General features: G+C 58.6%; 221 protein-coding genes, 3 tRNA genes, 1 riboswitch and 1 other annotated feature (2 of these 226 cut by a window edge). Of the genes, 102 read left to right on the forward strand and 122 right to left on the reverse strand.

The window, feature by feature from the left end; all coding sequences use genetic code 11:
• The 11 genes from RLW55_RS17035 to RLW55_RS17085 all read right to left on the reverse strand — a co-directional run.
• Positions 1-778: the 5' portion of a DUF3987 domain-containing protein gene (locus tag RLW55_RS17035; protein ID WP_423414874.1), read on the reverse strand. 620 nt of this gene lie to the left of the window's left edge; the window shows 778 of its 1398 coding nt (coding positions 1-778); its start codon is at positions 776-778; the stop codon falls past the left edge of the window.
• Entirely contained in the window at positions 778-1644 is an 867-nt protein-coding gene (locus tag RLW55_RS17040) for a DUF7146 domain-containing protein (protein WP_423414875.1), read from the reverse strand. Before RLW55_RS17040 ends, RLW55_RS17035 begins: the two co-directional genes overlap by 1 nt.
• A gap of 464 nt (positions 1645-2108) precedes the next feature.
• Positions 2109-2834 (reverse strand): hypothetical protein, encoded by a 726-nt coding sequence (locus RLW55_RS17045; RefSeq protein ID WP_423414876.1) that lies wholly within the window; start codon positions 2832-2834, stop codon positions 2109-2111.
• A complete protein-coding gene (locus RLW55_RS17050) occupies positions 2831-4252 on the reverse strand; it encodes a tyrosine-type recombinase/integrase (RefSeq protein ID WP_423414877.1) in 1422 nt (473 codons plus the stop codon). The genes RLW55_RS17045 and RLW55_RS17050 overlap by 4 nt, the downstream gene beginning before the upstream one ends.
• A 445-nt stretch (positions 4253-4697) precedes the next feature.
• The gene (locus RLW55_RS17055; RefSeq protein ID WP_423414878.1) at positions 4698-6515 is read right to left on the reverse strand and encodes a glycosyltransferase; all 1818 of its coding nucleotides are present in this window, start codon (positions 6513-6515) and stop codon (positions 4698-4700) included.
• Positions 6512-8173: an ABC transporter ATP-binding protein gene (locus tag RLW55_RS17060; protein ID WP_423414879.1), complete on the reverse strand. Its 1662-nt coding sequence runs from the start codon at positions 8171-8173 to the stop codon at positions 6512-6514. The genes RLW55_RS17055 and RLW55_RS17060 overlap by 4 nt, the downstream gene beginning before the upstream one ends.
• Positions 8174-8247: 74 nt before the next feature.
• A complete protein-coding gene (locus RLW55_RS17065; RefSeq protein ID WP_423414880.1) occupies positions 8248-9369 on the reverse strand; it encodes a nucleotidyltransferase family protein in 1122 nt (373 codons plus the stop codon).
• 44 nt (positions 9370-9413) lie between these two features.
• Positions 9414-10154, reverse strand: a complete 741-nt coding sequence (locus RLW55_RS17070) for a glycosyltransferase family 2 protein (protein ID WP_423414881.1) — start codon at positions 10152-10154, stop codon at positions 9414-9416.
• Positions 10127-10561, reverse strand: a complete 435-nt coding sequence (locus RLW55_RS17075) for a PqqD family protein (RefSeq protein ID WP_423414882.1) — start codon at positions 10559-10561, stop codon at positions 10127-10129. The genes RLW55_RS17070 and RLW55_RS17075 overlap by 28 nt, the downstream gene beginning before the upstream one ends.
• 176 nt (positions 10562-10737) lie before the next feature.
• Entirely contained in the window at positions 10738-10995 is a 258-nt protein-coding gene (locus RLW55_RS17080) for a hypothetical protein (RefSeq protein WP_423414883.1), read from the reverse strand.
• Between the two features lie 421 nt (positions 10996-11416).
• On the reverse strand, positions 11417-11875 hold the full coding sequence (locus RLW55_RS17085; RefSeq protein ID WP_423414884.1) for an Hsp20 family protein: 459 nt from the start codon (positions 11873-11875) through the stop codon (positions 11417-11419).
• 256 nt (positions 11876-12131) lie between these two features.
• On the opposite strand from RLW55_RS17085, the gene RLW55_RS17090 reads away from it, so the two are divergent.
• From RLW55_RS17090 to RLW55_RS17100, 3 genes are all read left to right on the forward strand, one after another.
• Complete coding sequence (locus RLW55_RS17090; RefSeq protein ID WP_409563105.1) at positions 12132-12836, forward strand: hypothetical protein; 705 nt, start codon at positions 12132-12134, stop codon at positions 12834-12836.
• Positions 12837-12861: 25 nt separating this feature from the next.
• A complete protein-coding gene (locus RLW55_RS17095; RefSeq protein ID WP_409563104.1) occupies positions 12862-13254 on the forward strand; it encodes an Mpo1-like protein in 393 nt (130 codons plus the stop codon).
• 101 nt (positions 13255-13355) lie between these two features.
• Positions 13356-13586, forward strand: a complete 231-nt coding sequence (locus RLW55_RS17100) for a hypothetical protein (RefSeq protein ID WP_013947326.1) — start codon at positions 13356-13358, stop codon at positions 13584-13586.
• Between the two features lie 62 nt (positions 13587-13648).
• On the opposite strand, the gene RLW55_RS17105 is transcribed toward RLW55_RS17100, so the two are convergent.
• Positions 13649-13864, reverse strand: coding sequence for a hypothetical protein (locus RLW55_RS17105; protein WP_013947325.1), 216 nt, complete (start codon positions 13862-13864; stop codon positions 13649-13651).
• Between the two features lie 212 nt (positions 13865-14076).
• Here RLW55_RS17105 and RLW55_RS17110 point away from each other — a divergent pair, with 212 nt between their 5' ends.
• Positions 14077-14286 carry a hypothetical protein gene (locus tag RLW55_RS17110; RefSeq protein ID WP_423414885.1) on the forward strand — a complete coding sequence of 70 codons (210 nt, stop codon included), beginning with the start codon at positions 14077-14079 and terminating at the stop codon, positions 14284-14286.
• Positions 14287-14516: 230 nt separating this feature from the next.
• On the opposite strand, the gene RLW55_RS17115 is transcribed toward RLW55_RS17110, so the two are convergent.
• The 16 genes from RLW55_RS17115 to RLW55_RS17190 all read right to left on the reverse strand — a co-directional run bounded on the left by RLW55_RS17115 (position 14517) and on the right by RLW55_RS17190 (position 27110).
• On the reverse strand, positions 14517-15260 hold the full coding sequence (locus tag RLW55_RS17115; RefSeq protein ID WP_409563101.1) for a superoxide dismutase: 744 nt from the start codon (positions 15258-15260) through the stop codon (positions 14517-14519).
• 245 nt (positions 15261-15505) lie between these two features.
• Positions 15506-15850, reverse strand: coding sequence for a c-type cytochrome (locus tag RLW55_RS17120; RefSeq protein WP_409563099.1), 345 nt, complete (start codon positions 15848-15850; stop codon positions 15506-15508).
• A gap of 14 nt (positions 15851-15864) precedes the next feature.
• Entirely contained in the window at positions 15865-17088 is a 1224-nt protein-coding gene (locus RLW55_RS17125; protein ID WP_414462501.1) for a hypothetical protein, read from the reverse strand.
• Positions 17089-17093: 5 nt separating this feature from the next.
• Positions 17094-18509 carry a c-type cytochrome gene (locus RLW55_RS17130; protein WP_423414886.1) on the reverse strand — a complete coding sequence of 472 codons (1416 nt, stop codon included), beginning with the start codon at positions 18507-18509 and terminating at the stop codon, positions 17094-17096.
• 102 nt (positions 18510-18611) lie between these two features.
• Positions 18612-19001 carry a hypothetical protein gene (locus tag RLW55_RS17135; RefSeq protein ID WP_423414887.1) on the reverse strand — a complete coding sequence of 130 codons (390 nt, stop codon included), beginning with the start codon at positions 18999-19001 and terminating at the stop codon, positions 18612-18614.
• Entirely contained in the window at positions 18998-19570 is a 573-nt protein-coding gene (locus RLW55_RS17140) for a DUF2244 domain-containing protein (protein WP_423414888.1), read from the reverse strand. The genes RLW55_RS17135 and RLW55_RS17140 overlap by 4 nt, the downstream gene beginning before the upstream one ends.
• A gap of 76 nt (positions 19571-19646) precedes the next feature.
• Complete coding sequence (locus RLW55_RS17145) at positions 19647-20027, reverse strand: hypothetical protein (RefSeq protein WP_414462498.1); 381 nt, start codon at positions 20025-20027, stop codon at positions 19647-19649.
• A 226-nt stretch (positions 20028-20253) separates the two neighbouring features.
• Positions 20254-20790 carry a copper chaperone PCu(A)C gene (locus RLW55_RS17150; protein ID WP_423414889.1) on the reverse strand — a complete coding sequence of 179 codons (537 nt, stop codon included), beginning with the start codon at positions 20788-20790 and terminating at the stop codon, positions 20254-20256.
• 141 nt (positions 20791-20931) lie between these two features.
• The gene (locus RLW55_RS17155) at positions 20932-21321 is read right to left on the reverse strand and encodes a DUF2946 family protein (protein ID WP_409563092.1); all 390 of its coding nucleotides are present in this window, start codon (positions 21319-21321) and stop codon (positions 20932-20934) included.
• A gap of 82 nt (positions 21322-21403) precedes the next feature.
• Positions 21404-21877, reverse strand: a complete 474-nt coding sequence (locus RLW55_RS17160) for a hypothetical protein (RefSeq protein ID WP_423414890.1) — start codon at positions 21875-21877, stop codon at positions 21404-21406.
• 301 nt (positions 21878-22178) lie between these two features.
• A complete protein-coding gene (locus RLW55_RS17165; RefSeq protein WP_409563090.1) occupies positions 22179-22595 on the reverse strand; it encodes a response regulator in 417 nt (138 codons plus the stop codon).
• A gap of 6 nt (positions 22596-22601) precedes the next feature.
• Positions 22602-22961 carry a response regulator gene (locus tag RLW55_RS17170; RefSeq protein WP_409563089.1) on the reverse strand — a complete coding sequence of 120 codons (360 nt, stop codon included), beginning with the start codon at positions 22959-22961 and terminating at the stop codon, positions 22602-22604.
• Positions 22962-23202: 241 nt separating this feature from the next.
• The gene (gene egtD / locus RLW55_RS17175) at positions 23203-24168 is read right to left on the reverse strand and encodes an L-histidine N(alpha)-methyltransferase (RefSeq protein WP_423414891.1); all 966 of its coding nucleotides are present in this window, start codon (positions 24166-24168) and stop codon (positions 23203-23205) included.
• Positions 24168-25523 (reverse strand): ergothioneine biosynthesis protein EgtB, encoded by a 1356-nt coding sequence (gene egtB / locus RLW55_RS17180; RefSeq protein WP_423414892.1) that lies wholly within the window; start codon positions 25521-25523, stop codon positions 24168-24170. Before egtB ends, egtD begins: the two co-directional genes overlap by 1 nt.
• Before the next feature lie 126 nt (positions 25524-25649).
• Positions 25650-26075, reverse strand: a complete 426-nt coding sequence (locus RLW55_RS17185; protein ID WP_409563086.1) for a VOC family protein — start codon at positions 26073-26075, stop codon at positions 25650-25652.
• Between the two features lie 168 nt (positions 26076-26243).
• Positions 26244-27110, reverse strand: coding sequence for an NmrA family NAD(P)-binding protein (locus RLW55_RS17190; protein WP_423414893.1), 867 nt, complete (start codon positions 27108-27110; stop codon positions 26244-26246).
• A gap of 115 nt (positions 27111-27225) precedes the next feature.
• Here RLW55_RS17190 and RLW55_RS17195 point away from each other — a divergent pair, with 115 nt between their 5' ends.
• Positions 27226-28128 carry a LysR family transcriptional regulator gene (locus RLW55_RS17195; RefSeq protein WP_423414894.1) on the forward strand — a complete coding sequence of 301 codons (903 nt, stop codon included), beginning with the start codon at positions 27226-27228 and terminating at the stop codon, positions 28126-28128.
• 108 nt (positions 28129-28236) lie between these two features.
• Positions 28237-29958 carry a ubiquinone-dependent pyruvate dehydrogenase gene (gene poxB / locus RLW55_RS17200; RefSeq protein WP_423414895.1) on the forward strand — a complete coding sequence of 574 codons (1722 nt, stop codon included), beginning with the start codon at positions 28237-28239 and terminating at the stop codon, positions 29956-29958.
• Between the two features lie 36 nt (positions 29959-29994).
• On the opposite strand, the gene RLW55_RS17205 is transcribed toward poxB, so the two are convergent.
• The 5 genes from RLW55_RS17205 to RLW55_RS17225 all read right to left on the reverse strand — a co-directional run bounded on the left by RLW55_RS17205 (position 29995) and on the right by RLW55_RS17225 (position 34942).
• Positions 29995-31029 (reverse strand): isopenicillin N synthase family dioxygenase, encoded by a 1035-nt coding sequence (locus tag RLW55_RS17205; protein WP_414462489.1) that lies wholly within the window; start codon positions 31027-31029, stop codon positions 29995-29997.
• Positions 31030-31067: 38 nt separating this feature from the next.
• Positions 31068-32138, reverse strand: a complete 1071-nt coding sequence (locus tag RLW55_RS17210) for a putative urea ABC transporter substrate-binding protein (protein WP_423414896.1) — start codon at positions 32136-32138, stop codon at positions 31068-31070.
• Complete coding sequence (locus tag RLW55_RS17215) at positions 32138-32974, reverse strand: hypothetical protein (RefSeq protein WP_423414897.1); 837 nt, start codon at positions 32972-32974, stop codon at positions 32138-32140. Before RLW55_RS17215 ends, RLW55_RS17210 begins: the two co-directional genes overlap by 1 nt.
• A gap of 92 nt (positions 32975-33066) precedes the next feature.
• On the reverse strand, positions 33067-34023 hold the full coding sequence (locus tag RLW55_RS17220) for a LysR family transcriptional regulator (RefSeq protein WP_409563079.1): 957 nt from the start codon (positions 34021-34023) through the stop codon (positions 33067-33069).
• Positions 34024-34036: 13 nt separating this feature from the next.
• Positions 34037-34942, reverse strand: coding sequence for an MBL fold metallo-hydrolase (locus RLW55_RS17225; protein WP_423414898.1), 906 nt, complete (start codon positions 34940-34942; stop codon positions 34037-34039).
• A 288-nt stretch (positions 34943-35230) separates the two neighbouring features.
• Between RLW55_RS17225 and RLW55_RS17230 the strand changes: the two genes are divergently transcribed.
• Positions 35231-35518 (forward strand): hypothetical protein, encoded by a 288-nt coding sequence (locus RLW55_RS17230; RefSeq protein ID WP_013947296.1) that lies wholly within the window; start codon positions 35231-35233, stop codon positions 35516-35518.
• Between the two features lie 35 nt (positions 35519-35553).
• On the opposite strand, the gene RLW55_RS17235 is transcribed toward RLW55_RS17230, so the two are convergent.
• From RLW55_RS17235 to RLW55_RS17245, 3 genes are all read right to left on the reverse strand, one after another.
• Complete coding sequence (locus RLW55_RS17235) at positions 35554-35856, reverse strand: hypothetical protein (RefSeq protein ID WP_409563077.1); 303 nt, start codon at positions 35854-35856, stop codon at positions 35554-35556.
• A gap of 193 nt (positions 35857-36049) precedes the next feature.
• Complete coding sequence (locus RLW55_RS17240; RefSeq protein ID WP_423414899.1) at positions 36050-39208, reverse strand: efflux RND transporter permease subunit; 3159 nt, start codon at positions 39206-39208, stop codon at positions 36050-36052.
• The gene (locus RLW55_RS17245; RefSeq protein WP_423416431.1) at positions 39205-40407 is read right to left on the reverse strand and encodes an efflux RND transporter periplasmic adaptor subunit; all 1203 of its coding nucleotides are present in this window, start codon (positions 40405-40407) and stop codon (positions 39205-39207) included. The genes RLW55_RS17240 and RLW55_RS17245 overlap by 4 nt, the downstream gene beginning before the upstream one ends.
• A gap of 488 nt (positions 40408-40895) precedes the next feature.
• Here RLW55_RS17245 and RLW55_RS17250 point away from each other — a divergent pair, with 488 nt between their 5' ends.
• Positions 40896-41531, forward strand: coding sequence for an NrsF family protein (locus RLW55_RS17250; RefSeq protein WP_414462483.1), 636 nt, complete (start codon positions 40896-40898; stop codon positions 41529-41531).
• Positions 41532-41610: 79 nt separating this feature from the next.
• Here RLW55_RS17250 and RLW55_RS17255 read toward each other — a convergent pair whose 3' ends face one another.
• Positions 41611-41898, reverse strand: a complete 288-nt coding sequence (locus RLW55_RS17255) for a hypothetical protein (protein WP_409563074.1) — start codon at positions 41896-41898, stop codon at positions 41611-41613.
• A 516-nt stretch (positions 41899-42414) separates the two neighbouring features.
• Here RLW55_RS17255 and RLW55_RS17260 point away from each other — a divergent pair.
• Positions 42415-43398, forward strand: coding sequence for a hypothetical protein (locus RLW55_RS17260; RefSeq protein ID WP_423414900.1), 984 nt, complete (start codon positions 42415-42417; stop codon positions 43396-43398).
• 62 nt (positions 43399-43460) lie between these two features.
• A complete protein-coding gene (locus tag RLW55_RS17265) occupies positions 43461-43853 on the forward strand; it encodes a DUF427 domain-containing protein (protein WP_423414901.1) in 393 nt (130 codons plus the stop codon).
• Between the two features lie 34 nt (positions 43854-43887).
• On the opposite strand, the gene RLW55_RS17270 is transcribed toward RLW55_RS17265, so the two are convergent.
• Positions 43888-43961 (reverse strand) — tRNA-Gly (locus RLW55_RS17270).
• A gap of 255 nt (positions 43962-44216) precedes the next feature.
• Between RLW55_RS17270 and RLW55_RS17275 the strand changes: the two genes are divergently transcribed.
• Entirely contained in the window at positions 44217-45863 is a 1647-nt protein-coding gene (locus RLW55_RS17275; protein ID WP_423414902.1) for an OFA family MFS transporter, read from the forward strand.
• Between the two features lie 90 nt (positions 45864-45953).
• On the opposite strand, the gene RLW55_RS17280 is transcribed toward RLW55_RS17275, so the two are convergent.
• From RLW55_RS17280 to RLW55_RS17310, 7 genes are all read right to left on the reverse strand, one after another.
• A complete protein-coding gene (locus tag RLW55_RS17280) occupies positions 45954-46616 on the reverse strand; it encodes an ATP-dependent Clp protease proteolytic subunit (protein ID WP_409563070.1) in 663 nt (220 codons plus the stop codon).
• Positions 46617-46821: 205 nt separating this feature from the next.
• A complete protein-coding gene (locus tag RLW55_RS17285; protein ID WP_013947286.1) occupies positions 46822-47127 on the reverse strand; it encodes an ETC complex I subunit in 306 nt (101 codons plus the stop codon).
• A 114-nt stretch (positions 47128-47241) separates the two neighbouring features.
• The gene (locus RLW55_RS17290) at positions 47242-48219 is read right to left on the reverse strand and encodes a hypothetical protein (protein ID WP_409563069.1); all 978 of its coding nucleotides are present in this window, start codon (positions 48217-48219) and stop codon (positions 47242-47244) included.
• A gap of 748 nt (positions 48220-48967) precedes the next feature.
• Positions 48968-49044: transfer RNA gene (locus RLW55_RS17295), tRNA-Pro, on the reverse strand.
• 82 nt (positions 49045-49126) lie between these two features.
• Positions 49127-49603 (reverse strand): DUF192 domain-containing protein, encoded by a 477-nt coding sequence (locus RLW55_RS17300; RefSeq protein WP_409563068.1) that lies wholly within the window; start codon positions 49601-49603, stop codon positions 49127-49129.
• Positions 49604-49658: 55 nt separating this feature from the next.
• Positions 49659-50258 carry a cold-shock protein gene (locus tag RLW55_RS17305; protein ID WP_409563067.1) on the reverse strand — a complete coding sequence of 200 codons (600 nt, stop codon included), beginning with the start codon at positions 50256-50258 and terminating at the stop codon, positions 49659-49661.
• Positions 50259-50507: 249 nt separating this feature from the next.
• Positions 50508-50687, reverse strand: coding sequence for a hypothetical protein (locus RLW55_RS17310; protein WP_409563066.1), 180 nt, complete (start codon positions 50685-50687; stop codon positions 50508-50510).
• 164 nt (positions 50688-50851) lie between these two features.
• Between RLW55_RS17310 and gloA the strand changes: the two genes are divergently transcribed.
• The 6 genes from gloA (at position 50852) to RLW55_RS17340 (ending at position 56861) form a co-directional block, all read left to right on the forward strand.
• Positions 50852-51292, forward strand: a complete 441-nt coding sequence (gene gloA / locus RLW55_RS17315) for a lactoylglutathione lyase (RefSeq protein ID WP_423414903.1) — start codon at positions 50852-50854, stop codon at positions 51290-51292.
• Positions 51286-52515: a TIGR03862 family flavoprotein gene (locus RLW55_RS17320; protein WP_423414904.1), complete on the forward strand. Its 1230-nt coding sequence runs from the start codon at positions 51286-51288 to the stop codon at positions 52513-52515. The genes gloA and RLW55_RS17320 overlap by 7 nt, the downstream gene beginning before the upstream one ends.
• A 165-nt stretch (positions 52516-52680) precedes the next feature.
• Entirely contained in the window at positions 52681-53490 is an 810-nt protein-coding gene (locus RLW55_RS17325) for a phosphoadenylyl-sulfate reductase (protein WP_409563063.1), read from the forward strand.
• The gene (gene cysD / locus RLW55_RS17330; RefSeq protein WP_409563062.1) at positions 53487-54392 is read left to right on the forward strand and encodes a sulfate adenylyltransferase subunit CysD; all 906 of its coding nucleotides are present in this window, start codon (positions 53487-53489) and stop codon (positions 54390-54392) included. The genes RLW55_RS17325 and cysD overlap by 4 nt, the downstream gene beginning before the upstream one ends.
• On the forward strand, positions 54392-55927 hold the full coding sequence (locus RLW55_RS17335) for a GTP-binding protein (protein ID WP_013947277.1): 1536 nt from the start codon (positions 54392-54394) through the stop codon (positions 55925-55927). The genes cysD and RLW55_RS17335 overlap by 1 nt, the downstream gene beginning before the upstream one ends.
• 133 nt (positions 55928-56060) lie before the next feature.
• Complete coding sequence (locus tag RLW55_RS17340; RefSeq protein WP_409563061.1) at positions 56061-56861, forward strand: sulfite exporter TauE/SafE family protein; 801 nt, start codon at positions 56061-56063, stop codon at positions 56859-56861.
• A 175-nt stretch (positions 56862-57036) separates the two neighbouring features.
• On the opposite strand, the gene RLW55_RS17345 is transcribed toward RLW55_RS17340, so the two are convergent.
• Together RLW55_RS17345 and RLW55_RS17350 are read right to left on the reverse strand one after the other, a co-directional pair.
• Positions 57037-58767 carry an NADPH-dependent assimilatory sulfite reductase hemoprotein subunit gene (locus tag RLW55_RS17345; RefSeq protein ID WP_423414905.1) on the reverse strand — a complete coding sequence of 577 codons (1731 nt, stop codon included), beginning with the start codon at positions 58765-58767 and terminating at the stop codon, positions 57037-57039.
• 68 nt (positions 58768-58835) lie between these two features.
• Positions 58836-60617 (reverse strand): diflavin oxidoreductase, encoded by a 1782-nt coding sequence (locus RLW55_RS17350; protein ID WP_423414906.1) that lies wholly within the window; start codon positions 60615-60617, stop codon positions 58836-58838.
• 613 nt (positions 60618-61230) lie between these two features.
• Here RLW55_RS17350 and pqqA (RLW55_RS17355) point away from each other — a divergent pair.
• The 6 genes from pqqA (RLW55_RS17355) to RLW55_RS17380 all read left to right on the forward strand — a co-directional run bounded on the left by pqqA (RLW55_RS17355) (position 61231) and on the right by RLW55_RS17380 (position 65216).
• Positions 61231-61320 (forward strand): pyrroloquinoline quinone precursor peptide PqqA, encoded by a 90-nt coding sequence (pqqA, locus tag RLW55_RS17355; RefSeq protein ID WP_013947273.1) that lies wholly within the window; start codon positions 61231-61233, stop codon positions 61318-61320.
• Between the two features lie 152 nt (positions 61321-61472).
• The gene (pqqB, locus tag RLW55_RS17360) at positions 61473-62405 is read left to right on the forward strand and encodes a pyrroloquinoline quinone biosynthesis protein PqqB (RefSeq protein WP_409563058.1); all 933 of its coding nucleotides are present in this window, start codon (positions 61473-61475) and stop codon (positions 62403-62405) included.
• Complete coding sequence (pqqC, locus tag RLW55_RS17365; RefSeq protein ID WP_414462346.1) at positions 62402-63178, forward strand: pyrroloquinoline-quinone synthase PqqC; 777 nt, start codon at positions 62402-62404, stop codon at positions 63176-63178. The genes pqqB and pqqC overlap by 4 nt, the downstream gene beginning before the upstream one ends.
• Positions 63179-63181: 3 nt before the next feature.
• A complete protein-coding gene (gene pqqD / locus RLW55_RS17370) occupies positions 63182-63484 on the forward strand; it encodes a pyrroloquinoline quinone biosynthesis peptide chaperone PqqD (RefSeq protein WP_409563056.1) in 303 nt (100 codons plus the stop codon).
• A 30-nt stretch (positions 63485-63514) separates the two neighbouring features.
• Positions 63515-64675 carry a pyrroloquinoline quinone biosynthesis protein PqqE gene (pqqE, locus tag RLW55_RS17375; protein ID WP_423414907.1) on the forward strand — a complete coding sequence of 387 codons (1161 nt, stop codon included), beginning with the start codon at positions 63515-63517 and terminating at the stop codon, positions 64673-64675.
• A gap of 184 nt (positions 64676-64859) precedes the next feature.
• Positions 64860-65216, forward strand: coding sequence for a c-type cytochrome (locus RLW55_RS17380; RefSeq protein ID WP_409563055.1), 357 nt, complete (start codon positions 64860-64862; stop codon positions 65214-65216).
• A 73-nt stretch (positions 65217-65289) separates the two neighbouring features.
• Here RLW55_RS17380 and folK read toward each other — a convergent pair whose 3' ends face one another.
• Positions 65290-65814 carry a 2-amino-4-hydroxy-6-hydroxymethyldihydropteridine diphosphokinase gene (gene folK / locus RLW55_RS17385; RefSeq protein WP_423414908.1) on the reverse strand — a complete coding sequence of 175 codons (525 nt, stop codon included), beginning with the start codon at positions 65812-65814 and terminating at the stop codon, positions 65290-65292.
• Positions 65815-65846: 32 nt separating this feature from the next.
• Complete coding sequence (locus RLW55_RS17390) at positions 65847-66224, reverse strand: 4a-hydroxytetrahydrobiopterin dehydratase (RefSeq protein ID WP_013947268.1); 378 nt, start codon at positions 66222-66224, stop codon at positions 65847-65849.
• A 114-nt stretch (positions 66225-66338) separates the two neighbouring features.
• On the opposite strand from RLW55_RS17390, the gene RLW55_RS17395 reads away from it, so the two are divergent.
• The 7 genes from RLW55_RS17395 to fae all read left to right on the forward strand — a co-directional run bounded on the left by RLW55_RS17395 (position 66339) and on the right by fae (position 72927).
• Complete coding sequence (locus tag RLW55_RS17395) at positions 66339-67316, forward strand: beta-ribofuranosylaminobenzene 5'-phosphate synthase family protein (RefSeq protein WP_423414909.1); 978 nt, start codon at positions 66339-66341, stop codon at positions 67314-67316.
• Positions 67317-67336: 20 nt separating this feature from the next.
• Entirely contained in the window at positions 67337-68242 is a 906-nt protein-coding gene (locus RLW55_RS17400) for an NAD(P)-dependent methylenetetrahydromethanopterin dehydrogenase (RefSeq protein WP_013947266.1), read from the forward strand.
• A 2-nt stretch (positions 68243-68244) separates the two neighbouring features.
• A complete protein-coding gene (locus RLW55_RS17405; protein ID WP_423414910.1) occupies positions 68245-69381 on the forward strand; it encodes an ATP-grasp domain-containing protein in 1137 nt (378 codons plus the stop codon).
• Positions 69382-69400: 19 nt separating this feature from the next.
• Positions 69401-70360, forward strand: a complete 960-nt coding sequence (gene mch, locus RLW55_RS17410) for a methenyltetrahydromethanopterin cyclohydrolase (protein WP_013947264.1) — start codon at positions 69401-69403, stop codon at positions 70358-70360.
• Positions 70344-71318 carry an ATP-grasp domain-containing protein gene (locus RLW55_RS17415; RefSeq protein ID WP_423414911.1) on the forward strand — a complete coding sequence of 325 codons (975 nt, stop codon included), beginning with the start codon at positions 70344-70346 and terminating at the stop codon, positions 71316-71318. Before mch ends, RLW55_RS17415 begins: the two co-directional genes overlap by 17 nt.
• A complete protein-coding gene (locus tag RLW55_RS17420; protein WP_423414912.1) occupies positions 71315-72178 on the forward strand; it encodes a triphosphoribosyl-dephospho-CoA synthase in 864 nt (287 codons plus the stop codon). The genes RLW55_RS17415 and RLW55_RS17420 overlap by 4 nt, the downstream gene beginning before the upstream one ends.
• 236 nt (positions 72179-72414) lie before the next feature.
• Positions 72415-72927, forward strand: a complete 513-nt coding sequence (fae, locus tag RLW55_RS17425; RefSeq protein WP_409563050.1) for a formaldehyde-activating enzyme — start codon at positions 72415-72417, stop codon at positions 72925-72927.
• Positions 72928-73118: 191 nt separating this feature from the next.
• Here fae and RLW55_RS17430 read toward each other — a convergent pair whose 3' ends face one another.
• A complete protein-coding gene (locus RLW55_RS17430; protein WP_414462340.1) occupies positions 73119-73826 on the reverse strand; it encodes a HisA/HisF-related TIM barrel protein in 708 nt (235 codons plus the stop codon).
• Between the two features lie 59 nt (positions 73827-73885).
• Here RLW55_RS17430 and RLW55_RS17435 point away from each other — a divergent pair, with 59 nt between their 5' ends.
• Positions 73886-74899: a hydantoinase/oxoprolinase family protein gene (locus RLW55_RS17435; RefSeq protein WP_423414913.1), complete on the forward strand. Its 1014-nt coding sequence runs from the start codon at positions 73886-73888 to the stop codon at positions 74897-74899.
• Positions 74900-74957: 58 nt separating this feature from the next.
• On the opposite strand, the gene RLW55_RS17440 is transcribed toward RLW55_RS17435, so the two are convergent.
• The 10 genes from RLW55_RS17440 to RLW55_RS17485 all read right to left on the reverse strand — a co-directional run bounded on the left by RLW55_RS17440 (position 74958) and on the right by RLW55_RS17485 (position 81978).
• Positions 74958-75245, reverse strand: coding sequence for a hypothetical protein (locus RLW55_RS17440; protein ID WP_409563047.1), 288 nt, complete (start codon positions 75243-75245; stop codon positions 74958-74960).
• A 139-nt stretch (positions 75246-75384) separates the two neighbouring features.
• Positions 75385-76566, reverse strand: coding sequence for a class I SAM-dependent methyltransferase (locus tag RLW55_RS17445; RefSeq protein WP_423414914.1), 1182 nt, complete (start codon positions 76564-76566; stop codon positions 75385-75387).
• Positions 76563-77144, reverse strand: coding sequence for a DUF447 domain-containing protein (locus RLW55_RS17450; RefSeq protein WP_409563045.1), 582 nt, complete (start codon positions 77142-77144; stop codon positions 76563-76565). The genes RLW55_RS17445 and RLW55_RS17450 overlap by 4 nt, the downstream gene beginning before the upstream one ends.
• Positions 77144-77740, reverse strand: coding sequence for a uridylate kinase (locus tag RLW55_RS17455; RefSeq protein ID WP_423414915.1), 597 nt, complete (start codon positions 77738-77740; stop codon positions 77144-77146). Before RLW55_RS17455 ends, RLW55_RS17450 begins: the two co-directional genes overlap by 1 nt.
• Positions 77741-77750: 10 nt before the next feature.
• A complete protein-coding gene (locus RLW55_RS17460) occupies positions 77751-78218 on the reverse strand; it encodes a dihydroneopterin aldolase (RefSeq protein ID WP_409563043.1) in 468 nt (155 codons plus the stop codon).
• The gene (locus RLW55_RS17465; RefSeq protein WP_409563042.1) at positions 78215-78949 is read right to left on the reverse strand and encodes a (5-formylfuran-3-yl)methyl phosphate synthase; all 735 of its coding nucleotides are present in this window, start codon (positions 78947-78949) and stop codon (positions 78215-78217) included. Before RLW55_RS17465 ends, RLW55_RS17460 begins: the two co-directional genes overlap by 4 nt.
• A 33-nt stretch (positions 78950-78982) precedes the next feature.
• A complete protein-coding gene (locus tag RLW55_RS17470) occupies positions 78983-79723 on the reverse strand; it encodes an ABC transporter ATP-binding protein (RefSeq protein WP_409563041.1) in 741 nt (246 codons plus the stop codon).
• Positions 79711-80523: an ABC transporter permease gene (locus RLW55_RS17475; RefSeq protein ID WP_409563040.1), complete on the reverse strand. Its 813-nt coding sequence runs from the start codon at positions 80521-80523 to the stop codon at positions 79711-79713. The genes RLW55_RS17470 and RLW55_RS17475 overlap by 13 nt, the downstream gene beginning before the upstream one ends.
• Positions 80486-81466, reverse strand: coding sequence for an ABC transporter substrate-binding protein (locus RLW55_RS17480; protein ID WP_409563039.1), 981 nt, complete (start codon positions 81464-81466; stop codon positions 80486-80488). Before RLW55_RS17480 ends, RLW55_RS17475 begins: the two co-directional genes overlap by 38 nt.
• Positions 81463-81978 carry a DUF3280 domain-containing protein gene (locus tag RLW55_RS17485; protein WP_423414916.1) on the reverse strand — a complete coding sequence of 172 codons (516 nt, stop codon included), beginning with the start codon at positions 81976-81978 and terminating at the stop codon, positions 81463-81465. The genes RLW55_RS17480 and RLW55_RS17485 overlap by 4 nt, the downstream gene beginning before the upstream one ends.
• A gap of 308 nt (positions 81979-82286) precedes the next feature.
• Between RLW55_RS17485 and RLW55_RS17490 the strand changes: the two genes are divergently transcribed.
• From RLW55_RS17490 to RLW55_RS17515, 6 genes are all read left to right on the forward strand, one after another.
• Positions 82287-83549 (forward strand): ABC transporter substrate-binding protein, encoded by a 1263-nt coding sequence (locus RLW55_RS17490; RefSeq protein ID WP_423414917.1) that lies wholly within the window; start codon positions 82287-82289, stop codon positions 83547-83549.
• Between the two features lie 56 nt (positions 83550-83605).
• Positions 83606-84589, forward strand: coding sequence for a YVTN family beta-propeller repeat protein (locus tag RLW55_RS17495; RefSeq protein ID WP_013947246.1), 984 nt, complete (start codon positions 83606-83608; stop codon positions 84587-84589).
• Between the two features lie 25 nt (positions 84590-84614).
• Positions 84615-85394, forward strand: coding sequence for an ABC transporter ATP-binding protein (locus RLW55_RS17500; protein WP_013947245.1), 780 nt, complete (start codon positions 84615-84617; stop codon positions 85392-85394).
• A 44-nt stretch (positions 85395-85438) separates the two neighbouring features.
• On the forward strand, positions 85439-86413 hold the full coding sequence (locus tag RLW55_RS17505; protein ID WP_409563247.1) for an ABC transporter permease: 975 nt from the start codon (positions 85439-85441) through the stop codon (positions 86411-86413).
• A 19-nt stretch (positions 86414-86432) separates the two neighbouring features.
• On the forward strand, positions 86433-87095 hold the full coding sequence (locus tag RLW55_RS17510; RefSeq protein WP_423414918.1) for a hypothetical protein: 663 nt from the start codon (positions 86433-86435) through the stop codon (positions 87093-87095).
• A 220-nt stretch (positions 87096-87315) separates the two neighbouring features.
• Positions 87316-87555, forward strand: coding sequence for a hypothetical protein (locus RLW55_RS17515; protein WP_013947242.1), 240 nt, complete (start codon positions 87316-87318; stop codon positions 87553-87555).
• 259 nt (positions 87556-87814) lie between these two features.
• Here the strand turns inward: RLW55_RS17515 and kdsA are convergent, their stop codons facing one another.
• A complete protein-coding gene (gene kdsA / locus RLW55_RS17520; protein ID WP_414462334.1) occupies positions 87815-88681 on the reverse strand; it encodes a 3-deoxy-8-phosphooctulonate synthase in 867 nt (288 codons plus the stop codon).
• A 112-nt stretch (positions 88682-88793) separates the two neighbouring features.
• Positions 88794-88883 carry a pyrroloquinoline quinone precursor peptide PqqA gene (gene pqqA, locus RLW55_RS17525; protein WP_013947273.1) on the reverse strand — a complete coding sequence of 30 codons (90 nt, stop codon included), beginning with the start codon at positions 88881-88883 and terminating at the stop codon, positions 88794-88796.
• A gap of 416 nt (positions 88884-89299) precedes the next feature.
• On the opposite strand from pqqA (RLW55_RS17525), the gene RLW55_RS17530 reads away from it, so the two are divergent.
• Positions 89300-89554: a hypothetical protein gene (locus RLW55_RS17530; protein ID WP_013947240.1), complete on the forward strand. Its 255-nt coding sequence runs from the start codon at positions 89300-89302 to the stop codon at positions 89552-89554.
• 83 nt (positions 89555-89637) lie between these two features.
• Here the strand turns inward: RLW55_RS17530 and RLW55_RS17535 are convergent, their stop codons facing one another.
• Entirely contained in the window at positions 89638-90030 is a 393-nt protein-coding gene (locus tag RLW55_RS17535) for a bactofilin family protein (protein WP_244420993.1), read from the reverse strand.
• Positions 90031-90221: 191 nt separating this feature from the next.
• Here RLW55_RS17535 and RLW55_RS17540 point away from each other — a divergent pair, with 191 nt between their 5' ends.
• A complete protein-coding gene (locus tag RLW55_RS17540) occupies positions 90222-91427 on the forward strand; it encodes a hypothetical protein (protein WP_423416432.1) in 1206 nt (401 codons plus the stop codon).
• A gap of 160 nt (positions 91428-91587) precedes the next feature.
• On the opposite strand, the gene RLW55_RS17545 is transcribed toward RLW55_RS17540, so the two are convergent.
• The 5 genes from RLW55_RS17545 to tpiA all read right to left on the reverse strand — a co-directional run bounded on the left by RLW55_RS17545 (position 91588) and on the right by tpiA (position 95868).
• Positions 91588-93216, reverse strand: a complete 1629-nt coding sequence (locus RLW55_RS17545; protein WP_409563034.1) for a CTP synthase — start codon at positions 93214-93216, stop codon at positions 91588-91590.
• A gap of 105 nt (positions 93217-93321) precedes the next feature.
• A complete protein-coding gene (locus RLW55_RS17550) occupies positions 93322-93900 on the reverse strand; it encodes a hypothetical protein (protein WP_423414919.1) in 579 nt (192 codons plus the stop codon).
• Between the two features lie 106 nt (positions 93901-94006).
• The gene (secG, locus tag RLW55_RS17555; protein ID WP_423414920.1) at positions 94007-94387 is read right to left on the reverse strand and encodes a preprotein translocase subunit SecG; all 381 of its coding nucleotides are present in this window, start codon (positions 94385-94387) and stop codon (positions 94007-94009) included.
• 144 nt (positions 94388-94531) lie between these two features.
• The gene (locus RLW55_RS17560) at positions 94532-95092 is read right to left on the reverse strand and encodes a hypothetical protein (RefSeq protein WP_409563031.1); all 561 of its coding nucleotides are present in this window, start codon (positions 95090-95092) and stop codon (positions 94532-94534) included.
• On the reverse strand, positions 95092-95868 hold the full coding sequence (tpiA, locus tag RLW55_RS17565; RefSeq protein WP_409563030.1) for a triose-phosphate isomerase: 777 nt from the start codon (positions 95866-95868) through the stop codon (positions 95092-95094). Before tpiA ends, RLW55_RS17560 begins: the two co-directional genes overlap by 1 nt.
• Before the next feature lie 223 nt (positions 95869-96091).
• On the opposite strand from tpiA, the gene RLW55_RS17570 reads away from it, so the two are divergent.
• Positions 96092-97981 carry a SurA N-terminal domain-containing protein gene (locus RLW55_RS17570; protein WP_423414921.1) on the forward strand — a complete coding sequence of 630 codons (1890 nt, stop codon included), beginning with the start codon at positions 96092-96094 and terminating at the stop codon, positions 97979-97981.
• Between the two features lie 7 nt (positions 97982-97988).
• Positions 97989-99548, forward strand: coding sequence for an anthranilate synthase component I (gene trpE, locus RLW55_RS17575; RefSeq protein WP_409563028.1), 1560 nt, complete (start codon positions 97989-97991; stop codon positions 99546-99548).
• Here trpE and RLW55_RS17580 read toward each other — a convergent pair.
• Positions 99537-99950: a hypothetical protein gene (locus RLW55_RS17580; protein WP_423414922.1), complete on the reverse strand. Its 414-nt coding sequence runs from the start codon at positions 99948-99950 to the stop codon at positions 99537-99539. The genes trpE and RLW55_RS17580 overlap by 12 nt on opposite strands.
• 110 nt (positions 99951-100060) lie before the next feature.
• Here RLW55_RS17580 and RLW55_RS17585 point away from each other — a divergent pair, with 110 nt between their 5' ends.
• From RLW55_RS17585 to RLW55_RS17615, 7 genes are all read left to right on the forward strand, one after another.
• Complete coding sequence (locus RLW55_RS17585; RefSeq protein ID WP_409563026.1) at positions 100061-100573, forward strand: SixA phosphatase family protein; 513 nt, start codon at positions 100061-100063, stop codon at positions 100571-100573.
• Between the two features lie 132 nt (positions 100574-100705).
• Positions 100706-101302 (forward strand): anthranilate synthase component II, encoded by a 597-nt coding sequence (locus RLW55_RS17590; RefSeq protein WP_409563025.1) that lies wholly within the window; start codon positions 100706-100708, stop codon positions 101300-101302.
• A gap of 54 nt (positions 101303-101356) precedes the next feature.
• The gene (gene trpD / locus RLW55_RS17595) at positions 101357-102355 is read left to right on the forward strand and encodes an anthranilate phosphoribosyltransferase (RefSeq protein ID WP_409563024.1); all 999 of its coding nucleotides are present in this window, start codon (positions 101357-101359) and stop codon (positions 102353-102355) included.
• Between the two features lie 3 nt (positions 102356-102358).
• Positions 102359-103156: an indole-3-glycerol phosphate synthase TrpC gene (trpC, locus tag RLW55_RS17600; protein ID WP_423414923.1), complete on the forward strand. Its 798-nt coding sequence runs from the start codon at positions 102359-102361 to the stop codon at positions 103154-103156.
• Positions 103153-103647: a cyclic pyranopterin monophosphate synthase MoaC gene (gene moaC, locus RLW55_RS17605; RefSeq protein WP_423414924.1), complete on the forward strand. Its 495-nt coding sequence runs from the start codon at positions 103153-103155 to the stop codon at positions 103645-103647. The genes trpC and moaC overlap by 4 nt, the downstream gene beginning before the upstream one ends.
• Before the next feature lie 5 nt (positions 103648-103652).
• On the forward strand, positions 103653-104864 hold the full coding sequence (gene glp, locus RLW55_RS17610; protein ID WP_423414925.1) for a gephyrin-like molybdotransferase Glp: 1212 nt from the start codon (positions 103653-103655) through the stop codon (positions 104862-104864).
• Between the two features lie 205 nt (positions 104865-105069).
• Positions 105070-105909, forward strand: a complete 840-nt coding sequence (locus tag RLW55_RS17615; RefSeq protein WP_409563020.1) for a transglutaminase-like domain-containing protein — start codon at positions 105070-105072, stop codon at positions 105907-105909.
• 53 nt (positions 105910-105962) lie between these two features.
• Here the strand turns inward: RLW55_RS17615 and efp are convergent, their stop codons facing one another.
• Complete coding sequence (gene efp / locus RLW55_RS17620; protein WP_013947220.1) at positions 105963-106532, reverse strand: elongation factor P; 570 nt, start codon at positions 106530-106532, stop codon at positions 105963-105965.
• 149 nt (positions 106533-106681) lie between these two features.
• Here efp and epmA point away from each other — a divergent pair, with 149 nt between their 5' ends.
• The 3 genes from epmA (at position 106682) to RLW55_RS17635 (ending at position 109337) form a co-directional block, all read left to right on the forward strand.
• Complete coding sequence (gene epmA / locus RLW55_RS17625) at positions 106682-107731, forward strand: EF-P lysine aminoacylase EpmA (protein WP_423414926.1); 1050 nt, start codon at positions 106682-106684, stop codon at positions 107729-107731.
• Positions 107732-107796: 65 nt separating this feature from the next.
• Entirely contained in the window at positions 107797-108270 is a 474-nt protein-coding gene (locus RLW55_RS17630; RefSeq protein ID WP_423414927.1) for a GFA family protein, read from the forward strand.
• Entirely contained in the window at positions 108267-109337 is a 1071-nt protein-coding gene (locus tag RLW55_RS17635; protein WP_423414928.1) for a lysine-2,3-aminomutase-like protein, read from the forward strand. The genes RLW55_RS17630 and RLW55_RS17635 overlap by 4 nt, the downstream gene beginning before the upstream one ends.
• A gap of 13 nt (positions 109338-109350) precedes the next feature.
• Here the strand turns inward: RLW55_RS17635 and RLW55_RS17640 are convergent, their stop codons facing one another.
• Positions 109351-109773 carry a DUF6980 family protein gene (locus tag RLW55_RS17640; protein ID WP_423414929.1) on the reverse strand — a complete coding sequence of 141 codons (423 nt, stop codon included), beginning with the start codon at positions 109771-109773 and terminating at the stop codon, positions 109351-109353.
• Between the two features lie 228 nt (positions 109774-110001).
• Between RLW55_RS17640 and RLW55_RS17645 the strand changes: the two genes are divergently transcribed.
• The 4 genes from RLW55_RS17645 to RLW55_RS17660 all read left to right on the forward strand — a co-directional run bounded on the left by RLW55_RS17645 (position 110002) and on the right by RLW55_RS17660 (position 114039).
• Positions 110002-112134, forward strand: coding sequence for a molybdopterin-containing oxidoreductase family protein (locus RLW55_RS17645; protein WP_409563015.1), 2133 nt, complete (start codon positions 110002-110004; stop codon positions 112132-112134).
• A gap of 158 nt (positions 112135-112292) precedes the next feature.
• A complete protein-coding gene (locus RLW55_RS17650) occupies positions 112293-112679 on the forward strand; it encodes a DUF3307 domain-containing protein (RefSeq protein ID WP_423414930.1) in 387 nt (128 codons plus the stop codon).
• A 164-nt stretch (positions 112680-112843) separates the two neighbouring features.
• On the forward strand, positions 112844-113401 hold the full coding sequence (locus RLW55_RS17655) for a sigma-70 family RNA polymerase sigma factor (RefSeq protein ID WP_409563014.1): 558 nt from the start codon (positions 112844-112846) through the stop codon (positions 113399-113401).
• Positions 113398-114039: an NrsF family protein gene (locus RLW55_RS17660; RefSeq protein ID WP_409563013.1), complete on the forward strand. Its 642-nt coding sequence runs from the start codon at positions 113398-113400 to the stop codon at positions 114037-114039. Before RLW55_RS17655 ends, RLW55_RS17660 begins: the two co-directional genes overlap by 4 nt.
• An 18-nt stretch (positions 114040-114057) precedes the next feature.
• Here the strand turns inward: RLW55_RS17660 and RLW55_RS17665 are convergent, their stop codons facing one another.
• From RLW55_RS17665 to RLW55_RS17685, 5 genes are all read right to left on the reverse strand, one after another.
• Positions 114058-115335, reverse strand: a complete 1278-nt coding sequence (locus RLW55_RS17665) for an NAD(P)/FAD-dependent oxidoreductase (protein ID WP_423414931.1) — start codon at positions 115333-115335, stop codon at positions 114058-114060.
• Positions 115336-115495: 160 nt separating this feature from the next.
• Positions 115496-116320, reverse strand: a complete 825-nt coding sequence (locus tag RLW55_RS17670; RefSeq protein ID WP_423414932.1) for an ABC transporter permease subunit — start codon at positions 116318-116320, stop codon at positions 115496-115498.
• Positions 116317-117219 (reverse strand): ABC transporter permease, encoded by a 903-nt coding sequence (locus RLW55_RS17675; protein ID WP_409563010.1) that lies wholly within the window; start codon positions 117217-117219, stop codon positions 116317-116319. The genes RLW55_RS17670 and RLW55_RS17675 overlap by 4 nt, the downstream gene beginning before the upstream one ends.
• 10 nt (positions 117220-117229) lie before the next feature.
• Positions 117230-118423 carry an ABC transporter ATP-binding protein gene (locus tag RLW55_RS17680; RefSeq protein WP_409563009.1) on the reverse strand — a complete coding sequence of 398 codons (1194 nt, stop codon included), beginning with the start codon at positions 118421-118423 and terminating at the stop codon, positions 117230-117232.
• A gap of 101 nt (positions 118424-118524) precedes the next feature.
• Positions 118525-119643, reverse strand: a complete 1119-nt coding sequence (locus tag RLW55_RS17685; RefSeq protein WP_409563008.1) for a polyamine ABC transporter substrate-binding protein — start codon at positions 119641-119643, stop codon at positions 118525-118527.
• Positions 119644-120122: 479 nt separating this feature from the next.
• On the opposite strand from RLW55_RS17685, the gene RLW55_RS17690 reads away from it, so the two are divergent.
• The 7 genes from RLW55_RS17690 (at position 120123) to RLW55_RS17720 (ending at position 130832) form a co-directional block, all read left to right on the forward strand.
• Entirely contained in the window at positions 120123-121523 is a 1401-nt protein-coding gene (locus RLW55_RS17690) for a glutamine synthetase family protein (protein ID WP_414462316.1), read from the forward strand.
• Positions 121524-121914: 391 nt separating this feature from the next.
• Positions 121915-123045: a response regulator gene (locus RLW55_RS17695; RefSeq protein ID WP_409563006.1), complete on the forward strand. Its 1131-nt coding sequence runs from the start codon at positions 121915-121917 to the stop codon at positions 123043-123045.
• A gap of 281 nt (positions 123046-123326) precedes the next feature.
• Complete coding sequence (locus tag RLW55_RS17700) at positions 123327-124577, forward strand: class I SAM-dependent methyltransferase (protein WP_409563005.1); 1251 nt, start codon at positions 123327-123329, stop codon at positions 124575-124577.
• Between the two features lie 4 nt (positions 124578-124581).
• Positions 124582-127227, forward strand: coding sequence for an ATP-binding protein (locus RLW55_RS17705; RefSeq protein ID WP_423414933.1), 2646 nt, complete (start codon positions 124582-124584; stop codon positions 127225-127227).
• The gene (locus RLW55_RS17710; RefSeq protein ID WP_423414934.1) at positions 127208-128461 is read left to right on the forward strand and encodes a response regulator; all 1254 of its coding nucleotides are present in this window, start codon (positions 127208-127210) and stop codon (positions 128459-128461) included. The genes RLW55_RS17705 and RLW55_RS17710 overlap by 20 nt, the downstream gene beginning before the upstream one ends.
• Before the next feature lie 416 nt (positions 128462-128877).
• Complete coding sequence (locus RLW55_RS17715; RefSeq protein ID WP_409563002.1) at positions 128878-130296, forward strand: coniferyl aldehyde dehydrogenase; 1419 nt, start codon at positions 128878-128880, stop codon at positions 130294-130296.
• 125 nt (positions 130297-130421) lie between these two features.
• Positions 130422-130832, forward strand: coding sequence for a diacylglycerol kinase (locus tag RLW55_RS17720; protein WP_423414935.1), 411 nt, complete (start codon positions 130422-130424; stop codon positions 130830-130832).
• 72 nt (positions 130833-130904) lie between these two features.
• Here the strand turns inward: RLW55_RS17720 and RLW55_RS17725 are convergent, their stop codons facing one another.
• On the reverse strand, positions 130905-131138 hold the full coding sequence (locus RLW55_RS17725; RefSeq protein WP_013947199.1) for a general stress protein: 234 nt from the start codon (positions 131136-131138) through the stop codon (positions 130905-130907).
• A 295-nt stretch (positions 131139-131433) separates the two neighbouring features.
• Here RLW55_RS17725 and RLW55_RS17730 point away from each other — a divergent pair, with 295 nt between their 5' ends.
• The gene (locus RLW55_RS17730; protein WP_409563000.1) at positions 131434-131595 is read left to right on the forward strand and encodes a hypothetical protein; all 162 of its coding nucleotides are present in this window, start codon (positions 131434-131436) and stop codon (positions 131593-131595) included.
• Between the two features lie 28 nt (positions 131596-131623).
• Here RLW55_RS17730 and RLW55_RS17735 read toward each other — a convergent pair whose 3' ends face one another.
• The 5 genes from RLW55_RS17735 to RLW55_RS17755 all read right to left on the reverse strand — a co-directional run bounded on the left by RLW55_RS17735 (position 131624) and on the right by RLW55_RS17755 (position 137983).
• Entirely contained in the window at positions 131624-132328 is a 705-nt protein-coding gene (locus RLW55_RS17735) for a DUF2076 domain-containing protein (protein WP_423414936.1), read from the reverse strand.
• Between the two features lie 568 nt (positions 132329-132896).
• Entirely contained in the window at positions 132897-135482 is a 2586-nt protein-coding gene (locus RLW55_RS17740) for a TonB-dependent receptor (RefSeq protein WP_414462311.1), read from the reverse strand.
• Between the two features lie 330 nt (positions 135483-135812).
• On the reverse strand, positions 135813-136199 hold the full coding sequence (locus tag RLW55_RS17745; RefSeq protein ID WP_414462310.1) for a hypothetical protein: 387 nt from the start codon (positions 136197-136199) through the stop codon (positions 135813-135815).
• A gap of 171 nt (positions 136200-136370) precedes the next feature.
• The gene (locus RLW55_RS17750; protein WP_414462309.1) at positions 136371-136937 is read right to left on the reverse strand and encodes a cytochrome b; all 567 of its coding nucleotides are present in this window, start codon (positions 136935-136937) and stop codon (positions 136371-136373) included.
• A complete protein-coding gene (locus tag RLW55_RS17755; protein ID WP_423414937.1) occupies positions 136934-137983 on the reverse strand; it encodes a catalase family peroxidase in 1050 nt (349 codons plus the stop codon). The genes RLW55_RS17750 and RLW55_RS17755 overlap by 4 nt, the downstream gene beginning before the upstream one ends.
• Positions 137984-138323: 340 nt before the next feature.
• Between RLW55_RS17755 and RLW55_RS17760 the strand changes: the two genes are divergently transcribed.
• The gene (locus RLW55_RS17760) at positions 138324-139316 is read left to right on the forward strand and encodes an alpha/beta fold hydrolase (protein WP_423414938.1); all 993 of its coding nucleotides are present in this window, start codon (positions 138324-138326) and stop codon (positions 139314-139316) included.
• Positions 139317-139357: 41 nt separating this feature from the next.
• Here RLW55_RS17760 and RLW55_RS17765 read toward each other — a convergent pair whose 3' ends face one another.
• The 8 genes from RLW55_RS17765 to urtA form a co-directional block, all read right to left on the reverse strand.
• A complete protein-coding gene (locus tag RLW55_RS17765; RefSeq protein WP_157135409.1) occupies positions 139358-139564 on the reverse strand; it encodes a DUF768 domain-containing protein in 207 nt (68 codons plus the stop codon).
• A 214-nt stretch (positions 139565-139778) separates the two neighbouring features.
• Positions 139779-140105: an FmdB family zinc ribbon protein gene (locus RLW55_RS17770; RefSeq protein WP_423414939.1), complete on the reverse strand. Its 327-nt coding sequence runs from the start codon at positions 140103-140105 to the stop codon at positions 139779-139781.
• A 69-nt stretch (positions 140106-140174) separates the two neighbouring features.
• Positions 140175-141404, reverse strand: coding sequence for a formamidase (fmdA, locus tag RLW55_RS17775; protein WP_414462305.1), 1230 nt, complete (start codon positions 141402-141404; stop codon positions 140175-140177).
• A gap of 41 nt (positions 141405-141445) precedes the next feature.
• Positions 141446-142135, reverse strand: coding sequence for an urea ABC transporter ATP-binding subunit UrtE (gene urtE / locus RLW55_RS17780; RefSeq protein ID WP_409562992.1), 690 nt, complete (start codon positions 142133-142135; stop codon positions 141446-141448).
• A gap of 14 nt (positions 142136-142149) precedes the next feature.
• Positions 142150-142905, reverse strand: coding sequence for an urea ABC transporter ATP-binding protein UrtD (gene urtD, locus RLW55_RS17785; RefSeq protein WP_409562991.1), 756 nt, complete (start codon positions 142903-142905; stop codon positions 142150-142152).
• Positions 142906-142914: 9 nt separating this feature from the next.
• Positions 142915-144057: an urea ABC transporter permease subunit UrtC gene (gene urtC, locus RLW55_RS17790; RefSeq protein ID WP_409562990.1), complete on the reverse strand. Its 1143-nt coding sequence runs from the start codon at positions 144055-144057 to the stop codon at positions 142915-142917.
• A gap of 40 nt (positions 144058-144097) precedes the next feature.
• Complete coding sequence (urtB, locus tag RLW55_RS17795; protein ID WP_024275675.1) at positions 144098-145024, reverse strand: urea ABC transporter permease subunit UrtB; 927 nt, start codon at positions 145022-145024, stop codon at positions 144098-144100.
• 104 nt (positions 145025-145128) lie between these two features.
• The gene (urtA, locus tag RLW55_RS17800) at positions 145129-146388 is read right to left on the reverse strand and encodes an urea ABC transporter substrate-binding protein (protein ID WP_409562989.1); all 1260 of its coding nucleotides are present in this window, start codon (positions 146386-146388) and stop codon (positions 145129-145131) included.
• Between the two features lie 274 nt (positions 146389-146662).
• Here urtA and RLW55_RS17805 point away from each other — a divergent pair, with 274 nt between their 5' ends.
• Positions 146663-150043 carry an ATP-binding protein gene (locus RLW55_RS17805; protein ID WP_423414940.1) on the forward strand — a complete coding sequence of 1127 codons (3381 nt, stop codon included), beginning with the start codon at positions 146663-146665 and terminating at the stop codon, positions 150041-150043.
• Positions 150036-150953 carry a response regulator gene (locus tag RLW55_RS17810; protein WP_409562987.1) on the forward strand — a complete coding sequence of 306 codons (918 nt, stop codon included), beginning with the start codon at positions 150036-150038 and terminating at the stop codon, positions 150951-150953. Before RLW55_RS17805 ends, RLW55_RS17810 begins: the two co-directional genes overlap by 8 nt.
• A gap of 34 nt (positions 150954-150987) precedes the next feature.
• On the opposite strand, the gene RLW55_RS17815 is transcribed toward RLW55_RS17810, so the two are convergent.
• From RLW55_RS17815 to RLW55_RS17855, 9 genes are all read right to left on the reverse strand, one after another.
• Positions 150988-152052, reverse strand: coding sequence for a HoxN/HupN/NixA family nickel/cobalt transporter (locus RLW55_RS17815; protein WP_423414941.1), 1065 nt, complete (start codon positions 152050-152052; stop codon positions 150988-150990).
• 1 nt (position 152053) lies between these two features.
• Positions 152054-152701, reverse strand: coding sequence for an urease accessory protein UreG (gene ureG, locus RLW55_RS17820; protein WP_423414942.1), 648 nt, complete (start codon positions 152699-152701; stop codon positions 152054-152056).
• Positions 152698-153519 carry an urease accessory protein UreF gene (locus RLW55_RS17825; protein ID WP_423414943.1) on the reverse strand — a complete coding sequence of 274 codons (822 nt, stop codon included), beginning with the start codon at positions 153517-153519 and terminating at the stop codon, positions 152698-152700. The genes ureG and RLW55_RS17825 overlap by 4 nt, the downstream gene beginning before the upstream one ends.
• Positions 153455-153931: an urease accessory protein UreE gene (gene ureE / locus RLW55_RS17830; RefSeq protein ID WP_423414944.1), complete on the reverse strand. Its 477-nt coding sequence runs from the start codon at positions 153929-153931 to the stop codon at positions 153455-153457. Before ureE ends, RLW55_RS17825 begins: the two co-directional genes overlap by 65 nt.
• A gap of 8 nt (positions 153932-153939) precedes the next feature.
• The gene (gene ureC / locus RLW55_RS17835) at positions 153940-155649 is read right to left on the reverse strand and encodes an urease subunit alpha (RefSeq protein WP_423414945.1); all 1710 of its coding nucleotides are present in this window, start codon (positions 155647-155649) and stop codon (positions 153940-153942) included.
• Positions 155649-156275: an urease subunit gamma gene (locus RLW55_RS17840; RefSeq protein WP_409562981.1), complete on the reverse strand. Its 627-nt coding sequence runs from the start codon at positions 156273-156275 to the stop codon at positions 155649-155651. The genes ureC and RLW55_RS17840 overlap by 1 nt, the downstream gene beginning before the upstream one ends.
• Positions 156276-156289: 14 nt before the next feature.
• Positions 156290-157156, reverse strand: a complete 867-nt coding sequence (locus tag RLW55_RS17845) for an urease accessory protein UreD (RefSeq protein WP_423414946.1) — start codon at positions 157154-157156, stop codon at positions 156290-156292.
• Between the two features lie 284 nt (positions 157157-157440).
• A complete protein-coding gene (locus RLW55_RS17850) occupies positions 157441-158559 on the reverse strand; it encodes a porin (protein WP_423414947.1) in 1119 nt (372 codons plus the stop codon).
• Between the two features lie 517 nt (positions 158560-159076).
• Positions 159077-159994, reverse strand: coding sequence for a LysR substrate-binding domain-containing protein (locus RLW55_RS17855; RefSeq protein WP_423414948.1), 918 nt, complete (start codon positions 159992-159994; stop codon positions 159077-159079).
• Between the two features lie 138 nt (positions 159995-160132).
• On the opposite strand from RLW55_RS17855, the gene RLW55_RS17860 reads away from it, so the two are divergent.
• Both RLW55_RS17860 and speB read left to right on the forward strand, forming a co-directional pair.
• Complete coding sequence (locus tag RLW55_RS17860) at positions 160133-161242, forward strand: polyamine ABC transporter substrate-binding protein (protein WP_423414949.1); 1110 nt, start codon at positions 160133-160135, stop codon at positions 161240-161242.
• A gap of 56 nt (positions 161243-161298) precedes the next feature.
• Positions 161299-162315, forward strand: coding sequence for an agmatinase (gene speB / locus RLW55_RS17865; RefSeq protein WP_423414950.1), 1017 nt, complete (start codon positions 161299-161301; stop codon positions 162313-162315).
• A 46-nt stretch (positions 162316-162361) separates the two neighbouring features.
• Here the strand turns inward: speB and RLW55_RS17870 are convergent, their stop codons facing one another.
• Complete coding sequence (locus RLW55_RS17870) at positions 162362-162859, reverse strand: DUF2165 family protein (RefSeq protein ID WP_409562975.1); 498 nt, start codon at positions 162857-162859, stop codon at positions 162362-162364.
• A gap of 234 nt (positions 162860-163093) precedes the next feature.
• Here RLW55_RS17870 and RLW55_RS17875 point away from each other — a divergent pair, with 234 nt between their 5' ends.
• Positions 163094-164551 (forward strand): HlyD family secretion protein, encoded by a 1458-nt coding sequence (locus tag RLW55_RS17875; RefSeq protein ID WP_423414951.1) that lies wholly within the window; start codon positions 163094-163096, stop codon positions 164549-164551.
• Positions 164552-164562: 11 nt separating this feature from the next.
• On the forward strand, positions 164563-166533 hold the full coding sequence (locus RLW55_RS17880) for a glycosyltransferase (protein WP_423414952.1): 1971 nt from the start codon (positions 164563-164565) through the stop codon (positions 166531-166533).
• 21 nt (positions 166534-166554) lie between these two features.
• On the opposite strand, the gene RLW55_RS17885 is transcribed toward RLW55_RS17880, so the two are convergent.
• Positions 166555-166971, reverse strand: coding sequence for a hypothetical protein (locus RLW55_RS17885; protein ID WP_409562972.1), 417 nt, complete (start codon positions 166969-166971; stop codon positions 166555-166557).
• Between the two features lie 436 nt (positions 166972-167407).
• Here RLW55_RS17885 and RLW55_RS17890 point away from each other — a divergent pair, with 436 nt between their 5' ends.
• Positions 167408-169435, forward strand: coding sequence for a molybdopterin-containing oxidoreductase family protein (locus tag RLW55_RS17890; protein ID WP_423414953.1), 2028 nt, complete (start codon positions 167408-167410; stop codon positions 169433-169435).
• Between the two features lie 27 nt (positions 169436-169462).
• Here RLW55_RS17890 and crcB read toward each other — a convergent pair whose 3' ends face one another.
• Entirely contained in the window at positions 169463-169894 is a 432-nt protein-coding gene (crcB, locus tag RLW55_RS17895; protein WP_409562970.1) for a fluoride efflux transporter CrcB, read from the reverse strand.
• Between the two features lie 51 nt (positions 169895-169945).
• Positions 169946-170008, reverse strand: a riboswitch (Fluoride riboswitch).
• 247 nt (positions 170009-170255) lie between these two features.
• Between crcB and RLW55_RS17900 the strand changes: the two genes are divergently transcribed.
• The 6 genes from RLW55_RS17900 to fcl all read left to right on the forward strand — a co-directional run bounded on the left by RLW55_RS17900 (position 170256) and on the right by fcl (position 178424).
• The gene (locus RLW55_RS17900) at positions 170256-172061 is read left to right on the forward strand and encodes an ABC transporter ATP-binding protein/permease (protein ID WP_423414954.1); all 1806 of its coding nucleotides are present in this window, start codon (positions 170256-170258) and stop codon (positions 172059-172061) included.
• A gap of 895 nt (positions 172062-172956) precedes the next feature.
• Complete coding sequence (locus RLW55_RS17905) at positions 172957-173079, forward strand: hypothetical protein (protein WP_256380112.1); 123 nt, start codon at positions 172957-172959, stop codon at positions 173077-173079.
• A 227-nt stretch (positions 173080-173306) separates the two neighbouring features.
• Positions 173307-174563: an HlyD family secretion protein gene (locus RLW55_RS17910; RefSeq protein ID WP_423414955.1), complete on the forward strand. Its 1257-nt coding sequence runs from the start codon at positions 173307-173309 to the stop codon at positions 174561-174563.
• Positions 174560-176146 carry a DHA2 family efflux MFS transporter permease subunit gene (locus tag RLW55_RS17915; RefSeq protein ID WP_423414956.1) on the forward strand — a complete coding sequence of 529 codons (1587 nt, stop codon included), beginning with the start codon at positions 174560-174562 and terminating at the stop codon, positions 176144-176146. Before RLW55_RS17910 ends, RLW55_RS17915 begins: the two co-directional genes overlap by 4 nt.
• Positions 176147-176369: 223 nt before the next feature.
• Positions 176370-177443 carry a GDP-mannose 4,6-dehydratase gene (gmd, locus tag RLW55_RS17920; protein WP_423414957.1) on the forward strand — a complete coding sequence of 358 codons (1074 nt, stop codon included), beginning with the start codon at positions 176370-176372 and terminating at the stop codon, positions 177441-177443.
• 27 nt (positions 177444-177470) lie between these two features.
• Positions 177471-178424, forward strand: coding sequence for a GDP-L-fucose synthase (fcl, locus tag RLW55_RS17925; RefSeq protein ID WP_409562965.1), 954 nt, complete (start codon positions 177471-177473; stop codon positions 178422-178424).
• 13 nt (positions 178425-178437) lie between these two features.
• On the opposite strand, the gene RLW55_RS17930 is transcribed toward fcl, so the two are convergent.
• The 5 genes from RLW55_RS17930 to RLW55_RS17950 form a co-directional block, all read right to left on the reverse strand.
• A complete protein-coding gene (locus RLW55_RS17930; RefSeq protein ID WP_423414958.1) occupies positions 178438-181659 on the reverse strand; it encodes an efflux RND transporter permease subunit in 3222 nt (1073 codons plus the stop codon).
• A gap of 10 nt (positions 181660-181669) precedes the next feature.
• Positions 181670-183010, reverse strand: coding sequence for an efflux RND transporter periplasmic adaptor subunit (locus RLW55_RS17935; RefSeq protein ID WP_414462284.1), 1341 nt, complete (start codon positions 183008-183010; stop codon positions 181670-181672).
• Between the two features lie 125 nt (positions 183011-183135).
• Positions 183136-183552 (reverse strand): hypothetical protein, encoded by a 417-nt coding sequence (locus RLW55_RS17940; RefSeq protein WP_409562962.1) that lies wholly within the window; start codon positions 183550-183552, stop codon positions 183136-183138.
• Positions 183553-183790: 238 nt separating this feature from the next.
• The gene (locus tag RLW55_RS17945; protein WP_423414959.1) at positions 183791-183985 is read right to left on the reverse strand and encodes a hypothetical protein; all 195 of its coding nucleotides are present in this window, start codon (positions 183983-183985) and stop codon (positions 183791-183793) included.
• A gap of 57 nt (positions 183986-184042) precedes the next feature.
• Positions 184043-184357 (reverse strand): hypothetical protein, encoded by a 315-nt coding sequence (locus RLW55_RS17950; RefSeq protein WP_423414960.1) that lies wholly within the window; start codon positions 184355-184357, stop codon positions 184043-184045.
• 73 nt (positions 184358-184430) lie between these two features.
• On the opposite strand from RLW55_RS17950, the gene RLW55_RS17955 reads away from it, so the two are divergent.
• Entirely contained in the window at positions 184431-185549 is a 1119-nt protein-coding gene (locus RLW55_RS17955; protein WP_423414961.1) for a tetratricopeptide repeat protein, read from the forward strand.
• Positions 185550-185580: 31 nt separating this feature from the next.
• Positions 185581-185904, forward strand: coding sequence for a hypothetical protein (locus RLW55_RS17960; protein WP_409562959.1), 324 nt, complete (start codon positions 185581-185583; stop codon positions 185902-185904).
• A 206-nt stretch (positions 185905-186110) separates the two neighbouring features.
• On the opposite strand, the gene RLW55_RS17965 is transcribed toward RLW55_RS17960, so the two are convergent.
• Positions 186111-187076: a transporter gene (locus tag RLW55_RS17965; RefSeq protein WP_423414962.1), complete on the reverse strand. Its 966-nt coding sequence runs from the start codon at positions 187074-187076 to the stop codon at positions 186111-186113.
• A 238-nt stretch (positions 187077-187314) separates the two neighbouring features.
• Here RLW55_RS17965 and RLW55_RS17970 point away from each other — a divergent pair, with 238 nt between their 5' ends.
• Positions 187315-188103: a tetratricopeptide repeat protein gene (locus RLW55_RS17970; protein WP_409562957.1), complete on the forward strand. Its 789-nt coding sequence runs from the start codon at positions 187315-187317 to the stop codon at positions 188101-188103.
• Positions 188104-188167: 64 nt separating this feature from the next.
• Here the strand turns inward: RLW55_RS17970 and RLW55_RS17975 are convergent, their stop codons facing one another.
• The 3 genes from RLW55_RS17975 to RLW55_RS17985 are packed head-to-tail and all read right to left on the reverse strand — an operon-like array spanning position 188168 to position 194200.
• Positions 188168-189703 carry an efflux transporter outer membrane subunit gene (locus tag RLW55_RS17975; RefSeq protein ID WP_423414963.1) on the reverse strand — a complete coding sequence of 512 codons (1536 nt, stop codon included), beginning with the start codon at positions 189701-189703 and terminating at the stop codon, positions 188168-188170.
• Complete coding sequence (locus tag RLW55_RS17980) at positions 189703-191013, reverse strand: efflux RND transporter periplasmic adaptor subunit (protein WP_414462278.1); 1311 nt, start codon at positions 191011-191013, stop codon at positions 189703-189705. Before RLW55_RS17980 ends, RLW55_RS17975 begins: the two co-directional genes overlap by 1 nt.
• The gene (locus RLW55_RS17985; RefSeq protein WP_423414964.1) at positions 191006-194200 is read right to left on the reverse strand and encodes an efflux RND transporter permease subunit; all 3195 of its coding nucleotides are present in this window, start codon (positions 194198-194200) and stop codon (positions 191006-191008) included. Before RLW55_RS17985 ends, RLW55_RS17980 begins: the two co-directional genes overlap by 8 nt.
• Positions 194201-194646: 446 nt before the next feature.
• On the opposite strand from RLW55_RS17985, the gene RLW55_RS17990 reads away from it, so the two are divergent.
• Both RLW55_RS17990 and RLW55_RS17995 read left to right on the forward strand, forming a co-directional pair.
• Entirely contained in the window at positions 194647-196236 is a 1590-nt protein-coding gene (locus tag RLW55_RS17990; protein ID WP_423414965.1) for an MASE1 domain-containing protein, read from the forward strand.
• Positions 196233-196901 (forward strand): response regulator transcription factor, encoded by a 669-nt coding sequence (locus RLW55_RS17995; RefSeq protein ID WP_409562952.1) that lies wholly within the window; start codon positions 196233-196235, stop codon positions 196899-196901. Before RLW55_RS17990 ends, RLW55_RS17995 begins: the two co-directional genes overlap by 4 nt.
• A gap of 686 nt (positions 196902-197587) precedes the next feature.
• Here RLW55_RS17995 and RLW55_RS18000 read toward each other — a convergent pair.
• Complete coding sequence (locus RLW55_RS18000) at positions 197588-198994, reverse strand: hypothetical protein (protein WP_409562950.1); 1407 nt, start codon at positions 198992-198994, stop codon at positions 197588-197590.
• Positions 198995-199924: 930 nt separating this feature from the next.
• Between RLW55_RS18000 and RLW55_RS18005 the strand changes: the two genes are divergently transcribed.
• Genes RLW55_RS18005 through RLW55_RS18030 form a run of 6 tightly spaced genes read left to right on the forward strand, consistent with a single transcriptional unit; the run spans position 199925 to position 203226 of the window.
• On the forward strand, positions 199925-200209 hold the full coding sequence (locus RLW55_RS18005) for a hypothetical protein (protein ID WP_013947140.1): 285 nt from the start codon (positions 199925-199927) through the stop codon (positions 200207-200209).
• A 25-nt stretch (positions 200210-200234) separates the two neighbouring features.
• Positions 200235-200621 (forward strand): hypothetical protein, encoded by a 387-nt coding sequence (locus tag RLW55_RS18010; RefSeq protein ID WP_409562948.1) that lies wholly within the window; start codon positions 200235-200237, stop codon positions 200619-200621.
• Positions 200622-200629: 8 nt separating this feature from the next.
• Positions 200630-200815 (forward strand): hypothetical protein, encoded by a 186-nt coding sequence (locus tag RLW55_RS18015; RefSeq protein ID WP_409562947.1) that lies wholly within the window; start codon positions 200630-200632, stop codon positions 200813-200815.
• Positions 200812-202197: an APC family permease gene (locus RLW55_RS18020; RefSeq protein ID WP_409562946.1), complete on the forward strand. Its 1386-nt coding sequence runs from the start codon at positions 200812-200814 to the stop codon at positions 202195-202197. Before RLW55_RS18015 ends, RLW55_RS18020 begins: the two co-directional genes overlap by 4 nt.
• Before the next feature lie 58 nt (positions 202198-202255).
• Positions 202256-202930, forward strand: a complete 675-nt coding sequence (locus RLW55_RS18025) for a hypothetical protein (RefSeq protein WP_423414966.1) — start codon at positions 202256-202258, stop codon at positions 202928-202930.
• Positions 202927-203226: a hypothetical protein gene (locus RLW55_RS18030; protein ID WP_423414967.1), complete on the forward strand. Its 300-nt coding sequence runs from the start codon at positions 202927-202929 to the stop codon at positions 203224-203226. The genes RLW55_RS18025 and RLW55_RS18030 overlap by 4 nt, the downstream gene beginning before the upstream one ends.
• Positions 203227-203350: 124 nt before the next feature.
• Here RLW55_RS18030 and RLW55_RS18035 read toward each other — a convergent pair whose 3' ends face one another.
• Positions 203351-204976: a pyrroloquinoline quinone-dependent dehydrogenase gene (locus RLW55_RS18035; protein ID WP_423414968.1), complete on the reverse strand. Its 1626-nt coding sequence runs from the start codon at positions 204974-204976 to the stop codon at positions 203351-203353.
• Between the two features lie 377 nt (positions 204977-205353).
• Here RLW55_RS18035 and RLW55_RS18040 point away from each other — a divergent pair, with 377 nt between their 5' ends.
• The 6 genes from RLW55_RS18040 (at position 205354) to RLW55_RS18065 (ending at position 209440) form a co-directional block, all read left to right on the forward strand.
• Positions 205354-205731 (forward strand): winged helix-turn-helix transcriptional regulator, encoded by a 378-nt coding sequence (locus RLW55_RS18040; RefSeq protein ID WP_409562942.1) that lies wholly within the window; start codon positions 205354-205356, stop codon positions 205729-205731.
• 264 nt (positions 205732-205995) lie between these two features.
• Positions 205996-207201, forward strand: a complete 1206-nt coding sequence (locus RLW55_RS18045) for a succinylglutamate desuccinylase/aspartoacylase family protein (protein ID WP_423414969.1) — start codon at positions 205996-205998, stop codon at positions 207199-207201.
• A gap of 364 nt (positions 207202-207565) precedes the next feature.
• Positions 207566-207793, forward strand: a complete 228-nt coding sequence (locus tag RLW55_RS18050) for a DUF2188 domain-containing protein (RefSeq protein ID WP_423414970.1) — start codon at positions 207566-207568, stop codon at positions 207791-207793.
• Positions 207794-207866: 73 nt separating this feature from the next.
• Positions 207867-208262: an FYDLN acid domain-containing protein gene (locus RLW55_RS18055; protein ID WP_409563245.1), complete on the forward strand. Its 396-nt coding sequence runs from the start codon at positions 207867-207869 to the stop codon at positions 208260-208262.
• 24 nt (positions 208263-208286) lie between these two features.
• Positions 208287-208562 (forward strand): hypothetical protein, encoded by a 276-nt coding sequence (locus RLW55_RS18060; RefSeq protein ID WP_409562940.1) that lies wholly within the window; start codon positions 208287-208289, stop codon positions 208560-208562.
• A gap of 656 nt (positions 208563-209218) precedes the next feature.
• The gene (locus RLW55_RS18065) at positions 209219-209440 is read left to right on the forward strand and encodes a hypothetical protein (protein ID WP_409562939.1); all 222 of its coding nucleotides are present in this window, start codon (positions 209219-209221) and stop codon (positions 209438-209440) included.
• Between the two features lie 333 nt (positions 209441-209773).
• Here the strand turns inward: RLW55_RS18065 and RLW55_RS18070 are convergent, their stop codons facing one another.
• Positions 209774-209983 carry a cold-shock protein gene (locus RLW55_RS18070; RefSeq protein ID WP_013947124.1) on the reverse strand — a complete coding sequence of 70 codons (210 nt, stop codon included), beginning with the start codon at positions 209981-209983 and terminating at the stop codon, positions 209774-209776.
• 663 nt (positions 209984-210646) lie between these two features.
• Between RLW55_RS18070 and RLW55_RS18075 the strand changes: the two genes are divergently transcribed.
• The 8 genes from RLW55_RS18075 (at position 210647) to RLW55_RS18110 (ending at position 221129) form a co-directional block, all read left to right on the forward strand.
• Positions 210647-210772, forward strand: a complete 126-nt coding sequence (locus RLW55_RS18075) for a MerR family transcriptional regulator (RefSeq protein ID WP_423414971.1) — start codon at positions 210647-210649, stop codon at positions 210770-210772.
• A 35-nt stretch (positions 210773-210807) separates the two neighbouring features.
• Positions 210808-211026 carry a hypothetical protein gene (locus tag RLW55_RS18080; protein ID WP_423414972.1) on the forward strand — a complete coding sequence of 73 codons (219 nt, stop codon included), beginning with the start codon at positions 210808-210810 and terminating at the stop codon, positions 211024-211026.
• 480 nt (positions 211027-211506) lie between these two features.
• Entirely contained in the window at positions 211507-211902 is a 396-nt protein-coding gene (locus RLW55_RS18085; protein ID WP_414462265.1) for a FixH family protein, read from the forward strand.
• Positions 211899-213353 (forward strand): efflux RND transporter periplasmic adaptor subunit, encoded by a 1455-nt coding sequence (locus RLW55_RS18090; RefSeq protein WP_423414973.1) that lies wholly within the window; start codon positions 211899-211901, stop codon positions 213351-213353. Before RLW55_RS18085 ends, RLW55_RS18090 begins: the two co-directional genes overlap by 4 nt.
• Positions 213350-216523 (forward strand): efflux RND transporter permease subunit, encoded by a 3174-nt coding sequence (locus RLW55_RS18095; RefSeq protein WP_423414974.1) that lies wholly within the window; start codon positions 213350-213352, stop codon positions 216521-216523. The genes RLW55_RS18090 and RLW55_RS18095 overlap by 4 nt, the downstream gene beginning before the upstream one ends.
• A gap of 328 nt (positions 216524-216851) precedes the next feature.
• Positions 216852-216903, forward strand: a sequence feature (sul1 is cis-regulatory element that is thought to sense ions involved in sulfur or methionine metabolism; They are found in Alphaproteobacteria).
• Positions 216904-216935: 32 nt separating this feature from the next.
• Complete coding sequence (locus RLW55_RS18100; protein ID WP_423414975.1) at positions 216936-218420, forward strand: SulP family inorganic anion transporter; 1485 nt, start codon at positions 216936-216938, stop codon at positions 218418-218420.
• Positions 218421-219026: 606 nt separating this feature from the next.
• Complete coding sequence (locus tag RLW55_RS18105) at positions 219027-219263, forward strand: hypothetical protein (RefSeq protein WP_024275657.1); 237 nt, start codon at positions 219027-219029, stop codon at positions 219261-219263.
• Between the two features lie 54 nt (positions 219264-219317).
• Positions 219318-221129: a glycosyltransferase gene (locus RLW55_RS18110; RefSeq protein WP_423414976.1), complete on the forward strand. Its 1812-nt coding sequence runs from the start codon at positions 219318-219320 to the stop codon at positions 221127-221129.
• Between the two features lie 26 nt (positions 221130-221155).
• On the opposite strand, the gene RLW55_RS18115 is transcribed toward RLW55_RS18110, so the two are convergent.
• The 8 genes from RLW55_RS18115 to RLW55_RS18150 form a co-directional block, all read right to left on the reverse strand.
• The gene (locus RLW55_RS18115; protein WP_013947115.1) at positions 221156-221449 is read right to left on the reverse strand and encodes a PqqD family protein; all 294 of its coding nucleotides are present in this window, start codon (positions 221447-221449) and stop codon (positions 221156-221158) included.
• A gap of 9 nt (positions 221450-221458) precedes the next feature.
• On the reverse strand, positions 221459-223555 hold the full coding sequence (locus RLW55_RS18120; protein WP_423414977.1) for a glycosyltransferase: 2097 nt from the start codon (positions 223553-223555) through the stop codon (positions 221459-221461).
• Positions 223556-223987: 432 nt separating this feature from the next.
• Positions 223988-224063 (reverse strand) — tRNA-Lys (locus RLW55_RS18125).
• A gap of 195 nt (positions 224064-224258) precedes the next feature.
• Positions 224259-225392 (reverse strand): rod shape-determining protein RodA, encoded by a 1134-nt coding sequence (gene rodA, locus RLW55_RS18130; RefSeq protein ID WP_423414978.1) that lies wholly within the window; start codon positions 225390-225392, stop codon positions 224259-224261.
• Positions 225392-227257 carry a penicillin-binding protein 2 gene (gene mrdA, locus RLW55_RS18135; protein ID WP_423414979.1) on the reverse strand — a complete coding sequence of 622 codons (1866 nt, stop codon included), beginning with the start codon at positions 227255-227257 and terminating at the stop codon, positions 225392-225394. The genes rodA and mrdA overlap by 1 nt, the downstream gene beginning before the upstream one ends.
• On the reverse strand, positions 227257-227769 hold the full coding sequence (gene mreD / locus RLW55_RS18140; protein ID WP_423414980.1) for a rod shape-determining protein MreD: 513 nt from the start codon (positions 227767-227769) through the stop codon (positions 227257-227259). The genes mrdA and mreD overlap by 1 nt, the downstream gene beginning before the upstream one ends.
• Entirely contained in the window at positions 227766-228692 is a 927-nt protein-coding gene (gene mreC / locus RLW55_RS18145) for a rod shape-determining protein MreC (RefSeq protein ID WP_423414981.1), read from the reverse strand. The genes mreD and mreC overlap by 4 nt, the downstream gene beginning before the upstream one ends.
• 40 nt (positions 228693-228732) lie before the next feature.
• Positions 228733-228975, reverse strand: partial view of a rod shape-determining protein gene (locus RLW55_RS18150; RefSeq protein ID WP_013947109.1) — the end only. It continues 798 nt past the right edge of the window; only the last 243 of its 1041 coding nucleotides appear in the window; its start codon lies off the right edge, out of view; the stop codon is at positions 228733-228735.

Below are 228975 nucleotides of genomic sequence, written 5' to 3' on the forward strand. Positions count from 1 at the left end.
AAAGCTCCTGGCTCGTAACGTGCGCGACAACGCAGATGTGCGGGTTGGTTGCCGTTATTCGATTTTGCCGCTTGGTCATAGGCGAAAGTGTCGTCCCGTCCCACGCATTGCGCATCATCGTCGAGAGGTTGTTACCGTTCCTCTGTATCGCTCGCAGCGCCGCGCCAAGTTCTGCCTCGATAACAAGAAGACGCTTATCCTCTGTTCCATACTCGTCTTCGTCGTTCATCTTGTCCCGAATGCTATCGACAAGACCCTCTCCGGATGACAGCGGTCCGTAGTGAATTTGAAGTGGCTTTCCGAGCGGGAAGGGCACGGTAGATTCAGCGCGAATTTTATCCTGCGTCGCGAGGATCAACCGGTGGACAGGCCCCCATGATGTGCCCTTTCTTCCCTTTCCCGTGCCACCGACCAACGCTGTCATCAAACGCGCGTGGTGGTACGAATCGTTGATGCAGAAATAACGAGAACGACCCATCATCGCGCCGACCGACGTAAGCATCGTTAGGTGGACCGCAACGGGATCAGCCTCACTGTGTTCGGTCGCAATGTGTGCGATCTCACCAGCGAGCCCATACATCGCGGCTCTTGAAAGCTTTGGCCAAGGCTGCACGGATTCGAGCCGATCTGAGCCTCGCTTCACAGCATCGCCAACCTCGTTGGCGATCTCTTGGCGCTTTCGGGCCTTCATCGCTTCAGCGATTTGCGCGTCGGCCGACTTCAGAATATCGACGCCAGCAATATGCGCGTCGTTCCAATCTTTGATTACTTCGTTCATTACTTGCCCCCACGCGTGGCGCCAACAAATGCTTCGCGCCCTGCTGAATTCCATCGCTCGATGCATTGCGACGCCGCTGCCTGTCCCGGCGCGTCGGCATCAGCGAAAACCGTGAGGCATTCGATGCCGACCAAGACCGGAAACCGCGCGATCGCCCCAGCGCTTGTTGCGGCCCAAACAGGAGCCCAGCCTGCAAGTAAAATTGCCAAGCCATCTTCGACGCCCTCGCAGATCCCGAGACCTGTCGTAATTTCGGCATCGTCCGAAAGGCGGATTACGCCTTGCCGACCGAGCATTTTGCGCTCGGTCTTTTTCGCATCAACATCCAAAAAGGTCCGATGCACGCCGCATGGTTCACCGGTCGCCGGATCAGTCATCAGACAGACCATAGCCGTGGTCGCGCGATGAAACTTGATGATGTGATTGATATCAATTCGGTTGACGCTTAGGCCGCGGTGTTCAGCGAGATACCGCTCAGCTGGCGTTCCATTGATTTGCACGGCCTCATCCCAAAGGCGCAGCGCAAATGCCGTGCGGGTTGCCTGATCCTCATCGGCAGGTTTCCGCTGCGTATCTGGCTTGCGCTGCGGAAAGGGATCGACACCGCCAACAAGCTGTTGAGCAATCTCAACGGCTCCGGCAAAATCGACGTTGCCGTGACGCTGGATCAGATCAAGAAGGTCGCCGCCTTCCCCGGTCTCGTGGTCAAAATATAAACCACGCCTAGGACCATCGGTAACAACCGCCTTCGAACCGTGTTTGCCGAAGCGCAGCTCATGGCGCCTTCGCGATGATGGTTCGCCAAGAAACCATCGCGTCACTTCTTCGATGCGCTCAGAAAGCTTTTCCGAAATAGGGTGTGCCATCTTCGACCTCTTGTGCGGTCAGGATGGCTTCGCAAACACTTGCGAAAACACGCGAGAGCATGTAATTTGCCCTCACCATCGAGATTGATTGATTGATCGAAATTTGAGGTCGCGCAGCGCCAACTGCCGCGGCCTTTTTCTTTGGATAGGTCATCGCGCGGCCTCGGAACTGCGGGCCTGACGCGTTTCCCATTCCTGCAGATCTGAAAGCCGCCAAAAACGGCGACGCTGGATTCGAATGGGCTTGGGGAAGCCTAATTCATCGTCTGCCAACCAACGCCACAGCGTCATATCGGAACGGCCGCCGTAGCGAGCACGGACCGCGGCTGACGATAAATAGCCGTCGTTTTCTTTCATCTGCACATCCTCGCAAGAAAGATCGCGTTAGAACGTGCGAGGAGAAATAGTCTGTGTCCGGGGATGGATGACAGGACACGAAAAAAGATTTTCGAAGTTTTCGTGTCCTACTCGACCGGTGCTACGAGAAGTTCTTTAAGTATTCTCCGTATTTGCCGATCGTCATCGACCTTAAAGCACTGATCGGATTTGACGGTAACAGGATCTAGGTATGCCCGGACGAATTTGACCATCGGGGATCCATCTCTGCCAATTCGGCATTCATGAAGTTTGGTATTCTGGAGCACCGCCCAGGCCCCAGCTATCCGCCGGATGAAATACCGCCGATGCGGAAATTTTTCTTTCTTGCCGTCCATGATCTTGAGTTGGGGCGATCCTTGGTTGTGATGTTCTATCAAGCGATCAAGCGCACGAACGCCAACCTCATACGCAAGTTGAAAGGCGGGAATTTCTCCGCTCTCGAATTTCTTAAATAGGATCGTCATATCGCCAGGGCGAGGCTTGCGCATCTCCCGAAGGTCGATATCCAGTATGGGGTCCGCGGCTTCTACGGGTGATCTCTGAAGTATTTCGGAACGGCATTCCCGGATCATGACTTCCCGAGCTTTGAGAAGGCTTGCGAGTTCTTGCGCATGCTTCTTTGCTAAAGCTTCCCTGTTCTCGGTTGGCTGGACAAGCAGCGAACCAATCAAATAATGCGTCGCCGCGCGCTCCATCTCCTCGGTACACGCCTCGAAAAACTGTGACTTGCCGGCCTTTCTAAACTGCTCCGCAATTTCCTCACGCTCTTCCTTAGAATACTCAAACGGGATGTCGAAGGATGTTTGATTCACGCCGCCGTCTCCTCGCTCACGAGCGATTGGAGATACTGCTGCCACCGCGCGCCGCCCTCCATCACGGCCACGTTCAACCGTGCGCGTTCCGTCTTCGCCGCTTCGATGTCAGAGCTGTTTAGCCGCTCTCTGACCGCCGGCCATCGAGTGTTGTCGGTCAGAAGTTCGACATAGCGTGCCCAGCCTTCTAGTGCGGTGCGTTTCTCGTCTTGATATCTGTGCAAGTTATAGACGGCAGCAACGCCTTTGATGATGCCGCTTCGGTGGTTCAAAACGGCCTCTACGACGTGAGGCGCGACGCCCAGCGCTGCCATGCCTGATGCTACGGTTCGGCGAAGATCGTGGCGCGTCCATCGAGCAATTTGAACTTTGCTCGGTCGATTTGCTTCCGCCTTGGCTGCCCTCAGCATCAGACCGTCAAGTTGACGCTTGGAGCGCGAAAAGCCCGAGATCGTTGTCGTTCCGGTATTCGTAAACACGAGACCATCGTCGCCGATCCGCGGCAGCGATTTCAGGATCGCGATTGCCGGATCAGATAGCGGAACCTCATGCGGATCTTTGTTCTTCGATCGCGTGCTTGGGATGGTCAAAATGCGCCGAGCGAAGTCAATCTCATCAGTTGTGATGCCCGAGATTTCCTGCCGCCGCTGGCCAGTCAGGAGTAAGAGCTTCGCAAGATGCCCGAACGGATATCCTTGGACGGTCGCCGCCTGCCACATAAGGCGAATTTCATCATCGGTCAGCACGCGATCGCGAACGGTCTCTGGGCTCGGGTCGCGAACGCCCTGACACGGCGACGATGCGATGATGTCGCGATCAACGCACCATCCGAACAGCGTCCGAAGCGCATCGAGCGTGCGATTGGCGGATGTCTTCGCACCACGATCAACAATGTCGTCAAGCAGATCGATGATGTCCCGCTTGGTGATCTCGCCTATCCTGCGATCACGCCAGCGAGCTGCGACGCCGTTCTTTTTCACCAGCATCTGTTCGGGATTTTCCGGGTCGGGTTGTAGACCCAATATCCGAGCGCCTTCCTTCCAAGAGCGGTTCTTTGGCTTGGCCCAGCGCGTGACGAACAACGAAAAGACTGCCGGGACGAGGTCGCGGTCTGGCGCTTCGATCTTGGCCGCTGCTTTTGCCTTGCGCTTTTCGCGGGCCGGATCCCTCCCCTCGTCCACAGCTTGGAGTGCATCACGTGCACGATCTCGCGCCTTCAGAAGATCGTAAGCGGGATAAGAACCGATGGTCAGCTTTTTCGGCCGTCCGCCATAGCGATAGCGCACCGCCCACGACTTTGCCCCGGAAGGCTGCACCACGAGGTACAAGCCGGGCATCCGCGCATCAGGGATCTCGCGACGGCTGGAACCGTGGGATTGAATGCGCTCAACGGCGATGGCGGTCAGGGCTTTGGCCATGATCAAGAGGTCTCCGCGGGTAACGCCAGGGTAACGCGGAACCATGTTTTGCCCTGATAGGTAGCGTTAATAACATAGCCTAACGCTCGCTCTAAATTCCAGCGTTTTCAGGGTATTTAGCTGTGTATTGCGGTAGATTTTGTTTGGGCGCGTTATGTGCCGCCCTGTTTTTTGTAATCAGGGGGTCGTAGGTTCAAATCCTACAGCCGGCACCATTTATAATCAATGACTTAGCTGCTTCCCAATTTTCATTCTGACTTTCGCGCCTGATAGAACGGCGGCAAAGCGACTTCGGCAGCTTCGCAGACGGACGCTGCGCCGAGGAGCGCAAAGGAACTTGCCAGAAGACGGACAGCGAGCATTGAATTCACCTCGCTGCTATTAGCTGGAGCTTTCAGCATAGAGACTTTCAGCGTTGAGAACTACGAACGCTGACTGCCGCCGATCAGACTTTCCGGCGGTTCTGCAGATCCCTGATCCTTTTGAAAACCTGCAGCGTGTTGACTTCCACCAACGACTTCCCCGCCGTCATGTTGCCGTCGTGCCGGCGGACGAGGAGGACGTCCTCGGGCAATTCCAGGATGCGCGCACCCACGAGGCGCGCGCGCGCAAACCACTCGGTGTCCTCGCCGAAGCGCAGGGTGGCGTCGAAGACGCCGGCCTTGTCGAAAGCGCTGCGCCGGTAAAGGCCAGCGCCGATATAGTAGGGGAAGGTCTCCTCCGGCGAGCCGAGATAGGCATCCTCGGCGCCGTAGCGGACGAGCCGGGCGCGGGCATGGACAGCGTCCAGGTCAGGATCTGCGGCGAGCGCGGCGCCCAGCAGGTGAAGTGCGCCTGGCGTCCATAGATCATCAACGTCAAGGAACGCCACATAGTCACCTGCCGCCGCGGCAAGCCCGCGATTGCGAGCGGCTGACGGCCCGGCATTGGCCTGACGCAGAAGGCGAACATCCACCGGCAATGCCTCGAGCGCCGCCCCGACATCCTCCGTTGAACCGTCGTCGACGACGATGATCTCAAGCTTGCCTATATCTTGGGACACGACGTTTCGGATCGCGTCCGGAAGGAAGTGTGTGCCGTTGAAGACGGGGATGATGACGCTGACGAGCGGCAGCGTCGCGCTGGTGTCGATGCGGCGGGGCGGCATGGCGATCTCGTCGGCGAGCAGCGCCTCAATCGCGGCCGGAACAGCGCCGATGTCTCGGCCGAGGCGGATTTCGCAACCGGGAACGGTCTCGACGAGCCGCTCGACGAACGCGTAAGTCTCCCGCCCGGCATGAGGCAATTGCGCGGTCGTCGTAAACACGGCGGCGCGGATCAGCGCGGCCGATGATGTCGGCGCGAAATTCGTCGCGGCGTCGTCGGCAAAGCGCGGCGTGAGGATCGCTTTAATCGGCAGGCGACGCACCAGGCGCGACCCGTGCTCGCCGGCGATCGCAACGACCGCCTTCTCTCCCGGCTTGGCCGCGTCCTGCGCCGCGCGGCCGCCGAAGCTGCCGAAGGCGGCGGCCTTTTCGGCGACCAGTTTGGCCGTGCCATAGAGGCTGTAGGCCATCGGCTCCGGATCGAGCCCGACGACAAGATAGTCGTCGCTCACATAGCGCATACCGGCATCGAGACACGACAGTGCCGTCGTGGACTTGCCGACGCCGCCCCGGCCGCAGATAAGGACGGCGCCGTCTTCCTGACCGACGCAAGCGGCGTGGATGAGTTGCTTGCCCTCTGCGAGCATCAGCCAGTGGAACAGGGTGCGCAGCGGCGATGCCTTCGCCCAGTACGGAATCGCGGCAGGATCCTCAACCCAGTAGATCCCTTCGCCGATGGTGGTATCGAGCAAGGCGAGCGCGGATTCGCCCCAGAGGAACGCGCTGCGCACGACGCGGCTGTCATAGCCCCAGATATCGCCACGGTCCGTGAAGGCATCCCGCCCCACGGGCGGCGGCACCATGCGGAGCCCCGTACCCGCGGAGGTCCACAGGCGCAGCGTAGCGCCGGGCTCGTCGGTGGGCGGGATCTCGAGATGAGCAAGCGCCGGCCACAAGGCATCGTACATCGCATTACCCGCATAGCGGATGCGCACCGGCAGCCCCGCGACGTCAATGAAGCGCTCGATCACGTCGATCCGCTTCTCGGCTTCTCGCGTCAACGAGCTCACGTCTTCAAAGAACCGCCGCTGCTCCGCCTCGCTGCGGCTGCCGCGGTCGGCGGCATGGTGAAGGCGGGAGGAGACGCCGCTCTCGCCGCTGCTTGCGTGGCTACTCATGCAGAGGCTTCCTCCGCTGGCGTCAACCGGCCCGCTGTCAGGTCGAAGACAGCGTCCGCCGAGCCGATGAGAGCCGAGGCATGGCTGATCGTGAGGACGGCCGTATCGGCCGATTCCCGTCGCAGCGTGTCGATGATGGCGGTCACCGCCATGGGGTCGAGGTGATTGGTAGGCTCGTCGAACACCAGCAGCCGTGGCCGCGCCACCAGTGCCGCCGCGATGGCGAGCCTCTGCCCCTGCCCGCCTGAGATTGTTACGCCGCCTTCGCCCACCAGCGTCTCGAGCCCATTTGGAAGACTGCGGACGAAGTCATCGATACCGGCCTTGCGGAGCGCGTCGTCAACATCTTCCGTCGTCGCTTCCGGACGCCCATAGATGATGTTCTCCAGGAGTGTACCGCCGAAAAAATCAGGCCGCTGTGGCACGAAGCCGATCTTCCGACGCAGCGCGGCCAGATCGAGTTCGTCATAGGGGACGCCGTCTGCGGTCAATCGGCCTTCGCTCGGCTTCAGCAGGCCAAGCACCAACTGCACCAACGTGCTCTTTCCCGCCCCGTTGGCGCCGCGGATCGCCAGGTGGCGGCCCGGCCGGATCGTCAGGTCTACGCGCCGCAGTATCGGCCGGCTGCCTCGCCGGAACGACACGCCTTCAAGCTCGATGCAGCCCTTGAAGGCCGGCAGCGCGGACCCGGCCCGCAGCGCCGGTGCGCTACGCTGGGGTAACTCGCGCAGGCGATCGACCACGTCGCGGATCATAAACACGTCCGGAATTACTGACGCCAGCCGGATGGACTGGCCACTCAGCATCGCCGCTGCGATGTACAGTGCCACGAAGTCACCGACCTTCAGCATGCCATGCTGAATGGCGATGCCGCCGCTGACCAGCAGCACGATGGCGATGACGCTCGTCGCGACGTTTTGGATCTGGTTGTGGATCTCGAAGCCCCGCGACATGCGGACGCCGCTTTCACGCAGCCTGGCCAGAATGCCTGTCTGTCGATCCAGTTCCCCGTCCTCGAAGGCGCGAATGCGCGTGAGGTCCATGTGGCGCAGAACGAAGTAGATGCCCTTATTGAAGAGCTCGAACTGGGCCTGGAAGTCCTTAAGGTTGCGCTTCAGAAAGGTGTTCGAGAGACGCGTGGTGAACCAAAGCGGCGGCGCCAAAACCAGCAGAATGCCGGTAACCTGCCAGCTCATGCTGGCCATCATCAGGGTCAGCGTCATCGCTCCCAGAAGAGCCGGCAGCCCGACCGACAGCACCGCCTGCATGTGGTTCTCGAGCTGCTCCGTGTCGTGGACGATCCGCTTCTGCAGCCGCCCGGGCGCGCTGAAGTCGTGGAACTCGCTTGGCTGATCGTAGAGGCCTGCGATGATCGCCCGGCGAATCTCCATCGTCACGCCGCGCGTCACGGTCAACGTCAAATGGCGCGACAGCAATGACAATGCGCCGCCGGCGAACCGTACCGCCAGCAGCAGAAGCGCCAGCCCCACCAGCAGCGCCGTATGACCTTCGGGGATGGCGTGATCGAAGATGAGCCGGACGATGTGCGGCTGGGCCGGCGCCAGCAGGGCCCCGGCCACAGCGACGGACACGATCGCCAGCAGCGCATTCCAGCTCCCCCGATAATAGGAAGCCATCCAGGCGAATTCGGCCCGCACTCCCGTTCCTCGCCATGATCCGCGGGCCGGTATGTGAGCGGCTTGGGTCGTGGACGCCTCCATTGCCAAGCCACTCATTCCTTTGCCGGACCTGATATGTGGCGGGTCGCCAGTCGCTTCAGGCCGCGCCGCGGATAGCTGGCCAGGTAGGGCAGCAGGTCACGCTTGTGCGGCAAGTCGGCCCGGTAGCGCATATAGTCTGGAAACTGCGCGATGACCTGGCCGAGCGGCCAGATCCGCATCATGCGAGTGTACTCGATGAACTTCACCCAGCGGCGACCGAATGGGTTCTCTGCAATTGTCGTCGAGTCGCCGAGGAACACGGTGTTCTCGATCTTCTCAAGCAGGCTCGGGCGCAGCGCTTCCAGTTGCGTAAAGGCGTCTTCGGGGATGGCGCAATTGAAGCGACGCTTGAGATAGGCGAGCCCTAACGAGAGGCGATGGGTGAGCCGGCGCTCAATGGCGAAGCGCACGAGTTCGTCCCAGTCCACGCCCGGACTCGAGTCGATGAGCCTCGTCGCATCAGCCACCCAGCGCACCGGCGGTTCCGGGTTGGAGCGCAAGCCATGCAGGATCGTGTGCAGCAGCAGGGCCGTAGCGTCGGGCTGGAGCGTCGTGCACGGGCCGACGATCAGCGGTGTGCTCCGCGCCCAGAACCAGTCGTTCGCAGCTTTTGATCCATCCTCGACCAAGCAATGCCAGTGGAGATCCATCTCCTTGCCGGCCGCGTTCCTGAACGGCATGGAGTGCCTGTAGAGCAGGTCCTCGTCGCGGCAATATCCCAGGCGCGTCCAGCCCTGCGCTTCCACAATGGCCACGGCCCTATGCGACATGCTCGGCGGGACTGCAAAATCGAAATCCCGCATCGGCCGCACGGCAGGAGAGCGATAGTACGAGAGGGCGAGCGGCACGCCCTTGATCATCATCGTCGGGATACCTGCGGCCTGCAGGTTCGAGAGCATCGACGCCGCCACATGCACGATGCTTTGCGTCTCGTAGAAGGCGAGGCGATAGATCCCCTTCAGGCGGCCCATCAATGGATGGTCGAGATCGAGACTGCGCAGGCGCTCATACACGAATGGCAGCAGCCGGAACGTGCCCCAGTCGAATTCCTTGTCCAGGTCCGTGGCCGCATTCCATTTCTCGAATGTCGCGACCACGTTTTCCTGCGGCCCCAGAGCGATATCGAGAAGCATTTCCTGGCCCTCGTTAGGCCAGACGAATGAGCGGAGTTTGCCCATCACGGCTTATCCCTTATTGCGTGGCCGCTCGCAGCGCGGCGATCGATCGACGCCTTGAGAGCGCGAAGATAGTCGCCCGTCCGCTGCTTTTCTCTGATCACGGTGTTATCACCATGGATGCGTCGTTCCAGGACGACAGGCTCCACGCATGCAATTCGTGCGCCGCTCTCCGCCGCCCTGGCCACCCAGTCGATGGTTTCGCCAATCCGGAACGCCTCGTTGAATAGGCCGATCCGGTCGAAAAAGTCTCGTCGGATCAGCATTGAGCCGGCCAGCCTGGCCTGCAACGGCTCGCCATGGGGCGCGCGGACCCTTCCGTTCGCAGTGTCGACCGAACGGAACTGGCGCACCGCTCCGTAGACCAGGTCGAGCCTGGGATCCGCCAGGAAGGCTGCGAGCCGGCAGTCTAGGCTCTCGGGGGTCCAAAGGTCGTCGCCGTCGAGGAAGGCGACCAGACCGTCGGTTACGGAGGCAATACCGCTATTGCGAGCCGCCGAGATGCCGCCGTTGCTCCGGCAGACCACACTCAGCCTGCCTCCATGGCGCGCGAGCACAGCCTGAGTATCGTCGGTCGATCCGTCATCGACCACTGTCACCGTGTGGGCCGTCGTTGTTTGGGAGAAAACGCTTGCAAGCGTTTCATCCAGGAACCGTCCGACATTATAGCAGGTCACGATCGCATGGATTGGGGGGCGGCCGCGATCCGAGCTCATCATGCCGTCTCTTTGCGCAGGGGCCATCCCGCTTCGCCGACATCATGGATGGGATCGATGAAGAGAAGATCCTGCATGTCCTCGTAGACCGCGAGCTGCGGCGCCTCATAAGCCTTGGCGATGACGACGAGGTTAGCAATAGCCGATGCCTCGTCGGCTGGCTTCTTGCACCGCTGGATCAGTCCGCGGCGATAGAGATCGTCAACGAAGGCCTCAACGTCTCCGGTCACCTTTGCAAGGTCGTGTTCGAACCGATCAGCGATAACCTGAGCTGTCGTCTCGACTGGAACGCCCACGGACACCAGGCTCCAAACCGCGGCTCCGACATGATCCGCACTGAAATAGGAACCAGTGGTCAGATCCAGCAGAATAGCCTCGCCGTCGATGACTTCGCTGACAATGCGGCCCTCAGTTGGTTGAAAATAAATTGCCATCGAAAATTCTCCAACTCGCAAATTCAAAGGAGACCATTCTCCTATAGAGTTGGGCAACGCAATAAATCTGTGAGCGGATCAGATTGTCTTTTTATGCTTAAAATGATTAAGACTAAGCGCGGTCCGGTCTTGCAGTTATCTCGTTCTGACTGCGCTTCTAAGCTATTGAATCGTCATTACGAGAACGACGCGCGAATAGTCAGAATGAGCTCTGTTGATATTGGAGTTGCCCCGAATTTGTAATCATGGGTCGTAGATTCAAATCCTACAGCCGGCACCAATTCCTCGTATTCAATAATAGAAAATGCGGAGATGACATTGGTAGCGTTGATCACCTTGGCGCCGCGCTCGCCCAGCGCTTTTTCCAACGCACAAGGCGCAAGAAGCGAACCTTTGACGACGAGTACTCGCTTTCCCGAAAGTATCGCTTGCATGATCCCCTCTCATGCTGATCAGTTCGATGAGGCTTTGGAGACAATGGCGTCCAAAATCACGCCCACGTCCCCTGCCCCGCCAGCGGCGACGCCAATAACTCTCAAACGGACGCGCCGGGCGGACGACGTAGTAGTCGAGGCCGCGGGCCTCGGCGAAGGCGATTGCCGCTCTCAGCGACCTGAAGAATCTGCAGCTTCCAGGAATGCCCAAGCCGACGAGCCAAGCGCTATTGCGCTCAATCGCGAGACCCCATCCCTTTCCCATCGGAAAGATCCGACATGAGGGACGGCCCGAAAGCTGTCCCTGCCGAGGGGAGATGCCGGCGCCATGTCCTGTCGCCACCGGCATCACGCTCTCAACGGCCGCAACCGAATGGCCGGAGAATGCAACCGCGCTCATCCCTGCCTCTTAGTGGATGATCTACGCGGCTTTCTTCTCGATGCGCGCCGTCGCGTCGGAACCATTTCCAATCGTGACCGGGATGGACCGAGGCTTCATCGCCTCCGGCAGTTCGCGTTTCAAGGAAATGACGAGCAGCCCATTGTCGAGCTTCGCGCCTGTAACCTCGACGTAATCCGCGAGATCGAATTCGCGGACGAACTGCCGGGCGGCAAGACCTCGGTAAAGGTAAATTTTCTGATCGTCGTTCTTGGCGCCGCCTTTGATCGTTAGGCGATTTTCAGCCTGGACGATCTCAAGATCATCCGCAGAAAAGCCAGACACCGCCATTACGATGCGAAATTCATCGGCACCGGCTTTTTCAATTTTGTACGGGGGATATCCATCACCCTGGCGCTGTAACGCCTGGGCCAGAAGATCGGGAATTTGCTCGAACCCGATGCTCGAACGAAACATCGGCGTGAAGTCGAATGTCGCCATAGCTATCCTCCTTCCAGAAGCGACAACCAGAGCAAGGGACAGCCACATCGGGCCCGTCCGAGCGCCGATTTAATTTCGTCGATTGGATCGTTCAAGAGGACAGATAGGAAAATTTTCGAGACTTAGATTGGATGTGCGACCAAGGCGAACCCAACGTTTTGGCCTGCGGCGGAACATTCCTAAGGCCAATCGAATTTAAGTGCGGAGTGATTTCAATGATCTCACCGGATCTTCATTGCGGATGAGAGAAGGGACAATGTCGATCTCTACCGGAAAATTCTTCAAGACGTTGATTTGCGTACTGTCGCTCTGCTTCTTGCAGGTTTCTTTCGGAAGGGCGGCCGAGACAGCAAGCTTGGATGGTCGCTATTTTATGGTGGTATGGGCCTATCAGGGGCCGGACGATGACCTAGTACATGCCCATACATTCATCAGCTTCTATCGCGGAAATGACTTAGCGAAGGACGTGGTCAGCCCGCTGACAATAAGCTGGCTACCTGCCACGAAAAAGGTACAGCCGTTCGGATCTGAGCGAGGCCATAACTTTTCACTTGCCGAAACTTTGCAAATGGCCTGTCACGCCGGCCGACGTGTCAAGTCCTGGGGACCCTACGAGATCACTGCGGAATTATTCGAGAGAGCGAAGATGCGTCTTGCCCTCTTGCAGTCCGGCCGCGTCAGTTATTCGATGATCAACTCGCTTCCGAGATCTATGAACTGCATCACCGCGGCAGGAGACATCACGTCGATGCCGCTTGATACGGGAATTTTGTGGGGCGTTGCAGCGAGCGCGAAAGTCGTCAAGCACCTGTCGCCCTATATCGTGCGGAAAGAGGATGACCTCGAAGATCTTGTTGCCAGATCCAAATCCGAGGCCTGCCCCGGACGGGCAACGGAACTAAGCCATGGGACGATTAATAAATCGATCCCCCAGAGTATCGCCGCAGCACTTGGGCATTGAGCACAATAGTTTGGAGGTAAAAGAGATGGCGACCAGCTCTTTGAGCAAACGAAATTCAACACCAGAGCCCGCGCCGAAGTTCGCGTCGTTCGATGAATTCTGGCCTTATTATCTCAAGGCGCATTCCAAGCCTGAGACGCGCGCGATGCATATGATAGGAACGACGCTCGGCCTTCTTGGCGTCGCCGGATGGCTAAAAACCGGCCGAGGTCGATACCTGGCCGCAGGCATAACTGGTTCATACGCTAGTGCCTGGGCAGGCCACTTCGCCTTTGAGCGAAACAACCCTGCCGCTTTTGAAAATCCACTTTGGTCGCTGGAGGCAGATCTGAAGATGTACGGACTCTGGCTGACTGGCGGCTTGGAAGCAGAGATCAGGCGCGTCGCAGGCAGCAAAGAAAAATCCCCTCGCCAATAGCGCATCGCAGATTTCGAAGAGGACCCGGCTCACACCATCACACGCAACCAAAAGCAAGGCGCTGGCGTTGATGCTCTGCAGCATCGAACGAAAGCTCAAGCATGGATAGTGGTACTCCCCTTCCGGGAAGCGTGCTCGTCGATCTTTACATAAGACTTCGAGATGAGATCGACGGTGGCGAACGAAATCTCGATCCAAACCATAAGCAGCGGGCGAGAATTGTGATGACAATCCTCGCCGCCTCGGAGTCTGTTTTCGACATGGTCGCTCTTGAGGAACGCGTCCGCGCCTCGCTTGCCGACACGCTCAAGCCTCGGCCCTTGGCGGCATAGGTCGCATTACGACCTAGCCGTTCAAACGCGTCCCGAAGGCCTGCGAAAGTCGCTTGCCGGTCTTAGTATTTCTTGCAATCCAACCAGCCGAACATGCGACGGCCAAACGCCTCCGTGCGATACGCGACGCGTTTAACCATCGTCGTCGTCCCGTCGACCGCAGAGTTGAATTCGGATTTCATGTGCTTGTAACCGAGGCAATGAGCTTCTGAGACTGCAGGCAGCGAGACGAGCGCTGCAGCTCCCATTGCGGCGGCGAATAAGGTACGCTTCGACATGCGGGAACTCCTGTTTGCCTTCAACGATAGGTCGAATCTACGCCGAAAAATCAGGACAACACGTGACAACTGAGCGCTTGGTTAGCGCCGCGTGAAATCATCTCATCCGCCACAAGCGTTAATATCGCCCCGACCACAACGCTCGCGAAAGCACGGCGGGAACTTTGCATTCTTGGCGTTCGTTGGCGGAAAAAGCCGCGCGGATAAAAGCTATGAAGTGGCCGATCTTCATTCTGTCGATCATCATAATCGCTGGGGCTATTTTATATTGGCAGCGCCTTGATCTTTCGACGGTGGATGCTGCCAAGCCCGCACCTGCAGAAGCTAATCACTCGTCCCCAGCAAAGGCAGCGCCTGAGCCATATCCGATCAGCCCGACACCTCCTCCACCCGACGCGACGGTAAACAAGAAGACGCCGTAACGTTCCCTGTCTCGCGGCGGAACATTCGTTCTCCACCCGGCGTTGCTCGTAGCATGGACGACATGCGTGTGCTCATCGTTATCGTGGTGATATTTGCCGGCATCGCCTTCGATATCGCATTCAATAACGCGGCGGCTCTCAGCTGGGTCGGTGCGCAGCTCGGACTGAATTGAGCTGCAAAAAAGCCGTCCAAACCGCAGCCGGACGGCTTTGTCGATTTTACAGTGAAATCAAATGGCGAGCTTGCCGGCCTTTGCCGCCGCATAGCGATCGCCGACGGCTTTCCAATTTACAACGTTCCACCACGCTTTCAGATATTCAGGGCGCCTGTTCTGATATTTGAGGTAATAGGCGTGCTCCCAAACATCATTTCCCATCAACACGCGGCCGCCGTCCATAAGTGGCGTATCCTGGTTCGGCTTAGAGACAAGTGCGAGTTTTCCGTCCTTATCGACGGTGACAAAAACCCAACCCGAGCCGAAAACTTTTCCGCCTGCTGCATTGAACTGCGGCTGTAGCTTATCGAGCCCACCGAAATCCCTGTCGATGGCCGCTTTCAGCTCACCATCCGGCCCAGCGCCACCAGGCGGCCCCATGATCTCCCAGAACATGCTGTGATTGGCATGACCGCCACCGTTATTGCGAACGGTCATACGAATGTCTTCCGGCACGTCGCTGAGCTTGACGAGAAGCTCTTCCAGAGGAAGCGACGCAAGCTGCGAATGATCCTTCAGCGCCGCATTCAAATTCTTGACGTAGGCCGCATGATGCTTGTCGTGATGCAGCTCCATGGTTTGCGCGTCGATATTCGGCTCTAACGCTCCGAATGCGTACGGAAGCGGCGGAAGCTTGTACGGTCCACCGGCCCCGGTCGTTTCGGCGAAAGCTTTGACTGTCGCGGATGACGAAACTGCCGCAACAACGGAAACGGCACGCGCCGCCTTAAGAAACGATCGTCGGTCGAGGTTTGTCATGGGAAAATCTCCTGGGCTGATGTCGCTTCGAGGGCATCGCAAGGAGATGTAGAGCCGGATTACAAAATCTCCAGTCAGAAGATCGACAAAACGGCGCAGGTTGGCGCTTAGCGGCCGGCTATTGTCGTTCAATAGCCACAAAAAATGGCAGCCGCCTGTGAAGGCGACTGCCATCCGCGATTTCGGTCCCGCTTGGGATCACGAAGATGCAAGGAACTTGCCTCTCCGCGGATCGGGATCGTTTGCTATTTCTGCGCCAACGGCGAGGCGAGCGAATGCCAGAACGCGGCAAGGTTATCGATATCGGCATCGCTCAGAGGCTTTGCCATTTCCGCCATCGTTGGATTGGTGCGCTCTGTGCCGGCTCGATACGCCTTCAGCGCCGAGACGATATAGTCAGTGTCCTGTCCGGCGAGGCTTGGAATGCCCGGGATCTCGCTGATGCCCTTTTCACCATGACACGCCATGCAGACTTCAGCGCGTTTTCGGCCGGCGGCCAGATCGGCAGCCTGTGCGTACGAAGCAGTTTGAACGATCGCGCATGCAGCCACGATATAGCTGAATACGGCGCGCTGTTTAATCAACGCCATTGTATCCTCCGATCCTAAGCGAGAAACGCGTTGCGAAGCCAGATCGCGACGCCATAAACGAAAAACACGCCAATCCACACAACGAGGACAGCGACGGCCGCGGAGCCAAGCCGATCCACCCGCGGTTCTGCGGTATAGACGCCCTCAACCCGCCCTGCACGGTAGAGCAATGTCAGGTAGTACCCGCCCACCAAGCTGCCGACCCCAAGGATCGTCGAGAAGAAGAGGATCGTTGACGGCCAATCTGCGTGCACCGTGTAAGTGTCGGCGTTGTAGCCGAACGGCTTCAGATACGCGACGCGAATGACCTCACGCCAAATCGCAAGCAGAGCGACCATCACGAGGCCGAGACTGAGCATGGTGTAGCCATGAAGGCGCGGATGCCGTTGCGAGGCGAGCCAAGCCAGGATGACGAGACCAGCCGGGATCAACCATCCGAGCGGCTGTGAACGCAGACCGGTCGAAGCCGGAAGGTCAAATTGCCACCAGACGGCAAGAAGCGCCGAAATGATCGCACCGCGCGACGCGATCTTACGCCCGAGGTCGCGAGCGAACTCGAGGTATTCCCGCGTCTTGTCGCGACGCACCGTTAGATATTCGCTGTAGGCGAGCAGGAAGAGACCGACGGCGGGCGCCGACAGGCTCATGATGAAGAGATAGCGCGCCCACTCGATTGCGTGCAGCTTCGTGCCGCTTGTATCAACGACGCCACCCGGCGCGTACCACGACATCCACTCACCGGGCAGGATGGCCTGATAAGCCAGGACGTGCATGATCAAGCCATCGAGCGCGAAAATCGCCAAGCTCATCACAGCATAGAAGCCGACGTATTGCTTTGCGCCGTCGTGGTTCGCCTCATAAAAAACGAACCAAAGACAATAGCCGACGATCAGCGTGAAGATGAACCCGATCACCCAGGCCGCCGAGAGCACGTTGGACGTGTACCACTGCGGATCATAGATGACCTGGGTGAAGAGCAACGGCGAAACGCCGAGCACGATCAGCAGCGAAACGCTGACCTTTGCGACCTTCGTCATCGCCAGCGATAGCTGCTCCCAGAAGGGACCGGTTGCACGCCTGAAAAACGCGTATACGGCGAGCACACCGGTGCCCATCGTCAACATCACGAACGCGATGTGAAACACCCACGTCGCAACGGCAAGAATTTGAAACACGACGGGTGTCGCAGGCACGCCTGCCGGATCCCGCATCGTGTTTATGACTGTGCCGACATCCATGTCTGCTATTCCTTCTTAGTCTCGGGATTAGGCGCGGCGGCTGCAATCGGCGTCGTATCCTCCTTCAAAGGACCGGCCTTTGCATCCACAGTGGCGATGTAATGAGCGATCGCTCCAATCTCGTCGTCGGGAAGATCGATGCGCGGCATGTAAGGAATGCTGCCGTGCCGTAGCGGTCCCTTAAGGAACGCTGCGATCATGTCTTCATCCGTCGAGCGATGGAATATGTCGGGCAAGCTGCGAAGCGGCGCACCCGGATCCAGCGAATGACAATTCGAGCACGCAATCTTGGTCAGCAGTTCGCCGACCTCTAGCTTGTTGCTGTCAGTAATTTTTCGCAGCCGGTCCGGAATGAACGGATGAACTTTCAAGAAGCCCTTTTCCGCGATGGTATCCACTTCTCCGATGATGCCCTTGCCCGGAACATCGCGGGAGATCACCTGGTCGCCATAGATGTACTGCCCGGCCACGTAGGGCTTGCGCATGCTTTCACGCATGCGTTCCTCCGGCCAGACGCCAACAATGGCGATGAACAGGAATAGCGGTACCGCGACCCAAAGCCGAACCATCTGCGGCCAAAGCATCGCCGAGATGAGATAGACGGCCGTGACCGCCGCAACCCCGATCATGGCGTGGGCATAGACCGGCAGAAGATGCGCCTGCAGCATGACATGCGCATTATTCGGCAGCGTCTGCAAATAGTAGAGGAACATGACGACGGAGAAGAGACCGCCGATGAGCCCAACGGGCGCAATCAAGCGAACGACACTTGCGCGGAGCGCCTTATCCTTGACGCCCGGGACAACCATCAGGCCGACGATAGCTGCCATGACCAGCATCGAACCTGTTCGCACGCCAAGGTGCGCGAAGAAGTTGATGTTGTAGAAGGCGTCGTTCGTCGAGCCAGTCTGATACCAAGTATCGCTTCCCGGCCACATCATGAACGACAGGATGCCCACGATCAGCAGCATCGTCCCCCAGGACGCCAGAGCAAACGACCACGTCAGCTTGAGATGCGAGATCGGATCAATCTTGCCCACAAGGTAGACCAGCGCGTATGCGCCGATGACCTCGACCGTGAAGAAGACCCACTCCGCTGCCCAGACCCAGACGAAGTTATGAATGAGGCCACTGACCCCGCGAGGGCTCGCGACTGTAATCGCGTACCAGATGCCCGGCCCGGTGATCGACCCGATGATGTAGGAGAAGACCAGAAGAAACAGACCGTAACGCTTGATGAAGTCGAGCAATTGCGGCTGCTTGTCCCGATAGGCTTTTGTCTCTAGCAGCGCGAACAAAAATGCTGCGCCGACGGAAGTGTGGGAGGCAACGACGTGAATGACGCCGATGATCCCCATGACCCATGCCGTGCCGATGTAAGGCACGTAAAAGGTCGGATACATGCCAAGCATGCTGTCCATGAGGGTTTCCTGAATCCTTAAGCTAGTGATTGTTGAGCGCTCGCGTACGAACCACGTTGATGGCCAAGACTGCGAGGGCGCTTCCCTGTGATTGATGGCGCTTCAAATCATGGGTGGCCCTCGCGCGCCCAGCGCTGCGAAGCGCTGCGCTGGCTCGCGAAATGCGACACTCGCAATCGCCAGACGCTCGCCGGCACTTGAGGCCGGCACGAGATCTCTCGCGCCCGGCGGCTGCAACCCAGAGAGCTTGGCGACACAGCACAGCCCGCAGGCATCGCCGTACGCGCCGACATGCCCGTCCCTGTTCGCTGGCGAGCAGATTGGCGGTAGCGATCCATCGGGCAGGGCGTATGCACTTGCATCGATGGGTGGCCGGACAGGATGCGGCTTGGAAACGCTGACCGAGAACACACACGCCAGCGCATACAGCGCCAACAGCACGCTTCTGGTCGTCTGTGTCTCCGCGCGGCGCCCGATGCCTCCGAACGTCATGGCGCGTACGGCCCTTTGGTAAAGAGTGACCAGCCGAAGGCCATTTCGGTGCTGAGCGGAACGGAATAGCGCCGCAGGCTCTGCCACAATGCATCCGCAAAGCTCGCCCGCTCTGGTGGCGAGAGATCGCGCGCAATCTCTTCGCGCTTTCCTCGAACGGAAAATGCGAGACGGCGGCAACCAAAGTCAGGATAATCGGAACGGATAAGCTTCAGGCCATAACACGCAAGCCGAAGCTCGCGGACGGATTTTCCGAAGGCAAAACGGCGAATGTTGACGGCGCCATCTTCAACGACGATTTCCTCCCGCCGCTCCTGCTGGCAAAGCCGAAACGCCTGGATAGCAAGCACCGCTCCCAATAAATCGATGACGGAAAACATCGCAACCGGCCAGTAACCTCGCATGAGAAACGGCACCTGAAAAATAGCGACCGCTCCGCTAAGCGCGCCGTAGAGCATATAAGCCCCGCGATCGCTTAGACTTTGATTTGGAACAACAACAAACGATACGCGCTCCCGCGCGCAGCCCCTCTGTGACTGCGCATGCGCTGTTGCACATGGCGACGACATGACTGCCTCACAAATGCTGAATCCGATGCGACGCAGCTTTGCAGAGTTGAACTCCACGCCGCCGCGGCCTTAGCAATTAGACATCAGGATAAGGAGGCGCCCGCGAACGGAAGTTCGGCGGCCAATCGGTGCCGACATTGGCGCGATAACCATCAGGCCACGCATCAACGACAAAGCGTTGAGCGACAGATAGCAGCCTGTCGTGCTCGTTGATGAGTCCCGGCGCAGCCGACAACAGACATGCTGCACACGCCGAGCAGGCATGCTTACCGCCCGGCACGCCCTTGCCTCCTCCGCAAACGAAAGGAAGCGAGCCATCAGGCAACGCGTACGCGGCGAGGTCGACATTCGACGCAGGCGTGATCGGTTTATGCGCAAAGCCAAACGTCGCCGCTGCGAGCACATAGAGTGCAAACAGCAATCCGCGCGTCAGGTCATTGCGACGAAGCCCGCCCATGACGGCGACGTTCACAACCCGGTGAGGTTTAAGTCAAGCGCTCAAACGTCGCGACTGCACCGTCAATTTGATCGATTTTGCGAATGAAAATAAACTCGAGATCGCAGCTCGGATTTTGCGAGATCGAAAACGCTAGCCTACGACAATCGTTCGGACAGCAACGGGCCGACATCGCCGCTGTCCGATCGCAAACTTGCCAAGTCACGAAAACTGACACGCGTCAGTATTACTGCGCGTGCTCGTGCTTCATATCAGTGTCGTCCATCTTCATCGTGCCGTCCATTTTCATGGCACCGTGATCTCCGTCACCACTCGTCATTGCACCGATCGATTCCACTTTGTAGGTCACATCGATCGTGCCTGCATTTTTAAAGGTGAGTGAGCCCTTGATGTTGGGTCCCTGAGCAATCGGCGTCTTCAACCCCGTAAACATGAGATGATAGCCGCCAGGGCTGAACTTGACCGTCTCGCCGGGCTTGATCTCCAGACCATCCTTCAGCTGACGCATCAGCATCTTGTCGCCGTCCATCTTCATCTCGTGAATTTCGACGTTGCCTGCGCCCTCGAATGTCCCGCCCGTCATCGTGTCGGGTTCTTTGCCGGTGTTGGTGATCGTCAGATAACCGACGCCCACCGCGGCGCCAGGTGCCGTCGCGCGCGTCCACGGATGCTTGATCGCAATGCCGTCCTTTTCGAACTTGTGCGCCATTCCGGGCGTGCTGCACGCAACCACAACCGCCAACGCCATCATCAACCGTTTCATGAGTTCTCCAATGCGAATGTAAATGTTTGAGTTTGGACGCGCTGTATCCGCCAGACCCTTAGGGGCAGCGATACGAGGCCGGCACACTTTGGCGACAGTCTTGCGCGCGTAGTGCTTGATGTCTGCTGAACGCTCGGACGCTCAGGCACGCAGCGGTGGCGGACCGCGATTGAGAAGCCGGTCTGGCCGGCGGTCGAGAACGTGCGCCACTGCCGTCTCCGAGACGACGCGCATTGATGTGGCGCGCAGAGGAACATCGAGACCTGGATCGCTTAAAACGCCAAAGTGTAGCGCCGCCAAGCCTGAGCAGATGGGGCAATGCCTCCGAGGGACCGACTTACCGTCGTCGGACCAGGGGGCTGTCCTGGTTCCACTCTGGCCGCAAATGACGATCGCGCCGCCGTTGGCTCGCATCGACGTCAGCGCGACAGATGTGATGTGGACCGCTAGAACCCACGCGTTCAAAGCAGCGCCCAGGATGGCAAAGGCGCCGACGAGCACTCGAAACCGCTGGATACGTCGTATCGTCATGCCGCTACTAGCAGCATTTGCGCGCCGATTAATCAATGCCTGGAATACGCCGAGCCAAAAAACCGGACGCATCCACCTGCGATCACTGCGCGCTCCGAGCTGGCCGACGGCCGCCACGAGCCATCGCCAAGCCGCCGGCCGATGCTCCAAAGATAAAGCAGCCGAGCAGGATTCCGAGCGGATTGAAGGTCATATCGGCCCACATCGGCATGATGATCTGCGCCGTGTTGAAAGGCTCAAAGCTGTTGCTGCAAATTTCGAGCGCGGTCGCATCTTCCAGCATCGCGAGATTGATCTGGTCAGCTAACGCGTCGGCCTTCGCGCGCGTGTCGTCCGCCCGCTGAAGCCGCTCCAAAAGCAACTTGGTCGCGGCAAGATATGCGTGCGAGCACTCGTTGAACGGGCTGGCCTCGTCGGAAATGCTTCCCGGCACCAAACCCCAGAGGCAGTACGCCAACTGCAGGTTAACGAAATTCTGGAGCGTTCGAGCTTCGAGGCTTGGCCGGACTTGGCGGTTCGCAAGGCTCATGATTGCCGACTGATACCGCGTCAGCACGTGCAACTGTCCGTGCGTAAGATTCGGGATCGAGATACCAGAAGTTTTGTCCGTGCTCTTGCGGGTATGGTGCGCCTCTGCCGGGCAAGTGGCCGCGAGTATCAGACCGACGGTAGCCAAAAAGACGGACAATCCTGCAGCCCACGATCGGGCATACCGCGACGCTTTCGGGAGCGCGCTAACAATGCAACTGGTCTGAACCACGGCCGATGCCACCTCGTTCGCCACCAGCCGATAGCAACACGCGATAGCAAGAAATGCAACGCGGCCAATTTATTAACGGTGGCTCAAGCCTTTACGCTCACTGCGGCTCCGTCGATTGCGCAAGCGCAAGCAAACGGCGAATATAGTCTTCGACGGCCTGTGGCTCATACGGTTTTTTGAGATGCGGCCCCTCTTCGCAAAGCTTTCCGGCCGCAGCGGATGCGCTCTTGGGAGAACCTGCCATTACGATTTTGGTCTGAGGATGGTTGGTCCGCACCCACCTGGTCAACGCGAACCCATCAAACGCCCCCGAAACATCGACGGCACTGAAAATTACGTCAACCCGAATGCGGCTGCGATCAAGCACAAGCAGCGCTTCATCGCTCGTCGACGCCTCAATGACGCGGTATCCGCACTCACGAAGGTATCCCGCAATCGCCATCCGCACGAGCACGGCACCTTCGACGACGAGAACCGTCGCAAGAGTTTCCTGTTTGGTAGCTTGTTCAATCACTCCCCACTAACGATCGTGGGAATGGCCCTGTTCCGTCTCGGGAAGCAACTTTCGAACGCATTGGATCAACTCGACGAAACGCACCGGTTTCGTAAAACAGGCATCGAATTCGACCGGGCTTCCAGCACGAATTTCCGTCGAAATGAGAACGATTTTGATCGAAGGGAACTGACTGCGTGTCCAGTTGGCCAGCGCTATACCATCGACATTGCCAGGCATGCGAATATCGGTCAACAGCAAGCCGATGTCGTCGACGCTCGACAACAGCGTTATCGCCTCATCCCCGCTGGCGGCTTCGATGACGTTGTATCCGGAATCTCGAAGCTCCTCCGCCAGATGCAGCCGGATAAGAACTTCGTCTTCCACGACCAATATCGAACGCTGTGCCAGGACCTGGCCCTTTCCTGCAGGCGCCGGTTCGATTTTGTGTCCCCCTTCCCCCATGCGACACTAAATGGCTCAGGCCCGTATTAGTTCCCGATCCAGGCCGCTGATCTCCGATTATACGTCGCGCTCCGAAGACGCAAGTCCGCGCCCGCCTTCATTCTCCAAACGTCGGCAATGGAAGACGAGAGCATTGGCAGTGCAGCAAATTTCTGCCTGACGGTCAGACGAGTTCGTGCACGCTGAAACGATTGCCTTCGTCGGTCCATACGCGATCTGCCTGCCAGCCGGCACGCACAGCCAGATCGCGGAATTCCGGGACGGTATACTTGTACGAATTTTCGGTGTGAATGCTCTCGCCTTCGCGAAAACGAAACACCCGTCCGCACACGCGAACGTCTTGCGCACGATCGCTGACGACGTGCATCTCGATCCGGCCTGCATCCGAATTATAGATGGCACGATGCTTGAACGCGCCCAGATCGAACGTGCCGCCAAGCTCACGATTGATGCGTGACAGCAAATTCAAATTGAAAGCCGCCGTAACGCCCGCGTCGTCGTCGTAAGCGCGAGTTAGCGTCTGCTCATCCTTCTTCAGATCGACGCCGATGATCAGTCGTCCACCCTTGCCCAGAACGCGCTTGAAGCCGGCGAGCAGCCCCTCGGCCTCCTCCGGCGCCAAATTGCCGATCGTCGAGCCTGGGAAAAAACCAACCGCGCGGCGCCCGGAAAGATCGCGTGGCAGACCTTTCATCTCGGAAAAATTTGCCACCAGCGGCCGTACTTCGAGCGACGGATAGCGCAGAGCAAGACGCACCACCGCATCCGCCAATGCCGTTTCCGATACGTCGATAGGCACGTAGACGATATCAGCATCGACACGATCCAGCAGGATCTCAGTTTTCAAGCTCGAACCCGAGCCGAATTCGACAAAGAGATTGCCGTCCGAAAAATCGGCCACGAGATCGCAGGCTGCAACTCGGAGAATCTGCGCTTCCGTTCGGGTCGGATAGTATTCGGGAAGACGCGTGATTTCCTCAAACAGCAAGCTCCCCCGCGCGTCGTAGAAATAACGGCACGGAAGCTCCTTTTGAAGGAGCGACAGCCCCTCAATCACCGCACTGGCAAATTCGCCGTCGGTTTTCGAAACGTCTGTCGGCGACCGTTCAAGGGTCGGAATGTAGCGCATCAATCGATCTCCGCTGCCAGGCGCAAGCCGAGGTACTGCCAGCGCTGATGAGGATAAAAGAAATTGCGGTAGGTCGGCCGCGAGTGCCCGGCGGGCGTCACGCAGGACGAGCCGCGCAGCACGTGCTGACCGACCATGAACTTGCCGTTGTACTCACCGATCGCTCCCTCTGGAGGCCGATAGCCGGGATATGCGAGATAAGCACTCGCGGTCCACTGCCAGACCTCACCGAAGAGTTGCCGCGGCGACGACGCGCCGTTTCCGACCGGATTCGCTGCATGTGGACGATAGACATCCGCATTTCGTGTCGGCATCTCGGGATGCGCACGCGCAACGGCTTCCCATTCGAACTCGGTCGGCAGTCGCTTGCCAGCCCAGCGCGCAAAAGCATCCGCTTCGTAATATGACACATGCGCGACAGGCTCAGCCGGCACGACCGACCGCAACCCCTGCAGCGACATCTGCGCCCAACCTGCATCCGTCTTGTGCCAATAGAGCGGACTGTCCCACGCCTCGCGATTAACAGTCGTCCACCCGTCGGCGAGCCAGAGCGACGCAGTCTGGTAGCCACCATCTTCGATGAATGCCAGCCATTCGGCATTCGAAACGAGCCGATCCGCGAGCTTGAATGGCCGAACGAGCGCATCATGAGCCGGAAGCTCGTTGTCCCAGCTATACCCCTCGCCGCCGTGTCCGATCGAAATTATGCCGCCGTCAATGTCGAGCCACCCCAGCGCATCGGGCGCCTTGGTATCGGATTGCGTAGGCCCCGCTTGATAGGTCGAATGCAACGGATTTGCCGCAAAGAGAGCAAGAATATCGGTGAGCAACAACTCCTGATGCTGCTGCTCGTGGTTGATCCCTATTTCGAGAAGTCGGGCAATCTCGCCGCTTTGCGCTTCGTCCCTGGTAAGAAGGCGCCGAAGCGCCTCATCGACGTGCTGGCGATACGCTAGAACGCGCTCAGCAGAAGGTCTGGTCAGCAACCCGCGGCGCGCCCTCGGATGCCTCGGCCCCAGCGCCTCATAATAAGAGTTGAAGCAATAATTGAAGTCGTCGTCGAAGATGCGATAGTCGTCGAGATGCGGTGCGAGCACGAAGTTTTCGAAGAACCACGTCACGTGCGCCAAATGCCATTTCGTGGGACTGGCGTCGTCCGAAGCCTGAACGGTCATATCCTCCGGCGACAGAGGCTCGGCGAGCTTTAAAGAATGGCTGCGTGTATCGAACAGGCGTTCGGCGAGACTTGTTCCGGTTGCCCCGCTCTCCTGGCCACGCTTCGGCGATGCCGATGCGAAGCCACTGCCTTGACTATCCGGTCGGTCGAAGCTGGCATGGTTCGGCGTGAATGGCATGATGTCCCATCCCCTAGCACATACGTGCGGCCCCTCGTTCCGGATTTGGTCGTCCGAAACGCGTCGCCACACAAATTGGTTCCAAGATTGCAGCGTCAATAGAAGGCTGTCGTTACGAATTGACGCTCACGTATTCCTCTTGCGTTTCTTCTCTTTCTCTTCGCCGTATTTCATGCCCTCGAGCTTAATGCCGTCGGGATCGAGGAAAAAAACGGCATAATAGTCGTCGTAATATACATCAGCCGGGTCCACGATCGTTACATGGTGGCGCCGCAAATAGTCTTGAAGATCATCGACATCCTTCCGGCTCCTGAGCTCAAACGCATAATGATGGAGACCGACATCTCCCGTCCGGTGCTTATGGGCAGCCCCCTTGGCATCCGCTTGACCGATCCAATACCGAGTTTTTCCGTTGGTCCACCCCATGGCGTCTTCGTATTCGTCGAGCACGTCCAGCCCGAGGAAATCGAACAGCCCGCTATAGAAAGACTTGGAGCGGGCGAAATCGCTCACACGCACCGAAATATGGTCGATCCCGACAAACCGCGCCATTCCGTCATTCCCGCATCGAGAGACCGGACATGCGTCCACCCCCGCTAAACCATGCCTGCTGAACGCGAAAGACACGCTCGGGTTCCAAATAACAACACCGCCGTCGCGAATGGCCTGCCTAGCGACCGAAGGCAGGCCCAATTTCCTAAATATTGGGTCTGAACCGCTTCAGCCGACTGCAGAGATCAACCCGGCCAGCACCCTGGACAGAGCTGTTGGGCCCTTCTCTATGCTTAACGGTTTGCCCTCAAACTGGATCCAGCCCTCGTTGAAACCATCGAGCATCTGCATCCGTGGTATCGGGTCCTTCATGCCTTGCGATTTGAAGAGAGGGCCCCATGTCTCTCGCGGCACGGCTTCTGCGCGAACAGGCCGCCCCAGAATGCTCGCAAATGCTGCTGCGACGTCGTTGGGGCTGTAGCGTCGTTCCGCTTCGAGCTCGACAATTCGACGGCCTTCCCAGTGCTCTCGGATGAGCTTCGCCGCCAGCCGGCCGATATCGACGGTTGCTATCATCGGAACGGGCTTATCGAGTGGTTGCAAAAAGGACTTGAAGACACCCCTGTCTCTCGCCTCGGCGATATCCCAGGCGAAGTTCTCCATGAACCACGCCGGCCGCAGAAAGGTGACAGGCATCGGCAGCGCGCTCAACGCCTCTTCCATCAACGTTCGCTGCGTGAGCAGATTGGGCTGCCGCGCTTGTGCACCGATCGTTGAGAGACAGACGACGTGAGAAGGACGCGCCGCATTCAACGCTTGCATTACGGCAGAGATAACCGCACGCGCCTCGGGAAAGCCGGGAGACGGATCGAACACGTTGGGCGGCAGAATGAAAACACCTTCCGCACCCATGAAGGCTTTGGCGAGCGCGTCGGCGTCTTCCATCGTCGCGATCGAGACATCGCACCCTTTTGCGGCCCACGCCGCACCTTTTTCGGCGTTTCGCACGACGGCCCGAACAGGTAGTCCCGCATCAAGCAGTGCTTGCGCCATCGCGCCGCCGACTTGCCCGGTAATTCCAGTGATTGCATACATAGCTCTTGGCTCCAGATCGAATGACCCGCGCCAAAGATCTCATGTGGTAGGCCGTTGACTGAAGTGCGCTCTTGTCCACATATTGTTGATTGTAAATCAACAGACAGAGGTGGCAATGCAGTTCGACGGACGCTTGCTCTCCGGCGTATCGGTTCTCGCCGCAGTCGTCGAAGGCGGTAGCTTCGCTCGAGCGGCGGACGCGCTCGGCATCACAACATCGGGCGTCAGCCGTGCCGTATCGCGCCTTGAAGCGCGCATTGGCGCTCGCCTCCTGGACCGCACGACGCGATCTGTCTCCCTCACTGACGAGGGGCGTCGGTTCTACGAGCAGGTGAAACCGAGCCTCGCCAACATCGAGGACGCAGCGACTATCGCATCGGGTTCTGCAAACGTCGTGCGCGGCCGCCTGCGCGTGAACATCGATCCCGTCGTTTCGCAGCTCATCTTGCCGGGACGGCTCGGTAAATTCCTCGACTTGTATCCAGAATTGTCGCTCGATTGTGTGACACGCGAACAGATCGGCGATCTCGTTGCCGACGGGATCGATGTTGCGGTTCGCTTCGGAGATCTTCCCGATTCATCTCTAATTGTACGCAAGCTCGTGGACCTTCAGGTGATTACGGTTGCAGCTCCGAGCTATCTGAAACGCCGCGGCCGTCCTCGAACGCCAAGCGATCTTGCTGCTGGCCATGCCTGTATCGACTACCGCGATCCGATCACGCGGCAGCCCTTCGACTGGGAATTTCACAAAGGGCGCAAGATTCAAACCGTGAAAACGAAAAGCCGCTTATTGCTAGGCGATGCATCAACAATGTTGACCGAATGCCTCGCAGGAACCGGCATCGCACAGGTCTTTGCCGTCGTCGCCAAAGATCACATTAAAAGCGGTAAGCTGATCGAACTTTTCCCTGATTGGGCCGATGAGCGCTTTCCGCTAAATGCCTACTACCCCTCACGTCACCATCCAGCAGCGAAGGTGCGCGCCTTCGTAGACTACATCGTGAAGGCAGTCCGCTGACGAGTCGGCGCTCGTCGTGAAAGAGCCTTCTAAATGCAACGCCACGTTAATCGCCGATCGCTTGTTTTCGACGACCCCAACTGATGCCGAAATCTCCGGAGGTGAAGAATGGCACGAATTGCGGCGGACTTTCTGACCGAGACATTGCAGCAGGCCGGCATCAAGCGCGTCTACGGCGTGGTCGGAGATTCCCTCAACGGCTTCACGGATTCTCTCCGCCGCCACGGCACCATCGAATGGGTGCACATGCGCCACGAAGAAGCGGCAGCATTTGCGGCGGGTGCCGAAGCCCAGCTGACGGGTGAGCTCACCGCTTGCTGCGGCAGCTGCGGACCAGGCAACCTGCATCTCATCAACGGCCTCTACGATTGTCATCGCAGCCGCGTACCCGTGCTGGCCATCGCCGCACACTTACCCAGTAGCGAGCTTGGCATCGATTATTTCCAAGCTACGCATCCCGAGATCCTCTTCAGGGAATGCAGCCATTTTGTCGAACTCGTGTCGAACCCGAACCAACTGCCGCAAATTCTCGAACGCGCCATGCGCGTCGCCGTCGCCAAAAAAGGCGTTGCGGTTGTGGTGCTGCCCGGCGACATCGCCCTCATGCCGCTCGCGACACCGGCACCAAAGTGGACCTCACCGAAGCCGCCCGTTGTGCTTCCCAACCCGTCGGATATCGAAAGCCTGGCGAAGCTCCTCAACGGCTCTTCGAAAATCACGCTGCTCTGCGGCGCTGGTTGCGCTGGCGCGCACGACGAAGTTATCCAACTGGCCGAGCGCCTCCAAGCCCCGATCGTGCACGCCCTGCGCGGCAAGGAATACATTGAATACGATAATCCCTACGATGTCGGAATGACCGGCTTCCTCGGCTTCACGTCGGGGTATTTCGCGATGGAAAGCTGCGACACGCTCCTGATGCTCGGCACGGACTTTCCCTACCGCCAGTTCCTCCCTCACCACGCTCGTGTTGCCCAGATCGACATTCGCCCGGAAGCACTCGGCAATCGCACACCAATCGAGATCGGCCTCCTCGGCGACATCAAGGAAACAATCAAAACGCTGCTGCCGAAGCTCACCGTCCATGACGACCGCAAGCATCTCGATGATGCGCTCGAAAGCTACAAGACGGCCCGCCGCGATCTCGACGCTCTCGCCGACGAAAACGAGAAGAGCACGATTATCCACCCGCAATTCGTGACGCGCGTCGTGAGCGAAGTCGCGGCCGACGACGCAATTTTTACCTGCGATGTCGGCACGCCGACCGCTTGGGCCGCACGCTACCTCAAGATGAATGGCAACCGCCGTCTGTTGGGCTCGTTCAATCATGGCTCGATGGCCAACGCCATGCTGCAAGCCATCGGGGCGCAATCGGCATTCCCGAAGCGCCAGGTTGTATCGCTGTCCGGCGACGGCGGCTACACGATGATGATGGGTGACTTCATCACTCTGATCCAGAGTGAATTGCCGGTAAAAGTCATCGTGCTGAATAACGGCACGCTTGGCTTCGTCGAGATCGAGATGAAAGCCGCGGGCTTTCCCGATACCGGCTGCGATTTGCAGAACCCTGACTTCGCCGCAACCGCACGCGCGATGGGCGTCAAAGGCATCCGCGTCGAGCGCCCGCAGGATTTACGCAGTGCGATAACCGAGGCCTTCAATCATGACGGCCCCGCACTCGTCGATGTCGTCAGCGCTCGTCAGGAAATGATCATGCCGCCAAAGGCGACGCTCGCCGAAGCGACGCACTTCAGCATGTTCATGCTCAAAGCTGTTCTGGACGGCCGCGCCAAGCAGTTGATCGACCTTGCGAAGGTCAACATCACCCGCTAGCCGCTGCCCCCCCAAAACACAGGAAGCGCGTCACGATCAGTATTTCTGACGCGCTTCCTGCCCAAACGACGACAATGGCGCCGATCCCTCGGGCAATGTGATTTCGCCGCGCGCCCGGCGCTCCTTCAGATACGTGAAGCTCTGCATCGTCTGCGCGAAGAGATGCTCGCCCGCCTTGAGCGACTGCTTCTGTGGCACGTCGCCCGCAACATAACGCGGCAGCGGCGCGACGACCGTGTCGTAGTCGGCAGCAAAGAACAGCGGGAACGAATAGCGCTCTGCCGGCACCTTGCGCACGCGGTGCGACGTGGCTGCAAATTCGCCGTTCGTCCAGATCTCCATCATGTCGCCGATGTTCACGACGTAAGCACCCGGAACCGGCGGCGCATCGATCCACTCGCCCTTGCCGTTCATCACCTCAAGGCCGGGACACGTCGCCCTCAGCAGCGTGAAGCACTCGTAGTCCGTATGCGCACCAATGCCCGGACGGTCTTCAGCACTCGAGTCGAAGGGATAATGGATCAAGCGCAACTGGCTCGGCGGCTTGGTCACGTATTGATCGAAGAACGTCGGCTCCTCACCGATCGCCATCGCGAATCCGCGCAGCAGCACGCGACCGAGTGCGAAAACGGCGCTGTAGTAGTCGTCGACCGCCTTCGCAAAGCCCGGCAGTTCGGGCCATTGATTCGGCCCGAGCAGCGGATTACCGGCAACGTAATCCGGATCGTCCGAGGGCAAATCGATTGAGAGGTCGTAGGCCTCTTTCTTGTCCTTCGAACCTGAGGCGAAGACTTCTTCGCCTTCAGGAACGTAACCGCGATGATTGCGCGAATTGCCGATATAGACCTTCATCTTCTCTTCGTAAGGCAGCGCGAAGAAGCGCTTGGTCGCATCGAGAACGCTCTCGAAGAGGGCCTCATCTACGCCACCACCGGTGACGTAGACGAAGCCGACGTTGCGGGCCGCATTGCCAAGCTCTTCCGCAACCATCATCTGCTCAGCGGGCGTGCCCGTACGAAGCTTGGTGACATCGACGATCGGAATACTCGAGAAGTTACCTGCCGTGCTCATCTCTTTCCTCTTAAAGCTAGCGACCACGCCAATTATTTTCAGAGCTTCTTGTCAGCCAAAAGCTGCATGTATGTATCGTCGAGCCGCAGCTTGACATTCGATGCATCGCCGAGCGTCTTGCCGGGAAGCGCGATGCCGATCGCGTCCTTCGACTTGGCGCCGGTTCCCATCAGCTGCTGTTCGAAACAGAACGTGCGGACAAGATCCATGGCCTTGACCATGTCGGGCGACCGGACCGACGACGCGCCGACTGCCGGATCGTAATAGAACGCCGTCGTCTCGATCTGAGAATTGAGGCTGTCGACGGTCGTTCCCGATAGATCGGCCATAAACTTGCGGGCTTCCTTGCTCTTCTCGTCGTTCGCCTTGATGACGGCGAGCGTCTCGAACCACGCACCCGTCAGCGCCTTCCCGAGTTCGGGATGCTCTTTCAGCGTTTGGGTGTTGACGAGCAGCGCATCGACCAGTTCGCCAGGCATCTCTGAAGATTGATAGACGACGCTGACATTCGGCAATTTCTTCAACTGTATGAAGGCGGGATTCCACGAGACGACCGCATCCACATCATCGGTCTGGAAGGCCGCCACGAAATCGGCGTCGGAAATGTTCTGTAGCTTGGCGTCCTTGATATCCATGCCGTGCGTTTCGAACGCCCGCGCCAGCATGTAGTGCGAAACCGAATACTGAACGAGATTGATCCGCTTGCCCTTGAGATCGGCGAACGTCTTGTTCGCACCCTTCAATACGATGCCGTCATTGCCGTTCGAATAATCGCCGAGGATCGGAATAGTCGTATCGACGCCGCCGACCGCTGGGATGGTCAGCGCGTCCATCGTTGTCGCCGCGACGGCATCAACCTTGCCGCCCGTGTATTGATTGATCGACTCGATATAGTCGTTAACCTGCACCAACTCGATGTTGATGCCGTATTTCTTCGCCCATTTCTGCAAGATCCCAGCGTGCTGTGCGTAGGGCCACGGCATATATCCCGTATAGATCGACCAAGCGACTTTGAATGTCGGCTCGGCAGCGCGTACCGGGTTCATGGACGCCGCAAAAAGAACAGCGACCGTACAAAGAACGAGTCGAAGCATTGAACGCATGGCCATCAGGCACTCCCTGTCATCGAGCGGAAAATGGAAAGCGCTCCTTCGTCGTGTCCTTGCCCAGGAATATTTTGTTGTTGCGCACCGACATCGAGGTCGGCAATCGTCCATCGCCGTGCAAACGGCTCGCCGGCCGAAGACACGTCGTGAATGGTCAAGCTGCTTCCGTCGCCATAGCCTTCAGGTGCGAGATCGGCGGCGATACGGAACGGCAGCGTCGATCGCCCGATCAGCCACTTCCCATCGCGCACGCGGCCGAGCGAAATTTCGCAATCGAGCATCGCCCTGGCAGCATCCGGCGATGACGTCTTGACAAGATCGGTCAGCGAACCACCGTGCGGCAGCACAACCGCGCGGTTTCGCACATACATGAAGATTTCGCCGACCCTGACGAGAAAACCGTCGATGCCGGTTTCATCGCGCATCCGAATGGCGAAGTGCGGATTGAGGTTCGGCGACGTGTGATGCCAATGCTCAATGTAAGGGATGTCCCGGCCGCGCTCGATCAGAACGCCGTCTGCGAACGAAAGATAGCCAGCGTCTGCCGCGTCGCTCGGGCACTGAAAATCAATCGCACGACGCCATTCGAAGGCGTCGCCTGAAAGGACGAAAATCCCGGCAAATCCTTCCTGCCGTGTAAGCCATTCGAAATGCTGGGCGTCGAGATGATTAAGACAAGAGACGCCGTCAAACGATGGGCGATCGGCCGGCTGCCTGAGATCCGCAAACAACGTCGGTCCCTGGAGCCACGCGACGAACGTGGCGCGATCCTCCCGCCCGTCAGGCCACGCAATGAGCGAGCGCTCCCACAGACCAAGCGTATCTTTGATTTCGACCATCTGCGTATCTCCGATGACAAAAGACTGTCATCGAAGACCGAGCCTCAGAAGCCGTTGAGTGCAGATACGAGCCATAGATTTGATCTATGGCTCTATGCCTCGTCCGAACCATCCGGATCGGCGTCTTTTACGTGCATTTCGATCATGTCGAGAAGCGCCCGCGCGGGCGGGCTGAGGCTTTCGTCCCGGGTCACGAGATAGACCGGATAGGTCGGCAGAACGTCCGGGTGCAGCATCGGCCAAAGCTCGCCCGCCTCGACGGCCTCGGCCGCGACGACCGTCGGTAGAAAGCCGATGCCGATGCCGATCTGAATGAGCCGTTTGACCTCATGCAGCGTTTCGGCGGAGCCACCCGAGCGTTCACCTAAGCGATGGCGTTGGCGGAAAGCGGCAAGTTCGGCCGGCTCATCTTCTCCGGTCAGGACGAACGTCTCGTCGGCAACGCTCTCTGGCGAAACCGGCGCAGCACCGAAGGCTGGATGCGCCTTGCCGCAATAAAGCTGTTGCCATTCGCGCATCAATGGTCGATGGCGTAGTTCCATGCCGGTCGCCGCGTCGCAGGCAATGCCAATATCGGCGCTGCCATCCTTCACCGACAAAACCACGTCGCGCCACGGTGAAATGTCGAAACGGATTTCGACTTCCGGGTTGACCTGATGAAACGCCACCATCGCCCGATCGAATGCCGGAGCGACGAGATCCGAAATCACGCGCAACGTCACGACGCCTTGCAGTCGACCCGAAGACTGCGCGACGTCACCCGGCATACCGGAAATCAGAATTTCGATCTCTTCTGCGGATTTTAGAAGCGACCGCCCGGCAGGCGTCAGCGCGACACCGCGAGCAGAGCGCACAAAGAGCGGCGCACCGACATGATCTTCAAGCCGCTTCAGCCCGGCGCTGATCGTCGGTTGTTGCTTGTTCAGCGTCCGCGCTGCCGTGCTGATCCCCCCTGAACGCACGATATCGAGAAAGAGCCGCACGAGGTTCCAATCGAGATTGCGCGCGAATTGCTGCCCCTTTCTCGAAATGCGCGCCCCGCTTGCCATCGTCCGTCCTCGCTTACGCCGATGCTTCGTGCCGAAGCGCCAGGACCTTCGCGACATTCCCGCGATGGACGGCCTCATAAGGTTCGAAGAACGTGACGGCTCCGCTAGCAAGCGCTTCAGGAATAAAATCTGACAGTGCGACCGAAGCCAACCGCTCGTCGTCGGGCGCCTGAAGAAGCCGCTCGACATACGTTTGCGTCGCCCCGATCAGGCCCCGATCGTAGCCCTCGCCCATGATCCGCTCCTTCGCGCCATGGTTCGGCAGAATGCGCGAGAAATCCCAGGCCGACATACGCTCCAGATCAGTCAGATGCTGAGCGAGACGATCCGGCTCGACGACATACGTCACCGTGTCTTCCAGCGTATCGCCCACCAGCAAAGTCTTATCGCCGGGCAGGAACATCGCCACTCCGTCGCTGCTATGGATGTCGAGCGGACGTAATTCGATGCCAACGTTGCCGCACGTCAGATCCAAGCCGCCGTAGAAAATCGTTGTCGGCATCACCAGCGGCGCGATCGCCGGCAATCCATCGTGCGTTCCAGCCTCAATAGTTGCCCTATGTTCGGACAACAGACGCGCGGTCTTTGCACACGCTATGATCTCACAATCCTCGAAGACGGCGTTTCCGGCGACATGATCCAGATGCCAGTGGCTCAGCACGATGCGAATGTCCCGAACTCCACGCGCTTCCAGAATGTTGCGAATGTCCCGCGCATGCGCGATCGACAGATGCGTATCGTAAACGACCGCACTCGCCCCATCGACGACGGCATAGCTGCAAATGCCGAGCGCAAACCCGCCGTCATCGAGCCAATTCGGCGCGTCCGAATAATACCGCACGCCCGAAATGCGCCCGTCGTAAAATCCAAGCAAATGTTCGCCGAGATCCAAGACCGAGAGTTTCGTCAATTGTTCCATTGGTACCACTCGTCCTGCGCCGCTGGAGACTGAAGGGCTGTCCCGACCGTATCTTTCCGCGGGAAAGTGTAGCATCTGGCCGCCGGGCGGCCCGATGCCATCGCGGCGACATAATCACGCTCGCTTTCCCTATGCCAGGGTAGGGCGTGCAAGACAGGGATGGGCCGTGGTAACGTCCGCGCCGCCAGCGCACTTTCTCTCTTGTGCGATGACAAGGGCGAACGGCGGGAACGGACGCAGCGCAGCCGGAATCGGCGCGGCCCGCGTCTTTCGAGACTGGAGGGTGATATGCCGAACTTTGGAATTCCGCGCCGTGCCGCGGCTAACGATTTGAGGGCGGACACCCCTCCCCCGCTCAACTGGAAACGCGGCCTGTTTCGCGTTTGGATCCTGGTTTCGGCAGGCTGGATTATGGGCTGGACGATCTACCTGCTGCTTGAGGGCGTACAAGGCAGCCTCACCACGCGCGGTGATTTCGTCGAAGTTCCGATTTTGCTCTTCGCGCCCCCGATTGCCCTCTGGCTATTCGGCCATGCCGCAGCTTGGGCCATCAAAGGCTTCGAGGCGGAAAGATAAACAGAGTGCCGGACGCCAGCGCGCGCTGCAGCGGGCTATGCTCTCGCGCGTTCAGAAGAGCCGCTCGTCTTCCAGAACCGGTGCGCCCGCTGTTCCTCTTCCCGCGCATTACCCAACGCGATGTGATCGTTGAGTGTCTTGGCGTCCTTGATGACGTCGTTCCAGGTCAGATTGGCCGCTTTCAGCATTTCCGAGGCTTTCGCTGCGGCTGACGCACGCTCGCCTTCGTTGGGGGAAGCCAGCATGCCACAAAGCTTCATGAAGCGCGGGACATCGAAAGTCACCTGACGCGGCTCGACTGTCTCAGTCGGTTCGCTACGTCGACGCCACTTGGCCATTATACCCTCTGAATTCGTACACGACGTACTTTTACGTTTTGTTTTGAGATTGCGAAAGCAAACTTATAGCCGCCCAATTTCACCTAAAATAGGCAATGTCCGATCGCCCGGCCAGCGATCTCGCAGCAATTGCACGTTCGACCAAGAACGTGGTTCAGTTGCGGCGAGGTCATCCTGGCGACGGCCGCAGCAGTTATGCCGCAGGCGGTGTGTCCTCGGCAGCCTTGGTCGGAGCACCCTTGCGAGACTGACGCCACTCTTCGAAGCGCTGGATGACAGCGAACATCGAGGGCACGAACAGCACCGCAAGCAGCGTCGACGCCAGCATGCCGCTGAAGACCGTGATGCCGATCGACTTTCGTGCCGACGCACCGGCGCCGGTCGCAAACACCAGTGGCGCCACACCGAGAATAAAGGCGAACGACGTCATCAGGATGGGACGGAACCGGGCCCGCGCCGCTTCGACGGCAGACACAGCGATGCTCTTGCCCTCTGCGCGCAGCTCTCGCGCAACCTCGACGATCAGAATCGCATTTTTGGCCGACAATGCGATCAGCAGCACCAGACCGATCTGGACGTAGAGGTTGTTGTCGATGCCGAGGCCGAGCATGACTGAGACCGGTCCGACCAGCGACAGCGGCACCGCAAACAGCACCGAGAGCGGTGAGTACCAACTCTCATATTGTCCCGCGAGCACCAGATAGACGAGCAGCATGGCGAGCGCGAAGACGTAGTAGATCTGGCCGCCGACGATCTTTTCCTGATAGGACAGCGCCGTCCACGAGTAGCCGACGCCCGGCGGCAGCGTTTTTTCCGCAACTTGCTCCATCAGCGACATCGCATCACCCGACGAAAAGCCCTTCGCCGGCACGCCTACAATCGTTGCCGACGGATACAGGTTGTAAAGGCTGATGAGCGACGGTCCGACGATCGGCGTGATATTCATCACCGTTCCGAGCGGGATCATGTCGCCGTTCTGATTGCGCACCTTGAGACGCAAAATCTCACTCGGCTCCATGCGGTAATCCGCATCCGCCTGCACGTAGATCTGGAAAATGCGTCCGAACTTGTTGAATTGATCGACGTAACTGGAACCCAGATAACTCGCCAGCGCCTGGAACACCTGGTCCGTCGTCAGCAGCAACGTCTGAATTTTTGCTCGGTCGATTGTGACCTTGTATTGCGGCGCCGTCGCACGGAATGTCGTCGACGCGCGTTGAATGCCCGACTGCGTATTGGCGGCATTCACCACGGCATCCACGGCGCTGCCAAGTTTCACGAGGTCAAAGCTGCTGTCGCGCAGCTCGATCTGCATCGTGAAGCCGCCGGCATTGCCGATACCTTGGATCGGCGGCGGCGGCAGCACCATCACGACGCCATCTTCGATGGCGGCCATCGCCCCGTTGAGCTTCTTATAAAGCGAGGCAAGATCCTCGTCTTTGCCGCGCTTGCTCCAATCCTTCAGCATGATGTACGCAACGCCCGCATTGGCGAGCGATGCGCTGTTATCGAGCGGCGAAATACCGGCGATGGTGATGACACGCTCAACGCCCGGCACCGCGTCGGCAATTTGCTCGACCTGCTGCAACGAGTTTTGCGTACGCCCAAGCGACGCCCCCTCGGGAAGCTGCACCGATGCAATCAGATAACCCTGGTCTTCGATGGGCAGAAAGCCGGTCGCGACCCGGGTCATGCCATAGACAGCCCCCGAAATAATCAGCAAGGCGATGATGAACATCGCAATGCTGTGGTGAACCATCCAATCGATGATCTTCGTATACCAGTTCTCGAACCGCTGGTAGACGGCGTTGAAACCGCGGAAAAAGAAATTGCGTTCTTCGGGAGGTACCGGCCGCCGCAGCCACAGCGCGCATTGCGTCGGCTTCAGCGTGGCGGCGTTGATGGCGCTGATCATCGCCGTCGCCGCAATGACTAGCGCGAACTGCGCGTACATCTGTCCGGTTAGCCCCGGAAGAAACGATGCCGGCAGAAACACCGCCATCAGAACGAGCGTGATGCCGATGATCGGCCCCATTAACGCATTCATGGCCGCGATGGCCGCGTCGTGGCCGGACATGCCCTTTTCGATGTTATGCGCCGCGCCTTCCACGACCACGATGGCGTCATCCACGACGATGCCGATGGCGAGCACGATCGCGAACAACGTCGAAAGGTTGATCGAAAATCCCATCGCAGCCATCGCCGCAAACGCGCCGATGATCGTCACTGGCACAGTCGTCGCTGGAACAAGCGTTGCCCGCCAATCCTGCAAGAAGACGAGAATAACGATGAGGACCAGCACCGCCGCTTCGATCAGCGTGCGGTAGACCTCATCGATCGCCTGCTGCACGAACAGCGTCGTATCGAACGGGATCTGGTAGATCATGTCCTGGGGAAATTCCTTCGCCAGGACTTTCATCTTGTCCGACACTTCTTTCGCAACGTTGAGCGCGTTGGCGCCCGGCGTCAGAAAGATCGCTAGACCCGCCGCCTGCTTGCCGTCGAGATTGAAATACTGCGCATAGGTCTGCGCCCCGAGGACGACATGTCCAACGTCCTTCACGCGCGTGAGATCACCATTGGTGCCCGTCTTGACGATAACATTCGCAAACTGCTCAGGATCGTCAAAGCGGCTTTGCACGTCGATCGTATATTGAAACGATGGTGATCCGGAAACCGGTGGCATGCCCACCTGCCCGGCCGTCACCTGCTCGCTCTGCTGCTGCAGCGCCTGGATCACATCCTGCGCGTCGAGCCCGCGTGCCTGCATCTTGTCCGGATCGAGCCACACGCGCATCGCGTATTGCCCAGCACCGAAAACATTGACGTTGCCGACGCCCGGCAGGCGCGAAATCTCGTCCTTCAACCGGATGGTCGCATAATTGCTGAGATAAAGACTGTCGTAGGTGCTGTTCGGCGACGTCAACGTCACGATCTGCAGGATCGACGTCGATTTCTTTTGCACGACGACGCCTTGCACCTGAACCGCTTGCGGCAGCGATGCCATCGCCGCCTGCACGCGGTTCTGCACAAGGATCTGCGCCGCGTTGAGATCAGTGCCGATCTGGAACGTGACGGTCAGGTTATACGTACCGTCGGATGCAGCATACGACTGCATGTAGATCATATCTTCGACGCCGTTCACCTGCTGCTCGATCGGCAGGGAAACGTTATCGACGACGGTCCGCGCACTCGCGCCGGGATATCGCGTCGTAACCGACACGGTCGGCGGCACCACGTTCGGGTACTGCGCGACGGGCAGTTCAAACACGCACACGGCACCGATCACGACCATCAGGATCGCAATGACGTTGGCGAGAACCGGCCGTTCGATGAAGAATTTTGAGATCATTGCGCGGTGTCCGCATCCGGCGCCGGGGCGCTGATCGTCTTCATGACGGGTTGGATCTTCTGGCCCGGCACGACCGTCATTAGCCCGGAGATCACCACGCGATCATCAGGAGCAAGCCCCGTCTCGATCACGCGCAGATCGCCCACCTGCTGTCCGAGCACGACCTTGCGCTGCTCGATGATATCATCCTTGTTGGCAACGAAGACGTAGCGACCGGCCTGATCGCTGCCGACGACCCGATCCGGCACCAGCAGCGCATCGTTGTCCTTGCCGCGCGGCACGCGCACCCTGACGAAATACCCTGGCAGCAGCGATTTATTCTCGTTCTGGAAAACGCCGCGTACCAGCAATGTGCCGGTATTTGCAGTGATGGTCGGCGCGGCGTAGTCGAGCGTGCCCTTGTGCGGATACCCCGTCTCGCTCTGCAGCCCGACTTCGATCGGAATTTTCTTCAGCTCCTCCGCGGTTATAGCGCGCGCCCGAATGTTATCGCGGATCGACTGCACATCCGATTCACTGACGTAGAAGTTGACGTAGATCGGCTGCAGCTGAACGATCGTTGCGAGTGTCGTCGGGCTTCCCGCGCCGACAAGTTGTCCGAGCGAAACCTCACGCGCCGTCACGATGCCGTCGAACGGTGCCTTGACCTCGGTATAGCTGAGGTTGAGCTGCGCTTGATCGATATTGACCTGCGATTGCTTTTGCGCCGCGACGGCAGCATCGTAGGTCGCGGTCGCCGCGTCGAGCGTCGCTTGGCTGGAGATGTTTTTGGCGGCAAGATCGACTTGACGCTCGTAATCAGCTTTTGACTTCTTAGTTTGCGCCTCCGCGCTCGCCAACCCGGCCTGGGCCTGCTCCAGCGAAAGCTGATAAGGCTGCTGCTCGATGACAAACAGCGTCTTGCCCGCCTTGACGAAGTCGCCGTCGTTATAATCGATGCTCTGGATGAAACCCTGAACACGCGCGACGAGCGTGGTCGTATTGACCGCAGCCGTGTTGCCCGTCGCCATGAGATAGCGCGTCACGGTCTGTTTCAGCGGCGACGCCAGCTCGATTTTCGGCGGGGGTGGCGGGATAAAGGTATTCCTGTCCCCGCATCCCGAGAGAGCCAGCGTCGCGGCAACGGCAAGAATGGGGGCCACCCGAGAAAACAGCCGCAAATTCTGCCACGCGCAGCCAGTTCGCGCCGGGCTCGACATCCCTGCCGGCCACAGTTGAAAATTTTCACCCATTCGAGCGCTCACCCCGACGTATGCGAATGCGGAACATCTAAGAACCATTGAGAGCATAGTAGGTCATCTCTCAATAGCCGTATAGGCGAGGAACATTTCAAATCGTAACTCCGACGCCCGAAAGACGATCTGAAAGCTGCACGAAGGTTACTTTCGCCCGAGTCGATTGCCGACAACTTTTGTGACATTGCTCATGAGATACCCGCGCCGCTTCCCGGCGAATAGGCTGGCCTTGCTATCCGCTCCAGGTTGTATCTCAGCCTAAAGGAGTTCGTTTTCGCGATCCCATCCGAACGGGCTGCCGTACCCCCTACCGCGCATGTGCTCAAAAAAGTGCCTGAACGATGTAACTCCGGCGTCCGCGCGCGCGAATGTCTTTTAAACGACACGTCTATGAGCGCCGTCCGCTCTTTTGCAGCGCGGAAGTTCGGCTGCTCCCTCGGAGTAGACATCAATTGAGAACGGAACAACTTATCAGAAGTCTTGTCGCCGACCTCCCGACCTCGCCCGGTTCGGTTGCGCGGATCATTACGGCGAGCCTTTTGCTTTCGATCATCTTTTCGCTGACGGTCATGGTCCTGTGGCTCGGACTCCGGCCAGAACTCGGCACGGCGATGCATTCCGCGCCGTTCTGGATCAAGGCTGGCTACACATTCATGATCGGTACGGCAGGCCTTTTCGCGCTGGAGCGTCTCGGACGGCCCGGTGCGAAAGCGACGTCGTCTTTTGCGTTGCTTTCCGCGATCTTCGCAATCGTCGCGCTGTCAGCGGGCATGGAATTTTTCATGTCTCCGCCAGACGAGCGAAGCCAGCTTTGGCTCGGGAGTTCCTCGTCGTTCTGTCCGTGGGCAATCGTTGCGCTTTCGATCCCACTTCTGGTTGCAGCTTTCCTTGCGCTTCGCCAACTCGCCCCGACGCACTACGCCGTCGCCGGCGCGGCAGCTGGTTTCATGGCAGGCGGCTACGGTGCCTGCATTTATTCCCTGCATTGCACGGAATATGGCATCCCGTTTCTGGCCACGTGGTATTCGCTCGGCGTGTTGATCGTGGTCGGCGGCGGAATGCTCCTGTCGGGGCTTTTGCGCTGGTAGAATTGCGCCGATACGCAAAGCGGGCCGGCAGTTTGCCGACCCGCTTTCAAAACTCTCAGTCAACCGCAAACGCGGTCCGTCAATCATTATACTCTGAGCAGTACGTCGAGGTGCGATTATCGTCGACGTGTTCGCGACAAAACTGACCCGGCGTCTCGTCACGGGCTAGCACCGGATGCGAGGTCAGGTGCATCCCTTCCTGGCTCGCAACGTGTTTGGCGTGGACGCGCTGGCAATAGTTTGTTGCGATCCAGTTTCCGCCGACATTTTCAAAATCGCCCGAGCACGTGCCTTGCGCACTTGCGGCACTCGCCGCGGCGCCGAGCGCAATGAGCGAAACAACGAGGGCGACAGGAAGTCTGATCATTGCCTTCACCTTTCTCTGGTCAGGGCCACATGGCCACTTGCAAACCCGAGCCGGAATCGGCCGTCGCTGATGACGTCCACCAACACCGCCTTCTCTGTGCAATCGAGTTCGTCTTCGGTGAAAGCTAGATCGGAACCTCCGCACGCGTTATTCCGGCCGGTGCCATCGGGCGACCGCCCGCCGGACTCACACATCCGTAAAAATACCGATGACTAACGCCGGAGAGAGCGCCGTCGCGAACTTGGAAAATCCCTTGTTTTCCGTGCATCCATGCGCGCACATCAGATGCCGGCCGGCTTTTTCGAACCGATGCGCAGGCGTTCAGGACAACTCAAAGCAGCCGGGCGGCAGAGTCCATCCGGCAACATACTGAGGGATACGATCTGGCGATAAGTCGTCCTGTCAAAGGCGTCGTGCCCCGACCGAGATAGCGATGACGAACCCAATGTAACGCCGGCACGTCGCAGTCCGTAGCTTCTGCACGCAGTCGAAAGTTATGCATCTCGGAGAACGCCTGTGCGCACATGGCAACGGATCCTGTTCGGGGCGGGACTTCTGATCCCCTTCCCTATGTCGCCTGCACCGGCTGCGGTCTCATCGCAGGCGTTTCAGGGTACCGGCATGCCCTACGATGCCTTCGACGAACTCCACGCCACGAAGTTGCATATTGGGGGAGCCACGCAAACGATCGCGTTTGCACCTGGCCCCCTCCGCCTAAGTCACGACCGAATTCTCAAATGGCTGACGACTTCAGCGAAGGCCGTCACCACTTATTATGGAAAGTTTCCCGTACCCAGCGCGAAGATCTTGATCGTTCCCGTTGAAGGTGAAGGCGTCGAAGGTGGGCAGGCGTTCGGCTATCGCGGCCCTGCCATCCGGCTTCTCGTCGGTGACTTTACAACCGACGACGATCTGATTGCCGATTGGAAAGCCGTGCACGAGATGGTCCATCTCGCCTTACCCGACGTTTCGCAGGAGCATCTCTGGCTCGCGGAAGGGCTGGCCGTTTATGTCGAGCCGATTGCCCGCGTCCAGGCCGGAGATCTTAAAGCAGATAAAATCTGGGCCGACATGGTTCGGGACATGCCGAAGGGATTGCCGCAGGAGGGAGACGAAGGCCTCGACCGCACCCACACCTGGGGGCGGACCTATTGGGGCGGCGCCATCTTCTGCCTGCTCGCCGACATCACGTATCGCGAGCGAAGCCACAACAAGGTCGGGTTGCAGCAGGCGATGCGTGGAGTCCTTGCCGCGGGCGGTACCCACGATCAGGACTGGCCCATCGAGCGCATCTTGAAAGTCGCCGACCAGACAGCCGGCTACCCGGTCATGGAAGAGCTTTACGCCAAGATGCGTGACAAACCTTATGCACCCGATCTTGCCAAGCTTTGGAACGATTTGGGCGTAACGCCAGCAGGAAACACGGTGACGTTCTCGCAAACGGCTCCGCTTGCTCATATCCGCGAAGCCATTACAGCGCTGCCGCGCGGAAGCTTATGACACCTCCGCAGGATCCCTTGCGTTTTCCCCCCTGCTCATTACGTCATGCCAAGGAGGCAACGATGACAGAAACCAAAACGGAGGACCGTGTACAGCTTATTCCGGATAGCAAGCATCCAATAACGCTTGAGAAAAATCCGCGCCGCGTCGTCGTCAGGTTCGCGGGAAAGGTCGTCGCCGACACCACGAACGCGATCGTCCTAAAGGAGGCGAGCTACCCTGCCGTCCAATATATCCCTCGGACGGATGTCGATATGCAGTTTCTGCAAAGGTCCACCCACACATCGTATTGCCCGTACAAAGGCGACGCTTCGTATTTCAGTCTCTCCGCTCCCCGCAGTTCATCTGAAAATGCAGTGTGGAGCTATGAGGTGCCCTACGAGGCCGTTGGCGCTATCCAGGATCACGTCGCGTTCTATCCCGATCGCGTCGAGATCTCCGAGCAGGACGCCTAACGCAGCCGCTTCACAGCTACTACTGGAGAGCGGTTGGAGCGGGTGATGGGAATCGAACCCACGTATTCAGCTTGGAAGGCTGCTGCTCTACCATTGAGCTACACCCGCGGCAGTCGCGAAGAAGGCGCTTTGTAGCGAATTTTTTCCCAAGAGCAAACGCCTTTGCGACGGCGCGTGGCGAAGGTCGAATTTCCTGCGGCGCAAGGCCGTGCGATCCCTTCCGGGCAATTGTACCCTGCACGATTTAGGACGGAATTTCCGGGGCTCATCGCGGTGCAATGTTGATTGTGTCGCAGCCGAGGTGCACAAAAGCCGGAAAAACGGTCGCACCAAAGCAGCCAATAAACCTGGGGGAATAAACGCATGACAGTGGCCAGTTCCGCAGACCCGTACGCTCCGGGATTGCTCGATAGAGAAAGAATCATCGCCAAGGCGGGGTTCAACCGTTGGCTGGTGCCACCGGCCGCCCTTGCCATCCATCTCTGCATCGGCATGAGTTATGGCCTAAGCGTGTTCTGGCTCCCGCTGTCGCAAGCGCTCGGCATCACCAAGCCGGTGACATGTCCCGACATGACGCTGGCCCAGGCCCTTATCACGACGACTTGCGATTGGCGCGTCAGCGACCTGCTCGTTACCTTTACACTTGGCATCGTGTTTCTCGGATTATCCGCCGCGGTGTTCGGCGGCTGGCTGGAACGCGCCGGGCCACGCAAGGCCGGACTCGTCGCAGCATTATGCTGGGGCGGCGGCTTCCTGATTTCGGCTCTGGCGGTGCACCTGCACCAGTTGTGGCTTCTCTGGCTCGGCCTGGGCGTGATAGGCGGTATCGGCCTCGGTCTCGGCTATATCTCGCCGGTGTCCACGCTGATCAAATGGTTCCCCGATCGCCGCGGCATGGCAACCGGCATGGCCATCATGGGCTTCGGCGGCGGCGCGATGATCGGCTCGCCGATTGCAATCCTGTTGATGAACCACTTCAAGACCGCTGAATCCGTCGGCGTCCAAGAGGCGATGGCCATGATCGGCGTCATCTACCTCTTCGCAATGTTATGCGGTGCGTTTGGCTACCGCGTGCCGCCGGATGGCTGGAAGCCCGACGGCTGGACCCCGCCAAGCAGCCAAACCAAAGCCCTGATCACGCACGGCCATGTCCATCTCGATAATGCCCATAAGACCCCGCAGTTCTGGCTGATCTGGATCGTGCTCTGCATGAACGTCTCGGCAGGTATCGGTGTCCTGGCGATGGCCTCACCGATGCTGCAGGAAATCTTTGCCGGCAAGTTGATCGGTCTTAACGACGTCTCCTTCAAGGATTTGACGCCAGCTCAAGCCACGATCATCGCAGGAATTGCAGGCGGGTTCGTCAGCTTGCTATCTCTGTTCAACAGCGGCGGCCGTTTCCTGTGGGCGTCACTCTCTGACATCATCGGCCGGAAGACCACGTACTTCTGCTTCTTCGTCCTCGGCATGGCGCTCTATGCACTGGCGCCGACGCTCGCACACGCCGGCTCGATCGCGCTGTTCGTCGCGGCGTTCTGCGTGATCCTGACGATGTATGGCGGCGGCTTCGCAACGGTGCCCGCATATCTCGCCGATATCTTCGGCACGCAATTCGTCGGCGCCATCCACGGACGGCTGTTGACGGCGTGGTCGACGGCGGGAGTCCTTGGCCCGCTGGTGATCGGCTATCTCCGTGACGCACAGATCTCGGCAGGTGTACCGCGCGCCCTCGTCTACGATCGCACAATGTATATCCTTGCGGGCTTCCTGCTCGTCGGCTTCATCGCCAACGCGCTCATTCGCCCGGTCGCCGACAAATGGATGATGAGCGACGCCGAAGTGGCAAAGCTCCAGGCAGCGAAGTCGACGGCAAACGTCAGCACAGGTTCGCACGGCATCGGCTTCGGCGGTGTGAGCCCAGGCGCCATCGTAGCATGGATCGCGGTCGCGATTCCGTTCTTCTGGGGCGTCTGGAATACGCTCGGCAAAGCTACCGTGCTGTTCCGCTAGGAAAAAACAATTCTCCTGTCGGGGGCTCGCTTGCGGGCCTCCGGCAGGCGCCGATCAAAGCATGCTCTGGCGCGATCCTTGAGGCTTGCCTCAGATGAGTTGCTGCACGATGTCCGCGTGCTCGTCGACCAGCTCGCGAGCGGTCTTCCAGACCTCATGCCCGCCGGTCATTTGCGCGCGCACGCTATTGATCCACGATTGCGGCACACCAGCAGCTTCGAAGTATTTCTCGAAGAAGCGATCGGTCTCGGAGCCGATCGCCGTTTCCGGCACGCTACTATCCCTTTTCTTGGAAAAGAAATCGCGAAACGCCACCTCGTGGAACATGAACTCCGCACTCGGCGCCGCGAGACGCAGCTGCCCTTGCAGATAGATCGGCACACACATCGACGCGCAGATGCCGCCGGTGTCTACAAGCGTGACAAGCGCATGCGTCTGTCGGATCCTGCCCAGCAGCCGCACGACGTCAGCGCCCTGATCGAGCGACCCGCCCGGCGATGAAAGCGACAAGATGATCTTATGCGCCTCGCCCTTATGGCGCTCGAATGCCTCCGCAATGCGTGACGCCATCGGAGCATCGATCTTTCCGCGCCAGCTTAGATAGAGCGTGTCGTCGCCTGGAACGACCCGGACATCAAGTTTGCCGACACCTGCGAAATAGATCTCGAAGTGATCCCGCGTCTTGAATGCGAGCACGACGAGAAGAAGGATCATCGCACCCCAGATCAGGCGATTGCGCCAGGGCGACGGCATCAGTGTAGCGCCACCGAGCGACCGTGCCGCCGCGCGAGAGAGGTTCGACGTTTTGAGAGATAGGCAAAATGCGCCATCGAGATTGCGTGGCCAGCCTGATCCGCGAAACGGTGTCGCCTACTCCGCCCAATGGCAGACGCAATCTCAAAGGAAGCCCGCGGCGAGTGGCTGGCTCGCGAAACGCGAGTCGCTCGCCACCAACTCATCAGTGCGTCCAGTTGGTCGTCCGCCCGAACTTGAAATTATCCGCGTACGATTTCTTGATTGGCTTGCGCGGCTTTGGTTCGCTGAGCGTGTAGGCGAGGCCCACGCGCGTCGCGTAGGCAATGGCCTCTTCCTTGGTATCGAACTCGAGCCGAACCTGAGCTTGCATGTCTCGCGAACTCACCCAGCCCATCAACGGATCTATGTCGCGCGCGCTGGCCGGCTCGAATTCGAGCACCCACTCCTTCGTCCGCGCCTCGCCGGACTGCATGGCGGTTTTCGCAGGTTTGAAGATCCGTGCCGTCATAGTGGCTCCGCAATGACGAGAAAGTTCGAACGAAGAACGATCGCAATTTTGTCGGGGCGACATGACTTGAACACGCGACCCGCTGCTGCCAAAGTACGCAGGAAATGTGAAAAATCAACGTGCATTCTGACTGCTAGCCGCCTCTCGCCGGAACAAGCGGCGCTGGAAATGCAGCCGGGCGCGGTTGGCGCGACTCAACATGCTCTTCGGCCTCTTGGGTGCCTCAGGGGCAACGATCGCGGGCCGCGTCTCCGGGATTTCCGGCAAGCGAACGTGCATGGCATAATGACCTGCACGCAGAATGTTTTCGAGGCCGACTAACTCGGGCGGTAGAAATGAAAGTGGACGCGGCCATTTCTGAGACTGCAGCCAGCAGAACGTAGCTGGCGCAAGACGAGTTAAGTATCCTTCCTCTTCATCACGAATGACCGTCGAAAAAGAAGGCAACTGTTTAGCGTCAATCGCTAGCTTCATCTCACTCCAGTGGAGCCTCGCATTGAATCGCCATAGTTCAGGGCTCCATCTGGATGTGTGTCTCCGGTGTGTGATGAGGGGCACATCAATATTCCCCAATGTCGCGCCACGGGCCGCCATCTGTGTCGGAAACCAGTAGTCCCACCAGGTCTCGCCGAGCTGGAAATGACCATCTACAATACCGCGGCTCAGCGCAGTATCAAAAAAGAAGGCATCAAACCCATAGCAATTGCCGATAGACGGAGGGTCGTCGCCGCCGACATCAATGCGCTCGGCGTAGAGGAGGCCGCCTTCCAATTCGTCTGCCAGAACCGCCGCTAAATTCGGATAGGGAAGAATAGCGCAATCGGAATTAATGATCCCCGCGCGTGGGCCAGATCGCTTACGAACGGCCTCGAGAATATCGCCGACAAGCGGCTTGCCCTCGCTGCTGCATGGCTCGATATCAAGATCAAATCCGTAGGCAAGTACCCGTTCAATCTCGGATGGCCCATTGACGGATACCGGCGAAAAGCCTGCGGCTATCCACGAAGCGATAATGCGGTGCTGTTCTTCAAGTTGATCCCCGACTAAATGCGGCGGGACGGACGTAAAAAGGTAGAATGGATGGTCATTCATTATTCAGAATCCGCGAACGGTAGTTTTTTGAGCGCAATGCAGTTCTGAAATGCCGCTCTTTTTGGCCGCGTTCCCCATCGCTAACCAGCCATCGAGAGAGATCGTAACGTCACGCCATTTCGGGAGCGGGGGGTGATGGGAACCTTGGGGGCTTATGAGGCGTCCTGGTCGGAGGATCGACGCGACTTTCATAGCCTGCAAGACCGCAGATATACGCGAGCGCTAATGAACTGCTGATCTCGGCCTGAACGGTGGCTGGACACTCGCGTCGTGGCATGATCCCCCCTTGCAAGTATACAGCGCTCTTCATAGCCTAACGCTGGTTTAAGGAGAACCGCTGTTCTCGGCGGGCCTATCGATATCGGTCGATATCGTGGCTGCAGTTGTTTCCCGTCGGCGTCGAACTGGATCAGGGGAAAGGCACCACGCGGCCTGCAACGCTCGATGAGCTTATGTGCCCTACACGAGGCTCTCGCGGCAGCCGGAGAGCGTCACCCGGCGGGGCTGTATCCCTCTTCTGTTTCGAATGGCACCAGCGCCCGGAGAACGTCCTTGCCGGCCACCTTGCCCAAAGCGGTGCGACCGTACGTCAAGCGCACGGAAACCCGGCGCGTGATGTAGCTCGCAAGCGTCACGTTTGGGTCGAAAGTGGAAGCAGTGATGAACGTTCCGAGGCCGAAAGTCAGAACGGCGCCCCTGCAGGAAAGTCCGAATGAAAACGCGCGTTCGGCTAACCTACAGAAAGTATTGGTCGGGGCGACATGATTCGAACACGCGACCCTCTGCTCCCAAAGCAGATGCTCTACCAGGCTGAGCTACGCCCCGACTTGCGCTCTCATCTGCCGCTTTCGCTCGTTAAGGTCAAGTCGCCGCTGGTCGGACACACCATCCCTAATAGCCGCGGGCGTCAGGAACCCGAAAAAATTGGATAACGCACCTTGTCGCCGGCCTTGATGCCAAGGCGCGCCGACGCGCCGCCCGGAATTTCGAGCACAGCTAGAACCGGCGCCCCCGATGAGATCACCCGGTCCGACAGCGCCTCGGCGCGCTCCTCGATGCGCGTAATGGTGCCATCGGCGCGAATGAAAAGCATGTCGAGCGGGATGTACGTGTTGTGCATCCACATCTGAAGACCACGCTCGACGGTGTAGGGGAAGAGCATTCCTTGGTTGTCGCTGAGCTCCGTGCGGAACATCAAGCCAAGAGCTTTTTCCTTCTCGGTGGTCGCGACCTCGATCGTAAACGCATGCTCGGCGCCCCCGGCGGAGACGATCCGCAACGTGTCCTGCCGCATTTTCGCATGCGCGGGCGGCACCAGATCGACGAACGCATTCATCCACGGCCACGCTGCCACGAACAGCGGCGGAAAAATAAAAAGGGCCACGCTGATCGCGGCCCCCTTCGTTGAACTCGGCACCATATTCGCCATTTTGCTCGTGTCAGTTACGAGACGGCAGCCCCGTCGGCACACCATCCGGCCTGAGTTCCGCGGCCATGCAGCCCTTCGATCCGTAACCCCAACGAACCTGAACGATCTGCCCTGGACGCAGCTCAGTGAAGCCGAAGCGGCGCAGCGTTTCCATGTGACAGAAGATATCGGGCGTGCCCTCGCCGCGTGTCAAGAAGCCGAAACCGCGAACGCGGTTGAACCATTTGACGTATGCCCGGCACCAATCGCTTTCCGGCTGCACGATGACATGCGTGCGCTGAGGAAGTTGCGACGGATGGATCGCCGAACTCTCATCCATGCTGAGAATGCGGAAAGCCTGCATGCCCTTCGGACGGCGCAACACTTCGCAATGAACGCGCGCACCTTCGTAGGCAGTCTGGAAACCTCCGGCCCGGAGGCAGGTCACGTGAAGAAGGATATCGGGCAGTCCATTGTCCGGCACAATAAAGCCGTAGCCTTTGGAAGCGTCGAACCACTTGATCATTCCGGCAACTTCAAAAACTTCAGCTGCCGCGTCGTCGAGCGCTTCTGGGCTGATACCGCCCACTTCCAAAAATTCAGAAAGCCCGGGACGTTTATTATCCCCCATACTTGCTTACCCCGCATATACTGTGCGTCAAACGATAACTCTTTCGCTGCGCCATGCCGCCGAACATCTCGCTTCTGGAAGAGCCCTCTTCAGAAACGAAACACCGAACATCACCGCGAAACGTGGGAAACCATAACACCGGCTCTGGCTGGAACTAGGGGCAATATTTTGGCGCATCCCCCTTGACCATCGGTTGTGATGCTTGAATCCACATCGTGTTTGCTCGCCTAAGAGCATGATAACACGTCATTAAAAAGCATCCTGATTCTTCCCCAGCTTCGATCTCGCGCCGATGTCCGGCAAACTTTCCTCCACATGCGTGGATAGCGCCGTGCGCTCCGAATCACCGACAAGTGATTCGTTCATCGGCACTTGATTTTCCGCGTCTTCGATGGTGCTGATCCAAACGGCGGAAACGAAGATCTCCAATGCTCATCCACAGCAGGACGAAATCGCGCATCGCGAGCGAGCGGGCGCTGTAAGACGTTTCAGGACGCACTGTGGCAGAGGTGCAGCATTCGCGTGTGCGGAAGAATTTTTCGCGCGAGCAACACGACCACTAAGACGATCACACAGCAGGCAAAAGGTGAGTGATGCGCTACTTGCACACGATGGTTCGCGTGACCGATATCGCGGCTAGTCTCAAATTCTATTGCGATGCACTCGGGATGAAAGAGATTCGCCGGATGGAAAATGAGAAGGGTCGCTTCACCCTCATCTTTCTCGCGGCCCCCGAAGACGAAGAGCGTGCGCTGAATGAGAAAGCGCCGGTGCTCGAACTCACTTACAATTGGGACCCTGAGCCATACGACACGGGCCGCAACTTCGGGCACCTCGCATTTCTTGTCGATGACATTTACGCTACCTGCGCAAAACTCCAGGCTGCGGGCGTCACAATCAACCGCCCCCCGCGCGATGGTCACATGGCTTTCGTGCGTTCTCCTGACCTGATCTCAATCGAGCTTCTGCAGAAGGGCGCTTCGCTGCCGTCGCAGGAACCGTGGGCCTCGATGGCGAACACGGGAACATGGTGAGCAAAACCGTCGACGCGAAGGACGTCGCCATCATCGGCGCCGGACCCGCAGGCTTGTTTGCTGCCGAGGTCATCGCGAACGCAGGACATCGCGTCTCTATCTATGAAAGGATGCCGTCGCCCGCGCGCAAGTTTCTGCTCGCCGGCCGCGGCGGCCTGAACCTGACTCATAGCGAGCCGCTCGAACGGTTCCTGACACGCTATGGCGAAAGCGCCGATGAAGTCCGGATGGCCGTCGAAACTTTTCCGCCTGAGCGGCTCATCGCCTGGGCGAACGATCTCGATGCTCAAACTTTCGTCGGCACGAGCGGTCGCGTCTTTCCGAAGGCGATGAAAGCCTCGCCACTGTTGCGCGCATGGTTACGGCGTCTCGACAGCCTCGGTGTTTCCATTAAACCCCGCCACCGCTGGGTCGGGTTCAACGATACCGGCGCGCTGGTATTTGAAACGACTAATGGCCAACTTACGATCACACCCGATGCGGCGCTCTTCGCGCTTGGCGGTGGCAGTTGGCCGAAGCTCGGCTCCGACGGCGCCTGGGTTGATCAGTTCCGAAACACCGGTGTTGCCATCACACCGCTCGAGCCGGCCAACTGCGGCGTCCGCGTATCGTGGTCTGAGGTTTTCAAATCGCGTTTCGAGGGACTGGCTTTAAAGCGCATTGCGCTCTCTATCGCCTCGACAACGGTCCGGGGTGAAGCCGTCGTAACGGCAAACGGCCTGGAAGGCGGAGCAATCTATGCTCTCGGCCCGCAAATCCGCGCCGCACTTGGCGACGGCAAAAGCGCGACACTTATGGTGGACCTCAAACCGGACCTCACGCAGCCGGCTCTCGCCGAACGTCTCGGCCGCCGCCGCTCCGGCGAAACGCTGACGAACTTTCTGCGCAAGGCAGCCCATCTCGATCCGATCGCCGTCGCCCTCCTTCGCGAAGGGAATGCAGCGCTACCCGACAGCGCCGACGCCCTTGCCGCGCGCATCAAAGCTCTACCCCTACAGGTTGTAGGGGTGACCGACATCGACAGGGCCATCTCGACCGCTGGCGGCGTCACTTGGACCGCGTTGGACGAGAACCTCATGCTCAAAGACCGCCCCGGCCTGTTTGCCGCAGGCGAAATGCTTGATTGGGAAGCACCCACCGGCGGTTATTTGCTGCAGGGGACCTTCGCAACCGCCGCATCGGCAGCAAATGGCTTGCTCGGATGGCTCGCGCGACGACAATGATTTCCACACGCTGCCGCCGGCGCAGCGAACGCCATTCTCAAGCGCCGCAAGAAAGGAACGCGGCCATTTCGCGATAGTTTGAGAAATAATATCCTATTCTTATTTATAGAAATGCCTTCTCAGGAGAATAGTTTTCCACTATGTAGCGGCACACGGAGGTCCTTCATGACGCTGTTCGAAGCACCGGCATTCGCCCCCGCAGGCCAGCCGACCGATATTCATTCCGCGGCGCAACATGCGCTCGCAGCCGAACTCGACCACAAGCTCGCAGAGCTGACGACGCTCGAAGAGCGCCTGTCGGCAATCCGCGCAGCCGTCGACGGCACCGTCTCCTTCTCCACCAGCCTCGGCATCGAGGATCAGGCGATCACGCACGCCATCGCGGTGAGCGGAACGGATATTGACATCTTTACGCTCGACACCGGCCGGCATTTTCCCGAGACGCTCGACACGCTGTTCGATACCGAAGGCAAGTACGGCATCAAGATCCGTGTGATGTTCCCTGAGTCCGCCGAAGTCGAAGAGCTGGTTGAAAACGACGGCGTCTACGGTTTTCGCTATTCGATCGAAGCGCGCAAAGCTTGCTGCGAAATTCGCAAAGTCCGTCCGCTGAATCGGGCGCTACATGGTGCTGCTGGTTGGGTGACCGGTTTGCGCCGCGAGCAGTCACAGGGCCGCTCGCATGTTCCATTCGCGAGCTACGATCCTGTGCAAAAGCTCATCAAACTCAACCCAATCGCTGACTGGTCTCTTGAAAAACTCGAAGACTACGTTGCAGCCAACAAAATTCCCGTGAATGCTCTGCATGCGAAGGGATTCCCGTCGATTGGATGTCAACCGTGCACACGCGCCATCAAACCGGGCGAAGACATCCGTGCCGGCCGCTGGTGGTGGGAAAACGAGAACGGCAAAGAATGCGGACTTCATACGCAGCCCCAAGACCCTGGTTTCGAACCGAAGGACCGCGCGGCATGACGGCCTCGCCATCGCATCTTGATCTGCTCGAAGCAGAAAGCATCCATATTTTCCGCGAGGCTGCAGCGCAGTTCCGCAAGCCCGTGATGCTCTATTCTATCGGCAAGGATTCGACCGTCCTGCTGCACTTGGCGCGGAAGGCCTTCTTCCCGCAGGCGGTGCCGTTTCCGCTGCTGCACGTCGACACGACGTGGAAGTTCAAGGATATGATCGCTTTTCGCGATCGGACGGCACGTGAACTTGGTCTCGATCTGATCGTTTACACCAACCACGACGGCATCAAGCGCGGCATCAATCCGATTGATCACGCGCCTTCGATCCACACAGACGTGCTGAAAACACAGGCTCTGAAACAAGCGCTCGACAAATACGGCTTCGACGCGGCCTTCGGCGGCGCCCGCCGTGACGAGGAAGCAAGCCGCGCGAAGGAACGCGTTTTCTCGTTCCGTGCCCCCGGCCATCGGTGGGACCCGCGAAAGCAGCGCCCCGAGATGTGGAACCTGTTGAATGGGCGCCTCGGTACCGGCGAAACCGTGCGCGTCTTCCCAATGTCCAATTGGACCGAAAAAGACGTTTGGCGTTACATTCTGCGCGAAAAGCTCGATGTCGTTCCGCTCTACTTCGCGGCCGAGCGGCCGACCATTGTGCGCAACGGGCAAATCCTGATGCAGGATGACGAACGTCTGCAACCGCGGGACGGCGAAAAAGTCGAGATGCGCAAGATTCGCTTCCGCACGCTCGGCGACTACCCGCTCACCGCAGCGGTCGAATCCGAAGCCGAAACGATCGAAGCCGTCGTCGCCGAAACGCTCAACGCGCAGACGTCGGAACGCCAGGGCCGTCTGATCGATCACGACCAAGCCGGCGCAATGGAAAAGAAGAAGCAGGAAGGCTATTTCTAATGTCGGTGCACGCCCTGCATAAAATTCAGCCCGCCGCCAACGAGGCGCCACGCCTGGAAGTCGTGCCGAACCTCGTGCGCGATCTCGGCGGCATTACACACCTGCTGACGTGCGGATCTGTTGACGATGGCAAATCGACGTTGATCGGCCGCATGCTGTGGGATGCTTCCGACCTTTACGAGGATCAGCGCGAGAACGTCCGCAAGTCGGGCCGCAAAGCTGCGGGCACCGATCTCCCCGATTTCTCGATGCTACTCGATGGCCTCGTCGCAGAGCGCGAGCAAGGCATCACGATCGACATTGCGTGGAAATATTTCGACACGCCGACGCGCCGCTTCGTCATCATCGATTCACCTGGCCATGAGCAGTACACACGCAACATGGCGTCGGGCGCATCTCACGCCGACGTCGCGATCGTTCTGGTCGATGCGCGCTCGGGCGTGAAGAAGCAGACCAAGCGACACACGGCCATCCTCGATCTCGTCGGCGTCAAGCACGTCGTGCTCGCCGTTAACAAGATGGACTTGGTCGGCTGGTCGGAAGACGTGTTCCGCAAGATCGAAGCCGACTTCCGCACGCTCTGCTGGAAATTCAATTTCTGGGACGCGACCGCCGTGCCGCTCTCGGCTGTGTTCGGCGACAACGTCACGACCCAATCGAGCAACATGTCCTGGTACACCGGCCCGACGCTCATCCAGCACCTGGAGAAGACGCCGAGCCGCGTCAGCGAAGCCGGCTCCGTGTTCCGCTTCCCCGTGCAGACGGTTCTGCGCGACAGCCAGGATTTCCGCGGCCTCGCAGGCACCGTCACGTCCGGCTCGATCAAGGTCGGCGACGAAGTCATCGACACGCTAAGCAACGCAGGTGGCAAAGTCGTTCGCATCGCCACGATGAATGGCGATCTGCAAAGCGCCTCGGCCGGCCAGGCCGTCGCGCTTCAGCTCGATGTCGATATCGATGTCTCGCGCGGCGCGGTTCTCTCGAAGCGTGATATGCTTCCCGTCGCGGCCCAGACCGTCGAAGCGCGTTTTGTTTGGTTGTCGGAAGATGCCTTCAGCCCCACCGCAGGTTATCTGCTGCGGACATCGACTGATCTCATTCCGATCTCGAACATCGAGGTCAAGGCGCTTCTCGATCTCGAGACTATGGCCTCGCGCCCGGCGCGCAGCTGCGGTGCCAACGACATTGCGATCGCCAAAATCTCATTGGGACGCGCTGCAGCCATCGACGTCTTCACCGAAACGCCTGAAACTGGCACCCTGCTGCTCGTCGATTCCGTAACCGGTGCCACGATGGCTGGTGGCGTCGCGACGGCTGTCAGCGCCAAGGCAGAAGAGCCGACCGAAGGTCACTTCGTCCTGAAGCGTGACATGCTGGCGAACGGCCTCAACCGCGACCTGTCGATGAGTTCGAAAGATCGCGAAGAGTTCATGCGGCGCGCCAACGAAGTGGCGATCATTCTCCGTGCGGCCGGCATCGCCGTCGCCATTGAGCCGCCACCCCCCGTCGACGACGGCATGGATCCTGGGCTTTAGGTTTCATCACGAAGTCATCCTCGGCAGAAAGTCGAGGATGACGGCCCTGCTCACCCCATTTCAACGAAACTCCAAGATTGCAGACGGCGGCGATCTCGCGTAGGTCTGACTGTCACGTTCCCTGCGGAATCCCATGCCGGAATTCGATCTCAGCACTCTCTGGCCCATGGTCGTCGCTGGCGGCTTCGTCGTCGGATTTCTTGTCGGCCTGACAGGCGTTGGCGCCGGCTCGCTGATGACACCATTTCTCATCACGCAGATCGGCGTGCCGCCAACGCTCGCCGTTGGAACGGACCTTCTTTTCGCATCCATCACGAAAGCCTCGGCCGCGTGGCCGCATCATAACTTCGGCAACGTCAACTGGCGCCTTGTCGGATGGCTTGCAGCCGGAAGCGTTCCAGGCTCGCTCGCGATGCTGGTGCTACTGCATCTCCTTGATCCCGACACCACGGCTCTCGGCCTGTTCATCAAGGAAGCGCTGATCGCGGCCCTGATCATCAGTTCCGTCGCCATTCTGATTTATCCGCTTGTCGTCCGCGGTCGCGCACAGGTCGGCGAGCCCCCCGAATTCAAAATCCGCTACTTGCCGACGCTTCTTCTTGGGCTGACGTTGGGCTCGATTGTAACTCTGACGTCGGTCGGAGCAGGCGCGATCGGCGTCGTGGTCCTGACGCTGCTTTATCCGACGCTCAGAACTCGCCGTCTGATCGGGACCGATATCGTCCATGCCGTGCCGCTGACGCTGATATCGGGCCTCGGCCACCTGTCAATCGGAAACGCCAGCTTTGCGCTGCTGGGCCTACTGCTCGTTGGCTCGATCCCCGGCATCGCCATAGGCTCGCGTCTCACAGGCCTGCTGCCCGATTGGCTGCTGCGCGTGTTCCTTGCGCTGATCCTGTGCTTCGCCGCCTATCAGCTCGCACACAAATTATAGCGCACATACCAACAACGTCATCCCGGCGCAGGCTGGGACCCAGTCCAATCCCAACCTTCGTCATATTGAGACTTGCCGGAGTGCCGATCTTCGTCGGCACGAGACAGATCGAAGCGATTTTTTGCGCTTGGCGGCCGGCGCGCGGAACGCGTGTCGCCAAGCGCAAGAAAAGAGTTCAAACCAGCTTCACGTCCGCGTGGAACTGATTGCCTGCCGTCGTCTCTTTCACATAGCCCGACCGGATCGCGAAATCGCCAAAGCGCTCGCCGTCATTCCGCGTCTTTGCGTAATTGATGAAGATCGGCTCAAGCAGTGACACGATCCGCTGCTTGTCGACGTCCTGCGCGTAAAGCTTCGACAGCCGCGAACCGTTGAAGGCCGCACCGAGATAGAGGTTGTAAAGCCCTGGATTACGCCCGACCAACCCGATTTCGGCCAGATACGGCCGCGCACAGCCATTCGGGCACCCCGTCATGCGGATGACGATATCGTCGTCTTTCAGACCCGCGCGATCGAGGCTCTCCTCAAGCGCGGTTACGAGATCGGGCAGGAACCGCTCGCTCTCCGCCAGAGCAAGACCGCATGTCGGCAACGCCACACACGCCATTGCGTTGCGGCGCAGCCCCGAAGAGACACCGAGTTCAACGCCATGCGACGTCAGAATGCCTTCGATCTTCGCCTTCGATTTTCCCGGCACATTGGCGAGGATGACGTTCTGGTTCGCCGTGCAGACGAAATCACAAATACCGAGATCGGCGATCTCGCGCAGCGCCGTTCTCAGCGTAAAACCTGGCCGATCCTTGATGCGGCCGTTCTCGACGAACAGCGTCAGATGCCAGGGCTTATCGGCGCTCTTCTTGCCGTCGATCGTTTGCCGCCAACCGATCTTGTCGCCCGTGCTCGCAAACTTGAATGGCTTCGGCTTGCCAAGTTTGAACCCTGCCCGCTTTTCCACTTCCTCGCGGAAGTTGTCGAGCCCGCGATCCTCGATCGTGTATTTCAAACGCGCCCGCGCCCGGTTCTCGCGGTTGCCCCAATCGCGCTGCACGGTCACGATCTTTTCGGCGAGCGTAACGGCCTGCTCCGGTGTGCAGAAACCAAGCAGATCGGCGGTGCGCGGAAACGTATTCGGATCGCCGTGCGTCATGCCCATGCCGCCACCGACCGTCACATTCCAGCCGACAAGCTCGCCCTTTTCGACGATAGCGATGTAACCCAGATCGTGCGCGTAAATATCGACGTCGTTGTCGGGCGGCACCGCCACGACGACTTTGAATTTGCGCGGCAGATAATGGACGCCGTAGATCGGCTCGACATCCTCTTTCGCCGGACCCGATTTATCTTCGACCTTCTCGCCGTCGAGCCAGATCTCGTGATAGGCGCCGGTCTTCGGCAAAAGATGCTCGCTGATCGCTTTGCCGAGATCATAAGCCTGCCGATGCGCCTTCGACAGATCAGGATTCGCCGCCGTCATGACGTTGCGGTTGACGTCGCCGCAGGCTGCGAGCGTATCGAGGCAGATGTCGTGAAACCCCTGCATCGTCCGCTTAAGGTTCGACTTGATGACGCCGTGAAACTGAAACGTCTCGCGCGTCGTCAGCCGCATCGAACCGTTGGCATAGGTGCTCGCGATGTTGTCGAGGCCGATCCACTGCTTGGCACCAAGGAAGCCGCCGGGAATGCGCAGTCGGATCATGAAGGCGTAGGCCTTCTCGAGCTTCTTCTTGGATCGCTCGCCGCGCACATCACGGTCGTCTTGAATATACGAACCGTGGAACTTGATGAGCTGCTGATCGTCCTCGGCGATCGCGCCGGTCTCGACCTGCCGCAATCCTTCAGCCAGAGTCCCGCGCAGCTGATGGCTCTTCTCTTTGATGAACTCGTTCTTCGAGCGTTTATCGGTCATTTCGACTGTTCCCGGCATTCCCCCTCTCCGAGATCACCCCTGTGATGGGGGAGAGGGACATTCAATTCTTAATACACGTCGCGCTGATAGCGCCCAGCCTTCGTCAGCTCCTTGAGCTTGGCGCGGCCGGCTTCTTCGTCACCCTTCAGCGGCTCGGCGAGAATCTTGACGAGCATCTGATCGACGTCCTTCGCCATGCCCTTCTCGTCGCCGCAGACATAGATGTGACCACCCTCTTCGAGCCACGCGCGGAGATCGTCGCGACGCTCCCACAGGCGATGCTGCACGTAAATCTTCTCCGGCTGGTCACGCGAGAAGGCCACGTCGATCCGCGTGAGATCGCCCGACGCCAGATAGTCCTGCCATTCGAGCTGATACAGGAAATCGTTGGTGAAGTTGCGTTCGCCGAAGAACAGCCAGCTCTTGCCCTTTGCACCGTCCGCAACGCGCTCTTCGACAAAGGCGCGATAAGGTGCAACGCCCGTGCCTGCACCAATCATGATGATCGGCGTATGCCCATCGGGCGGCAGACGATAATGCCGGTTCGACTTGACGTAGAGACGCGCCGTCTGTCCGACTTTTCGCCGCTCACCGAGGAACGTCGACGAAACGCCCTTGCGAACACGGCCGTGGGATTCCCAGCGCACCGCACCGACGAGCAGATGCGCTTCACCCGGATGCGCTTTCAGGCTCGACGCCACCGAATAAAGCCGCCCCGGCAATGGCCGCAGCAAGCTCGTCAATTGCTCAGCCGTCAGCTTTTCCGGATAAGCCTGGAAGAAGTCGATGAGCTGCCGATCTGAAGCGAACTTCGGATAGGCCTCGCCTTCAAGCAGCGCCTTCGCGTCAGCGCGTCCCGTCAGCTTGGCGAAGTTCTCGACGAACGAGCGCGACAGCGTCGTGACGTCATAGGATTTCTGCAGCTTCAAAAGCAGCGCCGCGTCTGAACCGAGACCAACCGCCTGCAGCACGTCGTCAACGAGCGCGGGATCGTTCTCCGGGTACATGCCGATCGCGTCGCCAGGCTGGTAGGTGAACGCCGGATCGTCGAATGCGAACTCGGCGTGCCACGTCTCGCGCGTCGAGCCCGTGCCGTTCAAGTTTACAAGAGCGGAAATCTCTGCTTCGAGCGGATGCTCGGCCGTATATTTCGGCTCATCATCATCGGCAAACTGAGCAGCCGCCCCGAAATCGACATGGACGACCGTGCCGCTCGCCGCCTCTTCCTTCGGCGCGAGTTTCGCGAGCGCGTTTTCCGTCCAGTCTGCCGCCTGCTTCACGTAATCGAGATCGAGATCGACCCGATCGAACGACCGTACGCCACCGAGTTCTTCAAGACGGGCATCGATGGCCCGACCGACCGCACAGAACTGCGCATAGGCCGTATCGCCCAGCGCCAGAACCGCGAACCGCACGCCGTCGATGCGTGGCGCCGCGTCGCTCATTAGGGTCTGATAAAAGTCGACCACGCGCGACGGTGGATCGCCTTCGCCCCAGGTTGCAGCAAAAACGACGATGTTCTTCGCCTTGGCCAGCAGCGCCATGTCGGCGTCGGCCATATCGAAAACCTTGGCATCGAGACCGTGCTTCTGGGCGGCCTTCTTGGCCTTGTTCGCCAGTGCTTCGGCGTTGCCGCTCTCGCTGGCATAAAGAATAGTCAGCGGCGCCCGCGGCCTTGCGGCGGGAACTGCCTGCCCTACGCTGCCACCCTGAGCCGCCTCAAAACCTGCGAAGAAACCGGCAAGCCAAGAGCGCTGCTGCGGAGTTGTCCGCGCAACTACTTTGTTCAGCATCTCGATCTCTTCCGGCAGAAACGGCGCGTTACGCGGAAGCAGAGGGGTGGCGGTCACAAAAAGCTCTCCTTAATCAGGGCCTTCAGCCCGAAATCCTTCAGCCCGGACATCAAGATGCGGGCCTAACGCGCCTTTGATCTCAGCGAAAGCCCCATCTTTGTGATCGAACCAATCACTTTGATCGATCATTTAGCCATCAATGGCTAACGGACCATCCAATAACTGGCACCAGCCCGACGCTCGTTTGCATACGTCATTTTGGAACAATTTTCTACATACCTGCGGCATTCCACCCCAAATATAAGAATAATATTCTAACGCGCTAGACATTCCACCCGATTTGGATGCGCCTGCGCCGAAATCGTGAAGCTTCTACGGGAGGTGCCAGGCCGCCTCATCCGCTCCGGACGCATTTCCGAGCCGGCGATCATCCTCTCGCACATGCTCACAGAACGTCCTGGATCAGACCCACACGCAGACGTGAAGGGCATTGATTTGAAAAGAAGTCTCGAAACGTGATCTTTTGCGGTTGGTAGCGGTTCGAGCCTTGACTTTGAAAGGCCGATCCGCAGATTGGGCCGGCACAAACATAAGTGCCTGCACCAATCGAGTGGACCCTCGGCGGGGTCTGCTGAGTAGGGAAAGCAGTTCACCGCTTGGAGGAAACACCATGAAGACTTGGACGAAGCCCGAAGTTCGCGAGCAGGAAGTTGGTCTCGAAGTCACGAGCTACCTTCCGGCAGAAATCGACCTCATCTAATCAGATGAAGTCTTCGGTCTCGCAAATCTTGTGAGATACCGGCGCGGCGGTCGATTTTTGGCGAATCGGCCGCCGCAGCCTTATAGCTCTCGAAAAAGGACAGAGAGCGCTGCCGGCTTCGGCGACCCGTCGGCGTAAATCAAAAATCAGCGATGCTTATAAAAGTGCTTGGATCCGCCGCTGGGGGCGGATTCCCGCAATGGAATTGCAACGGCTATCACTCATCGCGAGTGCGCGCCGGAGAAGCGGGATATAAGGCAAGGCTGCAATCCTCTCTCGCTGTCAGTTCTGACGGCGCAAACTGGGTGTTGCTCAATGCCTCCCCGGATATTCGTCAGCAGATCAACGAAACGCCCGAGCTTCAGCCGGCGCGCTCCGGTCCGCTGCGAACTTCACCCATTAAGGCCGTCGTCGTCACCAACGCCGACGTCGATCACATCACCGGCCTCTTGAGCCTGCGCGAAGGCCAGCCGTTCTCGATCTACGGCTCCGACCGTGTGCTGGCGACGCTCGCCGCAAATTCGATCTTCGACGTCCTGGCGGCAGATAAGGTCAAACGCATCACCTTCGAACTCGACAAGCCGACCCGCCTCGAAGGCGCAGGCCAGGATCTCGGTCTCGTCGTCGAAGCTTTCGCGGTCCCCGGAAAAATCGCGCTGTTTCTCGAGAAGGGCGACACCAGCAACAATTTCGGCAGTCGCGATGGCGACACGATCGGCCTCAAGATCACCGACGCCAAAACCGGCAAAGCATTCTTTTATATTCCGGGCGTCGCCGAGATCGATCCGCCGTTGGCGGAAAAAATCCGCGGCGCCGAGCTGATCTTTTTGGACGGCACGCTGTTTACCGATGACGAAATGCTGGCCCAGGGGCTGCTGAACAAAACCGGCAAGCGCATGGGTCACATCTCTGTGTCGGGCTCCGATGGCTCGATCGCCGCCTTGAGCAAGCTCAACGTGAAGCGCCGGATTTACGTCCACATCAACAATTCCAACCCAATCCTGGACGAAAATTCAGAAGCCCGTAAAGTCGTCGAAGCATCCGGTTGGGAAGTCGGCTTCGACGGCATGGAGGTCCGCCTATGAACCCGGTTAGTCTTGAAAAGAAAACCGCAGAACGGCTCGGCAACGAGCCGCCGATGTCGACATCCGATTTTGAAGCAGCACTTCGCGCCATCGGCCCCGAGCGCTATCACGACTTGCATCCGTTTCATCACATGCTGCACGGCGGCAAGCTGAATAAGGGCCAAGTGCAGGCCTGGGCGCTGAACCGCTACTGCTATCAGTCAGCAGTGCCGCGAAAGGACGCCGCTCTTGTCAGCCGCGTTTACGACCGCGAACTCCGCCGAGAGTGGACACATCGCATCCTCGATCACGATGGACTGCTGCCGGATGAGCAAGGTGGCATCGAACGCTGGCTAGTGTTGACGGACGGCTTGGGCCTCGACCGAGAATACGTCATTTCGCGTCGTGGCGCGCTTCCCGCTACGGTTTTCGCGGTTGAGTCCTATGTCACGTTCGTTCGCGAACAGCCGCTGACCATCGCCGTGGCCTCGTCCCTCACCGAGCTTTTCGCTCCGAGGATCCATAAAGAACGGATCGTCGGCATGCTCGAAAACTACGATTTCATCGACGATAAGGTGATGGCGTATTTCAAGCGCCGGCTGACGCAAGCGCCGCGCGATGCCGATTTCGCGCTGCAATACGTGCTGAAAAACGCCAAGACACGCGACGAGCAGGAGGCCTGCATCGAAGCTCTGCGCTTCAAATGCAACGTGCTGTGGGTGCAGCTCGACGCTCTCTATCACGCCTATGTCGACGGACACATTCCGCCGGGCGCGTTCCGGCCAGAGGCTTGATTGATGAGCGAAACCACTCGCACACGCGTGATTATAGCGCCGACTTCAAAACCGGCGCTGCCACCCCACATTAAGCTGAGACACGATCCCGGACGCGGTCGCTGGCATGTTCTGGCGCCGGAACGCGTATTCGAACCGGACCCGATTGCCATCGAAATCCTGAAGCGCTGTGACGGCGTCACTTCGGTCGAGCAGATCGCGAATGATCTTGCCAAAGACTACAACGCGCCTGTGCAGGAAATTCTGATCGACACGATAGCCATGCTTCAGGAGCTGTCGGACAAGGGCGTGATCAAAGCTGCTTGAGGAAACCCGGGACAGAACGGAGCTGACGTCATGAACGAAATAGCGCCGATGGAGCAATTCTCCGAAAAGCCCGTTGTCGAGGCTTGCGCGCGAGCCCCTGTCGGCCTACTCGCCGAGCTGACGCACCGGTGCCCGCTGCAATGTCCCTATTGCTCAAATCCGCTTGAGCTTGATCGCGTCAACAGCGAGCTGACCACGGAGCAATGGCAGGACGTGATGCGCCAGGCCGCCGAGCTTGGTATCCTGCAAATCCATCTCTCCGGCGGCGAGCCGACAGTTCGCAAGGATCTTGAAGACATCGTTGAGGTCGCGGCCAAGGCTGGCCTGTATACCAATCTCATCACCGCGGGCGTTACGCTGACGCGGGATCGCCTCGCACGCCTGAAGGATTTGGGTCTCGATCACGTTCAGCTCTCGATCCAGGACGTAGACGATGTCAACGCGGAAAAGATCTCCGCTTACAAGAACGGCCTCGCGAAGAAGCGCGAAGTCGGCAAGTGGGTGCGCGAGCTTGAGATGCCTCTCACCATCAATGCGCCGATCCATCGCCTCAATATCGAGAACCTGCCGAATATCATCGACTTCGCCGTCGAGATGGGCGCTGGCCGCATCGAGGTCGCCAATATTCAATACTATGCGTGGGCATTAAAGAATCGCGCCGCGCTGATGCCCACTCGCGCCCAAGTTCTGAAAAGCGCCGAAATCGTCGAAGCTGCGAAAGAGCGCCTGAAGGGCGTCATGGTCTTCGACTTCGTCGTGCCGGACTATTACGCCAAAACACCTAAGCCCTGCATGGGTGGCTGGGGTCGCGGCGTGATGAACGTCACACCGCAAGGGCGCGTCCTTCCCTGCCACGCGTCGGAGACCGTCCCGGGACTTATCTTCGATAACGTTAAGGATCGCCGCTTGGCCGATATCTGGCTCAACGGCCAAGCCTTCCAGATGTATCGTGGCACGAGCTGGATGAAGGAGCCCTGCCGCGGCTGTCCGCGCGCAGAAATCGATTTCGGCGGCTGTCGCTGCCAGGCCATGGCTTTCACCGGCGACGCAGCAAATACCGATCCGGCGTGCAAGCTCTCACCCTACCACGAAGCGTTCGTGGCCGCCGCCGAACGAGAAAGCGCCGAGCAAACGCCGCCGCCATTCGTCTATCGGCGCATGAGCCTGGTGAAGGCGCCGGCGGCTGAATAATTTGTAAGAAAACGCCCGCTTGACGTGTGTTTGCGACGCAAAAGACATCCGACTAATTCACTAGTCGGTGCGGCATTCTGTTCGGGCGAAGTTCAGAAATTAAATGCCAATTTCCGGAGACTGAGCTATGAGTTGCAACGTTTCTAAAGTATCGCTCAGGCGAAACGGGAAGGAAAATTCGAAAATGCGCAAGTGGATTCTGGCGATCGCAATGATCGCTGTTGCACCGAGCGCTGGCATGGCCGCTGATGCGGCTGCCGGCGAGAAGGTCTTCGCGAAATGCAAGGCTTGTCACCAAGTCGACAAGAACGGCGTCGGCCCGCACCTCGGCGGCATCGTCGGTCGCAAGGCCGCTTCGGTCGAAGGCTACAACTACTCTGAAGCCCTGAAGAAGTCGGGCATCACGTGGGATGAAGCTGCGCTCGACAAGTGGCTCCAGGGCCCGAGCAAGGACGTTCCCGGCACGAAGATGATCTTCCCGGGCGTCAAGGATGCAACGCAGCGCGCCGACTTGATCGCATATCTCGCGACGCTGAAGTAATTCGCGCTTCGTAACGACTGCAGAAAGCACCGCGGGGAAGGGGTTCTCCGCGGTGCTTTCTTTTTATCAGAGCTTATTGAAGCGGCGTCACATCGCTGGCGTCGAGAGCTTCGATCATGTCATCGAGCGTCTTGCCGCCGATCGTGAGCGCAGGCGCGACGTCCTTGAGCGGCACAACAACGAACGCCCGTTCTGCGATGAACGGATGCGGCACGACAAGATCCGGATCGCAGATCTGACGATCTCGAATCGCCAGAATATCCACGTCGATGACCCGCGGCCCCCAGTGCCTTGTACGCACACGGCCCATATCGTTTTCGACCGCCTGACAGCGCTTCAACAACTCATGCGGCGACAGCGCGGTCTGTACGCCGACGCAGGCGTTCACGAACCAGTCCTGATCCGTGACGCCCCACGGCGCCGTACGATAAAGCTTCGAGCGCGCGACGACGATGATCGAACCGTCGGCTTCCAGTCTGCGCACGGCATCGTCGATGTTCTCGACACGGTTTCCCATGTTCGTGCCGACCGCCAGGATGGCATCAAGCGTCGGCGGCATCCCCTGCACGGCCGCCGAAGCACAATTCGTCTCCGCCATCTCAGGCTCCCATCTCAGGCCCCATGCGCGGATCAATCGTATTTGATGTACGCAAATCGCATATCGCTCTCAGGCGTACCTTCGAGACCCTTGCCTTCCTTGCCCGGCTGCCAATGCACGACCTCTTCGATCTTTTTCGCGAGTTCGAGGTCTTTCGACGTGATGCCCTTGGCCGAATGCGTCATCAGCCGCACTTCCACCCAGGCATACGAACAGGTGATGTCCGGGTGGTGCCACGCGGCCTCCGCCAGATGGCCGATTGTATTAACGACCATGAGCGTGCCTTTCCAGCTCGCCGTCTTGTAGGTGCGCCGGATCCACCCGTCTTCGAGCTTCCAGGCCGGCAAGTTGGCGGCAAGCCATGCCTTGACATCGGCTTCCGCCATCGGTTTTTCGCGTTCTGCACTCATCTTGCCCTCGACCTCCAATTATCGGACAACTCGGTTCCGAAATCCTACCGCCCCCGTAGCCAGGATGGCAAACGGCCTGAACAGGCGGAAATTCAAAAGAAAGGACTGGTTTACGTGAAGCCTATTCCGGCAACTTCTGCCGCGCTCCGCGTTACGGCTCCGGCGCGGCTGCATCTAGGCTTCCTCGACTTGAATGGCGAGATCGGCCGGCGCTACGGCAGCATCGGCATCGCCATCGATCGTCCCAGCACCGAACTCACCATAACCCCGTCGGCGGAGAATGCCGCAACCGGCCCCGAAAGCCGGCGTGTCCTCAAGCTGCTGCGCAAATATACCGACGACGGCAAGTCGGGCGCTTATGCCGTCGATATTGCGAATGCCATCCCGGCACACGCCGGCCTGGGCTCCGGCACGCAGCTCGCGCTTGCCGTCGGCGCAGCCATTGCCCGCCTGCAAGGCCGCGATCTTTCCCCCGCCGATCTCGCCTCCTTGGGCGAGCGCGGCGCCCGCTCGGGCATCGGTCTCGAAGCCTTTGCTTCCGGCGGTTTCATCATTGATGGCGGCAAGGGCAAAACCGACCGACCGCCGCCGCTGACACTGCGCACGGATTTCCCCAAGGACTGGCGCGTGATGCTGATCCTCGATCCGAATTTCTCAGGCGTCTCCGGTGAAGCCGAAACGACTGCATTCGCCGGACTGCCGCCCTTCCCGGAACGTCAGGCGGCGCACATTTGCCACCTCGTCCTGATGAAGCTCGTTCCCGGCTTGAAAGAATTGGATATCGAGGCCTTTGGCTCGGCCATCACCGAAATCCAGGAAATCGTGGGCGGCCATTTTGCGTCGAAACAAGGGGGCAGCCCGTGGACCAGCCGGGCAGTCGGCGAAATCGCTTCGCGGATGCGAGACATGGGCGCAACCGGCATCGGCCAAAGCTCCTGGGGGCCGACCGGATTCGCCTTCGTCGATAGCCAGAAAGCGGCAGAACGCCTCTATCATTCTTTAGGCGAAGACGCTAAACGCGACGGGCTCGAAATCCTTATCATTCATGGCCGCAACACCGGCGCCAGCATCGAAACGCTGCGCAATTCATAACGAACGGAGCATTAGAACAAATGAGCGACGCAACCCCAATCCTGCACATGCTGGCGCCGCAGAAGCATATGAGCCCCTTCGACGTGAACATGGCAGCCGACGCCGGCTACAAGGTGATCATTCCCTACATCAACGTCGAGCTTGCGGAAGTCACGGGCCTGATCCAGGACGCCATCTTCTCGCGTCCGCCGAACTACGGCGTTCGCACCGGCTTCTTCATGGGCGGTAAGGACGCCATCCTCGCGCTCGACATGCTCGAAGCCGCCAAAAAGGCGATGGTGCCCCCTTTCGAATGCTCGTGCTTCGCCGACCCGGCCGGTTCGTTCACCACGGCAGCCGCGATGGTCGCCTGCGTCGAGAAGGTGCTGAAGGAAAAGTTCGGCAAGACGTGGAAAGGCACGAAGGTTGCCGTATTCGGCGCGACCGGCGTTGTCGGCTTCGCGTCCTCGATCATCTCCGCTCTTGAAGGTGCGGAAGTAAAGCTCGTTGCGCATCGCGGTATCGATCGCGTCATCAAGAACGCGAAGATTTCGAAAGAGCGCTTCGGTGTCGATCTCGAACCCGTTCCCGGCGAAACAGAAGAGCAGAAGAGCGAGATCATCGCCAACGCCGAAGTGATCTTCGCAGCTGCCGCCGCTGGCGTCCGCGTCGTCTCGAAAGAGAACATGCACAAGGCCAAGAATCTTTTGGTCATGGCCGACGTTAACGCCGTTCCGCCCCCGGGCGTCGAAGGCATGGAGCTGTTCATGAATGGCGAGAAGCTGCTCGATACCGAAACGCTCGGCGTCGGCCCGCTCGCCATCGGCGACATCAAGTACAAATGTGAATCGGGCCTGTTCAAGCAGATGATCGATTCCGACGTGCCGCTGTCTCTCGACTTCCGTCACGCTTACGAGCTGTCGAAGAAGCTCGTCGGGTTGGCTTGAGATTGACCGGCGACGTTGTCCTGATCGCAGCATTTTCCGGGCGGAGCCTCGCGCAGTCCGCCCGGCGCGCTGGATTTAGGCCGTTCGTCGTCGACGCTTTCGGCGATCTCGATACCCGCGATGCCGCAGAAGGTCTTCGCGTTATCGATGGCGCGATGGAGACGGGCTTCCGCACGAAGCCACTCATTGCGGCTTTAAACGAGCTTTCTCAATCGGCGCCCGCAGCGCCGATTGGCCTCGTGCTTGGCTCGGGCCTTGAAGATAAGCCGCGGCTTGTCGATGCCCTTGCATCGCGCTTTCGCCTGCTTGGCTGCGATGCGCAAACGCTCGCAACCTGCAAAGATCCGAAAAAATTCTTCGCACTTCTCAACGACCTCGCAATCCCGCACCCCGAGACGCAAAGCACACCGCCGGGGGACGCATCGGGCTGGATCTCGAAGCGCATCGGCGGCAGCGGCGGCCGACATATTCGCGATTGCTCAGGTACCCCACACGCAAAACCGCGCCGTTACTTTCAGAAGCGACTGACCGGCACGCGCTATTCCGTCGGCGCATTGTGCGCGGGGGACGGCGCAGCCTCATCGACATTCGCTGTGAGCCGGCAATGGATATCTCCATCACCTGCACACCCCTATCGCTTCGGCGGCTGCGTCTCCGCGCCCGCCATCGATGATTCGTTATCGTCCCGGATGATCCGCTATGCCCGCGAACTTTCTGAAAAACTGCAATTGCGCGGCCTCGTATCGTTCGATTTCATCGCCGCACAAGGCGTGCCTTACCTGTTGGAAGTGAACCCGCGGCCCGGCGCATCACTTGACGTTCTCGACGATCGCTTCGGCTCTTTGTTCGCAAGACATATCGCCGCCTGCACGGGCAAGCCGGTATCGTCGCAACAAGGCCTTTCTTCCCCTGCCAAAGCCATAGCGATCCTCCACGCTGACCGCGGAGAGACAACGCTTGGTGACATGCCGTGGCCCGCCTGGAGCACTGACCGTGGCACACCCGGCACTTTTGTTCCCCTCGGCGCCCCTCTCGCGACGGCGTTTGCCGAGGCCCCAACCGCCGATGCGGCAGAAGCCCTCGCCCGCGAGCGCTTGGCGGAACTCGAAGACCTGATATACGGACACGCAAAATCCTGACCTGACGGGAGTTTCAAAGATGGTTAAGCAGCCCAGCGTCTCGGCACGCGCCGCCAAGCTCGTAGAGAGCATCGTGAATGACGCCGATGCCCTTCGCATCGACGTGAGCACGGGCAGCGAAGGCGAACGCCTGATCGATATGGGCGCCAAAGTCGTCGGCGGTCTCGAAGCCGGCCGTCGCCTCGGCGAAGTCTGCATGGGCGGCCTGGGTCAGGTGGCGATCACGCAATCGTCCGGGCTTGCGAACTGGCCCCTCGGCGTCGTCGTGACGTCGAATGATCCGGTTATCGCCTGCCTGGGCAGCCAATATGCCGGCTGGTCGATCTCGGATGAGGCGAGCGGCTTCTTCGCGCTCGGCTCCGGTCCTGCCCGCGCCGTCTCGCGCGTCGAAGAACTTTTCAAGGAACTGGGCTACGCCGACCGCAATCCTGAGACGACGCTCGTCATCGAGGGCGACAAGGCACCGCCCGCGGCTGCGATCAAAAAGATCTCCGAGAACTGCGGCATCAACCCGACGCGACTGACGATCATCTACGCAACGACGTGGAGCTTCGCAGGCATCGTCCAGATCGCCTCGCGCGTTCTCGAAGTCGCGATCCATAAGGCCCACGCTCTGCATTTCCCGCTTGAGAACATACTCGACGGCATGGGCACCACACCGATCGCGCCGCCAATCCCCGATTTCGTCAAGGCCATGGGTCGCACGAACGACGCCATCATCTATGGCGGCCGCATTCATCTCTTTGTGAAAGGCCCGGACAGCGACGCGAAGCGTCTCGCCGAAAGCCTGCCCGCGAGCAACAGCGAAGCGTACGGCAAGCCGTTCGCTGAAATCTTCGCCGACGTCAAAGGCGACTTCTACAAGATCGACCCGATGCTGTTCTCACCCGCGCAGGTGATGGTGTCGAATGTCGAAACAGGCAATACCTTCCGTGCTGGCGAACTGGCGCCGGGAGTCGTCGATGCGAGCTTCCGCTGAGAAACAGCCTGACACTCTGCCAGGCCTAGGGGATGGACTTCACCTCGCCCTTCTGATCGAAGAGGGGCGAGGCGAATGGCATGCGCGCCGCATCGTCCGTTCGCTCGAAGCAATGGGCGCGCGCGTCACCGTTTCATCGCTTCCCCACTGCGCATTCGATACTGGCCTTGAAAGCGGCATCGACATTCCGGGTTTTCAGGGCCGCTTGCCTGACGGCGTGTTCGTTCGCTCGATTTCAGCCGGAACGCTTGAGCAGATCACATTTCGCTTAGGCCTTCTGCATGCGCTGCGCGAAAGCGGCGTTCGCGTCTGGAACGACGCGCGCGCGATCGAGCGTTGTGTCGACAAATCGCAAACGACGTTTCTTCTGCACAAGAACGGCATTCCGACGCCACGCACGCGCGTTTGCGAAACGCTTCCCCATGCCCTCGAATATACCGAGGGCCTCGACCGTCCGCTTGTCCTGAAACCGCTGTTCGGCAGTCAGGGCAAAGGCATCGGCATGATTGCGCAGCAAAGCGAATTGCCGCCCCCCGAGACAGTCGATCAGATGTACTACATGCAGGATTACGTCCCGCCGAAGGATGGCTTCTACGAAGACTGGCGCGTGCTTGCGACGCGCCATCGCGTCGTCGCCGCCATGACGCGCCGGGGCACGACGTGGGTCACGAATATCCATCAGGGCGGCAAGGCGCGGGTCCACCTGCCTGACGACGAGATGGCTCGCATCTCGATGGCCGCCATGCGCGCAGTCGATGCGGACTACGCCGGAATAGATCTTATTCGCTCGGCATCGGGCGAATTGCAGGTCCTCGAAGTAAATTCAAATCCGGCATGGCGCGGCCTTCAAGGCGTCGCTGACGTTAATATCGCCTGGGCCATCGCTGAGGATTTTCTGAAAACAGTCGTTGCGCATCGCGCGGCGTTGCACGTGCCTGCCGTCGCAGCAGTCTCATGAAAGCCGCCCGAACCGCTGCCGAAATCAGCGCCGCGTTTTTATACGCGTGCAACGCTGAACTCGAAGCGCTGAAGCCGGGCAACGTTCATCGCTACTCCGCCGGTCACGGCATGGAGGTTTTGCATTTCGAACAGGCCGCAAACGCTGCGGCCGGGCCGATCGCAGACCCACAATTGAGCGTCGGCAAACGCATCCTTCTCGCCACGGAAGCAAGCGTCGCCGCAACGGGCCTCAATACCAACCTCGGCATCGTGCTGCTTTGCGCGCCTCTCGCGAAAGCCGCGAGCGAGACGACCTTCGATATCGGCCTGCGCCGTCGCCTTGGCATGATTCTAATGTCGCTCGATGAGCAGGACGCCGAAGACGCATTCGCCGCCATTCGCGTCGCCAATCCGGCCGGCATGGGCAAGGTCGAACAGGGCGATGTCCATTCGCAACCGCAGCATTTAACGTTGCTCGGCGCCATGCAGCTCGCAGCAGACCGCGACCGCATCGCAAACGCCTATGTAAGCGTGTACGCAGATGTTTTCGATTTTGCCTTGCCGGTATATCGCGAAGCCAAGGCGGTATCTGGTTGCGATGCGACTTTAGCAGTAACGACGTTGCATATGGCGCTGCTTGCGGAATTTCCCGATACGCATATTGCACGCAAATTCGGTGCCGCAATTGCCGCGAAGGTGCAAAACGAAGCACGCGTTTTAAGGCCGCAGTGGTCACCTGCTGCAACTGCGAAATCGCTACCGGCACTTCAGGAATTCGACGCAAAATTGAAACATGAGGGCCTCAATCCCGGCACCACTGCCGATTTTGTGGTCACGACCCTTTTTGCCGACGCGCTGATCGAGCGGAAACGCACCTGAACGGCGATTGGCCCCAACTTAAGGGCTTGTCTCTCCCGGTGACCTAGGGCAATACAGGCGCCGTGTCCGCGGACTCCGCGGGCCGATCCAACGCGCCGAGGCTGGTACTCATGACAACCTGGGCGCTAAGCGCGTGGATATTCATCGCCAGAGCAGTACAGCGAAGTCCCGACTTCTGACGGGGGAGCGTTGTTGCTCATATCCATATCGTTTCATTCGTGGGAGGAACCCCCCTGATGGCCAAAATCAACAAAGTCATGGTCGGCGAGTCGCTCGTCGGCGACGGCAACGAAGTCGCTCACATCGACCTCATCATCGGACCGCGCGGTTCGGCTGCTGAGACGGCGTTCTGCAACGCCCTGACGAACAACAAGGACGGCTTCACGACTCTTCTCGCCGTCATTGCGCCGAACCTCCCCTGCAAGCCGAACACGATCCTTTACAACAAGGTCACGATCAAGGACGCCCGTCAGGCCGTTCAGATGTTCGGACCGGCTCAGTACGGCGTTGCTAAGGCCGTTCAGGACTCGGTTGCTGAAGGCGTGATCCCGGCTGCTGAAGCTGACGATCTCTACGTCTGCGTTGGCGTGTTCATCCACTGGGAAGCTGCCGACGACGCGAAGATCCAGGACTACAACTATCGCGCTGTTAAGGAATCGATCGCGCGCGCTGTTGCTGGCAAGCCGACGGCTGCCGAAGCGACCGCTCAGCGTAACTCGGTCCAGCATCCGTTCGGTGCGAAGGCTTGAAGCGGAAACCGTCCTCAGCAGGTAGAAAACAAAAATGAGACTGCCCCTCCCATGAAGGGGGGTCTGCTGCAGCGATTGGGTAGACTGCTCTCGGGCCGTTACAGCGGTTAATTCTCGAAAACAAACCTTGGCCGCAACTGGGATTTGTTTTCGGCTGGAGTGGCTCCTGCCAATTCACTGAAACCGGACATTCATCGGCCGGCGATCTCTTTAAGGTCGTCGGCCGAAATCTTTCCGGAATGCAGCGCTGAAGCGATTAACGCTCCCGAAACGCCGATTTTTCGAATTTCATCGAGATCGCCGCGGTCGCGAATACCGCCCGCCGCATAGACACGCCGTCCCTTGGCTCGTGTCACGATATTGTGCAGCCGGTTGAGATCGGGGCCTTCGTTAGCGCCGACCCGATCGAGCGTCATGGCGATTACGCGCGACGGCCACAGCGAAGCATCGTTGAGCATCGCATCCGGCCCCATGAATTCGCCATTGCGAAAATCGAGCGAGAGAACCGTGCGCAACGGCGCTTCCGCGACGATATCCTCCCAGCCGCGCACCGTTTCGATGCTCTCCGTTCCAACGACGAGCGTCGCGACAGGAGCCGCCAGAACCGTGCGCGCCGCGCTGCGTGAGCCCGTCCCGGCGTCGATCCAGATTTCCGCATGCGGCAACGCCTGGCTGAGCACAGGCACGATATGCGTATTACGGCCGCGTCCCTCGATGCCGTCGAGATCGGCAAGGTAGAGCTTCCTGAAAGGAAAGAGCCGCGCCAGCCCACGCGCAACGTCCGCCGGTTCCGACGAGGGCGCAAGCGGGGTTTCGATCGGCTGATATGCGGATCGCACACCCTTCACCGCGCGAACGACCTGCCCGCGCGCGACATCAATAACCGGAATTACGTCCACCGCTTGCCTCCTCACCCCGCGAGTGTATCACGGCTTAAGATAAGGAAGCGAAGGCCCAAATGAGCAAGGTAACCATCGGTCTCGACGTCGGCGGCGCGCACTTGAAGGTCGCGCGCGTCGAAGGCACTCGCCTTGTTGCCGTCCGCCAGATCGCCTGTCCGCTCTGGCAAGGTCTCGACCAGTTGGATCAAGCCATTCGCGAGGCTGCGTCACTGTTAGAGGGTGCCGATGCCTTCGCCATCACGATGACAGCAGAGCTGACCGAGATTTTCGAAAGCCGCGAATCTGGCGTCCTCGCGATTCTCGACCGCCTGCGCGAAAGACTGTCGGGCGAACTTCGAATCTATATGGGACTAAAGGGGCTCGCCCCGCCCAACATAGCTGCGAGCGATCCTTTGTCCGTCGCCTCCGCGAATTTTCTCGCGACAGCAGCCCTCGTCTCGCGCCTGCGCCCGCGATCGCTCCTGATCGACATGGGCTCAACGACGACAGACATCATAGCCTGCGATCGCCCTCTCGGCCTCAGCGATGCCGAGCGCATGCAAACCGGCGAACTCGTCTATACGGGCTTCACGCGGACGGCTGTGCCGTCGGTCGCGACACACGCGCCGCTCGCCGGGCAATGGCAAAGCCTCGCCCGCGACGCCTTCGCCAACATGGCGGACGTGCGCCGTATCCTCGGCACGCTGCCTGAAGATGTCGATCAGCATGCGACGGCCGATGGTCGCGGCAAGACACAAAAGGAAAGTCTCGAACGCTTCGCACGCGGCTTTGGACGCGACGCCGACATCCGCCATCTTTCGACGTGGCAGGTCTCGGCGGTTTACATCGAGGAGCAGCAGCTGAGGTCGATGCACGACGGCGCGCTGCAAGTTCTGTCACGACCTGGCAGCACTGCCGAAAGCGTCATCGCCGCAGGGATAGGAGCTTCGGCCGCAAAGCAAATCGCCATGCGCCTCGGCCTCCCACCTGAATTTTTCGGCGATCTGATCGAATCATCTGACGACGATCAGAAGCTCTGGGCCACGCGCTGCGCACCGGCTGTCGCGGTCGCGCTCCTGCTCAATGCATAAAAAATCGGCCGCAGCACCACCGCCGCGGCCGACCAAATTCTCAAAAAGCCGACGAGGCTCAGCCGCGTTCGCGCTTCAGACGAACGAGATCAAACGAGCCGGACTCGAGGATCAGATCATAGACATGGCCGTTCTCGCGACGGGCATCGTCGATCTTCCAGTAACCGTCGTTGTCCCAACGGAGCTTGCGCCACTCGACGAAGCCCATGTGATGCAGCCTGTCAACGACGATAGCCGGATCATCTTGAACCACATGACGGTGGCCAGCGCTCGCGGGCACAGCCGTGGCCAGCGCAATGGCGGTCGCGGCACACGCGAGGCGTACGATACGGGAAACTTCAATCATCGAATTCTGCCTTCTCTTGGGTATTGCTCATTCTGGGGGGTGACCGGAAACAAACACAGCTAATCCGGTTCAGTTCCCTTTACATGCTTTCCATGTCAGTGAGCAACAAATGAGGCGAGACCAAAAAGTCCAATTCGGCCTATTCGGCATCCTTGAGTTGTGATGCGAGATGATGCCCCGAGAAGCCGATTGTATTCTGCAATGCCCGGAATTGCTGAAGTGCAGCAGAACGATCAACGGTTGCCGACTTGACTGCCGCAATCAGAATATTCTTCGAGGTGTGTTCGGTCGAAACAAATTCAATCAACCGGACCTTGTAGCCCGAAGCTTCAAGCAGCAACGCCCGCGCCGCATCGGTCACGAGATCAGCTTGGCGCTGTTTCAAAAGCGGATATTTGATCAGCCCTTTCAATCCTTCGCCGGTATCTTTGATTTGCGGTGCAATTTCATGCTGGCAGCAAGGCGCCGAAAGGATAAGCCGCGCTCCCGAATGGATTCCGAATGCCATAGCATCGTCGGTTGCGGTATCGCAGGCATGCAGCGCGATCACGATATCAACCACCGGCGATTCGGCCTTCGCCGCTTCTTCCGCAACGAATTTCAAGCCATCGAAATGAAGATCACGCGCGAGGTTGTTGCATAGCGTAACGAGATCGCTGCGCAGCTCGATGCCTGTCATCCGACATTCGCGCTGCAAGATCGTCGTGATGTAGTCGTAGAACGCGAATGTAAGATAGCCTTTGCCCGCGCCAATATCGACAACGGTAATTGGCGTTGATTTTTCGAACGCGCATTCCGGAATGAGATCCGCTGCAATTTCGATGAAGCGGCAAATCTGGCGATATTTACCCTGCATCGTCGGCTTGATGCGGCCATCGCGATCGGCAACCTCCAGCCCTTTGAGATAGGGCCGATTTGCCGGAACGAGATAAGCTTTCTTTCGGTCATGGGCTTGCGGCGCCGATGACGTCATCGTCGGCTTGCCGGTGCTGAGGTGCGGCACACCTTTGCGGCTGTAGTCGAGGCGAACGTCCCGCACGTTCGTAAACAGCGTCGCACTCATATAATCCGCACCGATCAGATCCGCGATGAATTCGACGCCTTGGTCTATGGTGAATGTCTTCGTTTCATCCTTGCGCGGATAGCTGGTGACGAGCTTCAGATGCGGCTTATCCTTGATGAGAACGAGCGTCGCGACCGCCTTACGCGTGTCCCCTTCGCCGCGAAACTTTCCCAGCGCCAGCTTGGCGAACGAACCGTCTTCGGCAGCCGCCGCGAGCGCCGAGATAAATTCGCCCTTCACATCTGTTGCAGAAGTCATGGCGTCTTCTGATCGAAACGCGCTTGCCGCCACGCCGAAACTTTCTCCATCAGCCATTCCCAGGCTTCATCTTCGCGCGGGCCCGCGGTCTTCGAAACCGCAATTTCGAGATACTTCAGCTCGCTCTCGACCTTCTCCGGCGGCAGCATGTGGAGACGCGTCGTCAGTACGGCCAATTCGAGAACGGCAGCCTGCGCACGATTAAAACCTTCCCACGCCTTATGCATTTCTTCGTCGACGATAGTGCACAGAAAGCGCGGACGCTGGTCGTCCTCAACGACCTTCTCGACGTTCAACTCCCAATGCGAAACGCAATCTGCAAGCCGCTCGCCTTTGATCGTTCGGGTCGGCAGGAGCGGCCAGATCTTGCGCCCTGTAACGGCGCCTGCAAACACGCGCACATCGTCCGTATGGCTCGCAGCCGCGAACGGATTGATGCGCAGGTTTTCAAGCGTCGTTGACGGCCGAAACGGCGCAATCACCCAATGCTCGCCATCGTCGATCAAACCGAGCGGTGCGATATGCGCTTCGCCGTTGGCGTTAAACGTCGTGATGATCGTTTCGACGATCCGGGGCATCAGGCGGTTCCTTCACCAATCAGAAGCGCCGCCAGTGCGGCGTCATCTTCTGGTCCAAAGATAGACCAGCCGAGATCGGCGCGCGCAACAATTTCCGGAAAGACCGGATCAACGATCCCCTCACGCATCAGGTCCATTGCCGACGAAATATCCCTCGCACTGACCGATTTCAAAAGCACGAGGCGCGCTTCAAGCAATTCCGCCAGCCGCGCAGCAAGTGCGTCCGACGTAACGTCCCAACTCGCGGGTATCGTCTTATCGCTGCCGATCATCTGCAACGGCGCCCAGACCGGAATTTGTCCATCCATCACCGCTTCGGAAATGTCGTCCAGCGATCGCGCAACCGTCATGCCGGGCTGCAGCCCCACGATGCATTCCGCCATCTGCTCCATCGCCAGCATGGCGAGACGATGCGCGACAGCATCGTTGAACCGCATTTCCGATTGCAGATTGCGAACCGCATCGGCAAAGGGGCCGCCACCCGGCACGATCACGACAGGAATGCGCGCGCCACCGATCATCGCGAGCACTGGTGCCAGACGCCCCGTCTCGGCTAGGCTGCCGCCGATCTTGATGACGAGCGGCCGAACGCTCATCGCATGGCACTCAGCCACGGCCAAACTCGCGCGCCGCAGCACGCGTTGCCGGACGAATGATTTCAACGCCGCGCCGGGGTCCACGCTCCAGCTTCTCAAGCGCAACGCGCACGGCAGCGATGCGTGGATCGACAAGCACCTGCGACGCAATCCGTTCGGCGAACGTCTCGACGAGATTGATATGCCCGCCGCGCGCCAAGTCGACGATCATGTCGATGATGTCGGCATAGGACGGCACTTCGGCCATCGCGTCATCGAGGCTGAACACGTCCGGTGCCAGCCGCGCTTCAACGGTGAACCGCACCTTCTGAGTCACGCCCTGCTCTTCGGCATAGACGCCGACATTGCAATCGACGACGAAGTCGTTGACAAAAATGGTATCGCCGATTTCCCGCGCTTTCGCCGTCGCCTTCTTGAGCTTCAGTGCGTTGCTGACATCGGCGGCCTTGGATTTGACCGGCTTTTTCTTGTCTTTCATGCGACGGACGTCTCCCGCGCCAGTGACAGCTTTGCATTATCGAGCGCCCGGCGAACTGAAACCACACGGCTGAGTTCGATGGCGCTTACGCGCCCCTGAGCACACAACGCACCACGAAAACCGAGCAAGTCGGGGCCAAGACCGGCGAGCATATCGATGTCGCTCTCTCGCAACGATCCGGCAAGCCCGACAAAAAGCCGATTGTCCCGCCCCAAACGTACAAATTCCATTAATCGCGCCGCGGACAATACGGTCGTCAGTCTGCCTGCGGACTTACCCGCCGTGTCGATCATCACACCAGCAAATCCCGCGTCCGCCAAATCGGCAACTAGCGCAAAATCCGGGTTCTGGTCAGCCATCAGAACCGCCACCAACTTTGTCGACCTCGCATGCGCCGCCCCTAACGCTGCAATGGCGCGCCGCGGGTCCTCGCTGCCGAAAAAGCCGATCTTGACGATATCGACACCTGTTGCTGCCATATCGGATGCGGCGTTCGTCAGAACATCAGGTTCGGGCGGCAGATCGCCGATGGTTGCGCTGACCGGCAAGCGGCGGCCGACGCCTGCCACGATCTCACGAACCGTCGCGGCGCTAAGCGCTCCCAGCGCCCCGGCTGCCGGATCTTTGCAATCAATGATGTCGGCACCGCCAGCCAGCGCGATCTCCGCCTCGCCCGCGGTCGTCACGCTGGCGAGAAAGGCTGGCGTGCCTCGTCTCAAACCGTCAATCATTTCGTCGTTCCGAGATTGGTCCGCCGACGGCCTTCAGGCCGCGAAGATGCGATTTTGTTCCGCGAGGACGGCAGCCCGGTCGTGTCGCTGCGCCTCGGTCAGGTTGATGGTCACATCCTGCGCCACACTCGCCTTTCCGGGCGCCAAGCGCAAGATGCGCGTTCCGAGCTGAATTGCCTCGGCCCGGTCGTGGGTAACGAAAATGACCGTGGTCGGATGGCGGTGCCAGAGCCCGGTCAACAGCGCCCGCAGGCTGATCGCTGTCGGATCATCCAGCGAGACGAACGGCTCATCCATCAGCAGGATCTGGGGTTCGACGATAAAGCCCCTGGCCAGAGACGCCCGGCGCTGCATCCCGAGCGACAGACGTTCCGGATAGGCATTCATGGCATCCTTCAGCCCGACGCGCTCAAGCATGTCGGGAATTTCTGCGTGGCGCGGATCGCCTTCCGGCAGGACCAGGGCGATATTTTCGTAAACCGTCCGCCAGGGCAGAAGACGTGGCGTCTGGAAAATAAAGGTCAGCTTATCCTTCGCTGCACCAAGATCGACGCTGCCTTCGAAATCCTTGTCGAGCCCGGCAATGACGTTCAGGAGCGTCGACTTTCCGCAGCCCGATGGCCCTGTGATGACAAGGAACGACCGCGGCGCCACCTCGAACGCGATATCCTTGAGCACGGGCTGTGGCGGCCTGTTACCGACGGCCGGAAAAACCTTACTGCGAACTTCGACGCGTATCGGCGAAGACAGATTTACTCCGTTCATCGGCGCCATGCGGTCACCCGTTCCTGCAGCGGCTGCAACACCGCAAACTCGATGATCTGCACCACAAGAATGAACGCCAGCGCATACGCCAGGATCGTGCTAACGTCGAATTCCTGAAACGCGATGCTGAGCCGATAACCGACGCCGCTCGACCGCCCGAAGGCTTCGACCACCAGCACAATCTTCCAAACCAGCGACAGGCCGGATCGCGCCGCCGCCGCGAAAAACGGCGCGAGCTGCGGCAGCGTCACGTGACGCAACGTCTTCCACCAGCCGAATTTGTAGATCTGCGCCATCTCGTCGAGATCTTTCGACAGGCTGCGCGCGCCCTCGCGCATATTTACGGCGACGTTCGGGATCTTGTTCAGTGCAACCGCCGTGATCGCCGCCGCATCCGTCAGCCCGAACCAGATGTAGCAAAGCGTGATCGTGACGAGCGCCGGCAGATTGAGAAACAGGATCAGCCAAGCGTCAAAAAACTTGTCGGCTGTCCGGTAGCGACCGAGAAAAATCCCGATCGTCGTGCCGATGAACATCGAGACGACAAACGCCACCGCGACGCGCGCCAGCGTTGCGGAAGTATCTTTCCAGAGATTGCCGTTCGCGCCTTCGCGCCAGAGCACGTCAAACACGGCGAGCGGCGTCGGCAAATAGCGATTGTTCGCGTACACGGCAATGATCTGCCAGAGAACAGCCAGCGCCAGCAGCGACCCGGCCATCCACGCGAGCCGCTCAAGCGATGCCGTGAAACCCGTCGGCGCCGCCATCAGCCTAGGTGTGGAAGAGATCCTGGTCGAAATGGGTGCCATCACCAACGAGTTCCGTATCGCCAAGTTCAATGAGAAGGTTCGTAAGCTTCTCCGCCGCCGCGGTATCCTCCGGTCCCCACGAGCGCGTGATGCCCGACCGATAGTAGTCTCTGATCGCGACAAGCTCGGCGTCTGAGCTGGGCTTGATCAACGGCCGCAAACGCTCCCAAGCTGCATCCGACGTCGCCAGCACCGCGTCGGCGTCCGAGACAGCCGCCAGAAGCGCGTCAACCGGCACCCCCTTAGCGCGAACCTCCTTTTGCGACCAGATGAATCCGACGAGCGCCGGCGTTGGCGACACATCGAGTCCCTTGATGACGTCCGACATCGCCAGCAATTCTTCGGCGCCGCCAGCCTTGAGACGTGCCGCGTAGGTCCAGAAGTTCAGCACCGCATCCAGACGCTTGTTCTTGAATTCTTCCGACACAAGCGGTGCTGCTCCAAACACCGGTTCGGCAAAATCGGCAATGTCCTTGCCAAGTTTCTTGCGCGAATAGGCCCGCAGCAGTATCCAGCTCTTGTCGATGCCCGTTCCCGCGACGCCGATCTTTTTTCCTTCGAGATCCCCAAGCGACTTGATCGGACTATCCTTGGCGACCATTACGCTGCCGAGCGCCGAGGAGTACGGAAAAAACTTCAGATCATCGCCGCGCGCGCGTTGACGAAGCGCCCAGGTCCAATCACTCACGATCATGTCGGCCGCGCCCGACAGCAACGCCACCGGCGCCGCCGGATTGTTCGCCACCTCGACCACATCGAGATCGAGCTTGTGTTTCTTGTCGATCCCTTGTGTGCGGATTGTATCGATCACCCAGCTCAACGAGCCAAATTTAACCGACGTTAGGCGCACTGGAGCGGCCGCGAATGCGAAGCGAGGTATCATGATGGAGGCTGCGAGCGCAGAGCCGGCCGCCAGAATGCCTCGGCGGTTGATCATCGTCATTTTGAGGTCGCCTCGACGTTAAACCGGTTTCTCCAGAGATAACGCACACCGTGCAACCAAAGATCATCGGAGTTGCCGTTGATCGAGGCGGACATCGTTTTCGTCAGTTCGCCCGTCTTCGTGTCGCGGGCCACGATCGCCAGATTGATCAGCGCGCCCGAGACCTTATCGACATAGCCCGTGACAGCAATATCGGCGCCCGCTTCCTTCGCAATCGGCACTTCGCAGCCATTGCACTGATTGAACGGCGCGGCCGTCTCGATTTCCTTCTCTTTCGAAGACAGATCGACGACCTGATATTTGCCGTCCTTCTGCATCAGCGAGCGAAGCTCGTCGGCAATCAGCTTCAGTCGTCGCAAATCGTCCGGGTTGTATTGCGGAATAAGCTGTCCGTCCTGCTCCGCATCGTGAAGATCGAACGGAAAGACCGCCGCTTTCGTGACGGCATAAGCTGCGGGCGTAATCGACAAAGATGCGAAAAAGACGAGAAAAGCGCGCTTGAGCAAGGGCATATGCATTCGTTTCCACGTAACTGAGCGGATTCATACAGTAAGAGGAGCATCGCGCCCGGCCGAAGCGCTCTAGAACTGTAGGTGCCCGCTAACCCCCAGCCATTGCAAGAGGTTCACCCGCCGTTTGCATAGAATGACTGGTCACAAACGCGCGAGGCGAAAGCGTCCAGCTTGACAAGGCGGCCAACGGCCCCCTTTTAGCAACACAGTAACACTTTGATGCCCGAGAGCTTCGCCGCCGTGTGCTGCGAGGCGAATTGGAGTTTGATCATTTGCCCATTGCAACTCCCGGCCCTTTTGTCCGCTTGATGTCATCCAAAACAGCTATTTTCGGTCTCTTTTTCACGGGTTTTGCAGCCGGCAGCGTTGCCTTTGCCAATTTTGCTGCAGCGCAAACGGCACCGCAGCCTATCCCGATCCCGACGCAGACATCGCAACCGCAAGGTGCGGTTATCCAGATGCTCTACGTGAAAGAGGACCGGGAAAAGGAGTTGCCTCTTTCGCTCCTCGATCAGCCCAACCCCGATGACGGCATCGCGGGTGCCAAGCTCGGCATCGCCGACGACAACACGACGGGCCGTTTTCTCAACCAAACCTTCAAGCTCGATGTCATCGAAGGCAGCGACATCGACGACTTGATCAAGCAGGCGACCGACAAGGTCGCCGCCGGCAACGCTTTCATCGTCGCCGACATGGCACCGGACTCACTCTTGAAGTTTGCCGATGGCATGAAGGGCAAGCCCGCACAGATTTTCAACGTCGGCAACCCGGACGATCGCCTGCGTGAGGAAGACTGCCGCGCCAATGTCCTGCATACGGCGCCGACACGCACGATGCTGGCCGATGCACTCGTGCAGTATCTGGTGTGGAAGCGCTGGCCGAACATGCTGATGGTCATCGGCCCGAGCGCCAACGACCAGCTTCTCGCCGATGCCTATCGCCGCTCGGCGAAAAAATTCGGCGCAAAAATCGTCGAGGAGCGCAAGTTCAACGTCGACACCGGCAACCGCCGCGCCGACGGGGGATTCGAGCAAATCCAGCAACAAATCTCGCAATTCATGCAGGGGGCCAAGGACCACGACGTCGTCCTCGTCGTCGACGAAGACCAAGTCTTCGGCGACTACTTTCCCTATCGAACCTGGGTTCCGCGTCCGATCGTCGGCTCGGCGGGTCTCGTTCCCGGAAGCTGGCACCCAGCGCTTGAACAATGGGGCGCGACGCAGTTCCAGAACCGCTTCAAACGTTTGACCGGCCGCATCATGCGACCGCTCGATTACGACGCTTGGATTGCAACGCGTGTCGTCGGCGAAGCGGCATCACGGACGCGTTCGACCGACTTCAAAACGCTGAAAGACTTCATTCACTCGCCGAAATTCGACGTTGCTGCCTTCAAGGGAGTCGCTGTGAGCTTTCGCGGCTGGAACGGCCAGCTCCGCGAACCGCTGCTCGTCAGCACCCAGAAGATATTTGTTAGCGTCTCCCCGCAACCGGGTTTCCTGCATCAGTTCAGTCTGCTCGATACGCTCGGCATCGATAAGCCGGAGACCAAGTGCAAAGCCTATACGCAATGATCCGCAGTCGTTCGCGCGCCCGTCATTCGGCGCTTATTTCTCAACCGGAGTTTAGAATGTCGCGACTTTCAACGCTCATGCCCGCGCTGGTCACCGCCGCGATTGCATCTTTCGGCGTGACACCTGCCGATGCCTATACGGCTTACGTCACCAACGAAAAAGACAATACCGTCTCGGTCATCGACACCGATAAACTCGAAGTCATCAAGACCGCAAAAGTCGGCCAGCGCCCGCGCGGCATCGTCATGTCGAATGATGGCAAGTGGATCATCATCTGCACGAGCGACGACAACGACGTAAAGGTCTACGACGCAAAAACGCTCCAATACATAAAATCTCTTCCGTCCGGCCCCGACCCGGAATTGCTCACGCTGCACCCCGATGGGCGTCGCCTTTACATCGCCAATGAGGACGACAACCTCGTAACCGTCGTCGACATCCAGACCTCGAAGGTCATCACCGAAATTCCCGTCGGCGTCGAACCCGAGGGCATGGGCATGAGCCCCGACGGCAAAGTGCTCGTCAATACGTCCGAAACGACGAACATGGCGCACTTCATCGACACCACCACGCACAAGCTGTTCGACAACGTCCTCGTCGATAGCCGCCCGCGTGTCGCAATGTTCAATTCGGCCCAGACCCAGCTGTGGGTGTCATCTGAGGTTGGCGGCACGGTGGCGGTAATCAATCCGGCTGACCGCAAGATCATCGCCAAGATCAACTTCTCTATCCCGGGCATCGAGCAGGAAGCGATCCAGCCGGTCGGCATCCGCATCACCAAGGATGACAAGATCGCCTTCGTCGCGCTCGGCCCAGCCAACCGTGTCGCCGTCATCGACACGAAGACGTTCAAAGTTTTGAAGTATATTCTGGTTGGCCAGCGCGTCTGGCAGATGTACTTCACCCCCGATGGCAAACTTTTATTCACGACCAACGGCGCTTCGAACGATGTGACCGCCATCGACGTTGCCAACTTGAAGGCGATCAAATCGATCAAGGTCGGTCGCTATCCCTGGGGCGTCGTGGTCTCGCCGAAGTAACGAACGAAAAGGACTGAATACGATTATGGCATCGACTGTCACGGCCGAAGCCGAGCAAACGCCGGCCCTCGTCGTCAACGGCGTGAGCCACAGTTTCGGTGACCGGAAGGTTCTCGATCGCGTCTCGCTCACTGTCGAGCAAGGCGCGTTCGTCGTGCTGTTGGGCCTCAACGGTGCAGGAAAATCGACGCTGTTCTCGTTGATCACGCGCCTCTATGACAACGTCACCGGCGAAATCTTCATTCGCGGGTTCGACGTCCGCAGACGGGCGTCGCAGGCGCTGCAACGCCTCGGCGTCGTCTTCCAGAGCCGCACGCTCGACGTCGATCTGACGCTGATGCAGAACATGAAGTACCATGCCGCCCTGCATGGCTTCGCTGGCCGCGAGGCGACACGGCGCGCGCAACAAGCGCTAGAGCTCGTCGGACTGGCGGATCGCGCCAACGAAAAAGTCCGCGCCCTGTCCGGCGGTCAGGTCCGTCGCGTCGAGATTGCGCGCTCGATGATGCACCGTCCCGATCTGCTGTTGCTCGATGAGGCAACCGTTGGCCTCGACCTCGGCTCGCGCGAAAGCGTCCTGAAGATCGTCCGCGATCTCGTCGCCAAGGAAAAGCTCGGCGTTTTATGGGCGACCCACCTGATGGACGAAGTCTTGCGCACCGATCAGGTCGTCATTCTGCATAAGGGCGTCATTCTCTATAACGGCCCGGTGCCGCAGCTCCTGACGCTGACGGGAACGTCCAGCGTCCGCGAAGCGTTTCGCACGGTGACGGGAACCAAAACAACGATCGAAGAGGCCGCCTGATGTCATCGCAAGCGGCGACCACGAGTCCCGATAACATTTCCGCCATGTATCACGGCAGCGAGGATGACGCGCGCCGCCGTCTTGGCATCGCGGGTTACTTCGCCTGCTTCAAGGGCATCGTCTGGCGCGAGATTCTTCGCTATCTGCATCAGCGCGAACGGTTCCTATCGGCCCTCGTTCGACCGTTGATCTGGCTATTCATCTTTGCCGCTGGCTTCCGCCAGACGCTCGGCATTTCGATCATCCCGCCCTACCAGACCTATGTCCTCTATGAAGAGTTCATCGCACCTGGCCTGATCGCGATGATCCTCCTTTTCAATGCCATGCAGTCGTCGCTATCGATGGTCTACGATCGCGAGACGGGTACGATGCGGACATTGCTCGTCAGTCCGTTTCCGCGCTCGTTCCTGTTGCTTTCGAAGCTGCTCGGCGGCGTGTGCGTTGCTCTGCTGCAAGCCTACGCGTTCATGTTGGTTGCGTGGTTCTGGGGCATCGAGCCACCGCCCGTCACCGACCTGAAGCTCTTTACATTCTACGATCCGCCGACCTGGGCAGGCGGTGTGATTCCGACCATGTCCGATCCCGTTACGACCTCGCTCTTCTCGTTGCCCGACTTCATCCAGCCGTTTGCAGGTTACATAACTGTAATTCCCGCAATCGTGCTGGCGGGTTTAATGCTGGGCTCCCTGGCCCTCCTGATGTCGTCGGTCATCAAGCAACTTGAGAATTTCGCGGGCGTCATGAATTTCGTGATCTTTCCGATGTTCTTTGCGTCGTCCGCGCTCTATCCGCTGTGGCGTATCCGCGAAGCGAGCCCTGCACTTTTCGAGATCTGTCGCCTCAATCCGTTCACGTATGCAGTGGAACTCATCCGCTTTGGGCTGTATGGACAGGTCGATACCGTGTCCCTTGCCATCGTCGTCGGCTGCACGATCGTTTTTCTTGCCGCGGCGGTATTTGCCTATAATCCCTCGAAAGGGTTGATCGCTCGGCGCGGCGGCCCTGGAGGAGCAGCCTGAGGTTTGATTGACAATGAAAATGAACTTTCTCCGTCGCGCCGCCCTGGGGACCGCATTCGTTATGCTGGCACCGCTGACATGGTCGGCCGTATCGCCTGCGTTCGCCGATGAGCAGGACAAGAATGAGTGGCCTTGCGTTTACCGCAAGGTGCCGATGCTGTCGGCAGCCACGATCTGGGATGGCCCCGAAATTAAAGACACCAAGAGCTGGCGGAACGACGAAAAAATCCGCACGCTCTCGCAATATCTGATCTCGCGCCGCATCAAGGAAGATGACGCCGAAGCCGCGATCAAGAAGTATGCTGCCAGCATTCCCGCTGATCAGCGCGACGCGAAGCTGACGGAACTCTTCTCGGCCGTCCTGACCCGCACCAACGAGAACCGCAAGATCGTTATGTCAGGCATTGAACGCTTCCATAAGCGCCAGATGGAGCGCGCAAAGGAAATTGAGGCCGAAGGGCTGGAGCTGCCCCCTGAAAACGAAATGGGCATCACCGACGAGTCGACCGGACCCGCCGGCGAAATTTCAAAGCTTTCGAACAAGCAGGAAAAATACAAATGGGAAATTCGCACCTTCCAGGAGAAGCAGGCGAACATCCCGATTGCGTGTGAAATTCCCCAGCTGATTGACGAACGCGCCGGCGCTCTCGCTCGTGCCATTCGCGCCGAGATGAAAAGCTAGGGCGCTCGTTTTCAACCATCAACGGCTCTATTCGGGTGGCGCGGCGGGTGACGCGCCGCCCGATTTTTTTATTCACGCTTCGTTAGCCTTAACGCGTCCTTAACCAAGGTTGATGCACTGTCAACACATCGGCTCTCGCCGCCGGTTCTGTTCCGGCCCCGAAGCCAACACCGCAAGTGAAACGTGTCGTCATCCCTAGTCTCGCGTTGTGAGGTTGACCATGCACCAAGAACTTGTCTCGCGTGCCCTTGCCTACGTCTCCTGCATTTCGACGATGAGCCTGCTCATGACGTCGATGGCGATCGCCGCCATCAACGTCGGACGAACGTCGCTGTCTTCCTGCGCCCAGCATGCCTGCGTTGCCGGCATCATGGTCACGAAGGACGGACAGTTCGGCGCTCTCACGAGCCCCGCTCAAGTCAATGCGTTGGCTACTGAGCTCTGGTCCGCCAAAGCCTGAAAAACGAATACTCTCGCCAATGCGGATGCAAAAGCCGATCGCGACGGCTCGTGCGGAAACGGCGGCGAGAGGGAAATGCCACGGCCACTACGACTTTGAAGCACTCTTGAAGTCACGACCCGCATAAAAAGCATGCCGTCCGGGCGCACGGACGGAAGTCACTCGATACACGACAAGATCACACGAAGCCTTTTGGTGGTGCTCTGAATCGGCCGGAGCGGAACCAAAAGAGCTAGGCACGTACAGAAGGGCGCGAGCTTCAGGTCTGGCTCGCGGCCTTTTGTGCTTTGACGATGTTGTCGATCGCCTGCAGTTCGGCAATGAGCGCACCGAAGTCTTTGAGCGCAACCATGTTCGGCCCGTCCGACGGCGCCTTATCCGGATCCTGGTGCGTCTCGATAAATAACCCCGCAACGCCAGCGGCAACCGCCGCGCGCGCCAGCACCGGCACGAACCGCCGATCTCCGCCCGACGACGTCCCCTGCCCGCCCGGCTGCTGCACGGCATGCGTCGCATCGAAAATGACCGGAGCACCGGTTTCCGCCATTTGCGGCAGTGCCCGCATGTCGACGACGAGCGTATTGTAGCCGAAGCTTGACCCGCGCTCCGTCACCAGAACATTCGGATTGCCCGAGCCCGTTACCTTGGCGACGACATTCTTCATGTCCCAGGGGGCGAGAAATTGCCCTTTCTTGATCTTGACGACACGTCCGGTCTTAGCTGCCGCGATGAGCAGGTCCGTCTGCCGGCACAGGAATGCCGGGATCTGCAGGACGTCGACCACCTCGGCGACAGCCGCGCATTGCGCAACCTCGTGCACGTCGGTCACGACGGGCAGCCCGAACGTCTCGCGGATTTCAGCGAAGACCGGCAAGGCAGCCTCAAGCCCGATGCCGCGCCGCCCTGTCAGTGATGTCCGATTGGCCTTGTCGAAGGACGATTTGTAGACGAGCCCGATTCCGAGCGTCTTTGAGATTTCGCTTAGCGCCGCCGCCATCTCCAGCGCGTGCGCCCGGCTTTCCATCTGGCAAGGCCCGGCGAGCACGGCAATCGGCGCATCATTCGCAAAGCGGACATTTCCGACGCGCACCTCGCGGGCAGGCTTTAGGGTCTCATGCTGTGTCATGGCGAGGGTTATAGCCGCCGACAAGGCCGTCCGCGACCCCCGACACCGAGTTCCCCAAAACAAAAACGGCGACCCAAGGCCGCCGTTTTAGGAACCAAAAGGTTCGAATTCGTTAGATCAGGTCGATCTCAGCCGGAAGGTACGACGTAACTTCCAGACCAACTTCCTGCTCGCGAACTTCCGGCTTCGTCCAGGTCTTCATGGTGTGTCCTCCACGTATTCCGACAGGTTTGTTCCTGTTGCGAACTCACATAGTTAGATAACTGCCAAAATTCCAATCTCTTTTCGCTAACGCCGCTCAAACTTTTCGTGATCACGAAATAGTGACGCGTTATATCATTTCATTCGCTGAGCTTTTGAATCTGCTATCGATTTCCCGTCACCGATGCAATGCGATTTTGCAACAACCCTGACCTGCAAACGGACTTATTTGAGGTTGTTTGAACGCGTCGCCGATAACCACAGGGAGGCAGCCAAGTGTGCTCCTGGAGCGTCAGCCGGGCCCCTCACAACGCCATTAAAACCCGTTGTCGCCTCAACGGCGCATCAGACATGGTAAGGCTGCACGGCAAGCCGCGACTCGGGAGGCGGCAAAAATAAATAGGTGAGGACTACAAGATGTTCGAAAAATATCCTTGGCTGGAACCGGTTCTGCTCGGCGCAGTGATCGTGTTCATCCTCGATCTCGTCGGGAACTTGGTTTCATTCTCGAACCGCGTGCTGAACGCTCTCGCGACGGCAATCATATTCGCCATCGTTTTCGGCGGCCTGCTCTACACCGGAATCCTGACCCTCGACGTGACGACGGTCACGACCGAGACACCAGCCGCCACCGCTCCGGCTGCGCCAGCCGCTCCGGCAACGACGCCATAACGCACGTCTGCGAAAACCGATTGTACGACATGCGATCCCGGCGCCGATGCGCCGGGATTTTTGTTTCGCAAGGTAACGCGCGATTACGAAAGATCGGGCGTGACTTCGCTGGCGTCCTTCGCTTTCTTGACGCTGCCTTCGAAGTGCGCACCCTCGGCGATCGTCAGCTTTTCCTGCACAATGCTGGCTTCCACCACCGAATGCTCATGCAGAATGACGTTCGAGCCTTTTAGTTCGCCTTTGACGCCGCCCTGAATGGCAATCGTGCGCGCAGTGATGACACCTTTGACGTGTGCGCCATTATCAACCGTCACGGACTCGCCGTGAACGTCGCCCTCGATGTGGCCCTGAATCAGCAGCGAGCCTTTGGTCTTTAAGATAAGCTGCTGCCCGAAGATCGAAATATCCGGCCCAAGGATAGATGTCGGCCGGTCGGGGGACACGGATGAATAGCCTGGACTCGGATTATTCGACACGATTCCCATCGGTCCGGAAAATCGCGGCGGGGCCGCCGGTGTTGCCGTTTGCCGTGCCGTCTCCGCACGCGTTTCTGCTCGTGACTCGCGACTGAACATAAAAACCCCCTGGGATTGATCCACTCTGAACATAACAAAAGGGCATGTCCCGCTAGGAAAAGAAGGGCACGCGATTGCAGCGGCACGAGGGCATGAACGGCGCAAATCCACATACGGTGCGAACGATGGGCAGCTTGCGGACCAAAATTCGAAATGCATTCGCGAGCGTGTGCGCTGCGGTTGCTTTCGTCGCGCTCTCTCCTGTGCCCTTTAACGCGCACGCAGACGACCTCACGCAGCAGATCGCTGATTACCGGCAGAAGCTGGCAATCTACAAAGCAGCGCGTGCGGCTTATGACGAGTTGGCCGATCCCTACTGGACGGTCGTCGAAAGCAAACGGAAACGGCGCATTGCCAAACAGCGAAACGGCGAGCAACCGACTGCCGCCGATTATGTGCTCGAACAGCCGCCGCTCTATACCGGGCCGCCCAAGCCCATCAATCCTGAAAGCCCGCGCGCCGAAGGCGAATATGTGCCCGTCGCCGCAGACTTCCTGGAACAAGCGCAGACACACTTTGGCTTTACGCCGGACCAACCATCATCTGACGATGCTTACCGCCGCACCTACGCGCGCGCAGCACTTGCGGCAGGCCTGACGCCAGAGCAGTGCGTGAAAGTCTACGCCTTCGAGTCCGGCGGCAACGGCGGCTACGCCGTGCAGGCAGGGCTCGAATACGATCGCCCCGGCGCGCGTGCCATCACGACTGCCCTTGGTTACAACCAGCTTCTCACCACCAACAGCATCGAACTGCTTGCGGAAGCGGGCGACAAGATCCTCGCGGCGTTGCGCGCAAAAGAGCGAGATGCCAGCGGCCCGCGCCGGGACAAGCTCGAGGACAAAATCGCCACCCTCAAACGCATGATCGCCTTCAGCCGCAGCGTACCGGATCGCTGGTCCGCCCACGCCCGCCTTGCGCGCACGTCGAAGGGGCTAGCCATCCATGCGCTCATTCTCGACGTCGACGTCGGACCGCTGCTGCAGGTCCATAAACTTTTGACGTCGGTGACCTACGCGAGGCGTAAAGGCTATACCGCGCCCCTCACCGCCGCCGAACTTGAGATGATGAACCTGACCGGCGACGGCAACGGCTTCGACATGGTCACGATGTCGGACGCGCTGCGCAAGAAGGTGCCGACGTCGAACTTCTTCCAGCAAGGCGGCTACGAGCGAAACCCCGTTGCCATTCGCAACAACACGGTCACTAAGCTCTTGGCCGCAACCGATGCTAAGATGGAAAGCGAAGCGCAATTGCCGGGTGCCAAGGCGTTGGCAGCGGCATTTGCGGAGACACGGTAATGCCCTGTAGTCATCCTCGGCCGAGCACTTGCGACGGCCGGGGATCCCGCGCAAAGCCACTATCGCAATATTGAGCCTTCGGCACTCGTCATGCTGGATTCCCGGTCTTCGACGCCGCTTCGCCGCGCTCGGCTGAGAATGACGAGTGTTGCCGTCCGACCTAAACCAACCGGCTCTGCACCACGGCTGCGCTGATGAAGCTCGCGAAGAGCGGATGCGGTTCAAACGGCCGCGACTTCAGCTCCGGGTGATACTGAACGCCGATGAACCACGGATGGTCGGGGTACTCGACTGTCTCCGGCAACAAGCCATCCGGCGACGTGCCCGCAACGCGCAATCCTGCCTTCTCGAGGTCGGCACGGTAGCGCATGTTGACTTCATAGCGGTGCCGATGCCGCTCCGAGATATCATTCGACTTGTAAATGCTCGCGATCTTGCTGCCTTCCGCGAGCAGCGCCTCGTAAGCGCCAAGCCGCATCGTGCCACCGAGCTCGCCGCCCTGGCGACGCTGCTCAAGCTCGTTGCCGCGCATCCATTCCGTCATCATCGCGACGACAGGCTCTTTCGTTTCGCCGAACTCGGTCGAGCTTGCATCCTTGATGCCAGCGAGATTTCGCGCCGCCTCAATGCACGCCATCTGCATGCCGAAGCAGATGCCGAAATAGGGAACGCGCCGCTCGCGCGCGAACTTCGCCGCTAAAATCTTGCCTTCCGAGCCGCGCTCACCAAAGCCGCCCGGCACCAGAATGCCGTGGACGCCTTCGAGATACGGTGCCGGGTCTTCGCTCTCGAAGATCTCGCTCTCGATCCATTCGAGCTTGACCTTGACGCGATTGGCAATACCGCCGTGCACCAGCGCTTCGTTCAATGATTTGTAGGCGTCCTTGAGGCCAGTGTACTTGCCGACGATGGCAATCGTCACTTGGCCTTCGGGCTGCGCGACGCCGCGGGAGATCGTTTCCCAGCGCGCCAGATCAGGTTTCGGCGCGCCGGTGATGCCGAACGCGTGCAGCACCTCGCGGTCGAGGCCCTCACGGTGATACGCCAGCGGCACGTCGTAAATCGACGCGACGTCGAGCGCCTGAATGACCGCCTCGGGCCGGACGTTACAGAACAGCGCGATCTTCTTCCTCTCACCGACCGGAATATCGCGGTCCGAACGGCAGAGCAGAATATCGGGCTGAATGCCGATCGAGCGCAATTCTTTGACCGAGTGCTGCGTCGGCTTGGTTTTCAGCTCGCCCGCCGACGGGATGTACGGCATCAGCGTCAGATGGATGAAGACGGACGCGCCGCGCGGCAGCTCGTTACCGAGCTGGCGGATGGCTTCGAAGAACGGCAGTCCTTCGATGTCACCGACCGTGCCGCCGATCTCCGTTAAGACGAAGTCGACGTCCTCGTTCCCCGACAGCACGAAATTCTTGATTGCATCGGTGACGTGCGGAATGACCTGCACGGTGCCGCCGAGATAATCGCCGCGCCGCTCTTTCGCGAGAATGTCCTGATAGATCCGCCCGGTCGTGACATTGTCCGACCGCTTCGCCGGCACGCCGGTGAAACGTTCGTAATGACCAAGGTCGAGGTCCGTCTCGGCGCCATCGTCCGTGACGAACACTTCGCCGTGCTGATAGGGGCTCATGGTCCCTGGATCGACATTCAGATAGGGATCAAGTTTCTTGAGCCGAACCGAATAGCCACGCGCCTGAAGAAGCGCGCCGAGAGCGGCGGACGCTAGGCCTTTGCCGAGAGAGGAGACCACGCCGCCGGTGATGAAGATATACCGCTGCATGGGCCTTGGTTGTGGCACACCCTCCCCCGGATTCGGAAGCGGTTTTTTTGCACCTTCACCAATAGAAAAGGTCGCAACGCTCAGAACTGAAACAAACGGGCCACTCTAACTCCGTCCGCACTGCTGGGCGACCTCTTGTGTCGCCGCCGCCTGGACGTCGGGAGGAACGGTCTCGGACGCCAGCTCGGACTTGAGCTGCGCGGCCGTCTCTTTCGAGTTTCGAGCTGCGGGCGCAATTCCATCCCGTCCGTAGGTCACGTCGATCGAAACGACCCGGAGGTCGATCGGCTTGATGTCGATGACCTTGCCTTTGTCGGTCGTCTTTGTTTTTCCGCACTTGAACGTCGTCTGCGGCGGCGTCGCGGTAAACGTCTTCTGGTGCTGCTGGTCGCCGTAATCGGCCGCCGCCGCCATCGCGATCTTGCTTAGCCGGTCGGCGGGCGTGCTCGGCGACCCCGCTGCAGTGATATGCAGGCTCCCGTCCGTGTTCTGCGAGATGCTGTATCCGGCTGGCGCGAAAAGGTTGGCCGCCTGATAATTCGTCACCGAGGCGGTGGTCATATCGCTCAAAGTCGATCCGCATCCGCCCAGAGTAGCGACGACACTCGACGCGGCCGCAAGAATTGTGAAAGGCCGCGCAGCGCGCAGCCCGGCTGACAGCTTGCTTATGCTTGTATCCACCATGATCAAGTCCCCCACACCGCCGCACATTTGCAGGGAACCTCGCGAGGGTCCAGACCCTCGCGATCTATAGGCTCAAGTCACGCACATAAAACGTGCAGAAACCGAACTACTGGTTTTGCGGAACGAGCGGCCCGTGCGGCTGTTCGAGCTTGTCCAGAATGCCGCCGCGGCCCGGCTCGGTCTTGGAGCCGACAGCAGGCGCCGAGCCGTTCGCAGGCGCCGTCGCACCCGGAACCGAATCGAACACCGATCCACGCGGCGTCGAATGATTAGCGAGCAACGTCAATAGGATGCTGGTCGTGAAGAAGGCCGCCGCAAGACCTGCCGTGGTCCGCGTCAGAAGATTGGCCGTGCCCCGCCCCGTGAGGAAGCCGCCACCGCCGCCACCGCCGATTCCGAGAGCACCGCCCTCCGATTTCTGCAGCAACACCACGCCGACAAGCGTCGCGGCGATCATCAAATGAATGACGAGGAGTACGGTAGCCATGAAATCCGGTTCCAGAAATGTTCGGGTCGAGACCCGATGAGCGACGGGCTATACACCACCCTCGCCCAATCGGCCAGTCCTCAAATCCGCGCCGAAAAGCCGTTCCGGCGCAATTCCAGGATCTGGGGTGTATTGCCTGTCAATTCAATGCGATGCCCAGGGCAAAACCTCGCCCTCCGCGACAGAAGAGCTTGCATTCGTCCCCTTGCTCGAGCCGGCATTCGACTCCTTGTCGTCAGTCTTCTTCGCCTTTGACGATTTCGTCGGTTTGCTTTTGTGAACGGTCTTCTTGACCGCCTTCTTAGGTGCCGTGTCCTTGCTGTCCGCCGCTGCCGCCCCGGGCTTCGGTGGGTCCTTGGCAACAGGCGCCGTCGGATCGGCGTCGGAATTAATTTCGATCCGGGCAGCAGCCTCGCTGGCGCGTTTCGCCTCGGCGGTAACCTTCGCGTCACGGCAGCCGAACTGAACCTGCTCGTCGAGTTCCAGATAGTGCTGGATCTCGCGTAACCGTTCCGCCGACAAGTTGGCTTTACCCCAGGCTGCGCCCTTGCTCATATCGGTAAGAATGCCCGACTGCCGAAACTTGATCTGCTCAAGTCGCAACGAATTGCAGGTTTCCGGATCGAGCTTCGGCTTCGTTGCCCAAGCGACACTCGGCGCAAGGACCAGCGTGGCAACGAGAATGGTTCGGTGAATAAAGCGCATCAGACGTTCTCATATGCCCGAACTATGGCGAGAAAATCGCTCGCCTTAAGGCTGGCGCCGCCGACGAGCGCGCCATCAACGTTTTCCACCGCCATCAGCGTCGCCGCATTGTCGGGTTTGACCGACCCGCCATAGAGAATGCGCATCGCCTCGCCTTCCACGCCGAACTGCGCGACTAGGCGCGCACGAATCGCTCCATGAACATCTTTCACGTCGTCCGGAGACGGTGTCAGCCCGGTCCCGATGGCCCAGACCGGCTCATAAGCGACGACCGTATTCGCCGCGGTGGACAATTCCGGCATTGATTCTTCGAGTTGCCCACACACAACGGCGAGCGTCGAACCCGCGAGTCGCTCCGCATGCGTCTCCCCGATACAAACGATAGCAACGAGCCCCGCGCGGTGGGCGGCTTCGGCTTTCGCCCTGACGTCTGCGCTTGTCTCGCCATGATCGGTTCGCCGTTCGGAATGCCCAACGATAACGGCCGAAGCCCCAGCATCTTTCAGCATCTCGGCGGCGATATCGCCCGTATGGGCTCCTGACGGCTTCGGGTGACAGTCCTGCCCGGCGAGCAGCACCGGACTGCTCCCCAGCTCCGCCGCAAACCCGGCGATCAGCGTTGCAGGTGGGGCGATCATCACCTCGGCAGGGAGCGACGCGAGCGGCCCTTGAAGGGCGTCCCGCACGGCCATCGCCTCTCCGAGGCTCGCCTTCAGGCCGTTCATTTTCCAGTTTCCCGCAACCAGAGGCCGAATTTCGCGCCCTGTTTTCCCCATGCCGTTCCTCGTTTTGCGGACGCTAACATGCCCTCTTTAGAGGCTCACCCCAGTGAACACTCCGTAACCTCTTCAGAGGCACCCTTGCAATCCGAAACGGGCTGGGCTTCATATCACGCCCATCCAACCCGCGCTTCGCGCGGAAACTGCCATTCGAAGCTTGCTGACCTTACGCCGTTCCGCGCGGCTACGTCACGCTTCCATCAACGGGACGTCATTACCCATGCTCGAAGCTCTCAGACGCGGCGCCCAAACCCGGGTCGCCAAGCTGCTGTTCGGATTGCTCGTCATGAGCTTCGGCATCTGGGGCGTCCATGACGTGTTCAACGGCTGGGGGCGTGGCTTCGTCGCCAAGGTCGGCGGCACCGAAATTTCGGACGAAGAATTCCGCCGCACCTTTCAGAACGAACTTGATCGGTTCTCGCAGCAGGCCGGACGCCGCATCACAGCCGAGCAAGGCCATGCATTCGGTCTCGACCGCCGCGTGCTGGCGCAGCTCATCGCCGGAGCGGCCGTAGAGGCGCACGCCAAACAGCTCGGCCTTGCGATGTCGGACAAAACGCTCGTCGAAGGCATCCAGTCCGATCCGGACTTCCAGACCGACGGCAAATTCTCGCGACAGAATTTCGAATCGCTGCTGCAGCAGATCGGCATGAGCGAACAGGGCTTCCTCTCCCTGCGCCGCAAAGACGAGCTGCGCGCGGCAATTATCCGTTCCATGGTCGAAGCTCAGACGGTTCCCAAACCGCTGTTCGATCTGATGCACGCCTATAATCAGGAAAAGCGCGTCATCGAATGGGTCAAGATCGATCCCGAGGCCGTGACCGTTGCCGACCCGACGGAAGCCAAGCTCAAGGAACTCTACGACAAGGACAAGTCGAAATACATGACGCCTGAGTATCGCAAGATCCAGGTGCTCACCCTCGACGTCGACGCGTTGAAAAAACAGATCAACATTACCGACGAAGAGATCGCCAAGGCTTATGAAGCGTCCAAAGCGACTTACGACACCCCCGAAGAGCGGCGCATCCAGCAGATCTCATTCAAAGACAAAGCGACAGCCGAAGCGGCGTTGAAAGCCCTTCGCGAGGGAACGAAGACGTTCGGCGACATCGCCAAGGAAACCGGCGCCAAGGACACCGACGTCGATCTCGGCCTCGTCGCGAAGAAGTCGCTGATCGACCCGAAGGTCGCCGACGTCGCTTTCTCGCTCGAAAAGGACAAGTATTCCGACGTCGTCGAAGGCCGCTTTGCGACGGTCATCCTGCGCGTCACCCAGATCGTGCCGGGCGTCACCCGCACCCTCGCCGACGTCAAGGATCAGGTGCGCGACAAGCTCGCCACCGAAAAGGCCAAGGCCGAGTTGCAGGACAAGCACGACGAGATCGAAGACAATCGCATCGCCGGCAAATCTCTGAAGGAGATCGCCGACAGCATGAAGCTGCCGTTCAAGGAAATTCCCGCGACGGATGCCACCGGCCTGGGCCCTGACGGCAAGCCCGTTATGGAGACGCCGAACCTTCGCAAGATCGTCTCACGCGCCTTCGCTCCCGACAGCAGCAACGACGACGCCGGCATCGAGCTTGGCGACGACGGCTTCGCCTGGGTCAACGTGCTTTCGACCGATGCACCGAAGCAAAAGACTTTCGACGCCGTGAAGGATCAGGTCAAAACCGATTTCATCACGGCCGAACGCCACCGCCTCATCGACGAACTCGCCAAAAAGCTTGCAGACCGCGTCAACGGTGGTGAACCGATGACAGCGATCGAGGCGGAAGCCAAGAACAAGGTCGAAAAGACAGATCCGCTCACGCGCAAGACCATCCCGCCGAGCGTGTCTCAAGGCGTCGTCACGCAGGCGTTCGCTCTGCCGCAAGGCAAGGCAAGCTATGGGCCGTCGCCGGACAACACGACCCAAGTCGTCTTCAAGGTCACCGAGGTCATTCCAGCGCCCCCGGCGTCGCTGACGGAAACCGATGAGCTGAACAAACAGCTCGATCAGGAACTCGCGAACCAGACGCTGACGGAATACACCGAAACGTTGAAAAAGCAGCTCGGCGCCTCCGTCAACGAGGCTGAGTTGAAGTCGGCAATTGGCGTCAGCGACGAGTGAGAATGACGTGAGCGTCCTTTCGGCCCTGCCCGCAACGGAAATCTGTCCGCCCGCCGATGCGTTCGCGCGCATCTACGATGAGGGTAAACCCCAGGTCGTCTGGACGCGCCTCATCGCCGACCTCGAAACACCCGTTTCAGCTTACTTGAAGCTCGCCGAGCATCGCGCGATGAGCTTCCTGCTGGAATCGATCGAGGGCGGCTCGGCGCGCGGCCGATACTCCGTCATCGGCTTGGCCCCAGACCTGATCTGGAAAGCGAACGGCGACACCGCCGAAATCAATCGCTCGCCCGAAGCCAACCCTGACGCCTTCCAGCGCGACGATCGTCCGACGCTGCAATCGCTGCGCAATCTGCTGCAGGAAAGCGCCATCACGTTGCCGGAAGCGCTGCCGCCAATGGCCGCCGGTATTTTCGGCTACATGGGCTACGATACCGTCCGGCTGATCGAGAACCTGCCGGAAATGCTTCCCGACACGCTCGGCGTGCCTGACGCGATCCTCATCCGCCCGACGTTGATGCTGATCTTCGACAACGTCAAAGATGAGATGATCCTGGTCTCGCCCGTCCGGCCGCATCCCGACGTCCCGGCGGAAGATGCTTACGCGACGGCACTGAAACGCATCACCGCCGCGATCGATCGTCTCGAAGCGCCCCTCCCGCATTCGACATCAACGACGTCCGCAAGCGCCGCGCTGCAAGAGCCGCAATCGAACACCACTCCCGCCGAATATATGGCGATGGTCGCGAAGGCGAAGGAATACATCAAGGCGGGCGACATCTTTCAGGTCGTCCTCTCGCAGCGGTTCTCCGCACCATTCGATCTGCCGTCGTTCGCGCTCTATCGCGCGCTTCGCCGCCTCAACCCATCGCCGTTCCTTTTTCATCTTGATTTCGGCGACATGCAGCTCGTCGGCTCGTCGCCCGAAATTCTCGTTCGCGCCCGCGACGGCGTCGTCACCATCCGCCCCATTGCCGGCACGGCCCGCCGCGGCGCCACCGATGCCGAAGACAAGGCTCTCGCATCCGCGTTGCTTGCCGATCCGAAAGAGCGGTCCGAGCATTTGATGCTGCTTGATCTCGGTCGCAACGATGTCGGCCGCGTCTCCGAGCCAGGCACCGTCACTGTCACCGACAAGTTCATTATCGAGCGCTACAGCCATGTGATGCACATCGTCTCGAACGTCATCGGCAAGCTCGACGAAAAAAACCACGATGCCATCGACGCACTGATGGCGGGATTTCCGGCCGGCACCGTGTCGGGCGCGCCGAAAGTCCGCGCCATGGAAATCATCGCGGAACTCGAGAAGGGCAAGCGCGGACCTTATGCGGGCTGCGTCGGCTATTTCTCAGCCAACGGCGAGATGGATACCTGCATCGTCTTGCGGACGGCCATTCTGAAGGACGGCATGATCCACGTGCAGTCCGGCGCCGGAATCGTGCACGATAGCGTGCCCGAGAACGAGCAACAGGAATGCATCAATAAAGCCATGGCTGTTGTTCGCGCCGCCGAAGAAGCCGTGCGCTTCGCATCGCGCGCATCGAACGTGCCGTATTCAGGTCGCTGATTTACCCGCCCCGCGCGGCTTTGCATTTGCCTTCCAGCGCTTGGCCCAGGCCCGCTGCCACGGCGACCACTTCGGCCGCCACAGCAGGCTGACGATGCTGTGCCAGAGTGCATAGATCGGAAACCAGAACAGCACGCGGACCGGCAGCACGCCGAGCGCGAAAATCCAACGCTGCATCCGCTTCGAAGCTGCCGAGCCGTAGCGCTGCGTCCGGGTCTTAACCCAGCCCCGCACCTTCTCCTGCCCGAGCACACGCTCGGCCATGCGCAAGCCGATGAATGCGACGACGGCCAGCGGCAGCAGCAGCCACAGCACGATCCATAAAACTTGTACGATCACCCACCAGACAATGCTGGCGATGAGACCCAGGATCCAGAAAAGCGGCGCCAGAAGGTAATCCATTGCTGATGGACCTTGTCATGACGACGGCGCGAATCTATGGCCTATCGCTTAACTGCACGAGCGACCTGCTATAAGGTTTGCTCGTCGCACAACGCCAGCCCAAGGCCGAAATGCTGTCACTCGCCCTTCTGCGCCATGCCAAATCGAGCTGGGACGCCACCGACATCGACGATTTCGATCGGCCTCTGAACGATCGCGGACGGATGGCAGCTCCGTTGATGGGCGCGGCCCTGAAAGAGCTGAATTTTGCTCCCGAGCTTATTCTCTGCTCGTCCGCAAAACGGACCCGCGAGACGCTGGCGCTCATTACCCCCAGCGTTAAAGACGCCGAAGTGACGTTTGACGATCAGTTGTATCTCACCAGCCAAGAAACCCTCTACAGCCGCCTGAAGGCCGTCCCCGCCGGCATCAAACGGGTACTGATGATCGGCCACAACCCAGGCATGCACGGCCTCGCGCTGTTTCTCACCGGAACCGGCGACGCCAAGTCCATTTCCCGCCTGGAGGACAAGTTCCCCACCTGTGCCCTGGCGGTTTTCACGTTCGAGCAAACAAGCTGGCAGGACCTCCTGCCGGCTTCCGGGCATCTGGAAGCCTTCTTGACACCTCGCGACCGCGCCTGAGCGTCCGCAGACCTGAACGCTGCAAACGTTGAAACGAAGGTCCTGATATCCATATTTTTCCGTGTCGCGCGCATGTCATGGTCTGCTAGAAGGACAGCGCGCACGTCGGATGTCGGCAGACCAAGGGCCAATATGCTGATCCTGATAGATAACTACGATAGCTTTACCTACAATCTCGTCCACTATCTGGGCGAGCTTGGCACCGAAAGCGTCGTCATTCGCAACGACAAGGTTACTGCCGAAGAGGTGTTGGCCCAGAACCCGAAAGCCATCGTGCTGTCGCCCGGTCCCTGCACCCCGAACGAAGCCGGTGTCTGCCTCGACCTCATCAAGAAGGCGGGCGCGACCATTCCGCTGCTCGGCGTCTGCCTGGGTCACCAAGCCATTGGCCAAGCCTATGGCGGCAACGTCGTGCGCGCGCCAAACCCGATGCACGGCAAGCTGTCGGCCATCACCAATACCGGCAAAGGCATCTTCAAGGGCCTACCGGAACGCTTCGAGATCACGCGCTATCACTCACTGATCGTCGACCGGGCGACGCTGCCGGACTGCCTTGAGGTGACGGCCGAAACGGACGACGGCCTGATCATGGGCCTGCAGCACAAGTCGCATCCGGTGCACGGCGTGCAGTTCCATCCGGAGAGCATAGCCTCCGAGCAGGGTCACGCCCTCCTCGCCAACTTCCTCGACCTCGCAGGACTAGCTCCCAAGAGCCGCAAGGCAGCCTGACCCGTGACAGCAACCAGCACCGTCACAAATCCCGCGCGCGAACTGAAGCGCCTAATGAACCGCATCGCCGATGGCGAAACGCTCGGTGACGAAGGCACGCAACAGGCCCTAGACCTGCTGATGTCCGGCATCGCCCCGCCCGTTGCGATGGGCGCCTTTCTGATGGGCCTCCGCGTCCGCGGCGAGACGACGGAAGAGATCACCGGCGCTGCCAAGTTCATGCGCAGCCGCATGACGACCGTCGACGCGCCGCCCGGCGCCATCGACATCGTCGGTACCGGCGGCGACAGCCGCGGCACCTATAACATTTCGACAGCGGCAACGTTTGTTGCGGCCGGTGCGGGGGCGATCGTCGCAAAACACGGCAACCGCGCCGTGACATCCCTTTCCGGTGCCTCCGACGTTCTGGCAGCCCTCGGCGTCAAGCTTGACGTGCCGCCCGTGATGGTCTCGCGCGCCATTGCCGATGCCGGTGTCGGCTTTCTCTGGGCGCCGCTCTATCATCCCTCGTTCAAGGCTTGGGCACCGATCCGCACCGATCTCGGCCTGCGGACGATCTTCAATCTGCTCGGACCGCTGTGCAATCCGGCGCAAGTGACGCGCCAGATCCTCGGCGTCTACGACCGCAAACTCGTCGAACCGATCGCCGAGGTGCTGCGCAAGCTCGGCTCCGTTCATTCCTGGGTCGTACACGGCGCGGACGGCATGGACGAGTTGACGACGACCGGCATCACCCACGTTGCCGAACTCAAGGACGGCGACATCTACGCCTTCGACTTGACGCCGGAAGACGCGGGCCTGAAGCGCAGCACTATCGAAGCGCTGAAAGGCGGTGATGCGGCCACAAATGCTGCCGCTATCCATTCGCTGCTGCAGGGCGAGCCCGGCCCCTATCGCGATATCGTCGTGCTGAATGCCGCCGCCGCGCTCGTCGTCGCCGACAAGGCCGATGGCCTGCCGGACGGCATCGCCAAAGCCGAAGCTTCAATCGACAGCGGTCGCGCGGCTAGAGCGCTCGACCGCCTTGTCGCGGTAACAAACGACCGGATCTAAGCCATGGCCGACATCCTCGACAAAATCACCGCATACAAACTCGAGGAGGTCGCGCGCGCGAAGACCATCAAGCCGCTGCGCGTCATTGCCGAATACGCTCGCTCCGCACCGCATGTACGCCCGTTTGCCGGCGCGATCGCGGCAAAGCATGCGGAAAAGAAACCGGCGCTCATCGCCGAGGTCAAAAAGGCCTCACCTTCGAAAGGCCTGATCCGCGCCGACTTCGATCCTCCTGCGCTCGCAAAGGCCTATGAGGCCGGCGGCGCGGCTTGCCTCTCAGTGCTGACCGATCGGCCGTCGTTCCAGGGCGCACCCGAATTCCTGACGGCGGCGCGCGAAGCAACCTCGCTTCCCGTTCTGCGCAAGGACTTCATGATCGATACCTATCAGGTCGCCGAAGCCCGCGCCTGGGGTGCCGACTGCATCCTGATCATCCTAGCCGAAGTCGACGACGCGACGGCCCACGACCTCGCCGAAGCGGCGAAAGACTGGGGCATGGACGCCATCGCCGAGGTCCACAACGCCGCCGAGCTTGAGCGCGCGCTAAAGCTCGACTGCCGCCTCATCGGCATCAACAATCGCAATCTCAAAACCTTCGAAGTGACGCTTAAGACGACGGAAGATCTGGCGCCGCAAGTGCCGGCCGATCGCATCATCGTCGGCGAAAGCGGTATTTTCACACCGGCTGATCTTGCGCGTCTTTCAAAGGTCGGCGTCAAAACCTTCCTGGTGGGCGAAAGCCTGATGCGGCAGTCCGACGTGACGGCCGCGACCAAAATCCTGCTCGCGCCAGCATCATGAGCAAGCTTTCGCACATCGACGACAAGGGCGACGCCCGCATGGTCGACGTGTCAGATAAGGCTGTCACCGCACGTCACGCCGTCGCCGAGGGCTTCATCGCGATGCGGCCCGAGACGCTCGCTCTCGTCGAAACCGGAACTGCCAAGAAAGGCGACGTCATCGCCGCTGCCCGCATCGCGGGGATCATGGCGGCCAAGCGCACGCATGAGCTGATCCCTCTCTGTCATCCGCTCGCCATCACGAAAGCGACCGTCGATATCGAAATTTCGCATGCGCCGACCGGCATTCGCGTCATGTCGGAAGTGAAAGTATCCGGCCAGACCGGCGTCGAAATGGAAGCCTTGACGGCTGTTTCCGTTGCATGCCTCACGCTCTACGACATGCTGAAAGCCGTAGACCGCGGCATGGTCATCAGCGACGTGCGCCTCGTAGAAAAAGCGGGTGGCAAGTCGGGCACCTACAAAGCCGGTCCCCGCCCGGCAGGCGGCTGACGCACATGGCTTTGCTTCCCGTTTCCGTCGCGTTGCAACGCATCCTTGAAAACGCCACGACGCTCAACGCCGAGACGGTCGATCTGCTCCATGCCCACGGTCGCACGCTGGCGAGCCCAGTCATTTCAAAAGTCGACAACCCACCTTTTGACGCCTCCGCCATGGACGGTTACGCCGTCCGCGCGGACAATATCGCGAGCGTTCCCGCTACGCTCAACGTCGTCGGCGAATCGGGTGCAGGGCATCCTTTCGATGGTTCTCTTGGTAAGGGCGAAGCGGTCCGCATTTTTACCGGTGGCCGCGTTCCAGACGACGCCGACGCCGTCGTGATTCAGGAAAACACCACCGCGTCGGGCCCGACCGTCACCGTTCTAGAAACCGCGAAGTGCGGCGCCAACATTCGCCCGAAGGGCCAAGACTTTGCGAAGGACGAGCGCCTTATCGAACCCGGCCGCCTCCTGACCGCGCGCGATGTTTTGATATCGGCGTCTTGTGGCTACGGTGAACTCTCTGTTGTCCGCAAGCCGGTTGTGGCGATCCTTTCCTCAGGCGATGAACTGGTCACTCCGGGAAAACCTTTGGCCCTCGGCCAGATCTCGGGGTCAAACGCATACGGTCTCGCATCCGTCGTCGAAATGGCGGGCGGCAAGGCGCACTTCCTCGGCATCGCGCGCGATTCACTTGCTTCGCTTGAAGAATTCATCTCAGCCGCCGACGATGCCGATGTGCTGGTCACGAGCGGAGGCGCGTCCGTCGGAGACCACGATTTGGTTCGACCGGCACTTGAGAACGCAGGCGCTAAGCTCGACTTCTACAAAATCGCGATGCGCCCGGGAAAGCCACTCTTCTTCGGCTCACGTCACGTCGGCGGTAAATTGCAATACTGCCTCGGTCTCCCCGGCAACCCCGTTGCTGCAATGATCTGCGCACGCGTTTTTCTCGTGCCACTCATCGGTCGTCTGCTCGGCCTTGAGAAGCCGTTCCAAGCCATCGATGCTGCGCTGACAGGCCCCGTGCCCGCCAACGGCCCACGCGAACACTATATGCGCGGCTTGCTTGATGTTTCGACGTCACCAGCTCGTGTCACGCCGTTCACAAACCAGGACAGCGGCCTCGTCAAATCTCTCCAGCGCGCCAATTGCCTCGTTGTAATCCCTGCGGACGCGCCATCGCTCCATGCCGGAACGACCGTGAAAGTACTGCGGTTAGATATTTGATTGCATGCTGAGTATCTTCAACGCAAAATAAAACGCGGCGCAAAATCAAACTAAAGTTGGCCGTGTGCGCCGGATTTGTTGGCTGAACACGCCAAACAGCGCATTTTTGCTGGATATTTGTGCAGATCTCCGCCTTTTATTTCGGAACATTCGACTGCTGCATGACGTTTTTTGGCAAACTTGTTTGTCGCGAGGGCGTACGATTATGCTCATTCACGTCGGATACGATATTGGGCTTGAAGTTTCTGCCCCCACGCCACTGCTCCTGCTTCTCGACGTCCACCCCGGCCGCCGTCGCGATATCATCTACGAAGATGCACTTAACGTTCCCGATATCGCTATCGAACGCGGGCTGGATATTTACGGCAACCGCACGCAGCGTCTCGTTGCACCAAAAGGCTTACTTAAGCTCAGCTATCGCGCTGTGGTGCGCGATAGCGGTGAGCTGGAAGAAGCGCCACTTAGCGCCCGCGAAATTCCCGTCGCTGATCTGCCAAATTACGCCATGCACTTCCTCAGCGGCAGCCGCTATTGCGAGACCGATGAGCTGACGCAAATCGCCTGGCAACTCTTCGGCAACGTGCCGCCCGGTTACGCACGTGTGAAAGCGATCTGCGATTTCGTACACAATCATATTCGCTTCGACTATCAACAAGCGCGCTCCACCCGCACGGCGTTCGAAGCTTACAAAGAAGGGACCGGCGTCTGCCGCGACTTCGCGCATCTCGCCATCGCGTTCTGCCGCTGCCTCAACATTCCTGCGGCATACGTCAACGGCTACCTCGGCGATATCGGCGTGCCACCCGATCCGGCTCCGATGGACTTCAGTGCCTGGTTCGAAGCCTACGTCGACCATCGCTGGGTCACGTTCGACGCGCGCCATAATGTTCCGCGCACCGGCCGCATCGTCATCGCGCGCGGCCGCGACGCTGCCGACGTCGCGATGGTGACGTCATTCGGCCAGCACTATCTGGCCGAGTTCAAGGTCATTTGTGAGGAAGTCGCACCCCAGCGCGCCGAAGAACTCTCGTCACGCGCGGCTTAAAAAACGCGCGCCGAGCGGCCGGCTGCCCGGGAGTCGCCGGGCGCAAACAAAAACTAATCCTTCGCGCGTTCGACGTACGAACCGTCTTCCGTCATGACGACGACGCGCGTGCCAGCGCCGATGTGCGGCGGCACCATCACGCGGGCGCCGTTCGAAAGCTTCGCGGGCTTATAAGAAGATGACGCCGTTTGGCCTTTGACGACCGGATCGGCTTCGACGATCTCGAACGTCACGCGCTGCGGCAATTCCACCGAAATCGGATTGCCCTCGTGCAGCGACACGAGGCACGTCATGCCTTCCTGCAGCCACTGGCCCTGATCGCCAAGCACATCCTTCGGAATGGTGATCTGGTCGAAGGTTTCGGGCTGCATGAAGTTGTAGCCCATGTCGTCTTCATAGAGGAAATTGAAGTCTTTTTCGTCGAGGTAGGCGCGCTCGACCTGATCCGTCGTACGGTAGCGCTCGGTAACCTTCACGCCGTCGGCGATGCGGCGCATCTCGAGGTGCGTGACGGGCGTACCCTTGCCCGGATGGATATTTTCCGCATGCATCACGACGGCAAGCTTGCCATCCAGATCGAGCACATTGCCTTTGCGGACCGAGCTTGCAATAACCTTCACCACGGGTACGTCTCCGTTTTAATCAAAGCGCTGCGGCCGCCTCATGGGCGGCCAGCCGGCGGAAGCCTTCAGGGAATCTGTCGCGTCTCATACCCGCTTAGCCCCTTGCCGCCAAGTGCGGCAACCCTGTCCTGAACGCCCAATTTGCAAGCATGTCGCATCAATCCCCCTGGTGGAGCCCCGAACGCCACGCCGACCGCCGCCCATTTCTGGTTGGGCGGGGCCGTATCAAGGCCGCAATTCGCAATTGGTTCGTGGGCCAAGGCTTTACCGAGGTCGAGCCTAGCATCCTGCAGGTGTCGCCCGGGAACGAAACACACCTCCATGCCTTCCGGACGGATCTGATCGGTACGGATCTTTCCCGGCACGAACTTTATCTGCATACATCGCCCGAACTTGCGATGAAAAAGCTGCTAGCGGCCGGCGAAACGAAAATCTTCGCGTTCGCACCGGTGTTTCGCAATCGCGAACACGGCAGCCTGCACAGCCCCGAATTCACCATGCTCGAATGGTATCGTGCCGACGAGCCCTACCAAACGCTCTGGGACGATTGCGCGACGATCTTGAAAATCGCCTCCGAAGCAGCCGGGCACTTGAATTGGACCTTTCGCGGCAAGACCTGTAATCCCGGCGCGCCGTTCCAAGCGCTGACGCTGGAAGAAGCTTTTCTGCAATTCGCCGGGATGCCGCTGCGCGAAGCGATATCGCAGAACATTCTCGACCGCGCAGTACTTGCCGCCGCCGCGGAAGCTGCCGGCATTCGCATTGCCTCTGACGATACATGGTCGGATATCTTCAGCCGCGTGCTCGTCGAGAAGATCGACGACCGCCTCGGGTCGCCCGCACCGGCGATCCTTTATGAATATCCCGTCGCAGAGGCTGCGCTTGCACGCCCCGTATTGAGCGATCCGCAGGTCGCCGAACGCTTCGAGCTTTTCGCCTGCGGCGTCGAACTTGCGAATGGCTTCGGCGAGTTTACCGACGCCGACGAACAACGCCGCCGCTTCGAAATGTGGATGTCTGAGAAACAGCGCATCTACGGCGAGCGTTATCCGATCGACGAGGATTTCCTCGCAGCTCTACGCGTCATGCCGCCATCGTCAGGCTGTGCACTCGGCTTTGATCGTCTCGTCATGCTCGCCACCGGCGCCGAGCGGATTGATCAGGTTTTATGGACGCCCTTTCCGGAAACAGGCAAATAAGCTCAGCCAAAGTCCCCCTCTCCCCATCTAAAGTGCAGGAGAATGGGGAGAGGGAGAACAGACCGATGACCAAAGAGATCCACACCGGCGGTTGCCAATGCGGCGCGGTCCGCTTTCGCGTCGAGGGCGAACTCATCGACGCATCGGTCTGCCATTGCCGCATGTGCCAGAAAGCGTTTGGCAGCTTCTACGCGCCACTCGTCAGCGTGCGCGGCGCCAATCTCGTCTGGACGCGCGGCGAACCGAAAAAATTCCAATCGTCGAACGCGGCGACGCGTGGCTTCTGCGCTGACTGCGGCACGCCGTTGACCTATGAAGCGCCCGACGGCGTTGCTCTTGCGATCGGCTCTTTCGACCACCCCGAAACAATCGCCCCGAAAATCCAATGGGGCACTGAAGCCAAGCTACCCTATGTCGATTGGGTTGCCGGTCTTCCGCAGCATGAAACGCTCGAAGACCCGAACGCGGCGCCGTTCCTTAAAACGCTCGTCTCCTACCAGCACCCCGATCACGATACGGAAATCTGGCCGCCCAAATGACGCTGATCGAACGCAAGCTGACGTCGATTGACGATCTCATCGACGCGGGCCTCGCCCGCGCCGAAGATCGCGCCGCGCTGCGTGATGTCGCCAAGCGTTACGCCGTTGCGATCACACCCGCCATCGCCAATGCGATCGATCCCTCAGCTACGGACGATCCCGTTGCCCGCCAATTCGTCCCCAGCGCCCACGAACTCGAATTGCATCCGCGTGAGCGCGACGACCCCATCGGTGATCGCATCAAAAGTCCGGCCCCCGGCATCGTTCATCGCTACGCCGATCGCGTCCTACTGAAAATCGCGAGCGTCTGCCCCGTCTACTGCCGTTTCTGTTTCCGCCGCGAGATGGTGGGACCGGACAACGGCGAAGCGCTCTCCGCCGCGGAACTCAGCGCGGCGCTCGGCTACATTGCAAAAACCCCGTCAATCTGGGAAGTGATCTTAACCGGCGGCGATCCCTTCGTGCTCTCTCCGCGCCGCGTCCGCGAGATCACGGAGGCGCTTTCAAATATCCCGCACGTTAAAATCCTGCGCTGGCACACCCGCGTGCCGATCGTCGATCCCGAGCGCGTGACGGACGATCTCATATCGGCGCTGAAAGCGTCGCGGCTGACGGTATTCGTTGGTTTGCATACGAACCATCCGCAAGAGTTGACCGCTTCAGCGCGCGGCGCAATCGACCGCCTCGTCGATGCCGGCATTCCGCTCGTCAGCCAGACCGTGCTGCTCAAAGGCATCAACGACAACGCCGACACTCTGGAAACTCTGATGCGCCACCTCGTCGAATTGCGCGTGAAGCCGTATTACCTCCATCACGGCGATCTCGCGCCCGGCACCGCGCACTTCCGAACAACGATCGCCCAAGGTCGCCAGCTAATGCTCGAACTGCGCCGTCGTCTCTCAGGCTTAGCGCTGCCAACCTACGTGCTCGACCTTCCAGGCGCGCACGGCAAGGTCCCTGTCGAGCGCCATTCGACGACCGCAGCGGACGGCGGCGAAATTTTTGTCGATCGCGAAGGGGCAACGCACGTCTATGAAGATGCCTGCGCCGCCTCTGACGTCCCTTGATCGCGAGTCGCGATCAAATCCTGCGCCACGCACTCGATAGGAAACGTTCAGGGGGTGGCACGCCGTCTTCCAGATGCAGCGCATCGACGGCATCGAACCATTCATCCCGCAGACTCTGCGGCAGGCGCGTCCCGCACCAGGGGCAGCGATCAATCAAGACATACGACGCCGTGCCGTCGTGGATGATCAGCCCGTATTCGTTCATGACCTCATTGTAGACGATCAGCGAATCCGCGCACGCGAAGGGATCCTCATGGTCGTTGCAGTCGAATCGCAATGCATCGACCATTGAGGCGCAACAGTGCTGGACGGCCCGACTGGGAGGCGCCCAATCGAGATTCAAGGGCATCCAAAGCACCCGTCGCCCTGGAAATAGCGCCTTCGACATATCCTGCGACCCTTCCCACGCGGTCTTCCCAATTTGTCGTCTTAGCATGCCGGAAAAGCTAGTGAATTCATCTGAAGACAGAAGATGGCGCGCTTTCAGACTTTCGTGCCAATTCAGCCCAATGGCGGGACCACTTTTAATTCCCGCCGACCTCTGAACGCGTTTCCCCCTCTGTCGCCAAAACGCTTTCGCGTTGCGCTCTCCGTCGCTTCGGTGCCAAACTGACGCACGTTAAGAACACGCCTCAAGAATGGGCGGGCTTTCCACGGAGGAAACATGAACGAGCAACCGCAGCGGGAGAAATTCTTCGGCGCCTGCCCCCACGATTGTCCAGACACCTGTGCAATGGTCTACGAGGTCCAGAATGGCCGCCTCGTCGAAGTTCGCGGTAACAAACAGCATCCGATGACCCGCGGCGGCCTGTGTGTGAAGCTCAAGGATTTCGCCGACCATCATCATAATCCAGACCGCCTGCTCTATCCGCTGAAACGCACCGGCCCCAAAGGCTCAAAAGAATTCAAACGCATTTCCTGGGATGAGGCCATTTCCGAGATCGGCGCGCGCTGGCGCGACATCATCGCCGAGCATGGCTCTCAGGCGATCATGCCCTACAGCTATCTGGGCAATATGGGCCTCGTGCAGGGCATCAACTCCGGCGACCCGTTTTTCAATCGCCTGGGCACGACCGTGAACGAAAAGACGTTCTGCGCCTCGGGCTCTTCGACGGCATGGCTTCTGACCGTCGGACCGACCGGCGCGGTTGATCCGGAAAGCTTCGTCCACGCCAAATTCATCGTGATCTGGGCGTCCAATTCGATCTCGACCAATCTGCATCATTGGCCGTTCGTGCTCGAAGCGCAGAAGCGCGGCGCGAAGCTCGTTGTGATCGACGCCTATCGCTCGCGCACGGCAAAAGCCGCGGACTGGCACATCTGCCCCAAGCCCGGCACCGATGGCGCGCTGGCGATGGGCTTCATCAATTCCATCATCGCCCAAGGCTTGGTCGATCAAGACTACGTCGACAAGCACACCTACGGCTTTCCCGAGCTGAAAGAACGCGCCGCCGAATTCACGCCCGAATACGTTGCACGCACGACCGGCGTGGCCGCCGAGGACATTGAAAAATTCGCTCGCGAGTTTGCGACAGCGCAGCCGTCTGTCATTCGTTTGGGCGTTGCGCTCGAACGCAGTGCCGGCGGCGGCCAAGCGATCCGCGCTGTCTGCAGCCTACCTGCGCTCGTCGGTTCCTGGCGTCACGTCGGCGGCGGCCTGCTGCAGATGCCGCTGTGGGATTTCCCGATCGATTGGGTAAAGGCCGCGCGCCCCGAATGGATCAAGCCCGGCACCCGCGTCGTCAACAACCTGCGTCTCGGCGCGGCGCTCACCGGTGAAATGAAGCTCGATCCGCCGATCAAGAGCCTCTTCGTTTTCTGCACCAATCCGGTCAGTCAGGCGCCCGAGACGAACAAAATTGTCGAAGGCCTACAGCGCGAAGACCTGTTCACGGTCGTCGCCGAACACTTCCTCACCGACACGGCGAAATATGCCGACATCGTCCTGCCTTCGGCGATGGCGGGAGAAGCCGAGGATATGATGTGGTCGTGGGGCCATTTCTATCTGACGTACAATCAGAAGGCCGTCGAGCCGCCAGGCGAATGCAAGCCGACGAGCGATCTCTGGCGAATGCTTGCGAAGGAAATGGGCTTCGACGATCCCGTCTTCAAAATGACCGACAGCGAATTATGCGCCGAGTACATCAACTGGACCGACCCGAAGATGGGCGGCGTCGACATGGAGTATTTTAAGACCCACGGCTACTTCAAGATCGACGTCGGGGCAGCCGACACCCGCACACCGCACGCCAACGGCAACTTCCCGACGCCGTCAGGCAAGGTCGAGTTCCTGTTGCACGACGCCAAAAACTTTGTCGCCGGGCCCTTCCGCGCCATGTACGAGGGCGAGCAATCGGGCGAACCTGTTGATCCCCTTCCCGGCTTCGTGCCGCCGCGTGAAACACCAGAAACGAACCCAGAGCGCGCCAAACTTTACACGCTCAATATTATCTCGCCGAAGAGCCATGCATTCTTGAACTCGTGCTACGCCAACGAGCCGCACAAAGTTAAAATCCAAGGCGATCAGTTCGTGATGATATCACCGGGCGACGCTGAGAGACGTTCGGTGCGCGACGGTGATCCGGTTCGCGTCTACAACGATCGCGGCGACTTTGAAGGTGTCGCGCGCGTGACAGACGATGTCCCCGATGGCGTGGTGGTCGCGACGCTCGGGTATTGGCGGTCGCTCAATCGTTCGGATGGCTCCGTCAATTGCATCTCGTCGGACGCCTGGAGCGGATTAGGCCGCGCCCCGACGTTCTCCGACAACCTCGTCGAAGTTCAGCGCGTGAACTAAGGCGCCATCTGCAAACGGAAATCGGACCTGGGCGGCACCGCGTTGCCCAGGCCGCCTGTTCCCCAGGTGACATTCCAGACAGCCCGGTTACGCTAAAAACCACGAAAGGACGAAGCGAGCGGTGTCTGCCCATCGCCGTCCGGCAGCGATGGAGCTTCATGTCACCCGGTCACGCGGCGCTTGCCGCGATCACCTACCTGCTTGTGAAACATGCCGTCGCGGACTTCATCCTGCAATCGGATGGGATTTTCCGGCAGAAAGGGCACTATGGCGCGCCCGGCGGCCTGCTGCATGCCTTCATCCACATCGTATTGACGGCGCCCGTTTTTTGGCTGTTTCCGGGTGGCGGCCTGCCCCTTGCCGCCGCTCTCCTCGCTGGCGAATTTCTCCTGCACTATCATATCGATTGGCTGAAACAGCGGCTCGTCGCGCGCGAAGGCTGGACGCCGAAAGATACGGGCTTCTGGTGGGCCTTGGGGATTGACCAGCTTCTCCACGGACTGACCTACATCGGCATTCTCTGGCTTTGGCTGCCCGCTAACTAACCCCCAAAGTGCGTTTTTTTGCTTCGTGTCACCTTGCGCAGTTTATGGCATCCCTGCCATATGCGGCGCGGAGTCGAAAAATGCTGTTCGGCGGCAGCAGAAATATTTTCTTCACGATGTAACGTTTGCTCGTCGAGCAGCGAAGACGACGAAGAAGGGCTATTTTGGACCGAAAGGCTCGAGACGCTCAGTGGTCGGCCTTGATGCGCGCGGCGATCGCGGGCAACGAGAACGCTTACCATAAACTCCTGTCCGAACTGTCGATGGTTCTGAGAGGGGTTGTTCGGCGCGGCTTTGCCGGCGTCGGTGTGCCGCGTGATGACGTAGAGGATGTGGTGCAAGACGTTTTGCTTGCCATCCATTTGAAACGGCATACATGGGATCAATCGATGCCGCTGGGCCCCTGGGTCTCGGCGATCTCGCGCAACAAGATGATCGACGACCTGCGCCGTCGCGGCCGACGTCCCGAAGTGGCCGTTGATCTCACCGAATTCGACATCGAAGGCGACGATCAGCAGGCCTCCATCGACGCCCGCGACGTGGATCGCATCCTCGATGGTCTGTCGGAGAAAAACCGCGATATCGTGCGTTCCATAAGTATCGATGGGCATTCCGCACGCGACGTCGCGGAACGCCTTGGAATGACGGAAGTCGCCGTACGCGTCGCATTGCACCGAAGCCTGAAGGCCCTCTCGGAGACCTATCAAGAGAAGAAGATATGAGAACCGAAGATCTGATCAAAGCCCTTGCTGCCGACGCTAAAAGCGTCGAGCCGCCTGTCGCCCAGACCTTGGCGACGGCGGTTGGCGTTGGCACGTTGATCACGGCCCTCGTGTTTTACGGTCTGTTCGGCATTCGCGATCACTTCATGGAACTGGTGACCTCGTCGCCGCGCTTCCTGTTCAAATTCGTTCTGACGCTGAGCGTCGCCATTCCCGCGTTCTTCTTGGTTCGCGGCTTGGCGCGGCCGGACTTTAAGCCGGGCAAAATGATGTGGTGGCTGGCCCTGGCGCCGCTGGTGCTTGCCGTCGGTGTCCTCCTCGAACTTTTCGCGCTGCCGAGCGATGCCTGGCGCGCCAATATGGTCGGACACAACGCCGTCTTCTGCCTGATCGTCATTCCGCTGCTGTCGCTGACGCCGCTGGTCGCCGTGCTTTATGCCTTGCGCAACGGCGCGACGACCCACCCGGTCATTGCCGGTGCCATCGGCGGCCTGCTATCTGCCGGCATATCCGCAACGCTTTATGCAGCGCATTGCCCGGATGACAGCCCGCTGTTTCTGGCGGTCTGGTACTCGATCGGCGTTCTCGTGATGACGGGCCTCGGCGCGTTGCTCGGACCGCGCGTCCTTCGCTGGTAGTTGGCGCCGCTGCGGCGCTTACATCAAATCGCGCATGCGGTAGTAGAGCATCCCGAGCGCCAGCATGTAGTTGCCGAACACGTCGCTCAGCGGCAGCCGCACATGCTTGATCCGCGAGATCAGGTCGAACTGCTCTGTCGTACCGCAAATGGCGTCGGAAACGATTTCGGCCATGATGTGCGTAGCGTTGACGCCATGCCCCGAATAACCCTGGAAGTAATAAAGGTTCGGCGATAGTCGCCCGACGGCGGGCACGCGATTGACGACGATCGCGATCGTACCGCCCCACTTGAATTCCACCCGCGCATTCTTGAGCTGCGGAAACACCTGCACCATGCGCGGATGCATGACCGCAGCGATATCTTTCGGATCGCTGTTTGTATAGTTGCAGCGACCACCAAACAGCATGCGGCGATCCGCCGACATCCGGAAATAATCGAGCACCACGTTACTGTCGGCGACCGCGAGATTTTGCGGATCGACGGACGCCGTCTCTGAGCCCGTCAGTGGTTCGGTCGCGATGATGTAGCTGCCCGCGGGCAGCATCAGCCCCTTGAGCCCGGGCTGGCCGAACTTTTCAAAAATCTCGCCGCCGATGATGACGGTTCCAGCTTCGACGCGGCCTCGCTCGGTCTGAACCCAGGGCTTTGCGCCGCCAGACAGATTGACGACCTTCGTTCCCTCGAAAATCTTGACGCCGAGCGAAGCCGCCGCCGCCGCTTCCCCGCGACACAGATTGAGTGGATGCACATGACCACTGCGCCGGTCGATGTAACCGCCATAGTAGGATTCCGTGCCGAGAACTTCGGGCATCCGATGCTTCTCGACGACCTCGATCTGATCGCCGTCGCCATCTTTCATTCGGCCGTCGACGTAGGCGCGCATATGATCCATATGCTTCGGCCGGGCCGCGACCTCCATCCAGCCGTAAGCCAGATCGCAGGCGATGTTATATTTAGCGACCCGTTCTTCGATAATCTGATGCCCGCGATAGCGCATGTCGCGCACGAGCTTGGCGCCCGCCGAACCAAGCTGCCGCTTGATTGCCTCTTCGCCGCTGATGCCGCCGATCATCTGACCGCCGTTGCGTCCCGACGCGCCCCACCCGATGCGATTGGCTTCGAGCAGAACGACTGACCGTCCGCGCTCCGCCAGCGTCAGCGCCGCCGCCACGCCGGAAAAACCGCCGCCAACGATGCAGACATCGGCTTTAACGGTGCCTTCGAGCACCGGATAGCGCGTCTGGTCATTGGCCGTCGCGGCGTAATAGGAACGTATGTAATCTTGTGCTGTCACGATGGCCCGGTGCTTAGCGCGCTCTGGCGCGAAAGACAAATGCGACTTCTCATCCCCAGCATCGCGCACCGTTCCCTATTCCGCACAATCGGAATCCGCCCTGCAATGGCATGGAAGCAATGCCGCCGAGTTGCCGTTGGGCCGCCCGCGCGTCGCATATTCAGCCCGTGGCGCCGAAAGCCTTCCGCCGCTCGCGCTCGGCTCGGTCCGTCTGCCGCTTTGTAAAGAATGCGGCCGACAGCACGCCAACCGTCACGATGCCGATCAGGATCGTTGAAATGGCGTTGATCTCGGGCGTCACGCCGAGCCGGACCTGACTGTAGATCTTCATCGGCAGGGTCGTCGCGCCGGGGCCCGTCGTGAAACTCGCAATCACGAGATCATCGAGTGAAAGCGTGAACGCGAGCAGCCAAGCCGATACGACCGATGGCGCGATGATCGGCAGCGTCACTTGAAAGAACGTGCTGACCGGCGTCGCTCCGAGATCCATCGCCGCTTCCTCGACCGACTTGTCGAAGTCCTGTAGGCGGGCCTGCACGACGACGGCCGCGTAGCACATCGTGAATGTGATATGCGCGATCGTGATCGTCCAAAAGCCGCGATCGAATCCCAGCGCCACGAACACCAGCAACAGCGACAGGCCGGTAATCACGTCCGGCATGACGAGCGGCGCGAAGATCATTCCCGAAAAAAGCGTTCGACCGTGAAACCGTCCCATGCGGACAAGCGTGATGGCCGCAAGCGTTCCAAGGACGGTCGCGACCGTCGCTGAAACGACGGCGACACGAATGGTCACCCACGCCGCATCTTTGAGACCCTGGTTTTGGAGTAGGGAGCCGTACCATTTCGTCGACCATCCGGCCCATACGGTAACGAGCTTCGACTCGTTGAAGCTGAAGATCACCAGCAGCAGGATCGGAATATAAAGGAAGGCAAATCCGAACGTGATCGAAGTCGCGTTGAACCAGGAAAAACGTCCCTTCATCGTCCGGCCTCCCGCTGCATTTCCTGCTGCCGCTGGAACAGGACGATAGGAATGATCAGCACCAGCAACAGTAGCACCGCCACCGCCGACGCCAACGGCCAGTCACGGTTATTGAAGAATTCCGTCCACAGCGTCTTGCCGATCATCAGCGTATCCGAGCCGCCGAGGAGATCCGGGATAACGAACTCGCCGACCGCCGGAATGAAAACAAGCAGGCATCCAGCAAAAACACCGGGCATCGATAATGGGAACGTTACCTGCCAGAAGGCCCGCCACGGCTGCGAGCCGAGATCCTGCGCGGCCTCAAGCAGCGACGGATTGATCTTCTCGAGGCTGGCGTAGAGCGGCAGGATCATGAACGGCAGATAGGAATACACGATGCCGATATAGACCGCCGTCGTCGTATTCATGATTTGCAGGGGCTCGCTGATGATGCCGAGCTTCATCAGGAACAATGACAGAAAGCCCTCGGGCTTCAGGATCGCGATCCAGGCATAAATGCGGATCAGAAATGACGTCCAGAACGGTAGGATAACGAGCATCATCAACGTCGGCTGCCAAGACTTCGGCGCCCGCGCCATGCCGTAAGCCATCGGGTACGCGACAAGCAGTGTCAGGATTGTCGAAAAGAACGCGATCTTGAGGCTCGAGAGATACGAATTGATGTAAAGAGAGTCGCTGAAAAGAAACGTGTAGTTCTCGAAATCGAGCTGCGAGAGGAACGTGCCGATTCCCTTCGACCAACTGAACGTTGGCGTGTACGGCGGGATCGCGGTCGCGACATCGGAAAGCGACAGCTTGAAGACGATAAAGAACGGGATGAGGAAGAAAACGAGCAACCAGAGAAACGGCGCGCCGATCACGTACCAGCGTTTCAGATCGGAAGTTTTTGAACGCATATGTGAAACCTCAGCCCGTCAGCACCACGCCAGCATCGACCGGCCAATCGAGCCAGACGCCGTCCTCCCAGGTGATCGATTGCTCGACCGTATGTGCCGCGTTGGCACGCAGCGCCGTTATGCGTTCGCCCGAAGCCGTACGAACGTGATAATGCGAAATTGAGCCAAGGTAGCCGATATCTTCGACTTTGCCAGGAATGGCGTTGACGTCTGATGCGGGCTTCTCACGCCCGATCCGGATTTTCTCAGGCCGCAGCGCCAACCCGACTTTCTGCCCAACGGTCACGGGCTCTGCACTTCTTGTCTTAAACTTGTAGCCATCCGCCGCATCGATTTCGACGCAGCCGTCCGAAACATTCGAAACGGTGCCTTCAAAGACATTCACGTCGCCGATGAAGCCCGCGATATACCGCGTCTTCGGATTCTCATAGATATCGCCCGGCGTCGCGACCTGCTGAAGCAGGCCCTTCTCCATCACGGCGATGCGGCTCGCAACCGTCATCGCCTCTTCCTGATCGTGCGTGACGATGATGAAGGTCGTCCCCGTCGTTTCTTGAATACGCATCAATTCGAACTGAGCCTGCTGCCGCAGCTTCTTGTCGAGCGCGCCGAGCGGCTCGTCGAGCAGAACAAGGCGCGGCTTCTTGGCGATGGCGCGCGCAAGCGCCACGCGCTGCTGCTGGCCGCCGGACAACTGATTGGGCTTGCGTTTCGCGAACTGACGAAGCTCAAGCATCCCCATGGCTTCATCGACGCGCTCTTCGATCTTGTCCTTCGGCATCCCCTCCTGTTTGAGGCCGAAACCGATGTTGCGCTCGACCGTCATATGAGGAAACAGCGCGTACGACTGGAACATCATGTTCACCGGCCGCTCATAGGGAGGCATGTCGGTGATGTCCTGCCCGGCGACGATGATGCGACCCTCTGTCGGCCGCTCGAACCCGGCGAGCATTCGGAGAAGCGTACTCTTTCCGCACCCAGAAGGCCCAAGAAGCGCAAAGAACTCTTTCTCATAAATATCGAGTGTCACATTGTTGACGGCGACAAAGTCATCGAACCGTTTCGTGATGCCTTCGAAGCGAACCATGGGAGGAAGGGCTGGATTCTTCCACGGCGCGAAGCCGGTCTGCGGTGCGGCCGTCCGCGGACCTGCACGTTGCGAGGAACCAGCGTTCGCCTGGGATGGAGCAGTCGCAACAGCCATGATGAGAGTTCCCTTCAACCGATCGAAATTGACCGCCGGGACACCGGCGACAGTGAAGAAAGAAAAAGCCGCGCCAGTATGTTTCTGGCGCGGCTCTGAACTTATTGGCCTGTCGTGATTTTCGTCCACATTCGCGTGGCGACACGTTGGGTTTTATTATCCCACGTCAAGTGGACGAACAATTTCTTCATCGTATCGGCATCCGGATAGACCGCCGGATTATCTAGAACGCTCTTATCGATGAACTTCTGCGAACCGAGGTTGCCGTTCGCATACTGGACGAAGTTTGAAGCCTTCGCCATGACCTCTGGCCGGTTGAGATAATTGATGAAGGTCAGAGCTTCGTCGACATCCTTGGCGTCCGCCGGGATCGCCATCATGTCGAACCACATCTGCGTACCTTCCTTCGGAATATTATACTTGATGACTTGGCCGTTCTTCGCTTCTTCAGCGCGCGACGCGGCCTGAAGAATATCGCCCGACCAGCCAAGCGCCATGCAAGCGTCGCCGTTCGCCAGCGCGTTGATGTATTCGGAGGAATGGAACTTCTTGATATACGGCCTGATCTTCAGCAGCATATCTTCGACTTTTTGTAAGTCTTCCGGATTTTTCGTATTCGGATCGAGGCCGAGGTAATTGAGCGCGACCGGAATGATGTCTTCCGGTGAATCCAGCATATAGATGCCGCAGTCCTTGAACTTCGCGGCAATCTCCGGCTTGAAGATCATATCAAGTGAGTTGACCGGCGCATCGGCCATGCGTTCTTTGATCTTACCTTCGTTGTAGCCGACGCCCGTGGTGCCCCACATCCAGTTGACGGCGTATTCGTTACCCGGATCGTACTGCGCGATGCGACTATAAACTTCGGGCCATGCGTACTTTAAGTTTGGAAGCTTGGCCTTATCGAGTTTCTGGAACACGCCGGCTTTGATCTGGCGCGAAAGGAAGGACGCTGTCGGCACAACCACGTCATAACCGCTGCCGCCTGCGAGAAGCTTTGTTTCCAGAACTTCGTTGCTGTCGAAGACGTCATAAACGACCTTGATACCGGTTTCCTTCGTGAAATCGGTAAGGATCGAAGGATCGATATAATCCGACCAGTTGTAGACTTTCACGACTCTATCAGCTGCCTGCGCGTGATGGCCAACGAGTCCGACTGTCGCCACAGCCGCAACAATAGAGTACGCGACGCTACGCGCCGCCTTACTGAGCCACAACATCCGAAATCCTCCACGGATCAGTCCCATACCCGGCCACGTTAAGCGGCCGGACCACACCCAACACCGCTCGCACAGCGTTTTGCTAAACACCGACCATACTGCGCATTTAAATTGCGAAGCACAACGGGGCTTGTGGGAGATTTCTTGTTTGCACTGCGACGCGCAACGAAAAACGTCCGTCCAATGGACGATTGCCCGATCTCAAGTCAGCGCGCCGCCCAATTGGGCGACGGCAACGATATTTGGCGATAAGGTATGTCATCGTGGCGGCTATTGAGGTCCCCCCATGTAAAAGGCTAAGTCTCTTCTAGCCTACCGAGCGACGGCTCAATGCGTCTGACCGATGTCTGAACTTAGAGGGCAAGCCCTCCTTATCAAAGCCATGGCTGTCACATGACCTCGACGCTTGGCGATGACGTTCGTGAGACCGAACACAACGCGTCAGCCGACAATATAGTTGAACAATACCTAGGTGCTTCATGAACGCCCCACCAGTACGTCCCATCCACGAGGAAAGTGATTTCGGCGTCGGCTCCACTCCTGAAGGACTTCGGGATTGGCTGCGCGAACATCGCATCGAAGAAATAGATTGTGCAGTGCCCGATATTGCAGGTGTCGCGCGCGGCAAGACCATGCCCGCCGAGAAATTCGTGAAACTCGACGCAGTTCACCTTCCGATATCGATTTTCCATCAGACCATCACCGGCGATTACGTAGGTTTCGAAGAAGACGGTCAGCAGCTTTACGCCGAGAGCGACCTGATGATGGTTCCCGATCTATCAACCATCCGCCCAGCTCCGTGGGCTTCGAGTCCAACCGCGCAGGTCATTCACGACGCCCAATGGCAGAGCGGCGATCCGGTTGAAATCGCACCGCGCAACGTCTTGAAGCGCGTCGTCGATCTCTACGCCAAGGAAGGCTGGGTGCCGGTCGTTGCGCCCGAACTCGAATTCTATCTGACGAAAACCAACCCCGATCCCGACTATCCCTTGGAGCCGCCGACGGGCCGTTCCGGTCGTCCTGGCGCAGGCCGCCAAGCCTACAGCCTTGGCGCTGTCGACGAATATGACAAGATCGTCGATGACATTTACGAATTCGCCGAGCGCCAGTACCTCAAGATCGACACTATCATCCAGGAAGGCGGCGCCGCGCAGCTCGAAATCAATCTCCTTCACGGCGACCCTGTCGACCTCGCCGATCAGGTCTTCCTTTTCAAAAGAACGATCCGCGAAGCCGCCTTCGCGCAAAACTGTTACGCGACCTTCATGGCCAAGCCACTCGCCAACGAGCCCGGCAGCGCCATGCACGTCCATCAAAGCATTGTCGACGCCAAGACGGGAAAAAACATCTTTACGCTGGACAACGGCGAACCAAGCAAGCTGTTCTTCAACTTTCTCGCCGGTCAGCAAACGTACCTTCCGGCCGCCATATGCCTGCTTGCGCCCTACGTGAATTCCTATCGACGCCTGGTGCCGAATGGAGCCGCTCCGATCAACGTCGAATGGGGTTTCGACAACCGCTCCGCAGGCTTGCGCGTGCCGGTCGCCAACACCTCGGCCCGTCGCGTCGAAAACCGCCTCGCAGGCGCCGATTCAAACCCCTACCTGGCGCTCGCCGCGAGCCTCGCATGTGGCTACCTCGGAATGAAGAATGCGCTTGAGCCGCGCCAAGCCGTGGTCGGCAACGCTTACCGCAACGATCATCAGTTGCCACGCGGTCTGCTCGAAGCGCTGACCGATTTCGAGGAAAGCACGGCCCTTCACGACATTCTCGGAAAACGTTTCTGCCACGTATATCTGGCTCTGAAGCGCAGCGAATTCGAAGAATTCATGCGCGTCATCAGTCCCTGGGAGCGGGAACATCTGCTGCTGAGCGTCTGAGACGCCGGCTGCACAGCCCCTATCCAATAGCGAGCGCCCGCGTCGGCGCTCGCCGGATCGACAGCGAATTCCGAATTTCCAAAAGATAAAGATCTTGTCAGGCCGCCTCGGCTGCACACCCAGACGTTAACGAGTTCCTTGCTGATCGGCGCCGCCCGCCTTAGCAAAGAATGACCTCTGCCATACGCCGAACCCCATCTTGTATCGCTATGAAAATAGCAGTCAGAAACTATTAAGATTGACTGCCAACATCTCTAATTTTCATTCAATCCGATATTGATTTTGAATATCAGTAGCCAGATTGAATTATCTAGGCACCTATATATATCCAAGGCATGCACGCAAATCAGAAGTCATTTTCACACTTCGCCTCAAGCAAGGCCTCTTGACCATGTCAAACCGCTCAGAGACGAGCGACAAGCAGAATCCCACAATTCTCTTTGTCGACGACGAACCCTTATCGCTGAAATACTTCAAGGCGTCGGTCGGCAAATATGCAAACGTCCGAACGGCCAGCAGTCCGGATGCGGCTATGGAAATCCTCGAGTCCGAGGGCGACGAGATTTCCGTCGTCGTCAGCGACGAGCGCATGCCGCGCGACAGCGGCGTTTCGTTTCTCAGCGATGTCCGCAAGTCCTGGCCGTCAACCATCCGCGTACTGACGAGCGCCTACGCCAACATCGACAATCTGCAGCACGCCATCAACGATGCAGCAATCTACCGCTTCGTGCCGAAACCCTGGAACCTCGATGAGCTTTGCGCAGCAATGCAGGACGCGCTGAGCGTCGAACATTCTGCATCCAAGCTTGCAGAACCCGTCGTCGGCCCGATCTCAACCGGCGATGCCAGCGAAGCTAATCTCGCACTGCTGTCTATTCTTGCCGGTGGTTTGGACGCGCCTTTGAAATCCCTTCACAGCGAGGCCCAGCACTTGGCCCATCTCGCTGGACAAGGATCGCTGGAGGCGCCGCAGAATACGAATGCGTACCTCGAATCTTGGTCGGCGCGCCTTCGTCAGTCCAAGATCGCAGCATGCTCGGGGCAAATTTTGCAAGACGTGGAGCAATGCAGGTCCATGGCCAATTCAATCGGGAAACTCGCCCGCGGCCTCGTCCAAGCTTCGGCTGGCCAGTCCTCCTCCATGGCGGATACGCTGCACGAAGTCATCGAGCAAAATGTAAGAGGGCCTGCCAAAGGCCTCTCGCTCGCTACCTCCGGCGACTTCACCTATCGGATGCCGCGCGAGATTATGAAATTCATCCTCGCCAACCTGCTGCGAAACAGCGGCGCCAACGGCCGCCAGTCAACGCCATCGGGTGAAATCGAACTCTTTTGCGGTGCCGCACACAACGAAGTGCGGCTCAGCGTGCCGGCCAAGGATGTGCCTAGCACTCTGGAGGATCATCAGACGTGGCGGACGATCCGCAGCGCCCTTTGGGCCTTCGGCGGCGAACTGCTGACTTCCAGCGATGAAAATTTGTGCAAATCAACGTTCACGGTGTGCCTCCCTAAGGAGGCGTAGCAAAGATGTACCGCCAAGCCATTGATGCTTAGAAATCATCTCAACTGTTTCTAAATCACGCGGCGCAAAACTGAACGATTGTGGTAACCTTACGTTCGCGAAGTCCACATCGTTCAGTTGTAGGAGCACACCCCTTGCGCATCGAGCGAGATATTGATCGCACGGTTTCCTTTAGAAGTAGCCAGGGTACTATTTTCCGGGGCACCCTCAGAAAGCTGTCGCGGCGTAACATTGTTTTTGAGATTTACAATCCATTTTCGCCCGTCCAGACGAGCGAGGTATTGAGCGACCTTAAGGTGCGCCGCGGCAAGAACCTGGTCTACCAGGGAGACGCCGTCGTAACGGGGGTCGTCACAACGAGCATCTTGGTGGTTGTCTCCGCAACGCTCGTTAATCAATGGTCGGCAATCGACACTATTATCTCAGACCCCGCCGGGCTCGGATCGGAAGTCGGGCGCTTTGTCGAAGAATGGGAACGGGTCAACAAGCTCGATCCGAACTACCAGCTGAAAGTCGCCGATCTCCGGTCTTTTCTGAGTGACCTGAGCTTCTGGCTCGATCAGGTCGACTTGGCCATCGAAGGCGAACCCGGCGCAGGCAATACGATGCTCGATGCCGAACGCTTCGAGGAAATCAAGGCGCCGGTGATGCCGCGTATCACCGAACTCTTCCTTGAGCTTGAGAAGGCCTGCCGACAGCTCGAAGCCGACGAGGTCGAAAACCACAAACAGCTCGCCCAGCGCGATCTTCTGCCGTTAATGATGGCTTCGCCTTTCTTCAATCGCGTCTATTCGAAGCCGCTTGGCTATGCGGGCGACTACGAAATGGTCAACATGATGTTCCGCAAGGAGCGCGGCGGCAAGACTACGTACGGCCAGATCATCAACGATTGGCTGCTCAACGGCGGCCCGCCGGAAGCCCATCGCAACCGCATCTATATGCTCGAAAAGATGCTGTCGAAGGCCGCCGAGGACGCGGCAGCCGCCAATAAAGAAGTGCGTGTCCTCAATGTCGGCTGCGGTCCGGTTCAGGAACTCCAGCTGTTCTTTGCCAACAACAAGGAAGCCAAGCGTTTCTCGTTCGACCTGCTCGACTTCAATGCCGAGACGCTTGCCTATGCCCAGAATCAGATCGAGGCGATCACCAACAGTCAGGACGATCCGCCGAAGGTCAGTTACATCCTAAAGACCGTGCAGGAGCTTCTTCGGCAGGCCATCGAGCTGCCCGAAGCTGCCAAAACCTATGACATCATCTACTGCGCCGGCCTCTTTGATTACCTTTCCGATCGCGTCTGCACCAAATTGGTACGCCTCTTCTACCAGTGGTGCGAACCCGGCGGCCGGGTGATTGTCACAAATGTGCATTCGTCAAACCCTGTGAAAGGATTGATGGAGCACGTTATGGAATGGCACTTGGTCCTGCGCGACGAAGCAGACATGGAAAGACTTGCCCCAGATCTCGGGCCGCTAAAGATTTATACAGACGACACGGGTATCAACGTATTCTTGGAGATCGACAAACCACTCGTCTGACCGCATGGATGACCGCACCGACCTGAGACGCGCCTTCGAGGCTGAGGAGCACGAGCTTCGGCTAAGGCAGTCGAAGGTCGCCTGCATCCTTGGCATCGTCCTCATACCTGCGGGTATCGCGCTCGATCGCATTACCTATGCCGATCAGCTCGGAACGCTGACCGTTATTCGCCTCGTCGCGGCCGGGCTGATCGCAATTCTCTATGCCCTGCATTTCTGGGCAAAATCGGCTGTCTACGTCCGCTATCTGACGATGGCGGGCCTACTGATCGCGGTCGCCTCGATCGCGGTCATCATCGGCATCACAGACGGCGCCAACTCGACCTATTACAACGGCCTGTTCCTTATTCTGTTCGCTGTCGGCGTCTTGGCGCCGATGCAGCCGTTCGAAGCGGCCCTGCTCTGCATTTCTACGCTTGGCATTTACATCATCGCCTGTTCGCGCGTGCCGAGCGCCCACGACACCACCAATACGCTTCTGAACAACCTCTATTTTCTCGTCCTGACCTGCATCATCTCGGTCACGGCCGTTCACTTCAACTACCGGCGGCGCTTCAACGAATTCCGCTTAAAGTACAAGCTGGCGTCCCAGCATCAGGAGCTGTCGGCGCTCGACCGCCTCAAATCCCAGTTCTTCGCTAACGTCAGCCACGAGTTGCGGACACCGCTGACGCTCATTCTCGCACCGGTCGAAAAGCTGAAGTCCGACGCCGCCCGTCTCGGCCCGTCGTCACAGCAGCTCCTGGACGTGATCGAGAACAACGCGCTGCGACTGCTGCGCCTCGTCAACGACATTCTGAGCCTCATTCGCTTGGAGGAAGGTCGGGCCACGCTCGCGAAGAGGCCGATCGACATGGGCCACTTCCTGAAGCACACCGCTGCCTCGATGAAGCATCTCGCAGCGCTAAAAGGCGTTCATCTCGATCTGCAGGAACCGCCAGGCGACCTGCTGATCAACGCCGATCAGGATGCGCTTGAGAAGATCGTCAGCAACGTCATCGCCAACGCCATCAAGTTTACGCCGCCCGAAGGCCGGATCGATATTTCAGCAGTCCGCGAAGAAAACTTCGTGACGGTCAAAGTCTCCGATACCGGCATCGGCATCCCGGCCGAGCAGCTTCCGCATATTTTCGATCGTTTCTATCAGGTCGATGGCTCCGCGACGCGACGCCATCAGGGCCTCGGTCTCGGCTTGGCATTGGTACGCGAGCTGATGACCCGCCACGGTGGCGACGTCACCGCCACCAGCGATACGGGCCACGGCACGACATTCGTTTTACGTTTTCCTCACGCCATTGAGGGTACGCAATTTGACATGACCAACTCCGAAGAGAAGCCCGATCGCCTCGCTGACGATCCATTGCGGGCCTTCGACCGCAAAGCTTCCGCGCGAGCAATAATGGTTTCCGAGAACCCCAGCTTGACGCCGGATCGGACGGCGTCAAACGCCGCCAATCAGCTCGACGGACGATCCGAGCTTCCCCTCCTTCTCGTCGTTGACGACGAGCCCGACATGCGCCGCTACCTCGTATCGATGCTGCGCGAAAGTTATCGTGTCATTGAAGCACCCGATGGCATCAGCGCGCTGGAAAAAGCCAAGCAGGAAAAACCCGACCTCATCTTGCTTGACGTCATGCTGCCCGGCGTCAGCGGCTTGGAGGTTTGCCGATCTCTGAAAGAGCGCGCGGAAACGCGTGCCATCAAGATCATCGTCTTGACGGCCCGCGTCGACGAGGACGCCAAGATCATCGCGCTGAAGCATGGCGCCGACGACTTCCTGATCAAACCGTTCAGCGGACTGGAAGTCCGCTCACGCATCGCAAACCTCATCCGTGCCGCCCAGCTCGAAAGCGACCTGCACCGAACCAACGCCGAGTTGAAGCAGAGCTTGCAGCAGTTGCGTGAAACCGAGGCTGCCCTCGTCCAGAACGCACGCCTGAGCGCGCTCGGCACGATGGCCGCCGGCTTGCTGCATGAAATCGGCAATCCGCTGAACTTCATGGGCACCGCGCTGCAGCTCGCCGCCCGCGATCCGACGATTCAATCCGATCCCGATACCGCCGACACGTTGAAGGACATTCACGCCGGCTACGATCGCATTCATCGCGTCGTGACCGACCTTCGCGGCTTCACGGCGCCCCACCGCCCGGAGCATCCGCGGCCGTTCCATATCGAGTCCGCTATCGACCACGCGCTCCGCTTTACGGCACACGTTCAGAAAGGAATAACCATAAAGAAAGATATCGCCGCACAGGGTGAAGTCTTTGGATCGCAATCGACAATCGCGCAGGTGCTGGTCAACCTCATCGTCAATGCCGTGGCGGCCGTTCGCACCGTCGAAGAGGAGCGAAAGCCTGAAATCTCGATCACGACAGCCGTCGAAGGCAATGAAATCATCGTTTCCGTCCGCGACAACGGCACCGGCATAGACCCGAAAATCCAAAGCCAGATCTTCGATCCGTTCTTCTCCACCAAGGACGTCGGCGAAGGCATGGGCTTAGGCTTGGCGGTCAGCCACCGGATCATCGCCAACCACGGCGGTTCACTGAGTGTTAAGAGTAGTCTTGGAGAGTGGACCGAGTTCCGTTTCAACTTGCCGATCGCGTCGGAAAGAGAAGACCAGGTCTCCCATGGAGTCGTTTCGTATTGACCAGCCCGTCGAGATTCTCATCGTCGATGATGAACCGCAGGCAGTCAAATACTTCAAAAAGGCGTTTGGCGCGAAGTACGATGTACTGACCGCGACAAGCGCCGACGAAGCCGAAACCTTGATCCTGTCCGGCAATCACAACATCGGACTGGTTATTTCCGATCAGCGTATGCCCGGCCGCAGCGGCGTCAGCCTGCTGAACCGGATCCGCAATGAACGGCCCGACATCATCCGCATGCTAACGACGGCTTACGCCGATCTCGACAGCGCCATTGATGCGGTCAACAAGGGCGAGATCCTCCGTTACATCTCGAAACCCTGGGACCTACGCGTTCTCGAAGCCGAAATCGAGCAGGCGATCACGTTCTATCTGCTGAAGAACGAATACGATATGCTTCTGCGCGACAAGCTCAGCGCGTTGCATCGTACGTTGCTGCGCGATCGCATGAACGATCTTGCGATGCTCTCGGGGCTACTGCCGTATAACAACGCCCCCCTGACCATGTATCACTACCTGAAGGACGCGATCGCCGAGACGTCGTGGCGCCCGTCCGCGCAGAAACTCTGGTCGCAGCTTCGTATTCGCGACCACTGGCGCATTCCTGTCGAGGAAACCCAGCGCGCCATCGATCTTTCTGAAGAACTGTCACGCGAAACGCTGCATGCCGATATCGGTCCGGGCCACGACGCCGACATCGTCTCGATCGTGACGTCGTGCGCCGAAGCAATCAATCGCGAGATTGGCGCACAGCAGATCTTTGTAAATGCCGATAAGCCCGAGATAATCGTCGCCGCCGACCCGACGACGATGCAAAAGATCATAATCCAGCTGATGGAGCCGATGAGCCTCTGGCCGTCGTCCGGCAGTACGGTTCAGGTCAACATCAAGAGCGATACGCGCAACAGCGAAGACGCCAGCGTGGAACTCCACTTCGAACTGCGCAACTGCGAACCTCAGCGTGCGATTCAGGATTGCGTGCTCTTTACGGCGCCACTGCACACCGCGCCGAAGCGCGCCAGCGACTATCTCCGCGCCGCACTCTCGATTGGCCACATCGGCGGCACGATCTCCTCGCCCCCGATGGAGAATGGCTACAAGCAGATCCTCGTGACGCTTCCTGTCCGCACCAATAACGGCGGCAAGAAGATCAACACTGTGCCCAAGCAGTGGCTGCAGGATCTGAGCGATGAGTACGAGAAGTGGGTTCTCGGCACGCTCGACATCGCCGCTTGATCGCTGCGTACCCTGACCGCCATTGCTCGAATAGACTCGTGGTCCCGGACCAGCCGCGTTCCCTTAGCGCGCATTTTTACTGTTGAGCATCGCTCACCAAAGAGTTGCAAATAAACTCTGCAACAATCTCAGAGTGAAGCCGCCGAATTGCTGGCGAGGATCTTATTTACGAAGTTCCGGTGCCGCGCCGGTGGCTGCGCCACTTCGCGCAGGGTAAATTGCCGGCTATCCCGTCCACAAGCATACCGAGCGGCGTTTCAATTAATGCGCGCTTGAGATCGCCACGATCGTATGGTCGTTGGGCATAATCGCACGCGGACGATGCCGAAGGCGAAAGCCCAAAAACTCGTGTCGACGGAGAAACGTAGCGTCCTGAATCGCTATATGTTCTCACCGTCTGCATTGGAGACCGATTAATGACTGCTCAATTCCCGGTCAAAGATGACTTCCTGCTGAGCCCGCTGCTGGCGAAGCAGCGAGCCGCGTTCATGCGCGACGGGCCGCCGTCTGCTGCACAGCGCCGAGCCGACCTTCGCAAGCTCAAACGCGCATTGCTCGCGCGCCGCGCTCAATTTGAAGCCGCCATCAGCAAGGATTTCGGCTACCGGTCCGCATACGAAACCCGGATCATGGAAGTCATTCCCATCATCCAGGCTATCAACTTCCTTCGCCGCAACGTCGCAAAATGGATGCGGCCGGAGAAACGGCGCATCTCGCTCCACTTTATTCCCGGTCGCGCCCGCGTTCATTACCAGCCGCTCGGCGTCGTCGGAATCGTGTCGCCGTGGAACTATCCGCTCTCGCTCGCCATCATGCCACTGCTGTCCGCAATTGCGGCTGGTAACCGCGCGATCCTGAAGCCCTCGGAGCTAACGGTCGCGACGAGCGAACTCTTGAAATCGACATTGCGTGATATCTTCCCGGAAGACCAAGTGGCCGTCGTCACCGGCGGCCCCGAGCTTGGCGCCGCCTTCTCGCGTCTGCCCTTCGATCACCTCGTCTTCACCGGCAGCGCGCAGGTCGGCCGCATGGTCATGCGGGAAGCCGCCGAAAACCTCGTTCCGGTCACGTTGGAACTCGGCGGCAAATCACCGACGCTCATCGGGCCAGACGCCGATATCGAGACCGCGGCAAGCAGCGTCGCCTACGGCAAACTTGCGAATGCTGGCCAGACCTGCATTGCTCCCGACTACGTGCTCGTGCACGAGAAAGACGCTGCATCATTCGTCGCCAGCTACGACGCAACGGCAGCAACATTTTATCCCGACGGCGCCGCCGACAAGAACTACTCCGCCATTGCGAGCGCGAGACATTACACCCGTCTCCGCCGTCTCCTCGAAGATGCCGAGAACAAAGGCGCTCGCGTCATCCAGACTGGGCCTCAAACCGCTGTCCTGACGCGAAAGCTCCCTTCCGCGATTGTCCTGAACGTGACCGACGACATGGCGATCATGCGCGAAGAAATCTTTGGGCCGATTCTGCCCATCGTGACGTATCGCACGCTCGATGAAGCCATTGCCTACATCAACCACAGGCCCCGGCCGCTCGCGCTTTATTATTTCGGCAACAGCAGCGAGGATCGGCTGAAGGTTCTCACACGCACGACCTCAGGCAACGTCACCGTCAACGATACCTTGATGCATTACGTTCAGAACGCGCTGCCGTTCGGCGGCATCGGCATGTCCGGCATGGGCGCCTATCACGGTATCGAAGGGTTTAAATCGCTTAGCCACGCGAAGGGCGTCTTCGAGCAAAGCCGCTGGAACCTTGGGGGTCTGTTGCGCCCGCCTTTCAACCGCACATCCGATTGGGTCATCCGCTATCTGCTGCGCTGACGACGCGGCCCGGCCTTTACATCCTTCGGCGAATTTCACACAGAGAAGGCAGTTGCGCGAATAGACGCCCACGCCCATTGCGTGGGATCGACGCGTGCTGAACGATAGATTGAAGGAAGTGCAAAATGCAGGAAACGATCGTGCGGGTCATCTGCGCGATTGGCCAATCGGGCCAACTCGGCCTTCATGGCCAACTCCCCTGGGAGGGTAATACAGATCCGGAATACGTCGCCGATGTCGCGCGCTTTTTCGATATCACCCGCGGCCATGTTTTAATGGCCGGGCCGAAGACCATCGGCGCTGTCCCCGAATTTGCACGTACCGATCGCACGCTCGTTGTCCTGCGTTCCCACATGGACCCAGAAGAGACACTGAAGCAGTACGCCGGCCGCGTCGTCTTCATCGGTGGCGGCCCGCCCGTCTGGGACATCTACGCCAAATATGTGAGCCATTGGGACGTTACTCGTCTCCCGTACGATGGCCCAGCCGACCGCTGGTTCAATCCGAAATGGTTGACCGCTTCGAGCAGCGCCTGACGATGAAACGCGACAAGGCCGGAGCATCGCTCCGGCCTCGCGCCATGGTCTCCAATAATCACGCTCACACCATCAGTGCTGGCCGCCTTTCCGTCCGGCTTCGGCAGCGCGCTTCGGATCGTGCTTGAAATTGCCGCCGCTCTCGTGTCCGCCTTTGCGGCCGGCGGACACGGCAAGATCGTGATTCTTCGAAAAGCTGCGCTCATGATCGGGAACGCTTGCGCCGCCTTTCCGGGCGATCTCGCGCTGCTTGGCTTCATCCATCGAAGCAAAGCCGCGTTTTGATGTTCTGTCCTCTTGAGCCATCACAACTACCTTTTTGCTTTCGTGTTTCAGGTCGCCTGCTCTGTTTCAGGCCACTGCCGCCGGCCACGCGCCGCGCTTTTCAACACGCAGCTCGACAACTGCTTGGCCAACGGTCCCGCAGTAAGGCGGTTCCGATTTTTCCCGCAAAGCGTGTGTGACGATTTTGTAAGCACGCGGACGAAGCGAAGCTTAGCCGTCGGCAGGCGGTAGAAATCCGCCATCCCCAATTTGCGAAGCAACGAAAGGCGCGTCCGCGGATTATTCCAATAACGACGCGAAACCTGGACTGACCATAATGGCACAAACCAAGAAAAAGCCGGACATCCCGGCCTACCCGGCGGAAAAGGCTTCGCAGGGCGAAATCATCTTGAAACAACCCTGGCAGCGCGCCGTCTTCATCGGCGGGATCGCTGCCGCACTTTTGTTGCCGCTCATCGTACTTGCCATCGCACGATGAGCGGAAACATCAGTTAGCGTACTGAACGTCAGACATCCATGCTATCGTCATCCGTCCACGTATCGTCGTAGTCGTCATCCTGGGCGTCTTGCATCCGATCGAGCTCGGCGTCATCTGCAGCAAGGTCTTTCTGATCTTGCTTGTCATCGTCGCGAGCGTCTTGCAGCTGATCCTGTAAACTGTCGATGGTCGCTTGATCGTTGGCGTTTGTCCCACCGCCCGAGGCGTAGGCGTTGTTGCCGCCACCGAACAGGCTGCGGATACCATCCGCCAGGAAAACGCCACCGGCGACGCCCGCTGCTGTCGACAGAGCTGACGACAGGAAACCGCCGCCCCCTCCGGATTGGGCCGCAGAGCCCCAAGGGCTACGCGACTGCTGCGGAGGCGGCATCGGCTCCAGTCCGCGCTGCGGCTCCGGCGCAGAACCGCCAAGGCCACCAAAGCGGGCACCGGCCGACGGAACCGATCCACCAGAAAGGAAACTGCCGCGACCCGACGCAGATTGCTGCTGACGCGCCGCTGCTTCCTCCAGGTCGCGCATACGGGCTTCCGCCCGCTCGAGCGCCTGCTGCTGAATAATGACCGTCTGGGCTAGGTAGTAAGGGGCATCCGGCGACCTGCGAATGAGATCGTTGATCAAGCCCTCGGCTTCCGGATCCTTGCCGCCCGAGCCTCCATAGCTGCGCAGGCGGGAAAACAAATCTTCAATTAGTTGCTGTTCTTCCCGGTTCATGGGATCGCCTCCGCTGTAATTAGCCGACATCGGCTAAGTATTGTGCAACGCAGGGAGATGTAGGAACGGACTGCACCAGCGACATGGGGGAGCAATTATATATTTCCGTCACTTTTTGTTCCTTCGCAGACATCCCGCGGCGTCCCGTACCTTATCGGCCGGCACATGGCGCTCTGATGAACGCTGCTCTGCAAATTGGTACAATGGCCGCAAAGCGATTATCGGCTATTTGGACTAGGCCGCAGCGACCGCCAAAGGCGCGCTCCTTGATCGCCCAACGCGCTGTAACAGCCGCACTCACGGCACCTGCTGTCACCGAACTTCTCCCCACAGGGACGATCATATAAAGAGGATGCTTCGATATATAACCTATTAGGAGTGCTCATATGGACAAGATCGCCATCACCCTGCTGTTCGTTCTCACCGCCGTCATCTGCCTGACGGTGTTTCACATGGCGGACGGTAAATTCTGAGTGCTTCGTCGCTGTCCAAGGCAGAAAACAAAGAAGCGGCGGACTTTGGGGTCCGCCGCATCGAGTTTCGGGATAGGTCTTAGAGGTACAGTAGTCTAGAACTTCACTTTTACGCCGCCATAGGCTGCGAACGGAATGGCCGGGACGACAGTCCGGGGATTGTTCTCATTGAAGGTGACGCCGGTAGCCGGCGTCAGATCGTTGGCGTCGTCCACGCTGAAATACGTTCCGTAGATATTATAATCTTTGTCGAAGAGGTTCTCGAACAGGCCATATATCTGCACGTGATCCGTGACGTCGTAGGACGTGTGCAGATTGACTTTTGCATAGCCCGCCAGCGGACGATTGAGATTTGCTTCGTCACCGAAGAAAATCTGGTCGCTGGCAGCCACCAAATCCGCCCCGACTTTCCACTTCTGCGTCATCCAGTAATCGACACCGGCTTTGAATGTGTGCGCCGGGACGCCAGGAAGCCGGTCACCTTTATGAACTAGGAAGCAGTTGCCGGGACCGTCTTCATCATCCCCACCACCAGCTTCGCCGCACGAAACATTGCCCGGCAGCGGATTATTCGGTGATGGGAAGATCGCGCTCGAATCGAACGTGGCGTCCGTATAGGTGTAATTCGCGTAAGCGAAGACACGTTGTGTGCGGTACGCGATATTTGCTTCGACGCCCTGACGCAGCGTCTTGCCGACGTTCTGGAAGTAGCCGTGCCCGACATCGGTCGAGGCAGCATTAAAAATGTCGTCAGTGTTGAGAGTACGGAACAGGCCGATGCCCCAATCCCACTGCGAACGATCCTGCCAGTTCTTGATCGTCCCGCGGAACCCCGTTTCCCAGGTATGGGAGACAACTTGCTTCAGCGGAGGATCGGCCGTCAGGAAGCTTTCGATCAAGCACGGGTTTTCAGGATCCGCGCAAGCGAGTTCGGCTGCAGTCGGAGCACGATTGGCTTCCGAGTACCCGCCGTACCAGTTGAGACCCGGCGAGAACTTATAGGTCAAGCCCGCGGATGGATTGAAGCGGTTGTACTTGTTGATCCCGTTGAGTTCATCATTTTCCGGACTGCCGGTATTCTCGATTTCAATTCGCGCAAAGTTGTAACGTCCGCCCACGGTCAAAGCCAACTGGTCGGTGATGTCGAACGTGTTCGTGAAATAAGCGCCGAAATAATCATTGGTCGTCGTGAGCGAGCGCGGATTGAAATCATCCGTACCGGTCATGATGATGCCTTGCCCGTCGACGACGAACTTGGGCTCCATGAAGCCAAGTTCGCTCTTCGCCGTATAGGCGACGCGGCCATGATCGTAGCTGACGCCAACGATGAACTGGTTGGTGTGGCCGAAGAGCTTAGCGTTCTCTTGAGCCTGCAGCGTGACACCAGCGGTATCGGCATTTTGCGACGTCTGGTCGATCGAGCCGTAAACGTTATCAGTAAATGGGATCGGATTGCCGTTGGCGGCATTGAGAACCTGATCGTCTCCGGAACACAGCGTCCCAGCTTCGGCGCCGCCGCATTCTTCCGGATCGTCGAACAGGTTGCCGTCGAGATGCTTCTGATTGAAATGGCGATAGTAGGTCACGCCGGACAGCGTCAACGTATCGGTCGCCCGCACCTTGCCGTTGACCGAGTACATCTGCAGTGTGTTTTCGGTCGTCTGCGGTGACGTGAACGTCAGGCTGCGGCTGATATCGAGAAGCTGCTCAGGCGCTGCGGCCGTAACGCCGACATTGTTGTCTGCGCCGGTGAAGTTGAAATGAAATTCGGCGTTATCGCCCTTCACGCCGACATCGAAGTAGCCTCGGCGGATTTGCGCATCGGAGAAATCGCGGAACCCATCATCATCGATGGCTTCAAACGCGCCGTATGCCGCCCAATTACCGCTCCGGTATCCGGCTTCAGTCGAGACTTGCTTGCGTCCGAACGAGCCGAACATCGTATCGACGTCCCAGCCCTGGTAATTGAAGCCGTCCTTCATATCGACGACGACGGCGCCGCCCAGAGCGTTAAGTCCGAACACCGGATTGCCAACGACAACCGCGACGTTGTTGATCGCGTTCGAGGGCAGGAAGTCCCAGTTGACGATATCGCCGAACGACTCGTTGATGCGGACGCCGTTCTGATAGACCGCAAGTCCCTGCGGGACGCCGTTGACAGGCGACGCTTCAAACCCGCGAAACTGAATGTTGGTCTGGAATTGGTTGCCCTGAAGATCGTTGACGATGAGGCCCGGGATCTGGCTCGTTAGGGCGTCCTGCAGAATGACCTGCTCGCCACGTTTGAGCGCTTCCGAATTCATCTGATAGACGCTGCCCGGCACCTTATCGACCGGGATCGTGCCGCCGACCGGCGACATCTTCACCGTGTTCGATTCAGGCGAAGCAGCAAACTCCTGCGAACTCTCGGTCGCAAATCCCGTCGTATCCGGCGCTGCGGATGGAGCCGTTACCGCCGCCGCGGTGGAGGGTTTGGCCTTTGGCTTGGTGGCCTTCTTTGCTTGCGTCGGCTTCGGCTTGGGCTGTCCCTGAATTACCTCGACCTGCGGAAGCTGTTGACCTTGCTGAGGCGCTGGCTGCCCTGCAGCCGTACCGTCCGCATCCTGAGCAAAAACAACGGCCGTTCCGCTGGCTGCAAACAGCGCCACAGCCGCGGCCGAAGCCATTAACTGACGCATCATCCCCCGGTTCCCTTTTCTGCGCATCACAATCCCCGCTTCCCTGGCAGGCATTGCAACGCGAACTTCCCCTTTGGTCTCGACTCGGACCATTTTCCCCAAAGTCAGCAAAATGGATTTTGGTTGGGAGGGTCAATCCGATGCACAGGCTGACTTTTTCCCGGCTGCCGCATTCCCAACCCTCCCGTGGCATTGTGGCAACGGAATTGAAATTTACGGGAAAAATTCCCTAAAAATGCGGGAACTAAGGCTTCGCCCGAGCCTCACGCGAGACATTTCACAGCGACGATAGCGTCAGCTTCCTGCAACCGATTGCCGGATAGAGAAAAGCCCTTAGCCACCATCGACGTCCGGTCGGGAATAAGTGGGAAAGGGCGATCCCCCCTTGAAAGGCGCCGACGATTGCGTTGCCGCTTTATCGTAGCAAGCGAGTCGCTCGGTATCGCCAACGATTTGAACGCAATCCATAAGCGCCACTTGCCGTTCAGCCGACATGAATTCAGTTAAAGCGATTCCGATCCCGGCAAAGAACAGAATGATCACGCCAAAGAGCATCGCAGCACTCCGCATCTGATCGTCTGTCAGGCCGATGGTCCGCGGCGACCAATCCACAGCGTGGGCGGGCGCATCCTTGAGTTCGCTGTCAGACCACTCCGCACATGCCTCAATGCAAGAAGGCACATCGGACGCCGTCGGGACGCTTTCGAGGTCTTTTTCCATGGCCGCCTCCAGTAGTGGGCGCTTTGCCATCAAACTAGGAACACCGGCATAGGGATTCCATGTGTCTCGACATGGAGAGATATAAAAACGCGATGGGCCTCCCTGCCGACATTTGCAGGAAGACCCATCGTAGGTTGGCGGACGACGCGTCCTCAGATGTCCTTCACGCCCTCACTCGGCGGCAGGAGCCGACTGATGATGCGTCGACACAGAGGCCATTGACTCGAACACGCCGTCACGCCGGACGAGCGCGTGATACAGCGCCGCCGCGATATGCAGCAGAACCAGTGCAAAGAAACAAAACGCCAGATAGTAGTGGGCGTTCCAGAACAGGGTATGAAGACTGTCGCTTTGCGGCAGCATCTGCGGAACCCAGGCACGCCCAAAGATCACGACAGGATAGTCTGCGGTAAACAACAGCGCCAATCCCAGCAACGGCATCGCGATCATCAGCGCATAGAGTGCGTAGTGAGACAGTTCTGCCGCGAGCTTCATCGGCTCCGGCAAATCCTTCGGCAATGCGGGCGCGCCGTACCGCAACCGTACCGCAAGCCGAATGAGCACGAGCACGAGGATGACGACACCGAGCGATTTGTGCGTCTCCATCAGCGGCAAAAACTTTGGTGTGACGGTCGAGAGCATCCCCACGCCGATGAACAGCATCGCTAGAATGCAAACGGCCATCACCCAATGCAGAAGGCGCTGCAATGGATTGAAACGCGGCGTTTCTCCGGTCATTGCTTTTCTCCAGTCGCGGTGCGGGGATAGTACTTCGATTCAGCCGTACGCAGATCATATGACTTCATATACGCCGCCGACCGCGCGGCCGGGAACGGATCGTCGGATGTCGTAATGCCCGTCGGCAAAACGGTTGGATCGAAGTTGATCTCACGACATGGACCGTCCGCCTCCGGTTCGATTTTCGTAACCGTCAGCGTGCCGACATCGATCTTGCGGCGGTCGGCAGGCCACTCCTTGCTTGGATCTGCTGTCGGATCTCCTGGATTTGCAACGATCACCACCAGCTTCCAGCGTTGAGGCGCAGCCGCAACACGCTTGGCGATATCAACGTCGAGAAAATTCGGCCCGAGCTTTTTCAGGTCATCCTGCGAGACCGTAACGACTCGCGCTTCCGGCACGATCCCCCATCGAACTGTCTTCTGCTCGCCCTCTTTGTTTGTCATCACGAAACTGTTTAGGCTGTTGTAGGGCTCCTCGGCGTAACTCGCTGTCCACGGCGCGCTACCCGCCCACGAAGCAAAATGCGAAAATTCGGGATTGGCCGCTATAAAGTTTTTCATCGCGTCCGCAGCCTTGTCCTTCGATGCTTTCAGCAAATCGTAGAACGCTTGCGGCGTCGAAACCGGGAAGAATGGCGGATCGATCATGGCGCTTCGCCAGACCTGCCTATCCGGAGTTGTTATCTGCAGACCGATGCCGCGAACACGAACAGTAGCGTCATCTACATTAGGGTCCTGAGTACCTAGATTGAAGCGCCCGACGACAGGATACTCCCCCTTCTCGAAAACAACTGCCTTCGAGATTTCGCTGCCCGCGCCGTTCGCTTCGAACTCACCAGTAAAGCAGATGCCTTTGGCGTGGTTACGGCGATGGCCCAGAGCCGGACCCCCAGGCGGGGCAAATGCCTCGACCATTTCCATCGGAGTGAGGCGGTGTGGTGAAAACCAGCCGGCCGTGTAGGCGAACGCTGCCGCGCCGCCTGCGATGACGACGGCGATCAGCGCCAACGAACCAAGTGGCGGTGATCGGTGAGAGTCTGACATTGAGACCTCGCTATTGCTTGCGATGAAAGTATGCAGTGGCTTAGCGCAGCGATATCCTGCAACTGCGACGATAATCTTTCAAATATCGATCACGACTTGCGAATTCGCACGATTTACCATGCTGGGCAAACGCGAACCCGGTCGAGACACAACAAAACATATCGCCTTGTTCGACGCCCAGTCCACGGCTACCCCGCACCATCTCTAAAAACATAAGCATGCGAAGCGCGAGGCTGCCGTGTCCCCTTCCGAAATCTGGAATTGTGTCTCCCAACATCTCCGGCTTTAGGCGCAAGTGCAAATCGCCTACCTCCCTGCCTAGTTTCAATGGAGGTTGAACATGCTGACGGAGACCGATCGCAGAGTTGCGCTGAAAATTTTTGGAGCCGCAGCCGCCACCGCCGGTGCTGACATTGCGCGCGAGTGCCGTCAATGCGGAGACATCGTGACGTCAGGCAATTCCGTTCCTACGAATTCCGTTCATTATAAAACGGTGAAGATTGGCGATGTCGAAGTCTTCTACCGCGAAGCCGGTCCTGCAGATGCGCCAATCATCCTGCTGCTTCATGGCTATCCGACGAGCAGTCACATGTTCCGTGACCTCATTCCTCAACTCGCAGGCCCATTCCGCCTGATCGCACCGGACCTGCCGGGCTTCGGTCTGACGAAAGCACCCGATCGTGAGCATTACACCTATACGTTCGACAATCTGGCCAAGACCATCGATGGCTTCACTGATGCGTTAGGCCTGAAGAGATATGCACTTTACCTGTTCGATTACGGCGCACCGACTGGCTTCCGCATTGCCGCCGCGCACCCCGAACGTGTCAGCGCGCTGATCACCCAGAATGGTAACGCCTACGAAGAAGGATTGGGCGACGCATGGAAACCCATCCGGGCGTACTGGAAAGACGCTTCACTTGAAAACCGCAACGCGCTGCGCGCCGTGCTCACTCTGGACGCAACAAAAGACCAGTATCTCCACGGCGCCGATGCGGGCTTGGTGTCTCCGGACGGCTATATGCTCGATTACGCCTATCTTCAGCGGCCGGGCATCGATGAGATTCAGCTCGATCTCTTCTACGATTACCGCAACAACGTTGCGCTCTACCCGGCTTGGCAGAAATACTTACGGCAAAACAAGCCGCCGCTGCTGGCGGTCTGGGGCAAGAACGATCTCTTTTTCATTCCTCCCGGCGCCGAAGCATTCAAGCGCGATATTCCTGACGCAGAAATCAAGTTCGTCGACAGCGGCCACTTGGCGACCGCCACGCACAGCACGTTTATCGCCGCCCAGATAACGGATTTCATGCGTCGCAAAGCAAAGTTATAAGGCATGCACAGTCCAAGATCGGCCCGCAAAATTAGTGGCGCTCACTTCTTGACCTGAAGCAGGCCCTCGCGAATACAGTCCTCCAGCGAGCCAACGGCGCCTTCGAGATCGTATCGAGATATGCCTTCGCTCCAAGCATCATGAAGACACTTCGCAGCGAGCGCGGGAATGTCCTCGGCGCTCGCGACACGCCCCACGACGTGCCACCGCAGCCAATCCGTCAGAAACTTTGTGGTCCTCGTTGACATCGACGTCCGGCAACGCGCAGAGCTGAGATATCCAACACCCAAGATCGGATCGCGAGCGCACCAAGAAGCGCCGGGCCGCCGCATATCCGAGACAGCACACTGGCCACTATCGTGCGAGTTCGCCCCCCGGCGCGTTTTCGCGTTCTTCTTTGGTGTCGGGCTATGATCCATCCGTAACCTACAGACCGCTGCGAACAGCTGCTGAATCGCAGGATTAATGGCTGATCATCCAGGGGCGGGACGAAGGAAAGCTCTTCATCGCGGTCCCGCCGTCTTGTTTTGGCTTGGCTTTCGTCTTGGAGCAGCAGCCGCATCCCGGCGCATGCCCTTTCGACTTTCGCGGTTCGTGCGATGAGCGCTCGTTCGTCTCGGCTGCAATGCGGCGAGCCCGACTCAGTCCCGCTATTGCGGGTGCTGTTAAAATCGCTCGCGGCGCCTCGGTCCCACAATCCGGACAATCGTGCGGCAACTCAAACTCAGACATCGAACGTAGAACTGAGAACGGACCACAACTGGGACAATCATAATCGTAAACCGGCATTATTGGCGGCTCCCTTGAGGTGGGTTGGCCAACACAGCCAACCCAGCTTTCGTGCACGTTCGAATGCGCTTACGCGTCGGGCGCAATCGGCATCTGGATCGATCCGTCAAGGAACTTTGTCGGTCCCGCGGCAGAGGGATTGATATCGAAATCGAAGATCTTGGTCGGCACCCACAGAGTGGCGCAGGCGTTCGGAATGTCGACGACGCCAGAGATATGCCCCTGAACGGGCGCCGTTCCCAGGATCGAGTAAGCCTGCGCGCCCGAATAGCCGAACTTCTTCAGGTATTCGATGGCGTTGAGACAGGCCTGACGATACGCGACGTGAACGTCGAGGTAGTGCTGCTTGCCCATCTCGTCGACCGAGATGCCCTCGAAGATCAGATAGTCGTCGTACTTCGGCGTGATGACCGACGGCTTGAAGATCGGATTTTTGATCCCGTACTTCGACATGCCGTCTTTGATCACGTCGACCTTGAGATGCAGCCAACCGGCCATCTCGATCGCGCCGCAGAACGTGATTTCGCCGTCGCCCTGACTGAAGTGAAGGTCGCCCATCGAAAGGCCGCCGCCGGGTACGTAGACCGGGAAGAACACTTTCGAGCCACGCGACAGATCCTTGATATCGCAGTTGCCGCCATGCTCACGCGGCGGAACCGTACGCGCCGCTTCGGCTGCAGCCTTATCCCGCGCATCGCCCTTGAGGCGGCCCATGTGCGCCGTCGGCGCAAAGGGCACCGTGCCGACGGGAGGCACACGATCTTTATTGGCCTCCACGAACGGAATTTCGCGATCGTTCCAGGTCTTGAGCAGTGCAGGATCGGGCAAGCAGCCGATCAGGCCAGGATGGATGAGACCCGGAAAACGCACACCCGGAATGTGGCGTGACTTCGTGAACATGCCCTCAAAGTCCCAGATCGACTTCTGCGCTGAGGGATAATGATCGGTCAGGAAGCCGCCGCCATTGTTCTTCGAGAAGAAGCCGTTGAAACCCCAGTTGCTCTCCGGCTTCGCCCCGATGTCGAGGATCTCAACAACGAGCAAATCACCCGGCTCGGCGCCCTTGACGCCAACTGGGCCTGAGAGAAAGTGCACGATCGTCAAATCTATATCGCGCACGTCCGACGCATCGTCGTTGTTCTTGATGAAGCCGCCGGTCCAGTCGTACGTCTCGATGATGAAGTCTGAACCAGGCTCGGTCCAGGCGACGATCGGAATGTCCGGATGCCATCGATTGTGAACCATGTCGTTTTCATATGCGGACTTCGACAGGTCGACTTTAATGAGCGTTTCGGTCATTCATACTGCCCCTTCCATTTCTGCAGACACCGAATTCAGACTTAAACTGAGAGATACCTCGCCACTTTCGCCTCATCGACTGATGAACGCGGCTCGTCGTGGACAATCTCGCCGTTCTCGACAACCAGCACACGGTCGGCGACATCGAGCGCAAAACTCAAAACCTGTTCCGACACGATGATCGACAGCCCGCGCTCATCGCGAATGCGCCGAAGCGTCCGCGCCATTTCACGAATGATCGACGGCTGGATGCCTTCCGTAGGCTCATCGAGCAGCAGAACCTTCGGCTTGGTCGCAAGAGCGCGCGCGATCGCGAGCTGCTGCTGCTGGCCGCCAGACAGGTTACCGCCGCGGCGCTTCTTCATTTCGAGCAGAACCGGAAAAAGCTCGTAGATATCGGGCGAAACCTTGCTGCCGCCGTGGACCACAAGCCCCGTCTCGATATTCTCTTCGACTGTCATGGTCGAAAAAATCATTCGACCTTGGGGAACGTAGGCCAAACCTTTCGCAACACGCTCATAGCTTTTGAGCTTGGTGATGTCGGCGCCGTTCATCGACACCGAACCCTGCTTCGTTGGCAAGATGCCCATAAGGGCCTTCATCATGGTCGTCTTGCCCATGCCGTTGCGGCCCATGATCGCGACGATCTCATTGGGCGCGATCGACAGATTGAGGCCGTGCAGAACTTCGCTCTGGCCATAGGCGACGTGGAAATCGGAGATATCCAGCATTGTCGATTTCTTCCTTAATGGCCGAGATAGACTTCAATCACTTTGGGATCGTTCTGGACCTTCTCCATCGAGCCTTCCGATAGAATTTTGCCCTGATGGAGCACGATCACCTTGTGCGCGATGTCTTCGACGAACTTCATGTCGTGCTCGATCACCAGCACCGAACGATCCTTGATGATCCGATGCAGAAGCTCAGCGGTCTTTTCGCGCTCGCTGACACTCATGCCCGCGACGGGTTCATCAAGCATCAAAAGCTCGGGATCCTGGATGAGGAGCATGCCGATCTCGAGCCACTGCTTCTGGCCGTGGCTCAGAAGCTGCGCACTCATGTTGAGCTTGTCTTTCAGGAAGATCATTTCCGCGACTTCCTCGACGCGCTGACGCACGGCAGCGTCGCGCTTGAACGTCAGAGCGCCGAACACGCTGCGTCCGCGCGGATAGGAGATCTCCAAGTTTTCGAAAACCGTCAGATCGTCATAGATCGACGGCGTCTGGAACTTCCGGCCGACGCCCGCATGCACGATGGCGTTCTCGGATAGCTTCGTGAGTTCCTTGCCGCGGAAGGTGATAGACCCGGAAGTCGCTTTGGTCTTCCCGCAGATCAAATCGAGCACTGTCGTCTTACCCGCGCCATTCGGTCCGATGATGACCTGGATCGCGTTCTCATCGACATAGAACGACAGATCGTTGACCGCTTTGAAGCCGTCGAAGGATACCGTTAGCCCACTGACAGCGAGTAGGAAATCCCGAGGTTGTTGACCGATCTCCATATCGCTCTCCTATTCTGCCGGTGCGCCGTCTGCGATCGGCTGGCCGCTCGCAAGAGACTTGCCTTTACTCCGCGAGAAGAGCCGGTCGATCCTCGGCTGCACATAGTCGTTCCAGGCGCCTGCCAGTCCACCTGGGAAGAGCAGCACAACGGCAATGAAGAGCGCTCCGAAGCCCAGCTGCCAGAGTTGCGGGAAGCTTTCGGAAAGGCTCGTCTTCGCATAGTTGACGAGCAGCGTGCCGTAGACCGCACCGAAGATGGACATGCGGCCGCCGACCGCCGCGAAGATTACCATTTCGATCGAGGGAACGATGCCGACGAACGACGGCGACATGAAACCAACTTCAAGCGTAAACAGAGCGCCGCCGATCGACGCGAACACGGCCGACAAACAGAATGCGAAAATCTTGAAGTTGGCGACGCTATAACCCGAGAACCGCACGCGATCCTCTTTCTCGCGCATCGCCACCAGAATGCGCCCGAGCTTCGAATGCTTCACGAACAGCGCCACCAGCAGACAGACGAACAGCACCGCGACTTCAACAAAATAGAGAATGACTTTGGCGCTGTCGGTCCGGATATCCCACCCATGTAGGGTGCGAAGATCTGTGATGCCGTTGATGCCGCCCGTATAGCCCTGCTGCCCGACGATAAGGATCGTCAGAATGGCGGCAATCGCTTGCGTGATGATCGCGAAGTAGACGCCGCTGACACGACGTTTGAACATCGCCGCGCCGATGATAAATGCAAACACCGCCGGCACGACGAATACGGCCAGGATCGCAAACGTTAAACTGTGGAATGGCTCCCAGAAGAAGGGAAGCTGCGTGATCTGGTTCCAGTCCATGAAATCCGGGATACCGGGCGTCGACTGGATTTTCGTGTTGGCGACGCTCGATGCTTCGAGCTTGAGAAACATCGCCATGCAGTAACCGCCGATGCCGAAGAACACCCCCTGCCCCAGGCTCAAAATGCCACCGTATCCCCAGCAGATCACCAACCCGAGCGCGACGAACGAATAGGTCAGATATTTCGCCACGAGGTTCAGGCGGAAATTGTCGAGCGTCATCGGCAGCACGACAACCAGCAGCAATGCCAGGACGGCGAGGCCGACCAACTCGGAACGGGAGAAGAAGCGAGGATTGGCGTTCATGTGAGTGTGCTCTCGCGCTTGGATCTGAAGTCGGCGGCGGCTATTTGCGAACCTTGAGGGCGAACAGTCCTTGTGGACGCAGCATCAGGATGATGACGACCGCAAGAAGCGTGATGACCTGCGCCATCGATCCGGAGGTGAAGAACTCCAGCGTCGAACGCGTCTGCGAGATCGTGAAGGCCGATGCGATCGTTCCAAGCAGGCTGGCTGCGCCGCCGAACACAACGACAAGGAACGTGTCGACGATATAAAGCTGACCCGACGTCGGACCGGTCGAGCCGATCATCGTGAAGGCACTCCCCGCGACGCCGGCAATTCCGCAACCGAGCCCGAAGGTAAAGCGATCCACGCGTTCGGTATTGATGCCGACGGCGCTGGCCATGACGCGGTTCTGCATCACGGCGCGAACCTGACGCCCCCAGCTGGAATAATACATGATGTAGCCGACGATCAGCGTAATGATTAATGTCAGCGCCATCACGAACATGCCGTTGATCGGAATCTGGATGGTGTCCGTCACCTGCCAGGAGCCCATCATCCACTCAGGCAGATCGACGCCGACTTCGCGGCCGCCGAAAACAGAGCGATAAACCTGCTGCAGAATGAGGCTGAGGCCCCACGTCGCCAGCAAGGTATCGAGCGGTCTCTTATAAAGATGTCGGATCAGCGCCCATTCGACGAACATCCCAAGCGCACCAGCCGCTATGAATGCCAGGATCATCGCGACGAAAAAGTATCCGCCGAAAAGCATCGGCAGGTGCGATTTGAAGAACTCCGACGTCATCCAGGTGACGTACGCGCCGAGAATCATGAACTCGCCGTGCGCCATGTTGATCACGCCCATCTGGCCGAAAATGATGGCCAGTCCGAGCGCCATAAGCACGAAGACCGAAAACAGGATCAATCCCGCAAAGCCTTGCATCACGAAGATTGAACCAAGATCGCTGAACGAGTAATCGCCGAACATTGCGCGCTCCGGAGTATCGGACGTTGATGGCTTCGCGCCGCGCATGAGCGTATCGGCGCGAAGCACTCAAGCGATGCGGGCCCCAAAGCCCGCTGGAAAGGGCCTTACTGATAGCCCTTTGGGAACGGATTGGGCTCGATCAGCTCGGGCGTCTCGTAGACCACATCGAACTGACCGTCGGTCCGCGCCCGACCGATACGTGCGCGGCTCCAGAGATGGTGGTTCTCGTGGATCTTGACGTAGCCTTCCGGAGCGCCCTTGAACTCGATGCCCGGCGATGCCGCGGCGATCTTGTCGACGTCGAAGCTGCCTGCCTTCTCGGCTGTGAGCTTCCACAGGTTCGGGCCGAGATAGGCCGCCTGCGTCACGTCGCCGATCACCGTCTTGTCGCCCCACATCTTGTGGAACGCCTTGACGAAGGCTTCGTTGTTCGGGTTCTTCAGCGACTCGAAGTATTTCATCGAGGCGTAGGCGCCCGCGATATTTTCGCCGCCGATGCCGTCGATCTCGTCTTCCGTAACCGAGATCGTCAGCAAAAGCTGCTTGTCGAGATTGATGCCCGCCGCCTTGAGCTGCTTGTAGAAGGCGACATTCGAACCACCGACGACGTCCATGAAGATCACGTCGGGCTTCTTCAACTTGATCTTGTTGATGACCGAGTTGAACTGCGTCGCGCCGAGCGGGAAGTACTCTTCACCGACGACTTTGCAGCCCGTCAGATGGTTTTCGATATGCTTGCGCGCGATCTTGTTGGACGTGCGCGGCCAGATGTAGTCCGAGCCGATCAGGTAGAAGGTCTTGGCGCCCTTCTCCTTGTTGATCCAGTTCAAGCTGGACAGAATCTGCTGCGTCGCCTCCTGGCCGGTGTAGATGACGTTCTTCGACTGCTCCAGGCCTTCGTAGAAGGTTGGATAGTAGAGCATGCCGTTGTACTGCTCGAGAACCGGCAGCACCGCCTTGCGAGACGCCGACGTCCAGCATCCGAAGATCGCCGCGACGTGGTCGTTGACGAGTAGCTTCTTCGCTTTTTCCGCAAATGTCGGCCAATCGCTGGCGCCGTCTTCCTGAATGATCTTGATCTGACGACCTAGCACGCCACCCGCATCATTGATCTGCTGGATCGCGAGCTTCTCGGCCTCGACCGAACCCGTCTCGCTGATGGCCATCGTGCCTGTGACCGAGTGAAGAATACCGACCGTCACTTCTTTGTCGGTGACCGCCAATCCGGTCGTATTGATCGCCGACGTCGCTGGTGCGTCGGCAAATGCGGCTTTCGGCAACAACCCGGCAAACGGAGCCGCAGCCATACCCATCAACAATTTACGCCGTAGCCGCGATTGAGGTCCGTTATCTTCCGTCGCCATCAAGATCCTCCGTTCGAACTGCCCACCCCGGACATCGCGCGGACATAGGAAACCGATTTTGCGCCGCAGCACATACGTCAGTTAACGTATATGGTGCGCCGCACCCCCTGCGTAGGTTGCCTACGCGCGCCCGCGCGCGTGGCGGACGGCTCGACGAGAACCAACCGCATGATCGAAATAGGTTTGTCTCAGGGAGTGTGAGGGGTAGTTTTCAGCGACAGCCACATTTTTGCGGCGCGGTATGGTTACCGTTCGGGGGAGGCGATTTGAGTGAATGACTAACCGGCTTCGGATCGTTCCTGTTCGCCGCAGCTATAACCAATGGGTCGCCAACGAGACCCTGGAGGACTACGCGCTTCGCTTCACCGCCAAACGTGCGCGCCGGTGGTCCGCTGCGCGCGTTGCGAATACAGCATTCGGAACAGTGTCATTCCTGGCGCTCGAGGCCATCGGCGGCGCCATCACCATAAGTTATGGCTTCTCGAACGCAGTTACGGCCGTTCTGGCCGTCTCGATCCTGATCTTTTTGACGGGCCTTCCCATTGCCTATTATGCCGCACGTGACGGCGTCGACATCGATTTGCTGACCCGCGGTGCCGGTTTCGGCTATATCGGCTCGACGGTCACGTCGCTGATCTATGCCTCCTTCACGTTCATTTTTTTCGCGATCGAAGCCGCCATTATGGCTCTCGCGCTGAGCGTTTGCTTTGGGTTTCCGCTGGCCGTCAGTTACGTGATCAGCGCCATCGTCGTCATCCCAATCGTCACGCACGGCATCACGTGGATCAGCCGGTTCCACCTTTGGACACAGCCGTTCTGGATTCTGCTGCAACTGACCCCGCCCATTATCATTGCATTACAACACCGGGAGAATTTCGACGCCTGGATCGGCTACCGCGGCGATCTTGTGCCGGGCGCGACCTTCAATCTGCTGGGCGTCGGCGCGGCCGGATCCGTTGTTTTTGCTCTCATCGCGCAAATCGGCGAGCAGGTCGACATCCTGCGATTCATGCCGCCGAAGGAGAAAACGGGCCGCGTAGCGTGGTGGACGGCCCTCCTCGTCTCCGGCCCTGGCTGGATCGTCCCCGGCGCCATCAAAATCCTGATCGGATCGTTCCTTGCCGTCCTCTGTCTCCGGCACGGCATCCCCGTTTCACAGGCCGGCGAGCCGATGCAGATGTACTTGGTCGCATTCGGTTACGTGACGAACTCTCCGCAGTTGGCCCTCGCGCTGGCCGGAACGTTTGTCGTACTCTGCCAGATGAAGATCAACGTCACGAACGCTTATGCCGGGTCGATTGCCTGGTCGAATTTCTTTTCACGGCTGACACACGCCCATCCCGGTCGAATCGTATGGCTGTTTTTCAATGTTGCCATCGCACTCCTGCTGATGCAGGCGGGAATATACAAAACGCTTGAGCATACTCTGGGTCTTTATTCGGTCGTCGCAGTGGCGTGGCTCGGCGCTATCGTCGCCGACCTCTGCATCAACAAGCCCCTCGGACTGAGCCCCAAGCGCATCGAGTTCAAGCGCGCCCATCTCTACGACGTTAACCCCGTCGGCGTCGGCGCGATGATCATCGCAACGGCCGCGGCCATGTTCTCGTACAGCGGCACCTTTGGGATCTATGCCCAGTCACTGGCGCCACTGGTCGCCTTGATCGTGGCGCTTATCACGGCGCCTGCCATCGCCTATGCGACCAATGGAAAATACTATCTCGCCCGCAAACCGCGCGCATCCTGGGGCCAGAAGTCCGCAATCCGTTGCATTGTCTGCGAGCACGAATTCGAACCCGAGGACATGGCGCACTGCCCGGTCTACTCGGGTCCGATTTGTTCGCTCTGCTGCTCGATCGACGCCCGCTGCCGCGACGGCTGCAAGCCGCACGGACGCTATCAGGTGCAGCTCGTCAAGCTCCTGCGCGGCGCGCTGCCCCCACATCTGGTCAAGGGGCTCAATTCTCGAACGGGTCACTTCTTCGGCGTCTTCACGCTGTTCTGCACCATTCTCGGGCTCGTGCTTCTGCTCGTGCATTATCTTGCGGTGACAGCCGTTCCGCACGACGCCGGTGCGATTGCCGGCACGCTCTGGGCAACGTTCCTGATCCTTGCAATCATCGCGGGCGTCGCGAGCTGGCTTTTCGTGCTCGCTCAGGAAAGTCGCAAAATCGCCCAGGACGAGTCCGCCCGCCAGACGACATTGCTTACCCGCGAAATAGAAGCCCATAAACGCACGGACCGAGCACTGCATAAGGCGAAAGAAGTCGCAGAAGCCGCCAACCTCGCAAAAAGCCGCTACGTCGTCGCCATCAATCATGAGCTACGCACGCCGCTTAATGCCGTGCTTGGCTATGCGCAGCTTCTCGATGTCGACGACATGCTGCCCGTCAAGGCCCAGAAAGGCGTCCGCGTCATTCGTCGCAGCGCCGAGCACCTCTCCGGCCTGATCGACGGCCTGCTCGACATTTCAAAGGTCGAAGCCGGACGGCTCGAACTTGCCACCAGCGAAGTCCGTATCCGCGACTTTCTCGATCAGCTCGCAGACATGTTCCGCCTGCAAGCCAATTCGAAGGGGATCGAGTTCATCTTCGAAGGCGCGTCGTCGCTTCCGCCCGTGGTGCGCACCGACGAGAAGCGCCTTCGCCAGATCTTGATCAACTTGCTTTCGAACGCCGTCAAATTCACCGATACCGGCAGCGTCGCGCTGCGCGTCACCTATCGCAGTCAAGTTGCCGAATTCGAAATCCAAGATACCGGCATCGGCATCATGCAGACAGATCTGGAACGCGTCTTCGAACCGTTCGAGCGCGGCGAGATCATGCGCGCCAAACTGAGACCCGGAATGGGGCTGGGCCTCACCATTACGAAGCTGCTTGTCGAAATCATGGGGGGCGAAATTTCAGTCAAGAGCACACCTGGCCAGGGGAGCCAGTTTCGCATCAAATTGCTGCTGGCGCACGTCGCCGACTCGCGTCCGCCCGCAAAAGCTCAGGAGCGTATCGTCGGCTATCTCGGCAAGCGCAAGCTGATCTTGATCGTGGACGACGACACCGATCATCGCGAGCTGATCAAGGAAGCTTTGGAGCCGGTCGGATTTTCCATCATCTCCGCGCCGGACGGTCCCTCCGCACTCACCATTGCTGAAGAGTGCGCACCGGATCTTTTCGTTCTCGATATCTCGATGCCCGGCATGTCCGGCTGGGAGGTGGCAAGACGTCTGCGCGAAATTGGCCACACCGCTCCAATTTTGATGATGTCCGCCAACATCGGCGACCAAGCTCCACGTGGCGATGACGTACCGGATCACGATGCCGCCCTGTCAAAGCCGGTCGACATGCAGACGCTGCTCAATCACATCCGAAAGCTGCTGAACCTCCGAGTGGTCACAGCCACCAGCGCGCCTGAATATTCGGCCCCGCCCCAGGGAATCAAATACGCAAGCCGTCCTGATGCCCGGCATATCGAGGAACTCATGCGGCTTGGCGAAATCGGCTTTGTGTCCGGCATCGAGTCCAAGCTCGATGAGCTGGAGGCTGCCGGCAACGGCTCCATCGTATTCATCAATGCCGCACGAGATCGCATTCGCGCCTTCGACCTTCGCGGCTACATGGCGCTCCTCGCACAGCCCGCCGAGCCCGAGCACGCCGATGACTGACGCAGAAGCGAAAACGATCGTCCTCGTCGTCGACGACAATCCCGATACGCTCGCAATGCTCACAGCCGCCCTCGAGCAAATCGGCGCGCTAGTCCTGATTGCAACTGACGGCGAACGTGCCATGACAACCGTGGCGCGCATTGTCCCCGACATCATCTTGCTCGATGCAGTTATGCCGAACATGGATGGGTTCGAAACATGCCGGCGCATGAAGCGACTGCCGCCGCTCGCGGACGTTCCGATCATATTCATGACGGGGCTTCGCGACACTGACCGCATCATCGAAGGGCTCGAAGCCGGCGGCGTCGACTACGTGACAAAACCCGTCATCATCGAGGAACTTCTTGCACGAATCCGCGTCCATGTCGGTAACGCCCGCATGTCGCGCAGCGCACGCGCTGCCTTGGATACCACCGGACGTTACCTCTTTGCCGCCGATTCCGCCGGACGCCTCTTATGGTCGACACCTCAGGCGAGCAAGCTTCTCGGAACCGCATTTGAAGATTTTGACGAGCGAAGCTTCGCGTTCCCATCCCTAGTGGTCAAATGGCTCGCGGCACGCATCGAAGGTAGCGGCGATCCGTCGTCCAGCACACTCACGATCGGCGCAGAGCAGAAAACACTCAGTCTCTCATTCGTCGGCCGCATGAGCGGCGACGAGCATCTCATGCGTGTTTCCGAAGAAAGTTCATCCACCGACGCAATCCTGCTGAAGGAAAAGCTGGGCCTGACGACGCGTGAAGCCGAGGTACTGTTGTGGATAGCACGCGGCAAATCGAACCGCGATATCGGCCAGATCCTCGGAATGAGTCCGCGCACCGTGAACAAGCATCTCGAACAGGTGTACGTGAAGCTCGGCGTCGAGAACCGCGCCGCCGCGGCCGCAACTGCCGTTCGCCATCTTCCCTGAGGTCAGCGCACGAGATCATTGCTTCGCGTGTCAGTTAGCGCGCCGAGTGTTCTCGCGTCACGACACCGAGCGCATCGCCGCCAATGGCGCGATAGACGATCGCGGAAATCATCCAGCTCGCCATGAAAATGCCGACCACGATGAAGCCAAAATTCGTCAGGTTGTCGTTCAACTCGCTGACGACGCCCCAGATCCCGTCCGTGCGCCCAAGCTTGTCCCCGATCAACCCAAGCGCCTCGACACCGCCGATAAAGACGGCCACAACGACCGACGCCGCAGTGATAGTCATGTTGTACCAGAGCTTGCGGATCGGATTGACGAACGCCCAGCCATAGGCTTTCGTCATCAGAATGCTGTCCGTTGTATCCATCAGCGACATTCCGGCCGTAAAGAGTGCCGGAAAAACCAGGATGGTCCAGAAAGATAAGCCCTGCGCAGCCTGAGCAGCGGAAATTCCGAGCAATCCAACTTCCGTCGCAGTGTCAAAACCTAGACCGAACAGGAAGCCGACCGGATACATATGCCAGGATCGCGACACGACCCGAAACAGCGGCCGCAGAAATCTCGCAAAGACGCCCTGTCCCGCAAGTAACGTGTCGAGGTCCGCGTCCGTAAGCCTCTCGCCGCGACGTGCGCGCAGAAAGGCCGCCCAGACATTCTTCAGGATTATGAGATTGATGATCCCGATGACGAGCAGAAACAGTGCCGAAACAATTGTTCCGATAATGCCCCCGATGCCGTGAAACTCTTCAAGCGTCCCCTGCATGGCAGCTGCAGTCGCCGCAATGATGATCGAAGCGATAATAACGATGGTCGAGTGCCCGAGAGAGAAGAAGAAGCCAACGGAATAAGGCGTCTTTCCCTCCTGCATCAGCTTACGAACGACGTTGTCGATAGCCGCTATATGGTCGGCATCGAAAGCATGCCGAAGCCCGAACACGTAGGCGAGCAGCGCCGTCCCCATCAGCGTCGGCCGATCGGAAAAAGCAGCGAATGCACACACCCATGCACCGATGTTCGAGGCGATCAGCAACGCATACATCGTCACGGCTTTCGCGACACCGCGAGTGGGCTGGTCGTCAAACGGATTAGCCAGCATGCTAATGGCCTGAGGTCGCGATGGGTCTCGTCAGCGGCAAGCCGCCGGAGCGAATGATGAACTCGGCAACCTTGCTCACACCCTTGCCATCCTTGATATTCGTAAACACATACGGCCGTTCTCCGCGCATTCGCTTGGTGTCCTGCTCCATTACTTCAAGGCTCGCGCCCACATACGGCGCGAGATCAATCTTGTTGATCACCAAAAGATCGGAGCGCGTGATTCCTGGACCACCCTTGCGCGGAATTTTTTCGCCTTGCGCAACGTCGATCACGTAGATTGTTATATCGGCCAGCTCCGGTGAGAAGGTCGCGGCCAGATTGTCACCGCCCGACTCGATCAGAACTAGATCGGCATTCGGGAACTTGCCGCGCATTTCCGCTATCGCCATGAGATTGAGCGAGCAGTCCTCACGAATGGCAGTGTGCGGACAACCACCAGTCTCTACCCCCATGATGCGTTCCGACGGCAGCGCACCGGCACGCGTTAAGATCAACGCATCTTCCTTGGTATAAATGTCATTGGTGATCGCAATGATATCGAGCTCGCTGCGAAACTGTTTACACAGCGCTTCCATCAAGGCCGTCTTTCCGGCGCCGACCGGACCGCCAATGCCGACACGCAGAGGTCCGTGATCTAAGGATGTCATGAGCGAAAGAGCCTTGAATATTGCGTTTCATGCCGAAGGGCGGCGATGTCCGACTGAAACGCGGCGCCGCCGATATCGTCAAGGGTAGCAGTTTCTGCCACAAGAACCAGCCGTCCGACCGCGGGAAGCAGCGACGCAATCGCGTGCTGTCCGTCCGTATGCCCGATGACGCTGAGGCGGATCACAGCCGACACCAGATTTTGAACCTGCGCGAGCACGAAGCAGCGCAGCATCTCATGCTGAGAAATCTTATGTGCCGCGCCGGTCAAGCCGACTGCGACCGGATAAGCGACATCTCCTCGTACCGATGCAATCCCCCAATCAAAATCTGGTGCACGCCATGCATCTCGGATAATGGTGACGAAGGCATTACCCTGCGCCGTCGTTTCCAAATACCGCTCTTTCGAACCTGCCATCGCTAGCGCCAGTTCGTTGATCTCAATGAGCGCGCGCGCGTCGCGAAGCATCGCAGCGTGCCACGCGTGCGCGGCAAAGATTGCGTCATTACGCATCCCCCCATGCTCAAGAAGAGCATCGAGCCACGCGATGACTGTAGCGATGTTTCTGACCTGCCCAGCTTGGACCGCCCATTCCAAGCCATGACTGAATGCAAAGCTTCCGACAGGAAACGCAGGAGAAAGCCAAATCAGCAGCTTCGCAGCCGCATCGGATGACTTACCTTCCTTCGAGACCGCCATAGACGCGTCTTGAGACGAAAGCTCGCCGCTTATTTTATGCGGACGCTCGGACACGTCATCCATGGTCGTGATCGTCGCCATGATGGTGGTGATGATGGCCGCCGCCCGCGTACGCGCCATCTTCCGGATCGAACGCTGCCTCGACCATCGCGACCGAAGCACAGAGAAGCCGGACCATATCTTCGATGACATGATCGCGGCGGATCAGGATGCGATCCGGCAGCAGCATGACCGGCAGATGGCGATTACCGAGATGCCAGGCAACACGCACGAGATCGACCGCCGATGTCGTCGTGATTTCCGCAAGCTCTTCTTTTGCCGCCATTACCCGAACTCTGCGGCCGTCTTCCAGCAGCAGCGTATCGCCCTGTCGAAGCCGATGCGCACGCGGCAGATCGAGCAAAAACTCGAGTCCATCTTTTCCCCTCATCGCCAAACGACGGCGATGCCGATTGTCGAAATCGAGCGTCACCTCATCATCGATCAATCCGTGACGGGCGCCCTGGGACTCGCATGCAATGGCACGAAGCATCGTTCGCCTCAGAACAGAAAATAGCGTTGCGCCATCGGGAGCTCCTTGGCCGGTTCGCAAACAAGAAGCTCGCCGTCTGCCGTCACCCGATAAGTTTCGCTGTCGATCTCGATATGCGGTGTTGCGCCATTGTGAACCATGCTCTTCTTCGAAATCCCCTCTCGCACGTTCTCGACCGGAATGAGCTTCTTTTCGACCTTGAGCCGATCCGCCAAGCCTTTGTCGAGCGACGTTTTCGAAACGAACGTCAGCGAGCTTCGCGTCAGCGATTTGCCGAAGGATGCAAACATCGGCCGGTAGTGGACAGGCTGCGGCGTCGGGATTGAAGCATTCGGATCGCCCATCGCCGCTACGGTAATCGAACCCGCCTTCAAGACAAGATTCGGTTTCACACCGAACAATGCCGGCGACCAGATCACCAAGTCAGCAAGCTTGCCGACCTCGACCGAGCCGATGTGCTGCGATACACCGTGAGCGATGGCCGGATTGATCGTGTACTTGGCGATATAGCGCTTCGCCCGTTGGTTATCGTTCTCGCCATCGCCGGGAAGCGCGCCGCGCTGCTTCTTCATCTTGTCCGCGGTCTGCCACGTGCGAATGATCACCTCGCCGATACGCCCCATGGCTTGGCTATCCGACGACATCATCGAGAGCGCGCCGAGATCATGCAGAATATCTTCCGCTGCGATCGTCTCTTTCCTGATCCGGCTTTCCGCAAATGCCAGATCTTCGGGAATGGACGCATGAAGATGATGGCAAACCATCAACATATCTAGATGCTCGTCGAGCGTATTGACGGTGAACGGCTTCGTCGGATTGGTCGACGACGGCAAGACGTTCGCGTATCCCGCAACCTTCATGATGTCCGGTGCATGGCCGCCGCCCGCACCTTCGGTATGAAACGCATGAATCGTGCGCCCCTTGAAAGCGGCAATCGTATCTTCCACGAAGCCGCTTTCGTTGAGCGTATCCGAATGGATCATCACCTGCACGTCGTGCTCGTCGGCGACGGACAAGCAGCAGTCGATGGCCGCGGGCGTCGTGCCCCAGTCTTCATGCAGCTTCAGCGCGCACGCACCGGCTTCAACCTGCTCCACCAATCCCTGCGGCAGCGACGCATTGCCCTTGCCCGCAAACCCGAGATTGATCGGAAAAGCGTCGGCTGCTTCGATCATGCGCTGGAGATGCCAAGCGCCCGGCGTGCACGTGGTAGCATTGGTTCCAGTCGCAGGCCCCGTGCCGCCGCCGAGCATCGACGTGATGCCAGCCGCCAGCGCTTCGTCGATCTGCTGCGGACAGATGAAATGGATATGCGTATCGAACGCGCCTGCGGTAACGATCTTGCCCTCGCCCGCAATCACCTCCGTACCCGGCCCGATGACGATGTCGACGCCCGGCTGAACATCAGGATTACCGGCCTTACCGATGCCTGCAATCAATCCGTCCTTCAGACCGATATCGGCCTTGACGATTCCCCAGTGGTCGATGATCAGAGCATTCGTGATCACCGTATCGACGGCGCCCTGTGAGCGGGACAACTGCGACTGCCCCATGCCGTCGCGAATGACCTTGCCGCCGCCGAACTTCACCTCTTCGCCGTAGATCGTGAAATCCTTCTCGACCTCGACGAAGAGCGACGTATCGGCCAAGCGAACCTTGTCGCCGGTCGTGGGTCCGAACATGTCGGCATAAGCGGCGCGAGAAATGCGGGCGGCCATCAGAGTTTTCCCATCACGTCTTGGCGGAATCCATAAACCGTTCGGGCTCCCGAATAGGGAACCAGCGTTACTTCCCGCGTCTGTCCCGGCTCGAAACGCACGGCCGTACCGGAAGCAATATCGAGGCGCATGCCGCGCGCCATCTCGCGTTCGAATTCGAGCGCCGGATTGGTTTCGAAGAAATGATAATGGCTGCCAACCTGAATCGGGCGGTCACCTGTGTTCGCAACTTTCAGCGTCAACGTAGACGCGCCCACGTTAAGTTCAATATCGCCATCGGGCGTAATGAACTCGCCCGCGATGATCGTCGTCGCATCGCTGCCACCCCGGATCGGTTGATGGACGGTGACAAGCTTCGTTCCATCCGGAAACGTCGCCTCGACCTGCACGTCTTCGATCATCTCCGCTATGCCGTCCATCACCTGATCGCGCGTCAGTACACGCGCACCAAGTTGCATCAACTCAGCAACCGAACGGCCGTCGCGTGCGCCCTCCACCACTACATCGGTAATCAGCGCTATCGCTTCCGGATAATTGAGCTTGACGCCGCGCGCGAGCCTGCGCCGCGCCACATCCGCAGCCATCGCAATCAGCAGCTTATCTTTCTCTCGCGGAGTTAGAAGCATTCGGCCCTCTAAAGCTAAATCGACCAGACACGTGGCAACGGAATTCGCGACAACTGCCGCAAAACCGCAGTGACGACACTTCGGACGTCGAATGGATCGCGACCGGCAAGACGCACGATCAGCATCCCGTTCCAGGCGCTGGCGCCGCCGTCGATCCTGTCAGTCTCGACAATGGACCGGACCATCGGCAAACGCTCTTCCGCATCCGGTGCGAGGAACACGAGCGTCGCGACAGCACATGCGCCGTTACCGACTGCAGCCTTCTCCGCAATTTCTGAAATCGCGCCGACCAGTCGAACGTCGTCGGCGAACACCAACCCAGCGCCGCGGCGAATACGCCAATGATCGCGAAACGCCCCCGTGCTCAATCTCTCGCCGCGCGCCACGCGACCAAATACGGTGCTTTCGACAGCAAGAACGGAGGCGTTCTCAGCCATCTCGATCGTCAGCGAACGTTCGAGCCCGCTGCCATCGAACAGGATCGTCTCTTGCGGCATCCATACCAAGTTCGCGCCGTCGCCGACGTGAACTTCCGCCGCCAACACAACGGGCTTGTCCTCAGCGCGATAGATCTTCTCGGCTGATTGTGTGGTGATACAGACGTTGGCGTTACTCGCGGCAACAAAGCTCATCCGCACTTCATCGCCGCCAGCCAGCCCGCCAGCGGTATTCAACACGACCGCCTCGCACCATTCTCCGGCCTTCGGAGTTCTGAGGCGCAAGCCACCGGTTTCGAACGTATCGATCAGCTTGGTCGTGCGCTCGGCGCGCGCGAACGTGCCGCGCACCTCGGCGCTCGCACGCACATAAGAGGGGATGGCCGGAAGGCTAGACTGAAACGCGTTGGCGAACATCGGGCGATTGCAACTCTGCTTGGCCACCGGATAACACGATAAAGCCTCACTCCATGACTGCAAGGGACGACTGCAAGAAAAGCCGTCACTCCGCTCCCGCGCAAATTCGAAGTCCTGCTGACCGCGATGATGGCCATTTCGCCCTTCCTGCGCAAACAAGAAATCACCGGCGGCGGTCGTCCTGCGATTGGCTCACAGAGAACGAATGAAGGGTCTTTATCGTTAAATCATGAGAAAAATAAAAGGAGACATGCGAACCTCCCGGGAGAAGGGATGAAGGCGCATGTCTCCTAAGTGGCAGAAGTGTTTTCTTAGAACTGAAGCTGCAGACCGCCTATGAACCGGTCGATATCTCTGTCTCCTGCGTTGTCGACATTCTGCCGGGAATAGAGAGCGGACAGGCGCGCATCGTGGCCTTTGATGATGTAGTTGGTGCCCACCGAATATTCGCTGATGTCCGGACCGTGATCCTGGTCGAACTCTTGGTAGCGGAACACCGGCTGGAATTTGCCCGGCCCAACCTTCTGATTGATGAGATAGCTCGTGAGCAGCATGTAGCTTGTCCCATCCGCCAAGCCATTGCCCGTCGGGAGCGATGTATCGATGCCGCTCGTGTCATAGACGTAATAGGCACCTTCGAGCGTGAAGACGTCCCCGCCCCACACTTTCTTCTGCATCAATGCGTCAATGTTAAAGCCGCCAAAGTCACCAGAGTGCGTTCCGTCGCTCGCCGCGCCATTTTGATACTGCCCAACCACCGCGACCGAGAGAATCTCTTTCTCGCCGTAGTAGTCGCTCGACGTGTAGTAGCCAGACTCCTTGTCCCAGAAGTCATACTGCAAACGGCCCGCGAACAACGGTCCACTCGCAGTTGGCGTACTGCAGCTGTTGTCTCCGGCTGTGCAGCCTTGGAATCCGCCAAGCTCATATTTGAACTTGCCGATGTCGCCCCAAACGGAGCCGCCGTTGTCGCGACCGGCGAAGATCGCGGGATAAGCGCTGACAAACGGATATTCCCAGGTTCCCAAATAGTATGGACCGTCAAGATTGGCGCGATCGCTCGGCGCCAGCATGCGGCCTGCCCAGATGTTGAACGACGGGGTAAACTCGAGGCGCAAAATCGCGTCAAGCGTTCTCATCCGAGAAATGTCCGACGTGTCGTCTGGCGCGTGATCAATTTCCGTGTTGTAGGTGAAGCCGATAATCTTGGTGAACTGCCCGTTCGCGTAGATACGAGCGCTGTTCAATGAAAAGTCATCGGTGTCTTTGGCATCTGGGTTGTAGATGTACTGCCCACGAATGCCAGCGCCGAAGCTGATCCAGGAGTCATCGTCCCAAAGCTGAAATTTCTCTCCCGCAGAAGCGGCCGAACCGCTTGCGAGAACCAACGTGCAGACGGCCGCAGCCAATCCCCACCTAGATCGTGTCATCAGAAAATTCCCCCCGGAATTCGACGAGAGCCAAAAGCGTGAAATTCGAAGCAGACGGCAGTGCCAAGCTCGGCACCGTGGAAATCTGCAGCTTCAAGACTCTAGTCACGCTTCCGGAAATTCCGAAATGAATCCAATAGCTTGCGTGCTCGAAATTGGACCAGCGGATGCGTGCTTTTTGAGCACGCCGGGCACTCTCGAAAAGACGGACAAAAAATTTATAGATATCAGGCGCTTGAGTGAAAAAACCTAACATTGAACTTGAAGAATATACGTCAAACGCGATGAAAGTCCGGGCACTCATTTTCTGCCCGACAAAATACCCGATCCAGTAAAACCGAGCACGCCGTTGTGGTTTTGCGACAGATCCAAAAGGTGCGGGTATTGCTCGTTACGAATCTAAGAACCTCGGCGCCAGCATTTGTCAGGTGCACTTAAGTCCAGATGTGCGTCTCAGTGGTGCCGTGCAGCGAGCACACAAATCTCCGGCCACCATCAGGGAGACAAATCACAGTTCCTACTCGATCCCCATGACGGCCTTATGCCGGGCGATCTCCCCGATCAGCCACGCGCGGAAATCGCGGACCCCGGCATGGGAAGACGCCCCTGGTCGCTGAGCAAGACTGTAGCAGTTGGGAATGCGTCGCCGAATGCGAAATGGCTCGACCAGCAGCCCGCGGGCCAACAGATCTTCAGCCATGATATTATCGGCAAGCGCAACGCCACCGCCATTGACGGCCTCTCGAATGGCCAGCGACGGATCGTGAAAAATTGCGCCGGTGTTGGGATCGACACCCTTGGCGCCCTCTCCGACGATCCACTCCTCCCACCACGCCGTCGTGTTTTCGTGCAGCAGTCGATGTTTCGCCAAGTCGCGCGGGTTCCGGAGCGCCTTTCTGCCGGTCATCAGCGACGGCGCACAAACCGGAATGATGATCAGCTTAAGCAGAGGCGTCAGCGCTGGATCGTCAACCTCGTCGCTCGTAAAAAGCACGCGCAGATCGGCCCGCGCATTGCCACCCTTGCCGGCGTCGTCATGTGTCGAAACCTCTAGCTCGCACTCCGGATGCAACGCCCGGAAATGCGGCAGCCGATCCGCGAGCCATAGGTTCATGAACGTCGCATTGATCGACAGCGTCACCCGCTGGCGCTTGCGCCGCCGCGCCGGACCATACGCGCTCACTTCTTCCGTTGAATCCTGAATGATCTTGAACGCCTCGCCGAGACGGCGCGCGTAATGCACGGCCTTTTCCGTCAATTGCACCTGACGGAACCCGCGCTCGAAGAGAGGAACGCCCAGCGCATCTTCCAGCGTACGGATGTGGCGGCTCACAGCCGATGGGCTGAGCTTCAATTCCTCCGCCGCATCCTTGAAGCTCAGCAGCCGGGCCGAGGCTTCGAATGCGCGGATCGCGTTGAGAGAAGGCAATGGCATGCGAGACGGGCCTTCAGATGAGTTTTACTCAACTCATTCCCCAGGAAATACCGTTTGTCGCCGCAACGTGCAAGCCGCATCGTTTGCTTCTCATTCATTCGCAATTCCGGTCTTCAACCTTTTCTGGAGGGTGACGTCATGCGTCCGCTCGGCCTGCTCACATCTTGTGCAATTGCACTTTCTCTGGTCGCAGCTTCGCCTGCAGCGAATGCCATTTCGACCGAAGACAAGAACGTCAACATCTACTTCTGGTACGACTACGTCTCGCCGGACGTGATCAAGGACTTCGAAAAGCAAACCGGCGACAAGGTCGTTTACGACACGTTCGAGTCGACGGAAATGATGACGACAAAGGTCCTGACTGGAAAAACCGGTTACGACATCGTCCTGCCAACCGCCTCGTCGATCGGTCGGCTCATCCAGGCAGGCGCGCTCCAGAAGCTCGACAAGAGCAAGCTCGCCGTACTGAAAGACTTTAATCCCGACATCATGAAGTTCGTCGCGACTGAAGATCCCGGCAATCAATACGGTGTGCCCTACGCTTATGGAACCACCGGCATCATGTATAATCCGGCATTGATCGAGAAGCGCATGAAGAACGCGCCGGTCAACAGCCTGGACATTATCTTCAAGCCCGAGCTTGCAGCGAAATTTCAAGACTGCGGCATCGCCATGATCGACTCGCCTGAAGGCGTCATGTCGATTGCGCTCAACTATCTCGGCTTCGATCCGTTTACGACCGACAAAGCCGAACTCGAAAAGGCGAGCAAGTTGCTCGACTCCATTCGCCCCTATATCCGTCACTTCAAAACCGGCGCAATCATCAACGACCTCGCCCAGGGCGACGTCTGCCTGGCGCTCGGCTGGAGCGGCGACGCTTATATCGCCGCAGGCCGCGCCGCCGACGCCAAGAAAGGCGTCGAGGTGCGCTATTCGATCCCGAAAGAAGGCACTGAAATCTTCGCTGACATGATCACGCTTCCCGCAGACGCGCCGCATCCCGAGAACGCGTATGCGTTCATCAATTTTCTTCTGGCGTCGAAGAACATCGCGACATTCACTAACAACTATTGGTATCCGAACGCAAACACCGCCGCGACGGAGTTCGTCACGGCAGAAATCAAGTCGGATCCGAACATCTATCCGCCCAAGGACATGATGGCCCAGCTCTTTGCCGCCCGCCCCCACGATCCGAAATCGCTACGCGATGTCAATCGCATCTGGACGCACTTCATGACCGGCGAATAACGCCGACTGCAGCGCCCAGTATCCAACAACCTGCATATCAAGACGGGAGAGAAACAATGTCGAAAACGTCCCACGCTCCGCTCCGCCCGAGGGAAACCGACTCGGCCGTCTTCGCCCCAAACATCATGGGCGGCTCGCACGAACCGATGTACGGCGGCGTGCTGTCGTTTATGCGCCGCAAGTTGTCCCGCGATTTGCGCAATGTCGACGTGGCCGTTTGGGGCATCCCCTTCGACGCCGCTGTCTCGAACCGGCCCGGCGCCCGCTTCGGACCGCAAGGCGTGCGCCGCGCCTCGGCGATCCTGGAAGGAGACCCGCAATACCCCTTCCACGCCGACCCGTTCGAAACGCTGGCCGTCGTCGATTACGGCGACTGCTCGCTCGATTACGGCCGGCATTTCGACGTACCCGCGCAGATCGAAGGCCAGGCACGAGAGATCGTTCAAGCTGGTGCGACGCTCCTGTCGATCGGCGGCGATCATTACGTCACCTGGCCACTGCTGAAAGCACACGCCGAAAAGCATGGGCCTATGGCGCTGGTGCAATTTGACGCTCACCAGGATACCTGGTTCGACGAGGAGGAACGCATCGACCACGGCTCGTTTGTAGCGCGCGCAGTCCGCGCCGGCATCATCATGCCGGAACGCTCGATCCAGGTCGGCATCAGAACGCACGCGCCAGAGGATTGCGGCATCGAGATCCTTTACGCGCATGACGTCGCCGACCTCGGCGTCTCCGGCGTCCTGAAGCGCATCGCGGCGCGCGTCGGCGACGCCAAGACCTATGTGACGTTCGACATCGATTCTCTCGACCCAGCCTATGCTCCGGGTACAGGAACGCCAGTGGCTGGCGGACTGTCATCGCGCGAAGCGCTGATGATCCTACGCGGCTTAGGCGATCTCGACATCGTCGGCGCGGATGTCGTGGAGGTTGCCCCAGCCTACGACCACGCCGACGTCACGTCGATCGCAGGCGCGGCCGTCCTGCAGCACTATCTCGGGCTGCTCGCCGAAAGAAAAGCAAAGCATGGCAAGAAGGACCTTCTCACGCGGGTCGCCGAACACTCACTCTGAGTTTGAGCCGCGACCGATGCCACGCCGCCTCGGTCGCGGCAACGTTTCAGGGGAGATCGCGATCGGGTTGGTTCACGAAGATCAAGACGGCGAGCACGGAGACATAAAACCGGAATGCCGCCTGCTGACCGTTCCAAGCCGGCGACTCCCACATCGCAAACCACTCGCCGCCCACCACCATGAAGCCGAAGAACCAGATCAGAAACGCGAGCGTGGATGCGGCAACAGCATAGCGTTTCGCGTCATTGAATGTTTCGGCGGAGGCGCGACGCACGCGCCACAACGCCGCCGCCCCCGCAACGAACAAAATACCGGTCAACGCCTCGGTTGTGATGATAGCGGCATACGCGATCTGCCAAAGCAGCGGTTCTGCTATCGCCCGATACTTGAGAGCGCTGGCAGTCGGTGTCGTGTCCATGCTCAGAACGTGCTGCACAAACACGTAATTCGTTTCGTAATCCGTGATGTTGTTGAATGCGACCAGCAGGCAAAACAGGCCCAGCACGAAACACATTATAATTTTCGCGTATCGCGTCGTTAGCATGCGCTCGTCCCCAAAAGTCGCCTCGCCGGCCGTTTCAGGCCGGATTCAAATACGTCAATCCTCTCAGGACCAAAAGACAGACATGCTTAAATAAGTATATATACGGTCAGCAAATCGTCTCCATTCGGATCATTTTTACTGCCGGTTTAATATCTAATTTAGAAAATATGCGATTATTAATTTATATATCGAATGTAACCTTCCACGCAGACAATTTTGCTTGCGTGGGTACCAATGTCCTCCCAACCCGTCGAACGCCGAACCGCATTTGCCCGCGGCGCGAAGATCCGCGCCGTACAGCCGCCGCCGTCGGAGCTTCCGAGCGCCGAGCAAACAGACGCCGAGACCTTAGCCGACGATAAATTTACGGCAACCGCTCAACTCGCGTATCTCGAGTCAGTCGTAAACGAATGGCAGGCGCCGAACGCCGCGCCGTCTCCTGCAGCGGATGCGGAGCCACCCGCTGACACGCCTCCGAAGCTGTCATCGCGACCCGCCGTCAGGTCGATGACGCTACTGAAATCTTTCGTTGCCGTCGCCGCCGCGATCGCGCTCGGATGGTTTCCTGTTCAGCGCCTTCTTGCCACGACCAGCGCCGAAGCCGTCGTGAACGCCCGCATCATCACGATAAGGGCGCCGATCGAAGGTGAAGTAACGATGGCGCAAAACGGCACGGATATCGGCAGTCCTTTTCGCGCCGATCAGAATATCCTGACGATCCGCAACACCCGCGCCGATTCAGTGCATCTGACGAACCTGCAGCGGGATCGAGACCAACTGCGCACGAACATTGGCGCACTCGAAGCTAAGAAAAATCTGCTTCGCAGCAGCCTGGAAGAGCTCAATGCCCAGCAAGAGCGATTTCGCCTCGGGCGCATCGCTCAGCTTGAGCAGCGCGTGCGGGAAGCAGATGCCAATATCGCTTCGGCACAGGCCCAATACGCGGTTGCTTCCGAAGCGCTCAAACGAGCAGCTGCATTGCGAAAGACCGACGCTGCCAGCCAAGCGTTCCTCGATAAGGCCCAAGGCGAAGCTCATGTAACAGAGCAAGCCATCCAGGCGCAAATCGAGCACAAGAAGGGCATTCTCGTCGAACTTAATGCCGCAAAAAATGGAACCTACGTCGGCGACAGCTATAACGACACACCGCAATCGGCGCAGCGTAAAATGGAAGTTTCCCTTGAACTTTCCGACGTTCAGGCTCGCCTCGATGGCAGTCAAATTCAGCTCGCCGCAATAGACGCTTCGATTGCCGCCGAACAAGCCCGTCAGGCGGAATTGGCGAAAGCCGATATTCACGCCAGCGTCAATGGACGAGTCTGGGAAATGCTCACCGCCCCGGGCGAGCACGTCAACGCTGGACAGGATTTGATGAAGCTCCTCGATTGCGGAAGCGCCATCGTCACGGCCAGCGTCAGCGAGACGGCCTACGAGCGCCTTTCGATCGGCCAACCGGCGACGTTTACGCCCCGCGATGGCGGCCCTGAGTTGCACGGCATCGTGGTCGGCTTGAATGGTCTCGCTGCAGTCGAGTCCAATACTGCAATCCAGCAGAGCGCCCTCTCGCGCGAGCCCTATCACGTCAGCCTCAAGTTTCCCGAACTGTCGAAGAGCTTCGATTGCAGGGTTGGCCGCTCCGGCCTCGTGAAATTCGCCGACGGCGGCAGCGTCTTCGCTGGAAGCCTCTACTGACGGACCGCACAATGAGCGCCGCTGCAGGAATGGGATATGCCGACGCGCTGTTACCGGCGCTGATTGTTGCCCTACTGGCGACAGCCATCCTGCCGTGGGTCAATCGCAACAACACGATCATCCGAACCTGCGCCATTCTTTTCGGCATCGCACTTGGCTGGCGATATATGTCATGGCGCATTTTCGATACCCTTCCCTCGGCAGACGATCCCCTCAATTTCACCACCGGCATTATTTTCACAGCCGTCGAAACGCTGACGATGATTGGCGCGACCATCTCCCAATTGTTCCTGACGCGCACGCGCAATCGCTCGCGCGACGCCGATCGCAACATCCCGCGGTTGCTGGCTCAGCGCGATCTGCCTAAAGTCGATGTCCTCATATGCACTTATAATGAAGACGAAAGCATTCTCGAGCGCACCATCATCGGCTCGCTCGCATTGACGTATCCGAATTTCCGCGTCTGGGTCTGCGACGACGGACGCCGCGTTTGGCTGAAAGCACTCTGTGAGCATCATGGCGTCGGCTACATCACCCGCGAAGAAAATTCCCACGCCAAAGCCGGCAACATCAACGCCGCACTGAAAAAGCTCGCCAAGCTCGACGAAAAGCCCGACTTCGTATCGATTCTGGATGCGGATTTCGTACCACTGCCCTCATTTCTGACACGCGCTGTATCGCTGGCGCTCGATGCCGACGTCGGCGTCGTCCAGACGCCTCAGCATTTCTTCAATCCCGACCCGGTGCAAAGCAATCTCGCGTTGACGCGCGTCTGGCCGGATGAGCAGCGCTTTTTCTTCGATATCGTCATGGCCTCGAAGGACGCCTGGAACGCCGCCTTCTGCTGCGGAACGTCGTCAGTCATTCGCTTCGACGCACTACAACGCATCGGTGGCTTTCCAACTGATTCCGTCACCGAAGATTATCTCCTCTCTCTCCGCCTGCGCGAAAAGGGCTTCCGGACCGTCTACTTAAACGAAGCCCTGTCACTGGGCTTAGCACCCGAGGGTCTCGCCGAATATAGCGGCCAGCGCAGCCGCTGGGCCTTGGGTTTCGTTCAAATCTGCCGCGGCCCGAGCGGACCGCTACGCCTCGGGAACAAATTGCCGATCGTCGATCGCATCATGCTCTGCGAGACGTTCCTGCATTGGTCGGCGACCCACCTCTTTCGACTTCTCGGTGTGATTGTGCCGGCTCTCTATCTGCTGTTTGGGATCGAGGCCGTCCACGCAAACGTCATTGATGCGATCTGGTATCTGGCGCCGTTCCTCGTCGCACAGTGGGCGATCTTCACGTGGTTGACGGAAGGCCGCGTGCTGCCGCTGATGACGGACCTCTATCAGATGCTCTGCTCCATGGACGTCTTGAAAGCGGTCGTCTCCGGCCTCTTGAAGCCGAAAGGCCAGAAATTCAAAGTGACGGCAAAGGGCGGCGATCGCAGTCGGCATTTTGTCCAGTGGCCGCTGCTGCGCATCTTCGGAACCCTCCTCGCCATCACGATGCTCGGCATTGCCAACGCGTTTCTTATGGATCAATCGCGCCCGCTTGCAGAGTCGAGCGCCATCGCACTTTTCTGGAGCTGGTATAACATCGTCGTGCTCACGCTCTGCTGCTACGTCTGTAGCGAGCAGCAACAGCGGCGCGCCGGTCAACGCTTCGAGATGGACCTTCCTGTTCGGTTGTCGGCGAAAACTTCGAGCGCCGTCTATCGCGCATCCGATATATCTGTCAGCGGCATGCATCTTCTCGGCAATGCGCCGCTTCCGATCGGTAGTACTGTCAACGCCCACTTCGCCGGCATCGACGTCGACGCCCACATCCGCCGATCGACGACAAACGGCTTCGGACTGGAATTCGAGCTGACGGAGCAAACGAAAGCTCAGGTCCTTCAGCTCATCTTTTCAGGCAAAGCGTCGACGGCCGTTACCCAAATCAAGCCGCACCTCGTCGCCAAGGCGCTCGCCGCGCGCGTGTTCAGGTAGCGATCAGGTCTTGAAACAGCGCTATCGTCTCCGATAATCGAGACAGTTGCGGATAATCGGTGCACAAACGGCATCTTTGCGGCCCCAGGAACTCGTCGCGCCCGCATAGGAGACCTCGGCGACTTTGCCGCCTGAGAAACGGAACTGGACGCGGCAATAGCCGCTGTTGGGGTCCGAGAGTTGCGCTCCTGCCAGCGGTATGACCGGCTGAACCGTGAAGCCGCCGGTCGCCTGTCCGTGTTCGTACATCCAGATCTTGCCGCCGGGTATGCTGTCCTCGCTCGTCGGATGCCCGGCGCACATCAAAACGTCCCGCTCACGAAGACCGACCAGTTCCGACTTCCCACGCAAAGCAATGTCGGCGTTTTCGATCGCGCATCCCCACAGCAGCTGACAGAACGCGAGACAAGCTGCGGGAAAAACCAAGCGTCCCCGCATCACGGCTCCCGGCAAAAAAGAATCGACTCAATTCGCCAAGAATAGCAGCACATGGCATCACGCAATTGCGACAAGCCGCACCAGAAAACCTCCCGCAGAGCAGAGGCGAGCAAGATGCAGAACACCGAAGCTCGCCACGGACACAGCAATTGTCCCGGAGGCCTGAAATCATCGCACCGTCGATTGCGAGCGACGCGGGGTCATACCGTCAGTCCATCTGGCGCTCCCGGGTGATGCGCAACACGATGCGAGCCTGCCTGCTCTGGATGCCTCAACTGCCGGATAAAGCGCCATCGTGCGGTGCATTCATGCATAACCTAAGCTCCGATCATCCCTCGCCGATCCCGCACTTGCGCCCAACGCGAAAGCCTTTACCGGCGCTGAAATTCCGGACTAGATTTGAAGCGGCTCTACGCTTCCAGGAAGGTTCGGCGCAATGGCAACGCAGGCAATCGTCAAGACAACGTGTCCCCGGGACTGTTACGACGCGTGCGGCATAATCGTAAAAATGGCGAGCGACGGCGCGGTGTCGGTTGTCGGCGATCCCAATCACGACATGAGCCGCGGCAAGCTTTGCGGCAAGTGCTCGATTGCCTACAACGGCGTGTGGCGCAGCAAGACGGATCGGCTAACGACTCCGTTGAAGCGCGTCGGCCCGAAAGGATCGGGACAGTTTGACGAGGTCTCCTGGGATGATGCCATATCGGAGATCGCGCAACGGCTACAGAGCATTATCGCGACCGACGGCGGCCAAGCCATCCTGCAAACCCATTACACTGGAACGTGCTCGCTGATCGCCGGGCTGTTTCCGCTGCGTTTCTTCAATCGTATCGGAGCGACTGAAGTCGATCCCGACACCGTCTGCAACAAGGCGGGCCACGTCGCGCTTCAACTCGCGTTCGGGGAATCGACCCGCGGCTTCGACCCGCGCACGGTCAGTTCCAGCAAATGCGTCTTGATCTGGGGGGCGAACCCGTCAGCCTCAGCGCCTCACGTCCATGAGCACTGGGTGGCGCGCAGCGGTGTCCCAACGATCGTCGTCGATCCGATCCGCCACGCTACGGCTGAAGCGGCCGACATTCATCTCCAACTCTTTCCCGGCACCGACGCGGCGCTTGCCTTCGCGATGCTCGCCGTCATCAAATCGGCCGGAAAGCTCGACCGCGATTTTCTTGCACGCCATTGTATCGGCTGGGACGACATCGAACCGCAACTCGACGCTTGCACATTGAGTTGGGCGGAGGCAACGACCGGCGTTCCTGCGGCCCTCATCGAAAAAGCGGCGCTGCTCTACGCGGACGGCCCATCGCTACTATGGATGGGACAAGGCTTCCAGCGCCAGACATTCGGCGGCAACGCCATGCGTTCGGTCGGCCTGCTGCCACCTGCGACGGGCAACATCGGAAAGCTCGGCGCCGGTTTCCTCTATCTCAACGGCTGGGACGCCCGAGGCGTCGACGGCGGTTATCTTTCCGCTTCGCATCTCAACGCCGATCCCCAATCCGTCAGCCATATGGATCTCGCGGCGCGGCTCGAAAGCGGCGAGACGAAAGCGCTCTTCACCTGGAATAACAACATCGCGGCCTCGAGCCCGGAGCAGGCGCGATTGCGCCAGGCGCTGAGGCGCGAGGATCTTCTCCAAGTCACGGTCGATCTATTCCAGACCGATACGGCCGACTACGCGGATTTCGTTCTGCCCGCGGCGAGTTTTCTGGAATTCGACGATGTCGTCATGTCGTATTTTACCCATTCCGTCTCGGCACAGGTCGCAGCCCTTCCGCCGCTAGGAGACGCGCTCCCCAATCAGGAGATCTTCCGGCGCCTTGCGGCTGCAATGGGCCTCACCGATCCTGAACTGCGTGAAACCGATGACGCCATCATCGAAACGATTCTGAGCCAAGCGCGCCCTGGACTCGATTTCAAAACACTTGCAGCCGCAGGCACGATGTACGTGCCGGAAGCCCCGATCGTTCAGTTCGCATCCCACGACTATCGCACGCCGTCAGGAAAGGTCGAAATGACCGGCGCGCAATTTGTCGAGGCCGGATTGCCATCAGCCCCTGCCCCACTATCGGAGTGCCGTCCGGCTATGGGTGAATACCGCATGCTGTCGCCCGCCTCCGAATGGCTCATGAACAGCAGCTACGCCAATGACGGCAAGATCGCCCGCCGTCTGCAAATGTGCGAAGCTTGGCTCAATCCCTCCGACGCCGAAACGATCGGCGTCGAATCCGGGAACCGGTTGCAGGTGAGCAGCAAGACCGGCTCCATCGAGTTGAGTGTTGGCATTTCATCGGCGGTTCCAGCGGGCGTGCTGCTGGCGCCCAAAGGCCAATGGCCGAAAGCATCAGCCTCCGGAGCCAATATCAACGTCCTCAACCCCGGAGAAAAAGCCGACCTCGCTCAAAGCTGCGCCGTGCACAGCATCAACGTCACGCTGGCGAAGTCCCAGATCGCGACTTGACCCCTGCGCCGAAGGAAAGGAGACGCCCTAGGCGTCTTCTTCCAATGTCGTCTGCGCAATTTCCGTTGCGCCGCCGTTGAAGTAGGCGGCGACGAAGTGCCCTGCCGCCACGGCCAGGATGCAAAGCACGACGGACAACCCAATGTTGACCGCAGCGCGCCCGATAGCGCCCGAGCGGAGGAGATCGAGTGTCTGCAGACTGAATGACGAAAAAGTTGTAAAGCCCCCGCAAATCCCCACCATCACGAACAGGCGGAATTCTTCGCTGACCGGATAACGCCCATGCGCCAGGGTCAGCGTGCCGAAAAAGCCTATGATAAATGACCCGGCAATATTGATAAGGATCGTGCCCCACGGCAGCGTGCCGCTGATCGGAAGGGCAAGATACGACCCGGCATACCGACACAAGGTCCCGATAGCTCCGCCGAACATAACGACCAGACATGTCGTGAAATTCATATGAGGCTCCTCTTCAGCATTTCAGCCAACGGCCGTCTCCCGTCGGAAACGGCTATCGTAGGAGTCATCAGCCACAATGGCGGTTATCGGGGGAACCCCATCCCCATCGCTTACTCAAGTACACGATTTTCCGGGCGGCCCAAACTAGCTTGTGTGCGTCACGAGTGCATCGGCGTTTGACAACCTCGGCCAAGTCGCGTCGCATCCCGCCAACGCTTGCAAATAATTAAGGTTCTGGCCACCCTCCGGAAATGTGCCTCGCGCCACCCTCGACGAAATGAGGAGCCACACGGCCTTGCGGATGGTTCAAAACCGCAGCTGGCCCGCTGAGGATGCAAAGCAACCGTGATGTGGAATTGTGATGCGGAATGATACGCGCTCGCGCCTGAGCGCGATTTGGCAACTGACGACGCCCTACTTCTTCTCGAAAGATTCTGGTGTCGTTCGCATCAGCTCCCGATTGAAATTCACCGTTGCGGAACGCTGGATCGGCGGCAGCCTTCTCTTGGTCGTCCTCGCCATCGAATTCGGCCAGGTTGGGCTGTCCGTTTTGCTCAACAGCTGGAACGCCGAGTTCTACAACGCGCTTCAGACGAAAAACGTCGGCGCCTTCTGGCACCAGCTCGCCATATTCTCGGTGATCGCCGCGGCCTTCATTATCTCGTCGGTTTATCAGCTCTATCTCAATCAATGGCTGCAGATCCGGTGGCGGCGCTGGATGACCGAGCGCTATGTTCACCGCTGGCTCCAGAACAGCACCCACTACCGCATGCGTCTTCGCAGCGAGGCAGCCGACAACCCCGACCAGCGTATCGCTGAGGACATCGCACTTTATATCGGACGAACGCTCTCTCTCGGCATTGGCTTCCTGTCGTCGATCACGAGCCTCGTTTCATTCAGCATCATACTGTGGGGAATTTCAGCCGAGGTCCCGCTGCAGATCGCAGGATATCACATCGGCGCCCATGGTTATCTCGTCTGGCTCGCAGCCATATTCGCGCTCGTGGCCAGCGTCGGAGCGCATCTCATCGGCCGCACATTGGCGAGCCTCAACTTTAGTCGCCAGCGGCGCGAAGCCGATTTTCGCTTCGGCTTGGTGCACCTTCGCGAAAACTCCGAACAGATCGCATTGCTGCGCGGCGAGAACGCCGAGCGCAATATCCTGCGCGATCGTTTCTCCGATATCGTAACCAACTGGCACGACATCATGCGGCGCCAGAAATTTCTGACATTCTTCACGACTGGATACAATCAGATCGCCGTCGTGCTGCCGTTCCTCATCATGGCCCCGCATTATTTCGCAGGCGCAATTATGCTCGGCGTCATGACGCAAACGGCTGGCGCGTTCGGCCAGGTGCAATCGTCGATGTCGTTCTTCGTCAATTCCTATACCGACCTGGCGGAATGGATCGCCGTCGTCGACCGGCTTTCCGGCTTCTCCGATCAGATGCAGCTCGCCTCGACGGCGAGCGAGACATCCGCCGTCTCGATGGGCACGACGAATGCCAACGGCGTGCTGAGCCTTGCCGGCATTTCGCTTGCAACGCCCGGCGGCAAGAAGCTGTTGAACTCGGTGAATCTCGATATCGAACCGGGCGAGTCGGTGCTCCTGATGGCTCCATCAGGCGCCGGCAAGACAACGTTGCTGCGCACCATTCTGGGCTACTGGCCTCACGCGACGGGCGAGATCCTCACCAGATCCGGCGCCCGCCTCCTCGCGCTCCCGCAAAAGCCCTATTTCCCGCTGGGCTCGCTCCATAGCGTGCTCACCTACCCGGCGACGGAAGCCCAGCCGTCGGACGAAGAAATCTCCGACATCCTAAAACTTACGGGCCTCGAACACCTGAAACCATCTCTTAACGTCGTCGAGCGCTGGAACAATATCCTCTCGGTCGGCGAACAGCAGCGCGTCGCGCTTGCACGCGCCATTCTGCTCCGTCCGGATATCCTTTTCCTCGATGAGGCAACGTCTGCACTCGACGAAGCCGCCGAAGCGCGCGTCCTGACCGCGATACGAAACAAACTGCCCGATACGGCGATTGTTTCCATCGGCCATCGCTCGTCGCTGCTGCCGCTTCACGACCGCGTCGTTCACGTCTCCGCAAGCGCGAGCGACGAGGAACAGGCGCTCCCGGCACCGCCAAAGAGCGTTGCCGCCGCGGAGTAATCTTATCGCCGAGCCCCAATCCCGAAACTCGGCAGCCCTATCCGAAAGCTGTCCAATCCGTAAGGGCAAAACGCGCACAAGTGCGTGAGGACGCCGTTGCTCGCCAACTGAAAGCCCCCATCTCGTAACAAGGTGGCTAAGCGACGCGTAGGCTTCCATTAGCCACGATGCCCGAATGGGAGAATGACAATGAAACCGACCGGACAAAGCTTTTTCGGCATGTTTGCTGGCGTGTTGCTGTTTTCGCTTCTCTTCACGGAAATCGCAATCGCGGCAGTGCACTGAGACGGCAACACTTCGCCGCTTCGCATCTGATCGCCCTTTCCTCTCTCCTCCCGCGAACGGCGCAGGCAGCGAGCCTGTGCCGTTTTGTTTTGCCGAATGAGCTTTTGGCTCCGCGACACGACAGCAACTCCGGCATTTATGTTTTCTACATTCGGAGCAATTGCGCGAGTGTTCGTAAATCTTCCTTAGGTTTAAAACTTGGAAACCATCTCCCGCGCATCCTCTCGCCGAGGCTGATCCGGGCGGGGTAACGGCTCATCCATGCACCAATGAAGGAACCCGAGACCGACAACACACATGTGTAGCCGGTCCCGGTACGGTGCTGGTTGACTGCTCCCCGCTGCATAACCAGCGCCGGGCGGCGAGGCGGTGGTCGCCTCGCCCGCTGTGCAGCGGCAAGAGCTTAAACCAAACCATCTTGAGATTTGGTGAGCCTGCCGAGGGAACGTTCCGGTATGCCGCCGACGAACAATCCCATGGGCCATCTGCCCCATATACCTAGAGATTATGGAATGGGCGCCGATCGCACTTACCTCCAATGCATCGCTTTTAACAGCGCCGCCATCCAGTCAGGAATGAAACGGCGCTCGGGTGAATTGGAGATATGAAAATGAAAGTCGCAATCCTCGCAGTGGCGCTTCTGGTCTCCGGTGTTTCGGGCGCATTCGCATCGCCCCATTGCAACGGTGATTTCAAGACCTCCGGCACGGCACAGTGTTTCGTGATCCGGTAAAACCGCAAGATATAAGCCTACAAAAGAAGATGCATCTCGGAGGGGGAGCGCCGAAAGGCGCGCCCCTTTTCTTCATTCTCGCCGACGTAGGCGCAAAACGGGCACGTCATTAAACACACGTATAGCTGGTCTTTCCAAACGTATGGCCAACAGCGCCAAAGGTTAAATAGCTGAGCTGCTGAGTGCTCTTTTATATCTTGGCAAGAGCCGAGATGGAGATGTGGACTATGTTGACCGCAGCCACCGACGTCGTCGCAACCGAGGCGGCGCCCGAAACGATGCACGTAATGGCGCACGAGACAGCGAAGTCTGAAAGCCTGGTCCCGACGGCAAGGGAAACGATTGCGCCCGCGCCGAGCGCTTTGCCCGATCAAGATCCTGCAAACACGGCTGGAAAATCGCATCATTGGCTCCCCTTCGGTCCGCGGCACATTCTTATCGCTGTTGTTGCTGCGGCAGTTATCGGCAGCGGCATTTATGCCGGCTGGAAATATTGGACCGAGTGGCGCTTTGAAGTCTCGACCGACGACGCATACGTGCAAGCTGACGTCGTCGCCATCGCTCCACAAGTATCCGGCGATATCGCCGCTCTGTACGTCGACGATAATCAGCGCGTCAAAGCCGGCCAAGTCCTCGCAATCATTGATCAGCGCGACTACAAAGCGGCCGTCGATCAGGCGAAAGCCGGCGTCAAACAGGCGGAAGCGGCCATTGCCACCGACCAGGCTCAGATCGGAGAGCAGCAAGCCATCGTGAGCGAAGCCGAGGCGACCATCAAGGCTGACGAAGCGACCGAAAAATACGCCCAACAGAACAATCAGCGGTTCGGCACACTCGCAAACGAAGGCTACGGTTCCGTTCAAGACGAGCAACAGGCGGCCTCGCAAATCGGCACGGCACAGGCGACGCTTGCGAAAGATAAGGCGGCACTGGAAGCAGCCAAAAAACAGATTGCGACGTTGACGGCCGAACTCAAGCAAGCACGTGCCATGCTTTCGCAGAACAATGCGACGCTTGAACAGGCGGAGATCAACCTCGGCTACACGACGATTACCTCACCTGTGGATGGCATCATCGGCGATCGCACAGTGCGGGTTGGTCAGTATGCCCAACCCGGAACCGAGCTGCTCGCGGTCGTACCGCTCAACAAGGCTTACGTCATTGCCAACTTCAAGGAAACGGAACTCGCTGATGTCCGCCCAGGGCAGCCGGTCACGATTGCCGTGGACACATTCGACGACAACACCGTGCAGGGTTATGTCGGCAGCATCGCTCCGGCGAGTGGCCAGGAGTTCGCACTTCTCCCACCGGACAACGCAACGGGAAACTTCACGAAAATTGTCCAGCGCATCCCGGTGAAGATCTACATTGACCCGAACGATCCGTTTGCCGGCAAGCTGCGTCCCGGCATGTCGGTCATCACAACGATCGACACACGCCACAAAACGCCGGCGTCAAAAACCGCAGCAAAGCAAGCGTCATGAGCGACGCTCCGACCAGCCCCGACAGCGAGCGGGCCTCCCTACGGACGTGGATCGCGGTCTCTGGATGCATGTTGGGCGCACTTATCGCCGTCCTCGATATCCAGATCGTCAATTCGTCCCTGCCTGAAATTGAAGGCGGCATCGGCACCGGCGTCGACAATGGAACCTGGATCTCGACCTCATATCTGATCGGCGAAATCATCATGATCCCGCTGACGGATTACCTCAGCCGCGTGTTTGGCTTCCGCCGCTTCCTGTTGTCGAACGTCGTGCTGTTCCTCATCTTCTCAGTCGCCTGCGCCTTTGCGGGCAATCTCGGCACCATGATCGTGATGCGCGGCTTCCAGGGCTTCACCGGCGGCGTCATGATCCCGATGGCCTTCACGGCCGTGTTGACAAAGCTACCTGAAAGCCAGCGCCCCATCGGCTTGGCTGCATTCGCGCTCACCGCCACGTTCGGCCCCGCGATCGGCCCGACCATCGGCGGCATTCTCACTGAACAATACGGCTGGCCCTATATCTTCTTCGTCAATCTTGTTCCCGGCGCGGTAATGCTATCACTGCTTTATCCGACGCTCGATCGTCAACCGATGCAGCTTCGCCTTTTGCGAGAAGGCGATTGGTTCGGCATCGCGACAATGGCAATCGGTCTCGCCTGCCTGCAAACCGTCTTGGATGAAGGCAACAAGGACGATTGGTTCGGCTCGCCATTCATCGTGCATCTTGCCATCATCTCGGCGGTCATGCTGACGATCTTCGTCGTCATCGAACTCACCGTCGAGAAGCCCGCCGTGCAACTTCGCCTGCTCACTCGACGGAGTTTCGGCCTCGGAACGTTGGCGAATACGCTCGTCGGCTTCGCGCTGTTCGGATCGATCTACGTGCTTCCCGCGTATCTCGACGAAGTCCAGGGCTACAACGCTCAGCAGATTGGCCTCGTGCTCGCATCGGCCGGACTTCCGCAGCTGCTCATCATTCCATTCGTCCCCTTCCTCTTGAAGCGTTTCGATGCCCGCTTGATCGTTTGCACAGGCCTCAGCATCTTCGCAGTCAGCTGTTTCATGAATACGCATTTGAGTTTCAACGACGCGGGACAGCAGTTTTTCTATACCAACATCGTACGCGCCCTCGGCCAGGCGATCCTACTTTCGCCACTCTCAGTTCTGGCGACGAACAGCGTGGCTCCAAAAGAGTCCGCAGCTGCGTCAGGATTATTCAACATGCTGCGCAGCCTCGGAGGCGCAATCGGCACGGCCGCGCTGGCGACCATCATCACCAAGCGCGAGCAATTTCATTCCAATATCATCGGTCAGTCAGTCACGCCTTACAATCTGACGGATCAATCCTTCCTCACCCGCATGCAGCACTATTTCGAAGCGCACAGCTTGCCGGACCCCGGACGCGCCTACCATCAGGCAGAAATTCTGCTTGGAAATCTCGTCGCCCAACAGTCGCTGATCATGGCCTTCTCCGACGCGTTCTATGTCATGGCCGTCGTCCTTGTGGTAGCGGCGATTGCCGTCGTCTTCATGAAGGCGCCGGAAGTTCACCAACCGGCTCTCACAGCGACCGCCAGCCGATAGCTTTCGGAATATCGAGAGTGACATAAGTTTTTGCCGCAAATTTCGTCAGCGTCAGTTGCGAAAATAACTGCAAGCTTCGCAACAGCCTCGGATGGACCGTGCTGCCGTTTCATGCAACCCCAAAAAGTCTACGGACCGATCAAATGAAAAAGAATCTCGCGCATTCGTATTGCGCTCAAAGCGACAACCCCACATAAATCTCGGCGGGACTTGGGGGAACGGCATGAGCAAAAGCAAGACTGCATTGATTTCCGGTGTCACCGGCCAGGACGGCGCCTACCTTGTGCGTCTTCTTCTAGATAAGGGTTACGTCGTCCACGGCATTAAGCGACGATCGTCATCATTCAATACCCAACGCGTCGATGAGATCTATCAGGATCCGCATGAGGCGACCACGTCGTTCTTCATGCACTATGGCGACCTGACGGATTCAACCAACATCATCCGCCTCGTCCAAGAAACCCAGCCCGACGAAATCTATAATCTCGCCGCACAAAGTCACGTCCAGGTAAGTTTCGAGACGCCGGAATACACGGCAAACGCCGACGCCATGGGCGCGCTGCGTTTCCTCGAAGCGCTGCGCATTCTCAAGCTTGAGAAATCGGTCCGGTTCTACCAGGCTTCCACATCCGAGCTTTACGGCAAGGTGCATGAAACGCCGCAGAACGAAACGACGCCATTTTATCCGCGCTCGCCTTATGGCGTCGCCAAGCTTTATGCCTACTGGATCACCGTCAATTACCGCGAAGCCTACGGTATGCATGCCTCGAACGGCGTCTTGTTCAACCATGAAAGTCCGCTCCGCGGCGAAACTTTCGTAACCCGAAAGATCACACGCGCCGTTGCCCGCATCGCCGCTGGTTTGCAGTCCGCACTTTATCTCGGCAATCTGGACGCCAAACGCGATTGGGGCCACGCGAAAGACTACGTCGAAGGCATGTGGATGATGGTCCAAAACGAAAAACCCAGCGACTACGTGCTAGCAACGGGAGAATCCCATTCCGTTCGCGAATTCGTTGAGCTAGCATTTGCCGAAGTCGGCAAGACCATCGCCTGGAAGGGCCACGGTGTCGATGAGATCGGCTACGATGTCAAAACCGGTGGCGAGTTGGTTCGCATTGATCCGCGCTATTTTCGTCCGACAGAAGTCGATCTCTTGCTCGGAGATCCGAGCAAGGCCCGCAACGAACTAGGCTGGCACCACAAGGTCGGCTTCCAGGAGCTCGTTAAAGAAATGGTCGCCGCCGACCTCGCGCTCCTCGAACGCGAAAGCTGGCGCAATAGCCTCAACGAATAGTAAGTGCGAAGACCATGCGAGGAAGCGATGTCTTTTGATCTGACCAACAAGCGCGTATTCGTCGCCGGCCACCGCGGCATGGTCGGATCAGCGATTCTTCGTCTGCTACAGAACGAAAACTGCATCATCCTGACGGTTGGTCGCGACCAGATCGATCTCCGCGATCAAGCGCGCGTCAGAGAGTGGTTCAATCGCGAAAAGCCGGATGCCGTGTTTCTTGCGGCAGCGAAAGTCGGCGGCATTCTCGCAAACGACACCTACCCGGCGGAATTTCTCTACGACAATCTCGCCATCGAAATGAACGTTATCGACGCAGCCTTCCGCAGCGGCGTCGAGAAGCTTTTGTATCTCGGTTCCTCATGCATCTATCCGAAGTTCGCGCCGCAGCCGATCCCGGAACGCGCCCTTCTGACAGGAAGTTTGGAGCCGACGAACGAATGGTACGCCATCGCCAAGATCGCCGGGTTGAAACTTTGCGAAGCCTATCGCCGTCAGTATGGCGCCGATTTCGTCTCGGCGATGCCGACCAATCTCTACGGCCCGGGCGATAACTATGATCCGCTCAAAAGCCATGTCATCCCGGCACTTTTACGCAAAGTACATGACGCGAAGAAGTCCGGCGCCGAGGAAATGACAATCTGGGGCTCGGGTACACCGCGACGCGAATTTCTTCACGTCGATGATGCTGCTAGCGCCGTTGTGCATCTGATGAAAGTCTATTCAGGTGCTGAGCATGTCAATGTCGGCACAGGCGAGGACATCACCATTCTCGACCTGGCGCGCTTGGTATGCGACGTCGTCGGCTTCAACGGCAAGATCGTCACCGATCCGACGAAGCCCGACGGCACGCCGCGCAAGCTGCTCGACGTCTCCAAGCTGAAGGCCACGGGCTGGACGCCGCGCTACGGCCTGCGCGACGGCCTCACCGAAGCCTACAACTGGTTCAAGGACAACGAGGCGACCGCGCGGTTGACGGCCTGATCGCGGCCCGCACCTATTCCGCAGCCGCAGGAACAGCCGTCGGCGTCTGTTTCGCCACGGCGGCACGCGAACCAAACCAAATCGACAGCGCCGGCAGAACGAGCAGTGTCAGCAGCGTTGCGCTCAACAACCCGCCAATGACGACCGTCGCCAGCGGCCGCTGCACTTCCGCCCCCGTTCCCGTTGCAAGCGCCATCGGTAAAAACCCGAGCGACGCGACAAGCGCCGTCATCACGACAGGCCGCAAACGGGCCAGCGCGCCCTGGCGTATTGCTTCCGCCGCCGGCAATCCCGCCGCCATCAGTTGCTTGATGTATGTCAGCATGACGAGCCCGTTGAGAACCGCGACACCCGATAACGCGATAAAGCCGACCGCCGCCGAAACCGAGAACGGCATGTCGCGAAACCAAAGAGCAATGACGCCGCCGGTCAAAGCGAGTGGGACAGCGCTGAATACCAGGATGGCATCTCGCGGCGAGCCGAGGGCGGAATAGAGCAGCAGAAAAATCAGCAGAAAACACGCGGGCACAACGACGGCGAGACGCTGCTGCGCTGCAGCCATATTTTCAAACTGGCCGCCCCAGGCAATGTAATAGCCCGTCGGCAGCTTCACCTCTTCTGTGACCTTCGTTTGTGCCTCCGCGACGACGGACGCGATATCGCGCCCGCGCACGTTTGCCGTCACGACGATGCGCCGCTTGCCATTCTCGCGTGAGACCTGGTTCGGTCCCTCCGTCACGGCAAAGCTCGCAACTTGTTCCAGCGGAATGGTGGCAATGCGCCCTGCGCTGTTCGGCGGTAACGCAACAGGGATGTGCTTCAGCTTTTCGAGATCCGCGCGCATCGCATCCGGCAACCGGACGACAACCGGAAACTGCCGATCGCCTTCGAAAATCACCCCAGCAGAACGCCCGGCCATCGCCGCGCCGATCACCTCTTGCACGGCGAACGCGCTCAACCCGAACCGCGCAATTTCGTTCTTCTTCAGCTTGATCTCAAGGAATGGCAGACCTTGGGCCTGCTCAATGCTTACGTCCGTCGCGCCGTCCGTACCGCGCAGGATTTTGGCAATCGCGTTGGCGCCATCCAGCATCGGGCCGAATTCGTCGCCGAAAACTTTAACGGCGAGATCGCCACGCGCGCCCGCAAGAAGTTCATTGAAGCGCATCTGAATTGGTTGCGAGAACGCAAAGTTATTTCCTAGAAGCTTTTCGAGCTTCTCCTGAATTTGCCCAACGAGCGCTTGCTTGCTAAGCGAAGGATCAGGCCATTCCGATTCCGGCTTCAGAATAATAAACGTATCCGAAACGTTCGGCGGCATCGGATCGGACGCAACCTCGGCAGTGCCCGTCTTGGAATACACAAGCGAAACCTGCGGAAACGAGCTGACGATTTTTTCGACTCTAAGCTGCATATCCTGCGATTGCGTCAGCGACGTACTCGGTATCCGCATCGCATGCATCGAGAGGTTCTTCTCATCAAGCGTTGGGATGAACTCTTGCCCGAGCCGTCCGAACAGCATCAGCGCTCCGGCGAAGAGCGCCACGCCCACCATGATCGGTAGCACAGGCCTGTTGAGCGTCGCGCGAAGCAGCGGCTCATACACACTCTTTATCGCCCGCACAGGCAAGCTCTCGGCCTCGACAACACGCCCGCTGATTGCAACGGCAATGGCCGCTGGAACGAATGTCAGCGACAGAACGAAAGCCGCGATGAGTGCCATGATAACGGTGACCGCCATCGGCTCGAACATTTTACCCTCAACGCCGGAAAACGTCAGCAGCGGCACATACACTAGCATAATGATTGCCTGCCCGTAGACGGACGGCTTGATCATCTCCTCCGCCGACTTGGTCACCGTTTCCAAGCGTTCATCGAGACTGAGCACACGCTTCAAAGCGTGCTGTCGCTGAGAAATCTGTCTCAGCGCATTCTCGACGATGATGACGGCACCGTCGACGATCAGACCGAAATCGAGCGCACCGAGGCTCATCAAGTTGGCGCTGATCTTCGCCTGTACCATCCCGGTCAGCGTCAGCAGCATGGCAATGGGTATGACCAGCGCCGCTATAACCGCCGCACGAATATTCCCGAGCAGAACGAACAGAACAATAACGACGAGAAGCGCACCTTCGAGCAGGTTCTTTGCGACCGTCGAAATGGTGGCATCGACCAGCACGGTCCGGTCAAGCACCGGTCGCAACGCAATGCCCGGTGGCAGCGACTTCGAAAGCTCGCCGATCCTTTTACTAACGGCCGACGACACTGTCCGGCTGTTCTCGCCGATCAGCATTAGCGCCGTGCCGACGACGGCCTCTTCCCCGTTAATGCTTGCGCTGCCGGTGCGCAACTCGCGGCCGATCGTAACCTGCGCGACGTCTCTAATCCTCACCGGCGATCCGCCACGTGTCGTCACGACGACGCTGCCGATATCGGGCATGTTTTCGAGCCGTCCGGTGCTGAGGACCGCAAGCCCCTCGCCGCTTTGCTCGAAAATGCCGGCTCCGCGGCTGACGTTATTTTTCTCGAGCGCTTCGACGATGTCGCCAAACGAAAGATTGAGGGCTGTCAGGCGTGCGGGATCCGCTTGCACGAGATACTGCTTCTCGTATCCACCGATAACGTCGACGCCAGCGATCCCCGGCACGCTCGCGATCTGCGGTTTGATGATCCAATCCTGGACCGTACGCAGATACGCGCCACGCTCGATATCGTTGGTCAGACGTTGACCCTCGGGCGTCACGTAAGAGCCGTCGCTTTGAGGCCCGACCTCGCCGATCTGTTCGCTTTTGGGCGCGAAAGCCACGGTCCACATATAGATCTCACCAAGACCGGTCGAAATCGGACCAAGGCTCGGCTTAGCATCAGCGGGCAGTCGCTCGTCCACTTCGCGCAAGCGCTCGCTGATTTGCTGGCGCGCGAAATAGATATCGGTGCTTTCGGTAAAGACCGCCGTGACCTGCGAAAAGCCATTGCGACTAAGCGAGCGTGTGTATTCAAGACCCGGTATCCCCGCAAGCGCCGTCTCGATCGGAAATGTCACCTGCTTTTCGATATCGAACGGCGGCAACGATGGCGCGACGGTATTGATCTGAACCTGATTGTTCGTGATGTCGGGAACGGCGTCGATCAGCAGCCGATTGAGCGACCACACGCCGTAGCTTGCGGCGAGCAGCGTCAGGAGAATGACGAGCCAACGACGGCGAACCGAAAATTCAAGCACCTGTGCAATCATCGGAACGTCCTCAATGCGAATGCGTAGCTTCGGATTTGCCGCTCTCGGCCTTAAGCAGGAACGTGTTCGTCGCCGCAACCGTCTCGCCCGGTTCAAGCCCGGCCACGATCTCAACAGACGAGCCATCGGTGCCGCCCACCGTCACTTTGCGCGCTTCGAAGCCGTGTTCGGTGCGGACATAAACAATCGTCTCACCCTTGACTGTCTGCAGCGCGGTTTTCGGAAGCTTCAGCCCAACCGGTTTCGTTCCAAAAAGAATGTCGGCGTTGACGAACGAACCCGGCCGCAGCGCCAGACCCTTATTCTCGACCGACGCGATGACGCGCGCCGTCCGCGTCTCCTCATTGATCATCGGGCTCGTAAAGATGATTTTTCCCGATGTCGTCTCGGCCGGATGGCTGCCACTGACCAGCACACTCTGCCCCTCCTTGATATCGGGAAGGTGACTGATCGAAACGGCAAGCTCGATCCACACCACCGAAAGATCGGCAATGGCATACAGCTCCTTGGCTTCGCCCTCGCGCCCGACGGGTGTTCCGAGATCGACAAGCTGCTCGACAATGCGCCCGCCGATCGGCGCGCGAATTTCGTAACGTTGCAGGTTCGTTGCAGATTGGCCGCGCTGCTTTAACGTTTGGATGTCCGCTTCGCTGACGCCCAGAGCAGCAAGCTTCTGATGCGCGACGCCTAATCGGACTTTCGCTTCGGTATCGGTAGCCTGCGCCCGCAAATAGCGCTGCTCCGCCGAAATCTGCTTCTCGTAGAGCGTTTTTTCACGATCAAAGAGCGTCTCTTGCAGGTTCGCGTTGACGAGCGCGTTGATGTATTCGCTCTTCGCATCGGCCACTTCCCGGCTGTCCAGGACGGCGACGACTTCATTCTTCGCGACGACATCGCCAAGCCGCTTCTTCAACTCCGCGACTGTGCCGACAACCTGCGCTGCAACGCGCCCCACGCGATTGCGGTCTGCGATCACCGTTCCCGGCACTGTCAGGCTCCGATCGAGCGCACCCGCTCCGGCTTCCGTCAACGCAATGCCTTCGGCATCGATCCGATCCTGCGAGACTTCGAGGCCCTCATGATGCTCGTGACCGGCTTCTTCGCCGTGCGCAGCATCCGATCCGTTTTCCTCGTTTACGGCCTCTCCACCGGCGTCATGTGCATGCCCCTCGTCATGCTGATGTCCGGCTTCCGAATGACCCTTGGTCTCCGCCGACGCGTGCGCCTTGGCGTCGCTTGAGATGGTGAAAAACCTGGAAAGGCCAGGTGCGAAAGTAGCCGCGCAAAGCACGGCCAGTGCCAGGACAGCGGCGCACAAGCGCACGCCACCAGCTATCAGCATTCGCTGCATGTCGAAACAATCCACGTGTTGCGGAGACCGCTTAGGGCGCCGCGTTGCGATTTTGACGGAGGTTCACGCGATCGCGGCACGCTAAAAGAGAGTGCGCAGCCACGTCATCGCGATTGAAAAGCGCTTTAAAGGCGCGGCGGCTTGAACAGCGGCCCTGGACCATCCAACGGCCCATCGAGCGTTTCCCATGCTGTATAGGTGACCGGCGCCATAGCCTCGGTGCGGGTGGGAACACTCGGTTTCGAAATCAGATGCTGAACGGAAAAACAAAGCACACAATGCTGTCCTGAGAGCCCCTGAGGAACCTCCGAATCTTGCGATGCTTTTTTCGCGTCGATGCCATGGCCCGCACAATTCTCATACCCATGCTCGGCAATCGCATGCGACAGACTGAAGGGACCGCTGAGAGCCATCATGAGTAATGAAAGCAACGCACACACGACCGACCGTCCGCTGCGCGTGACAGCGAGAAACGATTTTGAGGTGTGGTTTGCCGATTGGTGCATTGCAATTAGGTTTATGTCCAAACTCTGCTTAGTCAAGTCCCCGAACCGCCGACAGCGATCCGTCACACGGACTCTGCCTCCCCAATGTTTCGGCCAAATCGAAAAATACTGCGCAGCATCGGGATTGATTTTGTTGCAAGCTCACAACATATCGAAGGATATGTCGCGACGGGATTGCCAATGCGGCATCTTACAAGCACTTTCCAGCGGAAATATGAATTAGAAGATGTTTAGATAGCGCATGCTCACTCGCTTCGTCAGATATTTGATCACATCAGCGGTCCTGCTCGCGACATCCGTCGCAGGCTTGCCGCTGGTTCTGTGTGTGAGCAGCACCCATAGCGTTGCGGTCGAGATCGAGCGCCTTCACCACGACACGCAATCCGGATCGAACGATCACTTCATTCTCTTTTCGAATTCGCACGCGAAAGCCGAATCCGAGCCCTGCACAGATTACCGGCTTCAGCATGCATCGTTTTTCAAGCACCCGCATCAATCCAAGCCGTCTGACAGGAATGGCGAGAATTTAGGTGGTTACGCACCAGCTCTTCTGCCGACGTCCGGCGAGCTGCTTGCCGCGCGCTTTCACTGTGCCATCTCGCACGCAACGTTTGATAATCCACCCCATCTGCGGTCCACGCTTAGCGACCGCAGCACGATCGTTCTCCAGATTTAGAGCGCGGCCCCCAGAGCATTGATTGCGCTCCGCGCCGTTGGCGCGGTCAAATCCATCTTGCTTTATTGGAGAAAAACTCATGCCAATTTTTGTTGGCAGGGAGAGGTCGTGTTCTGCTGTGTTGGCTCGCCAAGCGTCCCAAATCGTAACGACGATCCCAGCCATAACCCCGACAACACTCCTGACCGCGGCGCTAAGCACAGCAATTGCTCTCACCGCAACCGCTGTCGGCTCACCCATGGCACTCGGCGCAACGCCTGATGACGCACCGGCGTCGACAGCGGCTATCGAAACGCAACGCGCGCAACACCTCGCTGACAGGGCAAACCGTGCCTACGGCAGTGGCGAATACAAAACTGCAGTGCAGCTCTATTCCGTGCTTCTTCAGCTCCAACCGAACGACGCACGCGTCTTCTATAATCGGGCGAACAGCTATTCTAAGCTGGACGAATTCGATAGGGCGCTCGCTGACTACACCGCTGCCGTCGCACGCGCGCCGGAGTTCGCACCCGCTCTAGTTAATCGCGGAAGCCTTTATTTTCGAGCCAAGCGCTTCGACGAAGCACTTTCGGATTACGACGCCGCGGCCAAGATAAGACCCGACGATCGCTTCATCGCTTATAATCGCGGCTTGATCCTGGCGCAGCAAGGGCGGCTCAAAGAAGCGAACCAAGCCTTCGACCGCGTGCTTGAGGTATCATCGACCTATGCGCCCGCCTACGCCGAAAAAGGCTTTCTCTCTCTGCAACAAGGCGACAGTGACAAAGCCAGAACCCAATTCGAGACCGCGCTTAAATACCAGCCCGCAAACGCACGCGCCGAAGCTGGACTAAAGAGGCTCGATGATAAGACAGCCGCCGATCGTCTCTCGAGAGAGGTTGTACACACCAAACTGGTCGCGGACCTCATTCGGAACATCGACGAGACATGCTTCGCCAACGGCGAGGACGCCCGTGCCTTTGGCCGCGCCGTTGAAGCCGCGCCTTGGCGAGGCCAACCGACAATGACATCAGCTGGACTGAAAACCTGGACCGGCAAAACAAGTTTCGGCAAAGCACGTCTGGTCCTTGCACAATCTGTCCAGCAACTGGGACGGACTGTCTGTTCCATTACGATCGAAGGCATCACGCCTCATCTGTTCCAGGATTTTAGAGCGGCTTTTAACGAACACACCGAGACGGCTGCGACCAAAACCGTCGCTGTTGAGACCGCTGACAGAGCCGATTCAGGACATCTCGAATATTGGACGCCGCATCACGACGGTTGTGACGTCCATGCCGTCATCCTGAACTCTGCCAAAGACAATCGCCTCACGGTGCGCATGACGCATGGAAATAGGCGTCCCACCGAAATGTGAATCCATTTGGATTTCGAAAGGATCTTTGACAATGACACTGAACCACAAACAAAACCGCTCGCTCGCCGCTTGCGCGGCATTGGCATTCATCTTTGCAGGTACGGTATCGGCGGCGGCGAATTCTTACGCTCCGGCATTTTTTGCCGGCGACGAGGCAGCGACCATCAACCCTGTCGATGCGCGCGACTACCGCCATTGCCATCATATGGCGAGACGCGCCTACTGCCATGTCTCCGATAATCTGCCGCGCAATTGGCCGCCGCATTCGGATCGCTCTCCATCCCCGCAGGACAAGCACTCGCATTCCGAGGCCAGCAAAAACCACCTGCAAACGAAGATCCCATATCCGCGCTGATTGCTGCAGCACCGCCTTGACGACAGCTCGTCTTTTCTTGGCGCCCTTGCATCTCAATTTTTACATCGATTGAGACACCTCAAAGAGAAAAAGGCCCCGGGCTTCGGGTAAAGCCGGGGCCAAAGTTGAGGTCTGTAGCGCTCGGACTATTAAGCAAACCGGTATGGTATTAAACACCCGGCAAGCCCCTCCGTAGTTCTACGTCGTCAGAACGAGAGCCTTGTCGTGACGATCCAGTTGCTGTCGTAAGTCGGCGTGAGAACCGGCGATGTCGTCTTCGGCGAAACCGCAAACTGATAGCCTGCACCGACGATCAGATTGCTGTCGTCACACAGCTTGAAACGACCAAGAATGAGACCGGGCGTCAAAAAGACTTGGTCTTTGCCGCTTCGCTCGCCGTCGGCCCAATGCGTATAGTTGACTTCGAATTCGGGCCAGAAATATTTCGCAAGATGATATTGAAACGCGACGTTGGTAACGACGGATGTCCCGATTTCACTTTCACGTTCCAACGGAATAGGAACGCTGACCGTCGCCTGAACATCGAAATCACCCCAGCCTTTGCCCGCCGCCAACGTCGGCGTCACGACCCACGCATCGTTTGTAAAAGGATCGTCGCCGGTCGGCGCCTGCACGCCGAAAAACGCCGACACGATGTAATCGCCATTTTCCTTGTTGGCGCTGATAAGCCGCTGCTTGATGGTGACAGCGGGCCAGTCCGCCCAACCGGACGCCTGTTTGGCATGCGTGCGCTCTTCATAGGGTGGCAGGTTGATCAGTACTTCATTGGTCATCGTCGGAATGAATTCGAAACCCTTGCCGCCGTCGTAGACATTCTGATGGGCGCCATTTCCCATCTGCTCAAAAAACTGGTCGGACCGAAACTCTTGCTCCAACCGCGGCGTCACGGTCGCGAGCGGTGTCATCCAATCCGGCTGCGAAGCCTTTGCGGCGTGCGCAATTTCCTGCCAACGTTGAAAGAAGTCCTGAATGGCGTCCCCTGCGTCCTCATCAGACGACGTCGCGCCGAGATAGCTGGGCGCCGGAATATTCAAATCGTGAAGAGATGAACTGGCGTTCGCCGATGTTTGCAGCAAATCGCCTGCAGTGGCCGGAACGACGCCGACTCCCATGAACACGAGCGTCGTTCCGAGCGCATTAGCTATCCCCATTGCAGTCCCCCAGAGGCATATATCCTTGCCGCTATATCGCGAGAGTCTCGCAACCGTCGCGTCGGGAGCATCACATCAGTAATAGCTGGTCCGTATTCATACGGACCTAGGAAAGCCAGATGCAGGTGGGCAGGAGAGCATTCGTGGGGACTATTCCGGGGCTGTACGGGAATCAATAGCGGCATCCCCTATCGCCACTGCGCTGTCCCGATTGCCAACACGTCGGAGACCGAACGCCATGCTCTTCTCGCGCACATCGATCAGCATATTCGCACTCGTGATAGCGGTATCATCGCTATCGGTAGCGCCATCTGCATGGGCGGCGGACGGCGACCAATGTGCCGATGCGGCGACACCTGCACTGCACATCTTTGCATGCACCGCGACCATCGAGGATAACGCATCGGATTCTGAGAAAGTCGAGATTGCCTATGTCAATCGCGGCCTCGCCTACTTTGCCACGGAGAACTTTTCGAAGGCCATTGCCGATTTCGATCATGCTGTCGCGTTAGCTCCACGGGATCTCAGCGCCTATGAAGCGCGTGCCATCGCCTTCGCCTCGGAGCGCGACTACACCCATGCAATTGCCGATGACCGCAAAGCTATCGATATCGATCCGCTAAGCACACGCGCGTACAATAACCTAGCGAACGCATACAAGGCTGAGGGGCATCTGCAGGACGCGCTGGCAAGCTATGATCGCGCCATTGAGCTGTCCCCAAATGAATCGACCCTTTATTTCAATCGGGGAAATACACTACGCGCGCTCGGTCGCGCGAAGGATGCAATCCACGATTACGATTATGCCATCGCACTTAACGGCAAGTTTTTGAACGCCTACATCGCCCGCGGAAATACGCGCGCCGCCGGCCTCGACTTCAAAAATGCCGAAGCTGACTTCGATCGCGTCCTCGCCATCGATCCGATGAACAATGCAGCGATTGCCAATAAGCTCGCGATCGAAAAATTGCGCGAAAGGCAGTTCCGCGCGCCGCTTGGTCAATCAATCGCGACAATGACGAAATAAATTCAGGTGCGCAAACGTCCTGCAGGCGCATCCACGGCGCCTGCAGGATTTATCGCTCCATTTTTCAGTGATCGTGCAAGTGATCGAACGCGGCAAGAACAGCGGGCCTTGCACGCGGCGCAGGAAGATCCTGCTCGAACATCTCCCAGCCACCGCCCAGAGCTTTATAGAGCGCAATGAACGCCGTGGCCGCATCGGCCTTCGCCTGGACATACTGCAGCTGAAGTTCGTCATCCTGCCGCTCGGCATCCAGCACATTGAGCGAGTCCGTTACGCCGCGATCATAACGCTCTGTTGCGAGATCGACCGCGCCTTTGCTCTCTTTGGCAGCGATGGCCAAAGATTTGAGCGTGGCCATCGCCGCGCGATAACGCGACAGCGCAACGTTCGCTTCTTCGACGCTCGAAATAACGACGCGCTTATACGTGAGGAACTGCGAATCCGCCTGCAGCTGCTGAATGTGCACGAGCGAATCGAGCGTCCCGAAGTCGAGCAGCGGCCAATAGACCGAAGGTCCCACCGAATAGATGCTCTTGGTGACCACAGGCACAACACCGATGCCCTGTCCCTGTAAGCCGCCACCTGCCGTAATCTCGACGCGCGGAAAGAGATCCGCGACAGCAACGCCAATCCTCGCCGTCTCGACGGCAAGCTGGCGTTCCGCCGCGCGAACGTCCGGACGACGGCGGATCACGCTCGCCGGCAATCCCGTTTTCAAACGGCTCGGCGTTGTGGGAATCTGCCGATAAGCACTGAGCTCCTGGCAAACACCGCCGGAATAGGTTCCAAGCAGAACTGCAATACGTGCGCACCCAGCATATTCTTCACTCGCAAGCGGCGCGAGTTCCGCCTTGAGCGTCGCAAGCTGGCGCGATGCGAGCTTGACATCGAGCTCGTTCGTCAGACCCCGATCGAAACGCGTCTTCATCAGATCGAAGATCTTCTGCGCCCGCGCGACATTCTCTTTCGATACTTTTATCTTGGCTTGGATGCCACGCGTCTCGACGTAAACTCTCGCGACTTCCGCAACGACCGAGACCAGAACCGCACGCCTCTGTTCGATAGCAACATCAGTCGAATATTGGGCTGCTTCGTATGCGCGCCTGTTCTTACCGAAGAGATCCAGCTCCCATGCGGCGTCAAAGCCAGCGACGTGCGTAATCTCTTCGAGCCCGTTGGTGTTCGTCCCGGCGTTCAACGGACCAGCAACGCGTCCCTTCGTCGAATTTGTACCGGTACCTCGGCCTGCCGCGGCATTCGCTTCTACGATCGGCAGCGCCAATCCACGAACCGCGACCTCATTGGCGCGGGCTGCGCGGATGTGATTGGCGGCGATTTCGATATCCGGATTTGCGACAACCGCCTGCTGGATCAGCGTTTCAAGTTGCGGATCCCGAAGCAAAGACCACCACCTGGCAATCGCAGGCGACTGCGATTGCGCCACCGATACAGAACTGCCCGAACTGCCGCCAAGGCTACCGGTCGTAAACATTGCCGGCGCACCGATATGCGGCATCAGATAGTCCGGCCCGACTGCACAACCCGAAAGCCCCCCGGCTAGGATTGGCAGGAGAAATTTCAGCCCCCCCCGTTTGACCATCAGCTTTGGGCCTTCCCGGAACTATTGACCTCGACTTTGTCGCCGTCGGAAATCTGGTTGTTGATGTTGAGTGCCACGTGATCTCCGACCTTGATGCCCGATGCCAGTTCAACGCTGTCGCCATCGTCAGTCGCGATGGAGACGTTCTTAAACGCAACCCGCCCGTCTTCGATTACAGCAACCTGCGCGCCCTTGCCCCGGAACGAAATCGCGGCAGCGGGCACAACGACACTCTTCGACTGCGCGACCTCAAATTCGGCGCGAACATACATCCCTGGTGAAAGCGCATAATCTTTGTTTGGGAGGACGACCTCCACCAGCATTGTGCGCGCATGCGGATCGACCGAACCGGTCGTGCGCACGATCTTGCCCTCATAGGCTCGGCCAGAGCCGTCTGCAGTCATAACTTTCACGGGAGAGCCAATCGTAAGCCGCTCTGCGACGCCTTGCGGAACACGCGAGAAAATACGGATTCGATCGGTTTGTTGAATGACGAAAAGCGGCGATGTATTGGCGGAGCTGCCCGCAGTCACCAGATCGCCGGGATCGACACGGCGATCCGTGATGATGCCGTCGAACGGCGCTGTCACATTCTTGAATTGCGTGAGCGTCATCAACCCATCAACCTTGGCCTGATCGACCGCCACCTGCGCAATCGCGGCATTGAGCTTCGCGAGACTGCTGTCGTTGGCGGCTTTCTTTTCCTCTCGCTCTTGATCGGAAACGACGCCCTTTGGCGAATCACGCCAGCGATCGTAACTGCTTTTCGCAAAATCAGCATCCGCTTGCCGGACTTTGGCCTCAGCTTTTGCCGCCTCCAGTTCCGCACGCGCAGCAACTAACTGCGAATCGAGATCGGGAGTGTCGATCGTGGCGAGCAACTGCCCCTTCTTCACCTTGTCCCCGATATCGACCTTCCATTCCGCCAGGTAGCCGTTCACGCGCGAATACAGTGTCGTCCGATACCAGGACGCGGTATCGCCTGGGAGAATAAGGGATTTGAATGCTGGTCCCGCCTGGGCGACAGCGACGTCGACCAGAGGAAGCATCGCGACGTTCTTTTGTGTTTCCTGCGCTAGGTTCTCAGCTTCCTGAGCCTTAATTCGGTTAACCTCGACAAAGCCCGCAGTCAGTCCGAGCCCGACGACGATGGCGATCGTCGTCATCCAGCGCCCTGTTGATTTCGGATAGTCTTCTTTCGCGACGTCGCCGAGCCCTTCCTTCGCTGGAAAGTCCGAAGGTGCGAGCGGATCAGCCTCGCAAGGCTCCGTCTGCAGGGCGTTCGCGTCGGTCTCACTCTTCTTAAGCATGCGCAAGGGGCATCCTCCCGTCTACGGTTTTCCGAGAAGTGTCACGGCGCAAAAGCCGATACATCGTCGGGACAAAAATAAGCGTAGCGACTGTTGCCAGCAAAAGGCCGCCGATGACCGCCCGAGCCAAAGGCGCATTCTGCTCGCCGCCTTCGCCGACACCCAAAGCCATCGGAATCATACCGAGGACCATCGCGCCCGCGGTCATCAAAACCGGCCGAAGTCGCGTGTAGCCCGCTTCGATCGCCGCATGCATCGGATCAATCCCAAGCGCAACCTGCTGATTAGCAAATGTCAGAACAAGAATGCCGTTCGCGGTCGTCAAACCGATACACATCAGGCTGCCCATCAGCGCTGGAACACTGATGTGCGTTCCGGTGATAAAGAGCATCCAGACGATGCCAGCGAGAGCGAAAGGTACCGCCAACAAGATGATGATCGGATCGAGCCAGCTTTGGAAATTGATGACCAGCAGCAGAAACACCAGGACGACTGCGAGGCCCATGCCGCCGAACAATCCTGCAAAGCTCTGACGCATTGTTTCAATCTGTCCGCTAAGCTTCACCTTGATGCCGCTCGTCAGCGGCGGGCGATCTTTCGCAAGCACCTTGTCGATCGCATCGGCTGCCGATGCGAGATCCCGGCCTTGAACGTCGGCGTCGACGTCGAACACCGGCGCGATATTCAACTGCGACACCACCATCGGCACTTTCGTTCGGCCGAACTTGGCGACATTCATCAAAAGCTGGGAATGCTTGCCGTTCGGCGCCGTGACGGGAAGCGTCCACAAATCCTTCGTTGATTTGACGCGATATGTCGGCGTTTGCACGACCAACGGATAGCTGACGTTATTATGCGGATTGAGCCAGAAATTCGGAGAGACCTGCGCGCTGGAATTGAGCGTGACAAGCACGTCGTTTGCCAGACCATGCTGATCGAGATCGAGATCCCTCGCCTTCGTGCGATCGACGTCCACCTTGATGGCAGGCGCATCGGGCACCTGGAAAACATGCGAATCGACGATGCCCGGCACTGACTTCAAATCGTGCGCGATCTTGGATGCGAGCGCATATGCCTTATCCGCGTTCCGGCTGGAAATACGAACGTCGATCGGCGCAGGCTGCCCGAAATTCAAGACCTGATTGACGATATCAGCCGGCTGGAAAAAGAACTGAAGCTCAGGGAACATCCGCGGTAACTTACGGCGAAGTTCTGCAATATGAGCAGGTGTCGAAGTATGCTTCTCCTTCAACGACACGAGAATTTCGCCATCCATCGGACCGACGGTAGCCGTATCGCTGAGGGCGATATTGATGCCGCTGTACGGCAGGCCGATGTTGTCGAGAATGACATCGATCTGATCGTTCCCGACGATCTTGCGGATCGCCTGCTCGACTTCGCTGAAGTCCTTCTGCGTGTCCTCGATGCGCGTACCAGGCGGTGCGCGAACATGCAGTCGCATTTGTCCGGCATCGATCTGCGGGAAGAAATCCATCCCGAGGTTCATTAATGGCAGAACGGTCGCGCCGAGCAGAACCACGAAAAAAACGATCGTCGGAATGGGATGGCTCACCGACCACGACACCGCATTGCGATACCGTTCGCGGAAGGCACTGAAACCGTTTTCGAAGCCGCGATGAATCAGGCTGAACGGATTGAAGCGCGACGGCTTGTGCTCTTCGCCGTGTCCTGCGCCATGCTTTCCGACCTGCGACCGCATCAAATACATGAAGAGCACGGGCACGAGCGTAAACGACAGCAGCAAGCTCGCAAACAACGAAAGGATCACCGACAGCGAGAGTGGTGAAAACAGATACTTGGCGGTACCGGTCAAAAGGAAAACCGGAACGAAGACGACGCTGATCGACAGCGTAGATAGCATTGTCGGAATGCCGACTTCTGAAGTGCCGTTGAGAATTGCCTCTTCAATCTCCTCACCCAAGCCCACGTGGCGCTCAATGTTCTCAATCACGACGGTTGCGTTGTCGACGAGAATACCGACTGCCAATGCGAAACCGCCGAGCGTCATGGTGTTGAGCGTCTGCCCGGCGATGTAAAGCATTAGCAGAGCGGTGATGATGGATAATGGGATCGACGCCAGAATGATGATGGTCAGCCGCCAGTTGCCGAGGAACAGCAGAATCATCAGCGCCGTCAGTCCGGCCGCCATCAAGCCGCCCATCACGACGCTATTCAGCGCCGCCTTGACGAAAATGGATTGATCAAAGATCGCCTTGATAGTCACGCCCTTCGGCATCATCCGCTGCAGCCCCGGCAAAGCCGCTTTGACGCCGTTGATAACGTCCAGCGTCGATGTTCCACCCGTTTTTCGCACGAGCATCAGCGCACCCGGCGCGCCATTTTGGCTGACCGAATTTGTCTGCACCTGACTTCCATCGTGGACGTGCGCGACGTCGCGTACGAAGATCGTTTTGCCGTCGATTTGCTTCAACGGAAAATTCTCGATCGTCGCGATGGCGTTCGGCGTGTTGTTCATCGCGACCGGATAGTCGTTCTGGCCGACTTTTACGTCGCCTGATGGAACGATGATGTTCTGCTTCGCCAGCGCATCGGAAACTTCCGCCGGCGTCAGTCCACGCGCCTGCAGCGCATGGGGATCGAGATCGACCATGATGACGCGGATTTTGCCACCATACGGATAGGGAACCTGTGCGCCATGCACGACCGCAAGATTGGGCCTGAGCACCTGCTGACCGAGATCGGTCAGGCGCGAGTCGGGCAGATATTTACTCGCGAGGCTGAGCTGAATCACCGAAACGTCCGTCGCACTATAACGGACAATGAGCGGCGGCGTGATGTTGCGCGGCATGCTCTTGAGCACGGTCTGCGCGCAACTCGACAGCTGCGTGATGGCGCGGCTGACGTCGGCTCCCTCGTGCAGATAGACCTTAATGACGCCGACGCCGGTATAGCTGTTGGCTTCGATCCGGTCGATATCATCAACGAGCGATGCCATCTGCCGCTCATGCTTGATGAGAATGCGGTCCTGCATTTCTTCCGCACTCATTCCGCTGTACGTCCACACGACGCTGACAACAGGAATGTTAATCTCCGGAAATATATCCGTCGGCATGCGCGACACCGCGCCGAACCCGAGCAGACAAATAAGAATGATGATCGCCGCCACCGAATGCGGATGAGTTAAGGAAAATTTTGGCAGCGACATGCGTTCTATGTTCCTAGGCGGCTCGTTCCGCGGTTACCTGATCAGTGCGATCTGCCGCGTCGAACGCAACGGCCAATGCTGCACTCTCCGAGTTTCGCGGACCGGCTTTGCTCAACTTCGGCGCCCCTCCCCCGCACTCTACAGAAGCTTCAGCGTCGATAAGACGAACGTGATTTTTTCCTCTCTAGAGACATCGTCGATCGTCAGCACTCGTTTTGATTACAGCAATGTCATGTTGCGATGCGCCGCATGAAATGCGCCGCGACAACAGCCTATATTCGAGCCATTATCACAGAGGCAAATTCCGGCCGTGCGCTTGCGTGGCGCACCGTCCGTGACTAAGCCTCCGTTCCCGTACGGAGTGGCGGGACGCTAGGCAGCGTAGGAAAAGAACGATGTCGCAAGTAGTGGTGACAGAAAGAACGCATGCGAATCGTATGGCTCGAATGCAAGCTGCCCCGATTTGGCTGATTGGCCCCGCCTACATCATTGCCTACGTCGTACTGGAATGGCTGAGCATCATCTCATCCACGCCATCGTTCGATATCGTCCCGTGGAGCCCCGCGATAGGCCTAGCGTTCGCGACATTTCTCATGTTCGGGCGACGATTCTGGCCTTACCTCTTACTCGCCGTTGCTGCCTCCAACGTGATTCTGCGCCGCGACCTCCCGCTTCTTGCGCAACTTCTCTCGCCGATCATCGTGGGAGGAGGTTATGCGGTCGCACTGAACTGGGTCCAGCATTCGCGCTGGCAATTCGACATTAAGCTCGGAACGCTGCGCGACGTTTTGCTTCTCGAAGGCACCGCGATCATCAGTTCAGTTCTTGTGGCGACAGCCTCCGTAATACTCCTTTATGCGTCGGGAGTACTGACGGTTAATGCCGTTCCTTACAATATTTTTAGGTACGCCGTCGGCGACCTTATCGGCGTCTCGATCATCACGCCGTTTATTCTGATGGTGGCAGGCAGCGGCGGAATTCCCAAGCCCAATTTGGAGACTTGCATCCAAGGACTGGCAATCGTCGCCGCGCTCGTCTTTGCATTCGGCTTTAGCAGCCTTCCCCATTTTCGTCTCTTCAACGTGATGTTCTTCCCGATCATCTGGATTGCGCTCCGCCACGGCCTGAAAGGCGCAACCTACGCCCTTGTGGTGACAGAGGTCGGCCTGATAATTGCGCTTCTGATTTCAGGACCGCAGGTTGCGGGCGTGACAACGTATCAGTCGCTGATGCTTGTCCTGGCCTTTACTGGACTGGCCATCGGCGGTCTCGTGACCGACCGTCGCCGCTTCGAACAGGACTTGCGCCTCAACCAGGATTCGGTTTCGCAGATCTTCCGTCTTGGCAGCGCCGGAGAAGTCACGACTGCCATCGCGCATGAAATCAACCAGCCTTTGACCGCCATTTCGAACTATACTCAGCTGGTGCAGGAATACCTCGTAAAGGGCGAAGGCGATCGGAAGATCGCTATCGAAGCCGCTTCGAAAGTCGCAAGCCAGGTGGACCGCACCGCAGCCGTCGTCCGCAACCTCCGCGATTTCATCCGGCTGGGACGCAGGCAGATCGGAGAGCAATCTCCGCATCTTTTAATACGAGAAGCACTCGATCTTTTGGAACCCAATCTTCAACGGACCGGCGCCTCGGTAAAGGTCACCGTTGCACGCAATATCCGCAACGCCGCCGTTGATCGTCTGCAGATTGAGCAGGTCCTTATGAATATCATTTCTAACGCTATCGACGCGATGAGCGAAAACGATCCGTCGAAAGATCGACTGATCAGTATCAGCGCCAACAACATCGACGGAAACCGCATTGAAATCCAGGTTCGCGATAGCGGACCCGGCTTCCCCCCAGGCTTCAATCTGAAAAAATCCGGAATTCGTTCGTCCAGCAAGAAAGATGGCCTCGGAGTTGGCCTTTCGCTCAGTCAAACCATCGTCGAAGGACACGGAGGCGAGCTCATCCTCGAAAACGTAGGCAAAGGTGCCCTCGTTCGTATTCGATTAAATTCATTCCCAAGGGGTACTGTATCATGACACTCGCATCAGCAGTCGCGATTATCGATGACGACGAACCCGTCCGAGATTCTTTGTCTCTGATGCTCAGCAATCACGGCTTTGGCGTATGCTCGTTCGCATCGGCCGAACAGTTTCTCTCTGCCTTGCAAGCGAATGAGATTCCTTCGTGCATCGTCTGCGACATCCGCATGCCGGGAATGTCCGGTCTGGAACTTCAGAAAGAACTCGCAAAAAAATGGCCCATGATTCCGCTGGTGCTCATTACCGGGCACGGCGACGTGGCGATGGCGGTCGCAGCGCTTAAAGCGGGTGCCCGCGATTTCATTGAAAAGCCGTTCTCACCCGACCGCCTGATCGCAAGCATTTCGTCGGCAATTAATGAAACCGAAAATCAGCGCAACCACGACCAGGAGGCCGTCAAGCTCGCGACGCGCGTCAACGAACTGTCGGACCGTCAACGGCAAGTGATGGATCTTGCGGTCAAGGGCCTTTCGAACAAGGAAATCGCTCTCACACTAAAAATTAGCCCACGTACTGTCGAAACATATCGCGCCTGGGTGATGGAAAAGACGGGCGCTCGCAACATCGCCGATCTCGTGCGGATTGCCGTGCGCCTCGAAGAGATGTTGCTTCCGATCCGAGCCGAAAAAAATCGGCATCAGGGCGACACCGAAAGCGCCTGATCCTTACGACGCGACTGAATGCTTCAGCATGACCGGCGCCGTTAGCGACTGCAAACAGCGCCGGCGATGCGCTCCGGACGGGGTTAGTCGTTGTAGCTGGAGCAATAGGTATCGGTCTCGATTTGACCGTTGTGCCACCGGCAGAACTCCTCCGGCGTCTCGTCGCGCGAACTCACCGTATGATGGGTGATATGCGTGTGCTCAGCTCTCGCGACATGCTCAGCTTCCGCTCGTTGGCAATATCGCGTTGCGATCCAATTGCCATTGATAAATTGAAAATCGCCGTCGCACCGGGCATGAGCGCTCGCTGCCGTGGCGAAACCAAGCGCAAACAAAGAAACAGAGACTGCGAGTGAGAATTTATGCATTGCGAACTCTCCATTCGGGAGTTTGAAGTTCGGTGCTCGCAAGCCGCAAATGCATGAGCGCGAACGTAGCCACCGCCGCAATTCGATTGCGTGCAAACAAATTTAGTTTGATCGCCGATGGAGCGTTATTCCGCTCGTTGCCGTCCGACAGATGACGAACGCAGACGTACGTCCGCGAAAATACTGACGGCGTGTGTTCTCCCAAACATCCACGAGCAGCAGGGTGTTTTCGCGCTTGGGAAGATGACGTGCGCCCCAGCACCTAAAAAAAAAGGCGCTGCCGAAGCAGCGCCTGGAGTGTGGAGACGGTAAGTGTCTTTACTGGAAGGGATAGTAGCGGAACGATCCGAGCACGATCATGTCATCGGTCGTCGGCGCGCCGCCATCTGTGCTATCGAAAGCTTCACGCTTGATGTACTCGGCCTGCGCACCAACTGCCGCACGCCCGAACGAGCCCTTATAGATATCCTGCCAGACGCCGCCCGTGACTTCCCAGAGGCGTTTCGTTTGCGCTTGGCACGTTCCCCCTTCGATATCGCAACCTGAGTTGTTGACCGTATCGAGACCATAGCCGACGTTGCCATCGACCTTCTTGAAGTTCTGCTCGAGGCCGCCATAGGCATACATGGTGTCACCCTTGAACGGATGCGCAACCAGACCCGTCAGCAATTGCACCGCAGGAATTGCGACGAAGTCTCCATCGCTATTGAAGGTGACGTCCGGCTGCTGTCCCGAACCGTAGCGCCCGATGCCGTTTCCGGCCATGAAGCTCGCCTGCAGTTCCAGCGCCTTCGGAATGATGGGCAGCGATGCTGAAGCGCCGCCACCGCCAGCAAGGATCGTGTTGTTGCTATGGTTCACGCGATCAGTAAAACCACGCACAATACCCTTGATTTCGTAGTGGCCCCAGCCGGGATCAAACGCCAACTTACCGACAACGTCAGGCATGACGTCGTTGCTGTAGTTCGCCGTGCTGTTGAGCAGCGATCCGCCCGGATGGTTTGCATCGACGCCCGATGGAGGGGAACCGGCGATTTGCGTCGACGGGCTTTCGATAGAAACGCCGGCCGCAAGCCACGGAGCAAGATCCTTCACCACGCGGAACTGCGGATTTCGTGTCCAATTGAACCCGACGACGTACTGCGCATCGATCGTGAGCGGGATGTCTTCGTTGCGCGCTTGAATTCCCTTCGTATTCGTCGTCAGCAGGCTCCACGTCTGACCAGCGAGAACGTGCCAGCCCGTCAGGTCGTTGTCGTAGGCACCGTAGAAATGGCGAATGCGGGGCGTATAGCTGTTGCTCTCGTTGGAGTTTGACGTCGTCCCGGCGGCGAGGAAGTCCGACTCCACATACATCGACAGATGCGTGTACTGGTCGAGATCACCTGTGGCTAACGCAGACACCCGGCTTTGGCGGGCGCTGAAGCGTGTTTCATGCTCGTGCGCCAACGGACTATTACCGAATGGAATTCCGCCGAACGAGCTACCGACGTCTGCCGTTTCGTTGCGAGAGCGCCAGAACGTTGCGAATTCGCTGAAGCCCCCGAACTTCAGTTTGATCGCACCAAGACGAATGGTGCCGTTCGGCATGACCGTCACGACCTGCTCGTCATCGGGAACGTTCGGAATTGAAAGATCCGCGGCGAAGGCACCAGTCGATGCACAAACCGCAGTACCAAACATAGTGCAAAGAGCCAATTGCGCTCTGCCGATGCGGTAGCTCATAAGTTGAATTCTCCCCTGAAGAAACCCCCTCACCGCGCTCAGCAGCGCGGCCCCGGTTGTCGAAGCGAGCAAGACAGCAGTGTGCTGACGTGCATCCTTGTTCGATTGCCCGGTACGAGCAGGTCATCAGTGGGCGTTAACAGGCGTGTAACGATAAGACCCCGGTTGGACACCTCCGTAGAAACACTGAGGACGTCAGCGCTCGTTCAACGGCGCTTATCGACTCTTCGGAAAATCCATTGTGGATCGGCACGCCGCGCGCTCTCCGCCTCATGCTGCGATACGCGTGAGGCACTCAGCACCTGATGCATAGAAGGCAACGATGCATGAAGATAACAATGGACGGATGCTTCCCGCGGCCGGTGCCTTGGGCCCAGCGCACCTAATGCCCGAACAAAGAATTTGTTGCAGGCTTGGAAATGAGCCGCACGAAAACTTGACGCTCTTTATTCATCAGGTCGGCGTCTGTCCCAACGCCAACAGAAAAGGCTATCCCGTCGGACTGATCGCACGAGCGATCATCATCTCATTTTCCTTGCCGACGGACTCCTATCAAGCGGCCGACGAAGAGGCCGCAAGGCCTAAGTCCGTTGCCGTCCTGCACTTGCGAAATTCGCATCCCGTTGACTTCGCAGATGCAACAAACCCTCACTGACGCCCGCTCAATAAAACATCTTGCTCAAATACCGAGCACGTCATTGCAGCGCACGCGACGTAACATTTTGATTTTGGCTAAAGTTGCTTGGTGCTCTGCGGCACGAACATGCGCATCGCAGCATCGAATATTTGTTTCTTATCACGAAAAAATATTGACGAAACGCCGCCCCCCTGCGCCACTTATGTCGCAGGGAGCAACGCTCAAATCGCAACGTCTGGGAGAGCGCGCCAAGCCTTGCACCCGAGCAGCACTCTGAGGCGAAGGGAGAAAAAATGCAAAAAACGAATTCAGACCCTCGTATTACCGGGAAATTCTCCGGCGATCGCATGTGGTCTCTGTCCGCGATTATCGTGCTCTGGCTTCTCTACGCATTCGTCTTTTACGAGATCAAAGACTACGCGGGCTCATCGGAAGTGGTCGGCGCGCTCCTTGTCGCGGGGGCGTTGGTCATCCTTTTCAATACCGCGGCCATCCTCGCGATGCTCTTCCACCTGAGCGAAGAGCGCGACGAGATCTACGGTCTCGACCTGCACTACCTCGACCTCAAGAAAAAATAACAAATTCGAATTGATAGGTGGAAACGTGGCCAACTCACACTACGAGCCTCCGAAGCAATCTGCGTTCGGCCAGCTCGTCGACAGTCTGTTTCTTCTCGTGCTCGTTCTCGCGGCATTGTTCGCGCCGCTCTATCTGAAACTTGCCGGCGGCGGAAAGATTGATCTCCCCGTTGCCGACAAATCGACATGGGCCGGACTCGGCCAGAATGCCGTGCAGCAGGCTCAATGGGAAAAGTTGGGCTTCACGCCTGACACAGCGGCCTCGCTCATCACATCGCGCTTCGACTACAGCTTCAACACCGCCGAGCTTGCCATCACCGCCGTCGTAATCATCGGATATTTCGTCCTGCTCTTCATTTTCTCACGGACCGAATACCGCGACGTCATCGAAGAACGCTTCGGCAAAAAGTGAGGCACCTCATGAATAGTTTCGTACTTTTGGAATACGCGGCCTGGGCTCTGTCTGCGATCCTCGGGCTATGGATGCTCTTCGACATGATCCGCACCGACAGGTCCTACGACGAAGAGCTTCTGACCTCATCCAGAGAAGGTGAAATCGACGACACGCTTGTCATTGATCCGCCGCACCAAGGGGGCCATCGATGACACAGTCTACTGCGGTTCACGGCGAGAAAATCTCTCTGCTGCGTGTGCTCGGCCCAGGCCATGTCTGGGCACTTGGCGTCGGCATCGTGTTGGTCGGCGAATACATGGGTTGGAACTTCGCCGTCGGCAAGGGCGGCATGATCGCGGCGCTTATCGCATGCTGGGTTGCCGGCTTGCTTTACACCTGCGTCGCGATGATCGATTCCGAAGTGACATCGACTGTCGCGGCAGCCGGCGGCCAGTACGCCCAGGCAAAACATATCGTTGGACCGCTTATGGCGTTCAACGTCGGCCTTTACCTGGTGTTTGCCTACACGATGCTCGAAGCGGCGAACGCTATTACCCTCGGGTATCTCGTGCAGACAGTCGGGACGATGGCCGGCTTTACCGACGTGCACGATAAACCCTTCATCGTGCTGACGATCATGTTCCTCGCATGGCTCAACTATCGCGGCGTTTACGCGACGCTGACCGTGAACTTGGTGCTGACCGCCGTGGCCTTCATCGCGATCCTGATCTTGTTTACAGCGGTGAAGCCTTGGACAAACGACCTGCTGCATCATCAGGACCTGTTGAACGGTTTGCCTTACGGCTGGCTTGGCGTCATCGCATCGCTGCACTTTGGCCTGTGGTATTACCTCGGCATCGAAGGAACCTGTCAGGCCGCAGAGGAGGTTCGCTCACCGGCGCGCTCATTGCCTCTCGGCACCATGACCGGAATCATCACGCTCCTGATCGCGGCAACGATGACGTGGTACATCTGCTCCGGCTTGATGCCGTGGGAATATCTCGGCCAAGCCGTCACGCCGTTGTTCGATGCTGCACGGCTTACAAGCTCGATGCCGCTGATGGTGCTGCTGTTCGTCGGAACCGTATTTTCGACGCTCGCTTCGGCGAACGGCTGCATCAACGACGCATCCCGCGCGTGGTTCTCGATGGGGCGCGATCGCTATCTTCCGACCTGGTTTGGTGCCGTACATCCGAAGAACCGGACACCCTATCGATCGATCGTGTTCCTCGTTCCGGTAGCATTGGTGTTTGCCTACTTCGCACCGCTCGACCAAGTCATCACGTTCTCGATCCTGTCGGGCCTACTTGGTTACACGTACATGTCGCTCAACGTGATCCTGTTCCGCAGGAAATGGCCGCTCGGAACGATCAAGCGGGGCTACATCCATCCGTTCCACCCATTGCCCGCATTGGTGTTGCTGATCCTATGCTCGGCAACATATTTCGCGGTGTTCCTCGGATATGGAACCCAGCTCGTCGCGATGCTCGTCTTCTTCATGGTCGCGTCGCTCTGGTTCCACTTCCACCGCTATCAATATGTGCGGCGTGGAGATCAGTTCACGATGCAATGGCCCCGACCACAAGGCTATTGAAGGTGAAAAAGGGAATGGCGGTCGGCGCCGCCATTCTCTTTCAGGCTGGAGACATTCCTTGACCTTATCTCTGACATTCGCCCTCATCGGCCTCGTGGTCCTCGTCAACGTCGCGATGCGGGAGCACCGAAGGATTATCGCGGCCCGACGTCCGCTGCTGGACGGTTGTGCTGCAGCGCTATCCGATCCGAAGATCACACACGGCGGCGACGGCTTCCCGACGCTTGAAGGGCTTCACCGCGGACACTATCTCCGCGCCGAGTTGGTCCCCGATACGATGACCATTCGTCGATTGCCTCAGTTGTGGCTGAAATTGACGCGGATCGAACCCCGCCCGCATTTTCCGGAATTTTCATTGCTCATTCGACCTTGCGGCACCGAATTTTATTCGCTGACGGCTGCGCATGCCGTCGTCCTCGATCCGCCGACCGGCATCGCCGCTGAAATTCTCGCAAAGGGCAGCGCTCACGCGTCGCAAAATTCGCTCGACGGTTCGGCGCCTGCGCTTCGGCGCATTTTCGCCGATCCTCGGATGAAAGAAGCAGCTGTGACAGCCCGGGGACTTCGCCTCATCTGGCAGGCCGCCGAAGGCGCGCGCGGCGAACATCTGCTCTTTCGCCAATGCCGCTTTGAGAGCTCCGGCGTCGATCCCATGATCTTCGAGAGCCTCCTCTCAGCTCTGGGCGATCTCAGTTCTTCGTTAGACACACCAGATGAGGCGCAGGCCGCATGATTGCTGCGATCGAGCGTCGACCGCTTAACCCCTATCTTGTGTTGGCTCTTGCGAGCCTAGCACCGGGCGCTGGTCACGTTGCAATCGGCGAACCGCAACGAGGATTGCGCTTTGCCTTCTTCACACTGCTGCTCGCGGCTCTGACGTGGCATTTCTCGACGCCAACTCAATCATTCGTTGGTCGCGCGGCGGCAGGGCTTTTCGTCTGGGCTTTGTCGATCCCCGACGCCTACAAGCTTGCACGAATAAAAAGTGAAATCTGGAAGACGAAGACGGCGAGCAAGCTAGAGCTTTAATCAAAGGCAACGAGGCAAGTTTCCTCCGCCCCAGTCACCGCTACCTAAAAACAGCGCGGCCGGAAAGTCTCCGGCCGCGCTCCAAGTACGCTTGGCATCCGAGGGAAGCGCCGAGCGATTTTCGTTATGGTTTCAGCGTAAAAACCGTAATCGTCGGGTTTCCGCCCTCGATGGCGGGCGCCAACTGATGATAATAGCCGCCCACAAAACCTGAGACGACGCCGACGTATTGTTTGCCGCTAACCACATAACTTACGACGCCGCCTGCAGCAGGGCCGCCGAGATCGTGCTTGAACAGGACTTTGCCGTCCCTGGCGTCGAAGGCCAGGAAATCACCTGTCAGCTCGCCAACAAAAACCAGATCGCCACCTGTCGCGGCAACGCTGGCAATCACCGGCTTCGCAGATTGATACTGCCAGAGCTTTTTGCCCGTCGCATCGTCAAAAGCACCGACCCAGCCTCGCGCTTTGTCCCATGGCTCAAACTCGAACTTTCCGCCGAAGAACTGACCTTGCTTGTTTTGGCCTTTGGGACTCGGCGCCTCCTTATCCGGAACGATGTGGTTGCACCAGTCGGTCGCGGGCATGAACAAGGCACGCAGACGTGGACTATAGGCGCCGCCATTCCATTCATGGCCACCAAGAAGGCCCGGACAAACGCGTCCAAGTTCGGGCTTCAAGTCACCCTCGGCATTCTCGCGCGTGGTGAACGGCACACTGTAGACAATCTTGCGCGTGTCGCGATCCAACCCGCGCAGCAGACCATCCTTGCCGTTGAGAGCCAGGAGCGTGTGCGCCTTGCCATCAATGTTCGTCGTGAAAACCGGCGACGCGTGACTTAGATCGTAGTCACGCACGTCATGCGGGACCGCCTGATAATACCAGGCAAGTTTCCCGGTGTGGACATCCAACGCAACGACCGAGCCGGTATAGAGATTGTCGCCCGGACGATGCCGATCGAAAAAATCCGGCGCCGGGTTGCCGACGGGGACATAAAGCCAGCCCTTCTCGACATCCAGCGACATCGGAGTCCAGAGATTGCCGCCGCCGTGTTTCAATATGCTTGGATCCGGTCCCCACGTTTCGGCACCGGGTTCGCCCGGATCCGGCACATTGTTGAATTTCCAAACTTGCTCGCCATCGCTCAGCTTGAACGCACCGACCCAGCCCTTGCTGGCAAATTCCGAACCTGCGGGACCGATGAGTACGAGGTCGTCATAAATCAGTGGCGGCATGCTGAAGAAATAGCCGTCGGTCGGTTTGACAACCTGTCGGACCCAGACTTCCTTCCCGGTTTCTGCGTCTAACGCGATGAGATAGCCATCCGCCGTGCCGCGCACGATCTTGCCGTCTTTGATCGCAGCACCGCGCTGCGTGACGAATGTTTCGTGATCCCTCGGCTTCCACTGATACTGCCAGACGGGCTTGCAAGTCGCGCCATCGAGCGCCACCGTGTAGTGTGCCGTCGTTGCGAAGATGACGCCGTTATACACGATGGGCGCAGTCTGCGCGGGCATCTTCTCAGGGAAGCTGTAGCTGCAGACCTGAGCCAAGTCCGCCGCATTTTTCGTATTGATCTGACCGAGCGGCGAATACCGATGGCCGCGATAGTCATGGTCAGCATAGAGCCAATTGGCTCCGTCATTCTCCGCGTTGTTCAGCTGTTCTTGCGTTGGACCCGCAGCGTAGGCGGAACCGACAATCAGATACAGACCGCAAACGCTACTTATGAAAACGGCTTTGGCGCTCATTAAACCTCCATGAGGGTTGCCAATCGCCCGCTGTCGCGCGCCGCGACGGCGAACGTTATTTAAATGTTGGTACTGCTGACTTGATCCGGCCGGTGATTCCCGTTTCCAGGACACGGCTCATTGTTCGATAGCCGCGTGTCTCATCGCGTCTTCAGGTCCATCTGCGTCTTGTTCGGCAGATACTGCCCGCGATGTGCAGCCGATCGCCCTCATCTTGGAATGAGTGATCGACGTCACATTGTTGGTTCGTCGATTTTTGGGATATTGTCTCCAATCTAAAGCTTCCTCCAATTGCGCGCATTGAATAAGCCGGATTTCGACCCTATCGACAGCACGCAACGCTCAACGATGGACCTCTTAGCGATGATCGTTTCTCCATGACAAGTACGCACAAAAAAGTAAGGTCCCTTGCGCGCCGCAATACGGTTGCCCCAACGGATAATGCTTCGCGCACTGCCGAAGATGCGCTGAGGGCGATTGATGGCCGCTGGAAGCTACGCATCCTTTTCAACCTCAACGCCACTCCTGTGATGCGCTTCTCGGAACTCGAACGCGCAATTCCCGAGGTCACCCAGAAGATGCTCGCTCAACAGTTGCGGGAACTCGAGCGCGACGGTCTGGTCGCGCGAACGATTCACCAGGAAGTCCCACCTAAAGTCGAATACGCGCTGACGCAGTGGGGGCAAGATCTTTGCCCGGCGCTAGACGCCTTGAGAGCATGGGCTTCACTCGGAAGTCGGCCCGCAACAAAGTGAAACGGACGATCGCCTCGGCGAGACCTGTTGCAACGGATCTCTTTAGGTTGCCTCCGGCATGTCCAACCTGCGGAGGTCTAAACTCTGGGCCGAGAGCCATTGTCTCAATGATCTCATGAAGGGTCCGAGCTTCACAGCCGGTTAATCTTTGCAACGGTCGCGTCGCGAATTCGTTTGACGCCCGCCGTTCCCAGCGCTCTCCTGCCGCTACACGAAAATGGTCTGCCATTAGCTATCGGATCCATCTGACGAAAGGCCTCTGTCATGTCGCCTAACAAGATTGATCGTCGCGATTTCATGACCCATTCGATTGCCCTCGCCGGCACCTCTGCAATCGTCGTCAGCGACGCTGTCGCGGCCGCTTCTGAAGAAACTGCGAAGACTGTTGGCTCAAACTCGGAAACCGTTTTCACGGGCGAGTCCATCCAAGGCAAGAAAGTTGTCAGTCGGCTGAACGTCGACGACCTCGAACCGGGCCGAAAGCATTTTCTCTATTTCCAAGGCGTTGAGACGCCTGGCGGCCAGCACTGGTACGTCTCCGTCGTCATTGCCAAGGGCGTTCGGCCAGGCAAGCGCTTCACCCTGACCAGTGGCGTGCATGGCGACGAGATGAGTTCGATCCAGACGGTCCAGACGGTGATCGACCGGCTCGATCCGACGCAGATGTCTGGCACGGTCATGGCCGTCTTAGACATTGCACGCCCCGCCGTCGAAAGCATGCAGCGCCGGTGGCCAAATTCGGGGCGCGGGACCGATCTCATCGACATGAACCGGGAATGGCCGGGAGACGAGAACGGCGCAAGCGCCACAAGCCGTCACGCCGGCCTTTTGTTCAATCGCCTCCTGAAACCAAACTCCGACTTGGCGATTGACTTCCACACCGGCACGACCGGCCTGGAAGTCGCTGCTTTCCTCATCGGGGATCGCCACCTCCCCGACGTGAAGACCATGGCCGACCTCTATCCCGTCGGCTTGATGTGGGATGACGCGGCTTATCCGGGCGTCTTGCACAACGCGTTCGTCGATGTCGGCATCCCGTGCTTCACGCCCGAAGTCGGAGCGGCGCGCGTGCTCGATCGAGATATGATCGCCCTGTTCGTCGAAGGGACATTGAACGTTCTCAAACATTATGGCGTCATCAGCGGCTCCATCGGCCGAACCGCAGCAGACGCAAAAATGCTCATTGGCAATGCCGCGTTTCCAATCATTGCCACGCATGGGGGCTTAGTCGAATTTCACGCTAAGCTCGACGAGGACGTCAAAGCTGGTCAGACCATCGCCGTGCAGCGGAATATGTTTGGCGAAGTAGTCGCCGAATATACCACCGCGGTGAATGGCAAATTGGCCGCCTGTCGCACCGACGCCTCGTCAGATCCCGGCAACGTGCTGGCGTTCATCCTTTTTAGTCAGCCGGGCGCACCACAGCACGAAGGCGTTCATGCCGACACTGAAAAATCCTATCCCGAGTAACGGTGCCACCAGCCAGCAGACGACTTGTACTCAAGATTTTTGTAGTCGCGCGCCAACGCAAAACCGACGCTTCAAGATTGAGATTTGGAGCCTGACTACTGACGACGCATCGAAGGGCTAGAAGTAGTCTCATTCGGCGAATGGGATTAAAGGTTGGACATCCCGATGCCAAAGGTCTACTGTGGCTTTGATATATGGCGCACGAGCTTCAACAGCGCCTTAAGCATTGGCATTATTCTGCTCCGTCCCGAATTCGGGCCTCTGCCAATGCCGCCTCTCTCAGGCTGACAACTATTGGCTTGAATCGCTTTGATCATTAGCCCGTTCCGGATTGTTTGTTCCGGAGCGCGTAAGGAGCCCTGCTATGAAAAATGATTTTATTCGCGTCACGCGACGCAGTGACGGCGCTTGGGCAGTGTTTCGCGGCTCTCAGGGTCTCGCGTTGCTTGCATTCAGAGTGAAAGCCCACGCGGTAGCTTACGCACGTGCGATTTCGTTTTCGCGTAAGCTGACGCTTTTTGTCGACGATAAATTTGGAATTGGAGTTCGGCAGTCGTATCCAAGTCTCACGTACCCGAGAATTCTCAACTAGCAGATTGAATTCAGACACCGTGCATTTCGCCGTCATATGCACGTCATTCCAACGCCGGCGAGAGGTAACGAATATGCTCCCAAGTCACGTCGTCACAAGATCCGCCCTGCAGACTAAGCGCGGGACAAAGCAGACTTGCGGAAACGAAACCTGTGGCAGCCGATACTATGATCTGATGAGCCTGCAGCCCGCTTGTCCGCACTGCGGCACGATTTCCAACACCTCGTCGATCGTTCGGGTCGACTTCGAGACGCTCGGGAAACAGCGGCCAGTTAGGTTCAAACGTCCACCAGAGCCAACAAAACCTCAGGCCAAAATCCCAATAAACGACGTCGATGAGACCGGGATGGCCGATGAGAGCGCCGAGAAGGAATCGGAAATTCCGTCGCCTTCTGAAGATCTTTTAATTGAGATCGAAGATGACGATGAGGTGGAAGCACCAAAAGCCTCCACCGACGATATGGCTTAGCTCAAGAAATTTTGGAGCGCTAAAATGCCGGATATCAGCAGTTGTTTAGCATCCTTCGCACGGCTTTCCAGCGAAGAGCGGGAGCGCAGCGTTCGCCTCATCAGAGCATACAATGATGCAGTTGTAGAAACCCGATCGACAAATGTCACGGCATCGAAACCCTCTCAGCTCTTCAGTTGGGAGGAAGTCGAGGATCTGGTCAAAGACTATCGTGCTGATCGCCTGTCCGACATCAGACCTGCGATGGAGCACTACCTGTCGCTTTTGGACCGTGGCTATCGGTGGCCCCTCCTCGGTTAAGTTAACCCATATGATTTTTTCTCAAAACCGGTGTGTAACGAAATGCCCAAAGGTCAGCGAAGAAGCAATCGCGAAATCAGGAAACCGAAGGCGGACAAACCGAAGTCAGGTCCGGGCGTACCGCAGTTCCAGAGCGCCACACTGGGCTCGACAATGAGCGCCAGCGGCGGAAAGAGAAAAACCTGATTTCTCTTGCGACCGCAATTGTGTTCGCAAGGGCCGCAGTCGACCACGCCGCCTGTGTGCAACCACCAAATCTGTCAACTAGAACGTCGTTGCTCTTCTAAGGATTGTCGAAATATGGAGCTGGCACCGATGGTCTACGTATTCACGAGCGGGAATTCCGGCGCGCTTGGCTTTTCGCTTCAAAAGTGTGGATCAGATCTGCCGCCAGCCGCGTCGTATCAAGAGAACTGGAGCCGCGCCTATGAAGTTCGAATGTCGGATGTCGCGCTAGATGTTTTCCGCATCGATTCAATGACAGCACTCTCGGACTTGAGGTCCTGCGGCTATCACGTTGCTCGCCCGGTCGAAGATACTCGAACTTTGCCGAAGCATCACCGAGGATCCAGCTAACCACAACCAGTTGCGGCCAATCCTACGTCGCCATCACGTTTTGATTGGGTCACGAAGCACATCGAAAGGCAGATTGCTAAATGGCGCTTCCTTCCTACACGCTTACAATAGACGGTCGCGAAGTGTCGTTTGATATCGAGGCCGAGGCGTTCGCGATGGCGGCAAGCGAATTTGATGTACGCGGCGAGAAGCTGGAAATTAGCATAGCGATGGGCGACTGTGTCTACATAGGCCCACTTCAGATGCGGCATTGGTGGAAAATGAAGCGGGAAGGGGTATATTACCGCGATATTCCTTATTGATGGCGCGGTTATCTTTTTGACTTCTTGTTATTGGTCGGGGCGATGGCCTCTCGCGCCAATCGCTCTGCACGGAGACGTTCCGTTTTCGCCCGTACAGCGAGCCGCTCCGCTTCATGGTCCTTCATTGCCTTCGACGCTTCTTGAGCCCGGCGCAACTTTGTAGCGGCAGTATTAATCGGAAATCTCTGCGTCGTTGCCATTCAGCTGGTCTCCTACGCGCTCGGCAAAAACAAAAAACCCGCAACTGGCGGCTACGCCAGGCGCGGGTCCATTCGATCGAACTTATCGCCAGTACATCCGTGGTCGAGCCCGATCTATTTCTTCGGCATGCCGTTACACGGCGCGAAGGTTATCTGCGGAAGACTTGCCGCTACGGCGATCGGCAACAACGTCAAAAGAGACTTTTTGCCCTTCGCTTAGGTTTCCCAGACCTGCACGCTCTACCGCGCTGATATGGACGAATACGTCGTTGCCGCCGTCTTCAGGTTGGATGAAGCCAAAACCCTTTTGGCTATTGAACCACTTCACGGTTCCAGTTTGCATAGATAGGATTTCTCATTAGATGAAAGCGTTTGCTCCCCGACGAAGTCAGGCAGAGTTGGTCGAACTCTTTTGGAAGGTCGTCGGTCAAGCACGCTCCGCGGGCGAGGCCAAGTCGGTTTCAGCGAAGCTCGATCAATATAATGTAAGCAGTAATCATCGCATTACAAGATCGAAAAATAATACGTTGCCCAAGTCGGCTGAGTCTTGCGAGTTGCAGCTGATATTCCATCTGCACTCTGATAAACGAAACCATCGGCAGTTACATCAAGGCTCTGCTGACTGAGAGTGATTATCGATACGCTCCCCCTTTCAACTGCACGGGAGTGTTGTCGTGAAGCTTGCTTGCTCCCGACTGATAAGCGGCGATCTCGAAACGATCGAACTCAAGGCCGCAATGCGGCTCGCGTGTTCCGAACTTATCGAAATACACCGTGTCGAAGATGAAGAGCTTGCATCACTTTTCGAAGTTATCGCTCAAGCAATTATCGATTGACTACAACGCAGGTCACCACGATACGTCGGTGTTGGGGCAACACGCCACCATGAAAGCACTCATGTTCCTTGGCCGCCGTCTGCACTAATGCAAAAATGTAATCTAGGTGGGCTCCGAAGGATATTTCCAGCGGTCGGTTCATTGCGGCAACAGGCTTTAAAAGTGCCGGGATGCCGGAGGCGCCAAGGACCGAGGGCAAATGGCGGCTTTATGATGAGCGTGCCGTAACTCGGCTTGGCTTCGTCCGCCATGCGCGCGAATTGGGGTTCGAAGTCGATGTGATCGCGAACTGCTGAATCTCTCTGGGCGGCCGCAGAAATCGTGCGCCAAGGTGAATGCGCTGGCAAGCGAGCACCTGAAAGCCGTGGCAAACCGCGTTGCGCGGCTGCAGGCCCTGAAGAAAGAGCTGGAGACGATGATGCGTAGCTGCGCGAAGCGTCGCATAATCGAGTGCTATCGAAACATAAGCATTGCGTCAGCAAAAGCCACCGAACGGCCGCACTCCCCTTATTGCGGCGCACGAAGAGGTATGGCACTCTGCACCCCATGAGGATGCGTCTGTTTCAGCGCTGGTTTGGGCTTCTCGGTATGCTTGCCATACTGAGCGCTCTCATTGCCATGCCGCTTACGGCGACCTATGCCTTCGCCATCTCAAGCGGTGCGACAGCCTCTGCCGACACGACGATGTCCGGTCAATCTGACGCGATGCCTTGCCACAAAACCGGCAAGTCCTGCCCTCATTGCCCGCAGAAGTTCTGCCCCGAGATGGCGAACTGCCTCGTAAAATGTTTTCAGCCGTTGTCGGCACCGATTTCTGATGCCCATTTTCATCGTGATGTTGTCAGCCGCGGAGTGGCGCCTGCGCCTACGCCGGTCACCGCTGGTTCTCTAATCCCACCCTTACTTCGACCTCCGAGCGTCTGAGCCCACGCAGTCAGCGTGATTGTGCGGTCGCGGCTCTTCGCCGTGGCCCTCGTACGCATGGCCATGATGGCCTGTGCGGGCTCAATGACAATCGGAGACAACCAATATGCAACGCTATTCATTGCGTGCGGCTGCCCTCGGCGTCGCGCTTCTCATGGGCATGGCCGCCTCGGCCCTTGCCGACACTAAGGACTACGAATTCCAGCTCCTGGACGAGGAAGTGAAGCAGGGCGCTGCCGTCATTTCGGTGAAGCTCGTGCACAAGCCGTCAGGCCGGGCCGTCGCTGATGCTGTGATCTTTGCCAAGCGCATCGATATGGGTCCCGACGGTATGGAAGCGATGACCGCGCCGATCGAGGTGGTTTCGTCGACGGAACCCGGCGTCTACAAGTTCAAGACCGACCTCGGCATGGCCGGCCAATGGGCGCTCTCGCTTGGCGCGAAGGTGCAGGGCGAGACTGGCACGGTCGAAAACAAACTCATCGTCAAGGCCGTCCAATGAGCGCCTTGATAAGGGGAACGGCGACCGTCGCAGCGCTAGCGGCTGCGACGGGAGCTGGTATTTGGGCGGGTCAAACAGACCTGCTCAAACTTCCGCCGACTCCCGCAGCGGTCATTACCGAAGCGCGCGCCGAGGAACCGCGGCCTGTCATTTATTACCGCGATCCCGACGGCAAGCCGCTCTATTCGCCGACACCCAAAACGACCGATGACGGCAGGCCTTACATTGCTGTTCATGTCGGTGAAGACGGGACATCGTCTTCACCGACAGCAAAGCCGGAAACGAAACCTGTCGTTGACAGCAGCGGCACCAGGAAAATCAAATTCTACCGCAACCCCATGGGCCTGCCGGACACATCGCCCGTGCCGAAAAAGGATTCGATGGGGATGGACTACATTCCCGTCTACGAAGGCGAGGATAGCGACGACGACTCAATCAAGGTTTCACCCGCCAAAATTCAACGTACCGGCGTTGAAACCGTCGCGGTAACGAGACGACCGCTGGTCAGGACCATCCAGGCACCTGGCGTGGTGCAGCTTGATGAGCAACGCATTGCCGTGTTGGCGCCGCGGTTCGACGGGTACGTCGTGTCGGTTGGACCGGTAACGACAGGCACACATGTCATGAAAGGTGATGTGTTGGCTAAGGTGTTCGGCCAAGAAGTCTTGAACCAAGCCGCGCGCCTGTTGATCGAGCAGACTTGGACGAAAATTGACGAAGCATCCGAGCTCCCAGGACTCAAAGGACCTGCCGGCGTCGTCGGAGCCACACGTCGACTGCGGAATCTCGGCGTGCCGGAAGAGTTCATGGACGAGGTGAAGCGTGAGAGGAGCGTACCAGACACGTTCACGTATCGCTCCCCCATTGACGGATATGTCCTCGAACGGAACTGGAGCGATGGACAAGGCTTCAAAGCCGGCGATGTTGGCTTCCGGATCGCCGATGTTTCGGTCGTGTGGATGATGGCTGATGTTGCCGAAGGCGACATAAACGGCGTGAAGCCAGGACAACCCGTGACGGTCACGACGCGCGCGCGTCCAGGCCGCACATTCAAAGGCAAGGTCACAGTCATCTATCCCCAATTGAATAAGGAGACGCGTACAATTCCGGTGCGGATAGAACTGCCGAACCCGGACTTGGCACTGCTTCCGGACATGTACGGAGATGTCGATATCTCCACCGGCAATGCTACTGCGCTGACTGTTCCTGCGAGCGCAGTGATCGACAGTGGGAACCGACAGGTCGTCCTCGTTGATCTCGGCAACGGTCGCTATGAGCCCCGAGAAGCGAAGCTCGGCCGGCGAGGCGACGGCTACATCGAGATCATGAGCGGCGTTGCAGAAGGTGATCGTGTCGTCTCCAACGGCAATTTCCTCATCGACGCCGAAAGTAATCTGCAATCGGCATTGAAGGGCTTCGAGACGCGCCAAACGACGGAGGCTAGCCAATGATCGCGCGCCTCATCGCCTGGTCGGCGAAGAACCTTATGTTGGTGTTCATCGCAGCCGCATTTGCCGTGGTGGCAGGGATCTGGGCGGTAAAGACACTTCCGCTTGACGCCATCCCCGACCTCTCGGATGCGCAGGTCATCGTCTATACCGAGTTCCCGGGCCAAGCGCCGCAAGTGGTCGAGGATCAGGTCACCTACCCTCTGACAACTGCAATGCTGACTGTTCCGCGTTCCAAAGTGGTGCGAGGTTTTTCCTTCTTCGGCGTCTCGTTCGTCTACGTCATTTTCGAAGACGGTACCGACATCTATTGGGCGCGTTCGCGTGTCCTTGAATACCTGAATACCGCCGCAAAGAGTCTGCCGAGCGGCGTCACTCCGACGCTCGGGCCGGATGCAACCGGGGTTGGCTGGGTCTATCAGTATGCCTTGCAATCCAAGAACAAGTCGCTCGCAGATTTGCGCTCGATGCAGGATTGGGAAGTTCGCTACGGATTGTCGAAGGCTGAAGGAGTCGCCGAGGTCGCAAGTGTCGGTGGCTTCGTCAAGCAATATAGCGTTGTCGTCGATCCAAACCGGCTCAGAAGCTTCAACATCCCTTTGGACAAGGTTCGCGATGCCATTCGAGACAACAACATGGATGTCGGCGGACGCACGTTGGAGTTGGCCGAGCACGAGTTCATGGTGCGCGGGCGCGGCTATCTTAAAGGCGTCAAAGACCTTCAGAACATCGTCGTCAAATCCGACGGCGGAACGCCTGTTCTCTTGAAGGACGTCGCGCACGTCGAAACAACCGGTGACGAACGCCGCGGCATTGCCGAACTTAACGGCAACGGCGAGGTGGCAAGCGGGATCGCCTTGCAACGCTATGGTGCCAATGCGCTCACCGTTATCGACAATATCAAAGAGCGACTGAAGGAGATCGCGCCTTCGCTACCGGCAGGAACGAAAGTTGTGCCGGTCTACGACCGTTCCGAGCTGATCCACCGGGCCATCGAAACGCTCAAACATACGCTTTTCGAAGAAAGTCTCGTCGTCGCGGCCGTATGCATCGTGTTCCTGCTTCATTTTCGAAGTGCACTAGTCGCCATTCTGATGTTGCCGGTCGGCATCCTCATGGCGTTTGTCGCGATGCGCGTGCTCGGCATCGGCTCCAACATCATGAGTCTTGGCGGTATCGCCATTGCCATCGGGGCGATGATCGATGCAGCGATCGTCATGATCGAGAATGCCCACAAGCATTTGGAACGAGCGCCAAAGGACAAGCCGCGAATTCAGATCCTTACCGAGGCAGCTGCCGAGGTGGGACCGGCCTTGTTTTTCTCGCTGCTGATCATCACAGTCTCATTCCTTCCGATCTTCACGCTTGAAGCACAGGAAGGGCGGATGTTCGGGCCGCTAGCCTTAACCAAAACTTTTGCAATGGCATCTGCTGCACTTCTGTCGGTGACGTTGGTGCCGGCGTTGATGGTCATCTTCGTACGCGGCCGGATCATTCCCGAAGAAAAGAACCCCATCAACCGCGCACTGATCGCGGTCTATCGTCCCGTCATCAAGGGTGTTCTGAAGGCGAAGACGCTGACCATTGCGCTGGCGGCAATCCTTCTCGCGGTCTCGATATGGCCGCTGACCAGGGTTGGCACCGAATTCATGCCGAATCTCAATGAAGGAACGCTGCTCTACATGCCGACGACATTACCGGGTCTCTCGATCACGAAGTCGGCTGATTTGTTGCAGACGCAGGATCGTATCATCAAGTCCTTTCCAGAAGTGGCGTCTGTTTATGGCAAGGCGGGCCGCGCGCAAACGGCCACCGATCCCGCACCGACGGAGATGTTCGAGACCATCGTCAACCTCAAGCCAAAGGAAGAATGGCGACCGGGTGTCACGACGGACAGTCTCATCTCTGAAATGGACAAAGCACTGCAGTTTCCCGGCGTGTCCAATGCCTGGACGATGCCGATCAAGGCGCGGATCGATATGCTCTCGACCGGCATTCGCACGCCGGTCGGGATTAAGGTGATCGGCAATAATCTCGACGAAATCGACAACGTTGCAAGACAGGTCGAAGCGGCCGTCAAGTCGGTGCCAGGCACTTCAAGCGCCTATGCCGAGCGCACGTTGGGCGGCTATTACCTGGAGATCATTCCGAACCGAGAGCGGCTCGCCCGTTATGGTTTGATGGTCGCCGACGTTCAGAATGTCGTAGCGATGGCGCTTGGCGCCGAGCCAATAACGACAACGGTCGAAGGCCGCGAGCGCTATACGGTTGCGATACGCTACCCGCGCGATCTGCGCTCCGATCCGCAGGCGATCGCGAAGGATGTCGTGGTCTCGTTGCCTGGCGGCTATGGTACGGTTCCGTTAGGGGAAGTCGCCGATATTAAACTTACCCGCGGCCCCACCACGATCCGCACCGAGAACGCCAAGCTCGCAACCTACGTTTACGTCGACATCCGCGACCGAGACCTCGGTGGTTACATCGCCGATGCTAAGAAGGCGGTGGACGCACAGGTGAAGATGCCGCCCGGCACCTATCTCGTGTGGTCGGGACAGTTTGAATACCTGGAGCGCGCCGAAGCACGCTTGCAGATGGTCGTGCCGGTAACACTGATGATCATCTTCTTACTTCTTTATCTGAACTTTCAGCGACTGACCGAAACGCTCATCGTCATGCTGTCTCTGCCGTTCGCACTCGCCGGTGGTTTCTGGCTGATATGGTGGCTGGGCTTTAATCTGTCGGTAGCAGTTGCCGTTGGCTTCATCGCGCTTGCCGGCGTCGCGGCCGAGACCGGCGTCGTGATGCTGATTTATCTCGATAACGCCAAGCGCGAAGTCCAGGCGGAATGTCTGCTTCAAGGACGGCAATTCACGCGTGAAGACCTCTACCGTGCCATCATGGTCGGCGCAGTTGAACGCGTCCGACCGAAAATGATGACGGTTGTTGCAATCATGGCTGGATTGCTACCCATCATGTGGAGCACTGGCACAGGTTCTGAGGTCATGCAGCGTATCGCCGTGCCAATGATCGGCGGTATGGTCTCGTCCACGTTACTGACGTTGATCGTGATACCGGCGATCTATGGGTTGGTGAAAGGTTGGCGACTGCCCGCAAAAGCGCAGGACCGTGCGCAGATTGGAGCTGGAGTTGCAGACACTGCATATCTCAGGTGAGCGATAAGCGACGTCCGCTTAGGGTCAAAATCGTCGCCCGGTAACCGCGCCAAGGAAGAATTGGGCCCCTGCCACTCGTGATCTAAAAGCAGGATGCCCAATTCATATGGTGGGTGATGAAGGACTCGAACCTTCGACCCGCTGATTAAAAGACAACCCAATTTCCAATGAAATCGATAGGGTTTTACACTTCATTGTCGTCAATGGTCTTCATCTAAGGTCGGCACTAAGCACGTCGATTGAGCTTCACCCCGCCAATGGCCGCGACATTCAATCCTAGGGCGGACCTATTGCGTCACATAGCAGCGTTTGCGAAATAGATGTCTTCGATGGACCCGACCTCCGGGTGGCTTGGCCCGGCGCCTATCCCCGGGATAACGCGCCTTTCTGCGCTACACCAAATTAGGTTCTAATGTCATCTTTAAACGCGTTGGCCAGAGAGTGGCTGGCGCAGCCCCGTGCCGACATTCTGGCAGGCATCGTAGTCGCGCTCGCGCTTATTCCCGAAGCCATAGGTTTTTCTATCATAGCCGGCGTTGATCCAAAGATTGGACTATACGCGTCCGTCTCAATTGCCATCGTCGTCGCTTTTACCGGCGGTCGTCCTGCGATGATATCCGCTGCAACAGCGGCAGTCGCGGTCGTTGTGATTCCCCTCGTACGCGAACGCGGCGTCGAATATCTGTTCGCGGCGACGGTCCTAATGGGATTGCTCCAGATCGCCGCAGGACTGCTTCGGCTTGATCTGTTGATGCAGTTTGTTTCGCGGTCTGTAATCACGGGCTTTGTGAATGCACTCGCTATCCTGATCTTTACGGCCCAACTGCCGCAGCTGACTGATGTCGGCTGGCAGACATATGCGATGGTGGCCGCTGGTCTTGCCATCATCTATGGCTTGCAGCGTTGGACGAAGACGGTACCGTCGCCGCTCGTTGCTATCATTGTGCTGACGGCGTTTAGCATCGCCACGGACGCACCTGTGAACACGGTAGGAGGCATGGGCAAGCTTCCAGAAGGCCTCCCTTCATTCGCATTCCCTCATGTGCCCCTCACGCTCGAGACACTTCGTATTATCTTGCCGTATTCGCTGACAATGGCGGCGGTGGGGCTCCTCGAATCCATGCTCACAGCTCAGATCGTTGACGACATGACCGGCACCGAGAGCGACAAGCGCCGCGAGTGCGCGGGGCAGGGAGGCGCGAACATCGTTGCGGCCTTATTTGGTGGCATGGCGGGTTGCGCGATGATCGGACAGTCGGTGATCAACGTAACGTCAGGTGGGCGTGGACGTCTGTCGACCTTTACGGCTGGCGCATTTCTTCTATTTCTGCTTGCAATCCTCGGCCCCCTCGTCGGACGAATTCCGATGCCTGCTCTGGTCGCCGTTATGATCATGGTTTCAATCGGCACGTTCAGCTGGAATTCCCTTCCGAATTTGCGCCGCCATCCGCTGACCTCGTCGATCGTCATGGTAAGCACGGTGGTTGTCGTCGTCGCGACGCATGATCTCGCGAAAGGTGTGATCGTCGGCGTTCTGCTGTCCGGAATATTCTTCGCCGGAAAAGTGAGGCGCATGTTCCGGGTGGAACGCAGAGAAACGCCGGACGGGCGATCCGCCACCTACTACGTTACAGGACAGATCTTCTTCGCTTCGGTTGATCGCTTTGCACATGCGTTCCAAAGCGAGCGAGAAGCCACGAAGATAACGATAGACGTCTCGGCGGCTCATTTCTGGGACATCTCAGGGGTTGGTGCCCTGGACAAAATCGTCGCTCGCCTTCGTCGCGATGGCCGGGAAGTAGAGGTAATTGGAAATAATCAGGCCAGTGCCGACCTGTTGGACAAGTTTGCGCTGTTCGACAAGACTGGTGTCGAGATGGGGTTGACGCCACACTGATTTGCGCGGTCTTTCCCATTTCGGTCCTGTCGTTCTCGAAATTCGTGGCCACGCCTCGACACTTAAACTTTTTGACTTGGCATCCGAGTGGCGTTCCAAGTGATGCGCAAGCAAAGTGGCAAGCGCGACCACCGCCACCGCATTGCACATGACTGCGTTTGCAGTGGACTAGAAATCTGGAAATTGTGCGGGAAGCTTCGCTGGAATTTCACGGTCAGCTGGAAATGCAAAACCGACCGCGAAAATCTCTTCGGGTTTTCTGAGATTTGGTGGGTGATGAAGGACTCGAACCTTCGACCCGCTGATTAAGAGACAACGCGATTTCGATCGAATTCAATTGGGTTTTGCACTTCGATATCGTCAAGAGAAGTCAGCGGGCGTCAAGAGTGATCACGGGTGCCGCACGTTTACAAAGCCCAGAGCACCAAAGCGGCTATAAGCCCTCGCTCTTAGGCTATAGCACCTTTGTTTCTGACGGCCGGTCGATCCAAAAAATGTGGAAAGTAGAGTTTACGCAACATTTATACCTTCGGAATCGGCTATAATTTATCAACTCGTAATGCATTTTTAATGTCGAAATTTTTTGGGCAAAAACGCGGGGCCATTATGGACAGCGAAGACAAGAAATTTGATCGACGACAGGTTATGCGAACAGTGCTCATTGGTGGCGTTCTCGCGACCATCATGATGCCCTCGAAATGGACCAAACCGCTGGTCAACAGCGTGATCGTCCCGGCCCACGCAGCAGCGTCTGCACCTGCGACGACGACAGCCGCTCCAACAACCACACCCACTCCAACAACAACAGTGACGACGACGACAACAGCGGCGCCGATACCGTAACGCGGCTGGGCCCTCTGAACGAAATGCCATGAGTTTTAGTTCTGCGGTGCGGTTATGGATGCCGTTGCTTCAAAGACCTTATGGGTCAAGCTGCATGATCAGATCGTCGGGGTCCGTTGTGTCCCTGCGATCTCTTCGACCGTCAAATGGATCTTCAAAGATAACCTCACGGGCGAGCCATCAGCTCGCGCGTGTACTATCGATATTTCTGTGCAAGACGACGGGCTCTTTTCCCTGAGCAGCAGGAATGCGGAGACCGTCTCGGACCTGACCGAAGGCGATCTTTTCACGTTCGTGATGGAAGCAGTTGTCCGTGATCTCGTGACGGACCTGGCAAGCGCGGTCGCGCTTCACGCCGGTGCCGTAGCCTGGCGCGATAAAGCGATTTTGTTGGCCGGTGAGAGCGGCGCCGGCAAATCGTCCCTGACTTCTTGGTTTTCGGCACGTGGCTTCGACTACCTCACAGACGAAGTCGTCCTCTTAACCGACGACACCGCAAAGTTATTGGGATTTCCGCGAGCACTCGTTCTCAAACCCGGCGCGGCCGAACGCGTCGCGGAGTTTCCGAACTTTCGGAACGAGATCACGTTGGCAGCCGGTGAACACACGCTGATGCGACCTCAGTCGGCGACCAGATCGCCGACGGAAAGAAGTCAATGCGGGCTTATCATCTTCCCCGAGTTCAAGCGGGGATCCGATCTTAAAATCCATAGCCTGAGTTCAGCAGAAACACTGGCACGCTTGGTTGGATGCAATCTCAATGCCCGCAATCTCCCCGACGGAGGATTCCGAGCCATCGCGCAACTAGCACGGAAAGCTCCGGCTATAGGTCTGCGCTACGGCGAATTTGGCCAGCTCGACGGAACAGTCGACGAGTTGGCCAAGCTGCTTCTCGAGGGCAATCAAAATGCCGATCAAAAGCGACGCTTCCTGTCTATTTTTCCAAGACGCGAAGGCGCAGCCGCCGAACCGGCCCACAAGGAAAAGACTTTCCCCATTCCAGCGCCGACACCGCGCAAGGAGCCGCGCAAGCTGACGATCGGGATGGCGACCTATGACGACTATGACGGGGTCTATTTTTCTCTGCAGGCTCTACGGATGTATCATCCGGAAATCCTCGACCGGACGGACTTTCTGGTCGTTGACAATCACCCGGACGGCCCCTGCTCGGAATCTCTGAAGCTGCTCGAGACGCATATTTCAAACTATCGCTACGTCCCTTCGAACACGCGCGCCGGAACCGCCATCAGGGATGCGGTATTCGAAGAAGCAACCGGCAAGTTTGTCATGTGCATGGACTGTCATGTATTCCTCGAGCCGGGCGCGATCGCCAAGCTCCTCGACTACTTCGACACCAATCCAGACACCCGCGACCTCGTCCAAGGCCCCCTCGTCTATGATGACTTAACAAAACTGGCGACACATTTCGAGCCTGCTTGGCGCGGAGGAATGTACGGTTATTGGGGGACGGACGAGCGCGCCGTCCATGTGGACGCGCCACCTTTTGACATTCCCATGCAAGGGCTCGGCTTATTCGCGTGCCGACGCACTGTTTGGCCCGGCTTCAATCCGCTGTTCCGTGGGTTCGGAGGTGAGGAAGGCTATATCCACGAGAAATTCAGGCAACGCGGAGGGCGTACGCTCTGTCTGCCTTTTCTCAGATGGCTCCATCGCTTTCAGCGGCCCATGGGCACGCCCTACCGAAACATCTGGGAAGACCGGATAAGAAACTACATGCTTGGATTTCACGAGCTCGGCTTACCGACCGCCGAGATCAAAGAACATTTTCGCGAGCTTCTAGGCGCTGGACCGGCCGACCGCATTTTCGATGACATCGAACGCGAGTTCTCAATCTCCGTCCTGTAGCGGTCATCGCCGGCTTCTCTCGTTCTCTAAGGCGTTGCGCTTTTTGCTTCCGTTGAAAGAAGCGCGCCTACCCGCATCAGGTCGGCGACCGCGCGCTCGACATCGACCTCCACGTCGGACTGCGCATCCGGATATTCGGCTTTCAGAAAATCAATCAGATCCTGGACCGACCGTGTACCATCGCTCAATTTCCAGATCAAAGCGGCGGTCTCGTTCAGGTGAATGGCCTTAGGCCTGCCGAGACGAAACAGAACGCTTTCGCCGTCCATCTCTTCGGTAAAGAACCCGAAGGCTTGCCTGGGAACAGTTCGATGGAGCATGAGATACCCTCACTCTAAACGATTTTGCACCAACGTGTCTGCCGGGTCGAAGGCCTCTTCCGGGTGTGAAATGTTACGCCTCCCCTGGAAGGTCCGACTTTTCATGAGCATCATCCGGAATAACTGCCGTCGCCAGGAATGATACAAGCGAGCGCTGCTCATTGTCGAGACGACTGCTGATCGTCCAATGAGTGCCCGCGCTAAAAAAGTATATCTCGTCGGACCGATCTCACGCGCGATTTCCCGGCAACGCGGTTCACGGAAAATGCTGTAAGCTAGTTCCAGTCCAGCGACCGCCGCAAATCTTGCACCGCTCTTGTCCAGCATCCGCGCGAACTGAGCTTCGTCTTTATGTGTCGAAAGATGCCTGGCGGCTTGGCAGATATCGACGACTTGCCGGAGGCGTTCGAACCGATGTAACGCTCCATGGAGGGCCGCAATTGTCATTAAAGCAGCGGCCGACTCCGGTCCATCGGCGATGTCCTCGTAAGCTAGAGAAAGAGCTGACCTCAACTTCGGATGATGGACCAGGTTCGTGTGCACTTCGACCATCAACGTCGCGTTGTCTCGATGGAGCCATTTCGTTTCCAGCCGTACGGGATCATGACCGTCCTCGACCATTACGAATCCGTGGCCTGCGAGTATTTCGCTGATAGCCGGAACAGCATCCGGCGCAACAAGCAGATCGATATCGGTGAACTGCCGGAAAGAAGGCTTCGGGTAAAGCACTCGCGCGAAGGTTTGCCCCTTAACGACAGTCAGCGGAAGATCTTTGGCCGCACGGAGTATCGCATCGCAGTGGATGCGCAGCATTGCGGAGAATGTCGTACCGATGCGCCTTCTCGATAGCGCGTCGTTCCGGGCAAGCTCATAATCGTCGTTGTCTTTGAGGCCAGGGATGTTGTCCATCAGGATAGGAAGAACGCCGTGTGCGTCTCCCTCAATCACGAGCTGCTGCATCCCTTGGGCCGACAGCAGGTCCCGCGGGGCGCCTGTCAGCGGCCCTGTCGGATCAGAACCGTGCAGAAGCCAGCGATGGACAGCGTCCTGATTTGACATGGCTCGCAAATCCCGCCCTGTTGCGAGTTTTCTCGTAATCTGCGCCGTAAGGCGAGCTGCATCTGATGGCGCGCTCGTCATCCACAATCCTGCGATGAGCTTTCGCGCGGAACGGCGGTCTCGTGAAGATTTTAGCTCATCTTTGGCCATGAGACTATCGAACGCATGCAGAAGATAGCTATGCCGTTTCCCAGCCTCATACGAAACCAGCGCGGCTTCGGCCAGATCCGCAAGAACAGAAGAACGTTCCGCAGCCGAAAGATGCAATTCTTCAAGATGCTCCAATTTTAAATTCGAGACGCCCTCGACCGGGTCCGGAAACCCGGCTCGTCGGCGCTTCGCAGAAAATCTGGCGATATGAGCCGCCAGTGCCTGCTCCCAACGTCGCGTGGTCGAGACGTTCTTATCATGCACGCGAAACTCGAGCAGCACGTCCGGAAGATTGCTGATCTGATGGTGCTCGACGAGCCGGAGCCACAAGTCGAAATCTTCCGCAAAATCGAAGAGAGGCCGATATCCCCCAACGGCGAGTGCCGCATCGCGGCGCATCGCAATCGCGGGATGCGCTACAGGCGCGTTTCCCCGATCGAGCGCCACCATCGCCTCATCCGGCGTTGTGGGATATGCGGCGGTCGAAAGCGGATTTCCGTCGATGTCGATAAAGCGAATTGCCGAACCCACGACAGCGATGCCGGGATTGTCTTTCAGAAATGCGACTTGTCGCTCGAGGCGTTGAGGGAAAGACACATCGTCTGCATCCATGCGCAAGATGATCGCGCCTTGCGCAGCCGCGAGCCCCTCGTTCAGACAAGCGACAATACCCCGATGTGGACGACCAATCAAACGGGTGCGCTCATCGCGCCTTTGCCATTCCAGAAGACGTTCGTACGAGCCGTCCGTGGACCCGTCGTCGATGATAAGAAGTTCAAAATCCGAAAATGTCTGGCGCAGAATGCTGTCGATTGCGGCGTCGAGATAACGTGCACCGTTATAAACGGGCATCACGACCGAGACACCGCAAACACTTTGAGTCTGCAAAGCGGCCATGACACCTGTCCCCGTGACCTCGAAACAAACTATTCGCCGCCACCTCCGACTTACGGCTACCCTAAAAGATGGATGTCCGTGACACTACGTCCGCTACAGAAAATTCTGTGCGCAATCGAGACAGACAAGCAAAACAACCGCAGGCCCGACAACGCTTCTAGGGGGACATCGCTGGTCTAAGTCATCTGTACTTGAACATGCTGTCAAAATTGACCTGTTCCAGCGAGAACGCTTGCGGGACTACAGAGCAAGCAGACCCGAGACACGCGGGCACGATTAAAGCGTTCGGCTCCGCTTCGAAGGGGCGACCTGTCCTCACGGACAATTCGTAACCCGGAGCGGTTCGCCTAAGCTCGAGAAAATCAGCGAATTTTTTTAATCAGCTGCAATTGTAAGACTTAGCTTGCTGAATTCACGCGAAATATCTTTGATTGGTGGGTGATGAAGGACTCGAACCTTCGACCCGCTGATTAAGAGTCAGCTGCTCTACCAACTGAGCTAATCACCCGTACCAACACCGCCTGCATATCGGAGGCGCGAGCCTCCAAGGACGGCGAAGGGGCCCGAACGGGCCCCGAGACCGGAGCGCATAGCATCGCTGGCGGGCTCTGTCCACCCCCCTCCCTCACATTCGCCACGCGATTGAGAAAATAGGGCTTTTTGACCGCCCGCCAGACGACCGGACGGGCAAGGTCTGCCGCTTTCAGCGCTGTCCGTCACGCCCGTGCACATAGGCCGACATGGCAATGCCGAGCCCGATCATCAGCGTCGTCATCGACGTGCCGCCGTAAGACACGAGCGGCAGTGGAATGCCGACGACCGGCACGAGCCCCGTCACCATCGCCAGATTGATAAAGACGTATATGAAGAACGTCATCGCCGAGCCTGCGATGGCCAAGCGCGCAAAACGGTTATCGCACCGGCGCGCCATCAGCATCATCATCAGAATGAGCGCCGCATAGATGGCGATGAGCAGCATCATGCCCGTGAAACCCCACTCCTCGCCGATGATACTGGCGATGAAATCCGTGTGCTTCTCCGGCACGAAATCGAGCTGACTCTGCGTGCCGTGCATGAAGCCCGAGCCAGCAATCCCGCCTGCGCCAAGTGCGATTTTCGACTGCATGATGTGATAGCCGGCGCCGAGTGGGTCCATGCCTGGATTGAGAAAGACCTCAATGCGACGCTTCTGATAGCCGTGCATGCCCGACCAGATCGCCGGCATCGCCGCAACGGCCAGGATCGCGCCCAGCGCGAAATAGCGCAGCGGCACACCTGCGAGAAACATCAGCGACAGCCCCAGCACCAGAAACAACGCTGCCGAGCCGAGATCCGGCTGCTGCAGCGTCAGCAGCACCGGAATGCCGATCATGGCCAGAGGAATGAGAATATAACGCACGCGGCGCACGTCTTCCTGCGGTAGCCACATGTAGTAGCGCGCCAGCGCCGCCACCAAAGCGAGCTTCATCAACTCGGAGGGTTGAAACGAGATCGCGCCCGCCCCGATCCAACGTTTCGCGCCGAGCGCCTCGACACCGACGAACGGCACGAGGGCCAGCGTCAGCAAGGCCACCGCATAAACCGGATAGGCGAGCTTCATCCAGACTTCGAGGCGCACAGTCGCCATGATGACGACGACGGCGAGCATGACGAGGAAACGCAGCGTGTGCCGCTCCGCCCACGGGACAAACGAGCCGCCCGACACCGAATAAAGCGTCGCCGTGCCGATTCCCGCGAGCAGACACACCGTGGCAATCACGGGCCAATGGATACGCAACAGCTTGGCGCCGATGCGCAGCGGCTGGCCGGTATTCCACGCGGTATAGATCGTCTCCATTACCCCGCCTCCTCCGCGCGCTTACTCAACGGCGGAACCTCGCTGCCATCGGCACCCGATTTGCTGCGATCGTGATCGTCACGGTCAATGACAAGCGCAAGGACATCGCGCGCTAGCACCGCGGCTACCGCGCCGTCACTGGCATGCTCGATGACGGCCGCAAGCGCATAACGCGGCGCATTCTCGGGCTCGTAGCCGACGAACAACGCATGATTTCGTCTCGACCGATCAGCGCTGTCCGTCCCACGCGCGCCGACCTCGGAAACCCCTGACTTACCCGCAACGGGCCCCTTACCCCCACCGAGACGCGCCGCCGTCGCCGAACCCTTCGCGTCGTTGACGGCGGCCGACATGCCGCGGCGCACCGCGTCAAAATCTGCGGATCGGAAAGGCAGGTCGGCAAACGCAACCGCTTGCCTCGTCGCCGGATTGTCAGGCCTGCGCAGAACCGGAACGACGGTGCGTTCGCTCGCCATCCGTGCCGCGACGACGGCAAGTTGCAGCGGCGTTACTTGCAGATAACCGCGGCCGATGCCTGTCAGCAACGTCTCACCGCCGAGCCAACCAGCATTGAGATTGCCGCGTTTCCAATCGCGATCCGGAACGATGCCGGGCTTTTCGTCTGGCAGTCCAATGTTGTTCGTCGCGCCCAAACCCATCGCACGCGCTGCATGCGCGATGCGCTTGATGCCGAGCCGCGCCGACATCTCGCAAAAGAACACCTCGCACGACGCACTGATGGCCTCCTGCAAGGTGATCTTGCCGTGGCCGTTCGGATTGGAACAACGAAAGATTTGTCCGCCATATTCGTATCGACCGCTGCATGACACGTGCTCGTCGAGTGAAACGACGCCGGCTTCGAGCGCCGCCAAAGCCGTTACGATCAGGAACGTAGAACCCGGCGTATAAAGACCGGCGACCGCCCGGTTGAGCAGCGGCTTGTCGTCCGACGCTGAAAGCTTCGTCCAATCGGCTTCCGAGATGCCGCCTGCGATTTGCGCCGGATCAAAGCCCGGCACCGAGGCCATGATCGGGATCGCACCCGTTGCGATGTCGAGCACGACGACAGAAGCCAGTCCATCGCGCTGCATGCGATCGACGACGCGCCGCTGCAATTCGCTGTCGAGCGTAAGATGCAGATCGCTCCCGGCAACCGGATCGACAGTCTCGATATTCCGCACCACACGCCCGCGCGCATCGACTTCGGATTTCTGCGTACCTGCCGTGCCGCGAAGATCAGCGTCGAAACCAAGCTCTGCGCCGCTCTTGCCGATGCGAATATCCGGAATGCGGATCACGGCGTCATCATCGATGCCGAAGCGCTCGACGCTGCCGACGAAGCCGACGACATGGCTCAGTGCCGCACCGTCGCGATAGCGCCTGCGCCAGGCGAAATCGGTCTTGATGCCGGGAAGGCTCGGCGCATAAAGGTTGATCTTCGCCACCTGATCGAATGACAAATCCGACGCGACGGTTGTCGGCAGATTGCGGTTTTGCTTGCGCGCGCGGGCAATGATCCGCGCGATACGATCGTCCGTCAGCGGCACGATCTGTCCGACGCGCTGCAGGACGGCGCCGACGTCCTTCGCCAGCGCCGGCGTGATCGTCACGCGAAACAGTTCTTCGTTGTCGGCCAGCACGCGTCCGAATGCATCTAGAATACGACCGCGTTTCGGCGTCAGCACCTGCACGTTAAGGCGATTTTCTTCCGCCATCGGCGCGTAGCGGCGCGCATTCGCCACCTGCAAGTCATAGAGACGCCAGCCGATCAACCCAAACCCCGCCGCCTGCGCGCAGCCAAGCAGCACCGACCGCCGCGTGAACTGGTTCTTTCGCCTCAGATCGTCGTCAGGCTTGTCCGCCATCAGTCCCCCCGCGTCAGCCGAACGGGACGGGCAGGTGTTCCAGCGGATCGGGCAACGCGGCGCAACAGCGTGATAAGAGCGGCAGCCAGCACCGCGACGCCAGCGCCGCGCACATAGGGTTCAGCATCGAGAAACGCAATGAAATACGCTGAAGCAGCAAGCCACGCAAAGAGCGTTACGGTGATGATCGCGCCGGTGAAAAGCGCCAGCCTCTGAGCCGTGGTATCGACCTCCAAGCGCGAGCAGTAAACCGCAATGACATAAGCGACGAGATAGACGAGCGCCCAATAGCCGAGCGGCCCCTGCGTCAGCACATCGAGCAGCAGACCTGCCAGGAAGATGCTCCATTCCGGCAGCCATGCGTCGCGATCGAGCGTCCAATAATAAATGGCGACGACAGGCAGCAGCGGGAGCACGAAGCGATCCACCGTCGGCAGGCCCCACGGCAGGATCGCAACGATCGTCAGCGCTGCAACGGAAGCGACCGGCATCAGGAACCGCAGCCACCTCATGGACCCGCTCTCTCGGATGATTTCGGCACCGTCCCCGCGGCGTCGCTCGCGCCCTTGCCGCCCATGAGATCGTCGGTCAGATGCGCGGACGGATCATCGTAGAAAAGCACGCTGACGTAATCGAGCCTGTCGAGATTGGCGCGCAGTGCGACTCGCGGCTTCGCACCCTCAGCAACGACGCCGAGACGCAGCCCGATTGGAAATAGCCCGCCCTGCCCCGACGTGGAAACATCATCGCCTGGCGAAATCTTCGCGCCGTCCGGAATGTAGATCAGCCGCGGTCGCGAGCTGTTGTCGCCCGCCATGATCGCGCGCACCGCCTTCGGTCCGACGATCACAGGAATGCGGCTGTTGAGATCCGTCGCCAGCAGAACGCGCGCCGCATTGGGGCCGATATCGACGACGCGTCCGATCAGCCCGTCGGCATTGACGACCGGATAGCCGCATTTCACTTTGCGCACGCGCCCGGCGTCGATGGTGACGTTATGCACGAACGCCCCGCTCGAGTCGGCGATCACCCGGCTGGTGATGAAATCGAGCTTCTGCTCCGGGACAACTTTCGCAATGGCTTCGAGACCGGCAAGCTTCGCTTCAAGCTGGCGCGCCCGCCACTCCCAACTGCCGAGTTTCTGGTTCTCTTTCCGTAGCCGGTCGACTTCGTCTTGCAGCGACACTTGCGTCGAGATCGCGTGCCCCATCTCGCGGATCGGCTCGACCGGTATCATCGCGGTCTTGAATACGGGCGTCATCCACGACGCGATCTGCCAGCGCACATCGCCGAGCATGCTGTGATCGAGCCGGCTCAGCAGCATCAATGCCGTTGAAACGAAAACGAGCAAAAGCAGCAGCGGACGCAAACGCCGTCGCGACGCCGTGCCATCGCCGCGCCCGAAGTAAACATGACCTTCCTTGAGGCGCGTCATAAGGGTTTCCGCTGCTCTCAAATTCGAACGTCGATCAAACTCAAGGCTTGATCAAAAGATGCTCGCGCTCCTTGAGCGCTTCCAGAATAGCGGCCGATCCGGAGATCACACACTGCTCCGGCTGTTCGGGTACATGAACTTTGACGCCGATCCGCCGTTCGAGTTCCTGATCGAGCTTTGCAAGCTTCGATCCGCCTCCCGACAGGTGAATGCCGCGCTCGCAAATGTCGGTCGAAATCTCGGGCGGAAGATCCTCGATTGTGTGTTGTATGAACTCGGCAAT

Origin of the sequence: Hyphomicrobium sp. B1, assembly GCF_049532635.1 — a bacterium.
In the GTDB taxonomy this organism is placed as follows: domain Bacteria; phylum Pseudomonadota; class Alphaproteobacteria; order Rhizobiales; family Hyphomicrobiaceae; genus Hyphomicrobium_B.

What these genes read in the sequence shown, in the direction of transcription:
- RLW55_RS17040 (WP_423414875.1), bottom strand. Translation starts at nt 1,644, where the DNA reads ATGGCACACCCTATTTCGGAAAAGCTTTCTGAGCGCATCGAAGAAGTG.
- RLW55_RS17050 (WP_423414877.1), bottom strand. Translation starts at nt 4,252, where the DNA reads ATGGCCAAAGCCCTGACCGCCATCGCCGTTGAGCGCATTCAATCCCAC.
- RLW55_RS17055 (WP_423414878.1), bottom strand. Translation starts at nt 6,515, where the DNA reads ATGAGTAGCCACGCAAGCAGCGGCGAGAGCGGCGTCTCCTCCCGCCTT.
- RLW55_RS17065 (WP_423414880.1), bottom strand. Translation starts at nt 9,369, where the DNA reads ATGCTTCTCGATATCGCTCTGGGGCCGCAGGAAAACGTGGTCGCGACA.
- RLW55_RS17070 (WP_423414881.1), bottom strand. Translation starts at nt 10,154, where the DNA reads ATGGCCCCTGCGCAAAGAGACGGCATGATGAGCTCGGATCGCGGCCGC.
- RLW55_RS17075 (WP_423414882.1), bottom strand. Translation starts at nt 10,561, where the DNA reads ATGGCAATTTATTTTCAACCAACTGAGGGCCGCATTGTCAGCGAAGTC.
- RLW55_RS17080 (WP_423414883.1), bottom strand. Translation starts at nt 10,995, where the DNA reads ATGCAAGCGATACTTTCGGGAAAGCGAGTACTCGTCGTCAAAGGTTCG.
- RLW55_RS17085 (WP_423414884.1), bottom strand. Translation starts at nt 11,875, where the DNA reads ATGGCGACATTCGACTTCACGCCGATGTTTCGTTCGAGCATCGGGTTC.
- RLW55_RS17090 (WP_409563105.1), top strand. Translation starts at nt 12,132, where the DNA reads ATGTCGATCTCTACCGGAAAATTCTTCAAGACGTTGATTTGCGTACTG.
- RLW55_RS17095 (WP_409563104.1), top strand. Translation starts at nt 12,862, where the DNA reads ATGGCGACCAGCTCTTTGAGCAAACGAAATTCAACACCAGAGCCCGCG.
- RLW55_RS17100 (WP_013947326.1), top strand. Translation starts at nt 13,356, where the DNA reads ATGGATAGTGGTACTCCCCTTCCGGGAAGCGTGCTCGTCGATCTTTAC.
- RLW55_RS17105 (WP_013947325.1), bottom strand. Translation starts at nt 13,864, where the DNA reads ATGTCGAAGCGTACCTTATTCGCCGCCGCAATGGGAGCTGCAGCGCTC.
- RLW55_RS17110 (WP_423414885.1), top strand. Translation starts at nt 14,077, where the DNA reads ATGAAGTGGCCGATCTTCATTCTGTCGATCATCATAATCGCTGGGGCT.
- RLW55_RS17115 (WP_409563101.1), bottom strand. Translation starts at nt 15,260, where the DNA reads ATGACAAACCTCGACCGACGATCGTTTCTTAAGGCGGCGCGTGCCGTT.
- RLW55_RS17120 (WP_409563099.1), bottom strand. Translation starts at nt 15,850, where the DNA reads ATGGCGTTGATTAAACAGCGCGCCGTATTCAGCTATATCGTGGCTGCA.
- RLW55_RS17125 (WP_414462501.1), bottom strand. Translation starts at nt 17,088, where the DNA reads ATGGATGTCGGCACAGTCATAAACACGATGCGGGATCCGGCAGGCGTG.
- RLW55_RS17130 (WP_423414886.1), bottom strand. Translation starts at nt 18,509, where the DNA reads ATGGACAGCATGCTTGGCATGTATCCGACCTTTTACGTGCCTTACATC.
- RLW55_RS17135 (WP_423414887.1), bottom strand. Translation starts at nt 19,001, where the DNA reads ATGACGTTCGGAGGCATCGGGCGCCGCGCGGAGACACAGACGACCAGA.
- RLW55_RS17140 (WP_423414888.1), bottom strand. Translation starts at nt 19,570, where the DNA reads ATGTCGTCGCCATGTGCAACAGCGCATGCGCAGTCACAGAGGGGCTGC.
- RLW55_RS17145 (WP_414462498.1), bottom strand. Translation starts at nt 20,027, where the DNA reads ATGGGCGGGCTTCGTCGCAATGACCTGACGCGCGGATTGCTGTTTGCA.
- RLW55_RS17150 (WP_423414889.1), bottom strand. Translation starts at nt 20,790, where the DNA reads ATGAAACGGTTGATGATGGCGTTGGCGGTTGTGGTTGCGTGCAGCACG.
- RLW55_RS17155 (WP_409563092.1), bottom strand. Translation starts at nt 21,321, where the DNA reads ATGACGATACGACGTATCCAGCGGTTTCGAGTGCTCGTCGGCGCCTTT.
- egtD (WP_423414891.1), bottom strand. Translation starts at nt 24,168, where the DNA reads ATGCGCTACATTCCGACCCTTGAACGGTCGCCGACAGACGTTTCGAAA.
- egtB (WP_423414892.1), bottom strand. Translation starts at nt 25,523, where the DNA reads ATGCCATTCACGCCGAACCATGCCAGCTTCGACCGACCGGATAGTCAA.
- RLW55_RS17185 (WP_409563086.1), bottom strand. Translation starts at nt 26,075, where the DNA reads ATGGCGCGGTTTGTCGGGATCGACCATATTTCGGTGCGTGTGAGCGAT.
- RLW55_RS17190 (WP_423414893.1), bottom strand. Translation starts at nt 27,110, where the DNA reads ATGTATGCAATCACTGGAATTACCGGGCAAGTCGGCGGCGCGATGGCG.
- RLW55_RS17195 (WP_423414894.1), top strand. Translation starts at nt 27,226, where the DNA reads ATGCAGTTCGACGGACGCTTGCTCTCCGGCGTATCGGTTCTCGCCGCA.
- poxB (WP_423414895.1), top strand. Translation starts at nt 28,237, where the DNA reads ATGGCACGAATTGCGGCGGACTTTCTGACCGAGACATTGCAGCAGGCC.
- RLW55_RS17205 (WP_414462489.1), bottom strand. Translation starts at nt 31,029, where the DNA reads ATGAGCACGGCAGGTAACTTCTCGAGTATTCCGATCGTCGATGTCACC.
- RLW55_RS17210 (WP_423414896.1), bottom strand. Translation starts at nt 32,138, where the DNA reads ATGGCCATGCGTTCAATGCTTCGACTCGTTCTTTGTACGGTCGCTGTT.
- RLW55_RS17215 (WP_423414897.1), bottom strand. Translation starts at nt 32,974, where the DNA reads ATGGTCGAAATCAAAGATACGCTTGGTCTGTGGGAGCGCTCGCTCATT.
- RLW55_RS17220 (WP_409563079.1), bottom strand. Translation starts at nt 34,023, where the DNA reads ATGGCAAGCGGGGCGCGCATTTCGAGAAAGGGGCAGCAATTCGCGCGC.
- RLW55_RS17225 (WP_423414898.1), bottom strand. Translation starts at nt 34,942, where the DNA reads ATGGAACAATTGACGAAACTCTCGGTCTTGGATCTCGGCGAACATTTG.
- RLW55_RS17230 (WP_013947296.1), top strand. Translation starts at nt 35,231, where the DNA reads ATGCCGAACTTTGGAATTCCGCGCCGTGCCGCGGCTAACGATTTGAGG.
- RLW55_RS17235 (WP_409563077.1), bottom strand. Translation starts at nt 35,856, where the DNA reads ATGGCCAAGTGGCGTCGACGTAGCGAACCGACTGAGACAGTCGAGCCG.
- RLW55_RS17240 (WP_423414899.1), bottom strand. Translation starts at nt 39,208, where the DNA reads ATGATCTCAAAATTCTTCATCGAACGGCCGGTTCTCGCCAACGTCATT.
- RLW55_RS17245 (WP_423416431.1), bottom strand. Translation starts at nt 40,407, where the DNA reads ATGTCGAGCCCGGCGCGAACTGGCTGCGCGTGGCAGAATTTGCGGCTG.
- RLW55_RS17255 (WP_409563074.1), bottom strand. Translation starts at nt 41,898, where the DNA reads ATGATCAGACTTCCTGTCGCCCTCGTTGTTTCGCTCATTGCGCTCGGC.
- RLW55_RS17265 (WP_423414901.1), top strand. Translation starts at nt 43,461, where the DNA reads ATGACAGAAACCAAAACGGAGGACCGTGTACAGCTTATTCCGGATAGC.
- RLW55_RS17275 (WP_423414902.1), top strand. Translation starts at nt 44,217, where the DNA reads ATGACAGTGGCCAGTTCCGCAGACCCGTACGCTCCGGGATTGCTCGAT.
- RLW55_RS17280 (WP_409563070.1), bottom strand. Translation starts at nt 46,616, where the DNA reads ATGCCGTCGCCCTGGCGCAATCGCCTGATCTGGGGTGCGATGATCCTT.
- RLW55_RS17285 (WP_013947286.1), bottom strand. Translation starts at nt 47,127, where the DNA reads ATGACGGCACGGATCTTCAAACCTGCGAAAACCGCCATGCAGTCCGGC.
- RLW55_RS17290 (WP_409563069.1), bottom strand. Translation starts at nt 48,219, where the DNA reads ATGAATGACCATCCATTCTACCTTTTTACGTCCGTCCCGCCGCATTTA.
- RLW55_RS17305 (WP_409563067.1), bottom strand. Translation starts at nt 50,258, where the DNA reads ATGGGGGATAATAAACGTCCCGGGCTTTCTGAATTTTTGGAAGTGGGC.
- gloA (WP_423414903.1), top strand. Translation starts at nt 50,852, where the DNA reads ATGCGCTACTTGCACACGATGGTTCGCGTGACCGATATCGCGGCTAGT.
- RLW55_RS17320 (WP_423414904.1), top strand. Translation starts at nt 51,286, where the DNA reads ATGGTGAGCAAAACCGTCGACGCGAAGGACGTCGCCATCATCGGCGCC.
- RLW55_RS17325 (WP_409563063.1), top strand. Translation starts at nt 52,681, where the DNA reads ATGACGCTGTTCGAAGCACCGGCATTCGCCCCCGCAGGCCAGCCGACC.
- cysD (WP_409563062.1), top strand. Translation starts at nt 53,487, where the DNA reads ATGACGGCCTCGCCATCGCATCTTGATCTGCTCGAAGCAGAAAGCATC.
- RLW55_RS17335 (WP_013947277.1), top strand. Translation starts at nt 54,392, where the DNA reads ATGTCGGTGCACGCCCTGCATAAAATTCAGCCCGCCGCCAACGAGGCG.
- RLW55_RS17340 (WP_409563061.1), top strand. Translation starts at nt 56,061, where the DNA reads ATGCCGGAATTCGATCTCAGCACTCTCTGGCCCATGGTCGTCGCTGGC.
- RLW55_RS17345 (WP_423414905.1), bottom strand. Translation starts at nt 58,767, where the DNA reads ATGACCGATAAACGCTCGAAGAACGAGTTCATCAAAGAGAAGAGCCAT.
- pqqA (WP_013947273.1), top strand. Translation starts at nt 61,231, where the DNA reads ATGAAGACTTGGACGAAGCCCGAAGTTCGCGAGCAGGAAGTTGGTCTC.
- pqqB (WP_409563058.1), top strand. Translation starts at nt 61,473, where the DNA reads ATGCTTATAAAAGTGCTTGGATCCGCCGCTGGGGGCGGATTCCCGCAA.
- pqqC (WP_414462346.1), top strand. Translation starts at nt 62,402, where the DNA reads ATGAACCCGGTTAGTCTTGAAAAGAAAACCGCAGAACGGCTCGGCAAC.
- pqqD (WP_409563056.1), top strand. Translation starts at nt 63,182, where the DNA reads ATGAGCGAAACCACTCGCACACGCGTGATTATAGCGCCGACTTCAAAA.
- pqqE (WP_423414907.1), top strand. Translation starts at nt 63,515, where the DNA reads ATGAACGAAATAGCGCCGATGGAGCAATTCTCCGAAAAGCCCGTTGTC.
- RLW55_RS17380 (WP_409563055.1), top strand. Translation starts at nt 64,860, where the DNA reads ATGCGCAAGTGGATTCTGGCGATCGCAATGATCGCTGTTGCACCGAGC.
- folK (WP_423414908.1), bottom strand. Translation starts at nt 65,814, where the DNA reads ATGGCGGAGACGAATTGTGCTTCGGCGGCCGTGCAGGGGATGCCGCCG.
- RLW55_RS17390 (WP_013947268.1), bottom strand. Translation starts at nt 66,224, where the DNA reads ATGAGTGCAGAACGCGAAAAACCGATGGCGGAAGCCGATGTCAAGGCA.
- RLW55_RS17400 (WP_013947266.1), top strand. Translation starts at nt 67,337, where the DNA reads ATGAGCGACGCAACCCCAATCCTGCACATGCTGGCGCCGCAGAAGCAT.
- mch (WP_013947264.1), top strand. Translation starts at nt 69,401, where the DNA reads ATGGTTAAGCAGCCCAGCGTCTCGGCACGCGCCGCCAAGCTCGTAGAG.
- RLW55_RS17415 (WP_423414911.1), top strand. Translation starts at nt 70,344, where the DNA reads ATGCGAGCTTCCGCTGAGAAACAGCCTGACACTCTGCCAGGCCTAGGG.
- RLW55_RS17420 (WP_423414912.1), top strand. Translation starts at nt 71,315, where the DNA reads ATGAAAGCCGCCCGAACCGCTGCCGAAATCAGCGCCGCGTTTTTATAC.
- fae (WP_409563050.1), top strand. Translation starts at nt 72,415, where the DNA reads ATGGCCAAAATCAACAAAGTCATGGTCGGCGAGTCGCTCGTCGGCGAC.
- RLW55_RS17435 (WP_423414913.1), top strand. Translation starts at nt 73,886, where the DNA reads ATGAGCAAGGTAACCATCGGTCTCGACGTCGGCGGCGCGCACTTGAAG.
- RLW55_RS17440 (WP_409563047.1), bottom strand. Translation starts at nt 75,245, where the DNA reads ATGATTGAAGTTTCCCGTATCGTACGCCTCGCGTGTGCCGCGACCGCC.
- RLW55_RS17445 (WP_423414914.1), bottom strand. Translation starts at nt 76,566, where the DNA reads ATGACTTCTGCAACAGATGTGAAGGGCGAATTTATCTCGGCGCTCGCG.
- RLW55_RS17450 (WP_409563045.1), bottom strand. Translation starts at nt 77,144, where the DNA reads ATGCCCCGGATCGTCGAAACGATCATCACGACGTTTAACGCCAACGGC.
- RLW55_RS17455 (WP_423414915.1), bottom strand. Translation starts at nt 77,740, where the DNA reads ATGAGCGTTCGGCCGCTCGTCATCAAGATCGGCGGCAGCCTAGCCGAG.
- RLW55_RS17460 (WP_409563043.1), bottom strand. Translation starts at nt 78,218, where the DNA reads ATGAAAGACAAGAAAAAGCCGGTCAAATCCAAGGCCGCCGATGTCAGC.
- RLW55_RS17465 (WP_409563042.1), bottom strand. Translation starts at nt 78,949, where the DNA reads ATGATTGACGGTTTGAGACGAGGCACGCCAGCCTTTCTCGCCAGCGTG.
- RLW55_RS17470 (WP_409563041.1), bottom strand. Translation starts at nt 79,723, where the DNA reads ATGGCGCCGATGAACGGAGTAAATCTGTCTTCGCCGATACGCGTCGAA.
- RLW55_RS17475 (WP_409563040.1), bottom strand. Translation starts at nt 80,523, where the DNA reads ATGGCACCCATTTCGACCAGGATCTCTTCCACACCTAGGCTGATGGCG.
- RLW55_RS17480 (WP_409563039.1), bottom strand. Translation starts at nt 81,466, where the DNA reads ATGACGATGATCAACCGCCGAGGCATTCTGGCGGCCGGCTCTGCGCTC.
- RLW55_RS17485 (WP_423414916.1), bottom strand. Translation starts at nt 81,978, where the DNA reads ATGCCCTTGCTCAAGCGCGCTTTTCTCGTCTTTTTCGCATCTTTGTCG.
- RLW55_RS17490 (WP_423414917.1), top strand. Translation starts at nt 82,287, where the DNA reads ATGTCATCCAAAACAGCTATTTTCGGTCTCTTTTTCACGGGTTTTGCA.
- RLW55_RS17495 (WP_013947246.1), top strand. Translation starts at nt 83,606, where the DNA reads ATGTCGCGACTTTCAACGCTCATGCCCGCGCTGGTCACCGCCGCGATT.
- RLW55_RS17500 (WP_013947245.1), top strand. Translation starts at nt 84,615, where the DNA reads ATGGCATCGACTGTCACGGCCGAAGCCGAGCAAACGCCGGCCCTCGTC.
- RLW55_RS17505 (WP_409563247.1), top strand. Translation starts at nt 85,439, where the DNA reads ATGTATCACGGCAGCGAGGATGACGCGCGCCGCCGTCTTGGCATCGCG.
- RLW55_RS17510 (WP_423414918.1), top strand. Translation starts at nt 86,433, where the DNA reads ATGAACTTTCTCCGTCGCGCCGCCCTGGGGACCGCATTCGTTATGCTG.
- RLW55_RS17515 (WP_013947242.1), top strand. Translation starts at nt 87,316, where the DNA reads ATGCACCAAGAACTTGTCTCGCGTGCCCTTGCCTACGTCTCCTGCATT.
- kdsA (WP_414462334.1), bottom strand. Translation starts at nt 88,681, where the DNA reads ATGACACAGCATGAGACCCTAAAGCCTGCCCGCGAGGTGCGCGTCGGA.
- pqqA (WP_013947273.1), bottom strand. Translation starts at nt 88,883, where the DNA reads ATGAAGACCTGGACGAAGCCGGAAGTTCGCGAGCAGGAAGTTGGTCTG.
- RLW55_RS17530 (WP_013947240.1), top strand. Translation starts at nt 89,300, where the DNA reads ATGTTCGAAAAATATCCTTGGCTGGAACCGGTTCTGCTCGGCGCAGTG.
- RLW55_RS17540 (WP_423416432.1), top strand. Translation starts at nt 90,222, where the DNA reads ATGAACGGCGCAAATCCACATACGGTGCGAACGATGGGCAGCTTGCGG.
- RLW55_RS17545 (WP_409563034.1), bottom strand. Translation starts at nt 93,216, where the DNA reads ATGCAGCGGTATATCTTCATCACCGGCGGCGTGGTCTCCTCTCTCGGC.
- RLW55_RS17550 (WP_423414919.1), bottom strand. Translation starts at nt 93,900, where the DNA reads ATGGTGGATACAAGCATAAGCAAGCTGTCAGCCGGGCTGCGCGCTGCG.
- secG (WP_423414920.1), bottom strand. Translation starts at nt 94,387, where the DNA reads ATGGCTACCGTACTCCTCGTCATTCATTTGATGATCGCCGCGACGCTT.
- RLW55_RS17560 (WP_409563031.1), bottom strand. Translation starts at nt 95,092, where the DNA reads ATGCGCTTTATTCACCGAACCATTCTCGTTGCCACGCTGGTCCTTGCG.
- tpiA (WP_409563030.1), bottom strand. Translation starts at nt 95,868, where the DNA reads ATGGGGAAAACAGGGCGCGAAATTCGGCCTCTGGTTGCGGGAAACTGG.
- RLW55_RS17570 (WP_423414921.1), top strand. Translation starts at nt 96,092, where the DNA reads ATGCTCGAAGCTCTCAGACGCGGCGCCCAAACCCGGGTCGCCAAGCTG.
- RLW55_RS17580 (WP_423414922.1), bottom strand. Translation starts at nt 99,950, where the DNA reads ATGGATTACCTTCTGGCGCCGCTTTTCTGGATCCTGGGTCTCATCGCC.
- RLW55_RS17585 (WP_409563026.1), top strand. Translation starts at nt 100,061, where the DNA reads ATGCTGTCACTCGCCCTTCTGCGCCATGCCAAATCGAGCTGGGACGCC.
- RLW55_RS17590 (WP_409563025.1), top strand. Translation starts at nt 100,706, where the DNA reads ATGCTGATCCTGATAGATAACTACGATAGCTTTACCTACAATCTCGTC.
- trpD (WP_409563024.1), top strand. Translation starts at nt 101,357, where the DNA reads ATGAACCGCATCGCCGATGGCGAAACGCTCGGTGACGAAGGCACGCAA.
- trpC (WP_423414923.1), top strand. Translation starts at nt 102,359, where the DNA reads ATGGCCGACATCCTCGACAAAATCACCGCATACAAACTCGAGGAGGTC.
- moaC (WP_423414924.1), top strand. Translation starts at nt 103,153, where the DNA reads ATGAGCAAGCTTTCGCACATCGACGACAAGGGCGACGCCCGCATGGTC.
- glp (WP_423414925.1), top strand. Translation starts at nt 103,653, where the DNA reads ATGGCTTTGCTTCCCGTTTCCGTCGCGTTGCAACGCATCCTTGAAAAC.
- RLW55_RS17615 (WP_409563020.1), top strand. Translation starts at nt 105,070, where the DNA reads ATGCTCATTCACGTCGGATACGATATTGGGCTTGAAGTTTCTGCCCCC.
- epmA (WP_423414926.1), top strand. Translation starts at nt 106,682, where the DNA reads ATGTCGCATCAATCCCCCTGGTGGAGCCCCGAACGCCACGCCGACCGC.
- RLW55_RS17630 (WP_423414927.1), top strand. Translation starts at nt 107,797, where the DNA reads ATGACCAAAGAGATCCACACCGGCGGTTGCCAATGCGGCGCGGTCCGC.
- RLW55_RS17635 (WP_423414928.1), top strand. Translation starts at nt 108,267, where the DNA reads ATGACGCTGATCGAACGCAAGCTGACGTCGATTGACGATCTCATCGAC.
- RLW55_RS17640 (WP_423414929.1), bottom strand. Translation starts at nt 109,773, where the DNA reads ATGCTAAGACGACAAATTGGGAAGACCGCGTGGGAAGGGTCGCAGGAT.
- RLW55_RS17645 (WP_409563015.1), top strand. Translation starts at nt 110,002, where the DNA reads ATGAACGAGCAACCGCAGCGGGAGAAATTCTTCGGCGCCTGCCCCCAC.
- RLW55_RS17650 (WP_423414930.1), top strand. Translation starts at nt 112,293, where the DNA reads ATGTCACCCGGTCACGCGGCGCTTGCCGCGATCACCTACCTGCTTGTG.
- RLW55_RS17660 (WP_409563013.1), top strand. Translation starts at nt 113,398, where the DNA reads ATGAGAACCGAAGATCTGATCAAAGCCCTTGCTGCCGACGCTAAAAGC.
- RLW55_RS17670 (WP_423414932.1), bottom strand. Translation starts at nt 116,320, where the DNA reads ATGAAGGGACGTTTTTCCTGGTTCAACGCGACTTCGATCACGTTCGGA.
- RLW55_RS17675 (WP_409563010.1), bottom strand. Translation starts at nt 117,219, where the DNA reads ATGCGTTCAAAAACTTCCGATCTGAAACGCTGGTACGTGATCGGCGCG.
- RLW55_RS17680 (WP_409563009.1), bottom strand. Translation starts at nt 118,423, where the DNA reads ATGGCTGTTGCGACTGCTCCATCCCAGGCGAACGCTGGTTCCTCGCAA.
- RLW55_RS17685 (WP_409563008.1), bottom strand. Translation starts at nt 119,643, where the DNA reads ATGTTGTGGCTCAGTAAGGCGGCGCGTAGCGTCGCGTACTCTATTGTT.
- RLW55_RS17690 (WP_414462316.1), top strand. Translation starts at nt 120,123, where the DNA reads ATGAACGCCCCACCAGTACGTCCCATCCACGAGGAAAGTGATTTCGGC.
- RLW55_RS17695 (WP_409563006.1), top strand. Translation starts at nt 121,915, where the DNA reads ATGTCAAACCGCTCAGAGACGAGCGACAAGCAGAATCCCACAATTCTC.
- RLW55_RS17705 (WP_423414933.1), top strand. Translation starts at nt 124,582, where the DNA reads ATGGATGACCGCACCGACCTGAGACGCGCCTTCGAGGCTGAGGAGCAC.
- RLW55_RS17710 (WP_423414934.1), top strand. Translation starts at nt 127,208, where the DNA reads ATGGAGTCGTTTCGTATTGACCAGCCCGTCGAGATTCTCATCGTCGAT.
- RLW55_RS17715 (WP_409563002.1), top strand. Translation starts at nt 128,878, where the DNA reads ATGACTGCTCAATTCCCGGTCAAAGATGACTTCCTGCTGAGCCCGCTG.
- RLW55_RS17720 (WP_423414935.1), top strand. Translation starts at nt 130,422, where the DNA reads ATGCAGGAAACGATCGTGCGGGTCATCTGCGCGATTGGCCAATCGGGC.
- RLW55_RS17725 (WP_013947199.1), bottom strand. Translation starts at nt 131,138, where the DNA reads ATGGCTCAAGAGGACAGAACATCAAAACGCGGCTTTGCTTCGATGGAT.
- RLW55_RS17730 (WP_409563000.1), top strand. Translation starts at nt 131,434, where the DNA reads ATGGCACAAACCAAGAAAAAGCCGGACATCCCGGCCTACCCGGCGGAA.
- RLW55_RS17735 (WP_423414936.1), bottom strand. Translation starts at nt 132,328, where the DNA reads ATGAACCGGGAAGAACAGCAACTAATTGAAGATTTGTTTTCCCGCCTG.
- RLW55_RS17740 (WP_414462311.1), bottom strand. Translation starts at nt 135,482, where the DNA reads ATGATGCGTCAGTTAATGGCTTCGGCCGCGGCTGTGGCGCTGTTTGCA.
- RLW55_RS17745 (WP_414462310.1), bottom strand. Translation starts at nt 136,199, where the DNA reads ATGGAAAAAGACCTCGAAAGCGTCCCGACGGCGTCCGATGTGCCTTCT.
- RLW55_RS17750 (WP_414462309.1), bottom strand. Translation starts at nt 136,937, where the DNA reads ATGACCGGAGAAACGCCGCGTTTCAATCCATTGCAGCGCCTTCTGCAT.
- RLW55_RS17755 (WP_423414937.1), bottom strand. Translation starts at nt 137,983, where the DNA reads ATGTCAGACTCTCACCGATCACCGCCACTTGGTTCGTTGGCGCTGATC.
- RLW55_RS17760 (WP_423414938.1), top strand. Translation starts at nt 138,324, where the DNA reads ATGCTGACGGAGACCGATCGCAGAGTTGCGCTGAAAATTTTTGGAGCC.
- RLW55_RS17765 (WP_157135409.1), bottom strand. Translation starts at nt 139,564, where the DNA reads ATGTCAACGAGGACCACAAAGTTTCTGACGGATTGGCTGCGGTGGCAC.
- RLW55_RS17770 (WP_423414939.1), bottom strand. Translation starts at nt 140,105, where the DNA reads ATGCCGGTTTACGATTATGATTGTCCCAGTTGTGGTCCGTTCTCAGTT.
- fmdA (WP_414462305.1), bottom strand. Translation starts at nt 141,404, where the DNA reads ATGACCGAAACGCTCATTAAAGTCGACCTGTCGAAGTCCGCATATGAA.
- urtE (WP_409562992.1), bottom strand. Translation starts at nt 142,135, where the DNA reads ATGCTGGATATCTCCGATTTCCACGTCGCCTATGGCCAGAGCGAAGTT.
- urtD (WP_409562991.1), bottom strand. Translation starts at nt 142,905, where the DNA reads ATGGAGATCGGTCAACAACCTCGGGATTTCCTACTCGCTGTCAGTGGG.
- urtC (WP_409562990.1), bottom strand. Translation starts at nt 144,057, where the DNA reads ATGAACGCCAATCCTCGCTTCTTCTCCCGTTCCGAGTTGGTCGGCCTC.
- urtB (WP_024275675.1), bottom strand. Translation starts at nt 145,024, where the DNA reads ATGTTCGGCGATTACTCGTTCAGCGATCTTGGTTCAATCTTCGTGATG.
- urtA (WP_409562989.1), bottom strand. Translation starts at nt 146,388, where the DNA reads ATGGCGACGGAAGATAACGGACCTCAATCGCGGCTACGGCGTAAATTG.
- RLW55_RS17805 (WP_423414940.1), top strand. Translation starts at nt 146,663, where the DNA reads ATGACTAACCGGCTTCGGATCGTTCCTGTTCGCCGCAGCTATAACCAA.
- RLW55_RS17810 (WP_409562987.1), top strand. Translation starts at nt 150,036, where the DNA reads ATGACTGACGCAGAAGCGAAAACGATCGTCCTCGTCGTCGACGACAAT.
- RLW55_RS17815 (WP_423414941.1), bottom strand. Translation starts at nt 152,052, where the DNA reads ATGCTGGCTAATCCGTTTGACGACCAGCCCACTCGCGGTGTCGCGAAA.
- ureG (WP_423414942.1), bottom strand. Translation starts at nt 152,701, where the DNA reads ATGACATCCTTAGATCACGGACCTCTGCGTGTCGGCATTGGCGGTCCG.
- RLW55_RS17825 (WP_423414943.1), bottom strand. Translation starts at nt 153,519, where the DNA reads ATGGCGCGTACGCGGGCGGCGGCCATCATCACCACCATCATGGCGACG.
- ureE (WP_423414944.1), bottom strand. Translation starts at nt 153,931, where the DNA reads ATGCTTCGTGCCATTGCATGCGAGTCCCAGGGCGCCCGTCACGGATTG.
- ureC (WP_423414945.1), bottom strand. Translation starts at nt 155,649, where the DNA reads ATGGCCGCCCGCATTTCTCGCGCCGCTTATGCCGACATGTTCGGACCC.
- RLW55_RS17840 (WP_409562981.1), bottom strand. Translation starts at nt 156,275, where the DNA reads ATGCTTCTAACTCCGCGAGAGAAAGATAAGCTGCTGATTGCGATGGCT.
- RLW55_RS17850 (WP_423414947.1), bottom strand. Translation starts at nt 158,559, where the DNA reads ATGACACGATCTAGGTGGGGATTGGCTGCGGCCGTCTGCACGTTGGTT.
- RLW55_RS17855 (WP_423414948.1), bottom strand. Translation starts at nt 159,994, where the DNA reads ATGCCATTGCCTTCTCTCAACGCGATCCGCGCATTCGAAGCCTCGGCC.
- RLW55_RS17860 (WP_423414949.1), top strand. Translation starts at nt 160,133, where the DNA reads ATGCGTCCGCTCGGCCTGCTCACATCTTGTGCAATTGCACTTTCTCTG.
- speB (WP_423414950.1), top strand. Translation starts at nt 161,299, where the DNA reads ATGTCGAAAACGTCCCACGCTCCGCTCCGCCCGAGGGAAACCGACTCG.
- RLW55_RS17870 (WP_409562975.1), bottom strand. Translation starts at nt 162,859, where the DNA reads ATGCTAACGACGCGATACGCGAAAATTATAATGTGTTTCGTGCTGGGC.
- RLW55_RS17875 (WP_423414951.1), top strand. Translation starts at nt 163,094, where the DNA reads ATGTCCTCCCAACCCGTCGAACGCCGAACCGCATTTGCCCGCGGCGCG.
- RLW55_RS17880 (WP_423414952.1), top strand. Translation starts at nt 164,563, where the DNA reads ATGAGCGCCGCTGCAGGAATGGGATATGCCGACGCGCTGTTACCGGCG.
- RLW55_RS17885 (WP_409562972.1), bottom strand. Translation starts at nt 166,971, where the DNA reads ATGCGGGGACGCTTGGTTTTTCCCGCAGCTTGTCTCGCGTTCTGTCAG.
- RLW55_RS17890 (WP_423414953.1), top strand. Translation starts at nt 167,408, where the DNA reads ATGGCAACGCAGGCAATCGTCAAGACAACGTGTCCCCGGGACTGTTAC.
- crcB (WP_409562970.1), bottom strand. Translation starts at nt 169,894, where the DNA reads ATGAATTTCACGACATGTCTGGTCGTTATGTTCGGCGGAGCTATCGGG.
- RLW55_RS17900 (WP_423414954.1), top strand. Translation starts at nt 170,256, where the DNA reads ATGCGGAATGATACGCGCTCGCGCCTGAGCGCGATTTGGCAACTGACG.
- RLW55_RS17905 (WP_256380112.1), top strand. Translation starts at nt 172,957, where the DNA reads ATGAAAGTCGCAATCCTCGCAGTGGCGCTTCTGGTCTCCGGTGTTTCG.
- RLW55_RS17910 (WP_423414955.1), top strand. Translation starts at nt 173,307, where the DNA reads ATGTTGACCGCAGCCACCGACGTCGTCGCAACCGAGGCGGCGCCCGAA.
- RLW55_RS17915 (WP_423414956.1), top strand. Translation starts at nt 174,560, where the DNA reads ATGAGCGACGCTCCGACCAGCCCCGACAGCGAGCGGGCCTCCCTACGG.
- gmd (WP_423414957.1), top strand. Translation starts at nt 176,370, where the DNA reads ATGAGCAAAAGCAAGACTGCATTGATTTCCGGTGTCACCGGCCAGGAC.
- fcl (WP_409562965.1), top strand. Translation starts at nt 177,471, where the DNA reads ATGTCTTTTGATCTGACCAACAAGCGCGTATTCGTCGCCGGCCACCGC.
- RLW55_RS17930 (WP_423414958.1), bottom strand. Translation starts at nt 181,659, where the DNA reads ATGATTGCACAGGTGCTTGAATTTTCGGTTCGCCGTCGTTGGCTCGTC.
- RLW55_RS17935 (WP_414462284.1), bottom strand. Translation starts at nt 183,010, where the DNA reads ATGCAGCGAATGCTGATAGCTGGTGGCGTGCGCTTGTGCGCCGCTGTC.
- RLW55_RS17945 (WP_423414959.1), bottom strand. Translation starts at nt 183,985, where the DNA reads ATGCTGAAGCCGGTAATCTGTGCAGGGCTCGGATTCGGCTTTCGCGTG.
- RLW55_RS17950 (WP_423414960.1), bottom strand. Translation starts at nt 184,357, where the DNA reads ATGGCTGGGATCGTCGTTACGATTTGGGACGCTTGGCGAGCCAACACA.
- RLW55_RS17955 (WP_423414961.1), top strand. Translation starts at nt 184,431, where the DNA reads ATGGCACTCGGCGCAACGCCTGATGACGCACCGGCGTCGACAGCGGCT.
- RLW55_RS17960 (WP_409562959.1), top strand. Translation starts at nt 185,581, where the DNA reads ATGACACTGAACCACAAACAAAACCGCTCGCTCGCCGCTTGCGCGGCA.
- RLW55_RS17965 (WP_423414962.1), bottom strand. Translation starts at nt 187,076, where the DNA reads ATGGGGATAGCTAATGCGCTCGGAACGACGCTCGTGTTCATGGGAGTC.
- RLW55_RS17970 (WP_409562957.1), top strand. Translation starts at nt 187,315, where the DNA reads ATGCTCTTCTCGCGCACATCGATCAGCATATTCGCACTCGTGATAGCG.
- RLW55_RS17975 (WP_423414963.1), bottom strand. Translation starts at nt 189,703, where the DNA reads ATGGTCAAACGGGGGGGGCTGAAATTTCTCCTGCCAATCCTAGCCGGG.
- RLW55_RS17980 (WP_414462278.1), bottom strand. Translation starts at nt 191,013, where the DNA reads ATGCTTAAGAAGAGTGAGACCGACGCGAACGCCCTGCAGACGGAGCCT.
- RLW55_RS17985 (WP_423414964.1), bottom strand. Translation starts at nt 194,200, where the DNA reads ATGTCGCTGCCAAAATTTTCCTTAACTCATCCGCATTCGGTGGCGGCG.
- RLW55_RS17990 (WP_423414965.1), top strand. Translation starts at nt 194,647, where the DNA reads ATGCAAGCTGCCCCGATTTGGCTGATTGGCCCCGCCTACATCATTGCC.
- RLW55_RS17995 (WP_409562952.1), top strand. Translation starts at nt 196,233, where the DNA reads ATGACACTCGCATCAGCAGTCGCGATTATCGATGACGACGAACCCGTC.
- RLW55_RS18000 (WP_409562950.1), bottom strand. Translation starts at nt 198,994, where the DNA reads ATGAGCTACCGCATCGGCAGAGCGCAATTGGCTCTTTGCACTATGTTT.
- RLW55_RS18005 (WP_013947140.1), top strand. Translation starts at nt 199,925, where the DNA reads ATGCAAAAAACGAATTCAGACCCTCGTATTACCGGGAAATTCTCCGGC.
- RLW55_RS18015 (WP_409562947.1), top strand. Translation starts at nt 200,630, where the DNA reads ATGAATAGTTTCGTACTTTTGGAATACGCGGCCTGGGCTCTGTCTGCG.
- RLW55_RS18020 (WP_409562946.1), top strand. Translation starts at nt 200,812, where the DNA reads ATGACACAGTCTACTGCGGTTCACGGCGAGAAAATCTCTCTGCTGCGT.
- RLW55_RS18030 (WP_423414967.1), top strand. Translation starts at nt 202,927, where the DNA reads ATGATTGCTGCGATCGAGCGTCGACCGCTTAACCCCTATCTTGTGTTG.
- RLW55_RS18035 (WP_423414968.1), bottom strand. Translation starts at nt 204,976, where the DNA reads ATGAGCGCCAAAGCCGTTTTCATAAGTAGCGTTTGCGGTCTGTATCTG.
- RLW55_RS18040 (WP_409562942.1), top strand. Translation starts at nt 205,354, where the DNA reads ATGACAAGTACGCACAAAAAAGTAAGGTCCCTTGCGCGCCGCAATACG.
- RLW55_RS18045 (WP_423414969.1), top strand. Translation starts at nt 205,996, where the DNA reads ATGTCGCCTAACAAGATTGATCGTCGCGATTTCATGACCCATTCGATT.
- RLW55_RS18050 (WP_423414970.1), top strand. Translation starts at nt 207,566, where the DNA reads ATGAAAAATGATTTTATTCGCGTCACGCGACGCAGTGACGGCGCTTGG.
- RLW55_RS18055 (WP_409563245.1), top strand. Translation starts at nt 207,867, where the DNA reads ATGCTCCCAAGTCACGTCGTCACAAGATCCGCCCTGCAGACTAAGCGC.
- RLW55_RS18060 (WP_409562940.1), top strand. Translation starts at nt 208,287, where the DNA reads ATGCCGGATATCAGCAGTTGTTTAGCATCCTTCGCACGGCTTTCCAGC.
- RLW55_RS18065 (WP_409562939.1), top strand. Translation starts at nt 209,219, where the DNA reads ATGGCGCTTCCTTCCTACACGCTTACAATAGACGGTCGCGAAGTGTCG.
- RLW55_RS18070 (WP_013947124.1), bottom strand. Translation starts at nt 209,983, where the DNA reads ATGCAAACTGGAACCGTGAAGTGGTTCAATAGCCAAAAGGGTTTTGGC.
- RLW55_RS18075 (WP_423414971.1), top strand. Translation starts at nt 210,647, where the DNA reads ATGCCGGAGGCGCCAAGGACCGAGGGCAAATGGCGGCTTTATGATGAG.
- RLW55_RS18085 (WP_414462265.1), top strand. Translation starts at nt 211,507, where the DNA reads ATGCAACGCTATTCATTGCGTGCGGCTGCCCTCGGCGTCGCGCTTCTC.
- RLW55_RS18090 (WP_423414973.1), top strand. Translation starts at nt 211,899, where the DNA reads ATGAGCGCCTTGATAAGGGGAACGGCGACCGTCGCAGCGCTAGCGGCT.
- RLW55_RS18095 (WP_423414974.1), top strand. Translation starts at nt 213,350, where the DNA reads ATGATCGCGCGCCTCATCGCCTGGTCGGCGAAGAACCTTATGTTGGTG.
- RLW55_RS18100 (WP_423414975.1), top strand. Translation starts at nt 216,936, where the DNA reads ATGTCATCTTTAAACGCGTTGGCCAGAGAGTGGCTGGCGCAGCCCCGT.
- RLW55_RS18105 (WP_024275657.1), top strand. Translation starts at nt 219,027, where the DNA reads ATGGACAGCGAAGACAAGAAATTTGATCGACGACAGGTTATGCGAACA.
- RLW55_RS18110 (WP_423414976.1), top strand. Translation starts at nt 219,318, where the DNA reads ATGGATGCCGTTGCTTCAAAGACCTTATGGGTCAAGCTGCATGATCAG.
- RLW55_RS18115 (WP_013947115.1), bottom strand. Translation starts at nt 221,449, where the DNA reads ATGCTCCATCGAACTGTTCCCAGGCAAGCCTTCGGGTTCTTTACCGAA.
- RLW55_RS18120 (WP_423414977.1), bottom strand. Translation starts at nt 223,555, where the DNA reads ATGGCCGCTTTGCAGACTCAAAGTGTTTGCGGTGTCTCGGTCGTGATG.
- rodA (WP_423414978.1), bottom strand. Translation starts at nt 225,392, where the DNA reads ATGGAGACGATCTATACCGCGTGGAATACCGGCCAGCCGCTGCGCATC.
- mrdA (WP_423414979.1), bottom strand. Translation starts at nt 227,257, where the DNA reads ATGGCGGACAAGCCTGACGACGATCTGAGGCGAAAGAACCAGTTCACG.
- mreD (WP_423414980.1), bottom strand. Translation starts at nt 227,769, where the DNA reads ATGAGGTGGCTGCGGTTCCTGATGCCGGTCGCTTCCGTTGCAGCGCTG.
- mreC (WP_423414981.1), bottom strand. Translation starts at nt 228,692, where the DNA reads ATGACGCGCCTCAAGGAAGGTCATGTTTACTTCGGGCGCGGCGATGGC.